We start from the raw sequence: 185,206 nt of genomic DNA, 5'->3' as shown, positions 1-185,206 counted from the left end.
GCGGGGGTTCTTTGTTCCGAATTGTTTTAAACGTGGGGTCCCTGTTTTGGCGCGGGGGGGCCGGCACCCGGGGCCCGCGCCGCGCGTCACGAAGTGACGAGCGTACCGATGGTCTCGCCGAGCAGGGCGCGGGTGACGTTGCCGGCGGGCTCCATGCCGAACACCCGCATGTCCATCCCGTTGTCCATGCAGAGGCTGAACGCGGTCGAGTCCACGACCTTCAGACCCTTCTGCAGCGCGTCGCCGTAGGTGAGGTGGTCGAGCTTCGTCGCGGACGGGTCCACGCGCGGGTCGGCCGTGTAGACGCCGTCGACGCCGTTCTTGGCCACGAGCACCTCGGACGCACCGATCTCGAGCGCACGCTGCGCGGCGACGGTGTCGGTCGAGAAGTACGGCAGGCCGGCACCCGCGCCGAAGATCACGACGCGACCCTTCTCCATGTGCCGCTGTGCACGGCGGGGGATGTAGGGCTCGGCGACCTGGGTCATCGAGATCGCGGACTGCACGCGCGTGGCGGCCCCCGCCTGCTCGAGGAAGTCCTGCAGGGCGAGGGCGTTCATCACGGTGCCGAGCATGCCCATGTAGTCGGCGCGGCCGCGGTCCATGCCGCGCTGGCTGAGTTCGGCGCCCCGGAAGAAGTTGCCACCGCCCACGACGATCGCGATCTCCACGCGATCCACCGCCTCGGCGATCTCCCGGGCGATCTGGCTGACGACGTCGGGGTTGACCCCGAGCTGTCCCCCACCGAAAGCCTCACCGGACAGTTTGAGCAGAACGCGGCGGCGCCGGGTCGCTTCATCGATCACGTGTCATGTCCTCTCGTCGGGTTCAAACTATCTCCCCCGCCGACGCGACCGATACGCCACGCGCGCAGGGAAAAGGCCCGGGATGCCATGGCATCCCGGGCCTTGTCATCGGTGCTTACGCGCCGACCTTGAAGCGGGCGAAGTCGGTCAGGGTGAGACCGGCGTCGGACGCGACCTTCGCGACGGACAGCTTGTTGTCCTTCGCGTAGTCCTGGTCGAGCAGCGCGACCTGCTTGAAGAACGCGTTCACGCGGCCCTCGACGATCTTCGGCAGCGCGGCCTCGGGCTTGCCCTCGTTGCGGGAGATCTCGGTGACGATCTCGCGCTCCTTCTCGACGTCGGCCTCGGGCACGTCGTCACGGGTGAGGAACGAGGGGTTGGCGAAGGAGATGTGCTGCGCGATCGAGCGAGCCGTCTCCGCGTCGTCGCCGGTGTAGGCGAGGACGACGCCGACCTGCGGCGGGAGGTCCTTGCTGGTCTTGTGCAGGTAGACCTCGAACTTGTCGCCGCGGATGGTGCGGACGCGACGGAGCTCGACCTTCTCGCCGATGATCGCGGCCTCGTCCGAGATGAGCTGCTCGACGGTCTGGCCGTCGGCGTCGGCGGCGAGGGCGGCCTCGACCGAGTCGGCACCGGCGGCGGCAGCCGCGGCGACGACCTTGTCGGCCAGCGCGATGAAGCGGTCGTTCTTGGCGACGAAGTCGGTCTCGCAGGCGAGCTCGAGCAGCGTCACGGCGCCCTCGGTCTCGCGGGCGGTGACGAGACCCTCGCTCGTGGAGCGGTCGGCGCGCTTGGCGTTGCCCTTCGCGCCCTTGAGGCGCAGGATCTCGACGGCCTTCTCGACGTCGCCGTCGGCCTCTTCGAGCGCCTTCTTGGTGTCGACCATGCCGGTGCCGAGCTGCTCGCGCAGGGCCTTGATGTCGGCGATCGTGAAGTTTGCCATGGTGTGGCGTCTCCTAAGTCGTTGGTGGTTCTGATGTGAGCTCGGCGGGGCCGCGCGCACCCCTGGGGGCGCGTACGACCCCGCCGGATCGTAGCCTGTGCGGGTGACGCCGCGGTGTCGCGGCGGCGCGCTTACTTGCTGTCGGTGGCCTCGGCGTCGGCGACCTCGGCGGTCTCCTCGCCGGACTCGGCGGCGACGGCCTCGTCGTGGGCCTCGGCGCCGGCGGCGTCGTCAGCGGACTCGGTCGCGGCCTCGACGGCCTCTGCACCGGTCTCGGCGGGGGTCTCGAGCAGCTCGCGCTCCCACTCGGCGAGGGGCTCGGCGGCCTCGTCCTCACCGGCGGGCTGGTGGCGCTGGATGAGGCCCTCGGCGGCGGCGTCGGCGATGATGCGCGTGAGCAGGCTCACCGAGCGGATCGCGTCGTCGTTGCCGGGGATCGGGTACTGGAACTCGTCGGGGTCGGCGTTGGTGTCGAGGATGCCGATCACGGGGATGCCGAGCTTCTTGGCCTCGTCGATGGCGAGGTGCTCGCGCTTGGCGTCGACGACCCAGATCGCCGAGGGGGTCTTCTGCAGGTTGCGGATACCACCGAGCGACTTGTGCAGCTTGTCGAGCTCGCGCTTCTTGAGCAGGAGCTCCTTCTTGGTGAAGCCGCTCTCGGCCGGGTTCTCGTAGTCGAGCTCCTCGAGCTCCTTCATGCGAGCGAGGCGCTTGGAGACGGTCGAGAAGTTGGTGAGGAGGCCACCGAGCCAGCGCTGGTTCACGTAGGGCTGGCCCACACGGGTCGCCTGCTCGGCGAGGACTTCCTGCGCCTGCTTCTTGGTGCCGACGAAGAGGATGGTGCCGCCGTGCGCGACGGTCTCCTTGACGAACTCGTAGGCCTTGTCGATGTACGACAGCGACTGCTGGAGGTCGATGATGTGGATGCCGGAGCGCTCGGTGAGGATGAAGCGCTTGACCTTCGGGTTCCACCGGCGGGTCTGGTGTCCGAAGTGAACGCCGCTGTCGAGCAGCTGGCGGATGGTGACGACGGCCATGGTCGTACTCCTGTTCTGAGGCGCTCTCGCGCCGTGGTTGCGGTTGTTTCGCGCCGATCGAGGGACCGGCGAGCCTGGTGCCCGGCGCACACCCGCCTTCCGCCGGAGCGGAGGACCGTGGGGTGTGGATGCCGCGCGGTGCGCTGACCCGGGGGCCAGTGCGGTGCGCTGTGGGCACGCGGAGTCATCCCGATGTACGAGATGCGTCCTCCAGCATACAGGACACCTCCTCCCCACGAGGTCCGATCCGCGCCCCGCCCACCGAACGGGGGATGCCGCGTACCGGCTCGTCGTCGCGCCGGGCACGCTGCACTCATGAGGACTCGTTTCACCGGTCGGCTGTCGCGGATGTCGGCATCCATCGCGGTCCTGCTGCTCGCCCTGGGCACCACCGCGGCGGATGCCGCCGAGCGCGACCCGCTCGCGGACCGGGGCTGGGCGTGGCCGGTCGCGGTGGTGCGGGTGGTGCGTCCGTTCGAGGCGCCCCCGGGCCCGTACGCCGCGGGCCATCGCGGCGTGGACCTCGGCGACGTCGAGCGCGTCCGCTCCCCCGCTCCCGGACGGGTGGCGTTCACGGGAGAGGTGGCCGGGCGCCCCGTCGTCACGATCGACCACGGCGACGGCCTCGTGACGACGTTCGAGCCCGTCACGACGGTGCTCGGCGTGGGAGTTCCCGTCGCGCGCGGCGACCCGATCGGCGAGGTGGCGGCGGGCGGCCACGTCGCGGGTGGTGCGGTGCACTTCGGTGTGCGGTGGAACGGCGAGTACGTCAACCCGCTGCGGTTGCTGGGCGGGGTGCCCCGCGCCGTGCTGCTGCCGTGCTGCTGAACGTCGGTCCCTGCCGTGATCCGCGGCGGATGGGATCAGCCGACGCTGTTGCCGCGCCCCTCGACCGTGCTGGTGCCGATCCCACCGCCGGCCGTGACGACGCTGTCCTGCCCACGGAGGACGAGGGTGCCGAGCGCTCCCCCGGTCGAGATCGTCGCGCGGTCGCCGCTGAGATCGAGGCGGCCGAGTGTGCCGCTCACGGTGAGCGATGTGTCGTTGCCCTGCACGGTGGCGTCATCGACCGCAGAGGCCGTGACGCGGAGGCGATCCCCCGACATCGTCAGCGTGGCGATGGTGGCGGCGCTCGCGTCGACGGTGATCGCGGAGCCAGACACGGTGAGTCGGGTGCAGGTGCCGTCGACGCGGACGGAACGCTCGGATCCGGTCACCGTCGCGGCGCCCCCGTCGCCGCACGCGGTGACCGACGCGTCTCCCGGTGCGACGGATGCGCTCGTCCCGGGGGCAGGAGTCGTGGGCGTCGCGTCGGTGGGCGTGCCGCTCGGAGTCGGGTTCGCGCTCGGGGCGGCGGAGGTTCCGGATGCCGCCGGCGGAAGCCGGGTCACGACCGGCTGGGGTGCGAGACCGCAACCGGCGAGCAGCGTCAGCGAGAGGAGGACCCCTCCCGTCGCCCAGACGAGTCGAGCACGATGCGCCACGGCTCTACGCTACGACCGCCGCCCGTCGCGCGCCACGACGGCGTGCGGCGTGTGCGACATGTCAGGCACGGGGGTGCGCGAGCCGGTAGGCCTCGCGGAGTCGCTCCGCGGAGACGTGGGTGTAGATCTGGGTGGTGCCGAGGCTGGCGTGCCCGAGGATCTCCTGCACCGATCTCAGATCGGCCCCGCCGTCGAGCAGATGCGTCGCGGCCGAATGACGGAGGGCGTGGGGGCCGAGGGATTCCGCCCCCACCGCCGGCCCGACGACACGGGAGACCAGGGAATGCACGGTGCGGGGTCCGAGACGGCAGCCTCTGGCGCCGACGAACACGGCCGCGTCGATATCCTCCGCGCGCGCCCGGAGGGCGGGCCGGCCCCGAACGAGGTAGGCGTCGAGGGCCCGTGCGGCCGGGGCGCCGTACGGGACGACGCGCTCCTTGTCGCCCTTGCCCCGCAGGCGCAGTGTGCGCCGTTCGTGGTCGACGTCGTCGACGTCGAGGCCGCAGATCTCCGATACTCGCGCGCCGGTGCCGTACAGCAGCTCCAGGAGCGCGTGATCGCGCAGGGCCACCGGGTCGCCCGTCTGCGCGGCCGCCTCCATTCGCGAGAGCAGTCCCTCCAGCGCGGGCGCGGTGGCGACGGTCGGGAGTGTGCGCCCGCGTTTGGGAGCCACGAGACGTTGGGCGGGATCGGCGTCGATCACGCCCTCCTCGCGTGCCCACGCCAGGAACCCCTTCACCGTGGAGGTCCTCCGCGCGGCCGTGGCCTTGCTGAGGCCCGAGGTGGTGGCATCCCACTGCCACTCGCGGAGCGCCTCGACGTCGATGTCGCGCATCTCGGGATCGCCCGAGGCGCGCGTGAGGTCCGCGAGATCGGAGCGGTAGGCGCGCACCGTTGCCGGTGAGAGCCGCCGCACGCTGCCGAGGTGGGAGAGGTACCCCTCGACCGCTTCCGAGATCCGCATGCGTCAAGACTGCCCCCGACGCCGACGGGCGGTGCGCAGGACGCGCGCGCCGCCACCGACCTGCCCGCCCCGGGCGGCGGGCTGCCTCCGCCGAGCTCGATTCTCACCGGCTCGGCCGCGACGATCGCCACAGGCCGTCCTCCGACCGCGCGGCGCGCCCGTCGAGCTCCGCGAGTCCGAGCAGGGCTCGAGTATCCGACTCCGAGAAGCCCGCGCGCCGGGCGATCTCGTCGACGCTACGGCCGGTGCGCGGCGACAGCGCGTCGATCAATCGGCTGCTCTCGTCGGTGCGGCCTTCCGCGTTCTGACGAGGTGGGACGGCCGCGCCGAGCATCTCCCGCACATCCTCGGCGGAGGTGACGCACACGCCGCCGAACTCCCGCAGAACGCGATGGCTGCCGGCCGAGGCCGCGCTGGTCACGGGACCGGGCACGGCACCGAGCGCGCGCCCGAGCTGGGCGGCATGCGCCGCCGTGTTGAGGGAGCCGCTCCGATGGCCCGCCTCCACCACGACCACCGCATCGGCCGACGCGGCGATCAACCGGTTCCGGGAGAGGAAACGCCATTTGGTCGGAGCCGCGCCGCAGGGCGTCTCGCTCACGACGCAGCCGGTTGCAGCGATGCGCGAGAGCAGACCCTCGTGTCCCCGCGGGTACGACCGGTCGACGCCGCCCGCGAGGAACGCGATCGTCGTCCCGTCGACCGACAGAGCGGCACGATGCGCCGCGCCGTCGACGCCGTAGGCGGCCCCGGACACGATGGCCACCCCGGATGCGGCGAGATCGGCGGCAAGGTCGGCCGCCACGGCCTCCCCGTACGGAGTCGCCGCGCGCGCGCCGACGATCGCCACCGTCGAGGTGTCGATGAGCCGCCCGGGGTCGCCTTTGACCCACAGGCCGTGCGGCGCATGGACGCCGAGGTCGTCGAACCGTCGGGGCCAGCGGGGGTCGGACGGAACGAGGAACGCAGCCCCCGTCCGGCGCCCCGCCTCCAGCGCACCGCGAACGGCAGCGCGGTCGGCCCGCGGACGCCATCGCGCTCGGCCCGCACTCCACTCGTCATCGTCGTCGGCGTGCGCGATCCGGAGAGCGGCCTCCGCGCCGAACCTCGCGATGAGGTCTCCCGCCACCCCGTCGCCGGGTTCGGCTAGGACCGTCCAGCACGCTCGCGCGTACGCCTCCGCCCTGTCGACGGCATTCGCCAGGCCCAGCCCGGCCATCGCGGCATCTGCTGCGGCCCGTCCCATATCGCCGCCGTTCACGCGACGCTCCCCTGCCGGAGGAAGAGCGCGCGCCCCACGTCCTCTGCCCGGAGCCGGTCGTGGCCCGCGATGTCGGCGACGGTCCACGCCACGCGCAGAAGACGGTCGTACCCGCGCAGGGTGAGGGAGCCGCGCCGGAGGGCCGTGTCGAGTGGACGCAGCACCGCCGGATCAGGGGCGGCCGCGCCCCGCAGCCACGTTCCCGGGACGTCGGCGTTGCGACGCCACGGAGTCGCGGCCCAACGGTGCGCGGCGCGTTCGCGCGCCGACGCCACGATCGCGCGGGCGTCTCGCGTGGTCACGGCCGGCGCCGCGTCCGACCGGCGCGCGTCCGACACGCGCTGCAGACGCAGGTCGAGGTCGATGCGGTCCAGCAGCGGCCCGGAGAGCCGTCGCGTGTACCGACGGATCGCCTGCGGCGCGCACTCGCACACTCCTCCCGGCACGCCGTGCTGCCCGCACGGGCACGGGTTCGTTGCGACGACCAGTTGGAACCGCGCGGGGAACGTCGCCGACACCCCGGAACGGTGCAGCTGGATCACCCCGCTCTCGAGCGGCTGACGCAGAGCGTCCAGCACGGAGGCCGGGAACTCTCCCCCTTCGTCGAGGAAGAGCACACCCTCGCTGGCGCGGGCGATGGCGCCAGGGCGCACGACCCCCGAGCCTCCTCCGATCAGCGCCGCCGCGCTGGCACCGTGATGCGGGCTCTCGAACGGCGGTGTCCGACTCAGACGCGTCACGACCTGTCCCGAGAGGGAACGCACGGACGCGACCGACAGCGCCGCCTCGTCGTCGAGATCGGGCAGGATGCCGGGAAGCCGACGCGCCAGCATGGTCTTCCCCGCGCCCGGCGGCCCACTCATCAGCAGGTGATGGCCGCCGGCGGCCGCGACGACCAAGGCGTCCACGGCATCCGGTTGTCCGAGGATGTCGGCCAGGTCGAGGGATTCTCCGCGGTCGACGGGAGGCTCCTCCGCGAGCACCGGCAGCAGATCAGGCGCCTCGCTGAGACCGCCGTGCCAGCGCACGACCTCCGCCAGGCAGGTCGCGGCGCGCACCTCGATGCCCTCGACGAGCTGAGCCTCGGCGGCATTCGCCGCGGGCACGACCACGCGCGATCGCCCGGCACGGTGCGCCGCGAGGACCGCCGGCAGTACCCCCGGGACGGGCCGCAGACGCCCATCCAGACCGAGCTCGCCGATGTGCACGGTGTCGGCGACGCGGGCGGCATCCATCATCCCCGTCGTCGCCAGAGCGGACACCGCGATCGCGACGTCGAACGCCGACCCGCGCTTCGGAAGGCTCGCGGGCGACAGGTTGACCGTCAATCGGCGCTTGGGGAGTTCCAAACCCCGGTTGGTGCAGGCGTTCCGCACTCTCCGGACCGCCTCGCCGAGCGCCTTGTCCGGCAGCCCGATGATCGCGAACTCCGGTGTCTGGGGCGACAGGTCGGCCTCGACCTCGACGAGATCGCCCCGCACCCCGGTCAACGCCACCGCCCACGTACGCGCGACGGTCACAGCGCATCCTCGAGGTGCTCGAGTCGCGCGGTTCGCGGGTCGGCGCCGATGAGGGCGATCGCGTCGATGCGCAGACTCCGTCGCCGGGCCTCCTCCGGATGCACGGCGATCCACGCCATGGCCAGTCGCCACAGACGCGCGGCCTTGCGCTTGTCGATCGCTTCGAACGGGTGCCCGAACGCTTCACTCGTCCGGCTCTTCACCTCGACCACGACGAGCGTTCCCGCGGTCTCGGCGACGATGTCGATCTCGCCCTGCGGGCACCGCCAATTGCGGTCGAGGATGCGGAAACCGTTCGCGGTCAGGTGGCGGGCGGCCCGTTCTTCACCGGCTCGCCCGAAGTCGTCTTTCGCTGCCATGCCCGAGAGCGTGGCATCCGGGCTTCATGCCCCGACGGGCCGGAACCGCGATCCGGGGACGGCCCGGCGACTCGGGCTCCTGGGGAGGAACCGTCAGCTGTCGAGCGAGAGCTCTTCGGGCAGCTGGAAGTCGCGACGCGAGAGCTCCTCGACGTTGACGTCCTTGAACGTCAGCACACGCACCGACTTCACGAAGCGGTCGGCACGGTAGATGTCCCACACCCACACGTCGGTCATCGAGATCTCGAAGTAGAAATCGTGCTCGGTGTCGCGGCGGACGACATTCACGTCGTTGGCGAGATAGAACCGGCGTTCGGTCTCGATCACGTACTGGAACTGCGAGACCACATCGCGGTACTCGCGGTACAGGGCCAGTTCGAGTTCGCGGTCGTAGTCCTCGAAGACGTCGTCATCCATGGTCCTCCCATCCTAGGCGCGTTGCGCGCCGGCGCCGACCGTGCGACGGCCGGGCGACCACCACCCGCGCGTGTCAGAACAACGTCGGCGCCGGGGCGATCGCCCATGAACGCCGGTGGTGCACGCTCATGCCGTGCAGGCCGATCGCCTCGCGATGGTCCAGGCTCGCGTAGCCCTTGTTGCGCGCCCACCCGTACGCCGGCAGCTCGTCGTGCAGGCCGACCATCACGGAGTCGCGCGCGACCTTCGCGATGACGGATGCCGCCGCCGCGCTCGCGCAGTCCCGGTCGGCCTTGATGACCGGCTTCACGCGCAGGCCGCTCTCCCCCGCCGGAGTGATGTAGTCGTGGTTGCCGTCGAGGATCACCAGCGCATCCTCGGGGATGACACCGTGCGCGCGGAGATCGGCGATCGCCCGCACCGCCGCGAGACCGAGGGCGCGGATGATGCCGATCTCGTCGATCTCCTCGGAGCTGGCCCAGCCCACCGCGCTGTGCTGCACGAAAGCCGCCGCGCGGGCGGCCACATCGGGACGGCGCGCCTCGGGAACCAGCTTGGAGTCACGGAGCCCCGCGGGGACGCGCTTCCGGGACCGCGAAGGATCGATGACCGCCGCCCCCACCGCGACGGGACCCGCGAGGGCACCGCGACCGACCTCGTCGCACGCGATGATCAGCGCGTGCTCCTTCAGCAGACGCCGCTCCAGGGTGAGGGTCGGCTCGATCACGGCGCGGACTCCGGCGCCGGCACCCCCGCGAACACGTCGTGGTGGAAATCGATCGTGCCGAACCGGTTGAACGGCCAGGTGATGAGGAACGCACGGCCCACCACGTTGTCGATCGGCACGAAACCCTTCCCGGGCTGGTCCTGGTTGAAGCGGGAGTCCTTCGAGCTGTTGCGGTTGTCACCGAGCACCCACAGCGAGCCCGCGGGCACGGTGATGTCGTACGGAACCGGCGACGGGGCCGCCGCGCCCGGCGCGAGCTTCACGTACGGCTCGACCAACGGCACGCCGTTGACCTCGGTCTGCCCGAGGGCGTTGCAGCACACCACGTGATCGCCGGGGGTTCCGATGACGCGCTTGATCAGGTGGTCATCGCTGTCGGGTGCCGACAGGCCCACGAGCGACAGCACCCAGTCCGTGGCCTCGACGAGGGGCGGGCGTTGCTCCTTGACCGTCGCCGGCAGCCACCCGCCCGGGTCGCGGAACACCACGACGTCGCCGCGGGCGTAGTCGCCGAAGCGGGGCGTCAGCTCGTCGACGAGGATCCGGTCGTTCACGAGCAGCGTGTCGTTCATCGACGCGGACGGGATGAAGAACGACCTCACGACGAACGTCTTCACGAGGAAGGAGACCACCAGCGCGATCAGCAGGATCACCACGACGTCGCGCAAGAAGGTCAGCGCCCCGCGGCGTCGACGCGCGGTCGTGGCCGGGGCCGGAGGGGATGCGGTCTCGTCGCTCATGTTGATCCTTCGCCGGGCTCACCGCACACCGGAAGACCGCCCGACAAGCCTCGCACATTACGTCGCCCCCGCCGAACGGCACACGGCAACGAACCGGTATGAATGCGTGACCGTCGCGGCATCCGGATGCCGTCACGGCCGCGGAAACGGCGAACGCCCCGCGACGGATCGCGGGGCGCTCGAAGAGGCGGACTCAGCGGTCGCGCTTCTCCTTGATCTTGGCCTTCTTGCCACGCAGGTTGCGCAGGTAGTAGAGCTTCGCGCGTCGCACGTCACCACGGGTGACGACCTCGATGTGGTCGATCACGGGGCTGTGCACGGGGAAGGTGCGCTCGACACCGACCTGGAAGCTGACCTTGCGGACGCAGAAGGTCTCGCGCACGCCGTCGCCCGAGCGGCCGATGACGACGCCCTGGAAGACCTGGATACGCGAGCGGTTGCCCTCGGTGATGTTGACGTGCACCTTGACGGTGTCGCCGGGGCCGAAGACGGGGATGTCGGAGCGCAGCGAAGCCGCGTCGACGGAGTCGAGGATCTGCATGATCATCACTTCCTGCGACCGCCACAGGTCGATCGCACGATAAAGGGGAAAAGGTGAGGCGTGCCCGAGGCCGCGGATGCGGCGGACTCCCCTGAGGCAGAGTCTGTCAGGGCACAAACGCCTATTCTGCCACGGACGGACACGCCGACCAAACCGGCTCAGGACGCGGCGGGCTTCTCCGTGATGACGATGACGTCACCCTCGACGCGGGGACGCGGCTGTTCGCGCGTCGGCGGGATGTAGCCGGTGCCGTCGGTCGTGTGCAGGAGGGCGACCCCCGCCCGCGCCTCGTTCCACATCTGGGCCAGCGACGACCACAGCAGGACGAACGCCCCGACCACGCTCAGGACGAGCAGGGGGAAGAAGATCCGCGAATCGTAGAGCCCGAGCGCGATGACGACCACCTGCCACAGCCCGATGCCGACGACGTCGCGCCACGACGCGGCGCGCTCCAGGCGGACCGTGCCGCGGCCGCGGACGAGGAGCGCCACGAGGGTCTGCGTCACGAAGACCGCGGGGGCCGCGATGAAGAGCCACAGCAGAGCCCACCCGCTGCCGCCGCCGAACACGATCCACCCGACGAACAGCCACAGGGGCAACAGGAAGGCGGCCGGGAAGAGCCAGCGGAGGAAGAAGCGGCGCAGCACCATGGACCGATGGTACGGGTGTGAGTTGTGCGGCTGCTTTGAACCGCGACGCGCCCGCTCGCCGTGGGTCGCGGCGGGGCTCGGACCGTCCGGGAATCGCGGCTGCAGCCGCACGGCGCGAGCGGCGGACGGTCGCGATCGGCGAGAATGGAGGTTCGAGGAAAGGGAACCACCGATGATCGAACTGCGCACCCCGGCCGAGATCGACGCCATGCGCCCGGCCGGCAGATTCGTCGCGGAGGTTCTGGCGACGTTGCGCGATGAGACGAAGGTCGGCACGAACCTCCTGCACCTCGACCGTCGCGCGCACGACATGATCCGCGCCGCCGGAGCGGAGTCCTGCTACATCGACTATCACCCGTCGTTCGGGGCCAGCCCGTTCGGCAAGGTGCTCTGCACCTCGATCAACGACGCGGTGCTGCACGGTCTCCCCCACGACTACGCGCTGCGCGACGGCGACCTGGTCTCTCTCGACTTCGCCGCCTCCGTCGACGGGTGGGTCGCCGACTCGGCCGTCTCGTTCGTCGTCGGCACCCCGCGCGACGAGGACCTGGCGCTCATCGACACCACCCAGCGCGCCCTGGCCGCCGCGATCGACGCCGCGACCGTCGAGCACAAGATCGGCGACATCTCCGCCGCCGTCGCCGCGGTCGCGCGCGCCGAGGGACTCCGCATCAACACGGACTTCGGCGGGCACGGAGTCGGGCGCACCATGCACGGCGACCCGCATGTCGCCAACGACGGCAAGGCCGGCCGAGGTTACCCCCTGCGGGCCGGTCTCGTGCTCGCCCTCGAGCCGTGGTTCCTGCAGACCACCGACGAGCTGGTCACCGACCCCGACGGGTGGACCCTTCGCAGCGCGGACGGCTCGCGCGGCTCGCACTCCGAGCACACGGTCGCGATCACCGCGGACGGCCCCATCGTGCTCACCGACCGGTCATTCCTCGGCGTCGACTGACCGCCGGGGCGTGGCATCCCGATCCGGATGCCACGGGCCCCCGCCAGCCGCGCAACCCACCACGCAGGGCAGGCCGACGGCGACGCTCAGTCAGCGAGGAGGTCGGGACGACGCTCGCGCGTGCGCTCGAGCTGCTGGTCGCGACGCCACGTCGCGACGGCGCCGTGGTTGCCGCTCAGCAGCACCGGCGGAACCTCGCGGCCGCGCCAGGACGCGGGCTTCGTGAAGGACGGGTACTCGAGCAGTCCGTCCTCGTGCGACTCCTCGATGAGGCTCTCAGGGTTGCCGACGACGCCGGGGATCAGACGCCCGATCGCCTCGACCATCGCCATGACGGCCACCTCGCCGCCGTTGAGGACGTAATCGCCCAGGCTGAGCAGCCGGACGCGCCCGAGGTCGGCGGCGTAGTCGAACACGCGCTCGTCGATTCCCTCGTACCGGCCGCACCCGAAGACCAGATGCTGCTCCGTCGAGAGCTCCCGGGCGATCTTCTGCGTGAAGCGCTCCCCCGCCGGCGACGGGAAGACGATCACCGGTGCCACCTCGGCATCCCGCGTGACGTCGTCGAGAGCCTCGCCCCACGGCTCGGGCTTCATGACCATTCCGGCGCCGCCGCCGTACGGGGTGTCGTCCACCGTGCGATGACGGTCGTGCGTGTAGTCGCGGAGATCGTGCACACGGACGTCGAGCAGCCCGCTCTGCCGAGCCTTGCCCAGCAGAGACACCTCGAGCGCGTCGAAGATCGTCGGGAAGATCGAGACGACGTCGATGCGCACGTCAGCCCTCGTGGGAGTCGGCGGCCTCGTCGGAGTCGTCCGGCGCGGACTCCTCCCGCGGGGCGTCGTCGTCTCCGGGGAGCTCTTCGAAGAGCCCGGCGGGGGGCGTGACGACCACGCGACCGCCGTCGACGTCGACCTCGGGAACGATCGCGCTGACGAACGGCACCAGGACGTCGGCGTCCTCGCCGCGCCCGGTGGGACGCACGATCAGAAGGTCTTGCGCCGGGAAGTGGTCGACGCGCACGACGCGACCGATGACGTCACCGTCGCGCACCACGTCGAGCCCCACCAGCTGGTGGTCGTACCAGGCATCGTCCTCGGCCGGAGCCGTCTCGGTGTCCTGGTCGATCCACAGGATCGCCTTGACGAGCTCTTCCGCCGCCGTCCGATCGTCGACACCCTCGAAGAAGGCGACCGGGTGGGAGTTCATCCAGCGGAACTCGCGGACCGTCAGCTCGCGGCCGTGCCACGGCGAGGACTCGGGAACCTGCAGGGTGAAGGTCTTCCCGGGGACGAAGCGACCCTCGGGGTCGTCCGTGTACAGCTCGATCTTGAAGGCACCCTTGAGGCCGTGGGCCTTGACCAGGCGGCCCACACGGAGCTGGGTCTTGGCGGGCTCGGCGCCCGCGGTGTCGCCGGCCGACATCAGTCGTCGGCGACGTCGACGCGGACGCGCTGTCCGTCGGCGAGAGCCGTGATGAGGGTGCGCAGCGCTTTGGCGGTGCGACCGCCGCGCCCGATCACGCGACCCCGGTCATCGGGGTGCACGCGAACCTCCAGCACCTCGCCGCGGGGCGAGGAGGCGGAACGGATGGTGACGGCGTCAGGGTGATCGACGATCCCCTTGACGACGTGCTCGAGCGCGGCGGACAGCACGGGACTTACTCTGCCGAGGTCTCGGCGGCGGCTTCGGGCGCCTCGTCGGCGGCCGGGGCCTCGGCCTTCTTCTCGGCCTTGGGCTTGACGACCGACTTCTTCGCGGCGTCGGCCTCGAAGGCGGCCTTCGGCTCGCGGACCTTGACGGTGGACTTCGCGTCCTTCTCGCCCTTGAAGGTGCCCCAGTCGCCCGTGAGCTTGAGGATGGCGCGCACCTGCTCGGTCGGCTGAGCGCCGACACCGAGCCAGTACTGGGCGCGCTCCGAGTCGACCTCGATGAACGAGGGCTCCTCGGTCGGGTGGTACTTGCCGATCTCCTCGATCACACGACCGTCGCGCTTGGTGCGCGAGTCGGCGACGACGATGCGGTAGTAGGGCGCACGGATCTTGCCGAGACGCTTGAGACGGATCTTGACAGCCACGATTTCTCCTGTGGTGGGAAATGAACGAACCGGTCGCCTGGAGCGTGGGGTGCACACCCGGCGGAAGCTCAAAGAGGAGGACCGGCGCTGGATAGAGGGTCGAGCACCTGGTCCGACCCTCTATTCTGCCAGATGACACGGCGGGTCGCGAACCCACCGGCGGCCGTGTCGTCATGTCAGACTGACCGGATGACGCTCCCGTTCGCCCCGTCCACGCGTTCCTCGGTCGGACTCGAATGGGAACTCATGCTCGCCGACCGCGAGACCGGCGACCTCGTCGGCCGTGCCCCCGAGATCCTCGACCTCGTCGAGGACGCCACGGCGCTCGAGCGCTTCACCGTCACCGGTGAGCTGCTGACCAACACGGTGGAGGTCACGAGCGGCGTCGGCCACACCGTCGCCGAGGCCGTGGACGACATCGCGGATGCCATCGGTGCGCTGCGCGCACAGACCGAGCCGCGCGGCATCGAGTTGCTGTGCGCCGGCAGCCATCCCTTCGCCCAGTGGTTCGAGCAGCACGTCACCGACAAGACGAGGTACCACACGCTGATCGAGCGGACCCAGTGGTGGGGCCGGAACATGATGATCTGGGGCATCCACGTCCACGTGGGCGTCGATGACGTGGACAAGGTCATCCCGATCGTCAACGCGCTGACGGTGTACCTGCCGCATCTGCAGGCGCTGTCGGCATCCAGCCCGTTCTGGGCGGGTGAGCGCACCGGCTATGCGAGCAATCGAGCGCTCGTGTTCCAGCAGCTGCCCACCGCGGGCCTCCCCTGGCAGCTGAAGGACTGGGCCGAATTCGAGAGCTACCTCGACGACATGGTGCGGACGGGCGTGATGGCGGATGCCAGCGAGGTGCGCTGGGACATCCGTCCCGCGCCGCGCTGGGGCACGGTGGAGATCCGCGCGTGCGACGGGATGTCGACCCTCCCGGAGCTCGCCGCGGTCGCCGCCCTGGCGCAGACGCTCGTCGAGCACTTCTCGCGCCTGCTCGACGAGGGCAGGGAACTCCCCGGCATCCCGCCGTGGTTCGCCCGCGAGAACAAGTGGCGCGCCGCGCGGTACGGGTTGGACGCGCGGGTCATCGTGGATCGCCGCGGCACCCAGCGACACGTCGTCGAGCATCTGCGCGAGACCATGGACGAGATCGTCGACATCGCCGCGGAGCTCAAGTGCGCACGGGAGTTCGCGGGCCTCGAGACGATCCTGGCGACCGGCGGGAGCTCCGCCCGGCAGATCGCCGTGGCCGAGGCGGCGGACGGTGATCTGCGCGAAGTCGTGCAGCATCTCGTCCGCGAGTTCCGCGGAGGCCCGACTCTGCGCGAGCACCTCGCCGCGCTGCGGGTGTGACGGCACTCGCGAAGGCGAACACATAGGTTCGCGCCCGTAGGATCACGCCATGATCCCTCGGCGCCGTGTCGCGTTGCCCCTGGTGGCCGCCGTGGCCGCCGGGGGGATCGTCGTCCTCGCCGGCTGCGCGCCCGAGCGGACCGATCCCGTCCAGGCGCTGACTTTCCCGGCCCCGACGCCGGCAGCGGTCGCAGCGCCGAGCGCATCGCTCGCGCCGCTCCGCGTGGTCACCCTCGGCGACTCCCTCATGTCGGGTGCGGGACTGCCGCTGGGCGAGGCGTGGCCCGCCCTCCTCGCCCAGCGCGAAGACGTGTCGCTGACGAACCTGGCCTGCGGCGGCATGGGCTTCGTCGTCACGGGCGAATGCGGCACCGCGTACGCGGGCTTCTCCCCCGCGATCGCCGCCCTGCAACCCGACCTCATCATCGTTCAGTCCTCGAGCAACGACTTCTGGGAGGAGGCCGACGAGATCCGCGCCGACACGGACGACACCATCGTGCAACTGCACGACGCCGCCCCCGGAGCCCGCATCGTCGGCCTCAGCACCATCTGGAACGACGATCCCGACGTACCGGATGACACCGCCACCACCTCGGACGCGCTCCGGGACGCGGTCGACTCCGTCGGCGGAGCCTTCGTCGACGTGGGTCAACCGCTGGTCGGCCACCCGGAGTGGCTCCAGGACGACGACATCCATCCCACGGCGCGCGGACAGAAAGCCATCGAGCAGACCGTCGTGTCGGCGCTCCAGGACGCGGGAGTCCTCCCCTGAGGCAGGCCCGTCCGCCCCGCGGGGGTCAGCCCCGACCGAGCAGCTTCTGCAGTTCGGCGAGGTCTTCCTCGCTCGGCGCCTTCTGACCGCCCAGCCCGAAACCGGACCCCGTCGCGGGGGCGGCCGCGGCGATGCCGGCGTTCTCGGCGGCGCGCTTCGCGGGGTTGCCCGACCGCGAACCCTTCGCCTTCTGCTGCTTCCCGCGCTTCGAGGACGCGCCGGGCTTGCCCCCGATGGGACCCATGCCGGGGATGTTGGGCACCCCGCCGCGCGCGACCGTCTTCATCATCTTCGCGGCCTGCTCGAAGCGCTGCACGAGCTGGTTGACGTCGGTGACGGTCATGCCCGAACCGCGCGCGATGCGCAGGCGGCGCGAGCCGTTGAGCAGCTTGGGGTTCCGGCGCTCGGCGACGGTCATGGAACGGATGATCGCCTCGGTGCGGTCGATCTCGCGCTCGTCGAAGTCCTCCAACTGCTGCTTCATGGAGCCCATGCCCGGGAGCATCCCGAGCATCTTCTTCATGGAGCCCATCTTCTTCATCTGCTGCATCTGCTCGAGGAAGTCCTCGAGGGTGAAGGTCTCGGTCGCGAGCTTCTCGGCGACCTTCATCGCCTCGGCCTCGTCGAAGGCCGACTGCGCCTGCTCGATCAGGGTGAGGATGTCACCGAGGTCGAGGATGCGGGAGGCCATGCGGTCGGGGTGGAAGGGCTCGACGTCGTCGAGACCCTCGCCGGTCGACGCGAAGATGATCGGGCGCCCGGTGACCGACGCGACGGACAGCGCGGCACCACCGCGCGCGTCACCGTCGAGCTTCGACAGCACGACGCCGGTGAAATCGACGCCGTCCTGGAACGCCTTCGCCGTGTTCACGGCATCCTGACCGATCATCGCGTCGATGACGAAGAGCACCTCGTCGGGCTGGGTCGCCGTGCGGATGTCGGCGGCCTGCTTCATCAGCTCGGCGTCGACACCGAGGCGGCCCGCGGTGTCGATGATGACGATGTCGTGCTGCTGGCGCGTCGCGTAGGCGACGCCGTCGCGGGCCACCCTCACGGGATCGCCCACGCCGTTGCCGGGTTCGGGTGCGTAGATCGCGGCACCCGCGCGCTCGGCGACGACCTGCAGCTGGTTCACGGCGTTGGGGCGCTGGAGGTCGCACGCCACCAGGAGGGGCGTGTGGCCGTCCTTCTCGAGCATCTTCGCGAGCTTGCCCGCGAACGTCGTCTTACCCGATCCCTGCAGGCCTGCGAGCATGATCACGGTCGGCGGGTTCTTGGCGAACTGCAGGCGGCGCTGCTGGCCGCCCAGGATGCCGATGAGCTCGTCGTTGACGATCTGCACGACCTGCTGCGCGGGGTTCAGCGCACGGTTGACCTCGTCGCCGAGGGCGCGCTCGCGCACCGCCGCGGTGAACTCCTTGACGACGGGCAGCGCCACGTCGGCGTCGAGCAGGGCGCGCCGGATCTCGCGGACCGTCCCGTCGACGTCGGCAGGGGTGAGCTGCCCCTTCTTGCGCAGATTGCGGAAGGTCTCTGTGAGCCGGTCGGAGAGGGTGCCGAAAGTCGCCATGATGGGACGAGTTTACGCGGCCCCGCCGCAGACCGCCGCCGCGCGCCGGCACATCGTCAGCGATCCGCGCAACCTCAGTCCTCAACCGGCGCGTACGACTGACCTTGCGCGCATCACGGACGATACGACCGCGGATGCCGTGCCCTCACGCCGCGTCGAGCGCCTCGGACAGCGTCTCGGTGAGCGAGCGGTCCGCCGTGTGATCCGCCCACGCCCAGACCGCCGCGAGCACGGCCGCCGACAGCGCCCCCGCTCCGACCTGTGCCGCGAGCGGCGACGCGCCCTCGCGCACCAGCCGCGCGGCCGCCTCGCGCTGCAGACGGAACTGGCGGATCGCGCGATCGCGGTCGAGTTCGGCGCCGATGCCCATGGCATCCGCGTTCACGATCGCCAACGCCAGCGCGTCGGGCGCGAGGCCGTCTCCGATGGCGAGGAACACCTCCCGGACGGAACCGCCCTCGCGGAGATCGCCGACCGCAGCGTCGACCCGCGCGTCGAAACCCGACCAGAGGACGTCGCTCTTCGCCGAGAAGTAATTGAAGAAGCTCGAGCGGCTCACGCCGGCACGGCGCGTGATGTCCGAGACCGACGTCGCGTCGTACCCCTTCTCGAGGAAGAGTTCGCACGCCGCTTCCGACAGCACCTCGCGCGACGAGGCGCGAGGGCGACCGGTGCGGGATTCGGTGGCCATGCCGTCAGCCTAGAGCGCGGGGGGTCATGTATTCTTGGACTCAATCCATAAACAGGGAGCGCTGATGCTCGACATCCTTCGCGCGGGGCTCGCCCCCGACTACGTGCCCTACCTCGACGGCTGGGCGCTCCAGCGCGCGGTGCACACCGACGTGCTCGCGGGCGTCCGCCCCGACACGCTCCTGCTTCTGGAACACGAATCCGTGTACACCGCGGGCAAGCGGACGGAAGCCCACGAGCGCCCCACCGACGGGACCCCGGTGATCGACGTCGATCGCGGCGGCAAGATCACCTGGCACGGCCCCGGGCAGCTCGTCGGCTACCCCATCGTCCGTCTCCCCGAGCCGCTCGACGTCGTCGCCCACGTCCGCCGGCTCGAGGGCCTGCTCATCTCGGCGCTCGCCACGCACGGCGTCGAGGGTTTCCGCGTCGAGGGCCGCAGCGGCGTGTGGGTGCGCCGCCCGCTCGGCGTCGACAAGGTCGCAGCAATCGGCGTACGCGTCGAGAAAGGTGTCACCATGCACGGGTTCGCGGTCAACTGCGACAACACCCTCTCCGGATTCCGGGGCATCGTGCCCTGCGGGATCACGGATGCCGGCGTCACGACGGTGAGCGAGGTCCTCGGGGCCGACGTCTCCCCCGCCGTCATCGTCGACAGCGTCGAGACCGCCTTCCGCGCCGAGTACGCGGCGGTGGCCGCGTGAGCGCCTGCGGGACCGGCAGCGCCGGGGGCGCGGCATCCACCGCCCCGAACGGACGCAAGCTCCTGCGCCTCGAGGTGCGCAACGCGCAGACGCCGATCGAGCGGAAGCCCGAGTGGATCAAGACCAAGGCGCGCCTCGGGCCCGAATACACGGCCCTCCAGAACCTCGTGAAGACCGAGGACCTGCACACCGTGTGCCAGGAGGCCGGCTGCCCCAACATCTTCGAGTGCTGGGAGGACCGCGAGGCGACGTTCCTCATCGGCGGCTCGCAGTGCACGCGCCGCTGCGACTTCTGCCAGATCGACACCGGCAAGCCCGCCGACTACGACACCGACGAACCGCGCCGCGTCGCGGAGAGCGTGACGCGCATGCAGCTGCGCTACGCAACGGTCACCGGCGTCGCCCGCGACGACCTCCCCGACGAGGGCGCGTGGCTGCACGCCGAGACCGTGCGCCGCATCCACGCCGAGAATCCGGGCACCGGCGTCGAGATCCTCGCGACCGACTTCTCGGGCAACCCCGCGTTGCTCGAGGAGGTCTTCTCCTCACGGCCCGAGGTCTTCGCGCACAACGTCGAGACGGTGCCGCGCATCTTCAAGCGCATCCGTCCCGCGTTCCGGTACGAGCGGTCGCTCGGCGTGCTCACCGCCGCTCGCGACGCCGGGCTCATCACGAAGTCGAACCTCATCCTCGGCATGGGCGAGGAGCCCGAGGAGGTCGTCCAGGCCCTCCAGGACCTGCACGACGCCGGGACCGACATCATCACGATCACGCAGTACCTGCGGCCGACCCCGCGGCACCTTCCCGTGCAGCGCTGGGTGAAGCCCGCGGAGTTCGTCGAGTTCAAGGAGGAGGCCGAGCGCATCGGGTTCCTCGGCGTTCTCGCCGGCCCCCTCGTGCGCTCCTCCTACCGCGCGGGACGCCTGTGGGCGCAGTCCATGGTGTCGAAGGGCCGCGAGATCCCGCCGCACCTCGCACACCTCGCGAAGGACATCGCGGCGGCGGACGCGGGCTTCGCGCAGGCCGTGTGAGACGAATCACGCAGGCGGTCTGAGACGCTGCGCGCACGCGACGTGACGACGCAGAGTAGACCTCTGCGCACCCGGGAGGGAAGCACGCTTTCCGTTCGTTTCCGAGGCCTATCCTGACGCGCGGTCATCCGACCGCACGTGGGAAACACCCTCTCGAACGGAGCCCCCGGTGGACCTCGTCGTCCTCATCCCCGTCCTTCTCGTCGTCGCACTGTCGTTCTTCTTCGACTTCACCAACGGCTTCCACGACACCGCGAACGCGATGGCGACCTCCGTCGCCACGGGCGCGCTGAAACCCAAGGTCGCCGTCCTCATCTCCGCGGTGCTGAACCTCGTCGGAGCATTCCTGTCGACGGCGGTCGCCAAGACCGTGTCCGAGGGCATCCTGGCCCAGGACTCCCAGGGTCTGCCCGACATCACAGTCCCCATGATCTTCGCCGGGCTGATGGGTGCGGTGCTCTGGAACCTCCTCACCTGGTGGCTCGGCCTCCCCTCGAGTTCCACGCACGCGCTGTTCGGCGGCCTCATCGGCGCCGCCGTCATCGGCGCGGGTTTCGGTGCCGTCGAGTGGGGCGGCGTCGTCTCCAAGATCGTGCTGCCGGCGCTCCTGTCGCCGTTCATCGCGGGGTCGGTCGCGCTCGTCGCGACGTATCTCGTCTACCGCGTCACGCGGATGGCGACGGTCGCCGGTTCCACCACCGCCTTCCGACACGGGCAGACGGTGTCGGCATCCCTGGTCTCGCTCGCCCACGGAACCAACGACGCGCAGAAGACGATGGGCGTCATCACGCTCACCCTCATCGTGGCGGGGTACCAGGAGACGGGGACCGGTCCGCAGTTCTGGGTCATCCTCGGCGCGGGTCTCGCGATCGCCCTCGGCACCTATCTCGGCGGGTGGCGGATCATGCGGACGGTGGGCAAGCGCATCACCGACGTGAAACCTCCCCAGGGCTTCGCGGCCGAGACGAGTGCGGCATCCACGATCCTCATCTCCTCCACGCTCGGATTCCCGCTCTCGACCACGCAGGTGACCTCGGGCGCGGTGGTCGGATCGGGGCTCGGAAAGAGACTGGCGTCCGTGCACTGGAACGTCGTCGCGCGCATCGCTTTCGCGTGGATCATCACGCTGCCCGCCGCCGCGCTGGTCGGAGGACTCGCGGCCTGGGCCGCCACCGCGGGGACGATCGGTCTGGTCGCCGTCCTGGTCGGAGGCCTCGGTGCGTGCGTCGGACTGTTCCTGCTCGCCCGCCGGAAGCCGGTCTCGGCCGAGAACGTCAACGACGAATCCCTGGATGCCGACCGCGTCGGCCGCGAGGGCACGAACACGCAGGAGGCACGCGCATGAACGGCATTCGGCACACCGCGTCGGCGTCGGCCGGATGGCTCGGCGTGGACTGGGGATCGATCGGACTCGTGTTCGTCGTCGGTCTCGTCGCGACCCTGCTGATCGTGGGGCTCTACACCGCCGGCATCCGGTTGCTGGCGGTGGGGGCGCCCGACATCCGCGTGGGGGCGGACGGCGACCCGGAGGGCCGCGACGCCGTCACGGCCGCGAGGGTCGCGCCGCGCCCCGTGGCGGCCACGATCGGCGGCTACGCGTGCTTCGCCGGTTTCGCGGCCGCGGTGCTCGTGGGGGTCTACCTCGTCATCCCGGCGTTCCACGGGCACTGACGCGGCCGGGGCCCGCGGATCTCAGTCGGCGCTGGTCACCGACTGAACCTGCCCGTCGGAGGCGAGGTTCACCAGCAGGACGTCGTCCGTCGAGTCCGGGTCGAGCGCGTACTCCAGGACCGCGAACGGGTCCGTCCCCCCGTGCTCGTCGGCCAGGATCGTCATGCTCATGAGCTGGAGCGACTTGATGACGTCGATGTGCGTGTCGCCGGACGGGTCGGAGAGCAGGTCGTCGAGCTCGTCGCCCAGGCTCGCCTGCTGCTGCAGGATGTACTCGGTCACCTCGCTCGTGCGGTCGTCGAGCTCGTTGACCATGGCGTTGCGGGCGGCGAGGTCGATCGTCTCGAGCGACGAGATCATGGCCGCGGCGACGTCGAGGGCGTCGATCGAGACGTCGTCCTGATCCGGTGCGGTCAGATCGACGGTGACGCTCTGGTCGCCGAACTCGACGTTCTCCGACCAGAAGATCGACCCGTCGGGGCCCGACTCGAGTAGTCCGAAGAAGTCGTGCTCGATCGCCATCCCCCCATGAAACCAGCCCGACCCCCCTCGCGAAAGGCGACCCGCCAGAGCGACGAGGTGCGGTAGAGGATCAGTCGACGAGCGAGGCGGCGAAAACGTGGGGCGTGAAGCCCGTGAGATCGTTGATCCCCTCGCCCTGGCCGAGGAGCTTCACCGGGATGCCGGTGCGCTCCTGCACCGCCAGGACGAACCCGCCCTTCGCCGACCCGTCGAGCTTCGTCAGGACGAGGCCGGTCACCCCGGCGCTGTCGAGGAAGGCCTGGGCCTGCATGAGCCCGTTCTGTCCCGTGGTGGCATCCAGGACCAGGAGCACCTCGCTGATCGGAGCCTGCTTCTCGATGACGCGCTTGATCTTCCCGAGCTCGTCCATCAGGCCGCCCTTGGTGTGGAGGCGGCCGGCGGTGTCGACGAGCACGATCTCGGTGCCCGTCTCTTTCGCGTGCGCCACGGTCTGGAAGGCGACGGATGCCGGATCCTGACCCTCGTGCTGGGGGCGCACGATCGTGGCTCCCCCGCGCTCGGCCCACGTCGCCAACTGATCGACGGCCGCGGCGCGGAAGGTGTCGGCCGCGCCGACGACGACCGTCCGCCCGTAGCGCTGCAGGAACTTCGCGAACTTGCCGATCGTGGTGGTCTTCCCGACGCCGTTGACGCCCACCACGAGCACCACGGCGGGGCGTTCGGTGAGGCGCAGCGTGGTGTCGAACTTCGCGAAGTGCTCCTCGAGTGTCTCGCGAAGCATGCGCTGCAGGTCGCGCGGATCCGTCGTGCGGTAGCGGTCGACCTTCTCGCGCAGCTCGTCGACGAGTCGCTCGGTCACGTCGGGACCGAAGTCGGCGGTCAGCAGAGCCGTCTCGAGGTCGTCCCACGTGGTCTCGTCGATCGTGGGTTTGACGAACAGCCCGCGCAGCGCGCGGCCGAGCGACCAGGAGTTCTCAGCCATTCCTTCAGCTTACGGGGGCGGGTTCCGCCGCCGCGCGGGCGCGGTCGCCGACGCGCTGACCGACGACGGCCGACACGCCGTCCTGGCGCATCGACACGCCGTACAGCGCGTCCGCGATCTCCATCGTGCGCTTCTGGTGCGTGATGACGATGAGCTGGCTGCTCTCGCGCAGCTTCTCGAACACACCGAGGAGGCGACCGAGGTTGGCGTCGTCGAGCGCCGCCTCGACCTCGTCCAGGATGTAGAACGGGCTCGGGCGCGCCGTGAAGATCGCCGTGAGGAACGCCACGGCCGCGAGCGACCGCTCCCCACCGGACAGGAGCGAGAGTCGCTCGATCTTCTTGCCCACCGGACGCACGGCCACCTCGATGCCGGTCGTCAGGGGGTTGTCCGGATCCGTGAGCGAGATGCTGCCCGCTCCGCCGGGGAAGAGGATCGGGAAGATCTCCCCGAATGCGGCGCGGGTGTCCTCGAACGCGGCGACGAAGATCGTCTGCATCCGCTCGTCGAGGTCGCCGATGATCGTCTGCAGATCGGCCCGGGTCTGCTGCAGGTCGGCGAGCTGCTCGGTGAGGAACGCGTGGCGCTGCTCGAGCGCAGCGAACTCCTCGAGCGCGAGGGGGTTCACGCGGCCGAGCTGAGCGAGCTTGCGCTCGGCATCCTGCAGCCGGCGCTTCTGCAAACCGCGTTCGAACGGCTCGGTCGCCTCGCCCTCTCCGGTGGGGACGGGCTGATCCGGGCCGTATTCCGAAACGAGAATGTCTTCCTCGAGCGACAGCTCCGAGTGCACGCGTTCGAGGAGGCTCGTGACATGGAGCCGCTTCTCGTGCATCTGCAGCTCGAGTCCGTGCACGCTCTCGGTGAGTCGCGCGAGTCGCTCGCGGACCGCGGTGTCTTCGGCCCGGGCGCGGGCGAGATCGGCGGTGACGGCCGAGCGCGCGGACTCCGCGGCGGCGAGGTCGACGCGCGCCTGGCTGACCGATCGATCGACCGAGTCGAGGAGCGCCGGCAGCGCTCCGGCCACCTCCGCCGCAATCTCGCGCTGCGCGCGACGGATGACGGCGCGTCGCGCAGCAGCCGCAGCGGCGGCACGTTCGCGTTCGCGCTGCTGCTCGAGCTGCACGATGCGCGCCTCCCCCGCCCGCACGCGTTCGCGCAGTGTCTCGATGTCGAGCCGCGCCCGCATCTCGCCCTCTCGGGCCGTCTCGAGGTCGGCGAGCATCCCCTCACGGGCGGACGCATCGAGGAGCGGGCGCGGCGCTTCGAGCGCGCGAGCAAGCGTCTCGTCGGCGACGCGGGCCTTCTCCTCGGCGTCGGCGACCGCGGCCTCGGCCTGCGCGAGTCCGGCCTCGAGACGCTCGCATTCGGCGACCGCGGCCTCGTGCCGCACCGTGACGCGGTTCAGCCTCTCCGCGTGGGCCGCGAGAGCGGCGTCGTGCGCGCGGAGGGTCGTGAGCGCCTCTTTCGTTCGCGCTCTGACGTCGGTGAGCTTCTGCTGTGCCTCGGCGAGGGCCTCGCGGAGCGAGTCGGCGATCACGGTGATCTCGGCGAGGCGATCCGCCGCCGCGTCGCGCTCGGCGGCGAGCTCGAGGCGCGAACGCCCGCCACCGGATCCCGCCCGCAGCGTCCGCGCGGTCATCACGGCCCCGTCGCGCGTCACGACGACCGTGCCCGCCGGTGCGGACTCGAGGTCGGCGCGTGCCGACTCCGCGGCCGCGAGATCGTCGACGATGACGACGCCGGACAGGATGCCGCGCACCCCCGCCGGCGCGGAGACGACGTCGATCGCCCGCACGCCCCCGCGGATCGTCGCGCCCTCGCCCGCGTCCGGGGCGTCCGCGATCGCGATCTCGACGACGCCCAGGTCGCCCTCGCGCGCGGCGCGGGCCGCCGCGAAAGCAGCGGCACCGTCATCGACGAGAAGACCCTCGGCGAGGGAGCCGAGCGCCGCGGCGATGGCGGCTTCGTAGCCCGCGGTGACCTTGACGGAATCACCGACGAGTCCGCGGATGCCGGCGGCTCCGCTCGCGACGAGATCCGCCGCCGCGTTCCGGACGTCCAGCGCACGGCCGAGCGCCGTGGTCTGGGCCGTGAGGGCGTCCCGCTCGCGCTCGGCGGCGTGCAGGCGTTCGCGCAGGCCCGCGACCTCCGACTCGGTGTCGTTCGTCTCGCGCTGGGCTCGCTCGTACGCCGCGGCGTGCTCGGCGCTGGACTCCTCGGGCGTCACGTCGGGATCGAGCCCCGCCCAGGCTTCCTCGGCCTCGGCGAGGCGCTCGCGCGCGGCATCCAGCGCGCGCTGCTGCCGCTCGACGGCTCCCCGCACTGCGGCGAGGCCGGACGCCGCGGCATCGGCGGAGCCGCGCAACGCGGCGATCTTCATGTCGTGCTCGGAGACCAGCGCGCTCTGGGCCGCGATGTCGGCGTCGAGGGCGTCGAGCTCCGCGCGCGCCCGCGCGACACCGCGCGCAGCCTCGGCAGCGGCATCCTGAGCATCTCCGAGGCCGCCGGCGATCTCATCGATCTCGCTGCGCAAGTCGTCGATCATCGACTGCGTCACCGTGGGCACCGCCGCGGAGGCGTCCCCCTCGTCGTCGGCGAGCAGCGTCAGGCGCTGCCCGGCGAGCGTGTAGAGCCCGCGCAGGCGTTCCTGCACCTGCTCGAGCGAGAAGGCGACGCGTCGGGCCCGGTCGACCGCCTCGGAGCGCTGCTCCTCCTCGAGCCGCTCGACTTTCAGTCGGATGCCGTCCGCCTGGTCCTGCAGCATGAGCCGCTCGGTGTGGCGTTCGCTCTCGGCCGCGGCCGCGTCGGCGAGCTGGCGGCGCAGCTGCACGAGCTCGTCCGCGAAGAGGCGCGCCTTGGCATCACGGACGACGGCGGCGATGGTGGCCGCCTCGCGTGCGATCTCGGCCTGCTTGCCCAGCGGCTTCAGCTGCCGCCGCAACTCCCCCGCGAGGTCGCTCAGCCGGGTGAGGTTGGTCTCCATCGCCTCGAGCTTGCGGACGGTCTTCTCTTTGCGGCGCCGGTGCTTGAGGATCCCGGCGGCCTCCTCGATGAAGCCGCGCCGTTCCTCGGCCGAGGCCTGCAGGACGGTGTCCAGGCGCCCCTGCCCGATGATCACGTGCATCTCGCGCCCGAGACCGGAGTCGCTCAGCAGCTCCTGCACGTCCAGCAGGCGACACGTCTGTCCGTTGATCGCGTACTCGCTGGCGCCGTTGCGGAACAGCGTGCGGCTGATCGTCACCTCGCTGTACTCGATCGGTAGAGCGCCGTCGGCGTTGTCGATCGTCAACTGCACCTCGGCACGTCCGAGCGGTCCGCGCGTGGAGGTGCCGGCGAAGATGACGTCCTCCATCTTCCCGCCGCGGAGGGTCTTGGCGCCCTGCTCCCCCATGACCCAGGCGAGGGCGTCCACGACGTTGGACTTGCCCGACCCGTTCGGACCCACGATGCAGGTGACACCGGGTTCCAGCGCGAACGTCGTCGACTGCGCGAAGGACTTGAAGCCCTTGAGCGTGACGCTCTTGAGGTGCATGCGGATGCGCCTTCCCGACCGGTGAACTTCCGCCTCACGCTACCCGACGACCCGCGGAATCCTGCGGTGGCTGGCCGATCGGCCCCTCTCCCGACGCGCCCGGACGGCTACCGTTTCTGAGTCTTCGCTTGACATCGGCTGAGCGTCCCGGCTAGCGTCGGGGGTCGCAACCGACTGAGAAAGGAGGTCACTCCCATGATTCGCAACACCACCGGCTTCTTCGCCACCGGCTTCACCGCCGCTCCCGTGCTTTCCGCACCGCTGCGCGGAGTGACCACCGCTGTCGGCATGCCTGTTCGTCAGGCGTAGCCGCGCCGCGTCGAGACGACTCTTCGTCTCCGCTCCCGCCGCACCCCCGTCCGATCTTCGGATGCCGTGCGCCCGGGTCGTCCGCGACCCTCCCGCCACCTGCCGCCTTCCGTCGGCCGTGGCCCCTTCGCTCTCCCTTCCTCATCGGAGCCTCCGCATGAACACCTCGCTCACGCGCGCGCCGCAGCACACGGCATCCGCGTTGTCCCTTCCCGTCGTCGAGACCACGGCCCAGCACCGCCTCGGATTCCTCGACCGTCTCTCCCTCCGCCTCGGCCTGTGGCTGCTGACGCGCGCCGCGGCACGCGCCGCCCCGCTCGCGCACCGCACGGAGCGCGGCGACCTCGCGCACCGCGCCGCTCTCGAGCGGGGCCGGCGCGAGACCCACTGGCAGCGGCAGGCGCTTCTCTCGCGTCCGCCGCTGTGATCCGGCGGGGCCGGTACCCCCGGCCCCGCCCCTTCCCTCTCCTTCCACCGAAAGTTCCGACATGAGCACCCTCCCGGCCGGCCTCGAGCTGCGCCCCCTCCGCATCCCGGCATCCATCGACTCCCCTGACGCCGCCGACTTCCGCGAGATGTCGCGCGTGCGCAATCTCGTCTACCGCGAGATCGCGGGCCACGACGACCACGCCATGCCCGCCGACGAGCTTCTGCCCGTCTACCGTCCGACCGCTGCGCAGATCCGGCTCGTCTGGATCGCGCTGTGGGACGGCGAGGTCGTGGGCCGTGTCGGACTCGACCTCCCCCAGGAGGACGGCGCGCGCACCGGCTTCTGGCTCATCGAGCTGCGACGCAGCGCGTGGGGTCGCGGCATCGGGCGCGCCGCGCACGACCTCATCGAGCGCACGGCGCGGGAGCACGGACGGACGATCCTGCAGTCCTGGGCCGAGCACCCGGCCACGGACGGTCCGCACCTGGACGCGCCGACCGGGTTCGGTCGGATCCCCCTCGACCGTGCCGCGCAGTTCTACCTCGACGCGGGATACACCCTCGAGCAGATCGTGCGGCAGAGCCGTCTCGACCTCGCGGGCGCGGAGCCGCACCTGCGGGCACTCCTGACGGAGGCGGAGGCGGCGGCCTCGGGGTACCGCGTGATCCAGTGGACGCTTCCGACTCCCCCCGAGTTCGTGGACGCCTTCGCGTACATGAAGTCGCGCATGATCACGGACGCGCCCGCCGCCGGTCTCGACTACGACGAGGAGATCTGGGATGCCGCCCGGGTGGCCGAGTGGGAGCGCACCTACTCCGACGCCGACCGGCACCTCCTCGTCACCGTCGCACAGCACGTCGATTCGGGGGAACTCGCCGCCTTCAACGAGCTCGTCGTCGGCAAGGACCGCACCGCGGTGACCCACCAGGAGGACACCCTGGTCGTGGCATCCCACCGGGGACACCGTCTCGGGATGTTGGTGAAGTGCGCCGGCCTCCTCGCCTGGCGCGAGGCCGTCCCGGAGTCGCCCCGCGTGATGACGTACAACGCGGAAGAGAACCGCCCCATGCTCTCGATCAACGAGACGATCGGGTTCGCCCCGATCGCCTACGAGGGCGCGTGGCAGAAGGTGCTCGGCTGACCCGGCCGCGGGCCCAGGAGCGCCGAGACGGCATCCGCCTGACGTCTTCCCCGCAGCGTGCAGTGGGTTCGTCAGGCGGATGCAGTCTCGCGGCCCGGCAGCGGGCGCGACGCGGGTCAGCCCCGGCGGAGCATTCCGCGCTCGCGCATGTCGTCCAGTGTCTCGAAGATGGTGGTCTCCGCCGGGCGCGGGGTGAAGCCGAGTTCCGCCTTCGCGCGTTCGTTGTGAATCACGAGCGGCGGCAGCTCGTCGCCCGGCACCTCCTCCGTCGGCGCGGCCGCGGCCAGATCTCCCAGGTGCTCCCGGAGCAGGGATGCCACGCCCAACCACGAGATCGTCGGCCCGTCAGCGAGCAGGAGGTACCGCTTGCCAGCCGCGTCCGGCGTGCCCATCGCGGCCAGGTGCGCCGCCGAGACGTCCCGGACGTCCGCGATACCGAACCGCTGCCGCGGCGCGAGCGGCATGTGCCCGTCGAGCATCGCGAGGAACGCCTGCAGCGACGAACGCGGGTCTGCGGTCAGAGTCGGTCCGGCGATCCACGTCGGGTTGAGCACGACGAGCTCGAGCCCCTTCCCCTCTCGTTCGACGAAGTCCCACGCGGCACGCTCGGCGAGGGTCTTCGATCGCGGGTAGTCCGGCAAGCCGGCCGCGTCCGGGTCGGTCCAGTCGTCCTCGTCGTACTCCCGCTCGCCCTCGGCGTTCAACGGCTTCGGCGAGTACCCGACGGCCGCGAACGATGAGGTCAGCACGACCCGTCGGATTCCGGCATCCCGAGCGGCGCGGACCACTCGCAGCGCGCCGTCGCGCGCGGGAGCCAGGAGGTTCGCGTCCTCCGTGGCGAGGGTCATCGGGGATGCCAGGTGGTAGATGCCCGCGACCCCGGCGACCGCGGCATCCCATCCGGCATCCTCGGTCAGGGTGGCGAGGGAGAGTTCGAGGCCCGTGTCGTCTGCCCCGGCGCGGCGGACGGCCGCGCGGAGCGCCGGCTCCGCGTCGAGGGAGCGGACGACGGCGCGCACGCGCGTGCCCCGCTGGAGAAGGTCGGCGACGACGCGGGTTCCGAGGTATCCGGAAGCGCCGGTCACCAGGACGGTGTCAGAAGAGGTGTTCATGAGCCGAGTCGAACAGCCCTCCAGCGCTGGAGGTCAAGCCCGGATCAGCATCTCGATCTCGGGGTAGATCTCGTGGACGCGCGCCTGGGCCTCCGCTTCCGCGGTGGCATCGCCGCGGTCGCGGGCGTCCCACAGGTCCGCCTTGCGACGCAGATAATCGAGGTGCACGCGCAGAGTCGCCCTCTCGATCTCCACTCGCTCGGCATGGCGCAGGAGGATGTCGCGCTGCTCGGCCGCGGCGGCGTTCCCCCGCGCGCGATTCGCCTGGTACGCGCGCATGTCCTCGATCCCGACGCCCATCGCTCGAAGACACGCGAGCACCTGGAGGTCGTCGAGGTCGCGCTCGCGATACCGCCGGTGACCGCTGCTCGCATCGCGCGCGATCGGGCCGATGAGCCCGACGTCCTCGTAATACCGGAGCGTGGGCACGCTGAGCCCGGACCGACGTGCGGCCTGCTGAATGGTGAGCATCGACATGTCGCTAGCTCAGCACACCTCAGGCACTTGAGGTCAAGCAGTGCTCAGCGCACGCGCTGGCACCGCGGGCAGAAGTGGCTCGAGCGGTTCATGAAGCTCACCCGCACGATCGGGCGACCGCAGCGCGGGCACGGCTGACCGGTGCGACCGTACGCGTTGAGCGAATGGGCGAAATACCCCGCTTGACCGTTGACGTTGACGTACTGCGCGTCGAAGCTCGTGCCGCCCTCGGCGAGAGCCTTTTCGAGCACCGCACGTACTTCGGCCAGCAGGCGGTTCACCGAGCGGGTCGGAAGATCGGAGCCGGGCGTCTCGGGATGGATGCGCGCGGCCCACAGCGATTCGTCGGCGTAGATGTTGCCGATGCCGCTCGCCACGGTCTGATCGAGGAGCACGCGCTTGATCCCCGACGACGTGCGCCCGAGACGCGCGCGGAACCGCGCCTCGGAGAACGCCGGATCGAGCGGGTCGCGGGCGATGTGGGCGACCTGCGTGGGGACGCGCGGCAGTGCCGAGCCGCGGCCGCCGGCTGCGGCATCCGGCGTGTCGACCAGCTCATCGAGGGCGAGCGACCCGAACGTGCGCTGGTCGGCGAAGACCACCGACAGCGCCCCGTGCGCGGGGTGCTCGAGCTCGATGCGGATGCGTTCGTGCCGCTCCTCGGGCGCGCCGGGCACACGGAGCAGCATCTGGCCGCTCATGCCGAGGTGCGTCACGATCGCCTCGTCGTCGCCGACCGGCATCCACAGGAACTTGCCCCGGCGGACGGCACCCACGATACGGCGACCGGTGAGCTCGGCCTCGAAGTGGTCGGGCGAACCGGAGTGACGGGTGAGGGCGCGGGCGTCCCGCACGTCGACCGAGGCGACGAGCGCCCCCGTCACCGCGGGCTCGAGGCCGGCGCGGACGACCTCGACCTCGGGCAGCTCAGGCACGGGCGTCGAGCTCGCGCCACGCCGCGAGGGCCGCGGCCATCTCGGCCTGCTTCTTGCTCGACCCATGGCCCTGGGTGGCGACGTCGCCGACCGTCACCGTGGCGGTGAAGCGCCGATCGTGGTCGGGACCGGCCGCCTCCACGGAGTAGACCGGGGCGGACAGCGACTGGCGCGCGGCGATCTCCTGCAGGCTCGTCTTCGGATCCATCGCGGCGCCGTACCGATCCGGGTCGGCGAGCAGCGGCTCGACCAGACGCAGCACGAGCTCGGTCGCCGCATCCGGGCCGGCGGAGAGGTACGTCGCGCCGATGACCGCCTCCATCGTGTCGGCCAGGATCGAATCCTTGTCACGGCCGCCCGTGAGGATCTCGCCCCGGCCGAGCCGCACATGATCGCCGAGGCCGATGGCGCGCGCCACCTCCGCCAGTGCGACGGTCGACACGACGCTCGCCCGGCGCTTGGCGAGGCTGCCCTCGTCGAGATCCGGATGCCGCGTGTACAGGCGGACCGTCACGGCCTGCCCGAGCACCGAGTCGCCGAGGAACTCGAGGCGCTCGTTGTGAGGGATGGCGCCGTTCTCGTACGCGAACGAGCGATGGGTCAGCGCAAGAGAAAGAAGCTCGGGGTCGATGTCGACCCCGAGCTTCTCGATGAGCGCAGATGTACGCGTCACCGGACGTTGATCAGACGTCGGCGACCTTGCGGCCCTTGTACTCGAGGAAGAGCTCGGTGCCCTGCGAGTCGGTGACGACCTTCGCCTGGTGGGGGCGGCTGTAGACGACCTTGCCGTTCTCGATGGTCTTGACCAGCGTGGGGGCTTCGGCCTTCCACTGCGCGCGACGCGAGCGGGTGTTGGAGCGGGAGACCTTCCGCTTCGGGGGGTTACCTGCCATGACTAGCTCTTCTCTGTCTTGGGGGCGGCGCTGAGCGCATCGCCGTCGTCTGGGGTGTACTGCTGGAGCGCCGCCCACCGGGAATCGACGGGCGTCTGCTCCGTGTCGCCGGCGCTCTCCGTCAGCTTCTCACCCGTGACCGGGTCGAGCCCGAGGCAATCCGGCTGACACACCGGCTGGAACGGAAGCGACAGGACGATGGCATCCCGGACCAGATTTTCAAGATCCACGTGGTCGTCTTGAACTTCGAAGTCGTTCGCTTCATCCCCAGGATACGCGAAAAGTTCCTGGAACTCGACTTCGACAGGCTCGGTGATGTCGGTGAGGCAGCGTCCGCAGACGCCGGAGGCCGTGGCGTAGACGGTTCCGGAGACCAGGATGCCCTCGTGGACGGACTCCAGACGCACGTCGATCTCCAGCGGCTCGGCCGCGGGGACGCCGACGAGACCCTCTCCCCACTTCTCGGGGGCGGGGATCTCGAGCTCGTGCTCGCGCATCTCGCCCGGGTGGCGCACGATGTCGCGCACGGGGAGCTGGAAGGGTCCGGGGCGGTGGGTTCTCACGGTCGTCCATGCTACCCGGGCGCCCCTGGGCGCGGGCCGCACGGCATCGCGGGCGCCTCACCCCGCGCCCGTGGGCGTCAGAGGCCGCGCGCGCCGGTGTCGAGGAAGCGGGCGACCGACGCGGGGACGTACGGCGAAACGTCTCCACCGAGTGCGGCCACCTGACGCACCAGCGAGCTCGACACGAGCGCGTGGGAGGGATCGGGCAGCAGGAACACGGTCTCGACGTGGGCGAGGTCGCGGTTCACGATCGCCATCGGGGTCTCGTACGCGACGTCGACCTGCGACCGGATGCCCTTGACCAGCACCTGCGCGCCCACATCGGTGGCGTAGTCGACGAGGAGCCCCATGCTCCACGCGGCGACGATGACATCGCCCTCGATGCCTTCCTCCTGGATGGACTGCTCGAGCAGGGCCTGCCGTTGAGCGATGGGCAGCATCGCCTCTTTGCCCGGGTTGTGGACGACGAGCACGTGCAGCTGATCGAACAGGCCCGCCGCGCGGCGGATCACGTCGAGGTGCCCCCGCGTCGGGGGGTCGAAGGAACCGGGTACGACGGCGATCCGCGGACTCATGCCGCCAGCCTACCGATCACGACTTGGCCAGGGCCGCGCGTTCCTCGACGCCGACACGTCGCTCGAGAGCCGCCGCGAGCCCCGGGTGCCGGACCAGGGCCGGGTCGTCGGCGAGCACCGTCTCGGCGACCGCACGCGCTTCCACGATCAGCTCGGCGTCGGTGACGACGCGCAGGAGACGCAGCGACGAGCGCACGCCCGACTGCGCGCCGCCGAGCACGTCGCCCTCTCCGCGCAGCTCGAGATCGACCTCGGCGAGTTCGAAGCCGTCCAGGGTGCGGGCGACCGCTTCGACGCGCGACCGCGACGACGTGCCCGGCGCCGCCTCCGTCGCGAGCAGGCACAGTCCTGGCAGACCACCACGACCGACGCGTCCACGCAACTGGTGCAGCTGCGAGACGCCGAAGCGATCCGCTTCGAGGATGACCATCGTCGACGCGTTCGGCACGTCGACCCCGACCTCGATGACGGTGGTCGCGACCAGGACGTCGATGTCGCCGCGCGCGAACGCCTGCATCACGGCATCCTTCTCGTCGGCGTGCATCTTGCCGTGCAGGATCTCGACCCGGATGTCGGCGAACGCCGGGAGCGTGTCGAGCAGCGCTCGAACCTGGACGACGCCCCAGCGGGTACGCGCGTCGGCAGGCCCCTCGGCCGGTTCGTCGCCGACCTCGTCGGAGGTGAGCTTCTCGGCGTCGATCGCGGCGCACACGACGAACACCTGGTGCGTCTTCGCCACCTCTTCGGCGACGCGGTCCCACACCCGCGCGAACCAGCCCGGCTTCTCGGCGAGGGGCGCGACGAAGGTCTGAATGCCGGCACGCCCGGCCGGCATCGTGCGAATCGTGGAGACATCCAGGTCGCCGAACACCGTCATCGCGACCGTGCGAGGAATGGGGGTCGCCGTCAGCACGAGCGTGTGCGGGGAATCACCCTTGGCTCGGAGCGCTTCGCGCTGGTCGACCCCGAAGCGATGCTGCTCGTCGACCACCACGAAGCCGAGGTCGGCGAACGTCGTCGTGGAACTGAGGAGGGCATGGGTGCCGACCACGATCCGGGCCTGACCGGATGCCACCCGCAGGGCGGCGCGACGACGCTCGGCCGCCGGGAGCTGACCCGTGAGCAGTGTCGGCATCAGCTCGGGCGCGAGGTGCGGGCCGAGCATCTTCGCGATCGAGCGGACGTGCTGGGCGGCGAGCACCTCGGTCGGGGCGATGAGCGCCGATTGGCCGCCGGATTCGGCCACCTGCAGCATCGCCCGGAGGGCCACGAGGGTCTTTCCCGAACCGACCTCGCCCTGGACCAGCCGGTTCATCGGCCAGTCGCCCACGAGGTCGTCGGCGATCCGGGCCCCGACCGTCTCCTGATCGGGCGTGAGCGCGAAGGGCAGGGACGCGTCGAAGCGTTCGAGCAGCCCACCCGGGGCCGCGGGACGCTTCGTCGCCGACAGGGCACGGACGAACTGACGCTGCTGCAGCAGCGCGGTCTGCAGGACGAACGCCTCCTGCATGCGCAGGGTCTCGACCGCCGGCGGGATCTCGTCGTCGTGGTACGGCCGATGGATGTGTTCGAGCGCGGTCCGGGCGCCGACGAGGCCGCGGCGCTCGCGCAGATCGTCGGGCAGCGGATCGTCCACGGCACCGAGGCCGTCGAGCACGAGGGCGATCGTCTTCTGCACGAGCGGGCTCGGCACCGTGCTGGTGGCGGGATAGATCGGGATGGGGCGCTTGGCGTTTACCTCGGCCTCGGCGCGGGCCTCCTCGAGGTCGTCGAAGAGCGAGTAGTCGGGGTGGGTCAACTGCGTCTGGCGGCGGTACTCCCCCACCTTCCCCGAGAAGATGCCGCGCCGACCCGGCGTCAGATCCTTCAGACGCCACGACTGGTTGAAGAACGTGAGCGACAGGCGGCCGTCGCCGTCGCTGATGATGACCTCCAGCAGCGATCCCCGGCGGTTCTGCATCCGCCGTTCGGTCGCGCTGACGACTTCGGCCACGATCGTGACCGGCTCGCCGAGCGGCAGCGACGCGATGGGGGTGAGCTCTCCGCGCCGCGCGTAGCGTCGCGGATAGTGCTCGAGGAGTTCCCCGACGGTCTTCATGCCGAACGCGCGCTCGAACGCCGCGGCGGTCTTGCCGCCCACGGCGCCGTCGAGTCGGGACGACAGCGAGAGACCGGGCATGCACCGAGTCTAGGCACGGCCCCGGACACGCGGTTTGTAGGCTGAGAGGGTGACCCGCATCATCTCCGGCCGCGCGGGCGGCACGGTCCTCGACGTCCCGCCCAAGGGCACGCGGCCCACGAGCGACCGTGTCCGCGAGTCGCTCTTCGGCGCCCTCGATTCCGCGGACCTCGTCGACGGTGCGCGCGTGCTCGACCTCTACGCGGGCTCGGGCGCGCTGGGGCTCGAGAGCCTCAGCCGCGGTGCCCTCTCCGCCGATCTCGTCGAACTGTCCGCTCCCGCGGCGGCGCTCATCCGTAAGAACGCGGAACGGCTGCGCGGCGCCGGCGTGAGCGGCACGGCCCGGGTGCACCGCGCGAACGCCGCGACCTACCTGGAGACCTCCTCCGCCGAGTGGGACCTCGTCTTCCTCGACCCCCCGTACGACGTCTCGGACGACGAGATCGCCCGGGTCCTCGCCGGGGTCGCCCCGCGACTGAGCGTCGATGCCGTGGTCATCGTCGAACGGGCGAAGCGTTCCCCGGCCCCGGACTGGGTGCCCGCCGGCCTCGAGGCCGATCGCCACCGCACCTACGGCGACACGACGCTGTGGTGGGGGCGCCCCGCGCTTCCGCGGGCGTGAGTCGCCGCTCCCGCGCGCGTGAGTCGCCGGTGCCGCACCGGTCAGCCGCGGCCGGCGTCCCAATCGCGGTAGGGGTCCCATCCGGTGCGGCCGGTCCACGGGTGGCCGTCGACCGTCACGGCGACCTCGCCACGGGCGACGACCGTACCGACACGCCGCCCCGGGCCGACGGTCCCCGCGGGGTAGGTCACGAGGAAGCCGTGGTCTTCTCCCCCGCCGAGCGCCCGCGCGAGGTCGCTCCCCAGCGCACCCGCGTCGAACGCGATCGTCACCCCGGACGCGTCGGCCAGGCGCTCGGCATCCAGGGCCAGTCCGTCGGAGACGTCCATCATGGCGGTGGCTCCCGCGTCCGCGGCGCGCAGCGCGTCGGGGATCGGCGGACGCGGGCGCAGCTGCCGGTCCAGACCTTCCGCGTCCTCGGCGCCGAGTGAGGCCCGCGCCTCGGGAGTCACCGGGATCGGCGCACCGGCCGCATCGACGAAGCGGGTGAAGAGCACGTCGAGGCCCCGGCCGGCCAGGCCCAGATCGCCGATGACGTGCACGGCATCCCCCGCCCGCGCTCCGGATCGGCGCACCGGTTCGCGGCCGTCGAGACTCCCCAGTGCGGTGACGGCGATCGTCAGCGTGTCCGAGACGGTGAGGTCGCCGCCCTCCACCGCACAGCCCGGCGCGAGCTCGGCGCACGCCTGCGCGAGACCGTCCGCCAGCCCGCGGACGAACGACAGCGGGGTGCTGTCCGGCATCGCGAGCGCCACGAGCAGCGCGATGGGCCGGGCGCCCATCGCGGCGACGTCGGCGAGGTTCACCGCGGCCGACTTGTACCCGAGGTCGACCGCCGACGACCAGGCCAACCGGAAGTCCGGACCGTGCACGAGCGTGTCGGTCGTGGCGACGACACGGCCGTCGGGAACGGCCAGAACCGCCGCATCGTCACCGGGGCCCACGGGCGCGGTCGAGGCGGGCAGGCGGTTCAGGATGCCGCGGAGCACCTGCCCCTCGGACAGCTCCCCCACGGTGGTCTCGGCGTCGGTCACCCTCCCACGCTATTAGCCTGGAGGGGTGCCCCGCTCCCGTCGTCCCCTCGCGCTCCTCGCCGTCCTCGCCCTGCTGCCGGGACTCGCCGCGTGCACCACGACGGTCTCGATGGAGCCGGCCAAGGCGGCCAACGACCCGGCCTGCGCGCAGATCACCTCGCGTCTGCCGAAGTCGATCTCGGGCCAGGACCGCCGCTGGACGGACGCGCAGGCGACCGGCGCGTACGGGAATCCGGCCAGCATCCTCATCACGTGCGGCCTCGAGGCCCCGGGTCCCTCGACCCTGCCGTGTCGCACGTTCGACGGGGTGGACTGGCTCGTGGACGAGTCGCAAGCGACCGATCAGAAGTACACGCTGACGACGTTCGGGCACCAGCCGGCCATCCAGGTCTTCCTGAATGCCGGCACCGCCAGCAGCGCCGACATCGCGCGGGCGCTGGCGCCGCTCATCCGCGACTACCTGCCCGCGACCGGTCAGGTCTGCACCTCCCCGGCGGACGCGACCCCCGCGCCGACCCCCTCGTCCTGAGCGCGGGCGCCGGTCGAGTCAGTCGCGCGTCAGAGCCGCGTCGAGCAGGTCGCTGATGAGCTCGGGGTACGACAGGCCCGAGGCGATCCAGCAGGTGGGGAACATCGAGATCGGCGTGAACCCGGGCATGGTGTTGACCTCGTTCACGTAAAACTCGGTGCCGGTGTAGAAGAAGTCGACGCGCGCGAGCCCCTCGCCGCCGAGGGCCTCGAAGGCCTGGGCGGCGATCCGCTGCATCTCGGCGAGCTCGCCGTCCCGGAGGTCGGCCGGGCACACGAGGTCGACGCCGGGCGCGTTCAGGTACTTCGCCTCGAAGTCGTAGAACTCGCGCCCCGTGACCACGATCTCGCCGGCGACGCTGACGCGCACCGGTCCGCCGTCGCGACCGGGCAGCACACCGCACTCCAGCTCGCGCCCGACGACGGCCTGCTCGACCAGCACGAGGCGGTCCTCGGCGAAGGCCGTGTCGAAGGCGGCATCCAGGTCTTCCCAGCGCGAAACCTTCGTGACGCCGACGCTGGAACCGGCCTCGTTGGGCTTGACGAACACCGGCAGGTCAAGCGAGCGGATGCGGCGCTCCCACAGGTCGCGGTTGCGCGCGAGATCGGCCCGGGTGACCGCGACCCACGGCACGACGGGCACGCCCGCGGAGCGCAGTACGCGCTTGGTGACGTTCTTGTTCATGCCGATCGCCGACATGAGGACTCCCCCGCCGGCGTACGGGATGCCGAGGAGCTCGAGGAGCCCCTGGATCGTGCCGTCCTCGCCGAACCGACCGTGCAGGATCGGGAGCACCACGTCGATGTCGCCGAGGGAACGTTCGCCGTCGGCATCCGTGACCGTCCACTCCCGCGAGAGCACGGATTCCGGCAGTCGCACGCGGGTACCGTTGTCGCGCACCTCGGGCAGCGCCTCGGGGCGCAGCGCGAACTTGTCGGGGTCGTCGTCCTCGAGCACGAAGGCGCCGTCGCGGGTGATCCCGACGGGGATCACGCGGAAGCGGTCACGATCGATCGCCCGCAGCACCCCTCCCGCCGTGGCGGAACTGATCGAATGCTCGCTGGAGCGCCCGCCGAAGAGCACCGCCACCGCCGGTCTGGTCATTCTGCGTCCTCTCGCCCTGCGGCTGGTCGTCGTCGGTCGTGAGATGGGGCGCGATGTCGCGCGGGTCCATGGTGCCGTCCAGCACCATCTTCACCTGCCGCACGATCGGCATGTCGACACCGACCTCGCGGGCGAGCTGCAGGACCGGGGCCACGGATGCCAGCCCCTCCGCCGTCTGCTGCATCTGCTTCACGACGTCCTGGTAGCCGTAGCCCTGACCCAGCAGGCGTCCCGCCGTGTTGTTGCGGCTCAGCGGCGACTGGCACGTGGCGATGAGATCGCCCAGGCCCGCGAGACCCTGGAGGGTCTCGGGCTGCGCCCCCTGCGCGACGGCGAAGTCCGTCATCTCCACCAGCCCGCGCGTGATGATCGACGCCTTGGTGTTCTCGCCGTATCCGACGCCGTCGACGATGCCGATGGCCACGGCGATGAGGTTTTTCAGCACACCGCCGAACTCGGTGCCGATGACGTCGGTGTTCACGAAGGAGCGGAAGTAGCGGTTGCGCGCGCGCCGGGCGACGGCTTCGGCGGTCTCGGGGCTCAGCGAGCTGATGACGGCCGCGGTCGGCTGCTCGCGCGCGATCTCGAGGGCGAGGTTGGGACCGGATGCCACGGCGATACGCGCCGGATCGCATTCGAGCACCTGCGCGATGACCTGACTCATCCGCAGCCCCGTCGACTTCTCGACGCCCTTCATAAGCGACACCAGGGGGACGTCGGTGCGCTCGACGAGGGGGCGGATCGCGGCGAGGTTCTCGCGCAGCGACTGGCTGGGCACAGACAGATAGATCTGCTCCGCGCCGTGGAGGGCCTCGGCGAGGTCGGTCGTCGCCGTCATCGTGCGCGGCAGGTTGATGCCCGAGAGATAGCGGCTGTTGCGCTTGGACTCTGTGATCTCGGCGGCCAGTTCGGGCCTCCGTGCCCACATGACCACCGATGCGCCGCCGTCGGCCAGGATCTTGCCGAACGTCGTGCCCCAGCTACCGGCACCGACGACGGCGACCTTGGGCGCGGGAGCTTCGCTCTTACGACTCAAGGCGGCCCGTCTCGTTCTGCCCGTGCTGCGACGGGTTCCAGCGCTCGGCCGGTGCCGGCAGACCCCGGAGGCCCGAGAGCATCTCGGAGATGCGGGCCATGAGCGCATCGGTCGCGCGCGTGAGCGTCGCCGGCTGCGTCGCGGTCGCGCGGTACTCGGCGACGTCGAGCGCCGGACCGAACTCCACGATCACGTGGGCGCGTCGGGGGAAGCGGAGCTTGCCGTAGCGCGGAAGGATCTGCTGCACGCCCCACTGCGCCATGGGGATGAGCGGGAGGTCGCCACCGAGCGCCAGACGCACGGCCCCGGTCTTGCCGCGCATCGGCCACAGCTCCGGGTCGCGGGTCAGCGTGCCCTCGGGGTAGACGATGACGCCGCGGCCGTCGCGGGCGATGTCCTGCGCCGCCGTGATCGACTGGTTCGCGCTCGTGGACGTCCGGGGAACGGGGACCATTCCGGTCGCCCGCAGCGACGCGCCGAGGACGGGGACCTTGAACAGGCTCTCCTTGGCCATGAACCGCGGTGCGCGACCGGCGCGCCACACCGAGACGGCGACGATGAGCGGATCGAACTCGGAGTTGTGGTTGGGCGCCAGCACGTAGGCGCCCTCCCGCGGGAGGTTCTCCACGCCGCGCATCTCGATACGGGCGAAGAGACCCGTGAGCGGCACCACGATCGCGGCGAGAGGCCAGAAGGCGCTGGGCCGGCTCTTCTCCGGGGAGGCCGCCACGGGTCAGCCCACGACGTCGAAGTCGGCGTCGAGAGCGGTCAGCTTCTCGAGGAACTTCTCGTATCCGCGACGGATGATGCCGATGTTGCGCACCGTCGATTCACCCTCGGCCGCCAGAGCGGCGATGACGTAGCTGTAGCCGCCTCGGAGATCCGGCACCTCCACGTCCGCGCCGTGCAGGGGCGTCGGGCCGTTGATGACGGCGGCCTGCTCGAGGTCGCGGCGCGGAACGCGGCGGTCGGGGCTGTCGAGACCCTTGGGGTGCACGACGATGTCGGCGCCCATCTTGTTGAGCGCCTGGGTGAAGCCGAGGCGGTTCTCGTACACCGTCTCGTGCACCGTCGAGGTGCCGTGCGCCTGCGTGAGGGCGACGATGAGCGGCTGCTGCCAGTCGGTCATGAAGCCGGGGTGCACGTCGGTCTCGACCATGACGGGCTTGAGGTCGCCGCCACGGCGGAACAGGATGCCGTCCTCGCGCACGTCGAACCACCCGCCGGCCTTGCGGAAGACGTTGAGGAACGTGAGCATGTCCTGCTGACGCGCGCCCTTGGCGAAGATCTCGCCGTCGGTGGCCAGGGCTGCGCACGCCCACGACGCGGCCTCGTTGCGGTCGAAGATCGCGCGGTGGTCGTATCCGGCGAGACGGTCGACGCCCTCGATGAAGATCACGCGGTTGGGCTCGTACGAGATGATCGCGCCCATCTTCTGCAGCACCGCGATGAGATCCATGATCTCGGGCTCGATCGCGGCGTTGCGCAGTTCCGTGACGCCCTTGGCGCGGACGGCCGTGAGCAGAACCTGCTCGGTCGCGCCGACGCTCGGGTACGGCAGGGTGATGTTCGCCCCGTGCAGACCGTTGGGGGCCGTGATGCGGATGCCCTCGTAGCTCTTGTCGACCACCGCACCGAAGGCGCGGAGCGCATCCATGTGGAAGTTGATGGGGCGGTCGCCGATGCGGCATCCCCCGAGGTCGGGGATCAGCGCTTCGCCGAGCAGGTGGAGCAGCGGACCGCAGAAGAGGATCGGGATGCGCGAGGCACCCGCGTGCGCGTCGATCTCCTCGAAGTGCGCGGCGACCGCTCCCGACGGGTCGAGGTGGAGCGTGCCCTCCTCGTCGCCCTCGGTGACGGTCACGCCGTGCACCTCGAGGAGCGACCGGACGACCTTGACGTCGCTGATCATCGGGACGTCGCGCAGCGTGCTCGTGGTGTCGCCCAGAAGGGCGGCGACCATCGCCTTGGTCACGAGGTTCTTGGCCCCCTTGACCTCGACCGTTCCGCGGAGCGGTCGGCCGCCGCGGATCGAGAGGGTCTCCGCCGCTTCCCAGTCCGGCTGCCCGGGGATCTGATCTCCGGATTCGGTGACGAGTGTGCTCATAGGGGGGTGGACCTCACTTCGTGGACGAGGGGCGGCGGACCGGCCCGATCGGGCCGACCGGGCTTAGCGGACCGGAAGGGTCCGCGGCCGCCATGCCTCGCGGCGCGCCTCGAACTGCGCGATCTTGTCTTCGTCGCGCAGAGTGAGCCCGATGTCGTCGAGCCCTTCGAGAAGCCGCCACCTAGTGTAATCGTCGATCTCGAACGAGACTCGGAGGTCGCCGAGTACGGCGGTGCGCGCCTCGAGGTCCACCGTCATCTCCACACCGGGCTGCGCCTCGACGGCCGCCCAGATGCGCTCGACGTCGTCCTCGGTGATCACACCCGTGACCAGGCCCTGCTTGCCGGAGTTGCCGCGGAAGATGTCGGCGAACTTCGGGCTCAGCACCACCCGGAAGCCGTAGTCGCGCAGCGCCCACACGGCGTGCTCGCGGCTCGACCCGGTGCCGAAGTCCGGTCCCGCGACGAGGATGGATGCCGAGCGGTAGGCATCCTGATTCAGGACGAACTCGGGGTCCTGCCGCCAGTTGGCGAACAGCGCGTCCTCGAAGCCCGTCTTGGTGACGCGCTTGAGGTAGACCGCGGGGATGATCTGGTCGGTGTCGACGGCCGAACGCTTGAGGGGGGCGACGACACCGGTGTGCGTGGTGAACTTCTCCATGTCAGGCCTCCGCCCCGGTCGTGACGGCCTCCGCGGGCAGCGGATCCAGGTCGGCGGGGCTCGACAGGGTGCCCCGCACGGCGGTCGCCGCCGCCACGAGCGGCGACACCAGGTGCGTGCGACCGCCCTTGCCCTGGCGGCCCTCGAAGTTGCGGTTCGACGTCGAGGCGCAGCGCTCGCCCGGAGCGAGCTGATCGGGGTTCATGCCCAGGCACATCGAGCAGCCGGCGAAGCGCCATTCCGCGCCGAAGGCGGTGAAGACCTTGTCCAGGCCCTCCGCCTCGGCCTCGAGCCGCACACGGGCCGAGCCCGGCACCACCATCACGCGGACGTTGTCGGCCTTGGTGCGCCCCTGGATGACGGAGGCGAACGCGCGGAGGTCCTCGATGCGGCTGTTGGTGCACGAGCCCATGAAGACGGCATCCACCGGAATGTCCTTCATGGGGGTGCCCGGCGCGAGGTCCATGTACTGCAGGGCACGCTCCGCGGCCGCGCGCTCGTTCGCGTCGGCGATCTCGGCCGGCGTCGGCACGACGTCGGACAGCGACACGCCCTGGCCGGGGTTCGTGCCCCACGTGACGAACGGCTCGAGCTCGTTCGCGTCGAGGAAGACCTCGGCGTCGTACGCGGCGCCCTCGTCGCTGGGGAGCGTGCGCCAGTAGGCGACGGCGTCGTCCCAGTCCTGACCCTGCGGGGCGTGGGGCTTGTCCTTGACGTAGGCGAAGGTCGTCTCGTCGGGGGCGATCATGCCGGCGCGGGCGCCCGCCTCGATCGACATGTTGCACATCGTCATGCGCCCCTCCATCGAGAGGGAGCGGATCGCGCTGCCGCGGAACTCGAGGACGTAGCCCTGGCCGCCGTTCGCACCGATCTTGGCGATGATGGCGAGGATGATGTCCTTCGCGGTGACGCCCGGCTTCAGCTCGCCCTCGACCGTGATCGCCATCGTCTTGAACGGCTTCAGCGGCAGGGTCTGCGTCGCGAGGACGTGCTCGACCTCGCTCGTGCCGATGCCGAACGCCATGGCGCCGAACGCGCCGTGGGTCGACGTGTGGCTGTCACCGCACACGACGGTGATGCCCGGCATCGTCAGCCCCAGCTGGGGGCCGACGACGTGCACGATCCCCTGTTCCTTGTCGCCGAGCGAGTGGATGCGCACGCCGAACTCGTCGGCGTTGCGTCGCAGCGTCTCGATCTGCGTCCGGCTGGTCAGGTCGGCGATCGGTTTGTCGATGTCGAGCGTCGGGGTGTTGTGGTCTTCGGTGGCGATCGTCAGGTCGAGGCGGCGCACGGGGCGCCCCTCGGCGCGCAGGCCGTCGAAGGCCTGGGGGCTGGTGACCTCGTGCACGAGGTGGAGGTCGATGTAGATCAGGTCGGGCTGACCGTTCTCGCCCTTCACGACCAGGTGGTCGTCCCAGACCTTTTCGGCCAGGGTGCGCGGGCGATCGGGAACCTGGATGCCGTCGATCGATGTCGTGCTCATGAGACTTGCGTTTCTCCTCGGATGGGATGTGAGGCCCGCGACGAACTCCGCGACGAGAAAGGCCTAGAACAAGGTCTCGTCGCGGCCGCTAAGGAGGAGGCCGGCGATCCGCACGTCGCCACGATACCACCGGGCGAACGAGCCCCTCCGCGTAACACGGCGCCGCACGGTTGGGCGGCGGGTGGGCCGACGTGCGAGCCTGTCGCCACGCCGTTGGAAGGAGAGTGCCGCATGAGCGCGCAGGAAGACACCGGGTTCTCGACCCGTCAGGTGCACGTGGGAGCGTCGGTCGCCCCCGCCTCGCCCCGGGCGACGCCCATCTACCTGACCGCCGGGTTCACCTTCTCCGACCTCGACGAGTCCGCCGCGCACTTCGCCACCGGGAGCGGCTTCGGGTACACCCGGACCGGGAACCCGACGGTGCAGGCGGTCGAGGAGCGCCTCGCGTCCCTCGAGGGAGGCGACCAGGCGATCCTCGTCTCCAGCGGGCAGGCGGCGGTCACGGTCGCGCTCCTCGGACTCCTGGATGCCGGCGACCACATCGTCGTGTCCGAGCACATCTACGAGGGCACCCGCGGCCTCCTCCTCGACAACTTCTCGCGTCTGGGTGTCGAGGTGACCTTCGTCGACACGGACGACCTCACCGCGTGGCGCGCCGCCATCACGCCGCGGACCAAGGCGCTCTTCGCCGAAACGCTCTCGAACGCCCGCAACGACGTGCTCGACGTCGCCGCCGTCGCGGCGATCGGCGCCGAGCGCGGCGTCCCGCTCGTCGTCGACAGCACGTTCACGACCCCCTACCTCCTCCGGCCGATCGAACACGGCGCGGCGATCGTCGTGCACTCGGCGAGCAAGTTCCTCGCCGGGCAGGGGGCCGTGCTCGGCGGCGTCATCGTCGACGACGGGCGCTTCGACGCGACCGCCTCGGGACACCTCTTCCCCCACCTCGTCCAGACCGACCGGCTCGGCGGGGCGAGCTACGCCGAGAAGCACGGGCGCCGCGCGCGGGGGCAGTACCTGCGCGAGAGCGTCGCCCCGCGGTTCGGCCCCTCGCCGTCGCCGCTGAACGCCTTCCTGATCGGTCAGGGCGTCGAGACGCTGAGCCTGCGGGTCGAGCGGCAGTCCGCCAACGCACTCGCCGTCGCGCGGTGGCTCGAGGGCCGACCCGAGGTCGAGCGTGTCGACTACGTCGGGCTTCCCTCCCACCCGCACCACGAGCTCGGTCGGCGGTACCTCACGCGCGGCAGCGGCTCGGTGTTCACCGTGACCCTCCGCGGCGGGCTCGAGGCTGCGCGGCACCTCGTGCAGTCCGTCCGCCTCGTGACCCACATGACGCACCTCGGCGACGTGCGTTCCCTCGTACTGCACCCCCAGAGCACGAGCCACTCCGCCCGGACCGTGCCCGAGCGCGAGCGCGCCGGGGTGTTCCCCGGCACGATCCGGCTCTCGATCGGCATCGAGGACGTCGACGACATCATCGCCGACCTCGCCCAGGCTCTCGAAGGGCTGGCATCCCTCGTCTTCGACGACGAGCTCGCGGGCGCCCTGGACGAGCGCGAGGTCGTCGTCCTGTGAGCCGTCTGCAGCACTTCGGCTGGTTCCTCGCGCGCGGCTTCGGTCCGCACGGCTGGGGTCACCCGTACCTCCGCTGGAACCACCGTTGGACCGAGCCGGGGCTGTACCAGGACTCGGCGCGCACGTTCGAGCAGGCCGGCTTCGACCTGCTGATCATCGAGGACGCCCCCTCGCTCGGCAGCGCCGAGACGATCGACCTGCGCGTCCGGCACGCGTTCGGCGGTCCGAAGCACGATCCGCTGCTCCTCGCGCCTTACCTGTTCGCCGCGACGCAGCATCTCGGCGTCGTGCCGACCGTGAACCCGGCCGCGTACCTGCCGTACACGGCGGCGCGCCAGTTCGCGACGCTCCAGCACCTCAGCGGGCACCGCCTGGGCCTCAACATCGTGACCGACACCGGCAGCGCGCGGCACTTCTCCACCGCTCCGCAGCTCGGCCACGACGCCGCCTACGACCGGGCGGAGGAGTGGATCGACGGACTGCGCGCCCTCTGGCGCAGCTGGGGTGACGGCGCCCTCGTCGAGGACGAGGAGTCCGGCGTGTACGCCGACGGGACGCGGCTCGCCGGCACGGAGCACCGCGGCGAGTACTTCGGCTTCGACGGTCCGCTCAACGCGGTGCCGTTCACCGACGGCGAGCCCGCGATCGTCTCCCCCGGCGGGTCCGGACGCGGACTCGCGTTCGCCGGACGCAACTCCGACGTGCAGCTGGCCCTCGCCCCGCTCGACGAGCAGAGCATCCGCGCCTACCGGGGCCGCATCCACGCCGCCGCCGAGGCGGCCGGACGCACGCCGAGCGACGTGAAGATCCTCTTCGCGATCCAGCCCGTGCTCGTGTCGTCACCGGAAGAGGCCGACCGCCTGGTCGCGGCATCCGCGGATCCCGACGAGGCGGCGCTGCTCGCCATCGCGCGCAAGCAGTCCAGCGACCTCGAGACCGACCTCACCGGACTCGACCTCGATCAGCCCCTGGACCGCGCGATCTTCGGCGAGCACGTCTCGGAGGGAAGCGTGCGCCGTCTCGTCGGGAAGCACGAGCCCGACGCTCCGCTGCGGGCGATCCTCGCCGCACACGCGCGTCTCGGGCGTCTGAACGACGGCTCGGGCTTCGTCGGCACCGCGGACGAGTTCGCCGACCGCATCGAGGAGCTCGGCGACTGGGGCAACGACGGCGTCCTGCTGTGGGGCGACCTGCACCCGGTCACCGTGCACCGGCTGCTCGACGAGCTCGTCCCGATCCTGCGGCGCCGCGGCATCCTCCGCGAGGAGTACGTCGAGGGCGGTCTGGGCGCGAACCTCCGCGCCTTCTGAGCCCGGTCAGTCCTTCGCGTCGACCTTCTGGGGGATCGTCAGGCTCGCGATCGTCGCAACCGCCATCGACAGCACGATCACCGCGAGCGACACCCACGTCGAGATCTCCGGAGCCCACTCGATCGGCTCACCGGCATTGAGGAACGGCAGCTCGTTCACGTGCAGCGCGTGCAGGATCAGCTTCACGCCGATGAAGGCCAGGATGAACGCGATGCCGTAGTGCAGGAACCGCAGTCGCTCGAGCAGGTCGCCGAGCAGGAAGTACAGCTGCCGCAGGCCCATCAGCGCGAACAGATTCGCGGTGAAGACGATGAACGGGCTCTGAGTGATGCCGAAGATCGCCGGGATCGAGTCGATCGCGAACAGGAGGTCGGTCACACCGATCGCCGCGAACACGATGATCATCGGCGTGAACACCCGCTTGCCGTCGATGCGCGTGAGCACCTTCTTGCCGTCGTACGCCTCGCTGATGGGGAGCACGCGGCGCAGCATGCGGACGATGAGGTTCTCTCGCTGGGTGTCGTCCTCGTGGTCGTCGCCGGGGAACGCCTGACGGATCGCCGTGTAGATCAGGAACGCCCCGAAGAGGTAGAAGATCGGGCTGAAGTTCTCGATGATCGTGGCACCGACGAGGATGAACGCGCCGCGCAGGACGAGGGCGATGATGATGCCCACCATCAGCACTTCCTGCTGATAGCGCCGCGGCACCGAGAACTGGCCCATGATCAGCACGAAGACGAACAGGTTGTCGATCGACAGGCTGTACTCGGTGAGCCAGCCGGCCACGAACTGTCCCGCGACCTCTCCCCCGGCGACGACGACGAGCACGCCCGCGAAGGCCAGCGCGAGCACCACGTAGAACACGACCCACAGGGTCGATTCCTTCGGGGAGGGAATGTGCGGGCGGGCGAGGATGATCAGCAGATCCGCGGCGAGGATCAGCACGAGCACCACGAGGGTGACCGTCTGGAACACCGGGTCCAGCTGCAACTCCATGACGGGCCTTTCGTTCGGGGAAACGCTGAAGTCTATCCACCGCCCCGCCGACCCGGCATCCCGTCCGCAATCGGTATGAGACGATCCGGCGCGAGCGGACACCTCTGAGTGAGAGAGTGCTCGCACGGGTGCCGGATCGAGGGAACGGATGCCATGACGGACGACGTCATCGACGACAGGGCGCTGGTCGCGCGCGCCGCCGGCGGGTCGGAGGACGCCTTCCGCTCGCTGTACCGCGCCTACGTGCGGCCGGTGTACTGGATCGCGTTCGGACTCGTCCACGACGAGAGCGACGCGGAGGACGTCGTACAGGAGACATTCGTCGTCGCCTGGCGGAAGATCCCGAAGCTGCGACTGGAGGGGGCGTCCCTCCTCCCGTGGCTCGCCACGGTCTGCCGCCTGCAGGCGCAGAACAGGCTCCGGTCGAAGCGCCGGCACGGGAACACCGCGGAACTGGACGAGCGCATCCCCGCGCTCGTCGACGTCGAGAACCAGGTCGTCGAGGCCGAGACGGTGGCCGCGATCCTCGCCGCCGTGGACGGGCTCGGCGATCTCGACCGCGAGATCTTCCGCCTGTGCGCGGCCGAAGGCTACGGCTACCAGGCGGCGGCCGAGACGCTCGGCGTGTCGCACGGGACCGTGCGCAACCGCCTCTCCCGCATCCGTTCCCGGATGCGCGCCACCGCGATGGAGACGGAGACCCCATGACCACCCCCAGCCTTCCCCCTCTTCGCGCCGAGCGCGTGGATGCCATGGAGTCCGCTGTGTTCGCGCGGATCGCCGACGAACGAGCGGCCCGCCGTCGCCGCCGGCGCAACATCTGGACGGGCGTCGGAGCCGCGGCCGCCGTAGTGGTCGTCGCCGCCGTCGTCGGGCCGGCATTGACCACCTCGACCGGCACGTCGGGGTCGTCCGTCTCCACCGTCGGCGAGACCGGCAGTGGCGTGGATCCCGGCACGGGCACCGAGGCCGGCACGCGCGACATGAGCGCACCGCTCGTCCCCCAGGGCGCCGCAGGCGGGTCGGCGGACTCGTCGAGTTCCTTCGCCGCCTCGGACTCCGGGACGTCTACGACCGATGGCACGCGAGACATCGTCGCGACCGGATCCAGCACCGTGGAGGTCGAGGACGTGCCTGCGGCGATCACGCAGATCTCGGATGCCGCGACCTCCGCGGGCGGATACGTCGAGTCCTCGCAGGTCGGGGGCGGCTATGGCGTGGTGCCCCTGGACGCGACGGCGTCGCAGCCGGCCGTGTCGTCCGGCTGGATCACGGTGCGGGTGCCGGCCGAAGCGCTGACCTCGGTGATGGACGGGCTCTCCGCGGTCGGTGACGTCACCGCGACCAGTGTGAACCGCTCCGACGTCACCGCGCAGACGGTCGACCTCCGGGCCCGCGTCGCCGCCGGCGAGGCATCCGTCGCTCGTCTGACCGAACTGATGGCGCAGGCCGGGTCGGTGTCCGACCTGATCGCGGCCGAGTCCGCCCTGTCGGAGCGTCAGGCACAGCTGGACTCCGATCGCGCGATCCTGACCTCGATCGAGTCGCAGGTCGCGATGTCGTCGCTCAGCGTCCAGCTGAACATGCGGTCGCAGACCGTGGCGGCCGATCCCGCGGGCTTCGGCGACGGATTCGTCGCCGGGTGGAACGGCCTGATCGCCACGCTCAACGGCGTCGTGATCGGCCTCGGCTTCCTGCTCCCCTGGATCGCCGTCGCGGGCATCGTCGTGCTGATCGTCTGGGGTGTCCGTCGCATCGTGCGGAATCGTCGGGGGTCGCGCGAGGCGTAGGACGGCGGCGGCCCCGGCCCGCAAGGGTCGGGGCCCAACCCGCACTCACGGCTTCTCGTCCTGCTACGGCACCGAAACGAGAAGAAGCCCCGACCATTCGGTCGAGGCTTCTTCTCATTGGTGACCCCAGCGGGATTCGAACCCGCGTTACCGCCGTGAGAGGGGGTTCGGCTCCCCCGGAACTGCGTGCCGGACCCCGTTCTGCCCTGTGTTTACAGGGGTTCCGCGTGCGTGGAGTGCGTCAGGGAACGTCTCGTCGTCAGCGTTCGTTGCCAGAATGTTGCCACGTTTCCGCCCCTGCGGAGGCGGGTAATCCTGGTGCCTCGGGTCGCTTGTCGAGTGTGACGAGAAGCCCGCGCCTGACCCGCTCTCCCAGCTTGCGGGGTCGCGCCGGATGCCGCAACACCGCTCGCTCTGCTCGGATGTTGCACCCTCCGTCCCGACCCCGCCAACAGCAGGGAGCGGGTCCGGGGCGGGAGCAGACCGGCAAGGTAGAATGAGGAACGACGAAGCAGAGGTGATCCCATGAGCGTGACGATTCCGAGCGCGATCCCGGCCGAGTCTCTGCGCGCCTGGTACGACGACGAGCCCCTCGTGAGCGACGTGGCCCTCTACGACATGACCGCCCAGGGCGCGACCACCCTGGCCTCCGTGCTGATCGAGCGGCAGCTCGCCACGGCCGACGAGCGCGAGCGCGAGTATTGGGCCGCACGGGTGCGCCTGGTGAATCAGCAGCGCACGGCGCTGGATCCGGACGACCGGCTCGGGCTGATCGCCCAGCAGCAGGCGTGGCTCGATGAGATCGACGCCCTGACCGGCCAGGCGAGCCGCCGGATCGCGTGAGCGAACCCGGCGCGCCCGACGAGGTGCTGCTCGGCGGCCAGCCCGCCGCGGGCAAGACGAGAGCGCAGGCGGCGACCCTCGCGGAGCACCCCGAGCTGGTGTCGATAACCGGGGACGATCTGCGCGCCTACCACCCCGGCTACCGCGAGCTGGCGGTGGACGACCCGCTGGGGATGCCGGCCGCGACCGCGCCGACTTCGAGCGGGCTGATCCGGCTCGCCCTGGATCATGCGATCGAGCACGGCTACCCGGTGCTGCTGGAGGGCACCTTCCGCGACCCGGCGATGGTCACCGGCACCGCGGCCCGGTTCGCGGAGGCCGGCTACCGTGTTGAGGTCGTCGCCGTCGCAACCCCCGCCGCGGTGTCGCGGCTGGCGGCCGAGGAGCGGTTCCTGCGCGCCCGGCGCGGCGAGGTCGGTCGCTGGACCCCGCCCGAGGCGCACGAGACGGCGCTGGCCGGCTCCCCCGAGGTCGTGGCCGCGCTGGAGGCGCTGCCCGCCGCCGCCCGTATCCAGGTCTACGCCCGCGACCGTCGCCTCTACGACAACCACCGCACCCAGGCCGGCGCGTGGGAGCAGGAGCCCAGCGCGGCCGACGTGCTGCGCGGAGAGCAGACCCGACAGCTCACCCCGGCCGAGGCGGTCGGCTGGCTCGCGGACTACGGCGCGGTGTTCGGCGCCGCCCTTGCCCGGCGCGGCTACCTCAGCCCGAGGACCGCGCCGGCCTACCGGCGGCTGCAAGACGACGCCGCCCGGATGATCGAGCTGGCGAGGGACGAGCCGAGCGCCGACGTGCGGGCGCTGGAGGAACAGCAGACGCACCGCCGACTCGCCCTGAAGGTCAGTGTGCCCGAGCCGCCGGGAATCGTCGGACGGATCGGGCAGACCCTCCGGCGCTCACTCCCGCCCTACCGCCCCGCCCCGTCGCGTGACGTGCCCGGTCACGAGCCGCCGAGCATCGGACGCTGAGCAGAGGCGCAAGGGAAACCTCACCGCGGCAGAAGGCTACGCGCCGCGCCTTCGAGCGCGCCGTCGATGACGCGGAAGTAGGCCCACTTGCCGCGCTGCTCGCGGGTGGCGAGCCCGGCGTCTACGAGCTGCTTCATGTGGTGCGAGACGGTCGGCTGCGCGAGGCCGACCGGGTCGGTGAGGTCGCAGATGCACAGCTCCCCGGTGTCGCTGGCAGCGATGAGGGACAGCAGCCGGACGCGAGTGGGGTCGCCGAGGGCCTTGAAGACGCGGGCGATCTGCTCGGCCTGATCCGTCTCCAGGGCGCCGCCGGTCACGGTCGCGCAGCACGTCATGTCCTCGGTGGCGACGGCGGGGAGGGTGTCGATCACGGTGCAGCTCCATCGGGTCGTATTGACATTGCTCGATGTATCGAGGATTCTCGATGTATTGATGCTAGTCGATACGAGGAGTGATAGTGGGACTTCCCGTTGTGGTGATCGGTGCAGGACCGCAAGGGCTCGCGGCGGCGGCGCATCTTCTGGAGCGTGACCTGGAGCCGCTGGTGCTGGAACAGGGCACCAGGCCGGCGGCAGCCGTGGCCGAGTGGGGGCACGTCCGCCTGTTCTCGGAGTGGCCCGAGCTGATCGACCAGGCCGCCGCTCGCCTCCTGGCGCCGAGCGGATGGCGCGCGAACGAGCACGGATACCCGACAGGTGAGGCGTGGATCTCCGACTACCTCGCTCCACTCGCTCACGCCCTCGGTGAACGAGTGCGCTTCGGGACGCGCGTGACCGGAATCGGTCGGAAGGGCCGCGACCTTCTCGTGGATGCCGGTCGCGCCGAGCAGCCCTTCGTCGTCCACGTCGAGGAACCCGGCGGCGCCCAGTCGCGGATCGAGGCGCGTGCGGTGATCGACGCATCCGGTTCATGGTCGGCCCCGAACCTGGCCGGTGCTGACGGATTGCCGACGATCGGCGAGGCCGAGGCCACGGGCTTCCTGACGTACCGGATTCCCGCGTTCGAGAACCCTGCCGAATACGCGGGGCGGCACACGGTCGTCCTCGGCAGCGGGCACTCGGCCATCACCGCTGTCACCGAGCTGGCCCGGATCGCCCGCCAGTACCCGGAGACTCGCATCACCTGGGCGTTGCGCCGCGATGGTGTCGGCTCGACCTTCGGCGGCGGGGACGCGGACCAGCTTCCGGCCCGCGGTGCGCTCGGTGAGCGCGCGAAGGATGCCGTCGACCACGGCATCGTGTCCCTGGTCACCGGCTTCCGCACCGAGCGGATCGACACCACCGATCAGGGCGCGGTCCTCACCGCCGAGGACGGCCGCGCGCTCGATCCCGCCGCTCGCGTCGTCGTGCTGACCGGCTTCCGGCCGGATCTGTCGTTCCTGTCGGAGATTCGGCTGGAACTGGATGCCCGGTTGCAGGCGCCGGTGCGGATCGCGGCGGACATCGACCCGAACATCCACTCCTGCGGGTCGGTGCGCACCACCGGCGCGGCCGACCTCGCCCAGCCGGAGCCCGACTTCTTCATCGTGGGAGCGAAGTCCTACGGCCGCGCGCCGACGTTCCTGGCGCTGACCGGGTACGAGCAGGTCCGCAGCGTTGTCGCGCAGCTCTCCAGCGACCACGAGGCCGCTGCGCGGGTCGAGCTGGTACTGCCCGAGACAGGCGTATGCGGGGGCGCGGGGCTGTTCGACGACCCGGACGCGGCGAAGGGCGAGGCGTGCTGCGCTCCGGCACCGAAGGTGCTCCAGATCGGGCGCGCGCCCGTCTCTGCCACCCGGTGACGGCGATCGCTCAGGAGCGCGTCGGCACGCTCAACTCGGCCAGCAGGCTCAGCACCCGTCGTTCGATCTCGTCGCGCACCGGGCGGACTCCCTCGGGCGTCCAGCCGGCGGGGTCGGGCAGGGTCCATTCCTCGTAGCGTTTGCCGGGGAAGATCGGGCAGGCGTCGCCGCAGCCCATCGTGATCACCACGTCGGCGGCGCGCACGACCTCATCCGTCCACGGCTTCGGGTACTCGCCGGCGATGTCGATGCCTCGCTCTGCCATGACCTCGACGGCGACCGGATTGATCCGCTCGCCCGGTTCGGAGCCGCCGGACCAGCCGACTGCGTGCTCGCCGGCATGGTGCTGGAAGAAGCCGAGTGCCATCTGCGAGCGGCCGGCGTTGTGGACGCACAGGAACAGCACGGTCGGCTTGCCATCGACCTGGAGGCCATCGACCTTGGCGAGTGCGCGCAGGCGTTGCCGGGCGAACTTCTCGGTCAGCAGGGGCAGGTAGTTCGGAACCGTGGCGCGTGCGGCGAGGTCGGCGTAGGAGGCGTGCAGGGAGCGGTCGATCGTCTCCCGCCCGAAGGTGCCGGCGAACTCTCGCGTCAGGCGCTCGGCGCTGGTGGCAAGGGCCGCCTCCTGGTCGATGGTGATGGACGCATGACGTTCGTGCTCGTGGGGCATCGTCGTCATCCCTTCGTCGTGGTTAGCCGGGGTGCGAGGCTTTGGATTCGGGAGGCGATGTCCTCGAACGCGGCATCGAACGCGGCATCGGTCCCTGCGCGCACCGGGTCCGGGACCGACCAATGCAGCCGGCCCCCGCCGGCCAGTTCTTCGTGGGCGGTGTCGCAGACCGTCACCAGGAAGTCGTCGGCCTCGGCCACGTCCGGAAGCGCCCGCGGTCGGGAGGCGCGGAGGGTGAGCCCGTGCCGCTCGGCGGCGGCGAGCGCGCCCGGCTCGATCGCGTCCGAGGGGTGCGTGCCCGCCGAGGCGACCGGGACATCGCTCGCGTCGTGCCAGAGCGCGGCGGCGAGCTGCGAGCGCGCCGAGTTGCCGGTGCAGACGAACACCACCCGCCTCACCCCGAGGGTCGGCGTCGGGATGAGCCCGTCGAACGCGGCGGGGGCGAGGCGCAGGTAGGTACGGCGTCGGTCGGCCTCCGACCGGGTGCGGATCAGCATCGCCTCCCGCTCCAGGAGGTTCAGGTGGTGCGCGAGCAGGCTGGACGAGATGCCGAGTTCGGTCTGCAACTCGACCGGGGCTGCGTCGCCCAGGGTGAGCAGGTCCATGATCCGCAGGCGCACCGGGTCGGCCAGCGCCGCGTACCGCGCCACCCGCCCAGCCAGGCTAGTTTCCTCAACGTTCATTACCTCAATAGTGACTGAGCAATGTATCGTCGTCAAGGTGATCCCGCGATGACCCCCTCACCGCCCCCTGCCGTCGCCCCGCTCTGGCGCCGTGCCCTGGCCGAGTTCCTCGGCGCGGGGCTGCTCGTGACGGTCGTGATCGGCTCGGGCATCGCCGCCGAGCGTCTGTCGCCGGGGGATGTGGGGCTGCAACTGCTGGAGAACTCGCTGGCGACCGCGCTGGGCCTGGCGGTGCTCATCCTCGTGTTCCAGACCGTCAGCGGGGCGCACCTCAACCCGGTCGTGACCCTCGCCGACCGCGCCCTCGGCGCCCGGCGCGGGCCGGTCGAGATCAGCGTCTACGTCGTCGCGCAGATCGCGGGCGGCATCGGCGGGGCGGTGCTGGCGAACACGATGTTCGGCGTCGCCACCACGATCTCCAGCAAGGACCGCCTGGGCGCCGGGCATCTGCTGGCCGAGGTCGTGGCGACCGCGGGGCTGGTGCTGGTGATCTTCGCCCTTGTACGCACCGGCCGGGCCGCGTTCGTCGGTCCCGCGGTCGGCGCCTACATCGGCGCGGCGTACTGGTTCACCTCGTCCACGTCGTTCGCCAACCCCGCGGTGACCATCGGCCGCATCTTCTCCGACACCTTCGCCGGGATCGCCCCCGGCTGCGTGCCGTGGTTCATCGGCGCGCAGCTCGTCGGCGGCGCGCTCGGCCTGGCCCTTGTCCTCGTCCTGTTCCCGAGAAAGGCAACCCTATGACCCACCTGATCGCCATCGGCGGCAGCGACGCCGGGATCTCCGCCGCGCTGCGCGCCCGCGAGCTCGACCCCGCGACCGAGGTGACCGTCGTGGTCGCCGACGAGTACCCGAACTTCTCGATCTGCGGCATCCCGTACTACTTCACCGGGGAGGTGCAGCCGTGGCAGTCGCTCGCGCACCGCACCGCGGCGGACCTGGAGGCGACCGGGATGCGGCTGCGGCTGAACACCTACGCCACCGGCATCGACGTGTCCGGGCATCGCCTCGAAGTCCGCAACCCGGACGGCCAGATCGAGGAACTGGCCTACGACGAGCTGATGGTCGGCACCGGGGCACTCCCGTCCCACGCCGGGATCGCCGGCCTCGACCGGCTCGGCCCGGAGGACGGGGTGCATGTCATCCACTCGATGGGCGACACCTTCGCCCTGGACCGCGACCTGACCGACCGGCAACCGCAGTCGGCCATCATCGTCGGCGCGGGCTACGTCGGCCTGGAGATGGCCGAGGCGTTCACCGTCCGCGGGCTGCGCGTGACGCAGCTCCAGCGCGGCTCCGAAGTGCTCTCCACCCTCGACCCGGAACTCGGCGCGCTGGTGCGGGATGAGATCGAGGCGCACGGCGTCGAGGTCGTCACGGACACTACCGTCACCGGGATCGAGAAGACCCCGGCCGGGCTGACCGTCACCGGCACCCACCGGGGCGAGCCGATCCAGCGCACCGCCGACCTCGTGCTCGTCGTCGTCGGCGTGCGCCCGAACACCGAACTGCTGGAGCAGGCCGGGGCGACCCTGGGCGCGGGCCGCGCGGTCGTGGTGGACGAATGGATGCGCACCGGCCTGCCCCATGTGTGGGCGGCCGGCGACGGCATCATCACCCACCACCGCCTTCTCGGGGTGACCTACCTGCCGCTGGGGACGACCTCGCACAAGCAGGGCCGCGTCGCGGGCGAGAACGCGATCGGCGGCGACGCGCGCTTCGCCGGGTCCGTCGGCACCCAGGTCGTCAAGGTGTTCGACCTCGTTGCCGCTCGCACCGGGCTCCGGGATCACGAGGCCGAGGGAGCCGGCTACGCGGCCATGACCACCGCGGCGGCGGCCGACGACCACAAGCGGTACTACCCCGGAGCCCACCCCATCCAGTTCCGCATCACCGGCGACACCCGCGACGGCCGGCTCCTGGGCGCGCAGCTCGTCGGGCGACGAGGCACCGAAGTCTCCAAGCGCGTGGACACCTACGCCACCGCCCTCTACGCCGGGCTCACCATCGAGCAGATCAGCGACCTCGACCTCTCCTACACCCCGCCCCTCGGCTCACCCTGGGACGCCGTGCAGGTCGCGGCGCAGGCGTGGTCGGCCACCAGGGCGAGCCTGCTGGTTTAGGCAGAATCACATGGCTCAGCCAGGCTGTTCCTGATGACTCCTTCGCCCCCGACCCGCAAGCGCCGCCATCCCGGCACGGTCGGAGAGGTGTTCCTGGTGTTCCTGCGCCTGGGGCTGACCTCGTTCGGTGGTCCGGTCGCGCACCTGGGCTACTTCCGCGAGGCGTTCGTGGAGCGCCGCAAGTGGCTGGGCGACCGCGCCTACGCGGACCTGGTGGCCCTGTGCCAGTTCCTGCCCGGCCCGGCGTCCAGCCAGGTCGGCATGGCGATCGGGCTGCAACGCGCAGGGTTCGGCGGACTGCTGGCCGCGTGGGCGGGCTTCACCCTGCCGTCGGCAATCCTGCTGGTCGCGTTCGCCTACGGGGTCACGGCGCTCGGCGACCTGTCGAACGCCGGATGGATTCACGGGGTCAAGGCCGCGGCGGTCGCCGTCGTCGCCCACGCCGTGCTCGGGATGGCGAGAACGCTGACTCCGGATGCGAAGCGGGCGACGATCGCCGTGGCGGGCATGATCGTCGTGCTGCTGGTCCCGAGCGCCTTCGCCCAGGTTGCGGTAATCGCCGCCGCCGGAATCGTCGGGCTGGTGTGGCTGCGCCCGCAGGCCGCCACGGCATCGGAGTCGGAGCCATTCGCCGTGCGGGTGCCTCGCTGGGTGGCGATCGCGAGCCTGGCTGTCTTCACGGTCCTGCTGGCCGGCCTCCCGGCGCTCTCGGCGGCGACCGGCGACGGAGCCGCCCGCCTGTTCGACGTGTTCTACCGCGCCGGGGCGCTGGTGTTCGGCGGGGGCCACGTCGTGCTGCCGCTGCTGGAAGCCGGGACCGTGCAGACCGGCCTCATCGACCATGACGTATTCCTCGCCGGCTACGGTGCCGCGCAGGCAGTCCCCGGCCCCTTGTTCACTTTCGCCGCCTACCTCGGCACCATGACCACCAGCCCGCCGTCCGGGCTGCTTGGCGCCGGGATCGCGCTGGTTGCGATCTTCCTTCCAGCGACTCTGCTGGTAGTCGGCGTGCTGCCGTTCTGGGATCGGCTACGCCGCGCCCCGCTCGCGCAGCGGGCGCTCATGGGCGTGAACGCCGGCGTGGTCGGCATCCTTGCCGCCGCGCTCTACACGCCGGTGTTCACCGAAGGGGTCACCTCGGCGGCGAGCCTCGCGATCGCCGCCGCCGCTTTTGTCGCCCTGACATCGTGGAAGGCTCCGGCATGGGCGGTCGTCATCGCCGCCAGCCTCATCGGCTGGGCCGTGCTGTGAGCGAGGGGTGAGCCCGCGCCGGGTCAGCCGACGACTGTGCCGAACAGGGAGCCGACGAGGAAGGTCGCTCCCAGGGCAAGCGCACCGCCGATCACCAGACGCGCCACGGCCCGCCACCGATGAGAGCCGCCGATCCAGGCCGCGACGTATCCGGTGACCGCCAGCGCGAGGAGCACGGCGACGAAGGTCCACACGATGCGCGCCGGGTGCGGCAGCAGCAGGATCGTCAGCAGCGGCAGCACGGCACCGATCGTGAAGGCGATCAGCGAGGCGAGGGCGGCGTGCCAGGGGCTGACGACGTCCTCCTGGTCAATGTTCAGCTCGACGGCCAGGTGGGCCTTGAGCGCGTCGTGCTCGGTCAGCTCCGTCGCCACCAAGCGGGCGGTGCCGGAGGTGAGGCCCTGCTCCTCGTAGAGCCCGACCAGCTCCTCGAGCTCGACCTCGGGATCCTCCTCCAGCTCGCGCCGCTCCTTCTCGATGAGGGCCCGCTCGGTGTCCCGCTGGCTGGACACCGAGACGTATTCGCCGAGCGCCATCGAGATCGCCCCGCCGACCAGGGCCGCGGCCCCGGCCAGGAATACCGGCGTGACCTCGGCCGTCGCCCCGGCGACGCCGACGACGACCGCCGCCGTGGACACGATCCCGTCGTTCGCTCCCAGCACGCCCGCGCGAAGCCAGTTCAGCCGCTGGGAGAGCCCCGACGCGTGAGGCTCGCCGGAATGCCGATATGGAGGGGATTGCGTCGTCACGGCTACTCACGATAGTTCGGTAGCTCTCCTGCTGCCAGCAAGGAGAGGCAACCCTGCACCTCGGCTCTCGCCGCAGATTCCGGTCGTGGTGCTCGGGTTTCAGAGCGTCACACGCGGTGCGATTCGGACTCCGTGTCGGATCATCGTGATGGCGGTGATCCGGCAGCGGGGAATCCGCTCGGCGGGCCGCCCAACGCGCGAAGGGCGTAGAGGATCGTCGCGAGGTCCACGAACTCCTGCGTGAGAGCGCCGGCAACGGCGGGGATGGCGCCGGTCATGGCGATAAGCATGAGGCCAACGCTGAGGCCGATGCCGAGCCAGATCGCGGTCAGCGCGACGCGAAGCGTGTGCCGCCCAATCGACACGGCGTCAACCACCTTGCCCAGCGAGTCGACAAGGATCACGATGTCAGCGGCATCACCGGCCGCGGTCGCGCCTTTCGCGCCCATCGCAACGCCGATGTCGGAGGCAGCCAGTACCGGGGCGTCGTTCACTCCATCGCCGACCATCATCACGGGTCGTGGATGCAAGTCGGCCGCGAGATGAACTTTCTCGGGTGGAAGGAGCTCGGCATGCACCTCGTCAATCCCTGTCTGCCGTGCGATCGATTCGGCTGTCGCACGAGTGTCTCCCGTGAGCATCACGATCCGTTCGACGCCGTTCGACCGCAGCCACGACACCACCGCGGGGGACTCCGGGCGGGGATCGTCGGCGAGCACGAGGATGCCGGCGAAGCGGCCGTCGATGGCGACGTAGGCCGCGGCCTCGCCCGTCGTCAGGTCTGCGCGCACCGTGTCGGCCGCCACCGCCGCGACGTAGGCGGGCTTTCCGACGACGACCGTTCGTCCTCCGATCACCGCGGTCACACCATTCGTGGCGACCTCACTGGCCTCTTCGGCCGCGAGGAGGTCGATGCCGCGCTCGACCGCGGCCCGTCGGATGCTGTCTGCGAGCACATGCGATGAGTACTGTTCAGCGGACGCGGCGAGCTGCAGCAGGTCGCCCGCCTCGAAGCCGTCGACAGGGCGAACGTCAACGAGGGTCGGCTGGCCCTGCGTGAGCGTTCCGGTCTTGTCGAAGGCGGCGGACCGCACTCGGGCGAGTTGTTCGACAACGCCCCCGCCCTTCACGATCACGCCGGCCTTCGCGGCTCGCGAGAGCCCGCCGAGGAACGCGACCGGTGCAGCGATCAGCAGGGGGCACGGCGTTGCGAGCACCAGCACCTCAGCGAAGCGCGTAGGGTCGCCCGATATCGCCCACGCTATGCCGGCGAGGGCGAGCGAGACCGCCGTGAAGGGGATGGCGAACCGATCCGCGAGCCGCACGACGGGCGCACGCGAGTCCTCCGCGGCACGCACGAGCGCGACGATCTGCTGGTACTGACTGTCCGCGCTGCGGCGCACCGCCCGGATCTGCACCGCCCGGTTTCCGTTGATAGCGCCGGAGAGCACTTCGCTGCCCGCCTCATGAGTCACCGGCAGGCTCTCTCCGGTGAGCGACGATTCGTCGAACGTGCCGCTGTCGGTGAGCAGGATGCCGTCGACCGGCACGATCTCGCCCGGCCGCACCAGCAGCACATCGTCGATCCCTACGTGCTCGACCGCGACATCCTGCACCTCGTCCGAGTCCGATGCATGCTCGTGGGTGAGAACATGCGCGGTGCGCGGTGATCGGTCCAGCAGCGCGGTGAGGTCGCGCCTGGCCCGCCGGGCAGCGAAGTCCTCCAACGCTTCACCGCCGGAGAGCATCAGGACGATGATGAGCGACGCGATGTACTCGCCCACGGCAAGGGTTGCGACCATCGCCACCACCGCGAGGATGTCAAGCCCGACATGCCCGCGGAGCACATCCCGCACCATCCGAACCAGCGTCCACGCGACGAACGCTCCGACGTAGGCCGTCGCCATCCATCGCCCTACGGCATCCGCTCCGAGGGCGTGGAGAACCACGACCGCGGCGAGCATCACGACGGTGACCGAGATGATCGGGTATCGCCACAGTGGCCGCAACAAGAGCATGCGTCTCAGCCTTGTCGACTGCTGCACTCGCCGCTAGCAAGCCAAGCCATACCTGCCGGGCGGATCAGCCAGCTTCCCTTTGGCGCGGGCGTGCTCATATTCACGCCTTCGGAGCCGCGACGCCGACTTGGCGGTGCCTTCCGGATTGCACGCGACCCAACTAGCCGGACTTGCGGCCGTTGTCGTAGTCGCCCGTGTAGATCAGGCACCCGCTCGCATCCCAGCGCTCCCATCGGCCGTGCTTGACGTCGTGCTCGAAACTCCCTCGCTGCATGAGCGCGCCGTTCGCCCGATACCACGTCCAGGTGCCATGCAGCGCCCCGTCGTCATACTCGCCCTCCGATCGCGGCCTTCCATCGTCGGCGACGTGCCGCCACAAGCCCTGCCGCCGCCCTGCGACGTAGACGCCCGTCATGATGCCGCCATGCGGGTCGGGCTCGGTCCAGTGCCCCGTCTTGCACCCCTCCGCATCGTAGGCGTTCGGCGAGTCCTCGGACACGCTCATGCCGGGCTGGCGAGCTGGATCAGGTTGCCGCATGTGTCGTCGAGGATGGCGGTGACGACCGGCCCCATCACGGTCGGCTCCTGCGTGAAGCGGACGCCCTTCGCGGTGAGCTCGGCGTGCGCTGCCGCCGCATCATCGACGGCGAAGGACGCCGCCGGGATGCCGTCGGCGACGAGCGCGGCCTTGTACGCCCTCGCGGCCGGGTGCTGGTCGGGCTCGAGCAGCAGCTCTGTGCCGTCAGGCTCATCGGGGCCGACGACCGTGAGCCAGCGGAACTCCCCGACCGGCACATCGGTCTTCGGCAGGAAGCCCAGCCTCTCCGTGTAGAAGGCGAGTGCCTTGGCCTGCTCGTCGACGAACACGCTCGTCACGTTGATACGGATGCCCATGAGTCATTCCTTCGGTTCGGCGGGCCAGCGCTCGGCGATCTCGCGCAGCGGCTCCGTGTGCAGGTGGTGGAGTTTCGTCCGCCCGAAGCGGCGCGAGCTGACGAGGCCGGCGTCCTCCAGGACGGCCAGGTGCTGGGAGATCGCCTGCCTGCTCGATGTGACGCCGTGCCGCATGACCAGTCGGCTGCACAACTCGAAAAGACTCTGCCCATCCCGTTCCGTCAGCTCGTCGAGGATGAGCCGCCGGGTCGGATCGGCGAGCGCCTGGTAGACGTCTCCCACTCCGATTACAATAGGCAAGTAGCCACTTGCATGTCAAGATCGCGTCGCTCACCCGACGACAACCTCACGAGACCTGCTGGCTGCGGTTACGCTCCGACGGTTGTTTCATCGCTTTGGCCGTGTCGGCGCGAGCGGTGGCGCTCGCTGCTCTGGTGAGTGCGGGCGCCGAGCAGGAGGACGAGGTGATCGGCCCAATCACGAGGAGCTGAACGCGTTCCACAGAACCAAACGCGTTCCAGAGAACCAGGAGCACGCGTGAGCCCGCGACGAGGTTGGTGCAGATGTTCGCGGCGAGCAGACAAGGGTGCGGCCGGGGCGCCACCGCCCCGCGCTAGCGTTTCGTGACGCGACGGACGAAGAGGGAGTCGTCGTGTACCTCGGTCGCGGCCCAGCAGTTGTCTCCGCACGCACGCACAGCTCTCTGACATCCTCACCACTGTCCACTCTCCGCAACTCATGACCCTCTGACCTTCGCTGTTCCGCCAAACCGGACCCCGGACTGGCTCATTTCTGACTTCTTCACGAGAATGGACGTATCCTACCTGATACGGTAGCTGTCATTTGAGGAAGGAGGCGAGCGATGAAGGGCGGCGTGATCCCGTTCCGGGGCTCTGGCTCGGATGCCCTGCGCTATCTGGAGTCCGACCGTGCACGGGCGGACGAGTACTACCTGGAGGCGGGGACCGCCCTGGCGGAGTTCACGGCGGTCGATGCCGAGGGCAGGGTGGTCGGCGAGCTCGGGCTGACCGCTGAGGAGTACCGGCAATGGGTGGACTGGATCAACCCGCTCACCGGAGAGTCGATGGGCCGGCCCCGGCTGCGAGGCGAGGGCGGCCGGGGATCGCCCCGGTTCATGGAGATGGTCGTGAACGTCCCCAAGTCCCTGTCGGTCGCGGCCGCGCTGCACCCGGAGGTGTCCGAGGCCCTGGACGCGGCGCAGCGGGACGCGGTGGTGGAGATCCGGTCCTGGCTCGGCCAGCACTCGGTCACCCGCGTCGGGCCGCGCGGGAAGCAGGAGGTCGTGCCGATCGAACAGTTGGAGACAGTGGCCGTCTCGCACAAGACCTCTCGCGCTGGTGACCCGCACCGGCACATCCACTTCCAGATCGGGACGCGCGTGTGGGCGGCCGGCGCCTGGCGCGGGCTCTACACCGGGGCGCTGTTCCGGCAGCAGGGCGCGATCCGCGCCCTCGGCACGGCCGTCATCGCGGCGCACCCGCAGCTCGCCGCGGTGCTCGAGGCGCACGGCCTGACCCTCGATCCGGTGACCGGCGAGGTGGCCGAGCTGGAGCCGTGGAACGCGCTGATGTCCAAGCGCGGCGCGCAGGTGGCGCGCAACCTCGCCAAGTTCGAAGCCGAGTGGGAGGCGGCGCATCCCGGCCAGGAGCCGGGGCCGGTGGTGCGCGCCCGGTTGCACGCGAAGGCGTGGGACCACGAGCGGCCGAGCAAGAAGCCGTCGCAGCTCGGCTCGGAGGCTGGCTGGCTGCGCGAGTTGCAGGAGGCCGGCTACACGCCCGGTCTGCCGCGCGCCACCGTGCAACCCGCGCACACGCTGGACGAGCTCGCCGTGCAACAGGTCGCCTCGCGCGCGCTCGACCGCTGCGCGGCCGCTGCATCGGCGTGGACGGTGCATGACGTGCAGGAGCAGGTGGCGCGCATCGTCACCGAGGCCGGCGTGCGCGCCACGCCCGAGGAGCTGCGCGAGTTCATCACCATCACGACTCGGCTGGCCGCCGACGACTGCCTCTCGATCCTGCCGCCGGACGCGCCGCCCCTGGAGCATGTGGCGCACCTGACGACGTTGCACGTCGTCGCGGTCGAGACGGAGCTGCGCGACCGGCTCGCCGCACGCGCCACCCGGCCGGCGCACGGCGCAACCCCGCGCGTGCAGGAGCCGGGGCTGGACGCGGACCAGGCGCGCGCGGCGGCCGCAGGCGCCTCGACTCGGCCGCTGGTCGTGGTCGAGGGTGCGGCCGGCGCGGGCAAGACCACGATGCTCGGCGCCGCGATCCGCGCCGCCGCGCAGGAGGGCCGGGCGGTGCGGGTGGTGACGCCGACGAAGAAGGCCGCGGACGTGGCCGCCGTCGAGCTGGGCGTGCCGACCGACTCGGTAGCGGCGCTCGTCTACGACCACGGGTTCCGGTGGAACGCCGATGGGGTCTGGACCCGGCTGGCCGTCGGCGACACGGACCCGGTGACGGGCGCGACCTACCGCGGCCCGGCAACGAAGAACCGGCTGGTCGCCGGGGAGCGGGTCGTGGTGGACGAGGCGGGCATGCTCGATCAGGACACCGCCCTCGCCCTGCTGACCGTCACGGACGAGGCCGGCGCGACGCTCGCGCTCGTCGGCGACCGGGCGCAGCTCCCGGCCGTGGGGCGTGGCGGGGTGCTCGACATCGCGGCCGCGCTCGTCCCGCGGGTCTACTCGCTGACGAGCCTGCACCGCTTCGCGGACCCCGACTACGCGCGGCTCACTCTCGACCTGCGCGACGGCCGCGACCCGGCCGGACTGTTCGACCGGCTCCACGGGCTCGGACTCGTGCAGCTCCACGAGGACGCCGAGGCGCTGCGCGCCGCGGTCGCCGCCGAGCGCATCGACGGAGCCGCGATCACCGCGGCGACCAACGACGAGGCGCGCGAGCTGAACGCCCTGATCCGCGAGGACCGGGTACGCGCCGGGCTGGTCGACGACGCCCGCACCATCGACGGCGCGGACGGCATGAGCATCGGCGCCGGCGACCTGATCCAGACCCGCCGCAACGACTCGGAGGTGGGCGTGGCGAACCGGCAGACCTGGATCGTCCAGCACGTCAGCGGCGACGGCAGCCTGTGGGTGCGCGACGCCGCGAGCCAGCGGAAGCAGCAGTGCACCGCCCATCTGCCCGCCAAGTACGTCGCGGAGCACGCGCACTTGGCCTACGTCTCCACCGCCTACGGCGTCCAGGGCATGACCGCCCCTGCCTCGCACACCGTCCTGTCCGATGCGCTCGACGCGGCCGGCGTCTACGTCGGCCTCACCCGCGGGCAGGAGGAGAACCGGCTGCACATCGTCGCCGCGAACCTCGGCGACGCGCGGGAGCAGTTCGTGGCCGCGCTCGAGCGGGACCGCGCCGACCGCGGACTCCGCGAGGCCACCGAGCGCGCGCAGCTCGCCGTCGCCGGGATCGTCGCGGACGGGCCGGTGCGGGCCGTGAACGCGGAGCGCGCCCGGCTGACGGAGCGGATCGAGCACGCCGAGCGCGAGGCGGCGAAATGGGAGCGGGCGGGCGCCGCGCTCGACCGGCAGCGCGCCGAGCACCGGGCGGAGTCCGACGAGCAGCGCGAGCTCGTCGCGGCCGCGGACGCCCGTGCCGCCGACGTGCGGGCCGAGGTCGCGGTCCCGCTGATCGAGCAGGCCACCGCGGACGGAACCGCCTACCTCGATGCACGGGCGCGCATGCGGGACACGGCGGCCGCGCACCGCGCGGCGCGCGGGCTCCGCAAGCGCGGCGCCGGCCGCGCGCTGACGACCGCCAGCGACGAGTACCGCGGCATCGAGACGGGTGCGCGGCGGCGCTGGGGCCGCCTGCCGGAGACGCCCGAGAGCGTCGAGCCGTGGGCGGCGTCGGTGGCGCAGCACGAGGCCGACCGCGATCCGCGCGCGGCCGAGACACGGGAGCGCGCCGACAACGCCCGGCAGGAGCAGCAGCGCCTCGCCGCACGCCAGGCGCAGGAGCGCACGAGCCTCCGCCGGCGGCTGCTCGGCGACCGCGTACCGAGCCGGCCCGGAGCCGAGGCCGCCCGGTGGCGGGCGCGCGCAGAGGCCGCCCGAGGCGACCTGACCGCGATCGAGGCCCTGCCGCCCGTCGAGGCGGCCGCCCTGATCCGGGCCCGCGCCGAGCGGGAGCAGGCCCAGCGTGAGGCCGCCGAGCGCGCCCTGGCCGCACGCGAGGCCCGCGCCACCCAGCTCCACGACTTCACCCGCGACCGCCACCGGCACAGCCCGGCCAGCGGACCCGACTTCGGGCCGAGCCTGTAGCGACGCGCTCAGGGGCGAGGTGCCGCGCCACTCCCCCGACGACTACCCACGGCGACCGGGCGGGAGCAGTCCGCGGGAGCGGGTGCGGACGAGCCAGCCCTGCGCGGTGGCATGGGCGACGCCGTTGATCTTCGCCATCGTGACCGCCGGCGCCGGGTCGCCCTGCGCGGAGAGCTTGCCGTACTGGAGGGCGACGAGTTCGTAGAAGTCGGGGGTGCGCTTCGGGTTCCCGAGCGGCTTGAGCAGATCGCGCTCGCTGATCTTCCGGCCGGAGGGCAGCACGATCTTGCCGCCGGTGATGGTCACCGTGCGCTTCATGGCGAACAGGCGCTCGTTGATCGCCGCCTCGATGCGCGCGGTCGGCAGGGCGCGGAGGTCTTGGCTGGAGACGGGATCGCCCGGCCGCCACGGGAGGTAGACGACCCCGGTGATGCGCACCTCCTCGGGCACGGCGAACTGCTGGCGCTGGAGACGGATGAACACGCGGGTCGCGGTGGCCGTGTGCTCGATGTAGCGCCAGCGCCCGTCGATCGTCTCGTTCTGCTCCGAGTCGAGCTGCGCCTGCCGGTCGGTCTCGGTCGTCACCTGGTCGTTGTAGCCCAGGAGCGCGTCGATCTGCGCGCTGGCGTCGTCGTCCCGCTCGCCGGGGAACCGGGTCGGCAAATGCCAGCCGTCCGGCAGATCGGCCGAGACGATGAGCCCGTCATAGGACTGATCGCCGGGGCGTCGCGGGGCTGCGGTCACATCCCGAGTGTACCGAGCGACACGAACAACTAAAACTCTTGCTGTGATTGGCGTGTTGGTCTAATCTAAGATGACAGCAACGATTGCGGCTGTCATTGTAGATGCGAAGGAGGCCGTGATGGGTCAGAGCGCATCCCCCCTCGACGCTCGGGAGCCCGAGCGCCTGTTCTACTCCGAGGAGGAGACGGCGGCGCTGCTCGGCATCCACCGCACGACGCTGCGCACCCTCGCCCTGGCGGGCCAGGCCCCGGTGGAGCCGATTCGGCTCACCCGGCACAAGCGCGTCTACCGCCGCATCGACGTGCAGCGCCTCGCGGGGCTGGAGCAGTAGGCGGCCGGCATGGGAAGCATCGAGGCATACGACACGTCCAAGGGCCGCCGCTACCGCGCGCTCTACCGGCGCCCCGACAAGAAGCAGACGCAGAAGCGCGGCTTCACGACGAAGAAGGCGGCCGAGCTGTTCCTGGCGACCACGGAGGTCGACATCGCCCAGGGCCGCTACCTCGACCCCTCGCGGGCACGGGTGACCGTGGCCGAATGGCTCACCACCTGGCTCGCCGCCCGCGGCGACCTCCGGGCGACGACCCGCAGCCGGGTCGAGAACATCATCGACAAGCACATCGTCCCCGAGCTGGGGAAGATCCCGATCGGTGACCTCACGCGACTGCGCGTGCAGGAATGGGCCTCGGCGCTCCCCGGCGCCCCCGCCACGGTGCGGAAGATCGTCAACGTCCTCTCCGGCTCCCTCCGGTTCGCGGTCGAGGACGAGCGCCTGCCGTCCAACCCCGCCCACCGGCTCAAGCTCCCGAAGCCGACCAAGACCCGCAAGCGGTACCTGTCCCACGATCAGGTCGCCGCGCTCGCCAAGGCCATTGACGAGACGAAGGACGGCCGCGACTACGGCTACGGCCTCGTCGTGCTGGTGCTCGCCTACTGCGGTCTGCGCTGGGGCGAGCTGTCCGGGCTCCGCATCCGTGACCTCGACCTGGACGCGAAGCACCCGCGGCTCACCGTCGAGCAAACCGTCGTGGCCGACAAGGGCTATCAGCGCATCGAGCCGCCGAAGGACTACGAGCACCGGAGCATCCCGATCCCGGCGTTCCTCGTCGGGCTGCTGCGCGCGCAGATCGCCGGGCGTTCCGGCGACGCCCCGGTGTTCTACGGCATCCGTACCGGCACCTGGCTTCGCAACCACGTCTACCGGGTCGGCTGGTTCGATGACGCCGCAGCCGCCGTCGGGATCAAGGGCCTCACCCCGCACGAGATGCGGCACACCGCCGCCTCCCTCGCGGTCAGCGCCGGCGCGAACGTCAAGGCCGTCCAGAGGATGCTCGGGCACGCCTCCGCCGCCGTCACGCTCGACGTGTACGCCGACCTGTTCGATGACGACCTCGACGGTGTTGCCACGGCGCTCAATCTCGCGGCGATGCAATCAGATGTTGCCAATCTGTTGCCAAAAGCCGCATAGAGCCCTTCCACCGCCCGTCAGCAGAAACGCGAAAACCCCCGGATGACCGGGGGTTTTCCTGTTGGTGACCCCAGCGGGATTCGAACCCGCGTTACCGCCGTGAGAGGGCGGCGTACTAGGCCGCTATACGATGGGGCCGCGTCGCAACCGTTCAAGTATGCACTACGGGTGCCGCGCACGACAAATCGGGCCGCGAATGACTCGCAGCCCGGGCGTGTCCGGCCCACCGTACCGCGACCGCGGCTCCGAGGGAAGAGCCGGGCCGGAGCGGACGCACGACGTTCACCCTGTGGCATCCCGACGACTCGCCGTCCAGCGGTTGCAGGCTCCCGCACCGCGGAGTTGACTCGAGCGCATGCAGGTCACCAAACGCGAACACGCGGCCCTCGTCCTCACGGAGGCCGGACACACCCTGGTCATCGATCCCGGCGTCTTCACCTCGCCGCTCGAGGAGCTCACCGGACTCGTCGGCGTCGTCATCACGCACGAGCACCCCGACCACTGGACCCCCGAGCACCTCACCCGACTCCAGAAGGCGCACCCCGGCGTGCCGATCTACGGCCCCGAGGGCGTGCAGAAGGCGGCCGCGGGCTTCGATGTCGTCGCGGTCCACCCCGGTGACTCGCTCGACCTCGGACCGTTCCACCTGGAGTTCTTCGGCGGCAAGCACGCCGAGATCCACTCGTCGATTCCGATCGTCGACAACGTCGGCGTCCTCGTGAACGACGCGTTCTTCTACCCCGGCGACTCGTACACGGTCCCGAAGGGGGCGCACGTCTCCCTCCTCGCCGCCCCGGTCGGCGCCCCGTGGCTGAAGATCTCCGAAGCGATCGACTACGTGCTGGCCGTCAAGCCCGCCCGCGCTTTCGCGACCCACGACATGACGCTCTCGGTCGCCGGGAAGCAGATGGGGGACGCGCGCCTCACGTGGGCCGTCGAGCAGAACGGCGGATCGTTCGTCGACCTGGGCCCGGGCGACTCGACCGAGGTCTGACACCACCCGCAGACGGAACACCGGATGCCACGACCCCTGGGGGCCGTGGCATCCGGTGTTCTGCGTGCGACGTGCTTACTGCGCGTCGAGGTCGGTCTCGAGCAGGGCGACCAGCTCGTCGAGCGCCTGCTCGGCGCCCTCGCCCTCGGCCTTCAGCGTCACGACGGTGCCGTGACCGGCGCCCAGGCCCATGAGCGACAGGATGCTGCCGGCGTTGAGGTCGGGACCGCCCGCGGCCGCGATGGTGACGGGCACCTTCTTCTCCTGCACGGCCTGCACGAAGAGCTTCGCGGGGCGGGCGTGGAGACCCGAGCTGCTGGCGATGGTGGCCTGACGTTCTGCCATGGTGATTCCTTTCGAACCGTTGGGGCCTTATGCGGCGACCGGGACCGCCGTGGCGGACTCGGCGACGGGGGCTTCTTCCTTGCGTGTGCCACCGATCCGCTTGAGGGCGACGACGAGCACCGCCGAAACGACCGTACCCACGATGATCGCGAGCGGGAAACCCCACACGGGGTTGATCGCGAAGAGCACGAAGATGCCGCCGTGCGGAGCGTACGACTGGACCCCGATGAGCATGCTCAGACCACCGGTGATCGCGCCGCCCACCATCGAGGCGGGGATCACGCGCAGCGGGTCGGCCGCCGCGAACGGGATCGCGCCCTCGGAGATGAACGAGGCGCCCAGGAGCCAGGCGGCGGCGCCGTTCTCGCGCTCGACGGGCGTGAACCGGCCGCGGGCGAGGACCGTGGATGCCAACGCCATCGCGAGCGGGGGCACCATGCCGGCGGCCATGACCGCGGCCATGATCAGGTACGGCGCGGTGTTGGTCTGCGTCGCCGCGGCGAGGCCGGTGGTGGCGAAGACGTAGGCGACCTTGTTGACGGGTCCGCCGAGGTCGAAGCACATCATGAGGCCGAGGATGACACCGAGCAGGACAGCACCGGCGCCCGAGGCGGCGAGCGACGTCAGGCCCTCGGTCAGCGCGGCCATGAGCGCGGCGATCGGACGACCGAGGAACAGGATCATCAACCCCGAGGCGAAGATCGAGCCGAGGAACGGCACGATCACCACCGGCATGAGGCCGCGGAGCCAGCGGGGAGCGTCGAAGCGACCGAGCCACCAGGCGATGAAGCCGGCGAGCAGACCGCCGATGATGCCGCCGATGAAGCCGGCGTTCATGAGCACCGCGACGGCACCCGCGACGAAACCGGGCGCGATGCCGGGCCGGTCGGCGATCGCGTAGGCGATGAAGCCCGCGAGGACCGCGACGATGAAGCCCATCGACGTGGCGCCGATCATGAAGGCCACCGACCCGAGGTACTGCCCGAGCGGGCCGAGCGACGAGGTGATGTTCTCGGTCGGGAGGTCCCACAGCGAGTTCTGGATGATGACGTTCGCGGCATCCTTGGTGACCTGGTATCCGCCGAGCAGGAAGCCCAGCGCGATGAGAAGGCCACCGCCGGCGACGAACGGGATCATGTAGCTGACACCGGTGAGGAGCCACCGCTGGATGCGACGTCCCACGGACTGCTGGACGACCGGAGCATCGGAGGCGGATGCCGCCGCCGCGCCGCCCTGCACGCGGGCGGCGTTCGGGTTCTCGCTGGCGGCGACGGCCTCGGCGATGAGCTGCTTCGGCTGCTCGATGCCGCGCTTGACACCGGCGCGCACGACGGGCTTCCCCGCGAAACGCTGCGGCTCGCGCACGTCGACGTCGACCGCGAAGATCACGGCGTCGGCGTCGTCGATGACGCTCTGCGGGAGGGCCTTGTAGCCGCTCGAGCCCTGCGGCTCGACGACGAGCTCGACGCCGTCAGCCTCGAGGCCCGCGGCGGTCAGGGCGTCCGCGGCCATGAAGGTGTGGGCGATGCCCGTGGCGCACGCGGTGACCGCGACGATCTTGGTCGTCTTCGTCGCCGTGGCGGTGCGGGCCTCGGCACGCGTGGCCGCGGGTGCCGCGGCCGCAGGTGCCTCGGGAGCCGGGGTGATGGCATCCGTGATGATCCGGACCGCGTCGGACGGCGTCGCCGCGGCGCGGAGGCCGCCGGTGAACTCGGGCTTCATGAGGCTCCGAGCCAGCTGCGACAGGACCGCGAGGTGGGCCTCGTCGGCGCCGGCGGGCGCGGCGATGAGGAACACGATGTCCGCGGGACCGTCGGGCGCGCCGAAGTCGACACCCGGGATCAGGCGCGCGAACGCGAGGGTCGGTTCGGTGACGGAGGCGCTGCGGGCGTGCGGGATGCCGATGCCGCCAGGCAGGCCCGTCTCGTCCTTCTGCTCGCGGGCCCACGCATCGTCGAAGAGTTCCTGCGCGCTGGTCGCGCGGCCCTGCGCGACGACACGCTCGGCCAGAGCACGGATGACCGACTGCTTGTCGGCCCCCAGGGGCGCGTCGAGGCTGACGAGCTCCGGTGTGATGATGTCGGACATTTTCTGGTGACCTTTCGTGGTCAGGGTGTTGCGGTGGGAGGGGAGAAAACGGTCACGGCGATCGGCCCGGCGGGCAGGTCGGCCGGTGTCGGGGCTTGCGTCCCCGGCAGGGTCGCCGCAGCCGCGCCGTACGCGATGCTGCGGGCGAGTCGATCGGGGGCGGTGGCCCCCTCGAGATCGGCGAGGAGGTAGCCGGCGAGCGAACTGTCGCCCGCGCCCACCGTGCTCGCGACCTGGATCTTGGGGGCGCGCCCGCGCCACGTGCCGTCCGCGTCGAACAGCAGGGCACCGTCGGCCCCGAGGGTGACGAGGGCGGATGCCACGCGCCCGGGGACGAGCTCGGCCGCCCGGCGCGCGGCCTCGGCGATCACGTCGAGGTCGTCCGCGGCGTCCTCGCCGACGAGCTCGGCCAACTCCTCGTGGTTCGGCTTGATGAGGTCGGGATGCGCCGATGCGACGACGGCGGCGAGGGCGGCGCCCGAGGCGTCGACGGCGATGCGCGGAGCCGCGGCCCCCCACCGATCGCGGACGGCGGCGATGAGGTCGGCATAGAACGTCGCCGGCACACCCGGCGGCAGCGACCCGGCGAGGACGAGCCAGGTGGCGTTCTCCGCCGCCGCGACCACACCCGCGGTGAGCGCGGCGGCCTCGGAGGACGAGAGCTCGGCGCCGGGGAGGTTCAGCTTCGTCGTCTCGCCCGTGGGATCGGTGATGGTGAGGTTCGCCCGCACCCGACCCGCCACCGGCACGATCGCCACGTCGACCTCGGCGTCGTCGAGGAGCAGACGGTACGGGTCGTGGTCGTTGACCGGCACGACGGCGCGCGCGGGAGCGCCGGCGGCCGAGACGACCCGCGCGACGTTGACGCCCTTGCCCCCGGCATCCTCCCGCGAGGATTCGGCGCGCTGGACCTCGCCGGGAACGAGCGCGCCGGTGAGCTGCACGGCGCGGTCGGCCGACGGGTTGGCGGTCAGGGTGACGATCATGCGACACGCACCTCGGCGTCGGCGTCGGCCAGAGCCTGCGCGAGCGACTCCGGCGGTGTGCCGTCGGTGACGAGCACGTCGATCTCATCGAGGCGGGCGAAACGCACGAGCAGTTCCTCTCCGAACTTGGCGGTGTCGGCGACGACGACGACGCGGCGGGCGGCACGGATGATCGCGGTCTTCACCGCGGCCTCCTCCGGGTCGGGCGTGCTGAGGCCGAACCCGGCGCTCAGCCCGTTGGTGCCGACGAAAGCGATGTCGGGGCGCAGCTCGCCGATCGACCGCACCGTGTGCGCGCCGACGGCCGCCGCGGTGACCCCGCGGATCTTGCCGCCGATCACGGTGAGCGAGACACGGTCATCACCGGCGAGGATGTGGGCCGCCTCGAGCGAATGCGTGACGATCTCGACCGCGCCCGCGCTGTCTCCGAGAACCTGCGGCAGTTCGGCCGCGACCGCGGCCGGCGTGGTGCCGGCGTCGATGAAGATCGAGCCGCGGAAGCCGGGGGTGAGCAGCCGCGCCGCCGCGATGCCGATCGCGCGCTTGGCCTCGCCCTGTCGCAGACGGCGCTCGGAGAGGGATGCCTCGGTCGTGCTCGCGCGGTCCACACCCACGGCACCGCCGTGGACGCGCCGCAGTGAGCCGGTCTGCTCGAGGCGGTCGAGGTCACGGCGCACGGTCTCGGTGGTGACGTCGAAACGACGAGCGAGGTCGACGACGCTGACGCGTCCGATCTCTCGCAGTTCGCGCTCGATGAGCTGCTGGCGCTCCATTGCGTACACGGGATCCCCTTCGAAGATTCCCACACGATACAACACGAAGTCACATGAATCAACACCCCGTCGAGACAAACACAGACCGCGGCGCAACCCTAAGGTCACGCCGCGGTCGTTGCCCCGTCACCGGAAGCGTCGCGCGCAGGCGAGAGGCGGCGGAAAGCCGCCTGTCGACGCGGCTCGTGTTACGCGTCGGCCGCGCGCGACCCGGACTCGCGAAGGGCGATCGGTGCGGATGCCGCGCGGATGTCCCGCACCTGCGTGCGACGCAGTTCGGCGTCCGCGCCGAGGTCGCGCGCGAGGGCGGGGCGCAGACGGGACAGCCGGTCGACGAACGCGATCGGCAGCGTCAGGACCGTCACGACGGCCGCAGCCGTAGCCGTGGTGAACGAACGCTCGCGCGTCAGCGCCGTGGTTCCGAGCCAATCGCCGCGCTCCACCGTCCCCGGGAGAGGCTCGCCGTCGGGCACGGTCAGGATCACCCGCCCCTCGAGCACCCGGCGGACGGATGAACCCACCTCGCCCGCCCGGTCGATCGTCTCCCCCATGCCGAACTGCTCGACGCGGCACTCCCGGAGCGCGTCGTCGCGGAGGGCATCGTCGAGATGCAGCGCCCGCGAGGCACTCTCGAGGGCGTGGCCGAGCGCCGCCTCGCGCACCGCGGCATCCACGGGGATCTTGTCGAGAGAGAGCCCGCGGCGGCGAGCGGCGTACCAGAGCCAGGAACGGAAGGTGCTCAGCGTGCTGTCGGCATAGACCGGCGAGTCGAGCGGGATCGCGACGGTCCACGAACCGCCGCCGGCGTTGGTGACCTCGATCTCGCCGCCCGGAGTCAGAGTCGGCAGGTCACCGGCCACCTCCCGCAGCGTCGCGATCACGACGTGCGGAGGATCGGCGGGGGCGAATGTCGCGGTGGCGACCGCGGTGAACGGTCCCGGCGGACGGCTGAGGTTCAGGAACGACGCGTCGGCAAGGCCCGAGTTCGGGATGATCTGGAGACCCGACCCGGTGTCGATGTGCAGCGCCCGCCAGTTCACCTCGACGACGCGTCCGGTCGTGCCCCCGGTCGTGATCCAATCCCCCTGACGGAACGGCTGCTCGAACAGCACCAGCAGACCCGACACGATGCCGCCGGCCGCGTTCTGCAACGCGAGGCCGATCACGATGGAGGTCACCCCGAGCGCGGCGATGACCCCCTCGACATCGGCTTCCCACACCCACTGGAACAGGAAGGCGACGCCGACGACGACGAGCAGGAGCCGCACGATCTCGATGAAGATCTGCGGAACGCGCTGCCGCCACGATCCGCGGTCGGCCGTGGCGAAGAGCGCATAGTTCAGGACGCTCAGAGACAACAGGATGACGAGGAAGCCGAAGATCGTCGCCACGACACGCGGCCACACGAGATCCTGGTCGGAGCGCGTGGCGAACACGAGCAGCCCGACGAGACCGCCGAACGGGACCACCCAGTTGCGCAGCAGGAGGAGCGGTTTGACCGCCGGGCTCCGCCGCCGACGCAGGATGCCGATGACCTCCGTGAGGATCACCATCAGCACCGGCACCGCGACGACCGAAGCGATCGCCCACCCGATCGCCGTCCCGTCGAACACGGGAGTCATCACGCCACCCGCCAGACCGCGGTCGCCTGGCCGTCGACCTCGACGGCATCCGCCTCGACGAGGTCGAACAACCCCTCGACGCGCGTGCGCACGGCATCCGTCACGAACACCCCCGGCTCCTCCCCCGCGCGGCGCAGGCGCGAGGCCAGATGCACCGCGTCACCCCACAGGTCGTACGCGAGACTCGCCCGCGCGACGATACCGCTGGTCACGCTGCCGGTGTCCACCCCGGCGCGCAGGTCGAGGGTCGCGCCCGTACGGTCGTTGAAACGCTGCACGCTCTCGCGCATCCCGACGGCGAACTCGACCGCGCGGCGCGCGTTGTCCACCCGCGGGACGGTCAGGCCGCTACTGGCGAGGTAGCCGCCACGGAGCGTGCGCACCGACTCGACCCCGCAGCGCGCGGCCACCTCGTCGAAACCGCGCATGAGGTCGTTCAGCGCCGACGTCTCCTGCGCTCCGTCGAGGTCGCGTGAGAAGTCGTCGAACCCGAGGAGCTCGGCGAAGACGACGGCGACGTCGTCGTGCCGCTCGGCGAGCGTCTCGGCTCCCTCGCGATACTTCTCGGCGAGGCTCTCGGGCATGATGCTGCGCAGGAGCCGCTCGTTCTCGTCACGCTGGTGGTCGATGAGCTCCTGCTTGAGGCGCAGCCCCGACGCCATCTCGTTGAACGACGACGCCAGATCGGCGAGCTCGTCGGTACCTCGGGTCTCCACGCGCGTGTCGTAGTCGCCGTCCGACACCCGGCGCACGGCGGTCGCCAGGCGCCGGATCGGTCGGGTGAAGCTCTGCGACAGGATCAACGACAGCAGGCTCACCAGCAGCATCAGGCCAAGGGTCGAGAGCAGCAGCGTGCGGGTGAAGTCGGTGACGGGCGCGAACGCCTCCTGCGACTCCATACGCGCCACGATCACCCAGTCGACACCGTCGATGTCGAGCGGCGCGTACGCCGTGATGCTCTCGCCGCCGATGTAGTCCTGCGTGACCTCCGCCCCGGTCTGGCCCGCGACAGCCGCGTCCACCGCGGCGCCTCGCGCGGGTTGCAGCAGAACGGTGCCCCCGGCGCGGACGATCTTGTCCGCGGTGTCGGCGGTCGTCCCGTCGGCGATCACCGCCGCGGCGTAACCGTCAGGATTCTGGATCAGGCTGCGGGAGTTCGACCGCATGAGATGGTCGGCTCCGGCCAGGTAGGTCTCCCCCGTCTCGCCGAATCCCTGCTTCTCCCACTCGCCGTAGCCGGTCATGACGTCGTTGATCCACTGGATCGGCACCTGCAAGGCCAGTACGCCCGTGATCCCCTCGTCATCGCCGATCGGCGAGACGACCCACATCACCGGAAAGCCCAGCGCGGGCGTCCACTCCTCGATGTCGGTGGTCACGACGTCGTTCACGGAGTTCGCCGCGACGACCTCGCTGAACCCCTTCGCCAGCTGGCTCTCGCGGAACGGCCCATCGGTGAGGTTCGAGCCGAGATCGACACCGCCCGCGGCGGTGTAGACGACGTCGCCGTCGAGATTGGCCACGACGACGTCGGTGTAGCCCACCGTCTTCACGAGCTCGGAGAAATAGGAGTCGGCCTCGAGGTAGGCCTGCGAGTACGGGCTCCCGTCGCCGGGGTCGGACACCGGACGGTCGGCGGCCCCGTCCTGACGGGTGAAGAGGTACTGCGCCATACGGCCCGCGGGAGAGGGGGGCACGAAAGCCCGATCCGCGAAGTCCTCGCCGGTCGCCCCCGCCAGTCGCGGCAGGAAGGTGTCGGCGTAGAACGACGACAGCGCGGCATCCTCCGTGGAGGTGAGCGAGCGACCGGAAAGCTCGTCCCAGCCGGCGTTGAGGGCGACGGAAGCCCCGCGGGCGCTGGCGTTGTTACTCGCCAGCGCGGACTCGCGCTGCACCTCGCCGAGCAGCGACGTGATCTCGCCCGTACGGAGTTCGCGCATCGCGGTGAGCTTGTCGACCACCTCGGCACGCAGGGATTCCCGCCCGTTGACGTACCCGACCGCCCCGACCACCGCAGCACTGACCAGGCTCACCGCCAGCAGCATGATCAGGAGCCGGGACTGGATACTCAGGCCCCCGCGTCGTCTCTCGTCCGTGCGCGCGCCTGCGGAATCGTCATGCCCCATGTCGCTCACAGTACGGAGGGAAGGGTCGTTTCACCCCGCTTTTCGCCCCATGGCGGAAATCAAGGGGCGACGACGTCGACAGTAAAGCGGATCTCTCGACCGTCCGGAGCGGTGAGTGTCGCCGTCGTCGATCCGATCCCCCTCGCGACGAAGCCGGGGCGGAAGGTCGCCCCCTCGTCGGATCCGCCCGCCGAGAACTCGGCGATCGTGACGTCGGCGGTCGTCCCGTGCCACTGGTCCTCGGTGCCGTCCTCGACGGCGATGACGAGCGCGGTTCCGATGACGACGGCGATGTCGGTGCCGTCGAGCTGGCCGGGCGACACGATCGTCGGAGGAAGAGCCTGCAGACCCGCGGTCGCGGTCGTGCTCGACGACGGGGCGGGAGCGGCGGGGACCGCGGGCTCGGTGGTCGCCGTGCAGCCGCTCGTGACGAGCGCGACAGCGATCACGGCGGCGACGGCGAAGGAGGAGCGGATCACGCCGACCCCCTTTCCGAATCACACCTGGATCGGATGCTATCGCGACGCGCGGTCCCCCTTACACGATCCGACGTACCCGGCGCACGCCTTTGCCGTGCCGCTGCGGGTCGGGAAGCATCGGGTGTTCAGACCTGGGGGGAAGGCCGAACGCATGTCCGATGAGCCGAACAACACGCCGGAGGGCTGGTACGCCGACCCCTGGGACCCGCGCCGGTTGAGGTATTGGGACGGCACGACGTGGACGGGGCACGTGCACCCGGCATCCACGGGCGCATCCGTGCCCGCCGGCGTCGCCTCCGCAGAGGCGACCGGACCGACGTCCGCCGATGCGCCGGCGACCCCCGCATCCGACGAGCCCACACCGCGCCGCCGCCGCGGGCTGAAAGTCGGGCTCCTCGTCGGCGGCATCGCCGTCGTCACCGTCCTCGCGGTCATCGCCGCCTTCGTCATCGTCCCTGCGGTCACCGGATCCAACGAACGCATCTACGCCGACCGCTCGACGCTGTACGACTTCACCGAACCGCAACTGGGTCTGCCGCGCGACCACGAGTTCGAATTCGACGCCGACTACGACTTCGACGCGGTCAACGCCGCTCACGAGGCCGAGAACCCCACTCCCGACCCGGACAAGAAACCTGAGGCGGACGCGCCGGACTGGGCGATCGAGGTCTACTACGACGCGGCGTTGACGAGGCCCGCGGAGTTCCGTGCCTACCAAGCCGATCCGGGCGGGAAAGTTCTGGTCAGCGGCGACGAATCGGGGAGAGCGTCCGACGGGGCCGGCAATCGCCAGATCCAGGAGAGGGACGGTGATCTCGCATTTCCCTGGGGCCTGCACGAGGACTACTTCCTCGTGCGTCACCTCGAGAAGGACGGCACTCCGCGCGCGAAGCCGCTGGTCACCCGGTTCACGGTCGAGTCGACGCTCGCGACACCCGACGTCACCTTCGGCTCCGGCGCCGAAGCCGGCAGCCTCACCATGTCGTGGGCGCCCGTCAGCGGTGCCACCAGCTACCTGATCGTGACCAATGAGGTCGAGCGCGACGGGCAGGCCATCCAGAAGGTCGTGGCCGAAGTCAGAGAGACCGAGTGGTCGTCCGCGGGCCAGACCGAGAACAATCAATCGAATCGGGCCTCCTTCGTCACGGCCCAGAACCTGGGGCTCGAGGGCTTCAACTACCGCGCCCTCACACAGGACCAGGTCGACGGCGGAGACACGCTCGACTCCGAGGAGGCCGCGCGCGTCGCACAGTCGCTCGGCTCGGACATCGGTGTGATCGCCACCGACGGCACGCGCTATTCGTCCTATCAGGCCAACGACCTCGAGCAGGTGGCGGGATGGATGCCGCTGGAGGTCGCCTTCAACGCCGCCTCCGCGCTCAAGAACTGGGGAGCGAGCGGGTTCATCGAGGGCATCGAGAACGTGCAGAAAGTCCTCCCCGTCACCTCGGTCGACGGGCGTACGCGAAGCACCGTCGCCTTCCTCGACGAGAATGCCGTGCTCGACTACGGCGACCGCTGGATCATCGCCCTGCGCGGCCGGAACACGCTGTTGGGAGAATGGATCCCGATCACCAAGATCTCCACCCCCGACCCGGCGGCGGCCATCGCCCAGTTCAACGCCGCGGCGCTGGCGGTAGCGCCGCCGACCGGTCAGCCGCGGTTCGAGTCGTTCGAGGTGCCCGAGGACAGCCGCGACACTCCTGTCTCGGAGACTCCCGAACTCGGCTACCCCGTCTACGGGAGCACCGAGTTCACGCGCTACCTGGGGGCGCATCTGATCGCGCAGACCAAGGTGATCGACATCTCGGCCTACGTCGACCAGCCCGGCGCTCCGGATCCGTACGACGCCGTCTACGAAGCGCGGTACCAGAACCCGTACGCGTTCAACATGAACTACGTCGGACTCCGCAACGGCGGGAAGTCGTTGCTGGTCACGTATTCGCTTCCCACCGACCAGGTGCGCACCCTGCAGGCGGAGATGAAGGCCAAGGTGGACAGCGTCGTCGGCGAGGTGACGAACGACGCGATGAGTCCCCGCGACAAGGTCGCCGCGCTCAACGACTGGCTGATCTCGAACGCCGAATACGACGACGAGGCGTTCGCCGCTCTCGAGTCCTACGAGTTCGACGGCACACCCCCCGGATACGAGGCGGCGTGGAACGCCACGGGAACGCTCCTCGACGGCACCGGTGTCTGCGCGAGCTACGCCTACGCGTTCTCCGCCCTCGCCAACGCCGCGGGGGTGGAGACGGTCGTCGTGGCCGGCGACGTCCTCTCCGGCGGCCCGCATGCATGGAACAAGGTGCGTGTCGACGACCAGTGGCTGGCGGTCGACGCCACGTGGAACGACGGCGGCGACCCGACCCGATACCTCATGATCCGGGATGCCGACTTCACCGACGTCTCCGCGCGGACGCAGTCCGAGTACTGGATGATCGACTCCGCCATCCCGGCGTACGCGACGCCCTGATCCCGTCTCAGCCGCAGACGCTCCGCCAACCGGGCGGGGCGCATGCGGCGACACATTGACGCCGTGTTGCGCGTGCGGCCGCGCCGCGGCGCGCGGTGGACCACCATGGACGAGTGACGCGAACGCAGGAGAGCACCGCCCACTGGGGGACGTTCCAGGTCGAGATCTCGGATGACGGCCGCGCGGTCGTCGAGACGCGACCGTATCCGGACGACCCGGATGCCGCCCCGGCGATTTCCGCAGTGGCGGAAGGGCTCCGTCACCGGTCGCGTGTCACGCGTCCCGCGGTTCGCCGTCGCTGGCTGGAACGGGGCCCCGGGCCCGACCCGCTCCGCGGCTCCCCCGACGACCCGTACGTCGAGGTCGACTGGGACGAAGCCCTCGACCTCCTCGCGGACGAGCTCCGTCGTGTGCGCGCCGCCCACGGAAACCGGGCGATCTTCGGCGGATCGTACGGCTGGGGAAGCGCCGGGCGGTTCCATCACGCGCAGAGCCAGTTGCACCGGTTCCTCAACTCCATCGGCGGTTACACCCGCTCGATCAACGACTACAGTCGCGGCGCGAGCCTCGTCCTGCTCCCCCATCTCATCGGGCCGATCGGTATGCGCGAGCTGCGCAACCGCCCGCCGTCCTGGGGCCACATCGCCGAGCACACCGACCTGCTGATCGCCTTCGGAGGACTCCGCCGGTCCAACACCTGGGTCGTGCCGGGCGGGCACGACCGTCACGTGGGCACGCGTTTGGCGCGCGACGCCGCCGCTTCGACCCGCATCGTGTCCGTCTCGGCCCAGCGCGACGACACCCTGACCGAACTGGATGCCGAGTGGGTCGGCATCCGCCCCGGAACCGACACCGCGGTACTGCTCGCCCTCACCCACACGCTGGTGGCGGAGGGGCTCGCAGACGACGCCTTCCTCGCGACGCACACGGTCGGCGCCGACCGCGTCCGGGCCTACCTCCGTGGCGAGACCGACGGCGTCGACAAGACGCCGGAATGGGCGGAAGCACTCAGCGGGGTTCCTGCCGGGACGATCCGCGACCTCGCCCGGCGCGCTGCCTCGGGACGCACCCTCGTGAACGTGACCTACTCCCTGCAGCGCGCGGAGCACGGCGAGCAGGCGGTGTTCGCGGCGGTGACGTTCGCCGGGTTCCTCGGCCAGATCGGACTGCCCGGCGGCGGGTTCACCCACGGGTACGGGTCGATGGGCGACTACGGCGTGGGCGTCGCGCCCGTCCCCCTGCCGACCTTCCCGCAGGGCCGGAACCCGGTCACGGACTTCATCCCGTGCGCGCGCATCACCGACCTCCTGCTCCGCGGTGGTGAGACGATCCCCTACGACGGCGGGACGCTCGATCTCCCCGACATCCGGCTCGTGTACTGGGCGGGCGGCAACCCCTTCCACCATCACCAGGATCTCCGTCGTCTCAGCGAGGCTCTCACCGGGGTCGACACGCTCGTAGTCAACGAGTTCCACTGGACCCCGACGGCCCGCCACGCCGACATCGTGCTGCCCGCGGCAACGGGCCTCGAACGAGACGACCTCGCGGCCGGCGCCGGCGACACGCGCCTTCGCACCATGCCGCGGGCCGTCGAGCCCGTCGGTGACGCGCGCGAGGAGTTCTGGATCTACGACCAGCTCGCTCGACGACTGGATGCCGACTACGCCGAGGGCCGCGACAGTCGCGAGTGGCTCGAGAAGATCTACGAGGACTGGCGCGAGCGGCCGGACACCCCGGACGCGCCTCCGTTCGCCGACTTCTGGCGGGACGGCGGCACGCCTCTCCCCCAGCATCACTACCGCGACGGCGCGTTCACCGACTTCCGCGCGGATCCCGTCGCGCACTCGCTCGACACCCCGAGCGGCCGCATCGAGCTGTTCTCCGCCACCCTCGACGGATTCGGACTCGACGACACCGCCGGGCACGCCGTGTGGATCGACACCGCGGAGCCGCCGGGTTCGCCCTACGACCTGGAGCTGCTGTGCACGCAGCCGTCGCACCGGCTGCACAGCCAGCTTGACATGGCCGCACCCAGCCGATCGACCAAGGTCGCCGGGCGCGAACCCGTCCGACTGCACCCCTCCGACGCGGCCGCACGCGGCTTGACGGACGGCGACGTCGCTCTGGTCCGCAGCGCCCAGGGCAGCCTGCTCGCGGGCGTCGTGACCACCGACGCGCAGCTGCCGGGCGTCGCGCAGATGCACACGGGAGCCTGGTACGACCCCAGCGCTCCGCGGATCGCCGACTGCATCAACGGCAACGTCAACGTCCTCACGAAGGACATCGGCACCTCGCACCTCACGCAGGCCTCGAGCGGCGCGCGGGTGGCCGTGTCGATCACGCGGTACGACGGGGAGGTGCCGCCGATCCGGGCGTACGAACCGCCGCCCCTCGCGACGCGCTGATACGGGGGTCAGCGTGTCAGCGTGTACACGAGCTGGAGCGATCCCCCGGCGGTGACGTTCACGTCGGCGGTGATGCCCAGACCCTCGGATGCCACCGCGGGCAGGCTCACGGTGGATGCGACACCCTCATTGCGCGCCGCGTCACCGACCTGGTCGCCCAACGTCGCGAGATCGGCATCCGTCCAGCCCCACACGGTCGCACGGGAGCGGAGATCCGCGGAGATCGTCGACCACGACCCGCTGGACGGGGGCTCGACGGAGATGCGGGTGACGCTGTCCTGTCCGGTCGTGATCTCGAAGTGCGACACTCCCCCGAAGGTGATGTCCTCGCCGCCCGTCCGGATATCGAGCGACAGCGGGACGAGCGTGTCGACCGCGGTCGTGCCGGCGAGGGGAAGACCGAGATCGGATGCCGAGGTCGACGAGGACAGATCGACGGTCACACGTCCCTGCCGATTGAAGAAGTCCTGACCCGCCTGATCGAAGCGCGACTGGCCGTCGGGCAGCTGCTGATCGGACGCGGCGACCGGCGTTTCCTCGGTCCACCACGAGGTGTTCATGGCGTAGGCGCCGACTCCGATCACCGCGCAGATGACCGCGGCGACGGCCAGCGTGATCCACGTCAGCAGCCGGTTCTTCCGCGCGGCGCGCGCGCTCGGCGACTCTTTCCGCGGGCGAGTGGCGGTGGAAGTCATGCTTCCTGCCTATCAAAGCTCGCGCAAAGCCTCCAGGGGCTCCAGAATCCTCGGAGGAAAAGCAAGAGCCCCGGACCTTCGCAGAAATGCGATGTGACCGGGGCTTTCGTCTTGCTGGGGTACCTGGACTCGAACCAAGAACAACGGAACCAGAAACCGCCGTGTTGCCAATTACACCATACCCCAAGGCGCTGAACCGAAGTTCGTGCCGAGGATCAAGCTTACGTGACGCGGGGCCCTGCGCCAAACCGGCACCCACCCGCGCGCGTCGCGCGGCGCCGTGACCCCCGCTTCGGCGTCCAGAACACGCGGATGCCGAGGCATGGCATCCGCGTGTCTGGGACACTCGACGAAGGCGCGGGGGTGCGCGCGACGCGGGCTCAGCCCAGGTGCTGCACCAGGGCGTCGAGGCGGCGGAGGGTCGCGGCCTTACCGAGCAGCTCCATCGACTCGAACAGCGGCGGCGACACGCGGCGTCCCGTCAGCGCGACGCGGGGCGGGCCGTAGGCGACGCGCGGCTTCAGGCCGAGTTCGTCGACGAGAGCGACTGACAGCGCCTCCTGCACGGCCGCGGTGGTGAACTCCCCCTCGGGGACGAGCTCGAGCGCGCCGACGGAGGCCACGAGCACCTCGCCCGCGTTCGCGGGGAGACCCTTGAGCGCGTCCTCCGCGTACGACACCTCGTCGACGAAAAGGAACCCGAGCATCCCCGGAACCTCGCCGAGCAGCTGCACACGCTCCTGCACGAGGGGCGCGGCGGAGGCGATGATCGCGCGGTGCTCCTCGGACGGCTCCTCGGACACGTACCCGGCCGCGGCGAGGTACGGCACGATGCGGGCCGCGAAGTCGTCGGCATCCAGCAGACGGATGTGGTCGCCGTTGATCGCCTCGGCCTTCTTCTGGTCGAAGCGGGCCGGGTTCGGGTTCACGTCCGCGATGTCGAAGGCCGCGACCATCTCGTCGAGCGAGAACACGTCACGGTCGCTCGAGAGCGACCAGCCGAGCAACGACAGGTAGTTGAGCAGACCCTCGTGGATGAAGCCCTTCTCGCGCTGCAGGAACAGGTCGGCCTGCGGGTCGCGCTTCGACAGCTTCTTGTTGCCGGTCTCCCCCAGCACCAGCGGCATGTGACCGAAGCGCGGGATGAACGTCGTCACCCCGGCATCCACCAGGGCCGAGTACAGAGCGAGCTGACGCGCCGTCGACGGCATGAGGTCTTCGCCGCGGATGACGTGGGTGATGCCCATGAGCGCGTCGTCGACGGGGTTCACGAACGGGTAGAGCGGGACTCCGCCGGCGCGCACGAGGACGAAGTCGGGGAACGAGCCCGCGGGGAACGTGACCTCGCCGCGGATGAGGTCGACGTAGCTGAGGTCGTGATCGGGCACGCGCAGTCGCCACGCGGGCTGACGCCCCTCGGCGCGGAACGCCGCCTTCTGCTCGTCCGTCAGGTCGCGATCGAAGTTGTCGTAGCCGAGCTGCTTCGCGCGGCCGTTGGCCTCGTTGCGCGCGTCGATCTCCTCCGCCGTGGAGTAGCTCTCGTACACCGCGCCGGCGGCGATCAGCTTGTCGAGGACCTCGCGGTAGATCTCGTGGCGCTGCGACTGCCGGTACGGGGCGTGGGGTCCGCCGACCTCGACACCCTCGTCCCAGTCGATGTTCATCCAGCGCAGGGCTTCGAGGAGCTGCTGGTAGCTCTCCTCGCTGTCGCGGGCGGCATCCGTGTCTTCGATGCGGAAGACGAGCGTGCCGCCGTTGTGGCGCGCGTAGGCCCAGTTGAACAGGACGGTGCGGATGAGACCGACGTGCGGCAGCCCCGTCGGGGAGGGGCAGAACCGGACGCGGACGTCGGCGCCGGTGGCGGTCGTAGTGCGGGGATCGGGTGTGGCAGACACCCCCCGATCCTACTCGGCGGCGCCCGCGCGGCCCCGGCGCCCCGGCGCCGGACGCGGGTGATCCACGAGCACCTCGTCGACGATGCCCAGCGCCGCACCGACCGCGGGCACCCGCTCGGCGCCGCGCGCGGTGACGACGTGAAGCGTGCGAGCCTCGGCGACGGGGAGGCGCGGCACCGCGATCCCCGCGACGAGCGGGAGGGATGCCACGGCCATTCCCGGCAGGATCGCGACCCCGACCCCCTGGGCGACGAGGTTCTCGACGGCGACGTAGTTGTCGGTCTCGAAGGCGATGTCGGGCGTGAACCCCGCCCGACCGCACGCCTCGAGGAGGTGCCCCCGGCACTGCGGGCAGCCGGCGATCCACCGCTCCCCTGCGAGACGCGACAGATCAACCGGATCATCGCCGGCGACGGGGTGATCGGCGGGCACGACGACCACCGTGTCGTCGCCCCCGACCGTGCGGACGCTCAGACCCGTCGCCGCCGAGTCCAGCTGCTCGCGGCGGTCGCCCGGGAAGCTGTAGGTGAGGGCGATGTCGGCGCGATCCTCGCGGACGGCGGCGATCGCCTCGGGCGGTTCGGCCTCGACGAAGCTCAGCGACACCCCCGGCCGACGCGCCGACAGCGCCGCGATCACCCGCGGGACGACGGTCGAGGATGCCGACGGGAACGCGGCGATCCGCACGCGCCCCGCGCGCATGCCGCGCAGCTCGGCCAGGTCGCCCGCGGCGGCGTCCAGCGCGGTCGTGACCGTCGCCGCGTGCCGGGCGAGGACCCACCCGGCCTCGGTCAGCCGGACCCCACGCCCCACGCGCTCGACGATCGGCAGGCCCGATCGACGCTCCAGCCGACGCAGCTGCTGACTCACCGCGGGCTGGCTGTATCCGAGCGCTTGGGCCGCGGCCGTGATCGACCCCGTGTCGGCGATCGCCTTCACCACGCGCAGCGCGTGCGCGTCGAGTCCGTCGTCGCGGGGAACGTCGCTCATCCTCATACATAAGCAGACCGGATGCTTTTCATGCAAAACCTCCCGTAGTGCAATGCACCGGCCGGGAGGCACCCTGGACCCATGACCCTCGCCCCGCACTTCGCCGGTGGCCGCGATTACCTCGCCGCCTGCACGCTCGGACTCCCGCCGCGCGCCACGGTCGCGGCGGTGACGGCCGACCTCGAGGCCGCGGCATCCGGTCGCCCCGACGTCGCCGCGGCCACGCGAGCGGTCGAGGACGCCCGGCGGTCCTACGCCCGGCTCGTCCACGCACCGGTGTCACAGGTCGCGATCGCCGCGCAGACCTCGGTCGCCGTCTCACTCATCGCCGCGGCCGTCCCCGACGGGGCGGAGGTGCTCTGCGCGGACGGTGACTTCGCGTCGCTCGTGGCACCGTTCGCGCACGCGGGTCGGGGCGTGCGTCTCCGGTCGGTTCCGCTGGCGAGCCTCGCCGCCGAGATCGCCGCCGACACGTGGCTCGTGGCGTTCTCCCTCGTGCAATCCGCCACCGGCGAGGTCGCCGACGCCGCCGCGATCGCCGCCGCCGCGGCGCGCACCGGTACCCGGACGCTGTGCGACCTCACGCAGGCGGCCGGCTGGCTGCCGGTGGATGCCACCCTGTTCGACGCGACGGTGTGCCACGCCTACAAGTGGCTGTGCGCTCCGCGGGGGGTCGCGTTCCTCACGCTCTCCCCCGCCCTCGCAGGAGAGCTCCGTCCCGTGCACGCCGGCTGGTACTCGGGGGACGATCCCTGGGCGTCCTGCTACGGCACCTCGGCGCCGCTCGCGCCCGACGCGCGTCGCTTCGACGTCTCACCGGCCTGGCAGGCCTTCGTCGGGGCCGCGCCCGCTCTCGCCCTGTTCGCCTCGGCCGATCCGGCCGCCGTCCACGCGCACGCCACGGGGCTCGCCGAGCGTTTCCGTGCGGCGATGGAGCTCGACGAACCCGGCCGCCCGTCGGCCATCGTCACCTGGCCGGATGCCGAGGGCTGCGCGCTCGCCCGGCTCACGGCATCCGGGATCATCGCCTCCGGACGCGCCGGACGCGCACGCGTCGCGTTCCACGTCTTCAACGACGAGGACGACGTCGACCGGGCGCTGTCGGCCCTGCAGGGGCGGCGCACCGCCACGCTCAGCGTCGTGATCTGACCGCGACCGCGCCGACGCACACCGCCGCGACGGGAAGGAGCGCCCACAGCGCCAGCCCGCCGTACCCCGCGATGTTCAGGATGACGCCCGCGAGGACCGACCCGACCGCGGCGCACGCCGTCATGAGAGTGTCGCTGCGCCCCTGACGGCGGGGACGGGCGGCGACCGGTGTCACCTCGGTCAGCAGCGCCGACCCCGCAACCGTCGCCGCGCTCCACCCGAGCCCCAGCAGCACGAGAGCGACGAGCACCCCGGCTTGCGACCACGGCAGCATCGCCGCCACCGCCAGGGCCGCAGCCAGCAGAACCTGCCCGAGGAGGACGACGGGGATCCGCCCCACGCGGTCGGCGAGGATTCCGAACACCGGAGAGAGTCCGTACATCCCGAACACGTGGAGCGCGATCGTGACGCCCACTGCGAGGGTGACGGCATCCGGGGCGACGATGTGCGAGAGGTGCACGGGCGTCATCGCCATCACGGATGCCATCGTCACGTGCGACGCGGCCACGGCGAACATCGCGTAGCGAGCCACGGCGGGCCGATCGGCCACCGCGTCGACGACCGTCGCAGCGTCCGCACGGTCCCGCCTCTGCGCGAGGAGCAGCGGGTCGGGCCGCAGCACGAGGACGTACAGCGCGAGCGCGCACGCCTGGGCGGCGAAGGAGAACAGGTACGCGCCGGTGAGGCGCGGCATCCCGATTCCCGCTCCGAGCACCTCGCCGGGCGCCAGCAGCAGGGGTCCGACGACGCCGCCGACCGTGGTCGCCCAGACGACCGTCGCGAGGTCTCTGCCCCGCCGGGTCGTGCTCGCGAGGTCGGTCGCGGCGAACCGCGCTTGCAGGGTGCCGGCGTTCCCCGCGCCGATCAGGGCGATCCCGGCGAGGAGCAGGGGGAACAGCCGCAGGGCGGCGGCGACGATCACGACGGCGATGCCGATGAGCGCGGCGATGTTTCCCGCGCTCAAGGCGAAGCGACGGCCGCGCGCCGCGGCGAGGCGCGCGAGCGGGATGGCGGTCAGCGCCGCACCGAGCGTCACCGCGGCGGTGGCGAAGCCCGACAGCGACTCCTGGCCCGAGAGGTCGGCGGCCAGCAGGGCGCCGAGCGACAGGGTCGACCCGAATGCGACGCCGGTGAGCACCTGCCCGGCCGCGAGGACCCGCACGGTGCGGCGCTGCATGAGCGCGACGTCGACCGCCGCGCTCGTCGTGGGGTCAGGCATCGCGCGCGGTGTTGCGCAGCACTCCGATCCCGCTCACCTCGACCTCGACGGTGTCGCCGGCCTCGAACGGGCCGATGCCGGCGGGCGTGCCGGTGAGGATCAGGTCGCCGGGCAGCAGCGTGAACACCGACGAGGCGTAGGCGATGAGGTCGGGCACCGAGTGGATCATGTCGGACATCGGTCCGTTCTGCCGCACCTCGCCGTTGACGCGGGTCGTGATGATCGCGCCATCCACGTCGAGGTCGGTCTCGATGACCGGTCCGACGGGGCAGAAGGTGTCGAAGCCCTTCGCGCGCGTCCACTGCCCGTCGGTCTTCTGCAGGTCGCGCGCGGTGACGTCGTTGGCCACGGTGTAGCCGAAGATGTAGTCGCCCGCGCGCTCGGCAGGGACGTTCTTGGCGATGCGACCGATCACGACGGCGACCTCGCCCTCGTAGTCGGTGCGGGAGCTGAGCGAGGTCGGTCGCACGATGACGTCGTCGGGCCCGATCACCGACGTGTTCGGCTTGAGGAACATCAGCGGCTCGGCCGGCGCCTCACCGCCCATCTCGGCGGCGTGGTCGTGGTAATTCTTCCCGATGCAGACGACCTTCGAGCGCGGGATCACCGGGGCGAGGAGCGTCACCTCGGACAGCGGGATGCGCTCCCCCGTCGTGTCGAACCCGGCGAAGAGGGGGTCACCACTGAGGACCACCAGTTCGGTGTCGTCGACGATGCCGTAGCGGAGGGTTTCCTGGTAGCTGAACCGAGCGATCTTCACCCGTTCAGCCTAACCGGGGCCTCCGACGTGGCATCCGCGGTTCTGCGCCGTCACGCCGGGCGCGGGGGTCGGCCCGGTACGCCGGGCGCGGGGCGACGCACCCCCGGCTCCCCACGCATAAACGCGATTCGCTCGCATAAACGCGCTCCGCACGCGTTTACACGCGGAAATCGCGTTCATGCGTGCGGGTAACCCGCGCGGAAACGACGAAGGGGCCCCGATGTCGGGACCCCTCCGTGTTGGACGTGCGCTCAGGCGTCGAGGCGGTACAGCCAGTCGTGCTTGTCTTCGACCCGGCCGTACTGGATGTCGGTGAGCTCCTGGCGCAGCTCCAGCGCGAGGGTGCCGGTCGGCTGCTCGTCGATGAAGTCCTTGCCCTTGAGGATGCCGATCGGGGTGACGACGGCGGCGGTGCCGCACGCGAAGACCTCGACGATGTCCCCGGATGCCACGCCCTCACGCCACTCGGTGAGCGAGACGTTGCGTCCGACCACGTGATGCCCGCGGTCACGGGCCAGCTGCAGGAGCGAGTCGCGCGTGATGCCCTCGAGGATCGAGTCGGACTGCGGGGTGACGATGGTGCCGTCCTTGTAGACGAACACGACGTTCATGCCGCCGAGCTCCTCGATGTTGCGGTCCTGGTCGAGGAAGACGACCTGGTCGCACTCGTTCTCGTACGCCTCGGACTGGGGCAGGAGGCTCGCGGCGTAGTTGCCGCCCGTCTTCGCCGCGCCGGTGCCGCCCTTGCCGGCGCGCGAGTAGTCCTCGCTGAGCCAGATCGAGACCGGCTGCACGCCGCCCTTGAAATACGCACCCGCGGGGCTGGCGATCAGGTAGTAGGCGACCTTGTGCGCCGGGCGCACACCGAGGAACGCCTCTTTCGCGAACATGAACGGCCGCAGGTACAGGCTCTGGTCGGCACCCGACGGCACCCACGCACCGTCCACGGCGATGAGTTCGCGCAGCGACTGCAGGAAATACGGAACGGGCAGTTCGGGCAGCGCCAGGCGACGAGCCGAGCGCTGCAGGCGCCGTCCGTTCTGGTCGGGACGGAAAGTGTGGATCGAGCCGTCCGCGTGGCGGTACGCCTTGATCCCCTCGAAGATCTCCTGCCCGTAGTGCAGCACGGCCGCGGCGGGGTCGAGCGAGATGGGGCCGTACGGCGAGACGCGGGGCCGGTGCCACCCACCGCGGACCGACCAGCAGACGTCGACCATGTGGTCGGTGAAATGCTGCCCGAATCCCGGGCTGGCGAGGATCTCGTCGCGCTGCGCGGGGCTCTTCGCGGCGAGGTTGCGGGTGACGGCGAACTCGAGCGGGTCGAGTCCGGTGTCGGGGTCGGTGTCGATGGTCGTCATGGTCTCTTTCACACGGTGTCGGGGGGCGCAGGGGCGGCGGCGCGTGCCGATCGGTCCAGGTTACGCCTGGACGCGGTCGACGATGGCGTCGCCGATCTGCGCGGTGCTGCGCGGGGTGGCATCCCGGCCGGCGATGTCGTCTTCCACCGCGCGGGTGACGCGGGCGGCTTCGTCGGTGAGCCCGAGGTGATCGAGCAGGAGGGCGACGGAGAGGATCGCAGCCGTGGGGTCTGCCTTCTGGGTTCCTGCGATGTCGGGCGCCGATCCGTGGACGGGCTCGAACATCGAGGGGAACGCGCCGTCGGGGTTGATGTTGCCCGATGCGGCGAGGCCGATGCCACCGGTGACGGCGCCGGCCAGGTCGGTCAGGATGTCTCCGAAGAGGTTGTCGGTGACGACCACATCGAAGCGGCTCGGGTTCGTGACCAGGAAGATGGTGGCCGCGTCGACGTGCAGGTAGTCTACGTCGACCTCGGGGTGCTCCGACGCCACGGCGTCGACGATGCGCTTCCACATGCCGCCGGCGTGCACGAGCACGTTGGTCTTGTGCACCAGCGTCAGCTTCTTCCGGCGCCGCCCGGCGAGGGTGAACGCGTAGCGCACGACGCGCTCGATCCCGTAGGCGGTGTTGACCGACGTCTCGTTGGCGACCTCGTGCGGAGTGCCGCGGCGGATCGACCCGCCGTTGCCCACGTACGGTCCCTCCGTGCCTTCGCGGACGACGACGAAGTCGATATCGCCCGGGTCGGCGAGCGGACCGGGGGCACCGGGGTAGAGCTTCGAGGGACGCAGGTTGACGTAGTGGTCGAGCTCGAAGCGGAGCTTCAGCAGTAGGCCGCGTTCGATGTTCGCGTCCTTGAGCCGCGGGTCGCCGGGCACTCCCCCGACGGCGCCGAGGAGGATCGCGTCGTGCTCGCCGATCGCGGCGAGGTCGGCGTCGGTGAGGGTGTCGCCGGTCTCGAGATACCGGGCGGCGCCGAGGGAGAACGGCGTCTTCTCGAACTCCACTCCCGATCCGGCGGTGACCGCGTCGAGGACCTTCACGGCCTCGGCGACGACCTCGGGACCGATGCCGTCACCGGGGATGACGGCCAGTTTGACGACGCGCGACATCGCACTCCTCAGCGCTCAGGGCGCATCACTTCGTCGACGCGCCGCGGGTTCCTCCCAGGGTAGTGGCAGCGATGAGGGCCGCCACGACGATCAGCCCGGCGCCGATCAACGCGGTGACGACGACGCCGGAATCGAACGCGTGCGCTGCGGCCAGGCGCAGCGACTCCGCCAGGGCGGCGTCGTCCAACGTGTGCGACACCGCAACGGCTCCGGCGAGCGTCTCCCGAGCGGCGTCGGCCGCGGCATCCGGGAGTCCGGCCGGAAGGACGAGCTGAGCCCGGTAGAACGCGGCCAGGATGCCACCCAGCACCGCCGTGCCGAGCACGGCGCCGACTTCGTACGCCGTCTCCGAGACGGCGCTGGCGGCACCGGCCTTCGCCGGCGGAGCGCTGGAGAGGATGAGTTCGTTCGACACCGTCTCGGCAGCGCCGATGCCGATGCCGAGGAGTGCGAACGCGATGATGAGCAGCAGCAGGTCGGCGGTCGACACCGCGACCAGGACGTATGCCACGACCGAGAAGGCGAGCGCGACCGGGACGACGATCCGAGGGGCGAAACGCTGCGCCACGGGGACGACGGCCAGACCGGACACGATCATCAGGACGAGGCCGGGCAGCAGCGCGAAGCCCGCGACCATCGGCGTGAGACCGACGACGAGCTGAAGGTGCTGCGCGACGAAGTACAGGAAGCCGACGAGCCCGACGACGCTCAGCAGGTTGACCAGGATCGCGCCGGAGAACGTGCCACGACGGAACAGCGTCATGTCGAGCATCGGGGTGGGGAGCGAGCGCTGCCGCCGCACGAACAGCCAGCCGAACACGACACCGACGACGAAGAGGGCACCGGTCGTCAGCGTGGGACCGTCCACCGCGAGCTTCTTGATCCCGTAGACGACGGGCACCATGGTGGCGAGCGAGAGGACGACGCTGACGGGGTCGAACCGGCCGGGCGCGGGGTCGCGGCTTTCGGGCACGAAGAACGGGGCGAGGACGAGCAGCGGCACGAGCACCGGCACGGCCATGAGGAACACCGAGCCCCACGTGAAGTGCTCGAGGAGGAACCCGCCGACGATGGGGCCGAGCGCGGCGCCCGCGGAGAAGCCCGACGCCCACACCGCGATGGCGAGGCGCCGCTCATCGCGGTCGCGGAAGATGCTGCGCAGCAGCGAGAGGGTCGAGGGCATCAGCATCGCGCCGAAGACGCCCATCAGCGCACGTCCGGCGATGAGGAGCGCCGCGGTGGGCGCGAAGGCCGAGAGCGCGGAGACGACGGCGAATCCCGTCGCTCCGATCAGCAGCATCCGACGACGACCGAAACGATCACCGAGCGTCCCCATGGTCACCAGCAGCCCCGCGAGGACCAGCGGATACACGTCGATGATCCAGAGCTGCTCGATGCTGGAGGGCTGCAGCGACAGGGCGATCTCGGGCAGCGCGAAGCTCAGCACGGTGTTGTCGACCGACACCAGCAGCACCGGCAGCATCAGCACAGCCAGCGCGAACCACCCGCGCCAGCCGGCGCGAGGGGCGTTGATCTCTTGAGTGGGCAACGACGAGGTGAGCATTCTTCCCAGTTCCGTTTCTAAACCGTCCAGCCGGTATAGTAACAGAGTCCTCACACCACCCGCCACTACGATCGAGAGGCCATGAGCAGACCCCCACTCGCCCGCGAAGCCGTCCTCGACGCCTTCACCCGCATCCTCGTCGACGACGGCGAACGTGCCGCGACAATGGATGCGACGGCGCGTGCCGCCGGGGTGAGCAAGGGCGGCCTGCTCTACCACTTCAACTCCAAGAGCGCACTCGAAGAGGCTCTGGTGAAGCGCCTCGAGACACTCGCGCAGCAGGACGTCGACGAGATCGAGAACTCCCCCGAGGGGGTCGTGGCCGCCCATCTGCGCTCGTCGCAGAACACCGGATCACCGCTGGACGTCACGATCCTCGCGGTCTCGCGGCTGGCGCAGAACGGCAGCGACGCCGCGTCCGCGAGCCTGCGCCGGGTGCGCGAACTGTGGGAGGACAGCCTGCGCGCCCACACCCGCGACGAGACGGCTCTGCAGATGGTGCTGCTCGTCAGCGACGGCCTCTACTTCAACGCCGTGCTCGACCTCAACGCGCTGCCCGGCCCCACGCTCGAAGGCACCGACCTCGACGCGTTGATCTCCGCCGTGGTCGCTGCGACGACCTGACGTCGGCGCATGGCCGCCCGCGGGACGCGGATGATCCCAGATGCCTCCAGCGCGACGCACAGCAGGATGCCGACCGCACCGACCAGCGCGAGGAACCCCCACCCCCGGCCGTGGGCGGTCTCAGCGAGCCCGACGATGAGGAGCGCCGAACCGACCGCCACCATCGCGAGTCGAGTGGCGAGGAGTGAGGCCATGCCTTGAGCGTGACGGCAAGTCCGCACGGAGTCCGCGAATCCGATCGGAATCCGTCCTCCGCGGGTCGTATCTCACCCCGTAGCGCACCTCGCCCCGCGTCCAGGCGTCGGAGGCCGAGCGCCGGGGAAGCGTCGCAGAGATACGAGAGGAGGGGGCCGCTCCCGCGACCCCCTCCCCCGGTACTGCTCAGGACGTCAGCTCTCGACGATCTCGATCTGACGGAAGAGGTCCGCGTTCACCGCCTGGCGCATCGCGTCGAGGATCTCGTCGGACACCGGCGAGTCGACCGTGAGGACCGAGAGGGCACGGCCCGTGGCATCCGGACGGGCGACCTGAAGACCGGCGATGTTGATGCCCGCGTCGCCCAGCTTCTGTCCGTAGATGGCGACGATGCCGGGACGGTCGGCGTACCGCATGACGATGTGGTGCGCCTCGATCGGCACCTCGATCTCGTACCCGTTGATCCCGACGACCTTCGGCACCATGCGCGTCCCCGCGAGCGTACCGGCGACCTCGAGGGTCGATCCGTCCGCGAGCGTGCCCCGCAGGATCGTGATGTTGCGGTAGAGCGGGCTCTCCGACTCGACGACGAGACGGGTCTCGACCCCGCGCTGCTCCGCGAACAGCGGCGCGTTGACGTACGAGACCGTCTCGCTGACGATGCGGCTGAAGATGCCCTTCAGCGCGGCGAGGCGGTAGACGCTCACGTCGTACTCGGCGAGCTCGCCCCGCACCTCGATGTCGAGGCTCGACAGTGCGCTGTCGGCGAGTCCGCTGAAGAACTGACCCAGCATCTCGACCAGCGCGATACCGGGGCGCACGAACGGGTCGATCGCGCCACCGGCGACGTTGACGGCATCCGGGACCAGATCGCCCTCGAGGGCGAGCTTGACCGAGCGCGCCACGGACACGCCGGCCTTCTCCTGCGCCTCTTCGGTGCTGGCACCGAGGTGGGGGGTGACCACGACGTTCGGCAGGTCGAGCAGCTTCCGGGCCGGACCGCCCTCGGCGGGGGGTTCGGTCGAGAAGACGTCGAGGCCGGCTCCGGCGATCTCGCCCGAGGTGAGCGCGTCGTACAGGGCGTCCTCGTCGATGAGCCCACCGCGCGCGACGTTGATGACGTAGGCCGTCTTCTTCATGCGACGCAGCTGCTCGGTGCCGATCATGCCGGTGGTCTCGGGGGTCTTCGGCATGTGGATCGTCACGAAGTCGCTCTGCTCGAGGAGCTCGTCGAGGGTGACGAGCTGCACGCCGAGCTGCTGCGCGCGCGTCGCGGTGACGTACGGGTCGTACGCGATCACGCGCATGTCGAACGCCTGCAGGCGTGCCGCGATGAGGGCGCCGATGCGGCCGAGGCCGATGATGCCGATCGTCTTCTCGAACAGCTCGGTGCCGGTGAACGAGCTGCGCTTCCACAACCCCTGGGCGAGCGACGAGTGGGCGGCCGGGATGTGGCGCGCGAGGCTGAGAACGTGCCCCACGGTGAGCTCGGCTGCCGAGATGATGTTCGACGTCGGCGCGTTGACGACCATGACGCCCGCGGCCGTCGCCGACTTGATGTCGACGTTGTCGAGTCCGACGCCGGCGCGTGCGACGACCTTCAGAACCGGCGCGGCCGCGAGAGCCTCGGCATCGATCTTGGTGGCCGATCGCACGAGCACCGCGTGCGCGTCGGCGAGAGCCGCGAGCAGCGCGGGGCGGTCGGTCCCGTCGACGTTGCGCACGTCGAAGTCGGGGCCGAGCGCGTCGATCGTGGCGGGAGAGAGTTCTTCGGCGATGAGCACGACGGGCTTCGTCACGGATGCGTCCTTCGAAACGGTGCTGGGGAGCAGCGCGCACCGCCGCGCATCGCCGGCGCGAACCGGGCGCGCGACCCGTGCGGGCCGTCTGCCAGCCTAGCGCTGCCGCGACAGCCGCCCGACCGTATGACGCCGTGGTCCGCCCGGAGAGGACGTCCCGCGACCCGACGGAGGGCGACGGGCGTCAACCGCCGTAGAGCCCGTACGACGTTGCGCCGTAACCGACGATCGCCAGCCAGAAGGCGGCGGAGAGGGTGAGTCCGGCGAGCAGCGCGAGCGAGAACTCCCCCGCCCGTCGGCGCGCGCCGATCGCGAAGGCCACACCGAAGGCGACCAGGGGGAAGACGATCGGCAGGATGTAGACGAACCAGCCGAGTCCGTTCAGCCCGAGGGTGCCCGTGGCCTGCTGCACCAGCAGCGAGACCGAGCTCCAGACGACGAAGGCGTAGAACAGACCGAACAGCCCGGCGATGGTCACGATGACCCACGTCGGCAGACGGCGAGGACGGGTGGTCGTGCTCATGCGGAGGCCCCCAACGACAGGAACGGCCACGGCACGAGCAGCAGGATGCCGAGGATCAGGAGCAGGAACCGCTGCCAGGTGCGCCAGGTGCGCGTCAGAGCGAGCACGGTGACGAACCACACCAGCGGGGCGAGGGCCGCGCCGATCGTCAGGGCGAGGACCGTGACGTCGGGAATGGGGAGACCCAGGTCGCGCAGACGGAATCCCGCGACCAGCCAGCCGATCGCGAACAGCAGGAACGTCGCCGCGATCATCCCGATGCCGACGAGCCCGACGTTGCCGAGCGGGGCTCGCGCGGCCTCGTCCTCGACCGCGGCTACTTCGGTGTGAGCGGAGTCGCCCCCCGGAGCCCGGGGACCCGGATCCGCGGAGGTCGAGCGCGGCTCGGGCCGAAGGGGCTCGGGCTGAAGCGGCTCGGGCTGATCCGGATCGAGGACCCGATTCTCGCCCACGTCGAGCGTCGGGTCGTCGTCACCGTCCCAGGAGAGGGCGTCGTCGTCGCGCGGTGTGCTCACGCGTCCACGCTAGCGCCGACCTTCGACACCGCGGCGCCGCCCCGCCGCAACGGCGAACGCCCCGGTACCGAGGACGGTTCCGGGGCGTTCGCGGACGGGATCAGCGCGCGGCGGAACCCACCGCGATCGCCTGGGCGATCGCTATGGATGACGAAGCCTCCGGCGGAGGTCAGCGCGCAGCGCTGCCCTCCGTGTAGTCGCTGTCCTGCTGCTTCCACGCGAAGAGCCCGCGGAGCTCCTTGCCGGTCGCCTCGATCGGGTGACCCTGCTCCTTCTCGCGGAGGGCGAGGAACTCGGGGGCGCCGTTGTCCTGGTCGGCGATGAAGCGCTGCGCGAACGCACCCGACTGGATGTCGGCGAGGACGGCCTTCATGTTCTCCTTGACCTCGGGCGAGATCACGCGGGGGCCGGAGACGTAGTCGCCGTACTCGGCGGTGTCGGAGATCGACCAGCGCTGCTTGGCGATGCCGCCCTCCCACATGAGGTCGACGATGAGCTTGAGCTCGTGCAGAACCTCGAAGTACGCGATCTCGGGCTGGTAGCCCGCCTCCGTGAGGGTCTCGAAGCCGTACTGCACGAGGTGGCTCATGCCACCGCAGAGGACGGCCTGCTCGCCGAACAGGTCGGTCTCGGTCTCTTCGGTGAAGGTCGTCTTGATGACGCCGGCACGGGTGCCGCCGATGGCCTTCGCGTACGACAGGGCGGTGTCCCAGGCCGAACCCGAGGCGTCGCGCTCGACGGCGATGATGTCGGGAATGCCACGACCCGCGACGTACTCGCGACGGACGGTGTGACCGGGGGCCTTGGGGGCGACGAGGATCACGTCGACACCCTCGGGGGCGTCGATGTAACCGAAACGGATGTTGAAGCCGTGCGCGAAGGCCAGCGTCTTGCCCTCGGTGAGCTTGTCCTTGATGGAGTCCGCGTAGATCGAGCGCTGGTGCTGGTCGGGCGCCAGGATCATGATCAGGTCGGCCCACTCGGTCGCGTCGGCGACGTTCTTGACGTCGAAGCCGTCCTCCTGCGCCTTCGCGGCCGACTTCGAGCCGTCCTTGAGCGCGATGACGACCTCGACGCCCGAGTCGCGCAGGTTCTGCGCGTGAGCGTGACCCTGCGAGCCGTAGCCGACGATCGCGACCTTCTTGCCCTGGATGATCGAGAGGTCGGCGTCGTCGTCGTAGAAGATCTCTGCCATGGGGATGCTTTCTCCTTGGATACAGGTCCCGCGACGCAGGACCGGGGGTGTGTGGAAAGGGTGGGAGGGTCAGCCGCGCAGGACGCGCTCGGTGATGCTCTTGCCGCCGCGGCCGACGGCGAGCAGGCCCGACTGCGCGAGCTCCTTGACCCCGAACGGCTCGATGGCCTTGAGGAACGCGCCGACCTTGCCCGAGTCGCCGGTGATCTCGATCACCAGGGCGTCCTGGGCGTAGTCGACCACCGACGCACGGAAGAGGTTCACGACCTCGAGCACGGTGGAGCGGCTGGCGTTGTCGGCGCGCACCTTCACGAGGACGTGCTCGCGCTGCACCGAGCTGGCGGGATCGAGCTCGACGATCTTGATGACGTTGATCAGCTTGTTCAGCTGCTTCGTCACCTGCTCGAGGGGCAGACCCTCGACGTCGACGACGACCGTGATGCGGGACAGGCCCGGCACTTCGGTCACCCCCACGGCGAGCGACTCGATGTTGAAGCCGCGACGGGCGAAAAGGCCGGCGACGCGGGTCAGCAGACCCGGCTTGTCCTCCACGAGGAGGCTGAGAACGTGCCTCGACATGTCAGTCCTCCTGCTCGGCGAAGGCCGGCGAGTGATCGCGGGCGTACTGGACGTAGCTGTTGCTGACGCCCTGGGGAACCATCGGCCACACCATCGCGTCGGCGCTCACGACGAAGTCGATCACGACCGGGCGGTCGTTCGTGGCGAGGGCCAACTCGATCGCCGCGTCGATCTCGTCCTCCTTCTCGACCCGGATCGCGAGGCATCCGTAGGCCTCGGCGAGCTTGACGAAGTCCGGGATGCGACGCGTCCCGTGACCCGTGTTGAGGTCGGTGTTCGAGTGACGGCCGTCGAAGAACAGCGTCTGCCACTGGCGCACCATGCCGAGCGAGGAGTTGTTGATGATCGCGACCTTGATCGGGATGTCGTTGATGACGCAGGTCGCGAGTTCCTGGTTCGTCATCTGGAAACAGCCGTCACCGTCGATCGCCCACACCACGCGCTCGGGTTCGGCGACCTTCGCGCCCATCGCCGCGGGGACGGAGTAGCCCATGGTGCCGGCACCGCCGGAGTTGAGCCACGCGTTGGGGCGCTCGTACTTGATGAACTGGGCCGCCCACATCTGATGCTGACCCACGCCCGCGGCGTAGATCGCCTCGGGGCCGGTGAGCTCGCCGATCCGCTGGATCACGTGCTGCGGCGAGAGCAGGCCGTCGGTCGTCGGGGTGTAGCCGAGGGGGAACTCCTCGCGCAGACCGTTGAGGAACGACCACCACTCCGAGTAGTCGACCTCGGTCTCGGATGCCGCCTGGCGGAAGGCGGCATCCAGGTCGACGAGCACCTCCTTGAGGTCGCCCACGATCGGCACGTCCGCCGTGCGGATCTTCGAGATCTCGGCGGGATCGATGTCGACGTGCACGACCTGAGCGTTCGGAGCGAACAGCGCGGCCTTGCCGGTGACGCGGTCGTCGAAGCGGGCGCCGAGCGACACGATCAGGTCGCTGTCCTGCAGGGCGAGCACCGCGGGCACCGTCCCGTGCATGCCCGGCATGCCGAGGTGCTGATCGTGCGAGTCGGGGAACGCCCCGCGCGCCATGAGCGTGGTCACGAGCGGAGCGCCGGTCGCCTCGGCGAACGTCTTGAGTTCGGCCGACGCCTTCGCGCGGATGACACCGCCCCCGACGTAGAGGACGGGCTTCTTCGCGTGGGCGATGAGCTGGGCCGCGGCCTGGATCTGCTTGCCGTGGGCCTTGGTCACGGGGCGGTAGCCGGGCAGGTCGATCTTGGGCGGCCACACGAACGGAGCCGAGTTCTGCTGCGCGTCCTTCGTGATGTCCACGAGCACCGGACCGGGACGCCCCGTGGAGGCGATCTCGAACGCCGCGGCGATCGCGCCGGGGATCTCCTCGGCGGTCTTCACCAGGAACGAGTGCTTCGTGATCGGCATCGTGATGCCGACGATGTCGGCCTCCTGGAAGGCATCCGTTCCCATGAGGGTCGAGAAGACCTGACCGGTGATGCACACGAGCGGCACGGAGTCCATGTACGCGTCGGCGATCGCCGTGACGAGGTTGGTCGCCCCGGGGCCGGAGGTCGCGATGGCGACTCCGGTGCGTCCGGAGGCGGCGGCGTAGCCTTCGGCGGCGTGGCCGGCGCCCTGCTCGTGGCGAACCAGGATGTGGCGGACGTTCTCGTCGTCCATGAGCGGGTCGTAGACGGGCATGATCGCGCCGCCCGGCAGACCGAACACGTCGGTGACGCCGAGCAGATCGAGCGAACGGACGACCGCCTGGGCGCCCGTGAGCACGGGCGCCGGGGCGGTGCGAGCGGGGGGCCGGGGAACGGCCGTGGCGGATTCGGCGGACATGGTGGTACCTCGGAACCAGGTGGGGGTGAAAGGGGGACGGCCGTCAGCCCGTGACCGCGCCCTCCGCAGCGGAGTGCACGAGCTTCGAGTACTTGGCCAGAACGCCACGGGTATAGCGCGGGGGAAGCGGTTCCCAGCCTTCGCGGCGGGAACTCAGCTCGGCGTCATCGACGATCAAGTCGAGAGTGCGAGCGGCGATATCGACCCGTATCAGATCACCATCGCGCACGAAGGCGATAGGACCTGCGTCCACCGCTTCGGGAGCTATGTGGCCGATGCAGAGGCCGGTTGTGCCGCCTGAGAATCGACCGTCCGTCAAGAGTAGTACATCTTTTCCGAGCCCCGCGCCCTTGATGGCTGCGGTGATCGCCAGCATCTCGCGCATGCCCGGGCCGCCCTTGGGGCCCTCGTAGCGGATGACGATGACGTCGCCGGCGTTGATGTCGCCGGCCTCGAGGGCGTCCATGGCCGCACGCTCACGCTCGAACACGCGGGCCGGGCCCTCGAACACCGAGGCGTCGAAGCCGGCGGTCTTGACGACAGCGCCCTCGGGGGCGAGGGAACCGTGCAAGATCGTGATGCCGCCGGTGGCGTGGATCGGGTCGTCGAAGCGGTGGATGACATTGCCGTCCACCGGGTCGGGGTTCAGGTCGGCGAGGTTCTCGGCCAGGGTCTTCCCCGTGACGGTGAGCGCGTCGCCGTGCAGGAGGCCCTCGTCGAGCATGGCCTTCATGATGACCGGGATGCCGCCGTGGCGGTCGACGTCGTTCATGACGTACTTGCCGAACGGCTTCATGTCGGCGACGTGGGGCACCTTGTCGCCGATGCGGTTGAAGTCGTGCAGAGACAGCTCGACCTCGGCCTCGTTGGCGATCGCCAGGAGGTGCAGCACGACGTTCGTCGAGCCGCCGAGGGCCATCGCCAGCGCGATGGCGTTCTCGAACGCCTCCTTGGTGAGGATGTCGCGCGTCGTGATGCCCTGGCGCAGCAGGTTGACCACGGCCTCGCCCGAGCGGTGGGCGAAGTAGTCGCGACGGCGGTCGGCCGACGGCGGGGCGGCGGAACCGGGGAGGCTGAGGCCCAGCGCCTCGGCGACCGAGGCCATCGTGTTGGCGGTGTACATGCCACCGCACGCACCCTCGCCCGGCGCGATCGCGCACTCGATGCGCTTGAGGTCGGCCTCGCTCATCTTCCCCGCGAGGCACGCGCCGACGGCCTCGAACGAGTCGATGATCGTGACGTCCTTCTCGGTGCCGTCGCTGAGCTTGACCCAGCCCGGAGCGATCGAGCCCGCGTAGAGGAAGACGCTCGAGAGGTCGAGACGAGCGGATGCCATGAGCATGCCCGGGATCGACTTGTCGCAGCCGGCGAGGAGCACGGATCCGTCGAGGCGCTCGGCCATCATGACGGTCTCGACCGAATCGGCGATGACCTCGCGCGAGACGAGCGAGAAGTGCATGCCCTCGTGGCCCATGGAGATGCCGTCGGAGACGGAGATGGTGCCGAACTGCAGCGGGTAGCCGCCACCGGAGTGGACGCCCTCCTTGGCGCCCTGCGCGAGCCGGTCGAGACTCAGGTTGCAGGGCGTGATCTCGTTCCAGCTCGACGCGATGCCGATCTGGGGCTTGTCCCAGTCCTCGTCACCCATGCCGACGGCGCGGAGCATGCCGCGGGAGGTGGTGGCTTCGATGCCGTCGGTGACGACGCGACTGCGGGGCTTGATGTCGAACTCACCGGTGTTCGGATTCTGCGGAGCGGGCATTCTCGCAGTCTATTGCGCGTGGGCGACACGCTGATGCGCGACAGCCTCGAGGACGTCGACCAGTCCGTCGATGTCGGCGACCTTCAGCGTGGCGGCCGTCTCACCGCTTCCCACGTGGATGCCGAGATCCCCCGACGCGAGCGCGCCCAGCGCGTCTTCATCGGTGACGTCGTCGCCCGCGAAGATCACCGCGGTGGCCCCGATCCGCTCGCGCAGGTGCTCCACCGCGGAGTCCTTGCCCTCGTGGCGGAACGCGAACTCGAGGATGTCGTGGCCGGTGCGTCGTCGCCAGTCGGGCGCCTCCTCCGCGACGAGGCGATCGGCGAGACCACGCGCCTCCTCGGTCGCCGCGGCATCCGCTCGCCGCGTGTGCACGCCGACGCCAAATTCCTTCGGCTCGATCCATACGCCGTCGAGATGGTCGACGCCGCCGGAGATCGTCGACTGCAGACGGTCGCGGAGCGCCAGGTCGTCCGCGTCGTCGGGGGCGGGCTCCTCCCCCGCGCCCGGCGTCCAGAACTGCGCCCCGTGCGAGGCGGCGAGCCAGATGGGCGAGGCGTCGTCGTGCTCGGCGATCTCGCGGAGGTGTCCGAGCGAACGACCCGACACGAGGGCGACGACCGTGTCGGGCAGCGCCGCGAGGGCATCGACGGCCGCGCGGGCGCGCGGCGTCATGCGCGCCGTCATCGGATCGTCGACGAGGGGCGAGAGGGTCCCGTCGAAGTCGAGCGCGACGAGCAGGACCGCTGTCGTCGACACCGCCTCGATCGCCGCATCCGCCGCGGTCACGACGCGTCCTCGGGCTCGTCCAGGTTCGCGTCGACCTCGGCAGCCGCCGCGGCACTGGAAGCGCGGTCGTGGAACGCCGACAGCGCGTCGAGGAATTCGCGCGACCAGTCCTCGACGTCGTGGTCGCGGACGCGCTTGCGCAGTGCCCGCATGCGGCGCCCCTGCTCGGCGGCCGGCATCTCGAGGGCGCGGACGATCGTGTCCTTCAGTCCGTCGATGTCGTGAGGGTTGATGAGCAGCGCACTGCCCATCTCGTCGGCCGCACCGGCGAACTCGCTGAGCACCAGGACACCGCGGTTGTCGATTCGGCTGGCGACGTACTCCTTCGCGACGAGGTTCATCCCGTCCCGGAGGGCCGTGACGAGCATGACGTCGGCGGCGAGGAAGAGCGCCACCATCTCCTCCCGCGGGTAGGACTGGTGCAGGTAGCGGATCGCCGTGTGGGTCGTGCTGTCGTGGTCGCCGTTGATGCGCCCCACGGTCATCTCGATCTCGTCGCGCAGCTGGACGTACGCGTCGACGCGCTCGCGGCTCGGGCTCGCGACCTGGACGAGGGTGGCATCCTCCACCGTCGCCCGGCCGTCCTCGAGGAGTTCGCCCCACGCCTTCAGCCGGTGGCGGATGCCTTTGGTGTAGTCGAGGCGGTCGACACCGAGCAGGATTTTTCGCGGGTTGCCGAGCCCCTCCCGGATCTCCTTCGCCCGCTGCTGGATGTCCGGACGCTGTGCGAGCTCGATGTACGAATCGGCGTCGATGGAGATCGGGAACGCCTTCGCGAGGGCGACCCGTGTACCGCCCTGTCCGTCCGGCACCGAGATGCCGCTCGCCTTGGTCTCGTACCGCAGCTGGCGCCGGACCGCTCGGGCGAAGTTGCCGGCGTCGGCGACGCGTTGGAAGCCGATGACGTCGGCGCCGAGCAGTCCCTCGAGCACCTGCTTGCGCCACGGGAGCTGCGAGTAGAGGCCGTAGGCGGGGAACGGGATGTGGTGGAAGTAGCCGATCGTGAGATCCGGGCGCAGTTCGCGCAGCAGCTTCGGTACGAGCTGCAGCTGGTAGTCCTGCACCCAGACGGTCGCCTTCTCGGACGCCGCCGCGGCGGCCGCCTCGGCGAAACGCCGGTTCACTCGGACGTACGCCTCCCACCACGCGCGCTTGTACGTCGGCTCGGCGATCACATCGTGGTACAGCGGCCAGATCGTGTCGTTGGAGAAGCCCTCGTAGTAGTGCTGCACGTCGGCGGCGGACAGCTCGACCGGAACCAGGTGCGTTCCGTCGAAGTCGAACGGTTCGAGGCTCACATCGGGTTGGCCCGCCCAGCCGACCCACGCACCCTCCGCCCGACGCATGACGGGCTCCAGCGCGGTGACGAGACCGCCGGGTGAGCGCCGCCACCCCTCCCCGTCGGGGGTGCGATCCACCGGTAGACGATTGGCGACGACGACGAAATCGGCCTGCGACACAGGTCCTCCTCGGTAGCTTCCTCTCAGGCTAACAGCGGGGTGGTGTCGTTCCACGGGCGGTCCGGAATGCGATACGGGCAGCGGGATGTCAAGGCGCACGCGCAGAGAGTCAGCGGCTCGATATGTTGAGGGCATGCGTCAGTACATCTTCGGAACCGGTCTCCTCAGCGCCATCACCGGCGGCGTCACGTTGCTGCGCGGACTCCGCAACCACGAGGAGTTCACGTGGCGCACGGCTCTGGCGTGGCTGAGCTGGGGCATCACGCTCGCCCTGGCGGTGGGCGCCGTCGTCGACACCCGCCGCGCGCGTCGCGGGCGCACCGTCGCGGGCGATTCGCCCGTGTCGAAGAAGCAGCAGAAGCTCCTGAAGAAGCGCCTCGCCCGCTGACACGACGACGGATGCCGCGGCCTCGGGGCCGCGGCATCCGTGTGTCCAGGCGAGGTCAGCGCGTGAGGATCAGCGCGTCTCCCTGACCCCCTCCGCCGCAGAGCGCCACCGCGGCCGTGCCGCTCCCCCGCCGCACGAGCTCGTGCACCGCGTGCACGACGAGACGGTTGCCGGACGCCCCGATCGGGTGGCCGATGGCGATGCCGCCGCCGTGCGGATTGACGACGTCGTCGGACAGGCCCAGCTCGGCCTGCGACCGGGCCACGACGGCGCCGAACGCCTCGTTGATCTCGACGTGATCGAGATCGGATGCCGCGATACCCTGCTTCTCCAGCGCGCGGGCGATCGCATGGGCGGGCTGGGCGTGCAGCGAGTTGTCGGGCCCGGCGACCTGGCCGGACGCACCGACCGTCGCCAGCACGTCCCATCCGTGCTCCTCCGCGACGGCACGCGTCGTGAGGACGACCGCCGAGGCTCCGTCCGAGATCGGCGAAGCGTTGCCCGCCGTGATCGATCCGCCCTCCGCGAAGGCCGGGCGCAGCTTGCCGAGGACCTCGACCGTCGTCTCCGGGCGGATGCCCTCGTCGGCGGTCACCAGGACCGGCTCGCCCTTCCGCTGCGGGATGGACACCGGAACGATCTCCGCGTCGAACAGGCCGGCCTCTCGCGCCGCGGCCGCGCGCTGATGCGACCGGGCGGCCACGGCATCCTGAGCCTCCCGTGTGATCTCGTACCGGGCGTTCGCGCGTTCGGTGGAGGCCCCCATGCTCTCGCGGTCGTACGCGTCGGTGAGGCCGTCGTACGCCATGTGGTCCAGGACCTCGATCGAGCCGTACGCATAGCCCTCGCGTGAATTCATGAGCAGGTGCGGGGCGCGGGTCATGGACTCCATACCCGCGGCCACAACGACGGTCGCGTCTCCGAGGCGGAGCATGCGGGAAGCGTCGATGATCGCGGTGAGGCCCGACAGGCACACCTTGTTGACGGTCGCGGCATGGACGTCCCAGCCGATGCCCGCGGCGATCGCGGCCTGCCGTGCCGCGTTCTGCCCGGCTCCGGCCTGCAGCACCTGTCCGACGAGCACGGCGTCGACGGCATCGGCGGGGATGCCGCCGCGCTCCAGGGCGCCGGAGATGGCGGCCGCGCCGAGCTGCACCGCGGTCAGCGGCGCGAGCTGTCCCTTGAGGCGACCCTGGGGCGTGCGGGCGGCGGCGACGATGACGACGTCGGTGGCGGAGGTCATGCGTTCTGCTCCTCGGGGATGCGGACGGTGAGCGGGGGTTCGGTCGCGGCGACGACGTCGTCGACGGTGACGCCGGGGGCGAGCTCGACGAGCACGAGACCGTCGGGCGTCACGTCGATGACGGCGAGGTCGGTGATGATGCGGTCGACCACACCGCGACCGGTGAGGGGCAGCGAGCACGCGTCGACGATCTTGGGCGAGCCGTCGCGCGCGACGTGCTCCATCAGGACGATGACGCGGGCCGCGCCGTGGACGAGGTCCATCGCTCCACCCGGACCCTTCACCATCTTGCCGGGGATCATCCAGTTGGCGAGGTCACCGGATGCCGAGACCTGCATCGCGCCCAGGATCGCGGCGTCGATCTTGCCCCCGCGGATCATGCCGAAACTCGTGGCCGAGTCGAAGAACGCGGCCCCGGGCAGCGTCGTCACCGTCTCCTTCCCGGCGTTGATGAGGTCGGCATCCACCGCATCCTCCGTCGGGTACGGGCCGACGCCCAGGATGCCGTTCTCGGACTGCAGCACGACGGTGACGCCGTCGGGCACGTGGTTGGGCACGAGGGTCGGGAGACCGATGCCGAGGTTGACGTACGAGCCGTCGGCGAGTTCACGGGCGGCGCGCGCCGCCATCTCGATGCGGGTGAGGGCCATGTCAGTGCGCTCCTTCGGTGACGGTGCGCTTCTCGATGCGCTTCTCGATGTCGGGACCGACCTCGACGAGACGGTGGACGAAGACGCCGGGCAGGTGCACGTCGTCGGGATCGATCTCGCCGGGCTCGACGAGGTGCTCGACCTGGGCGATGCACACGCGCCCGGCCATCGCGGCCAGCGGATTGAAGCTGCGCGCCGCCTTCCGGAAGACGAGGTTGCCGTGGCGGTCGCCCTTCCAGGCGTGGACGAGGGAGAAGTCGGTGGTGATCGCCTCTTCCAGGACGAACTCGCGCGGCTCGCCCTGCACGTCGAAGGTGCGGACGTCCTTCCGGGGCGACGCGACCGCGATGCCGCCCGCGCCGTCGTACCGTTGCGGCAGGCCACCCTCGGCGACCTGGGTGCCGACGCCGGTCTGCGTGTAGAACGCGGCGATCCCGGATCCTCCGGCGCGCAGCTTCTCGGCGAGCGTGCCCTGCGGCGTCAGCTCGAGCTCGAGTTCGCCGGAGAGGAACTGACGCTCGAACTCCTTGTTCTCGCCGACGTACGACGACGTCATCTTCCGGATCCGGCCGGCCCCGAGCAGGATGCCGAGACCCCAGTCGTCGACGCCGCAGTTGTTGGACACGACGGACAGGTCGCTCGTGCCCTGGGCGAGCAGCGCCTCGATGAGGGCGATGGGGTTGCCGGAGAGGCCGAATCCCCCGACCGCGAGCGAGGCTCCGTCGGGGATGTCGGCGACGACCTCGCTCGGCGAGGACCAGGTCTTGTCGATCACGCGGACTCCTTCGTGCAGGGATCGGTGGGTCCATCCTGCGCCCGTCCCGCACCCCCGGTCGCGTCCGTTCTTGCGATGTGGATGCCGAACCGCGTACCGTCCACATCGTGGACACCACCCCGCTCCCCCCGACTCGCGGGAACGTTCCGGGCGCTCAAGCCGTCGCTCGCGCGGCGCACCTGCTCCGGCTGGTGACGGCGGCGGGGACGGACGGTGCCGCGGTGGGCGATCTCGCGCGCCTCGCCGACCTCACACGACCGACGGCGCATCGCCTGCTTTCCGCACTGCGGCAAGAGGGCCTCGTGGACCGCGACGACGCCACCGGCCGGTGGCTGCCCGGTCCCGAGCTGTATCTGATGGGGACGATCGCGGCATCCCGGTTCGACGTGACCTCCCTCGCGCGCGACATCGTGCGCTCCCTCGCCGTCCGGACCGAGGAGAGCGCGTTCCTCTCCGTCCGCCGCGGCGATGAGACCGTCTGCCTCGTCCGCGAGGACGGCAGCTTCCCGATCCGGTCGTTCGTGCTCTCCGAGGGCGTCCGGTTCCCGCTCGGGGTCGCGTCCGCGGGGTTGGCCATCCTGGCGTTCCTCCCGCCGGACGAGGTCGACGCCTACCTCGATCGGCACGACGACCTGTCCGACCGCTGGGGTGCGGCCCATGCGCCGACGCGCATCCGCTCGCGCATCGCCGACACGAAGGCGCGCGGCTACGCGGTGAACCCGGGCCTCATCGTCGAGGGCAGTTGGGGCATCGGCGCGGCCGTCTTCACCAGTACGGGCGAACCGCAGTGGGCGCTGAGCCTGACGGGGGTCGAGTTCCGCTTCGGCGGGGAACGCCTCGCCGAGCTCGGTCGCCTCCTGCTCGCGCACGCCCACCAGCTCTCGACCAGGATCGCCGGTCGATAATCGATACCCACGTTATATACCAGGGGTATACTTCGAGGAATGACCCGCGACGACGATCTCCAGAGACTGATCTTCGCGGTGCACGCCTTGACGCGCATCGCGGCCATCGACACCAAGAACGACGCCCCCGGTGCGCAGTGGCGCACCCTCACGCTGCTGCGTGACCACGGACCGCAGCGCCTCGGCGACCTCGCCACGCTCAGCCGCGTCTCGCAGCCCGGCATGACCCGACTCGTGCACCAGATGGAAGAGGCCGGGCTTGTCGCCCGCGGCATCCACCCCGACGATTCGCGCGTGAGCGTCGTCTCCGCGACCGATGAAGGGCTGCGTGAGCTGGACCGCTGGTTCGACGCGCTCAGCGCCGCACTGACCCCCCACGTCGCCGATCTGACGGATGCCGAGTGGGATGCCGTGCGCACCAGCGCCGACGCTCTCGCCGCCCGCGTCGGCCTGCAGCCGGAGGTCGTGCGATGAGCTCCACCCCCAGCATCTGGAAACAGCCCGCTCAGGTGTGGGCCGTGGCGTTCGCCTGCGTGGTGGCGTTCATGGGCATCGGCCTCGTCGATCCCATCCTCCCGGCCATCGCCGAGTCGCTCGAGGCGAGCCCCGTCGAGACGGAGTTGCTGTTCACCAGCTACCTCGTGGTCACCGGACTCGCGATGCTCGTGACGAGCTGGATCTCCAGCCGGATCGGCGCGAAGGCCACCCTGCTCGTCGGACTCGGCCCGATCGTCGTGTTCGCCCTCTTCTGCGCCCTGAGCGGCAGCGTCGACGCCGTGATCGGCTTCCGCGCGGGCTGGGGCCTGGGCAACGCCCTGTTCATCTCGACGGCCCTCGCGACCATCGTCGGTGCCGCCTCGGGCGGAAGCTCCGCCGCGATCATCCTGTACGAAGCCGCCCTGGGCCTCGGCATCGCCGTCGGCCCCCTCCTCGGCGGCATCCTCGGCGAAGCCAGCTGGCGGGGACCCTTCTTCGGCGTGGTCGTCCTCATGGCGATCGCGTTCGTGGCCGTCGCGGTGCTGCTGCGCGGACCGTCGCCCGCCCGCACACCGATCCCGTTCAGCGCCCCGTTCCGCGCCCTCGGGCGTCCGGCGCTCGCGATCCTGGCCGCAACCGCGCTGTTCTACAACATCGGCTTCTTCACGCTGCTGGCGTTCTCGCCGTTCCCGCTCGGCTTCGGCGCGATGGGGATCGGACTGACGTTCTTCGGCTGGGGCCTGGCGCTGGCGATCACCAGCGTGTGGGTGGCTCCCCTGCTCCTGCGCCGGATGCGGTTGACCTCCGTGCTGCTCGTGACCCTGCCGCTGTTAGCGGCGGACCTGCTCGTCGCGGCCTTCGTCGTCGGCTCCGCCCCCGGACTGGTGGCCTGCATCATCGTCGGCGGCCTCGTGCTCGGCATCGTCAACACCGCGCTCACCGAGGCGGTCATGGAGGCGACCGACCTCCCCCGCTCGGTCGCGTCGTCGGCGTACTCGGCGGTCCGGTTCCTCGGCGGCGCCGTGGCCCCGCCGCTCGCCGCGTTCCTGTGGCACGCCGTCAGCGCGGGAGCGCCGTACATCATGGCGACCGTCTCGGTGCTGATCGCCGCCGCGTGCGTGCTGTTCGGTCGCCGCGCGCTCGCGCACATCGATCAGGCGCACCCGACCGCTGCCGACGAGGGGGCTGCCGTCCTCGTGGGCGACGCGGCCTGACACCCGCACGCGACGAGCGCCCGGTCACCGACATCGTGTCGGCGGCCGGGCGCTCTCGCGTGGATCGAGTCAGTCGCGCACGCGTCGACGACGCAGGAAGATCGTCACGACCGCACCCACGATCAGCATCGCGACACCGATCCCGATCGCGGTCGCGACCGAGGGCGCGCCGGTCGAGGCGAGCCCCGCGGGAGACGCCGCGGCGGCGGATGCACTCGCGCTCGGCGTCGGCGTGGAGGTCGCCGTCGGCGATGCGGTTGGCTCGGGCGTCGCCGTGGGCTCGGTGGTCGGAGTTGAAGTCGGGGTCGGGGTCGGAGTGGGAGTCGGCGTGCGGTCCGGCTCCGCGAAGAGTTCACGGACGACGTCGGCCGCATGACCGGCCGCGAAGACCGCACCGGACGCGTTCGGGTGGAGGGCACCGATCTTGACTCCGCCGAACGGCAGTCCGCTCACGGGGATGCTGTCGGGCGACAGCGTGAGGCTGATGCCGTTGACGTAGGAGTCCGCGGGGGTGCACGGGCTGTGCGCCACCGAGTCGGCGAGGAGCGACACGTAGGTCGCCCCCGCCGCCTGCGTCGCCGCGGACATGGCGTCGTCGAGGTACACCTGGGTGTCGTGCAGGAGCGCAACGTCGACGTCGGTGTACGGGTAGGCGTTGGCCCGGAACCCGAGCCCCTGAAACAGTCCGGAGTAGCAGCCGGCGCTCGGGGTGTGAGCGGCGTCGGGGGCGAGAGCGGGGTAGCCGATCACCACGATCTTCGCGTTCGGCGCCCGCGTCTGGATCGTGGCGATCGCGGACTCGAGTGCCGGGGCGACCGTCTGGTCGACCTGCGTCTCGAGCGTGTTGACGGGGCCCGCGGGCGTGTCGACGACGAACTGCTCCCGGCACGTCGCATGCGTCTGCCCGTCGATGCTGCCCGCCACAGGCCCCACCGCGGAGAGCGCGACGCACATCTGACCGATGTTCCAGAAGCCGAGATCGTTGCCGCCGATGGTGAGCGTCACCAGGGCCGTGTCGGCATCCAAGGAGTCCGACTGCGCCGGAGCGGTTCCGCCGGCAACGGCCTGGGGAGTGTCGACGACGTTGGCGATCACGGCGCCGCCGCACGAGCGGTCGGTGAGGGAGAAGCCGAACTGAGCGGCGAGGAGGTGGGGGTAGTTCTGGTCGGACTGGTCGCAGCCCTGCGCGGGCTGGGTCGACGAGAGGGGCAGCCCCCACGCGGCAGCGTACGAGTCACCCAGGGCGACGTACGAGCGGCCGGTCAGGTCGGGGACGGCGGCGGCCGCCGGATTACCGGCGACGAGGAACGCCGAGAGGGCGAGGGCGACCAGGGCGGCACCGGAAACAAAGAGACGACGCATTCGGCCGACGGTAGGCGCATGCCGCGCCACGACACCGGAATCCGGCCTGCAGCCCGGCGAAGTTCACCCGGCTGCTTGACGACACCGCCCTCGCGCGTCGCCCGGGGTCACAGGCTCCCGACGACCGCGCGCGCGGCCACGGCGACCTCGCGGGCCCCCTCCGCCGACATCACGATCGAGTAGTGGTCGGTCCCCTCGCAGCGCCGTGCATCTTGCAGTCCGGGCACGTCGCGCCGCACGCGGGCGAGATCGGGGTAGAGCGGCGGGAGCTCACCCCTCAGCCCGCGTTCGGCGGCCAGCAGCACGGTGGGTCGCGGCATCCGGTCGAGGGCTCGGGTGATGTCGTCGCCGGTGTTCTGATCGAGCGAGTCGGCCTCGACGGTGGCCGGCGATGTGGCGGGCCGCCACCCCGACTCCGTCTCGATCAGGTCGTAGGCGAAGTACTCGTCGAGCAGGGGGTCCTCCCGCCCCACGAACGCCGGATGCGACCGCCAGAAGTCGCGATAGGCCGCGGCATCCCGGAAGCGCATCTCGAGACGCGCCGACGTGGGGCCGAGCACATGCCGGATCGCTTCGCGGGGCGGCATCCCCGGTGGAAGATCCAGGGGCAGTCCCCCGTCGACGAGAACCACCGCCGCTGCCCGCTCAGGATGACGGTCGGCGAACACGGCCGACACGAACGCCCCCATGGAATGCCCGACGACGAGCGCGCGCTCGACGCCGGCGGCATCCAGGACCGCGGCGAGGTCGTCGGCGTGCGCGGCCATCCCGAACGGCCCGCCGACCGGGGCGCTGCGACCCCGCCCGCGGAGATCCGGGGCGATCAATCGGACGTCCGAAGTCTCACGCGCCACCCACATCCACGCGAGGTGCGAGGCCGTGACCCCATGCACGAGGAGCCACGGGAGGCCGTCGGCATCCGGATGCCACTCCCCCGCGTGCAGCGCCCCTCCGGCGACCGGGACGTCGAACGTGCGATCGGTCACGACTCGGCCCGGACGGCGCGCTCGAGGCTCGCCCACAACTGCGCGAACCGGGCGTTCCAGGGACTCGCGAACACCCCCGCCTGCCAGCGGCGGTGCACCTCGTCGAGGTCGACCCATTCCGCTTCGCGCACTTCCTCCGGGTCCACCACGACGGCCGGCTCTCCGTCGACGTGGACGGTCCACAGATCGAACAGCGCCCGCTCCTCGATCACCCGCCCGACCAGGACCAGGTCATCCGGAAGGACGGAGATCCCCACTTCTTCGTCGAGCTCCCTGATTGCGCCGCGGCGACTCGATTCTCCGCGCAGCGCGCTCCCCGCCGGGAACTCCCATGCGAGCGGATAGTCCTTGCCCTCGGCCCGCAGACTCACGAGCACCCGACCGGTGGATGCCACCACGCACACGGATGCCACAATGTGGAACGACCCGGCCGGCACCGGCCCGTCGCCCCTCCGGTGGAGCGTTCCGGTGGGTGTCCCCTGGACGTCGGTGACGTCCCACATCTCGTCGTCGGCCATGCCGCCATCCTCGCGCCGCGGCGATGGAATCGCGAGGTGCACCACACGGCGACACGAAAAAGGCCCCCACCCGCGAGGGTGAGGGCCTGTCGGTGCACCCCCTGGGACTCGAACCCAGAACCCACTGATTAAGAGTCAGTTGCTCTGCCGATTGAGCTAGAGGTGCGTTCCGTTCGGCCCGGAAAACGCGTTCCGAACCGAGGGATTACGTTACCAGGGGTGACGCAGGCTCACCAAATCGGCTCAGGCTCGCCGTCTATCCTGGTCGCGTGTCCCCCATCGATGAGCCGCTCTCGAGTGCCGCGTCCGTGACTTCCGACCCGTCGCTGCGCGACGACCTCGCCCTCGCGCTGCGTCTCGCCGACGCCGCCGACGCCGTCGCCATGGCGCGGTTCGACGCGGCCGATCTGCGGATCGACACCAAGCCCGACCGCACTCACGTGACCGAGGCCGACCTCGCCACCGAGCGCGCGATCCGCGGGATCCTGGATGCCGAGCGCCCCGACGACGCGATCCTCGGCGAGGAGTACGGGACCTCCGGAGACACCGCGCGCCGATGGGTCATCGATCCGATCGACGGCACGCACAACTACATGCGCGGCATCCCGGTGTGGGCCACGCTCATCGCGCTCACCGTCGACGGCGTGCCGCAGGTCGGCGTCGTCAGCCAACCCGCGCTGGGACGCCGGTGGTGGGCGGCGACCGGCCTCGGCGCGTGGACCAACGGCCGCGACGGCGAGCCCCGTAGCATCCGCGTGTCCGGCGTCGACGACATCGCGCACTCCAGCATCAGCTTCCAGAGCATCGAGCAGTGGGACGACGTCGACCTCGTCCCGACGCTCGAACGCCTGGCACGCGCCGTGTGGCGCGACCGCGGGTACGGTGACGCGCTCCCGTACATGTGGCTGGCCGAGGGCCGACTCGAGCTCGTCGCCGAGTTCGGCGTCAAGGAGTACGACATCGCCGCGATCGCGCCCATCGTGCGCGAGGCCGGCGGCCGGTTCTCGGCGTTCGACGGTTCCGACCGGCTCGACGCGGAGTCGTCGCTCGCGACGAACGGCGTTCTGCACGACGACTTCCTCGCCTTCCTCCACGCGGAGGACACCCCGTGACGCGGCGGACCCTCGCCGCAGCGTCGGCGGCACTCCTGACAGCGATCGCGCTCGCCGCGTGCGCCCCGAGCACGGCAGCCGCCCCCAGCGCGACCCCGATCATCCTCGAGGGCAGTCCGACCTCGACGCCGGACGCGTCCCCCACCGACGAGTCCGACGCCGGGACGACCGACCCGACGTGCGAGACGATCATCCTCTCCTCGACCGCCGCCGACTTCGAGAGCATCGGGTGGAAGCCGCAGAGCGAGCCCCTCCGCGTCGGAGCGACGGAGGTGCCCGACGGCATCCTGTGCAAGTGGAGCGACGGCTCTGCGACGGCCGCGGGCGTCCAGATGTTCGGCTGGGCGCCGATCGACGCCACCGCCGCCGACAAGGCGGAGGACGATCTCGTCGCCTCGGGCTGGAAGCGGGAGGATGGCGCGAACGGCGAGGTCTACGTGACCGAGAATCCCGACTGGCTCGCGGGGCGCGGTGCGGACGGCTACGGCATCACGTATCTCTTCGGCGACGGCTGGGTGAAGGTGGCCGACACGAAGCAGAGCCTGGTGCTCATCGACTGGCCGCAGGGTCAGCGGTAGGGATTCACCGCGTCGACGGATCCGGATGCCGCGTGCCCCTGGTCCCACGCGTCGCCTCGCGCTTCGCGCTCGCGCCAGATGCCGTCGAGCCGCAGCACGCGCTCGGCGAGGGCGACCCAGTCGTTCCACGACCCCGCGGGCACGGAGACGCCGTCGGAGGCGACGGCGCGCCACGCCGAGGAATCGGCATCCGGGTCGAGCTGGAACGGACCGACATCGATGCGCTGGGTGCGGGGATCGGGCATCCTCCGACGCTAGGTCGCCGGCGCGGTGGGCGGCAAGCGGTCGCGTAGGCTCGACCCTCGTGGCTATCGGCGCGACCATTCACACCTTCACGGTGCAGCTCTCCGACGTCGATCGCGGCGTGTACGAAGAATTGCAGCTGCGGGTTGCCCGGCATCCATCCGAGACCGACCCGTACATGCTCACGCGCGTCCTGGCCTACTGCCTCGAGTACGAGGAGGGCATCGCCTTCAGCGAGGGCGTCGCCGCGACCGACGAACCCGCCGTCTCGGTGCGGGATCTCACCGGCGCACTCGTGGCCTGGATCGAGGTGGGAGCCCCGGATGCCGCCCGCCTCCACGCCGGCAGCATGAAGGCCGAGCGGGTCGCCGTCTACACCCACCGCGACCCCGAGAAGGTGGCCGCGCCATGGGCCGGCAAGCGCATCCACCGCGGTGACGAGGTGCTGCTGCACTCGTTCGACCCGGGATTCGTCGAGCGGATGGCGGGCGCGATCGAGCGCCGCAACACCGCGACCCTCACCCGCACCGAGGGTCGCGTCTACCTCGAGTTCAACGACGCGTCCGGCGAGAGCGACGTGCACACGCGGTCCGCGGCATAGATCCGAAGGTCGCCGCATCGATAGCCTGGTCGCCGAAGCCGACCAGCATTCATCGACGTCGGCAACACTTCTCGCGATCCGGAGGATCCCCTTGGACGACCTCGTCATGGAGATAATGACCCTCGCACAGCGCGGCGAGGCCGAGATGGGATCTGGAGTCTCTGAGCAGGAGATAAGCGAGGCAGAGTCACTCCTCGGGTCTTTCCCGCCCGACTTCCACGTCTACCTCCGGACGTTCGGGTGGATGTCGATCGGGAGCAGTGAATTCTTCGGACTCGGTCCCGACGTCGAGTACCCGTCGATGCTGGTCACGCAGGCGACGCTTCACGAACGCGCCGACGGCGGGCTCCCGTTGGACATGATCACGTTCTTGAACAATGGAGCTGGAGATCTCGCGTGCTTTCGCGGTCACCCGGACACCGACGACGTGGGAGCGGTCTACTGGTTCCTGCATGAGACCCGTGAACTCGAAGCGACGGGTCGGACGTTCACCGAATTCGTGCGCGAGTGCATCGACTGGGTCCTCGACGAATCGAATTCGTGATGGTCACGGCCACCCGCGCGGGGAGCCCGGTGACCGATCTGCCCTGCACAAGGACTCACGCCCCGAGGGCATAAAGCAGAAGACCGCCCCGTGGGGCGGTCTTCCGTACTCCGTCGGTGTGACGATGGTTCGTGGAGCTGGGGGGAATCGAACCCCCGTCCAACGCTGGGTCTCCGCGTTTTCTCCGGGCGCAGTCTGTGCAGACGTTCTGCTCGGCCCCGACCTTTGTCACAGACACCTAAGTCGACAGGCCCAGTCCGGGAAAAGTCCCGCGTGACGTCCGGACGCCGTCACACAGCAAGACCCCTAAATGACGCCAGGATCCGTGGCGGGGTCACACACGGTCTGACGGACTATCGGGCTCGCTTACGCAGCGAGGGCGAAGTCAGTGCGCTTGGTTTCGGCACTTATTGTTTTGCAGGGAGCGTTTACGAGATAACCCCACATCCTCGGCCCGCTTCTCGCAGGTTCGCAGGCGCTGTCGAAACCGATCAGCCCCGGGAACTCCGTGTAGGAGCGACCATCGTCACACTGTGGAATTGCCATCCTCGGATGCCGAAGCACCCGAGCATCACAGACTACAACGGATCGCGCCCCTGGGCCATTCCCGGCCTCTCCCCTAGGCTCGCCGCATGAGTCAGGTCACCATCACCGTCCGCGGCGAGAGCGAAACGCGCGTGCGCGCCGAAGAGGCCGCGGTGCGCGTCACCGTGTCCACCGACGGTCCCTCTCGCGGTCCCGTGGTCGAGCGCGCGCAGGAGCGGGCGGCATCCGTCCAGGACGGGCTGGTCGCGCACCTGCGGTCGGGCGAGGTCTCGGAGTGGTCGAGCGCACGCGTGTCCGTCTGGTCCGACCGCCCCTGGAACAGCGAGGGCGCCCAACTGCCCCTCGTGCACCACGCGAGCGTGGAGCTGTCGGCCACCTTCACCGACGCCGGTGCGCTGTCGTGGTGGCTGGGCGACGTCGCCGAGTCGGACGACGTGCAGGTCACCGCGGTGGACTGGCGCCTCGCCCGCGACACCCGCGTGGGCGTCGAGCGGAGAGTGGCCGCCGCGGCCGTGCAGGTCGCCGTGGAGCGGGCGGCCGCCTACGCCGAGGCGCTGGGACTTGCGTCCGTCACCGCTGTCGAGATCGCGGACGCGGGCCTGCTGGAGTCGCGACAGGATGCCGCGGCTCCCCGCATGATGTTCGCGAAGGCGGACACGGGTCCCTCGTTCAGCCTGCAGCCGCCCGAGTTGGTCGTCGGCGCGACCGTCGAAGGCCGATTCGTCGCCGAGTGAGGGTCACTCCCCCAGGCGGTTCTTCGTGCGCATCGCGCGTTCCGCCTCGCGCTTGTCTTCGCGCTCGCGGATCGTCTGGCGCTTCTCGAACTCGCGCTTGCCCTTGGCCACCGCGATCTCGACCTTGGCGCGGCCGTCGAGGAAGTAAAGGCGCAGGGGCACGAGCGTGTACCCGCCCGCGGCGACCGCGTGCGAGAGCTTGACGATCTCTTCCTTGTGCAGCAGCAGCTTGCGCGTGCGCTTGGCGGAGTGGTTGGTCCAGTGGCCCTGCGAGTACTCCGGGATGTGAACGGCATCCAGGTACGCCTGACCGCCGTCGATGTAGGCGTAGCCGTCGGTCAGGTTCGCCCGCCCCTGCCGGAGCGATTTCACCTCGGTGCCCGTCAGCACGAGCCCCGCTTCGTACGTCTTCTCGATCGCGTAGTCGTGACGCGCCTTCTTGTTCGACGCGATGAGCTTTTCACCCTGCTCACGAGGCATGGTGCCACCTCCTCATGATTCCGGGCACACAGAGCCCCTCAGTCTACGCGATCAGGCGCGCAGCCAGCGGCGGATCGCGAAGCTCGCGCTCAGCGCCGCCAGCAGCACGCCGATGATGATGATCACCGGCACGACGATCGCGACGTCGGAGAAGCCCACCCACGACGTGATGAACGAGATCCGCTCGCGCAGATACTGGTTGACGCCGACCTCGACGATCGCCCACACCGCGACGCTCGCGAGAGCCGAACCGATCAGCGCGGCCAGCACACCCTCGAGCACGAACGGCGTCTGGATGAACCTGTTCGACGCGCCCACGAGTCGCATGATGCCGAGTTCGCGGCGCCGGGCAAAAGCCGACAGCCGGATCGTGGTCGCGATGAGCAACACGGCGGCGATGAGCATCAGACCGGCGATGCCGACGGCGACGTAGGTCGCCACGGTGAGCGTCTGGAACAGCGGCTCCAGATACTGCATCTGGTCGGTCACCTCCTCGACGCCGGCCTGGTTGCTGAACGCCTCGGAGATCACGTCCGACTGGCTCTGATCGACGAGGTTGATGCTGAAGGTGGCGTTGAACTGGTCGGCGGTGACGACGTCGGCGATGTCCGCCGACAGCAGCCCCTTGGCGTTCTCGAAGGCCTCGTCGCTGGTCTGGAACGTGAAGTTGCGGATCAACGGCGCCAGCGAAGGGCCCTCGAGCGTCGCGCGGACCTGGTCGATCTGGTCCTGGCTGGCCGCTTCACCCGCGGTGCAGGACGGCTTGTCCGACACGGTCGAGCACATGAAGACGGCGACCTGGGCGCGATCGGTCCAGTACGACTGCATCTTGCCGATCTGCATCTGCATGAGCATCGCGGCGCCGACGAACGTGAGCGAGACGAACGTCACCAGGATCACCGAGATGACCATCGAGGCGTTGCGACGCAGACCGGAGAAGGCCTCCGAGAGGATGAGACCGAATCTCATGAGGTGGGTCCCACTTCGTCGTCGCGGTCGTTCTTGTCGGCGAGGCCGAGGCGGTCGGCGAGTCCGAGCGCATCGACATCGGGCGTCGTGACGGGGACCGAGCGCGTGTGCGTCGAGGGCTCCGGCGCCGCTTCCGTCGCCGGCGCGGCCGCGGCCCGCTCGGCCTCGGCGCGCTGCGCGTCCTCGAGGTTCAGCGGCTCGACGGCGCCGGTGATGTGCGCGACCTCGCGCTGCACCTCCAAGACGGCGGTCAGGGCGGCGACCGCGGCCGCGCCCCTCTCGACCTCGGGGGCGAGCCGGGGCAGACCGGACGTGTCGCCGTATCCACCGCGCCGCTCGTCACGGACCATCTCGCCGTTGCTCAGCTCGATCACGCGTCGCTGCATCTGGTCGACGAAGCCTGCCTCGTGCGTGGCCATGACCACCGTCGTGCCGCCGGCGTTGATCCGCGCGAGCAGCTGCATGATGTCGATGGAGGTGCCGGGATCCAGGTTTCCGGTCGGCTCGTCGGCGAGCAGCACCTGAGGTCGGTTCACCAGCGCGCGGGCGATCGCGACACGCTGCTGCTCACCGCCGGAGAGCTCGTGAGGAAGCCGCTTCTCCTTGCCGTCCAGTCCGACGAGCGCGAGCACCTCGGGCACGGCCTGCTGGATGAAGCCGCGCGAGGCGCCCGTGACCTGGAGGGTGAAGGCGACGTTCTGGTGCACGGTCTTGTTGGGCAGGAGCCGGAAGTCCTGGAAGACCGATCCGATGTGGCGCCGGAAGTACGGCACCTTCCGGTTGGAGAGGGTGCGCAGGTCTCGCCCGAGGACGACCACCCTCCCCTCGCTCGGCGTCTCCGCCCGCAGGATGAGCTGCAGGCACGACGACTTGCCGGAGCCGGAAGCTCCGACGAGGAAGACGAACTCTCCGCGCTGCACCTCGAAGTCGACGGCGTTCAACGCCGGTCTCGTGGTGCCGCGATACCGCTTGGTGACGTTCTCGAACCGGATCATGGCTCGATGAGCCTAAGCGCGCGATGCGCCCAGCCCGACAGGACGCGCCGGGTCTCGAAACCGGGAGAGTCCTATGGATGCCACGACCGTGGCATCCCGGGATCAGTCGTCGTCGTCCTTGCGCTTGCGCCAACGGATGCCGGCGGCGATCAGGCCGTCGAGATCGCCGTCGAACACGACGGCGGGGTTGCCGACCTCGTATCCGGTGCGCAGGTCTTTCACCAGCTGCTGGCCGTACAGGAAGTAGGAGCGCATCTGGTCGCCCCAGCTCGCGGTGATCGTACCGGCGAGCTCCTTCTTCTTGGCCGCTTCTTCTTCGCGCTTGAGCAGCAGCAGGCGCGTCTGGAGGACGCGCATGGCGGCCGCACGGTTCTGGATCTGCGACTTCTCGTTCTGCATCGAGACGACGAGGCCGGTCGGGATGTGCGTGATGCGCACCGCCGAGTCGGTCGTGTTGACCGACTGGCCACCGGGGCCGGACGAACGGAAGACGTCGACGCGGATGTCGCCCTCGGGGACCTCGACCTCGACGGCCTCTTCCATGACGGGGATGACCTCGACGGCGGCGAAGCTCGTCTGGCGCTTGTCGGCGCCGCCGAACGGGCTGATGCGCGCGAGACGGTGGGTGCCGGCCTCGACGGACAGGGTCCCGTAGGCGTAGGGGACGTCGATCTCGAACGTGGCCGACTTGATGCCCGCGCCCTCGGCGTAGGAGGTGTCCATGACCTTCACGGGGTACTTGTGGCGCTCGGCCCAGCGCAGGTACATGCGCAGGAGCATCTCGGCGAAGTCGGTGGCGTCGTCGCCACCTGCGCCGGAGCGGATCGTCACGACCGCGGACCGCGCGTCGTACTCGCCGTCCAGGAGCGTCTGCACCTCGAGCTGCCCGATCACGTCGCGGAGAGAGGCGAGCTCTTTGCGCGCCTCCTCGGCGGACTCTTCGTCCTCCATCTCGTTGGCGAGTTCGACGAGCACCTCGAGGTCGTCGAGACGCTGCTCGATCTCGGTGATGCGCTTGAGCTCGGCCTGACGGTGGCTGAGGCGGCTGGTCACCTTCTGGGCGTTGTCGACGTCGTCCCAGAGGTCGGGGGCACCGGCCTCCTCGTTCAGGCGTTCGATGTCGGCGGTGAGTGCGTCGACGTCGACCACGGCCTGAATATCGGCGAAGGTCGAGCGCAGCGCCTGGATGTCGGCGGCAAGGTCCAGTTCGAGCATGACACTCCAGCCTATCGTGGACACGATGACGAGCGACTCCCCCCGAGACGTGCTGGTGCGCTTCGCGCCCATGATCTACGGCCCCACCCTCCTCTTCGCCCTCGGCGAGGGGGCGGTCATCCCGCTCATCCCGGTGATCGCGAACCGGCTCGGCGCGGACGTCGCCCTCGCCGCGCTCATCGCGTCGGCGCTCGTCGTCGGGCAGCTCTGCGGCAACATCCCCGCCGGGTGGGCGGTGGCGCGGTTCGGGGAACGCCTCACGATGGGTGTCGCCGGCATCGTGATCCTCGGCGGTCTGGTCGGCGTGGTGCTCGCGAACTCGTTGGCGGTGTTCGCGGCCGCGGTCTTCCTGATCGGGTTCTGCGCGGCATCCTTCGCCCTCGCCCGACACTCGTTCATGACCACGCGCGTGCCGTTGCACTTCCGCGCGCGGGCGCTGTCGCTGCTGGGCGGGACATTCCGGCTCGGCATGTTCGTGGGCCCGTTCATCTCCGCAGCCCTCCTCGGGATCTTCGGAGACGAGTCGGCATCCATCGCGTTCTTCGCGGTCTGTCAGGTGGCGACGATCCTTCTGGTCTTCCTCGGTCCGGACCCGGAACGCGCGATCGCCGCACCGACCGCGCGAGCGACCGGAGGGGTGGATGCCGAGGACACCGGCGAACCCGTCACCGGCTCGATCCCGACGGTGGAGCGCACCGGCGTGCTCCGCACGATGTGGCGGTTCCGCGGTGTGCTCGCACGCCTCGGCCTCGCCGCCGCCTCCCTGTCGGCCGTACGGTCAGCCCGTCAGGTCGTGCTGCCCCTGTGGGGCGTCTCGCTCGGGTTGGACGCCTCGACGATCGCCGTGGTCGTCGGCGTGTCCGGCGCGATCGATTTCGCGCTGTTCTACGCCAGCGGGCAGGTCATGGACCGGTTCGGACGCCTCTGGGCCGCGCTCCCCGCCATGATCCTGATGGGTGCGGGATTCTTCGCCCTCTCGGTCACGCACGAACTCGACAGCGCGTCCATGTGGTTCGCCATGTTCGCGGCCGTGCTCGGCGTCGGCAACGGACTGTCCAGCGGCATCCTGCTGACCCTCGGCGCCGACATCGCCCCCACGACCGATCCGGCGGCGTTCCTCGGATCCTGGCGCACGCTCACCGACGGGGGCGGGGCCGTCGCCCCGGTTCTCATCTCCGCCCTGACCGCTGCGGTGTCGCTGCCGGTCGCGGTCGCGGCGATGGGCGTGATCGCGGTCCTCGGGGCCGCGGGGTTCGTGCGCTGGGTACCGAGGTACGTGCCGCGCACGCGCTGATCCGCACCGCGGGATGTTTCTGTCCCGTAAACATTCCTGCACCTGTTGTTCATCGACGGAAATTGTGGTCACAATCGTGACCACTGCCGTCTCCTCACGACGGCAGGAGTCATTCCCCCCTGGATGATGCGGGCAGAGGTGCCCGCGGAGAGGTGCATTCACGTGCCCAGAACCACTTTGTCGACCCCTCCCCCGCGCGCGAGACGCGCGACCTGCCTGATCGCGGCCGGCGCTCTCGTCGGCGGCTCGCTCCTGATCGCCCCGGCGGCCACCGCGGCGCCGGAGGACGGCCCCGAGACGCTCGGCCTGACCGGCGCGGACGTCATGACGCACCTGACCGAGATCGCGGAGATCACCCAGTCGTACGCCGACCAGGACTACCGGGCGTTCTACGCCCCCGGCTACACCGCCGCCGCGGAGTACGCCGAGCAGGTACTGGAGGACACCGGCGCGTTCACCGTCACGCGCCAGGAGTTCGAGGAGCCGTACTCGGTCTTCGGCGATGCGAGCCTGACCGTGGACGGCACCGTCTACGAGGGCTCGCACTTCGACCTGTCCGAGGGAACCGACGCGCCCTACACGGCGCCGCTCGCCCAGCCCGCCGAAGACGCTGACGGCCTGCGGCTCGGCTGCGTCGCCGACGACTTCGCCGACATCCCCGACGGGGCGATCGTGCTCGTGCAGCGAGGAGCCTGCACGTTCGAGGAGAAGATCGGCTTCGCCTCGACCGCCGGAGCGGGCGCGGTGTTCGTCTACAACAACACCCGTCCGACCGAGGAGGGCGTCGGTCCCGAAGACCAGCTCACGAACGTCGCATCGGGTCCCCGCAACGAAGCCAACGCCCCCGCCGCCACCCTGCCGCAGGCCTCGGGCGAGACGCTGGCGGCCCTCATCGACGCGGCCCCGGCGGACGCCCCGGTGGAGGGGACGGCCGAGATCGTCAAGGAGTTCCTCATCGGCAAGACGTTCAACGTCATCGCCGACAGCATCGCCGGCGACCCCGAGGACACGATCGTCATCGGTGCGCACCTCGACAGTGTCCCCGAGGGACCGGGCGTGAACGACAACGCCTCCGGCTCCGCCGCGATCCTCGCGCTGGCCGAGAAGATCGCGGCATCCGACGTCCCGAACGACAAGCGCATCCGCCTCGCGCTCTGGAGCGCCGAAGAGGTCGGGCTCGTGGGTTCGACCCGCTACGTCGAGGACCTCGCGGCCAACGATCCGGCCGAACTCCGCCGCATCTCGGCGTACCTCAACTACGACATGATCGGTTCGGAGAACTTCACGGTCGGGGTGTACGACGCCAACCGCTCGACGTTCCCCGCGGAGGGCGTGGACATCCCCGAGGGCTCCGCCGAGTTGGAGAAGGTCTACACCGACTACTTCGACGGCATCGACCAGCCCTGGATCGACAGCGAGTACTCGGGACGCTCGGACTACCAGGCGTTCATCGACAACGGCATCCCCGCGGGCGGCCTCTTCTCGGGCGCCGACGACGTGAAGACCGCCGAGCAGGCCGCGGTGTTCGGCGGCGAGGCCGGGGTCATCATGGATCGCAACTATCACACGGTCGATGACACGCTCGCGAACGTGAGCCGGGAGTCGATCGACATCTTCGCCCCCGCGATCGGCAACGCCGCCGCGGTGCTCGCGTGGAACGCGGTCGTGCCTCCGGTCGAGCCGTCGCCCGAGCCCACCGATCCCCCGGTGGAGCCGTCACCCGAGCCCAGCGTCTCGGCCAGCGCGTCCCCGACCGCGACCACCACACCCGCGGGGACCACGGGTTCGCGCGGGAATCTCGCGAACACCGGCTCGGAGGTCGAGGGCTCGCCGCTGCCGCTGATCGGCGCCGGCATGCTCGGCCTCGGCGTGCTCATCGCGGCCGGAACGATCATCCACCGTCGTCGCTCGCAGAGCGGAGACGCCTCGTAACACCACGCACCGGCGGGGTCGCGCACCGATGTGCGCGACCCCGTCGCCGTGTCGTGGCCGCAACCGGCATCCGCGCCGATTTGCCGACGACGCCCCCGACGCCCGACGATGATCCCGGACGCGCACCGATCGTCGGAAGGGATGCCGTCATGAAAGACGTCGACCGCGGATCGCTCGCCGTTTCCGCCGCCCTGGCATCCGTCGCGGGCTTCGTCGACGCGATCGGCTTCCTCGACACCGGCGGCCTGTTCGTCTCCTTCATGAGCGGCAACTCCACCCAAGCGGCCGTCGAAGTGATCGGTCCGGGAGCGTTGATCGCCCTCGCATCGGCCGGCATCATCGCCGCGTTCGTCGCGGGCGTGGCGCTCGGCGGCGTCGCGAACACGGCTCTGGCGCGACCTCGGCCCTGGATCGTCGCGGGAGCGGCTCTCGTCGTGGGCTCGGTGGCGCTGCTCGCTCTCGCCGGCTCCGCCACGCTGTGGCGCGCCGGTCTTCTGGCGGCCGCGATGGGAGCGCTGAACACGCTGTTCCTCGCCGACGGCCGTGCGCGCGTCGCGATCACCTACAGCACAGGAACACTGGTCAGTCTGGGACTCGCCCTCGCCGCGCTCGTCACGGGCGGTGCCCGGACGGCGTGGAGGCGACCGCTGCTGCTGTGGGGTGCGCTCGTCACGGGAGCGGTCCTGGGTGCGGTGGCGCACCGGGCCGGCAGCCCGCTCGCGCTGGCGCTCGCGTGCGTCGCGCTGGGGATGTGCGCGATCACCCTCGCCCGTCAGCCGACGTGACGTCGGGGCGCGGGTCTTCTCGACCCGCGCCCCGACCCGGCTCAGCGAGACCGATCAGTCGTCGGCATCCGCCACCCGGATGAGCACCTTCCCGGTCGCGCCGCCCTCGACGGCGTCATGCGCCGCGGCGGTCTGCTCGAGCGAGAACAGCTCCAGGGGAAGACCGGCGTCCTCCCCCACCGGCAGCACCCCGTCGGCGACCGCGGCCGAGACATCCTCCGCCGCAGCGGCGAGAGCCTCCTCGCCCACCGTGTAGAGCAGCAGTCCCTGCCAGCGGACGTTCTTCGCGAAGCTGTCGCGCACGGCCGCGGTGAAGGTGTCGCCGCCATTGTCGGCGTAGTACCCGATCGACCCGTGGTTCGCGACGACCTCGACGTCCAGCCCGGCGTTCTCAGCGATCGCCACCTCGACGATGTGGTCCACGCCCTGCGGGGCGAGCTCACGGATGCCATCCGCCAACCCGGCATCGGGATAGCGCAGCACGTGGTGGGCGCCGGCGGCGCGGGCGAACGCCTCCTTCTCGGCGCTGCTGACGGTCGCGATGACGGTGGCGCCGGCCCAGACGGCGAGCTGGATCGCCGCGTGCCCCACGGCACCGGCGCCGCACTGCACCAGGACGATCCGACCCTCGAGCGCCCCGGGCGTGAGGCGCGCCGGGCCGAACTCGTGCACGGTGAGGGCGCGGTGGGCCGTCATGGCGGGGACGCCGAGGCTGGCCCCGAGCTCGAACGACGCCCCGTCGGCGAGGGGCACGGCGCGCGCAGCCGGGATCACGGAGTACTCCGCCGCGGTCCCCGTCGGCCGCTGGTGAGCAGCCAGGTGGATCCACACGCGGTCGCCGACGGCGAGGTGGTCGACGCCGTCGCCCACGGCATCCACCGTTCCGGCACCGTCCTGGTTCGGGGTGACCTCGTCGGCGACGAGGGGGCGTCCGACGCTCGCTCGCGCCTTCCAATCGGTCGGGTTGACGCCGGAGACAGCGATGCGCACCCGGACCTCGCCGGGGCCGGGTTCGGGGATCTCGCGGTCGACGAGCGAGAGGACGGACGAATCACCGGGGGTGGAGTAGACGATGGCCTTCATACGAAGGTGAAGGACCGGGGGCGAGTCCGCATTCCCGCGACACGCGCCTGCTCCCGACATGGGGTCGTCGTCGTTGACGGCGGCTTCACATGGAGCGCGGGACGGTCAGCCCTAGAATGAGTCATCTCGCGGGAGTGGTGAAACCGGCAGACACGCAGGATTTAGGTTCCTGTGCCTTCGGGCGTGGGGGTTCAAGTCCCCCCTTCCGCACGGACATCCCTTCCACGACACCGTTTCTTCCGACCCGACGGGACCGATGTGATCCACTCCGCAGGCCTGCTCCCCTGGCTGGACCCGGCCGCCATCATCACCAACTCCCAGCCCTGGGCGCTGCTGGTGGTGTGCTTCATCATCTTCGCTGAGACGGGGCTGCTGATCGGCTTCCTCCTCCCCGGTGACACGCTGCTCATCATGGCGGGGCTCCTGTCGCACTCGACTCCCGCGGCACCGAACGGCGTGTTCGGGATCAACGCCTGGTGGGTCGCCTTGGCGATCGGCGTGTCCGCGTTCATCGGCGGCGAGGTCGGCTACTTCATCGGCCACAAGGCCGGACCGTCGATCTTCGAACGCAAGGAATCCGGCATCTTCAGCCGGAAGAACGTCGAACGCACGAACGCGTTCTTCGAGCGCTTCGGCGGCATCACCGTGATCCTCGCCCGCTTCGTGCCGGTGGTACGCACCTTCGCGCCCATCGCCGCCGGAGTCGGCCACATGCCGTGGCGGAAGTACTCGCTCTACAACCTGATCGGCGCCATCATCTGGGGTGTCGGCCTGACGATGCTGGGCTACGCCGTGGGCTACATCCCGTTCGTGCGCGACATCGTGACCGAGTACATCGACGTCATCCTGCTCGCCGCCGTCGCGGGCACGGCGATCTTCATCGCCGTGCACTACTTCCGCGAGCGTGCCGCGGCCAAACGCGAGGCGGCCGCCGGCACCGCGACCGATTCGGCGTCGCTCGTCCTCGACCCCAAGACGCTCGAGGACGGCGACCACCGCTCCCACTGAGCGCGGCGGCGATCACGACGCCTTCGAGGCCTTCTTCTTCGGCTCCGCCTTCTTCTTCGGGGCGGGTTCCTCGGCCTTCCCGGAACGCGCCGCGCGACTGCGTTCGACGCTCGCGCGGAGCGCCTCCATCAGGTCGATGACCTCTCCGCCGTCGTCGTCGGCATCCTGCTCCCCGAACGTCGCGGCCGTGTCGATCGCATCGCCCTGTTCGAGCTTGGCGTCGATGAGCGTGCGCAGCTCGCGCTGGTACTCGTCGCCGAACTCCTCGGCGTCGAAGTCCTTCGAGAAGCTCTCGACGAGGGATGCCGACATCTCCAGCTCCTTCGCGGAGATGCGTACGTCATCGTCGAGAGCGGGGAACTCGGCCGCACGCACCTCGTCGGCCCAGAGCAGCGTCTGGAGCACGAGGACGTCACCGCGCGTGCGGAGCGCCGCCAGCCGTGTCTTCTGCCGGAGCGAGAATCGGACGATCGCGGTGCGGTCGGTCTGCTCCAGCGTCTTCCGCAGCAGGACGTAGGCCTTCGGCGACGCGGAGTCGGGCTCGAGGTAGTACGCCTTGTCGAGGGTGAGCAGGTCGACCTGGTCGCTGGGGACGAACTCGACGACCTCGATCTCGCGGCTGCGTTCGCTCGGGAGCGACGCGAGGTCGTCCTTGGTCAGCACCACGGTCTGCTCGCCGTCGTCGTAGGCGCGGTCGATGTCCTGGTACGGGACGACCTCGCCGTCGACCTCGCAGATGCGCTGGTAGCGGATGCGTCCGCCGTCCTTGTTGTGCACCTGGTGCAGCGGGACGTCGTGGTCTTCGGTCGCGGAGTACACCTTGACGGGCACGTTGACGAGACCGAAGGTCAGTGCGCCTTTCCAGATCGATCGCATGGGTCCAGTGAACACCCCCGGCAGCCCGGATGCCGAGACCCTTGCGCGGCATCCGCGCCCTCGTCCGCTCTACGCTGGGGCGATGGTGGAGCAGACGGTGCGGATCGACGGCCGTCGCCTGCGCCTGTCCAACCTCGACAAGGTGCTGTATCCGGAGACCGGGACCACCAAGGGCGAGGTCATCGACTACTACACCCGCATCGCTCCTCGGCTGCTCCCCCACGTGCAGGGTCGACCCGTGACCCGCAAGCGCTGGCCGGACGGCGTGGGAACCGCGGCCGAGTCGGGTGAGCCGTTCTTCGCGAAGGCGCTGGAGCCGGGCGCACCGGCCTGGATGCCACGGCATCCGATCGATCATTCGTCCGGCGCCAAGGACTACCCGCTCGTCGAGGACGTCCCGGCGCTGGTGTACCTCGCGCAGGTCGCGAGCCTGGAGCTGCACGTGCCGCAGTGGCGGTTCGACGCCGCCGGTACCCGCCTCGATCCCGACCGGATCGTCCTGGACCTCGACCCGGGGCCGGGAGTGGGGCTCGCGGAGTGCGCCGAGGTCGCCCGGTGGGCGCGGGCGATCCTGCTCGACATCGGCCTCGACCCGCTGCCGGTCACCAGCGGCAGCAAGGGCATCCATCTGTACGCGCACCTCGACGGGCGGCAGACGAGCGACGCGGTCAGCGCCGTCGCGAAGGAACTGGCGCGCGCGATCGAGGCCGACCACCCCGACCTCGTCGTGAGCCAGATGTCCAAGGCCGCGCGCCCCGGCAAGGTGTTCATCGACTGGAGCCAGAACAACGGCTCGAAGACGACGATCGCGCCGTACTCGCTGCGCGGTCGCGCCGAGCCGACGGTCGCCGCGCCGCGCACGTGGGAGGAACTCGACGATCCGGGACTCCGGCACCTGCTGTTCCACGAGATCCTGGAACGCACGGGCGACCCCCTCGCCGCGATCGATCGCCCGGAGGGTCCGCTGCGCGCCTATATCGCGAAGCGCACGGCCGGCCGCACGCCCGAGCCCGTCCCCGAGCACCCGCATGCCGAAGCCGGCGGCGAGGGACTCCCCCGCTTCGTCATCCAGGAGCACCACGCGTCGCGCCTGCACTGGGACCTGCGGCTCGAACGCGACGGCGTGCTGGTCAGCTGGGCGGTCCCGAGAGGGGTTCCGCCGACGACCGGCAAGAACAGCCTCGCGGTGATGACCGAGGACCACCCGATGCAGTACCTCGACTTCGCGGGCGAGATCCCGCGCGGACAGTACGGCGCGGGCACCATGACCGTCTGGGACACCGGCACGTACGAGCTCGAGAAATGGCGGGACGACGAGGTCATCGCGACCCTCACCGGCCGCCCGGACGGGCCGCTCGGGCGCGTTCGACTCGCCCTCATCCGCACCGAGGGCTCCGGCGAGAAGTCGCAGTGGCTGCTCCACCGGATGAAGACGGATGCCGAGGGCCGGCCGCAGCGTGAGGGGTCGGCCGTGGCCCCCCGCGCGGATCCTGCACCCGCGGCCGCCGCAGCGCCGTCGCCCACCTCTGCACCCGCGACCGCCAGCGACCTGCGCCCCATGCTCGCCACCTCCTCCACGCCGGGACTGGCGCGCGCGGCCGCCGAGCGCTGGGGCCGGGAGTGGGTGGAGATGAAGTGGGACGGCATCCGCGGGATCGGGATCTGGGACGGGGAGCGCCTTCGGCTGCGGTCGCGCAACGGCAACGACCTCACCGCCACCTACCCCGAGCTCACGGCCGTCGACCTCGGTCTGGGCGCAGCTCCCGCGGTACTCGACGGGGAGATCGTCGCGCTCGACGCCCAGGGGCGGCCGAGCTTCCCGCTGCTGCAGAAGCGCATGAACCTCGCCCAGGCGCGCGAGATCACGCACGAGGCCGCCCGCACCCCGGTGCAGCTGTACCTGTTCGACGTGCTCGAGGCGGACGGCCGCGATGTCACGGGACTCCCGCTGGCGGAACGCCGCGAGATCCTCGAGCACCTGGCGGCGGATGCGGCAGCCGTCGTCGTGGTGCCGCCCGTCTTCGACGACGTCGAGGCCGCACTCGCGGCCAGCGGACGGTTCGGACTCGAGGGCATCGTCGTGAAGGATGCCGGATCGCCCTACCGCCGAGGAGAGAGATCCGACCGCTGGCTCAAGGTCAAGCACTCCCGAACGCAGGAGGTCGTCATCGGCGGCATCCGTCCCGGGAAGGGCAACCGCTCGGGCACGATCGGGTCGCTGCTGGTCGGTGTGCCCACGGCCGATGGGCTGCAGTACGCCGGGCGCGTCGGTTCGGGCTTCGGCGAGCGGACGCTCGCGTGCCTGTCCGAGGTGCTGGAGCCTCTTCGCACGGATGCCGATCCCTTCGTCGGCGTGCCGGCGGCCGACGCCCGCGACGCCCTGTGGGTGCGCCCCGACCTCGTGGGCGAGGTGGAGTTCGCCGAGTTCACGCCCGGTGGCATCCTGCGCCAGGCACGGTGGCGCGGCCTCCGGCCCGACAAGGACCCGGCGGACGTCGTCCGCGAGGACTGAGCGCTACGCGTGCTGCGCGTCGTGCTCGACGTGACCGGCGGGTTCGAGCTGGAACGTCGAGTGCTCGACGTCGAAGTGGTCGGCGAGGCACGTCTGGAGGGATGCCAGGATGCGCGATGCGCGACCGTCGGTCAGGGCCGCCTCCTCCACGACGACGTGCGCGCTGAACACCGGCGCTCCGCGCGTGAGCTGCCACACGTGCACGTCGTGCACGTCGACGACACCGTCGGCCCCACGCAGGTGCTCGCGGATCTCCGCCACGTGCACCCCGGTCGGCGCCGACTCGGTGAGCACCGCCATGACCTCACGCAGCAGTCCGATGGCCCGCGGGACGATCATCACCGCGATGAACAGCGAGGCGATGGCATCCGCCTGCACGAATCGGGTCGTGACGATCACGATCGCCGCGACGATCACCGCCGCGGAGCCGATGAGGTCGCCCAGCACCTCGAGGTAGGCGCCGCGCACGTTGATGCTGCGCTTCTGCGCGCGGCCCAGCAACCACATCGACACGGCGTTCGCGAGGAGACCGACGACGGCCACGACGAGCATGAGCCCGCCCTGCACCTCGGCCTCGGCCGGAGCGAGCAGCCGCTGAACCGCCTCGAATGCGACCCACAGGCTCAGGACGATCAGGACGATGCCGTTGACGAGCGCTCCGAGCACCTCGGCACGCTGATACCCGAACGTGCGGCGGTCATCGGCCGGACGCGCCGCGATCGCCGTCGCGATGAGCGCGACGACGAGGGCCGCGGCGTCGGTGAACATGTGCGCCGCATCGGCGAGCAGCGCGAGCGATCCGGTGAGGATCGCGCCCACGACCTGAACGACCATCACGGTCGCCGTGAGACTCAGCGCGATCGCGAGCAGGCGTCGGTTCCCGGCATCGCGGATGCCGCCGGCGGGCGCGTGATCGTGCATGGATCCAGGCTAGAGCCGCGCCGGGGCAACCCGCGGCGATTCGGGCTAGTCGGGAATGAGAGCGGTTTTCGCTCTCGCCGCGCGGCTCAGAGCGTTCGCAGCAGCGGCACGAGGCTGCGGAACGCGCGTGCCCGGTGCGAGTGCGCGTTCTTCTCCTCGGCCGACCACTCCCCGACCGTGCGCTCGGCCGTGGCATCCTGCCCGTCCGGGATGAAGATCGGGTCGTAGCCGAAGCCGCCGGGCCCGGCGGGCGCCGTCGCGAGGCGGCCGGGCCAGCGGCCCTCGACCGTGTCCTCGGTGCCGTCGGGACGCACGAGCGCGATCACCGACACGAACTGCGCCGTACGGTGCGGGTCGGCGACATCGGAGAGCTGGTCGAGAAGCAGCTCGAGGTTGGCCGCGGCATCCTTCTTGTGCCCGGCCCAGTACGCCGAGAACACGCCGGGCGATCCGCCCAGGACGTCCACCGCGACACCCGAGTCGTCGGCCAGCGCCGGCAGCCCCGTGTGCGCGGCGGCCGCGCGCGCCTTGATGAGCGCGTTGGCGACGAACGTCACACCGTCCTCGACCGGCTCGGGGCCGTCGTACCCGACGACCTCGAGGTCGGGACGGGTCGCGGCGACGATCGCCTGGAACTCCTCGACCTTGTGCGGGTTGTGGGTGGCCAGGACGATGCGCGCCACGTCAGCCCTCCAGCGCCGCAGTCTGCAGGTCGCGCAGCTGCGCGCAGCCGTTGACGCCGAGCTCGAGCAGCTGGTCGAGCTCGCGCTTGTCGAAGGGCGCGCCCTCGGCCGTGCCCTGCACCTCAACGAACAGGCCGCGGCCGGTGACGACGACGTTCATGTCGGTCTCGGCGCGCACGTCCTCGACGTACGCGAGGTCGAGCATCGGGGTGCCGTCGATGATTCCGACCGACACAGCCGACACCGAGTCCACCAGCACCTCGGAGCGCTGCGCGATGAACTTCTTCTCGCGGCCCCACGCGATGGCATCCGCGAGGGCGACGTACGCGCCCGTGATCGCCGCGGTGCGCGTGCCGCCGTCGGCCTGCAGCACGTCGCAGTCGATGACGATCGTGTTCTCTCCGAGCGCCTTCGTGTCGACGACGGCGCGGAGCGCGCGGCCGATCAGGCGCGAGATCTCGTGCGTGCGCCCGCCGACCTTACCCTTGATGCTCTCGCGGTCGTTGCGGCTGTTCGTCGCGCGCGGGAGCATCGCGTACTCGGCCGTGACCCAGCCCTTGCCCTTGCCCGTGAGCCAACGCGGCACGCCGTTCGTGAACGACGCCGTGCACAGCACCTTCGTGCCGCCGAACGTGATGAGTGCCGAGCCCTCGGCGTGCGCCGACCAGCCCCGCTCGATCGTCACGGGGCGCAGCTGGTCGTCGGTCCGGCCGTCTTTACGGGTCATGGGTCCTCCTCAGGACGGAATGGATGCCACGCCTCAGCGCGGCAGGTCGATGGCGCCGGTCTGCACCAGCTGCACATCGCGGATCTCGCGGCCCATCAGGCGATGGGCCAGGCGGACGAACTCGTCGGCCGACGCACCCGTCGCCTCGTAGTGGTGTGTGGGGACCGCGTCGGGCCCGGCCAGCAAGTCACCCGACACGAGCTGTCGGTACACGTCCTTCGCGGTCTCGCTGTCGCTGGACACAAGGCTCACCTCGGGTCCCATCACGTAGCTGATGGCGCCCTCGAGGAACGGGTAGTGGGTGCAGCCGAGCACGAGCGTGTCGACGCCGGCGCGACGCAGCGGCGCCAGGTACTCCTCGGCGACCGCGAGCACCTCGGGCGAGTCGGTGACCCCCGCCTCGACGAACTCCACGAACCGGGGAGCCGCCTCGGCGAAGACGGTGAGGCGCTCATTGACCTCGAGCATGTCCTGATAGGCCCGCGAACCGATGGTGCCGACCGTGCCGATCACGCCGATGCGGCCGTTGCGGGTGGTGGACATCGCGGTGCGGACGGCGGGCCCGATCACCTCGACCACCGGCACGTCGTAGCGCTCGCGCGCGTCACGCAGCATCGCGGCGGATGCCGTGTTGCAGGCGATCACGAGCATCTTCACGCCCTGCTCGACGAGCGTGTCGAGCACCTCGAGCGCGTACCGCCGGACGTCGGCGATCGGCTTCGGCCCGTACGGCGAGCGAGCCGTGTCGCCGACGTAGAGGATCGACTCCCGCGGCAGCTGCGCCGAGACCGCGCGGGCGACGGTGAGACCACCGACTCCCGAGTCGAAGATGCCGATCGGCGCGTCGTTCATAGGCATCCAGCCTACCCGGCGGCCACCGCGCGACCCCGGTGCGCCCGCCGCTCGCGAGCCGAACTCCGGAGAATGTGGGCGCGAGGTCGGGTTCGGTGCTCGCGGCCCCGCCGTTCTACCGGAAACTCAGGAGTTTCGCACGGGGCGCTGCTGCAGCAGACCCCGGCATAGGCTGGCGCGATGACCCGCAGTACGGCTCTCCACACCGATCGCTACGAACTCACCATGCTCGACGCGGGCCTCCGCGACGGCACGGCGCAGCGGCGCTGCGTCTTCGAGGTGTTCGGTCGGCGCCTCTCGGGCGGGCGGCGATTCGGCGTCGTGGCCGGGACCGGGCGACTGCTCGACGCGATCCGCGACTTCCGCTTCGGCGACGACGAGCTGCGCTACCTGCGGGACAACCGGATCGTGGATGCCGCCACCCTCGACTTCCTCGCCGGATACCGCTTCACAGGGTCGATCACCGGCTACCGGGAGGGCGAGATCTACTTCCCCGGATCTCCGCTGCTCACCATCGAGGGGACGTTCGCCGAGGCGGTCATCCTCGAGACTCTCGCCCTGAGCGTCCTGAACTTCGACTCGGCGGTCGCCACCGCGGCCGCCCGCATGAGCGTCGCCGCCGGCGACCGCCCCCTGGCCGAGATGGGATCGCGTCGGGCCGGCGAGGAATCCGCCGTGGCCGCTGCGCGCGCCGCGTACATCGCCGGGTTCTCCGCCACGAGCAACCTCGAGGCCGGCCGCCGTTGGGCCGTGCCGACCATGGGCACCGCCGCGCACGCCTGGACGCTCCTGCACGACAGCGAGGAGGACGCGTTCCGCTCCCAGATCGCGGCCGTCGGCACCGACACGACGCTGCTGATCGACACGTACGACATCCCCGAGGGAGTGCGCACCGCCGTGCGCGTCGCGGGGACCGGGCTGGGAGGGGTGCGCATCGACTCCGGCGACCTGCCGATCGTGGCGGGAGAGGTGCGCGCGCTCCTCGACGAACTCGGCGCCACCGGTACGCGGATCACGGTCACCAGCGACCTCGACGAGTATGCGATCGCCGCGCTCGCCGCCTCCCCCGTCGACAGCTACGGCGTCGGCACCTCAGTCGTCACCGGCTCGGGTGTGCCCACCGCCGGTCTCGTCTTCAAGCTCGTGGCGCGGGCGGACGCGGACGGCTCCTGGGTGCCCGTCGCGAAGGCCTCGGCTCAGAAGGCCTCGCACGGAGGCCGCAAGGCGGCATTCCGCACACTCGACGCGGGTACGGCCACGACCGAGCTCATCGTCGTGAGCGACGGCTTCGAAGAGCTCGCCACCGCCGCCCAGCACCCTGACGCCCGGGCACTCCAGGTTCCGCTGATGGTGGACGGGGAACCGGATGCCGCCGCGCTCGGCCCGAACGGAGTGGGAGCCGCCCGGGCCCACCATGCCCGTGTGCGCGAGGAGCTGCCCGTGCGCGCCCTCGCGCTCAGTCGCTCCGACCCGGCCCTGCCGACCGAGTACATGGAGGTGTGAGCGCACTTCCGGCGCTCTCGGGGCGAAAGCCCTGACGTCGTGGGTGAGATTCGTCTCGCGTCCGGGGCGGGGCGTGCTCGCGATGCCTAGCGTGGAACCTCGCCCCTGCACCTGCTCTCGAGCTCTCAGCAATCGGGCGACCCCAGCACCGAACGGAGAGTTCCATGCCCGACGATGCGTCATCGCCCCGATGGCTCGAGCCCACGCGCCGCACCGTCCTCTCGGCGACGGCGTGGGTCGCACCCGCGTTCGCGGCGACGTTCGTGCCCGCCGTCGCGCAGTCGGCGACGTCGGTACCGATCTCCAAGCTGCGGATCAGCGAGGGCTGGGCGGTGACCGACACGAGCAGATATGACCCCGCGACCCACACCACGCGCGGTCCCCTCGCGATCTATGCCGCGGCCCACTACGACCAGAACATCACGTGGTGGCCGACACGCGACCCCGAACCCGCGGTGGTGCAGTACACGATCGAGGTCGTGCCTCCCGCGCCCGCCGCGACCACGACGCTGTCGGGTTACTTCTCGATCACGCTCGGCGGATACGCGCAGAACCTGAACTGGTATCCCGGCGAGAACGTTTACCCGATCGCTCCGGGGACGTACACGATCACTTTCACGATCTACGGCTCGGACGGATCGACCTCGCAGACGAAGTCGCTCACCCTCGGGTGATCGGCGAGGGATTCAGCCGTTCAGGGATTCGTAGATCTCTTTGCACTGCGGGCACACGGGGAACTTCTCGGGATCGCGGCCCGGCGTCCACTTCTTCCCGCACAACGCGCGTACAGGCTTGCCCGTCAGGGCCGACTCGAGGATCTTGTCCTTCTTCACGTAGTGGGAGAACCGCTCGTGATCACCCGGCTCGATGTTCTCCTCGCGGATGAGCTCTTCGAGCTCGCGATCCAGGGTCGCGAGACCCCCGCTGTCCGGTCGGTCGAGAGGCGTGCTCATGGTCTGCCAGTGTAGCCGCGGACCGCGGGGCTCGGACGGTTCTCCGCTCCGACCACCGGCGGGGCCGCCGCCGACGGGCGTCAGGTGGCTTCGGCGAACTCCATGAGCCGCGTCCCCCGCCGCTCGAACTGCGCCGCTCCTACCGCGACCCCGACCAGGAGGACGACGACCCCTGCCCCGAGACCGGCCCACAGCGCGGCGAAGGCGTCGGCGGTGTCGGATGCCACGGCCTGCCAGGCGAACCAGATCGCCGGGCTCGCCGCGATCAGGGCGCCGATCATGACGAGCGCCTGAGACGCGACGCCACCGGAGCCCGTGCGCTGCGGCTGCTGGAAGGGGCTGTCGCCGGGACGGGAGACGGCATACGGAGCGACGACCGACGCGATGCTCGACAAGCCCAGCCCCGAGAGGAAGGGGGCCGCGCACACGCCCACGAGCGCGGGAGCGAAGGCCCACCGACCGTGAACCGCGATGGCGAGCGGGATGGCGACGGCCAGAAGCGGGAGCGCGATGAGCACGACCGGCACGAGGCGGCCCAGTCGGTCCGAGAGGCCCCGGACACCGCTCGCGATGTGCATCCAGAGCGCCGTGGAGTCGTACGCCAGATCGTTGTGGGGCAGCCATCCCAGGAACAGGGCGATGATCGGCGCGGGAAGAAGAACGGCGTACTCGACGGGGACGCCGGCGACGATGAGCGGGAGGGTCGTGAGGACCGCGGCGATCGGAACGACCAGGACGTTGACCACGTAACGGCGGTCGCGGAACCAGTACGACAGGCTGCGCGCCGCGACAGCGCCTCCGGGCGTGCCGGGGAGCAGGGCGAACCACCCCAGGCCCGCGCGCTCGCGGACGGTGAAGGGGCGCGGCGTCGTCGTCAGCAGGACGCGGACGAGGACGAACCAGGCGGCGGTCAGAAGGGCGACGGTGGCGAGGGCGACGACGACGCTCGCTGCGGCGGCACCCGCGGTCGGAGCCACAGCGATGTTCCATGCCGCCCCGACGGGTGTCCACCCGAGCACTTCGGCGGCCGAGACGAGCTGCGAGGGAACGGCTCCGCGCCACTCGAGCGAGCCCAGGAAGATGCCCACGGGAACGACCACGACGAGCACGGCGACGAGGTAGACCCCGATCAGCTCGCGCGACTGCCGGGGACGACGCACGAGGGCTCCGAGGGCGAGGCTGACACGGGCGAGCAGGACGCAGGTGGTCACGCCGAGCACGATCGACACGATGCTGCCGCCGACGGGCGCCCCGTGAGCGGTCCACGCCACCGCGAGACTGACGGCCAGGACGACCACGACGACCACGGGGACGCTGAAGAACCCGGCCGCCAGCAGTGCGGCCGCGAGCGGTCGGGGCTCGGGGCCGATCACGGCGAACCGACGCGGGTCGAGAGGGTCGACGGAGGCGGTGACCGGCGGGGCGATCGCGAAGCCCAGGGTGACCGCCGAGCCCGCGAGCACCGTCACCACCGCGGTCGTCAGACGGTCGGAGTCGGCCAGGGCGACGACGTTGACCGCGGCGAAGACGGTGCCGGCGATGAGGACGAACAGACCGACGGCGCGGCGCAGCACATGATCCCGATCGCCCCGGAGGGCGCCGAGCATCATCGCGAGCCTCAGGCGGAGAACGTGTGCAACCACTCGAGCCCCTCCACGTCGCCGAGCCCGCCGGAGAGCTCGAGGAAACGCTGCTCGAGCGTCGACTCGCCGCGCACCTCGTCGACGGTGCCCTCGGCGAGCACCTGCCCCGACACGATGACCGCGACACGCGAACACACGCGCTCCACCAGCTCCATTCCGTGGCTGGAGAGGATCACCGTGCCACCGTGGTCGACGTAGGCGCGCAGGATGTCGAGGATCACCGCACTGGAGACCGGATCGACGGCCTCGAACGGCTCGTCGAGGACGAGCAGGCGCGGCGAATGGATCATCGCCCCGGCCAGCATGACCTTCTTCGTCATGCCCGCCGAGTAATCCGACACCGGTCGACCGAGCGCCTCGACGAGGTCGAAGGCGCGAGCCAGGTCGGCGGCGCGACTCTCGACGACGGGCGACGGCAGACCGCGCAGCGCGCCGTAGTACGACAGCAGCTGGCGGCCGGTGAGACGGTCGAACGTGCGGAGGCGATCCGGGAGGACGCCGATCAGCTTCTTGGCGGCGCGCGACTGGCGTCCCGCGTCGACGCCGTTGATCTCGACCGTTCCGCCGTTCGAGCGGAGGAGACCCGCGATGATCGAGAGCGTCGTCGTCTTCCCCGCCCCGTTCGGTCCGACGAGACCGTAGAACGAGCCGGCCGGGACGGTCAGGTCGACGCCGTCGACCGCCCGCACCTCGCCGAACAGCTTCGTGACGTTGCGCAGACGCAGCGCCGGAACGTCGCTCGCGACGTCGCTTTGGTCCGCGGCGGCCGGGGCGGCCGCGGCACCGGCGACTTCGGCCGCGGACGCGTCCTGCGCCTCCGCCGCTCCCGTCGCGGCGATGTCGGCGTCGGCGTCGGCCGAATCGGTGTCCTGGTCGGTGAACGACGACTCCTCCACCGCGGGGTCGGATGCCGACTCCCCGGGGACGCTCTCGTCGGCGATCTCGGATTCCGGGACCGCAGAGTCACTTTCGGCGGATTCGTCGACAGTCAGCGGCTCCGCGGCGGCCGGCTCCTCGGCGGCGGAATGCTCCACGGCAGGCTCTTCGGCCGCCGGCTCCTCGACAAGCACCGGCTCGTCGACCACCGTCTCCTCGACCACCGACTCTTCGACCGCCGCTTCTTCGGCAGCCGCAGGCGACGCGTCCGCCGGCGTCTCCACGGACACCGGCTCCGCGACCGTCACCGGCTCCTCAGACATCGGCTCCGCGGCGTCCGCCGTCTCGTCCTCGGCCACCGGCTCGTCGGCCACCGGCTCGTCGGCCGCGGGCTCCTCGACCGTCACCGGCTCCTCGACGACGGCCCCAACCGGGGTCGCATTCTCATCCGAAGGGATGAGGGCCGGGGAGGAGGATGCCTCGACCGTCGGGTCCTCGCCCCCCGCAGGCTCCGCGTCCACCGGCGCTTCGACAGCCATCGGTTCCTCGGACACCGGCTCGGCGACAGCCACCGGCCCCTCGACGACCGCCGACTTATCCACCGGCTCCTCGACGACCACCGGCTCTTCGACCGGCAGCTCGTCGACCACCTTCGGCTCCTCGACGGCCACGTCCGCCGGGGTGGGATCGTCGACGGACAGTGAACCACCCACGGGCGGCAACGGCGGCCTCGGCGGCACGACCAGATCGGCGGGCAACGGCGGCGGCGGACCGGGATCGACCACCGGACGCGCCTCGTCCGGAACCGCCGACGGGGCGGTCCGCGGGGTGGCCGGCTTCTTCGCGGCGGCGGATGCGCGCGGCGTGGTCGGCTTCTTCGCGGCCGGCGTGCGCGGCGTCGCCGGCTTCTTCGCCGCGGACGTGCGCGGCGTCGCCGGTTTCTCGGCCGCGGATGCGCGCGGCGTGGCCGGCTTCTTCGCGGCCGGCGTGCGCGGCGTCGCCGGCTTCTTGGCAGCGGGCGTGCGCGGGCTGCGCGGCGCGGCCCCGGTGGAGGCGTTGCGTGCCGACGAAGTTCGCGGCGTCGACTTCTTCACCTCCGGCGTGTCGCCCTGATCGGCGGCATCCGATTCGCCCGTCGTGCGAGGCGACGACGATGCGGTGCGACGGGGCGTCCGAGGACCCGGCGGGGGCGTGGGAGAGGCGTCGACGCTCGCCGCATCGTCCTCCGACCCAGCGGAGGCGGACTCAGGGGGCTGCGGCAGCGACGCTGTCATCGTTCCAAACTATCAACCCCCTCCGACACCCACCCCGGCGGGTGACACGCGGCGTCCGAGACGGTAGGCATCACGAAAGGACAACGACCACGGCGAATTCTGCACCTTCCCAGAGCGTTTGACTAGCATGAATTCGACACGAAGGCGTGACATTCCGGTGAACCGGAAATGACAACTCATCCCCCAGGAGCCTGCCTTGACCCTTCAGATCGTCATTCTCGCCGCGGGCATGGGCTCGCGATTGGGGAGAAGTCTGCCCAAACCGCTGACCGTGCTCGCTGACGGGCGCAGCATCATGCAGCAGCAGCACGACAACATCCGCGCGGCGTTGGGCCGCACGGCCCGCATCACCACCGTCGTCGGCTACCGGGCGGAGACCGTCGTCGACGCGTTCCCGCGTGTGGATTACGTCTACAACGACCGCTACGACCAGACGAACACCTCCAAGAGTCTGCTGCGCGCCCTCTCGGCGACCGGCCGCGACGGAGTGCTGTGGATGAACGGCGACGTCGTGTTCGATCCCGACGTGCTCGGCCGCGCCCTCGAGCTGATCGAGGGCGACCGGTCCTTCGTCACGGTCAACACCGCCAAGGTCAGCGACGAAGAGGTGAAGTACACGGTGGATGCCGAGGGCTTCGTCGCGGAGCTCTCCAAGACCGTCCGTGGCGGCCTGGGGGAAGCCGTGGGCATCAACTACGTCGCCGCCCGCGACAAGAAGACACTCCAGCGCCACCTGCAGCGCGTCGACGACCAGGACTACTTCGAACGCGGTATCGAATTGGCCATCGCCCAGGACGGGATGCGCGTCGAGCCTCTCGACATCTCCGACCTCTACGCCGTCGAGGTCGACTTCGCGGAAGACCTGGAGCGCGCGAACCTCTTCGTCTGATCTCCGACGCGCGTCAAGGCCCGGACGACATCGCCCCACGGGGGCAGGATGGAATCATGGCTGAGAAGGTGCATCGCATCCATTCCCTGCCCGACGACGCGCCGTGGAAGGGCGGGCTGCCGCCGGCGGGGTCGGAGGAGCATCCCCGCACGATCCGCATGCTCGACCGCGTGCTGTCCGTGCAGCGTCCCGCGGTGCTGGCCCACCTGCGGAGCATCCGACTGCGGCATCCGGATGCCTCCCCGCAGGAGATCCTCCGGATCCTCGAGCGGCGTTACCTCGCGGCCGTGACCACGGGCGGCGCGGCCGTCGGCGCGACCGCCGTCGTGCCGGGCATCGGGACCGGTGTCACCCTGGCGCTGAGCGGCGTGGAGACGGTCGGCTTCCTGGAGGCCACGGCGCTGTTCGCGCAATCGGTCGCCGAGGTGCACGGGGTCGCGATCGAGGACCCCGATCGTGCCCGCGCCCTCGTCCTGACCCTGATGCTCGGCAAGGAGGGGACGGACCTCGTCGCCCAGCTGGCGTCGCAGGCCGCCGGACGCGGGACCACCCGCGCCGGCTACTGGGGGGAACTCGTCACGAAGACGCTCCCCCGCGCGGCCGTCGGACCCCTGGTCGACCGCCTGAAGACCACGTTCGTCCGTCAGTTCGCGGCCCGGGGCGGCGCCTCGTGGCTCGGCAAGGCGCTCCCGTTCGGCGTCGGGGCCGTCGTGGGCGGGGCCGGGAACAACATCCTCGGCCGTCGCGTGCTCGTGACGTCGCGGCGGGCCTTCGGGGCGCCTCCGCTGATCCTCCCCCACGACCTGGAACCGCGACCCGGAGCCGACAGACTCGAGCGCCGAGCGGTGGGCGGCGTGCAGCGCGTCGGCGGCGCCATCGCCGGAGCCGTCGGCTCCGCGGGCCGGCGGACGGGGTCCGTCGCGCGGAAGGCACTGCCGCGCCGCAAGGACCGCGACGACGCGGCGTCGTCCGACGCGCCCTGACGCCTTGTCATCGACGCGGCCCGCGCGCAAGACCCGAGCGCTCGACACCCGATCGCGTTAGCCTCGCCGCATGGGTGACCTCCTCGATCTCCTGACCGTGTGGATGCCGCGACAGCGGTGGTACGGCACGAAGGGTCGCGATCCGCGACTGACCCTCGTCGCCGATGAGGAGCTCGTCATCCCCGGCACGCGGGTGCTTCTCGTCCGAGACGAGGCGGTGACCCCCGCATCCGTCTACCAGGTGCCGGTGTCGCAGCGCGACCCGGACGCCGTGCTCCCCGGGAGTCTCATCGGCCCTGCGGGCGACGGGCGGGTGTGGGCGGATGCCGTCACCGACCCCGCGTTCACCGACCTGTTGTTCCATCTCGTCACCGAGGGCGGTGCGGGGGCGACAGGCGACGGCCGGTTCATCGGCATCCCCCTGACGGCACCGCCCGCGACGACCGCGATCGCCGTTCCCGCGCGCGTGCTGAGCGGCGAGCAGTCGAACACCTCGATCATCTTCCGCCCGGAGGGTGCTGCGCCGGTCATCTGCAAGCTGTTCCGTCAGGTCAACGCGGGGGTGAACCCGGACGTCGAACTGCAGTCCGCGCTCGCAGTCGGCGGCGCGACGTTCGTGCCGGCCGCGATCGGCGAGGTCCGGGGCACCTGGACGACGGCGGACGGCGACGAGGCGACCGGGTCGCTCGCCTTCGCGCAGGAGTTCTTCGACGGGGTCGAGGACGCGTGGCGGGTCGCCCTTCTCGCCGCCACCGCCGGAGACGACTTCAGCGCCCCGGCTCGAGCGCTCGGGGCCAGCGTCGCGCGGATGCACGTGGCGTTGGCCGACGCCTTCCCCACCGTGGCACCCGACGCCGAGGTGCGTGCGCGGGTGGCCGCCGCCTGGGAGAGGCGCCTGGCCATCGCGGTGTCCGAGGTGCCCGCGCTCTCGCCCTACGCCGACCGCATCCGGCAGGTGTACGCCGACGCCGTGGCGGCCCCGTGGCCGCCCCTGCAGCGCGTGCACGGCGACCTGCACCTCGGTCAGGTCCTGCATACGCCCGCGAACGGGTGGGTACTGCTCGATTTCGAGGGAGAACCGCTGCGCCCGATCTCGGAGCGCCGCAGCCCCGACCTCGCCGTGCGCGACGTCGCCGGCATGCTGCGCTCGTTCGACTACGTCTCGGGCGCCGTGGCCGACGACGACGGCGCGGCCGTGCGCGCCTGGGTCATCGCGGCGCAGCAGGCGTTCCTGTCCGGCTACGCCGAGACGGTCGGCGCGGGCCAGACGGCCCCCGATGCACTGCTGGCCGCGTTCGAGCTCGACAAGGCCGTGTACGAAGCGATCTACGAGACCCGCAACCGTCCCGACTGGATCGGCATCCCGCTCGCCGCCATCGGGCGACTCGCGCCGCTCACCGCCTGATCACCCGGTGGCCGGAGACCGGCATCGGCGAGGTCACGCGGGGACGCCCGCGTTCCAGCTCTCCCAGCGCTCCATGAGCGTGCGGACCGCCGAGTGGAAGCGTTCGGTCGAGGCCCCGGGAGCCGTGTCGCCGAAGTAGTACCGCACCCAGTGGTCGAGGCGCGCGACGGCGTCGGGGTCGTCCAGCACCCGGTCGGCGCGTGCCACGATGTCGGCCGCGGAGTCGGCATCCAGCCATTCGGCATCCGACAGGTACCCGGTGTCGTCCACGAGGGCCTCCGGGTCGACGGGCCGCGTGACCAGCAGCGGTCTCCCCGCGGCGAGCCGGTCGTACACCATCGCGGAGATGTCGACCACCGCGAGGTCCGCGGCGGCGAGTTGCCACCCGAGATCGGCCCCGGTGTCGTGCACGTGCTGGGCGGTCGGATCGGCGGCATTCGCGGCGCCGAGGGCGGCGACGATCCGATCGTTCGCCGCGCCGTAGGCCGCGTCGACCACGCCGGACCGCGGATGGGGTCGGTAGATCACCCGGTGACGGCCGGTGGCCAGCAGTGCCGTCACCAGCGCCTCGCCGTGCGTGAGGATCGAGCCGTAGTGGGCAGCGGGACGATCCCCCTCCCACGTGGGGGCGTAGAGCACGACGCGGCGACCATCGGGCGTGTAGGGCAGGTCACCGGAGTAGTGATCGGCCTGCGGACGGCCGATCGCGAAGGTCCGGCGGTCGAGGTCGTAGTCCCAGAGCGTCCGGGACAGACGCGCCCGAGCGGCGTCACCGGCGACGAACGCGTAGTCGTACGCGGTGAACTGGTTGGTCGTCATGTACATCTTGTCGGACTCGCCGTGGTTGATGAACACGTGCCAGCGCCGCCCGTATCGGAACATCTGGAAGTTGCGGGTGTTCTGATTGACGTAGAAGACGATCCGCACGTCCTGCTCGTCGAGCACCTGTTCGACGTCGCGCACCGTGGGGGCGTAGGCCACCGGCAGTGCGTCGTCGCGCAGCAGCGCGTCGGCGCCGCGGATCGAGCGGGCGATCACCACGACGGGCCACTCGCGCGCGAGCTCGCGAAGCGGTGCGTACCACTGGCGCATCTGGTACATGTTCACGGGGCCGTCGGCGAAGTAGACCGCGATGCGGAAGCGGTTCTGCGGCAAGGGTCCGCGTTGGGCGAGCGCTCGGCGGAGGTCGGTGCGCGCACGGCGGGTGGCCAGGGCCTTGCGGAGGAGCCCGACGGCGAGCCGGGCGTCGCGGGCGAGGGGCATCCTTCCAGGGTACCGGCCAGGTCGTCGTGGGACGATGGAATGATGCACCTCGCGACCCCCGGCCGCCGAGACGCGCCCGTTCCCCCCGACGACGCCGGCGTGACCTTCGTCATGCCCGTCCTGAACGAAGAGCGGTACCTGCGCCGCGCGGTCGCCTCGACGCTGGCGCAGGACGTGCCGGGCCCGGTCGAACTCGTGCTGGCGCTCGGGCCGTCCACGGATGCCAGCGACGAGATCGCCCGCGAGATCGCCGCCGCGGACTCCCGGGTGGTGCTGGTGAACAACCCCGCCGCCGATATCCCGGTGGGGCTGAACCTCGCGATCGGTCGGAGCCGCTTCGCCACGATCGTGCGGGTGGACGCACACTCCGAGCTGCGGCCCGGATACACGCGACGCGCCTTGACGACGCTCCGGCGCACGCGCGCGGCGAACGTCGGCGGGGTGATGCGGGCGGACGGACGCTCCCCGTTCCAGCGCGCGGTCGCCCGCGCCTACAACTCCCCCGTCGGCCTCGGGGGCGGGGCGTACCACGGAGGCACCGAGGAAGGGCCGGCGGAGTCGGCGTACCTGGGAGTGTTCCGGCGCAGCGTGCTGGAGGAGGTGGGCGGGTTCGACGAGACCCTCCGCCGCGGCGAGGACTGGGAGCTGAACCTGCGCATCCGCCGCGCCGGCTACCGCGTGTGGTTCGATCCGGCGCTGTCGGTGGTCTATTGGCCGCGGGAGAGCTGGACGCGACTGGTGCGGCAATTCCGGGCGACGGGCGCGTGGCGCGGCGAACTCGTACGGCGCTACGGTCGACGCAACTCCCTGCGCTTCTTCGCTCCCCCGGCACTCGTCGGTGCGGCCGCACTGTCGCTCGTCGTCGCCGTCGCGCAGGCTCTCGGGATCGTGCGCTCCCCCGCGGCCCACGCGGTGCATGTGCCCGTCGCCGCGTACGGGGTGCTCGTCGCCGTCGTCGCCCTGGGGCGCGGCGGAGGCCGGGGATGGCGCGATCGCGCCTGGACCGCGGCCGTCCTGCCCTCGATGCACCTGCCCTGGGGAGCCGGGTTCCTCTGGGGTGTCGCGCGCGGAGCCCGCGACACCGTCGACACCTCGCGGCTCGACGGCCGCAACACGCCGCTGCCCTGAGCAGCGGCATCCGCCTCATTCCCGGTCGACGAATCCCTGGTCGAGGAGTCGGGCGACGACCCGCTCCGCCGCCCGACCGTCCTCGCGCGCGACGAACACGCGCTGGAACCGCTCGTAGCGTTCGCGGAAGATCGCCGGGTCGACCTCCGCGATCGCCCGCTCGAGGTCGTCCTGCGACCGCACGACCGGTCCGGGCGCGGCATCCAGCAGATCGAAGTAGAACCCGCGCAGCTCTCCGCGATAGTGCTCGAGGTCGGGCACGAGGAAGTACATCGGTTTGCCGGTGATGGCGAAGTCGAACATCACCGACGAGTAGTCGGTGATGAGGGCGTCGGATGCCGCCAGCAGCCGCGCCGTGTCCGGGTAGCCGGTGACGTCGATGACGCGCGGCCCGCGCGAGTCCTCGCCCGGGTGAAGCGTCCGGGTATGGCCGCGGACGAGCACCACGGCATCCGTGGCCCGTGCCAGGGCGGACGGATCGAGGAAGTCGACGATCGCCTCCCGGTCGTCGCGCCACGTCGGGGCGTAGAGGAGGACGCGCTCGTCCGCCCCAACGCCGAGCGCGCGGCGCGTCGCGGTGCCGTCGTCGGTCTGGAGGACGTCGTTGCGCGGATACCCCTCGATCCACACGGGGCGCCGCAGGAACGCGTACGCACGGGAGAGGAGCCGCGCCGCGTAGGGACTCTGCGCGAGCAGCACGTCCCACCGCCGGCTCTCGCGGAGAACGGCCAGTGTCCTCCGCGGATCGAAGCCGGGGCGGTGGAGCGCGAGGCGCTTCAGGGGTGTGCCGTGCCAGGTCTGCAGCACACGCTGACCGGGCTTGCGGACGAACTTCCGACGCAGCCAGTCGTTGACGACGAGCAGTCGGGACGCCGCCCGGGCACGCCACCATTCGGGGCTGCCCTCCACCACGGCGACGGCCCCCGGGGGAACGTGCACCGACAGGTCGACGACGCTCCAGTAGCGCGTGACGGCGGGGGCCACGCGCGCGAGCTCCCGATCGATGGCGAGCGGGTTGCAGCCGGCGGTGCGCCCGTAGAAGCTCTCGAAGAACACGGCGTTCTCCAGCGGCTGCCGAGAGGTCGCGTACCGCCGTTCGAGCGCGGCCTGCCCTTCGCCGGAGTCGTAGGCGGGGTCGACCGGTGGACCGACACGCAGCCGTCGGCCATCCCACTCCACCCGGAGCCCCGGAAGTTGCGTGAGGGGCAGGGATGCCGCGGGGGGCGCGGCATCCGTCGCCTCCCCCGGTTCGATGCGCAGCCGGTATTCGCCCGTGGGAAGCGGCAGCTCGGGTCCGCCCCACCGCGCCGCGCGGAGGGGGAGCTCGGCCCGCCAAGTCCGTCCGCGTCCGTGCAGGCGCGCGGTGACGCGGGCGCGCGGACCCTCGAGCGTCACGCCCGTCGGCCGCGGTCCCGTTCCGGAGATCTCGAGCACGGCGCGGCCGTCGTCGTGGAGGAAGCGCACGTCGGTCATGGGGTGGTCCTCCTCGGGGGCGCCGCGAAGCGACGAGCGGTCAGTCGGGCGCGGATCGCGCGGTGGACCCGCTCGGCATTGCGCCCGTCGTGGTGAGCGTGCACGCTCGCGCTCAACCGGCGCGAGGCCTCCACGGCGTCGGTCGGATCGTCCAGGATGCCGTCGAGCCGGGCGAGCGCGGCTTCCCACGTTCGCGGGACCTCGTCGCCGGCGACGTCGCGGTATCGGCCATAGACACCTCGGCGCGCGATGTACGCCTCGACGTCGGGGGCGAAGAACACCACCGGGAGCGGAACGAGTCCTGCGTCGAAGGCGAGCGAGGAGAAGTCGGTGACGAGGGCGTCGAAAGCCGGCAGCAGCGGAGTGACGTCGGCGACGCGGTCGCTTCCGAGCATCTCCACGCGCTCGCTCGTGAGGCGGTACTCCCCCGCTCCGAGCGGGTGGGGTCGCACGAACAGCACGGCGTCGTGGTGCGCCAGCACCGCGTCGATGCGGTCCGCGTCGGAGGTCGTGGGGATCGCCGGGTCGACATCGCCGTCGCGCCAGGTCGGGGCGTAGAGCACCAGGCGCCGAGCACCGAGATCGTTGCCCGTCACGGCGGCGAGCGCGTCGCGCGCGGCGCTGCGCCGCTCGTCGGCGGTGCCTCGCGAGAGCACGTCGACCCGCGGCTCGCCGGTCAAGGGCACCCGCGCGTCGTCGAGACCGAAGGCGCTCTCCAGGCGGCCGCGGACGAGATGCGAGGCGGCGGGGAGCAGGGAGATCTGGCGCATGGTGCGCCGGTACAGCACGGCCAGGAGCCGCGTGACGGCGCGAGACCCCGGCAGCAGGGCACTGCGGGTCGTCTCGGGCGAATCCAGACCGATGCGCTTGAGCGGGATCCCATGCCACAGCTGCACGACGAACGCGCCCGCCACCGCGTAGCGGTTGACGTCTCCGAAGCCGTGGGTCACCACGACCACACGCGCTCGGGCCGTCGCCCACAGACCCCGCAGCGAATCGCGCCGGAGGGAAGGGATGCCGAGCCTCTCGGCCTCCTGCATCTGACCCTCGTCGGCGACGAGCCACATCGTCCGCTCGCCCGCGGCATCCGCCACGCGCCACAGGGCCAGGGCGCCGTCGGCCACGCCGATCGCGCAGCCGAACACCCAGCGGTCCCGCGAACGCGGGACCACCGCGGTCAGCAGCCGCCCCGCGAGATACAGCGGAATGCGCCGGAGTTTTCGCGCATTCCCCGCACCGAACGAGAAAGACGCCACCCCGCGAGCCTATCGCGGGGTGGCGTCCGGAACGGCGGGCTCAGCTGGCGGGCATCGAGCCCAGCGTCACCTGAGCGGTGGCCTGCTTGCCGCCGCGGAGGTAGGTCACCGTGGCCTCGGAGCCCGCGGCGAGCGCGCGCACCTGCGCCGTGAGGTCCACGGAGCTGGTGACGGGGATGCCGTTGAACTCGGTGATCACGTCGCCCTTCTGCAGACCACCGGCCTGGGCGGCGCCCCCGGCGGTGACCTCGGCGACGTAGGCGCCGGTGGTCGTCGCGCCCTGGATGGATGCGGCGTCCTGGACGCTCGCGCCGAGCAGGCCGTGGGTCGCCGAGCCGTTGTCGATGATCTCCTGCGAGACGCGCTTGGCGATGTCGGAGGGGATCGAGAATCCGACGCCGATGTTGCCCGACTGACCGCTCGACGACGAGGACGAGCCGGCGCTCGCGATCGCGACGTTGATGCCGATCAGCTTGCCCTCGTCGTCCACGAGCGCGCCGCCGGAGTTGCCGGGGTTGATCGCGGCATCCGTCTGGATGACGGCGATCTTGATCGTCTGGGTCGCCTGCGTGCTCTGCTGGCCCTGACCGAAATCGAAGAAGAACGGGCTCTCTCCGCTGCCCTGGCCGCCCTGGCTGCCCTCGCTCGAGTCGGAGCTGTCGCTCGGCGCCGCGGACGACGCGACCTCGATGGAGCGGTTCAAGGCACTCACGATGCCGGTGGTCACGGTGTTCGCAAGGCCCAGGGGTGCGCCGACCGCGATCGTGTTGTCACCCACGTTGAGCTTCGACGAGTCCGCCCACTCGATCGGGGTCAGGTTCGAGGCGTTCTCGAGCTTGATCACGGCGAGGTCGTAGGTGGGGTCGGTGCCGACGAGCTTCGCGGCGTACACCCGCCCGTCGGACGTGGTGACGGAGAGCGTGGTGTTCCCGCTCTGACCGTCGAGGGTGACGACGTGCGTGTTGGTCAGGACGTAGCCGTCGTCGCTCAGGATGACACCGGATCCGGTGCCCCCCGAGGTCCCCGCGGTCGCGCTGATCGTGACGACGCTCGGCACGACCTTGGCGGCCACGGCGGCCGTGGCGTTGACGTCGCTCGGGTCGTTGACGGTGATCGCCGTGGGCCCCGAGGCCGTCGCACCGTTGGACCCGCCCCACAGGGCCAGACCGGCGTAGGTACCGCCGAGGCCGGCCCCGCCGCCGACGAGCGCCGCGGCGATCAGGAGGGCGGCGATCTTGGTGCCGGAGCTCTTCTTGCGCGGCTTGGCCACCTCGGATTCGGGGAGCGTCAGCGTCGGGTGCGTGCCGTAGGTCCCCGTCGCGGCGGGCCCGAACGCCTGCCCGGCGGGGGTGGTCGCGCCGCTCGGCGCGGAGGCGTACCCGTGGGCGTGCGGCGCCGGGTTCTGCGGGGTTCCGTAGTGCGCCGTCGTCGGCTGGTGCGGCGCGACGGGCTGCGACGCGGTGGGCGCCTGACCGGCGGCGGGGGCCTGCGCGGGCGGCGGCCACGCCGCGGCGGCGTCGGCCGGCGAGCGGGTCGGAACCGGCGGCGCCGCCGGGGTGGACTCCGCGGCGGGTGCGACCGGGGTCGCGTCGGCGGCGGGGGTGGTCTCGTGCGACGCGGGGACCGCGCCCTGCGCGGCGGCGTCGCTGGTGGGGCGGTTGTCCTCGGGACGGTCGTCCGTGGTGTCGCTCATGTGATGCTCCTTCTTCCAGGCGAGATCAACCATGACCCCGGATGCTGTGCGGTTCCTATGACGCGGGTGAGTCCGATCTATCAGAGTCGCAGGAACGGAATGCGAGGTCATGCGGGGTCCTGCGCGGGGGCCGCTCCGCTACGGTGAGAGGGTTTCGGCCCGGCGGTTCCCGCCCCCTCTCCCCGAAGGCATCCGCATCATGCACGACCTCCCCGGCGCCTGGCGCCGCACCGCGCTCGGCGCGGGCCTCATCGCCCCCGACGGCACCTCGGTTCCGACGATCTTCGCCGAGATGACGGCTCTGGCCGCCTCGACCGGTGCCCTCAACCTCGGCCAGGGCTTCCCCGACGAGGACGGACCCGACGTGGTCCTCGAGGCCGCGCGGCGCGCGATCGCGGACGGCGTGAACCAGTACGCGCCCGGCCGAGGCTTTCCCGAGCTGTTGACGGCGATCGCCGAACACCAGCAGCGCTTCTACGGCATCGAGCTCGACCCGTCCCGACAGGTGCTGGTGACGGTGGGAGCCACCGAGGCCCTCTCCTCCACCCTTCTCGCGCTCATCGACGGCCCGGACGACGAGGTCGTCGTCTTCGAGCCGTACTACGACTCCTACGCCGCCTGTGTGGCCCTGGCGGGCGCGCGGCTCGTCCCCGTGCCCCTGCGCTGGCCGGATTTTCAACCCGACCTCGAGGTGCTGGCATCCGCCGTCTCGGACCGGACGCGCGTGATCCTCGTGAACGACCCTCACAATCCGACGGGTTCGGTGTTCTCCCGCGAGGTCCTCGACGAGGTGATCCGTCTCGCGCATCGGCACGACGCGATCATCGTGACCGACGAGGTGTACGAGCACCTGGTCTTCGACGGCCCTCACGTCCCCATCGCCACCCTCCCGGGCGCGGCGGAGCGCACGCTCTCCATCTCGTCGGCGGGCAAGACGTTCTCGCTCACGGGCTGGAAGACCGGATGGGTCACCGGTCCCGCCGAACTCGTGTCCGCGGTGCTGGCCGTGAAGCAGTTCCTCACCTACGTCGGCGGTTCGCCGTTCCAGCCGGCGATCGCGGCGGGCCTGCGGCTTCCCGAGACGTTCTTCGCCGCGGTGGCCGGCGAGATGAAGGCGAAGGCGGATCTCCTGGGCACGGGGCTGCGCGCCGCCGGCTTCGACGTCAGCACTCCCGGGGGTTCGTATTTCACGGTCGTGGATGCCGCTCCCCTCGGCGCCACGGACGCCGATGCGTTCTGCCGCGAGCTGCCCGCGCGGGCGGGCGTCGTCGGCATCCCGCTCACGGCTTTCGCGTCGCCGGACCACCGAGCCGACTACGCGACGCTGGTGCGCTTCGCCGCGTGCAAGCGCGTGGACGTGCTCACCGACGCGGTGGAACGCCTCTCCGCCCTGGCACGGGGCTGACCGCGGGCGTCAGCGCGGGGTGACCCGGAAACGACGCAGTTCGAGCGCCGGGTTCACGCGCCGCACCCGGGCGATCGCGCCGGGATCGATGTGGGCGACGACGACGTCGGTGGCCTTCCCGATCGTGGCGAGCGCGACGCCCTGCGGGTCGATGACCGTCGAGTGACCGACCCCGAGCGGTGGCGGGTGGTCGGCGCCGGCGACGAAGAACGTGTTCTCGATCGCTCGCGCCGTGAGCAGCGTCGTCCAGTGATGCTCCTTCAGCGGGCCGCGCACCCACTCCGCAGGAACGAGCGCCACGTCCACCCCCGCGTCGGCGAGGGTCCTCGCCACCTCGGGGAACCGCAGGTCGTAGCAGGTCATGAGGCCGAAGCGCAGACCGTCCACCTCGAAGGTCTCGGGAGGCGCGATCTCGCCGGGGGCCACCCAGTCCGACTCACGCTGACCGAACGCGTCGTAGAGGTGCAGCTTGCGATACACGGCCCGGATGCCGGCGCCCCCGACGGCCACGACGGCATTGCGCACGCGGCGCCCGTCGTCGGCCCGCTCCACGAGCCCCGCGACGAGCACGACGTCCAACTCGGTGGCGAGGGCCTGGAGTGCGCTCGTGAACGGACCGCCCAGGTCTTCGGCGTTCTCGGAGAGCGACGCGTCGAACGGGTCGACGAAGTAGCTGGAGTACTCGGGGAACACGATCACCCGGGCGCCGCGGGCGGCGGCCGTGCGGGCGAGGTCGCCGATGGCATCCAGGTTGGTCTGCTTCGACGCGGTCGGGGCGAACTGCGCCACCGCCACTCCCACGCTGTCGTGCGTCATCCGCGTCCCTTCCCGTCACCCGACCGGCTCTCACCGCTGACCCGGTTCTCGCCGCTGAGCCGGCGCAGGACCGCCGGACCCACGACCCACAGTACGAGGATCACGACCACGAGCACGACCACGGCGACCACGGCGGCGTCGACACCGACGACCACGTCGAACACGAACGCCACGACGCCTGTCAGGAGCACCGCCACCGCAGTGAGCGCGGCGATGAGGGCGCGATGACCGAACCGGACGACGACGGGCTTCACACCGCGGTGGAAGACCGCGCGGTGCAGCGCGACCGGGGCGAGGGCGAGGATCGCGGTCAGAGCGGAGAGTCCGACGAGCACGAGGTAGCCGGTGCGCTGCGGTCCGCTCAGGTCGACGAAAGCCGGCTGAAATGCCAGTGCCAGGAGGAACCCCGTGAGGATCTGGGTGCCGGTCTGCAGCACCCGGAGTTCCTGCAGGACGTCCGCCCAGTTGCGGTCGGCGCGCTGCGCCGCACTCTCGGGGCGGCCGTCGCGGAGGTCGTCTCGCGGGTCGTCGGTGGGGGTCAGCATCCCCGAATCATGACTCGTCGAGCACGCCCGAATCAACGTCGATTCGACACGACCCGAAACCCGTGCTAGGTTTATCTCTTGTGCCGCGGGGTGGAGCAGCTCGGTAGCTCGCTGGGCTCATAACCCAGAGGTCGCAGGTTCAAATCCTGTCCCCGCAACAAATGAAGGCCCCGGATCCTCGGATCCGGGGCCTTCGGCTTTCCCCCGGCGACGCGACCTCATCTGAAGGCCTCACTCCGAGACGACTCGTCCACAGCTCCCTGCAAGCCCCCGCGACGGAATCCGGCGTCTGATTACGGTGGTTCACATGGGTGGGCAGTATTCGACCGACGTGGCCGTGTTGAGCGGCTGAGATCGTGTCCTTCTCGCCCTGCTTCGTCCTCCCCGAGGGCATGTCTCCCAGCCAGAAGTACTAGCCGTGCGTCATCCACCTCGTTCTCGACATTCGGCTCGTCGTCAATAGATCGAAGAATCGGTGCCGGGCGAAGGGAAAGAAGGATGATCTCGATGAAGCGACGGCACATCACCGCCCTCGCCGTCCTCGGCGCCCTCTCCGCGGTCCTCGCCGGATGCGTCGCGCCGGGTGGTCCCGGAGCCGTGGACACATCCCTGACGCTCGAGGACGCCAAAGCGACCGCGATGCGGATGGAGCGGGAGTTGGCCGCCCTGGTGCCGGCCGATGTCGTGGCCTCCGTCGACCAAGACCAGACGGGTGTTCTGATGTCGTGCAGCGGCGACCGCGCCTATCAATGGACCGGTCAGACCAAGGTCGTGCTCACCGAGGGAGCCACCTACGACGGGGCAGCCGTCACCGAGAACATCGCCCAGACCTACGACGGGAGCGACTCCTACCGGACGAATACGGATCTGACGTCCGACGGGGAGCCGAGGGCTCACGTCATCGGCGAATTCGGGCAGGGGTACCTCGTCGCGCTCTCCGTCGACAAGACCTTCGTGCAGATCCTGTCCTTCTCCCCCTGTTTCGTCCTGCCCGAAGGAATGTGGCCGGGCGACGACTACTGAGCGGCATCGCCCTTCCGATTTCGGCGCCGTTCCGTCAACCCGGCTGTCAGACCGGGTCGAGACCGATTCACTGGAACCATGCTCCGTCACTCACGCGACCCCTCCCCCCGCTCCACGGACGACCGATCCGGCAGCGAGACGGGCGGGCGGCGATGAGCGACGTCGAGATGACCCGCATCCCCGCCGGAAGCGTGCTGCGCGGAGACCAGCGGGGCGAGGACCGCCGCGAGATCACCGTCGAGGCGTTCGACATCGGTGTCTACCCGGTGACCGAGGAGCAGATGGCGGAGATCCTCGGCATCACGGCCCAGAACCCGCGCCGCCCCGCCGTGCAGGTGAGCTGGTTGCGCGCGGTGCGCTTCTGCAACGCGCTGAGCGAGTGGGAGGGCCGGGATCCTGTCTACGCGTACGACGGCGAAGTCGTCGACTGGGACACGGAGGCCGACGGCTTCCGACTGCCGACCGAGGACGAGTGGGAGTACGCGTGCCGGGCGGGATCCACAGGATCCACCTACGGACCGATCGCAGAGATCGCGTGGACCGCGGGCGACGGCCTGCGCGGACCGGTCGAGGTCGGCGGACGCCTCCCGAACCTCCACGGCCTGTTCGACATCCTCGGCAACGTGTCGGAGTGGTGCTGGGATCTCTTCGCGCCCGAGACGAGCGACGCCCGGGTGTTCCGCGGCGGCGGGTGGAGCGATGCGCGCGCGGTCGTCCGCGCCTCCGCGCGTCGCGGCGCCAATCCGCGAGCGATCTTCGACGACGTCGGCCTCCGCGTGGCGCGGGGGGCACTCAATCGGACCCGCTGATGGCCTCGCTCAGTCCGTCGACGAACTCGGCGATCGTCGCGAGCTGCTCGTCGGAGAATCCCTCCGCCACCGCGACCATCGCCGCGAGGTGCGCACCGAAGTGCCGGAAGAACTCCGCTCGGGATTTCGGCGTCAGGACCACCACGCGCGCCCGGCCGTCGGAGGGGTGCGGACGCCGCTCGAGATGCCCGGACGCCGCGAGCCGATCGAGCAGCTTGGTCGTGGATGCCGTGGAGATCCGCAGGTGAGATGCCACATCGTGCGGGCTGACCATCTGTCCGCGCTGCTCGCGGATGATCAGCATCCGCAGCGTCGCGAGGTCGCTGGCGTTCATGTCCATGTCGCCCTTCATGCCGCTGTTCATGCGGTCGAGGGCATCGCTCAGAGCGCGGACCGACTCCATCGCACGGACGACACCGGGTCTGTTAGCACGAAAAGCGTCGACGACGGACACGGTGGACACCTCCGTTTCGCTCTGGGTATAGTCGGCTGACATCGCTAGCTAAACTAGCAAACAGGAGGCACGATGAGCGAGACCGAGTATGTCGTCCTCCTGGACGACTGGGGCAACGAGATCGGAACGGCACCGAAGGCGAGTGTGCACGGCACCGACACGGCTCTTCACCTGGCGTTCTCCTGCCACGTCGTCAACGCCGACGGTCAGGTGCTCGTCACGCGTCGCGCGCTCGACAAGAAGACGTGGCCGGGCGTCTGGACGAATTCGTTCTGCGGCCACCCGGGTCCGGCCGAGCCCGTCCTGCAGGCCGTTCACCGTCGCGCCGCCTTCGAGGTTGGACTCACGATCTCCGACGTCGAGCTCGCCCTTCCGCTCTTCCGCTATCGCGCGGTCGACGCCAGCGGCATCGTCGAGCACGAGATCTGCCCGGTGTACGTCGCCCGTACCCACGAGGAGCCGCGGCTGAACCCGTCCGAGGTCGCGGAATCGCGCTGGGTCGACCCCGCCGACCTCGCCGCCGCGCTCGAGGCCACGCCGTGGGCGTTCAGCCCGTGGCTCGTTCTCCAGGCACAGCAGCTTCACCTGTTCTCCTCCCCGCCGGCCATCCGGGCGGCCTCATGATCGCTCTCTCCACCACACCCACGGCGCGCGCCGCCATCGACGACGCGATCGACACCGTTCTGATCCGTCTCGCCCGACGCCTCCGCGACCATGGCGACGGCGCCCGGGCCCTGGCATCCGCGATCGCCCGCTCCGCCCGGGGCGGCAAGAGGTTCCGGCCGCTCCTCGTGGTCGCCGCGTTCGACACGCTCGGCGGTGCCGAGACCGATCGTGCAGCGCTCTACCAGGTCGCCGCCGCGTTCGAACTCCTGCACACCGCCTTCGTCGTCCACGACGACGTCATCGACCACGACACCGAGCGACGCGGCGTCGCCAATGTCGGCGGCGAGTTCCGGGCCCGGGGCGAAGAGCGGGGCGCGGATGCCACGGGCGCCGCGCTCCTCGGAGATGCGGCCGGCATCTTGGCCGGAGACCTGCTGCTCCACGAGGCCGGGCGTCTGGTCGCTCTGGCTGATCTTCCGACGGGCGTGCGCGGCGACCTCCTCCGCCTCCTCGAGGACGCTGTTCTGATCTCCGCCGCCGGAGAGCTCGCCGATGTCGAGAACGCCGTGTCCGCCCGTGATGTGGATGCCGAGACCATCCTGCGCACCACGCACGACAAGACCGCGGTGTACTCGTTCTCGGCTCCCCTCGAAGCGGGAGCGGTGCTCGCCGGCGCCGACGGCCCCGTCCGTGCCGCCCTCGAACGCTTCGGGCAGCGCCTCGGCCTGGCGTACCAGTTGGTGGACGACCTCATCGGCGCCTTCGGCTCGCCCGAGGTCTCGGGCAAGGACGAAGGATGCGACCTCCGCGAGGCGAAGAAGACGCACCTCATCGTCCTGGCCCGCGAGACCGAGTCGTGGCCCGCGGTGAGCGAAGCGCTCGCGCAGGCGCACACCGGCCCGGTCGCGATCCGCGCGGCCCAGCGGGCGCTCAGCGAGTCCGGCGCGCGGGCGCGGCTGGAAGACCTCGTCCGCGAGACTCTGGACGAAGCGCGCGCGATCGTCACGGCATCCACCCTTCCGGAGGAGTGCCGCACGATGCTGCACGACCTCGTCGACGCCGTGCAGGGACGCGTCCCGTGAGCGCGACCGCGACCGGCCTGGACCTGTACACCCGCACGGCCGACGACGCCGCCGCCGCGGTGATCAACCGCTACTCGACCTCGTTCGCCCTGGCCTGCCGCCTTCTCGGCCCCCGTCCGCGGCCGCACGTCCGGAACATCTACGCCCTGGTCCGCGTGGCCGACGAGATCGTGGACGGCCCCGCGCACGACGCCGGGCTCTCCCCCGCGCAGGAACGTGCCACGCTCGACGCGCTCGAGGACGAGGTGCGGGATGCCATCGCCTCGGGCTTCAGCGCGAACCTCGTCGTCCACGCGTTCGCGCGCACCGCCCGCGAGTGCGGCATCGGCGACGAGCTCATCGCCCCGTTCTTCGCCTCGATGCGCACCGACCTCGACACCGCCGCCCACGACGACGCGTCGCACGACGCGTACGTGTACGGGTCGGCCGAGGTGGTCGGCCTGATGTGCCTGCAGGTGTTCCTCAACGCGGGGATGTCCGAGCCGGCGCGTCCCGCCGCCGACCTCGTCGACGGGGCCCGTCGGCTGGGGGCGGCCTTCCAGGACGTGAACTTCCTCCGCGACCTCGACGACGACGCCACCCGCCTCGGCCGCGACTACCTCGACGGCGCCGCCGACGACGAGCGTCGCACGGCGGTCCTCGACCGCATCGACGCCGACCTCGCGGCCGCCGCCGCGACCGTGCCGTTCCTGCCGCCGGACTGCCGCCGCGCGGTCACGGCCGCGCACGACCTCTTCGCCGAACTCTCGCGGCGTCTGCGCCGCACCCCCGCGGGCGCGCCGCGCGTCCGCGTCCCGGACGCAGTGAAGGCGACCCTCGCGGTGCGCGCCTTCCTCGGACGCCCACCGAAAGGGGCCCACGCATGACCTCGCAGCGCATCGTCGTCGTCGGAGGAGGGATCGCCGGCCTCGGCACCGCCGCGCTCCTGGCCGACCAGGGACACGACGTCCACCTGTTCGAGGGCCGCGAGCAGCTCGGTGGTCGCGCCGGGTCGTGGGAGAGCGACGGCTTCCGTTTCGACACCGGGCCCAGCTGGTACCTCATGCCCGAGGTCTTCGACCACTTCTTCCGCCTGCTCGGTACGAGCGCCGCGGAACAGCTCGACCTGGTGCGCCTGGACCCCGCGTACCGCGTGTACGGTCCTCCCGGGAAGGGCGAGCCCATCGACGTGGTGTCCGGCCGGGATGCCGTCCGTGCGCTGTTCGAAGAGCACGAGCCCGGTTCCGGCGACAAGGTCGAGGCGTACCTCGACTCGGCGAAGGACGCGTACGAGCTGTCGACGTCGAAGTTCCTGTACGACACCTACTCCTCGACGCAGGGGCTGCGCGACCCCGCGCTCGTCAAGCGGCTCCCCACGCTCATCCCGCTGCTCACGCAGACGCTGTGGAAGCGCGTGACGCGGGACTTCTCGAACCCGCGGCTGCAGCAGATCCTCGCCTATCCGTCGGTCTTCCTCGGTGGATCCCCGTTCGAGGTGCCGAGCCTGTACCACCTCATGAGCCACCTCGACCTCGGCGATGGCGTGCTCTACCCGCGCGGCGGTTTCACCGAGATCATCGCCGCGATCGAGCGGCTCGCCCGAGAGCGCGGCGTGCAGATCGAGACCGGCGTCCCCGTCGAGGCGATCATCACCGACGACGGCATCGCCCGCGGCGTGCGGCTCGCGGACGGCCGGATCGTTCCGGCGGATGCCGTGGTCTCGGGCGCCGACCTCCACCACACCGAGACCCAGCTGCTGGAAGAGGGTGATCGGCAGTACCCGGAGAAGTGGTGGAAGGACCGCGTGCCGAGCCCCGGGGCGCTGCTGCTCCTGCTCGGCGTGAAGGGAGAGCTTCCGCAGCTCACCCACCACACGCTGCTCTTCACCGACGACTGGCACACCAACTTCGACGCGATCTTCGGCGAGAACAAGCGCATCCCCGACCCCGCGTCCATCTACGTGTGTCGGCCGAGCGCCTCGGACGACTCCGTCGCTCCTGCGGGACACGAGAACCTCTTCGTCCTGGTGCCCGTACCCGCGGATCCCGTCAGCGGCCGCGGCGGGGTCGCCGGTGCCGGCGACCCGCGCATCGAGGCCGCCGCCGACCGGGTGATCGCGCAGATCGGCGAGTGGACCGGCATCCCGGACTTCGCCGAGCGCATCGTCGTGCGGAAGACCATCGCACCCGAGGACTTCGCCCAGGACCTGCACGCGTGGCACGGCAATTCGCTCGGGCTCGCGCACACGCTGGGCCAGAGCGCGATCTTCCGTCCGAAGAACCGCTCGCGGAAGGTGTCGAACCTGTACTACGCGGGAACCTCGGTGCTTCCGGGCATCGGACTCCCCATGTGCCTGATCTCGGCCGAGCTCGTGGTCAAGCGCATGGCGGGCGACCGCACCGCGGGACCCCTGAACGAGCCGGCTCGCGCGGCGGTCTGAGGTGCCCGGGATCTACCTGGGCGCGATCCTGTTCTCGCTGGCGGGCATGATCGCCCTCGATCTCCGATTCGGTCTCGCCCTGCGGACGGCGCCGCGTCGGACGCTTCTGGCGGTGGGGCTCGGAACGGTGTTCTTCCTCCTGTGGGACGCGGTCGGCATCCTGACCGGGGTCTTCGTGAAGGGCCACAGCCCGCTGTTCGTCGGCATCGATCTGGCCCCGCACCTGCCGCTCGAAGAGGTGTTCTTCCTCCTCTTCCTCAGCTACCTCGCGGTCGTGCTGTGGACGGTGTTCGAGCGGCGTCAGGCGAAGCGGGATGCCGGTTCCCCGGCGCGCGTCGAGGCGGAGGAGTCCGCGTCGTGACGTATGCGCTGATCGTCCTCCCCTTCGTCGCCGTGACGGCCGTCGTGACCCTGCTGAGCGCGAGACGTCCCGGCTTCGCGCGGCGCATGCGCGCATCGTGCTGGACCGCGCTCGTGCTCGTCGCGTTGACCGCCGTCTTCGACAACGTCATGATCGCCGTCGGACTGTTCTCCTACCCGCCGGAGCACCTCAGCGGACTCAGAATCGGCCTGGCACCGCTGGAGGACTTCGCGTACCCCCTGTGCGCGGCGTTCCTCGTCCCCGCCCTCTTCACTCTCGCCCCCGCCCGGAGGGAAACCGCATGACCACCCCCGCCCTGACCCCGGGACGCGTGCTGAGGGAGCTGTTCGTCTCTTCGCGACCCGTGAGCTGGATCAACACCGCGTTCCCGTTCGCGGCCGCCTACCTGCTCACCACCCGTCAGGTCGATGTCGTCCTCGTCGTCGGCATCCTGTTCTTCCTCGTCCCCTACAACCTCGCCATGTACGGGGTGAACGACGTCTTCGACTATGAATCCGACCTGCGCAACCCCCGCAAGGGAGGAACGCACGGCGCGGTGCTCGCCAAGCGCATGCACCCGATCACCCTGTGGGCATCGGCGCTGTCGTGCCTGCCGTTCGTCGTCTTCCTCGTCGTCGTCGGGTCCCCGCTGTCGTGGCTCGTGCTCGCCCTGAGTCTGTTCTTCGTGGTGTTCTACTCCGCTCCCCCGCTGCGGCTGAAGGAGCGCCCCTTCGCCGACTCGGTGACCAGCAGCATCCACTTCTTCTCCCCCGCCGTGTACGGTCTCGTCCTCGCCGGTGCCACCTGGACGTGGCAGCTCGTGGCCGTGCTCGTCGCCTTCGCGTTGTGGGGAATCGCCTCGCACGCCTTCGGCGCCGTCCAGGACGTCGAAGCCGACCGCGCAGCCGACATCTCGTCGATCGCCACCGCCCGCGGCGCGCGGTGGACGGTGCGGTTCGCCCTGACGGCCTACGCGCTCGCCGGCGTCGTCATGCTGTTCACCGCGTGGCCCGGACCGCTCGCGGCGCTGCTCGTGATCCCCTACCTCGTGGTGTGCTGGCCGTACCGCAACGTCACGGATGCCACCTCCGACACCGCCACCGCGGGGTGGAACCGATTCCTCTGGCTCAACCAGATCGCGGGCTTCGGCACGACGATGCTGCTCATCTGGTGGTGGTTCCTCAGCGCTTGAGGCACCGCTGCGGACGGGTCTCTGCGCCGGCGGCATCCTGAGTGTCCAGGACACGCGGATGCCGACCACCGCCATCCGCGTGTCTTGGACACCGAAACGGGGGATGCCGCTCGGCCGGCGCGGGGTCACGGGTGCGGCGCGACCGCGGGTGCGGCGCGACCGCGGCGGCGCCCGCGCGGAATGCCCGCGCGGAATGCGGGAGAGGCCGGCTCCCCGAAGGGAACCGGCCTCTCCCGCGTGCGCGGGTCAGCCGCCGGGCGTCGGGGTCGGCGACGGCGTCGCCGTCCCACCCTGGGCCTGATTCTCGAGTTCGATCAGACGCTGCACGGCCGCGTTGAGACGGGCGTCCTGCGTGGCGAAGGCCGCGAGATCACCCGAGGTCAGCGCCTCCTGCTTCGCCTGGAGGGCCGCCTGAGCCTCGGCCAACGCCGCCGCGTAGTCACCGGCCGGGGCCGTCGGCGTGGTCGACGTTCCATCGCCGCCCGTGCCGGTCTGGTCGGTCGGGGTGACCGACTCGTCGCCCGTGGCCGCACCGGAATCACCGCCGAACAGCGAGTCCAGCGCCTCGCTAAGGGTGTTCTCGAACGCGATCTTGTTACCGAACGCCACGAGCACGCGCCGCAGCTGCGGAAGCTGCGTGCCACCGGAGGACTGGACGAAGACCGGCTGCACGTACAGCAGACCGCCGCCGACGGGGAGCGTGAGCAGGTTACCGTTGAGCACCTGCGACTGGCCCTGCTTCAGGATGTTGATCTGCGAGGACACGGTGGTATCCGAGTCGAAGGTGTTCTGCACCTGACCGGGGCCGGGCACCGGCGTCTCGGCATCGATCACGAGCATGCGCAATCGACCGTAGTCGCCGCGTTTAGCGCCCTTCTGATCACCGGCATCCGAGTCCACCGCCAGATACCCCGTCAGGACGTTACGCGCCTGCCCCTGGGATGCCGGGATGAAGCTCGTGAACATCGAGTACGACGGAGCGTCCTGACCGGGCATCTTCATCGTCAGGTAGTACGGCGGCTGCAGCTCGTTGGCGTTCTGCGGGTCGTTCGGCGTCGTCCACCGGTTGTCCTGCTGGAAGAACGACCGCGCGTCATCGACGTGGTACACGCCCAGCATCGACCGCTGCACCTTCAGAAGGTCGGTCGGGTAGCGGACGTGGCTCATGAGGTCGGCCGACATCTCGCTCCACGGCTGGAGGCTCGTGGGGTAGATCTTCTGCCACGCCTGCAGGATCGGGTCCTGGTCGTCCCACGCGTACAGCGTGACCTTGCCGTCGTAGGCGTCGACGGTGGCCTTCACCGAGTTGCGGATGTAGTTGATGTTGTCGAGCGAGTACGTCGGCGACGGGGTGTTCGAGTCGGCGATCGCCCGCGACAGCGAGACGCCCGAGGAGTACGGGTAGTTCGCGCTCGTGGTGTAGCCGTCGATGACCCACTTGACCCGCCCGTCGACCACCGTCGGGTACGGGTCGCTGTCGAGCGTCAGGTACGGCGCGACCTTCTGGACGCGCTCCTTCGGGTTTCGGTCGTAGAGGATCTGGGAGTCCTCGTTGACGTAGTCCGAGAACAGGATCTGCTCCGACTGGAACTTCAGCGCGTAGATCAGGCGGTTGAAGACGTTGCCGACACTCGGTCCCCCGTCGCCGCGGAAGGTCGTGCGGGTCTCCGTGCCGCCGTCGGCACCGAGGGGATAGTCGAGCTCGATGTCCTCGCCGCCCTCGGGGCCGCCGACGATCGAGTACGGCGGCGACTGCTCGCCGAAGTAGACGCGCGGCTCGTACTTGAGATCGGTGAGGAAGCCGGTGCCGGGGATGGCCTGCTCCAGGAACACCGGGTCGCCGTCATCCGTGCGCTCGTTGCCCGCGGCCGCGACCATGCCGTAGCCGTGGGTGTAGACGAGCGTGGTGTTCTGCCAGGACGCGGCGTCGCCGAGCTGACCGATGTTGAGCTCGCGCAGCGACACCACGGCATCCTGCGTCTGACCGTTGATCGTGTAGCGGTCGACGTCGAGCGGGTTGTTGAACTGGTAGTACGCGCGGTACTGCTGCAGCTGACGGACGGTCGGACCGATGATCGCCGGGTCCATGATGCGCAGCTGGGCCGTGGACGAGGCGTCGTTGCGCAGCTGACCGGCCTCGGCGGTCGTGGCGGCGGCGAAGTTCTCCTTCTCGATGCCGTCGATGCCGTACGCGGCCTTCGTGCTGTCGATGTTGCGCTGGTAGTACTGGCTCTCGAGGGCGAGCTGGTTCGGGCGCACCTGGAAGGTCGTGACCGCCCACGGGATCGCCGCGCCGACGACGATGGCCGAGACCACGAGCAGCGCCGTCGCGATGAGGGGGTAGCGCCAGCGCCCGATGACCGCGGTCACGAAGAACGCGAGCGCGACGATGACGGCGGCGATCGCAAGGATCGTCTGACCGGGGATGACGGCGTTCACGCCCACGTATCCCGGGCCGGTGATGCGGTCCTCTTGGTTGACCAGCGTCGTGTAGCGGTCGAGCCAGAGGCTCCCGCCCTGCAGGAGCAGGTACAGGCCGGCGAGGATCGCGAGCTGGATGCGTGCGGCCTTGGAGATGCGCAGCTCCCGCTGCCCCACCCGCACCGAGCCGTACAGGTACGACACCACGGCGGTGAGCAGGAGGCACACGAGCACGACCGCCGAAGCGAAGCCGAGGACCGTGGTGTAGAACGGCAGCGCGAACAGGTAGAAGCCGGTGTCGAGACCGAACTGCGGGTCGGTGGTCGAGGTCGCGACGCCGTTGAACCACAGCCACGTGGTCTCCCACTGCGCGGAGGCGGCGAAGCCGGCGAAGAAGCCGAAGAAGATCGGGATCCCCCACATCGCGAGTCGACGCAGCGGCTCCACGACCTCCTGGTAACGGTCGAGCTGCGAGCTCAGCCGAGCGTAGACGGGGCGCAGTCGGTACGCGAGCTGGATGACGCCCCACACCGGGATCGCCATCGCGAGGAAACCGATGACGAACATCACCGTCCGCGCGATCCACTGCGTCGTGAGCACCTCGGTGAAACCGAGCTGCGCGAACCACAGCCAGTCGGAGTAGAGGTTCGCGAAGACGAAGAAAGCCACGACCAGGGCGGCGATGACCGCCAGCGAGATCGAGATGATCCGTCGTGAACGGTTCGGGGGCGTGGCCTGGTTCGGCGCTGAGGTCGTGGTCACCCGTCCATCCTAGGCGGCCACTTCTGGGGGTATGCCGTGGATACTACGATCCCGAGGCGGGTGTCCCGTCGCAGGTCGGAAGGGCGTCCAGATCGCCTCCGTCGCGGATCGCCTCGAGCGCGGTGAGGGAATCCTGCAGGGTGGAGACGGAGAACACGCGGATGCCGTCGGGCACGTGTCCCACCACCTCGTCGCAGTTGGACTGCGGCGCGAGGAACCACGTGGCACCGGCGTCGCGGGCCCCGTAGAGCTTCTGGCGGATGCCGCCGATGCCGCCCACGTTGCCGTCCGCATCGATGGTGCCCGTGCCGGCGATGTGCTGACCGCCGGTCAGGTCGCCCGTGGACATCTTGTCGATGATGCCCAGGGCGAACATCATGCCGGCACTCGGTCCGCCGACGTTGTTGATCTGGACCTTCACGTCGACCGGGAGGTCGAAGGTGAGGGTCAGCCCGACCCCGAGGAGCCACTGCTGCTGGCCGTCGACATCGGTCAGGCGCGGCGTGACGGACACAGAGCTCTGCGCGCCTCCGCGGTCGATGCCGAGAGTCACCGGTGCCCCACCGCCGGCCTGCACGGCCGACCGGATGTCGGTCACGCTCGCGACGGGCTGACCGTTGAGCGAGGTGATGACGTCGCCGAGCTCGAGCACCCCCGCCGACGCGCCCGAATCGTCGATGGTCCCCACGACCACGTCCTGCGGAACGGTGTAGCCGAGCTGGCGGAGAGCGGCGGCGGAGGCCTCGAGCTGGGAATCGCTCATCAGAGCGGCGTTCTCGGTGTTGCGCTGCTCGGTCGACTGACCGGACGGGAAGATGCGATCGAGCGGAACCACCGCGCGGGACGGGTCGAACCACGCCTGCGCGAGCTCGATCCAGCTGGGGGTGCGCTCGCGATTGCCGTTGATCTGGACGGTCAGCAGGTCGAGTCGGCCCTCCGACGGCGTGTCCTTCTCGTCGGGCACGGTGATGAGCGGCACCTCGTTGCCGTCCGCGTCGGTCGACGTGCCGAGGGTGTTCAGGACGGGCCCCGGCTGCTGGATGACGTACGGCGACGGCAGGAACGACAGGACGAGCAGCACGAGCACCGACACGGTGAGGGACCACACGCCGACGACGGTCGATCGACTCCGCTGTCGCCGAGGGACGGGCACGACGGAGACGTTCTCGTCGAACAGGGTCACGGGTCCTACCTTTGCCGGGTCGTTCGCGCGCGGCGTAAGCGGCGAGGGGCCGAGCCGAGAGAAGCGAGGAATCGTGCGACTAGCGTAGATGCCGTTCCCCTTGACCCGGCTGAAAGGCGGCTGAAGTGGCAGACGACGACCGGAACCCCGAGGAGGAGTTCCAGGAGCTCATGCGGCGCCTGATGTCGGGCGACACCTCCGGCCTGGATGCGGCGGAGCTCTCGCGTCTGTCCGGGATGCAGATCGACCCGGCGATGATGCAGGCGGTCATGAACCAGCTGCAGGGCGCCTTTGCCAACCCGCAGGACGGCATCGACTGGAGTCTGGCCGAGCGCCAGGCGCTGCACATCGCGAACCAGGACGGACTGGGTGTCTCCGCCGGAGAGCGCACCGACCTGGACCAGGCGTTCTCGCTCGCCGCCCTGTGGCTCGGCGAGGCGACCACCATCAGCGACCTTCCGCGCCCGCCGAAGGCCGTCACCCGCGGCGCGTGGGTCAGCGCCACTCTCCCGGTGTGGCAGGAATTGGCCGAACCGGTGGCCACCAGCATCGCGGACGCGCTCACCGACGCACTCGGGCAGCAGGCCCCCGACGACATGCAGGATCTGATCGCGGGAGCCGGGCGGCTCATGCGGACCGTCGGCGGCTCGCTCTTCGCGACCCAGCTCGGCCACGTCGTCGGACGCCTGTCGACGGAGGTCGTGGGCGGCGGTGACGTCGGCATCCCCGTGATGCCCGACGGCGACGCGGCGATCCTTCCGCAGAACTTCGCGGACTTCGGGCGCGATCTCGAGATCCCCGACGACCAGCTGGCGCTGTACCTCGCGACGCGCGAGCTCGCGCATGCCCGCCTGTTCCGGCACGCCCGGTGGCTCCGCCTGCACGTCATCTCGCAGGTGCGGGAGTTCGCCCACGGCATCCGCGTCGACACCGATGCGCTGGAAGAGCTCGCGTCGCGCTTCGACCCGTCGCAGCCCGACGAACTGCGCAGCGCACTCGAGAGCGGCGCCCTCCTGCCGCAGCGGTCGGAGGAGCAGACCGCCGCGCTCACGCGTCTCGAGAACCTCCTGGCCACGATCGAAGGCTGGGTCGACGTCGTCACCGACGACGCCACGTCGCGTCTCCCCTCTGCCGCCCGCATCGCCGAGGCCGTGCGCCGTCGCCGCGCGGTCGGCGGTCCCGCCGAGCAGGCCCTGGGTTCGCTCGTCGGGCTCGAGCTGCGCCCCCGTCGCATGCGCGAGGCCGCGGCGATGTGGCGCGCGGTGACCGACGCCGTCGGGGTCGCCGGGCGCGACGCGCTGTGGGACTACCCCGACCTCATGCCGACGGCGGAGGACATCGACGACCCCGCGGGTCTCGTGGCACGTCTGACGGCCGCGTCGCGCGGCGAGACGGCCCCCTCGGATGCCATGGACGACGCGCTCGCGCAGCTCATCGCCGAAGAGACGGCGGCCTCGTCCGGCACCGTCGAGGAGGGCGACCCGGCCGCCGACGACGACGGCGAGGAGCCGACGCCCGGCGACCAGCGCCCGGTCTGAGGCCTCCTCCCCAGGGCCCCCGCGACGCCGGGGCCCTGGGGACAACGCCGCCGGTGCGCCGCACCCGCGCCATCATCGGGGCATGATCCGACTCGACCCCTCCGCTCCCCCGCTCTGGCGCCACGACGGCACCGTGCAGTTCGGTTCTCCCGCGCGGGCCCACCTGGCGCACCGCCACCGTTGGACCGATCCCGCCCTCACCGCGCTCGAGTCCGGCACGTCGCGCGCGGCGCTCCGGGCGCTGATCCGTGTGCACGGCGGCCGGGATCGCGACGCCGACGACCTGGTGTCGCAGCTCTCGCCGGCGCTCGTGCGACGACGGCGGACGCCGCCGATCGCGCTCCAGGTGGCCGACGACCTCCCCGCCGCGGCGGTGCGCGCCGTGCTGGCCGCCCTGCCCGCTCGAACGCCCCGTGTGGACTGGGCAGGGCCCGCGACCCACCCCGCGCCGCCGGGCTCCCGGGTGCTGCTCCTCGCGGCGCACCGTGTCGACCCGCGGCGGGCGGTCGACCTGATGCGCCACGACGTCGTGCACCTGCCGCTCGTGCTCGACGGCTCCGCCGCGACCGTCGGCCCCGTGATCGCCCCCGGCGCGACGGCATGCCTGAGTTGTCTGGATGCCACCCGTCGACAGGACGACCCCTCCTGGCCCCTCGTCGCCGCGCAGCTCCTCGCGCGCCCGAGACCCGCGATCGACGTGGCCCTCGCGGCCGAGGCGGCCCGCGCCGCACGCCATCTGCTCAGCGGTCGGATCGACCCCGTGACGCGCTCGCTGCACCTGCGGGTCGACTCGCTCCAGCGGGCCTGGCGAACGCATCGGCCGAGCGCAGACTGCCGCTGCCGATCTCTCGAAGGAACCGCGACGGTGTCCGCTCCGATCGTCCTCGCCCGCGCGACCAGCTCACCGACAGCGTTCGCGCGGCCCGCGTGACGCCGACGTAAGCCAGACGGCGTTCTTCGTCGACGGCCTCGAAGGTCTGCGCGTAGGAGATCGGCAGCAGACCCTCGCTGACCCCGACGAGGTGGACGTGATCCCATTCGAGGCCCTTGGCCGCGTGGAGCGTCGCGAGCGTCACCGTCCGGGTCGCCGGCTCGTGCTGATCCTTCGCGCGAGCCTGCAGGTCGTCGGTGAACGAGCGCAGGTCCGTCCCCTCGGGCGCCTCCTCGGCCAACCGCAGCAGCGCCGCGCGCGCCTCCCACGCGTCGCGGAGCGCTCCGCCCGCCGCGGGGGGCTCGTCGGTGAGCCCGACGCTGCGCAGTACGTCGCGGACGGTGGCGAGGAAACCGGTGTCCAGAGGCGCGACCGATGCCGCTCGCAGAGCCATGAGCGCCTGGCGCACCTCGGGGAGGTCGAAGAACTTCCGGCCGCCGAGCACGGTGGCCGCCAGCGACTGCTTCGCCAGGGCGCTCAGCAGGACCGCCGACTGCGCGTGCGAACGGTAGAGCACGGCGATGTCGCGCGGATCGGTGCCGCCGCGGACGGCGGCGGCGATCGCCGCGGCGACCCCCTCCGCCTCGGCCTCCTCGTCGTCGAACGCGCGCACCGTGGGCACCGGCGCGTCCTGCGGTTCCGCGGCGACGAGTTCCAGGGCGCCCGGGCGGCCGCGCATGAGGTCGTTCGCAACGGCGAGCACGGCGGCCGTGGATCGGTAGTTGCGCTCGAGCCGCACGACGCGCGCGTCCTCGTGGGTGCGGTCGAATTCCAGCAGGTACCGCGCGTCGGCACCGGTGAACGAGTAGATCGTCTGGCTGGCGTCGCCGACCACGCAGAGGTCGCGCCGGTCGCCGAGCCAGAGTTCGAGCAGGCGGTTCTGCAGCGGCGACACGTCCTGGTACTCGTCCACCGTGAAGTGCCGGTACTGCTCCCGCACGGCCGCCGCCACCCGGGGCTCCGCCTCGATCATGCCCGCGCAGGTCAGCAGCACGTCTTCGAAGTCCATCTGCCGACGCTCGTCCTTGAGCTTCTCGTAGGCGCTCTGCAACGCCACGACCTGATCGACGCCGAGGCGACCGACGCCGCCGGGACGCTCCGCGGCGTACTGCTCGATCGACCGCATCGTGACCTTCCGCCACTCGATCTCACCGGCGACGTCGCGCAGGGTCGCGGTGTCGGGCGAGAGCCCGACGCCGTCGGCGGCGTGGGCGAGCATCCGGACCTTGTTGTCGATGATGCTCGGAGCCTGATCCCCCGCGAGCGTCGGCCAGAAGAAGTTCACCTGCGCCAGGGCGGCCGCGTGGAACGTGCGCGCCGAGACGCCCGTCACCCCGAGCGCCCGGAGTCGACCGCGCATCTCGCCCGCCGCCTTCGCGGTGAACGTCACCGCCATCACCCGCTGCGGCGAATACGCACCGGTGTCGACGCCGTGCGCGATGCGTCGCGTGATCACCCGGGTCTTGCCGGTGCCGGCGCCGGCGAGGACGCAGACCGGCCCCCGCAAGGCGCGGGCCGCCTCGAGTTGGTGGTCGTCGAGCCCGCTCAGCGGATCGACGCTCATTCGATGCCCCGGTACCACTCGTCGATGAGCCGGTGGGCGATGGACGCCGTTCCGGGCAGCTGCACCGCCGTCTCGCCGCGCAGTGCCGCACCGATCTCCGCCCGATCGAACCACCGCACCTCGACGATCTCCTCACCGTCGGCGCGCGCTTCGTCGTCACGGATCGCCCGTGCGCGGAAGCCGAGCATGAGGGAGCGCGGATACGGCCACACCTGCGACCCGCGGTACCGGATCGCTTCGAGACGGACGCCCGACTCCTCCTCGACCTCCCGGCTCACCGTGGCCTCCAGCGACTCCCCCGCCTCGGCGAATCCGGCGAAACACGAGTACCTGCTGCCACCCCACGCCGCGTTCGCCCCCAACAGCACCCGATCGGGGTCGTCGGCGGAGGCCACGAGCACGATGACGGCGGGGTCGGTGCGCGGGAAGTGCTCGCGACCGCAATTCGGGCAGTGCCGCGACCACCCCGCCTGGCGCAGCACCGTTCGCGTTCCGCACGCAGGGCAGAAGGCCGCGTCGCGCAGCCAGCCGGCCAGTGCGACAGCCGTGCCGAGGATCTCCGCCTCGTCGGCCGGCAGGTCACCGCCGACCGCGCGGAGCGGCGACCACCGGGCCGCCGCCGGCGCCTCGGCATCCGACTCCTCCTCCACGACCGCCAACAGCAGCGCCGCACCATCGGACGCCCGTCCCAGGAACGCCCACTCCCGGGCGGCGACGACGGCCGGAACCCCGACGAGGACGAGCCGCTCGTCGGCGACGGGCGCCGCATCGCCCCGAACGAGGAGGACCCGCGTGTCGGGCGCCGCACGGAGGGCGACGAGCAGGTCGTCGACGTCGCGCTCCGCACCGGCACGGTCGAGGGCCCCTCCGGGCCAAGAACCAGGAACCGCGGGAACGGACGGCGGCATCGAACACCTCTCTCAAGGGCGTGGCGAGGGGGGATCGGGCGAGCGACCGACCTACCCTGGGGGCATGGCACGCTCGCCCCTCACTCTAGCCGCGTCCGCGACGGCGGCCCTGCCCGGTATCGGTGTGACGAGCGCAGCTCCGCTCACCGAGAACGCGGCCGGTCGCTTCGACTCCGCGCTCCTCTCGCTCGCCGACGGGCGCACGGTCGTCGTGCGGATGCCGTCGGGCGAGGAGACGGCGGCCGACCTCGCCGCCGAGTCCCGCGCCCTGCACGCGCTGACCTCCGGTGTCCGTGCGCTGCTGCCCTTCGCCGCCCCCGAGGTGATCGGCGAGAACGGCTCCGGCGAGAACCGCGTGCTGGTCGTGGACGTCGTCGACGGCTACCGCATCGATCCGGGCGAGCTTCCGAAGGGCCCGGGGTACGCGCCCGCCATCGGCGGCGCGCTCGCGGCCGTCCACGCTCTGCCCGTCTCGATCGTCCGTACCGACGGGCTGCCGGTCCGGGCGCCCGAGCAGGTGCGCGATGACGTCGCGCGGCTCCTCGACCGTGCCGACGCGACGGGCAGGGTGCCCGACGGGTTGATGATGAGGTGGCGGCGTGCGCTCCACGAGCCCGACCTGTGGCGGTTCGAATCCGCCGTGGTCCTCGGCGGTGCCACCAGCGCGTCGATCCTCCTGGTCGACGACGCCGACGGGGCGCCGCGGGTGAGCGGCATCCTGGACTGGTCGGGACTCAGCGTCGGCGATCCCGCCGTCGACCTCCGCTGGCTCGCTTCCGCCCCCACCGCCGTCGACGACGTGTACGACGGCTACGCGGCCTCCGGCGAACGTTCACCCGACCCGCTCCTGCGTGAGCGCGCCCGTCTCTACGCCGAGCTGGAGTTCGCGAAATGGCTCGTGCACGGGCACGACGCCGGCGAGCCCGAGGTGGTGGCCGACGCGGTCGCCCTGCTGGAGGCCCTCGCCGAGGGGGTGCGGGGCGATCACATCGTCGCCTCGAACCGGTCGGACATCGACGACGCGCTCGCTCTCGTCGAGCGGGTCCCTCCGACCGCCGCCTCGGTCGTGGACACCTCGATGCAGACGGATGCCTACGACCCCGAGGCTCTGTCGCTGTATCTCTCCGCCGAACGCGACCGGGAGGCGGCCGCCGCCGCGCTCGCGGACGCGCAGGCGCGCGAATCCGAGGGCACCGTGACGGAGTTCGGGGTGAGCGACCTCCCGGACGAGCCTGGTCCGACCGCTCCGATCGACCTCGAGGGGTGGACGCCCGCCGGCGTCTCCCCGAGCGCCGCCGCCGCGCCCGTCGACCCCGCGGCAGACGCCGGGTCCCCATCGACCGGCGAGATCGCCGACGCGGCGGACCGGCACGAGGACATCGACGACGAAGAGGATGCCGCGCGCGCCAGCCGCGCCGCGCTACGTCGCTGGGGCGTCGCCCGCGACGGAGCCTGACCGGACCTTCGAACGCCGGGGACGCCCCGCCCCGGCCACGCGCGTCGTCCGCGCGGGCAGCTGATCAGCCGCGGAGCACGATCTCGTCCCCGACGTAGAAGAGCGTGACGTCGATCAGGTCGAACGGCACCCCGTGCTTGGCGTGGTAGGCCTCGCGGTACAGCTCGAGCTGGAGCATGCGCGACCGACGTTCGGCCTCGTTCGTCGGCGGCCGACCGGTCTTCCAGTCGACGATCTCGAATCGCTCGCCGCGCCGGTAGACGGCATCGAGCTTGCAGATGACGACGTGCGGACGTCCGTCGAGCCGCGTCGTGACGAAGTCGATCTCGGTCTCGACCTCGAGGGGCTGCAATCCCGCCCACTCCGACCTCTCGAAGATCTCGCGCAGCCGGTGGAGCTCTTCGGCGTCGGCCGCCGAGGCGCCGTCGTCCTCGTCGTCCCAGAGGCCGGGATCGTCGAGCCCCGAGCCGGAACCGACGATGCCGGACCGCTTCTCGACCCACGCGTGGAACAGGGTTCCGAGGCGCGTCTGCCGATACGGCCGCTCCGGCAGCGGGCGACGGAGCTCCTCGACGGCCCCGCCGTAGTCCGCGACGAAGTCCTTGAACTTCGACGCCGGGATGCGCGTGGGGGCGGGAGCGTGCGAAGGACGCAGGCGGTCGGCGCGTTCGGCCAGCAGAAGCTCCAGGTCGGCATCCGGGTCCGACGGAGCACGCGTGCGCGCCGCGGTCACGTCGGCGATCGCAGCGGTCACCGCTGTCCGGCGCGCACCGAGCGGGTCGAGCGGCCAGTGCAGCAGCCGACGTTCGCCGTCGTACGGATCCTCTCCCGGGTCGCCGACGCCGAGGTCGAGGCCGAGGGCGGCGGTGGCCTCGTCCAGGAACACGCTCGGTGTGCGCGGGCGTTTCGTGCCCGACCAGCTCGACCCCGACAGCAGCAGGTGGTCGCGGGCGCGGGTGAAGGCGACGTACGCGAGGCGGCGGTCCTCGTCGAGCTGCCGCGCACGGTTCGCCTCGACGAAGGCTTCGATGGCCGCCTTCAGCTCCTGCTGGGTCTCGGCACCCCGCCACCCCAGGACCGGCAACCAGGCCGAGTCCCCGCGGAACTCCGACGGCAGGATGCCGAATCCCAGCCACCCCTTCGTGTCGCGGGCGAGCGACGGCAGCTCGTCCGTGACGAGGCGCACGACGGCGACGGCATCCCACTCCAAGCCCTTGGACCCGTGGATCGTGAGGAGCTGGACCACGTCGTCCTCGGGCGGCTCGGTACGCGGCGCGAACTCGTCCGCCTGCTCGGCGTGGTCGAGCCAGGCGAGGAGGCTCGTCACCGATCCGGACTCGTCGGCGGCGAGGAAGCCGCGGATCTCGTCGACGAATGCGCGCAGCTGCGCGGAGGCGATGCGCGCCGGCCCGCGCGACTCGTTCGCCGCCAGTTCGACGTCGAGGCGCAGCTCGGTCTCGATGAGGCGGATGAGTTCGGGGATCGGCGCACCGATGTTGCGGCGCAGGCCAGCGAAGACGGCGCCCGCCTCGCGGAGACGCGCGCGCCCCTCGTCGGTGAGGTCGGCGAGCCACCCGTGACCGTCGGTCTGACGGGCGACGAAGTCGAGTGCGTCCACGAGGGACGCCCGGTCGGCCCCGGGGGTCGACCGCAGACGCTCGACCACCTCGGGCGCGAGCGGCTGCAGGGCGACGTCGTGCGTGGTGAGGCGGCGCGCGAGCTGCGCGAGGGCGCGGAGGTCCGCGAGGCCGATCGACCAGCGCGGACCCGACAGCAGACGGATGAGCGCCGATCCCGCTTCGGGATCGCTGATGACGCGCAGCGCCGAGACGACATCGACGACCTCCGGGGTCGTGAGGAGTCCCCCGAGTCCGAGGATCCGGTGCGGGATGCCACGCCTCCCGAGCGCATCGCCGAACCGCACCATGTGCTTCTTGCTCCGGAACAGCACGGCACCGGTCGTCGGACGATCCTGCGCCGCACGAGCCGCCCGCACGCCGGCGAACCACGCGGCGACACGGTCGGCCTCCCTGTCCAGGTCACGCTCGAAGAACGCTTCCACCACACCCGCCGGGGCGCCCGGACGCGGCAGGAGCTCCTCCACGGCAACCGGAGAGCGGCTGGCGAGCGGCGCCAGGACGGCGTTGGCCGCCGTCAACACGCTCGCGCTGTTGCGCCAGCTCGTCAGCAGCGAGAAGGTCTGGCATCCCCCCTCCGGCGCGAACGCGGCGGGGAAGCCGCCCAGATTGCCCGCACTCGCTCCGCGCCACGCGTAGATGGCCTGGTGGGGATCGCCGACCGCCATGACCCCCGTCCCGGCGAACAGGGTCGAGAGCAGATCGGTCTGCACGACCGACGTGTCCTGGTACTCGTCGAGCAGGACCACGCGGTATCGGGACCGGAGCTCGTCGACCACGGCCGGGTGCTCGCGGACGATCCGCAGGGCACCGGCGACCTGGTCGGCGAAGTCCATGACTCCCAGCCGCGCCTTCTCCCGGTCGTACGCGCCCGCGAGCTCGGCGAGCAGCCCCAGAGCGGAGACCCGGGATGCCGCGTCCGCGACGTCCTTGTAGACGGTGACGCGCGAGGAGGTGGACGGGCGCTCGACGATGCGGCCGAAGTCGGAGGGGAACGCCGCCAGCCGCTCGAGGTCGACCAGGTTGTCCACGCTGTCGCGAGCGATGCGGAGCGCCGCGTCGATGAGGGTGCGCGGGGACTCCTGGCGCTCCTCCAGCCGCGGGTCGTCTGACGTGAACACGACGCGTCGCATCAGGAGCCACGCCGCGGATTCCGACAGCACGGCCGCCTCGGAATCCCGGCCGATCCGCAGACCGTGCTCCCGCACGATCGAGTCGGCGAAGCTGTTGTAGGTGGACACCGTGGGGCGGTGCAGCAGCTGATCCTCGTCGCGTCCGGCGTCGCCGTCGATCCCGCCCTCCTGGGCCAGCGCGTCCAGGACGCGCTGCCGCTCGGCGTCACCCCGCGCGCCCTCGGCCCGCGCGAGATCGGCGAAGACATCCAGTCGGCCCTCGGCGTGCAGGGCGGTCAGCCGAGGAAGCAGCCCTCGCGCCTCGAACTCCGACAGACGGTGCAGGCGTCGGTGGATCCGTTCGGCGAGTTCACCCGCCGCCTTGCGCGTGAACGTCAGGCCCAGCACTTCGTCGCGGCGGACGAGCCCGTTGGCCACGAGCCACACGACTCGTCCGGCCATGGTCTCGGTCTTGCCGCTTCCCGCACCCGCGACGACGAGAGCGGGCGAGAGCGGGGCCTCGATCACCGCGGTCTGCTCCGGAGTCGGCGGGAACTGGCCGAGCGCGGCCGCGATCGTCGCGGCGGACAGCACCGCGGTCACGACGCGCTCACCGCCGAGACCGTGTGGATGCGACACAGACCGAACGAGAACTCGTCGCGGCAGTGCACCTCGTACGGAGCGGCGAAACGGTGCCCGCGCATCACCCCGACGGCGTGTTGCACCCGCTCGACGAACTGCGTGCGGGCGTCGTCGTCGAACGGGGGCTGGTGCGGCTCGGCATAGTCCTTCGTCGCGGCGGTCGGACGCAGCACGAGCAGCTTCGCTCCCCCGGCTGGCATCCCGGCCACCTGCTCGATGGCGCCCGACGAGAACGCGAGCTGGTACGCCGCGAGCTGCGGGTTGCCGGCGACCTTCACATCGGTTTGGGGCTCGCTCTTGCCCGTCTTGAGGTCGACGATGACGACCTCGCCCTGCGGCGTGATCTCGACGCGGTCGATGTCGCCGCTGAGGATCGCCCCGTGCTCCCCCGCGTCGGCCACGGGGATGGGGACCTCGAAGTGGCGCTCGGCGCCGACGAGGCGACCGCCCGCGTCATCGAAGCGGCGCAGATACACCGCCAGCCGTCGGATGAGTTCGCGGGCCCGCACGCGTTCCGCGCGTTCGCGCCAGGCGGCGTCGAAGACGAGTGCGCCCCAGCGCTGCTCCACGACATCCCACAGCGCCTGTTCGGAACCGTCGGCCGCGGTCTCGAGCGCAGCGTGGATGATCGTCCCGACGCCGGCGGTCGTGCCGCTGCGATCACCACCGAGGTCGCCGATGACCCAGTCCAGCTCGCACTGCTCGAGCGCGTGCAGTCGGGACGGCGACACCCGCACGTCCTCGCGTTCCAGATCGCGCAACGGCGCAGTGGAACTCGGGGCGGCCACGCCGTACCACTGCTCGGGTGCGGCGCCGGGCACGTCAGCGGCCGCGAGCAGCGCGAGCTGTCCGGCCGCGTGGCGTCGGTCCCGCGCCGGCGAACGGGGCGACGTGAGCGTCCGACGGTGGCGCGCCACCAGACCCCGCAGCGAGAGCGGGTGCTCGGGCACGGATGCCGCGGGCTCGGGTGCCGGCAGCATCTCGAAGAGCACGCTCGGCCCGGTGTCGTCGTCGTCGACCGCCGTGACGATGAGGCGCGAATGCGCCCGCGACAGGGCGCGGACGAACAGTCGCAGCTCGTCGTGCATCGCGGCCCGCCGCCGATCGAGCATGCCCGCGGCGGGGAGGTCGGGGTAGTGGACGGCGTCGGCGAGGCGCCAGGTCTCGAGCAGCCCGCCCCGCAGCCGCGTGTTCGGCCACACGCCCTCTTGGACGCCGGCGATGACGACGGTGTCGAAGGCGGTTCCCGCCGCGGCGGCCGGCGTCAGCACGCGGACCGTGTCGACGACGGCGGCCTGCTCGATCCGGTCTTCGGCGACGTCGCTGTCGAGCACCGATCGGAGGAAGACGGCGGCCTCGCCGTCGGGCTCCCGCTCGGTGAACCGCTTGGCGGCCTGGAACAGCGCGACGATCGCGTCGAGATCGCGGTCGGCCTGCTCGGCGAGCGGCCCATGTCCGCGCGAGGCCTCGCGCCAGGGACGGGAGAGACCGCTGCGCTCCCACGCGGTCCAGAGGAGCTCGTGGGCGGTCGCCCGCTGCTCGGACTGCGTCCGCAGCGCCGCGAGCGTTTCGCCGACGCGCGTCGCCCGGCGGGCCTCGCGAGTGTCGATCGTGGCGAACTCCAGCGGATGCCGGAGGCCCGAGGTAAGGAGCTCGGCGGCGGAGCGCGACCCTCCGGCGGCGAGCTCCTCCTGGCGGAGCGCGGCACGCAGGCGTCGGAGCTCGATGGGATCGAGCCCGCCGAACGTGCCGAGGAGCGCGTCGAGCACGGCATCCGGCGACCAGGTCTCGGGGTCGCGCATGCCGAGTTCCACCAGGGCGACGAGGTCGCGCACCGGACGCTGGGCACCGAGCGCCGACCCGGGTCCGCTGGAGCGCGCCGGGACCTCGCGCGCGGCGAGCTCGGCCTCGAGGGCCGCGACCTGCCGTGAATCGTGGGCGACGACCGCGCACGAGCTCCAGGGCACGCCGTCGAGGACGTGCCGTTCGCGCAGGAGACGGGCGATCGCGTCCGCTTCCTCGGCGGGCGAACGCAGGAGGAAGGTGCGCACCGACCCCTCGGGCGCCGCACCCGCCGGCGGCCGGCGGTGGGCGACCACGCCCGCAGCGCCGATGCGCGCCGCGACGCTTCGCACGAGGTCGATCTGCTCGGCGGTCCCGCGGTGCGGCTCGCCCAGCGCCGCGAGCGTCCCGAGCTCGGCAGCGAGGCGCGCGAAGTTCTCGGGTGTCGCCCCGCGGAACGCGCCGGACCCCACGTCCGGGTCGCCGAACGCCACCACGCCCATCCCCCGCGCCCGGCACGCCCTCAGCAGATCGATGGCGCCCGAGGTGAGCTCCTGCGCGTCGTCGACGAGGATGCAGCGGATCGCGGCGAAGCGTCCGAGGAGCTCGCGGTCGATCGCCGCCTCGTCGATGACGGCGACGGCCTCGCGGGCCAGATCGGCCGCATCGCGGTGGGCGCCGCGCATCTGGGCGCGTACCGCGCGATATTCGGCCGCGAACGACCCGACTGCCGCCCAGACGGGAACCGCGTGCCGGTCGGCCAGCTCGGACAGGTCGTCCGGTGCGAGCCCGAGGTCGGTGCACTCGGCCAGGAATGCCCGGAGATCCCCGCGGAAACCACGGGTGGCTCGTATGGACGGCCCGAGCCACTCTGGCCACCGCGAACGACCCTCGGCTTCGTCGAGCGCATCGCCCTCGAGGAGTTCTCGGATGATCTGGTCTTCGTCGCCCCCGGTCAGCAGTTGGGGCGGCTCGGCCCCGCGCCGGACCTCGGCGCCGCGGACGATCTGGAACGCGAAGGACGCCACCGAGCGCGCGAGTGCGCCGGCCGTGGCCCGGTCGACGGCGAGGGCGAGACGGTCGCGGAGCGCCGTCGCCGCGGGGCGCGTCGGGGTCAGCACGAGGATGTGGTCGGGGTCGACGCCCCGGGCCACGAGGGCGCGTACGCGCGCGAGCAGGGTCGAGGTCTTCCCCGAACCGGGGGCACCGACGATCGCGCCGCTCGCCTCGGGCGCCCAGTCGACGACGACACGCTGCTCGACGTCGAGTTCGGCCTCGGCGAGCGGGCGCGCGGCCCGCGGTTCGCCGAGCGCTCGCGGGACGGAGTCCGCATCGGTCGCAGGCACCCGACCGCCCTCTCGGGCGAGGGTGGCGGCATCCGGATCCAGCATGTGTTCCACGCTAGCCGCGGCCCCCGACACCGGCCCCGCGACCCGCCCCGTTCGCCGTCCGCGAAGCCGGGTCCCCGGCGGGGAACCCCCCTCCGCTCGTGTCGTAGAGTCGGATCATCGCGCCGGGCGGACCGAGTTGCCCGGGCGGAAAGGGAGCACCGTGGAGATCCGCATCGGCATCACCAACACCGGCCGCGAGCTGAACTTCGAGACCGGTGAGTCCTCGGATGCCGTGAAGTCGTCGATCGCCGCGGCGCTCGACCAGTCCGCCACCCACGTCACCTTCACCGACGTGAAGGGCAACTCCTACATCGTTCCGACCGCGAACCTCGCGTTCGTCGAGCTCGGCACCGAGGAAGCCCGCCGGGTCGGGTTCGTCGCCTGAGCCACCGGCCGTGCAGATCCTCCTCGCGCTGATCTTCGGCGCGGTCGTCGGTCTCGCCGCGCACTTCCTGCTGCCTCACCGGGAGTTGCGCGGAGTCGTCCTGTCCCCGTTCGCGGGCGCGGCAGCCGCGGGCGTTTCGTGGACGATTCTCACGTGGGCGGGCATCGGGTCCGACTCCCCCGTCCCGTGGGTCGTCTCGATCCTCGCGCCCGCGGTCACGACTCTCGTCCTCATCCCGGCCGTCTCGCGAGTACGCCGACAGGCGGACGCCGAGCTCCGGGCGCGCAGCGGCATCTGACCCCGGCTTCTCGAGGAGCCCCGCGGGGTCCGACGGCCGCGGCGCCGCCCCACGAGGCGACGTCCTCAGGCGGCGAGGCCCATGGCATCCATTCGCCGGGCGTGAGCGCCCATGAGTTCGGTGAACACCGGCTCGACCTTCGCCTCCTCGGCGCTGTCCAACCGGGGGTGGGCCAGAGCCGCGCGGGCGACGAGCAGGGTGTCGCCGACCAGGCGCCTCCCCCACAGCGCGAGCAACCAGCGCCACTCCTCGTCGCTGGCGATCGTCGCGCCGAGGATCTCGACGATGGCCTGGCGATCGTCGTCGGCCTGCAGGATGCGTGCCACGCGGCGGCCGGTGTCGCCGTAGCTCGAGGACAGTGCGAGGTAGAAGTCGTCCAGCATGCCCGCGGTGATGTGGACCGACAGCATCGTCTCCTGCGGACGCACGCCGTGCGTGTTGCGCCGGAACGCATCCAGCGACTCGCGGAAGGGCAGCATGAGCTGCGTGGGGTCGGCGCCCCGTTCGCGGATGAGCGCGACGATCTCCTGGTGCTTGATGAGCGCCGCGCCGGCCGCCCGCGAGAGCGACTCCTTCTCGGCGAGCTCGGGAGTGGAGGCGATCAGCTCGCTCAGCGTCTCGAAGAAGCCGAGCTGCAGGTAGGCGGCCTGACCGAGGAAGGTGTCGATCTCGGGAGCGAGCTCGGCGAAGTCGACGCGCATCGCGTCGCCGAGGTCTCCGCGCGACCGCAGCTGGAGCGTGCGACCGACCGGTCGACGACGACGGAACCACTCGAACACGCTGTACAGCCTAGGCGTCGGACCCCCGAAACACGCGGCGGGTAGAGTGGACTCGCCCCGGCGATGGATCGGGGCCCCGCGCCTGTGGACGAGTGGAGGGCGTGGATCCGACTCCCCAGGCGGTCTCTCACCGCCGGAACAGGCACGCTCATGACGACTTTCGCCGAGCTCGGCGTCGATCAGGACATCGTCGATGCCCTGGCATCCAAGGGCATCGTGGATGCCTTCCCGATCCAGGAACAGACCATCCCCCTCGGCCTCCCGGGCCAGGACATCATCGGCCAGGCCAAGACCGGAACGGGAAAGACGTTCGGCTTCGGCATCCCCGTGGTCCAGCGTCTCGGGCTGAACCCCGAGCCCGGCGTGAAGGCGCTCATCGTGGTGCCCACCCGCGAACTCGCCGTCCAGGTCTACGAGGACATGGACATGCTGACGCAGAACCGCGCGACCAGCGTGGTCGCGATCTACGGCGGCAAGGCGTACGAGGGGCAGATCGACCAGCTCAAGGCCGGTGCGCAGATCGTCGTCGGTACGCCCGGTCGCCTGATCGACCTGAACAACCAGCGCCTGCTCGACCTGTCGGGCGCGATCGAGGTCGTGCTCGACGAGGCCGACAAGATGCTCGATCTGGGCTTCCTCGCCGACATCGAGAAGATCTTCCAGAAGGTCCCCGCCGTCCGCCACACGCAGTTGTTCTCGGCCACCATGCCGGGGCCGATCGTGGCGCTCGCCCGCCGTTTCATGTCGAACCCGATCCACATGCGCGCCAACGACCCCGACGAGGGCCTCACCCAGGCCAACATCAAGCACCTCGTCTACCGCGCGCACTCGCTCGACAAGGATGAGGTCATCGCCCGCATCCTCCAGTCCGAGGGACGCGAGAAGGCCGTGATCTTCACCCGTACCAAGCGGGCCGCCCAGAAGCTCGTCGACGAGCTCAACGACCGCGGCTTCAACGCCGCGGCCGTGCACGGCGACATGAGCCAGGAGGCGCGTGAACGCTCCATGGCCGCCTTCAAGGCCGGCAAGCGGGACGTGCTCATCGCCACCGACGTCGCCGCGCGCGGGATCGACGTGAACGACGTCACCCACGTGATCAACCACACGATCCCCGACGACGAGAAGACCTACCTGCACCGCGCCGGTCGCACGGGTCGCGCCGGCAAGACCGGCATCGCCGTGACCTTCGTCGACTGGGACGACCTGCACAAGTGGGCCCTCATCAACCGCGCCCTCGAGTTCGGCCAGCCCGAGCCGCTCGAGACCTACTCGTCGAGCCCGCACCTGTACACCGACCTGAACATCCCCGAGGGCACCAAGGGCCGGCTCGTCACCGCACCCAAGGCAGCGCAGGCGCCAAAGGTCGAGAAGACCGACACCGCCGAGGGAACGGATGCCACCGGCGAAGGCGCCTCGCGCCGCCGCCGCCGTCGTCGCGGCGGTTCCGGCACCGGTGAGCACGGCACCGAGTCCGCGACGCCCCGCGCCGAGGGTGCGGGGACGCACGACGGAGGCGGCAGCGAGCACCACGACGGCAACGCGGCTCCGCGCCGTCGGCGCCGCCGTCGCAGCAGCGGATCCGGGGGCGGCACGACCGCTCCGGTCGCCTGACCCGACCACGCACGCACGGCGCCGTTCCTCCTCGGAGGGGCGGCGCCGCCGCGTTCAGGGGAAGACGGGTGCCGAGCCGGTCCCGGCCGCGATCAGGCGCGCCACCATGTCGTCGTCGGTCGTGTTCTCGCCCGGCAGATTGGGTTTGCCGAGTCCGTGGTAGTCGCTGGAACCGGTGACGATCAGGTCGCGCTCGTCGGCGAGCCGCGCGAGGGCGGCCGTGGCATCCGGAAGGTTCTCACGATGGCGCAGCTCGAAACCGGCGAGGCCCGCGGCGAGCATCGCCTCGAGGACCCGACGCGGAAGGAGCGCGCGGCCGGCGGGATGGGCGACGATCGGCACGCCTCCGGCGCCGACCACCAGCTCGACCGCGGTGACGGGATCGGGGGCGTAGAGCGAGACGTAGTACTCGTTCCGGGGGTGCAGGATGCTCGCGAACGCCTCGGTGCGATCGGCGACGATCCCCCGCGCGATCAGCGCATCGGCGATGTGCGGGCGCCCGACCGTGGCGCCGTCCTCGGTCTGGGCGACGATGTCGTCCCAGTCGATGTCGAAGTCGCGCGAGATACGCTCGGCCATGATCTGTGCGCGGTCCAGCCGCGACGACCGGATCCGGTCGGTCATGGCGCGCAGGTCCTCGTCGTCGGGATCCACCAGGTAGGCCAGCAGGTGGACGCTGCGCCATTCGTGCTGGGCCGACAGTTCCATGCCGGGGAGGAACGTCATCCCGAGCGACGACGCGGCCTCGGCCGCCTCGGCCCACCCCGAGGTGGTGTCGTGGTCGGTGAGGGCCACGGTCCGCAGCCCGTGCCGGTGGGCCGCTGCCATGACGAGGGAGGGCGACTCGGTGCCGTCGGAGTGCGTCGAGTGGAGGTGAAGGTCACTGGGTCCTTCGAATCGTCGGTCTCGCTCCACCCGTCGAGCGTACCGCCCGAGCTCGAGCGACCGCGGCCGGCGTGGAGCCGTCGGAGAGGCGGCATCCGTGGATCTCCCAGGCGCCTCGCCTACGGTCGAGTGCGTGCGTCGGCTGTTCGGAATCGTGTTCGCGCTCGTGTGCGCTGCGGCGGCCACGGCGCTGACCTGGCCGACCCTGTTCGGCATCGAGCGGACGTTCCCGCTCGCGCAGATCATCTCGTTCCGCGTTCCGCTCGCCGCCGGGTTCGCCGCGGCGGCCGCCCTGGCGCTGCTGTTCGCCCTCATCCGGCCGCTGCGGGCATTGGCGCTCACCCTGACGGTGATCTTCGTCGCCGCGGCCGGTGTGAACGGCGCGATGGTGCTGCAGCGCGGCACCGGCACCGACGGTCTGCCGGAGAAGACCGACACGAGTCTGCGCGTGATGACCTGGAACACCGCGGGTTCCGCCACCTCGGCCGAGTCGATCGCGCAGTTCGCCGTGGGCATGAAAGCCGACGTCGTGACCCTTCCCGAGACGACGATCGAGACCGGCACCCGGGTCGCCGAGCTGATGCGCGACATGGGGCAGCCGATGTGGGCGCACCACGCCGAGTACGGCGAGTACGGCATCACCGGATGGGATGCCACCTCCACCACCGTGCTGATCCGGCCCGAGCTCGGCGACTACAGCGTCATCGAGTCCTCGCTGGACGGATCGAGCAACACCTCCACGGTGCCGAGCGCCGTCGCGATGCCGGTGTCCGGCAACGGCCCGATCATCGTGGCCGCCCACGCGGTCGCGCCGCGCCAGGAGTACATGACGCAGTGGCGCTCGGACCTGCAGTGGCTCGCCGACCAGTGCGCGACCGACAACGTCATCCTCGCCGGGGACTTCAACGCCACGCTCGACCACATGACGGGCCTGGGCGTCGAGGGCGGCACCCTGGGACGGTGCCGCGACGCCGCGTCGGAGAGCGGCAACGGCGGGATCGGCACGTGGCCGACGGACTTCCCGGCCCTGCTGGGCGCCCCCATCGATCACGTCATGGCCACCCCCGACTGGACGGTCACGGGCTCCGTCGTGATGCGGACGCTCGACGGCTCGGGCAGCGACCACCGGCCCATCGTCGTGCAGTTGGAGCGTACGTCGGGCTGACCGTGCGCTCGCGCGCCGGCGGTGCGAGACTGGGGTGATGGACTCCCCCGCCGACCGCGACACGATCGCCTCCGCTCCGCAGAAGCCCGTCGAGACCACGACGAACCGCAAGGCACCCTTCCCGCGCGGATTCCTCGACACCATCTCCACCGGGTGGGCGGAGCGCCCCGACACCCTCCCGGCACCGCGCGAGCAGGCCGCGTGGGCGGCACGTCGCCGCGATCGGGTGTCGGCGGCGTTCCCGGGCGAGCGTCTCGTGGTGCCCGCGGGATCGCTCAAGCAGCGCAGCAACGACACCGACTACCCGTTCCGCGCCCACTCCGCCTTCGCGCACCTCACCGGATGGGCTGCGGATGCCGAGCCCGACTCGGTGCTCGTGTTCGAGCCGCGTGTCGGCGGGCACGACGCCGTGCTGTACTTCCGCGAGCGCGCCGACCGGACGACGCCCGAGTTCTACGCCGACGCCACGATCGGCGAGTTCTGGATCGGTCCGCGCCCCGCTCTCGCCGGCGTCGCCGCCGATCTGGGACTGGCGACCGCCCACGTCGACGGCTTCGTCGCGACGGATGACGACCGCGTCGTCGGCGCCGATGACGAGCTCACGCGTTTCGTCTCCGAGCTGCGTCTGGTGAAAGACGAGTACGAGCTCGCCCAGATGGCGCTGGCCGTCGAGGTCACGGCATCCGGATTCGACGACATCATCGCCGAGCTGCCCCACATCGTCGAGCACCCGCGGGGCGAGCGCGTCGTCGAGGGCGTCTTCCACCGCCGTGCGCGCGCCGACGGCAACGCCGTGGGGTACGACACGATCGCCGCGTCGGGCCCCCACGCCTGCTACCTGCACTGGACCCGTAACGACGGGGCCGTCGTGCCGGGCGACCTCATCCTCATCGACGCCGGTGTCGAGGTCGACAGCCTGTACACCGCCGACATCACGCGCACGCTCCCCGTCTCGGGGCGCTTCACCGAGGTGCAGCGCCGCGTCTACGAGGCCGTCCGTGAGGCCGCGGATGCCGCCTTCGCCGCGGCGCGTCCGGGCGTGCCGTTCCGACGCGTGCACGAAGCGGCGATGGAGATCATCGCCGCCCGCGTCGCCGAGTGGGGCCTGCTCCCCGTGACGGCGGAAGAAGCGCTGGATGCCGATCAGGGCGGCCAGCACCGGCGGTACATGGTCCACGGCACGAGCCACCACCTCGGCATCGATGTGCACGACTGCGCACAGGCACGTCGCGAGATGTACTACGACGGCCTGCTCGAGCCCGGCATGGTCTTCACGATCGAGCCGGGCCTGTACTTCCAGATCGACGATCTCACCGTTCCCGAGGAGTACCGCGGGATCGGGGTGCGCATCGAGGACGACATCGTCATGACCGCCGACGGCCCGGTGAACCTGTCCGCGGAGATTCCGCGGACCGCGGACGAGGTCGAGGAGTGGATCGCGCGGCTCGCGCGATGACGTTCACCCCACCCGCGTCGTTCGCGACGCGGCCGACGCTGCGCGGATCCTTCGGCATGTCGGCATCCACGCACTGGACGGCCACGGCCACCGCGCAATCCGTCCTGGAGCGGGGCGGCAACGCGTTCGACGCGGCCGT

Annotated in this window: 175 protein-coding genes, 5 tRNA genes and 1 other RNA gene (1 of these 181 cut by a window edge); 71 read left to right on the top strand and 110 right to left on the bottom strand. The window is 70.8% G+C overall.

Annotated elements, in window-relative coordinates:
• Positions 1-86: 86 nt before the first annotated feature.
• The 3 genes from pyrH to rpsB form a co-directional block, all read right to left on the bottom strand.
• Positions 87-806 (bottom strand): UMP kinase, encoded by a 720-nt coding sequence (gene pyrH / locus QM517_RS03520; protein ID WP_077051617.1) that lies wholly within the window; start codon positions 804-806, stop codon positions 87-89.
• A 115-nt stretch (positions 807-921) separates the two neighbouring features.
• On the bottom strand, positions 922-1,749 hold the full coding sequence (tsf, locus tag QM517_RS03515; RefSeq protein ID WP_077051618.1) for a translation elongation factor Ts: 828 nt from the start codon (positions 1,747-1,749) through the stop codon (positions 922-924).
• Positions 1,750-1,880: 131 nt separating this feature from the next.
• A complete protein-coding gene (gene rpsB / locus QM517_RS03510) occupies positions 1,881-2,786 on the bottom strand; it encodes a 30S ribosomal protein S2 (RefSeq protein ID WP_077051619.1) in 906 nt (301 codons plus the stop codon).
• A 315-nt stretch (positions 2,787-3,101) separates the two neighbouring features.
• Between rpsB and QM517_RS03505 the strand changes: the two genes are divergently transcribed.
• Positions 3,102-3,614, top strand: coding sequence for a M23 family metallopeptidase (locus QM517_RS03505; protein ID WP_283285245.1), 513 nt, complete (start codon positions 3,102-3,104; stop codon positions 3,612-3,614).
• 35 nt (positions 3,615-3,649) lie between these two features.
• Here QM517_RS03505 and QM517_RS03500 read toward each other — a convergent pair whose 3' ends face one another.
• The 10 genes from QM517_RS03500 to QM517_RS03455 all read right to left on the bottom strand — a co-directional run bounded on the left by QM517_RS03500 (position 3,650) and on the right by QM517_RS03455 (position 11,449).
• A complete protein-coding gene (locus QM517_RS03500) occupies positions 3,650-4,270 on the bottom strand; it encodes a DUF3060 domain-containing protein (protein ID WP_283285243.1) in 621 nt (206 codons plus the stop codon).
• A gap of 61 nt (positions 4,271-4,331) precedes the next feature.
• Positions 4,332-5,234 carry a tyrosine recombinase XerC gene (locus QM517_RS03495; RefSeq protein ID WP_283285241.1) on the bottom strand — a complete coding sequence of 301 codons (903 nt, stop codon included), beginning with the start codon at positions 5,232-5,234 and terminating at the stop codon, positions 4,332-4,334.
• Between the two features lie 103 nt (positions 5,235-5,337).
• Positions 5,338-6,495 (bottom strand): DNA-processing protein DprA, encoded by a 1,158-nt coding sequence (dprA, locus tag QM517_RS03490; RefSeq protein WP_283285239.1) that lies wholly within the window; start codon positions 6,493-6,495, stop codon positions 5,338-5,340.
• A complete protein-coding gene (locus QM517_RS03485) occupies positions 6,492-8,015 on the bottom strand; it encodes a YifB family Mg chelatase-like AAA ATPase (RefSeq protein ID WP_283285238.1) in 1,524 nt (507 codons plus the stop codon). Before QM517_RS03485 ends, dprA begins: the two co-directional genes overlap by 4 nt.
• On the bottom strand, positions 8,012-8,374 hold the full coding sequence (locus tag QM517_RS03480; RefSeq protein ID WP_283285237.1) for a YraN family protein: 363 nt from the start codon (positions 8,372-8,374) through the stop codon (positions 8,012-8,014). The genes QM517_RS03485 and QM517_RS03480 overlap by 4 nt, the downstream gene beginning before the upstream one ends.
• A gap of 93 nt (positions 8,375-8,467) precedes the next feature.
• The gene (locus tag QM517_RS03475; RefSeq protein WP_022878868.1) at positions 8,468-8,791 is read right to left on the bottom strand and encodes a DUF2469 family protein; all 324 of its coding nucleotides are present in this window, start codon (positions 8,789-8,791) and stop codon (positions 8,468-8,470) included.
• 73 nt (positions 8,792-8,864) lie between these two features.
• Positions 8,865-9,518: a ribonuclease HII gene (locus QM517_RS03470; RefSeq protein WP_283285234.1), complete on the bottom strand. Its 654-nt coding sequence runs from the start codon at positions 9,516-9,518 to the stop codon at positions 8,865-8,867.
• Positions 9,515-10,258 (bottom strand): signal peptidase I, encoded by a 744-nt coding sequence (gene lepB / locus QM517_RS03465; RefSeq protein ID WP_283285233.1) that lies wholly within the window; start codon positions 10,256-10,258, stop codon positions 9,515-9,517. Before lepB ends, QM517_RS03470 begins: the two co-directional genes overlap by 4 nt.
• A gap of 193 nt (positions 10,259-10,451) precedes the next feature.
• Positions 10,452-10,799: a 50S ribosomal protein L19 gene (gene rplS / locus QM517_RS03460; protein ID WP_076491715.1), complete on the bottom strand. Its 348-nt coding sequence runs from the start codon at positions 10,797-10,799 to the stop codon at positions 10,452-10,454.
• A 158-nt stretch (positions 10,800-10,957) separates the two neighbouring features.
• Positions 10,958-11,449, bottom strand: coding sequence for an MFS transporter permease (locus QM517_RS03455; RefSeq protein WP_077051627.1), 492 nt, complete (start codon positions 11,447-11,449; stop codon positions 10,958-10,960).
• A gap of 172 nt (positions 11,450-11,621) precedes the next feature.
• On the opposite strand from QM517_RS03455, the gene map reads away from it, so the two are divergent.
• Positions 11,622-12,404 carry a type I methionyl aminopeptidase gene (map, locus tag QM517_RS03450; RefSeq protein WP_283285232.1) on the top strand — a complete coding sequence of 261 codons (783 nt, stop codon included), beginning with the start codon at positions 11,622-11,624 and terminating at the stop codon, positions 12,402-12,404.
• An 86-nt stretch (positions 12,405-12,490) separates the two neighbouring features.
• On the opposite strand, the gene trmD is transcribed toward map, so the two are convergent.
• From trmD to rpsP, 4 genes are read right to left on the bottom strand one after another with little or no spacing between them, the layout of a single operon-like run.
• Positions 12,491-13,180 (bottom strand): tRNA (guanosine(37)-N1)-methyltransferase TrmD, encoded by a 690-nt coding sequence (gene trmD, locus QM517_RS03445; RefSeq protein ID WP_283285230.1) that lies wholly within the window; start codon positions 13,178-13,180, stop codon positions 12,491-12,493.
• Between the two features lies 1 nt (position 13,181).
• Positions 13,182-13,829, bottom strand: a complete 648-nt coding sequence (rimM, locus tag QM517_RS03440; protein WP_283285228.1) for a ribosome maturation factor RimM — start codon at positions 13,827-13,829, stop codon at positions 13,182-13,184.
• Positions 13,829-14,059: an RNA-binding protein gene (locus QM517_RS03435; RefSeq protein ID WP_278101820.1), complete on the bottom strand. Its 231-nt coding sequence runs from the start codon at positions 14,057-14,059 to the stop codon at positions 13,829-13,831. Before QM517_RS03435 ends, rimM begins: the two co-directional genes overlap by 1 nt.
• Before the next feature lie 5 nt (positions 14,060-14,064).
• Positions 14,065-14,481 (bottom strand): 30S ribosomal protein S16, encoded by a 417-nt coding sequence (gene rpsP / locus QM517_RS03430; RefSeq protein WP_077051632.1) that lies wholly within the window; start codon positions 14,479-14,481, stop codon positions 14,065-14,067.
• 189 nt (positions 14,482-14,670) lie between these two features.
• Between rpsP and QM517_RS03425 the strand changes: the two genes are divergently transcribed.
• Entirely contained in the window at positions 14,671-15,834 is a 1,164-nt protein-coding gene (locus QM517_RS03425; protein WP_077051633.1) for a glutamate--cysteine ligase, read from the top strand.
• 49 nt (positions 15,835-15,883) lie between these two features.
• Positions 15,884-16,606 (top strand): SGNH/GDSL hydrolase family protein, encoded by a 723-nt coding sequence (locus QM517_RS03420; RefSeq protein WP_283285225.1) that lies wholly within the window; start codon positions 15,884-15,886, stop codon positions 16,604-16,606.
• 25 nt (positions 16,607-16,631) lie between these two features.
• On the opposite strand, the gene ffh is transcribed toward QM517_RS03420, so the two are convergent.
• On the bottom strand, positions 16,632-18,176 hold the full coding sequence (gene ffh, locus QM517_RS03415) for a signal recognition particle protein (RefSeq protein ID WP_283285222.1): 1,545 nt from the start codon (positions 18,174-18,176) through the stop codon (positions 16,632-16,634).
• A 145-nt stretch (positions 18,177-18,321) separates the two neighbouring features.
• Positions 18,322-18,867, bottom strand: a complete 546-nt coding sequence (locus QM517_RS03410) for a TetR/AcrR family transcriptional regulator (RefSeq protein WP_077051636.1) — start codon at positions 18,865-18,867, stop codon at positions 18,322-18,324.
• Positions 18,868-18,931: 64 nt separating this feature from the next.
• Here QM517_RS03410 and lipB point away from each other — a divergent pair, with 64 nt between their 5' ends.
• The 4 genes from lipB (at position 18,932) to QM517_RS03390 (ending at position 22,272) form a co-directional block, all read left to right on the top strand.
• Positions 18,932-19,570, top strand: coding sequence for a lipoyl(octanoyl) transferase LipB (lipB, locus tag QM517_RS03405; protein ID WP_077051637.1), 639 nt, complete (start codon positions 18,932-18,934; stop codon positions 19,568-19,570).
• Complete coding sequence (lipA, locus tag QM517_RS03400) at positions 19,567-20,601, top strand: lipoyl synthase (RefSeq protein ID WP_077051638.1); 1,035 nt, start codon at positions 19,567-19,569, stop codon at positions 20,599-20,601. The genes lipB and lipA overlap by 4 nt, the downstream gene beginning before the upstream one ends.
• 169 nt (positions 20,602-20,770) lie before the next feature.
• On the top strand, positions 20,771-21,946 hold the full coding sequence (locus QM517_RS03395) for an inorganic phosphate transporter (protein WP_077051639.1): 1,176 nt from the start codon (positions 20,771-20,773) through the stop codon (positions 21,944-21,946).
• Positions 21,943-22,272, top strand: a complete 330-nt coding sequence (locus QM517_RS03390; RefSeq protein WP_077051640.1) for a hypothetical protein — start codon at positions 21,943-21,945, stop codon at positions 22,270-22,272. The genes QM517_RS03395 and QM517_RS03390 overlap by 4 nt, the downstream gene beginning before the upstream one ends.
• 21 nt (positions 22,273-22,293) lie before the next feature.
• On the opposite strand, the gene QM517_RS03385 is transcribed toward QM517_RS03390, so the two are convergent.
• The 3 genes from QM517_RS03385 to smc form a co-directional block, all read right to left on the bottom strand.
• Positions 22,294-22,794: a DUF2004 domain-containing protein gene (locus QM517_RS03385; RefSeq protein ID WP_077051641.1), complete on the bottom strand. Its 501-nt coding sequence runs from the start codon at positions 22,792-22,794 to the stop codon at positions 22,294-22,296.
• A gap of 70 nt (positions 22,795-22,864) precedes the next feature.
• The gene (gene ftsY, locus QM517_RS03380) at positions 22,865-23,737 is read right to left on the bottom strand and encodes a signal recognition particle-docking protein FtsY (protein WP_283285216.1); all 873 of its coding nucleotides are present in this window, start codon (positions 23,735-23,737) and stop codon (positions 22,865-22,867) included.
• A 4-nt stretch (positions 23,738-23,741) separates the two neighbouring features.
• Entirely contained in the window at positions 23,742-27,269 is a 3,528-nt protein-coding gene (gene smc / locus QM517_RS03375) for a chromosome segregation protein SMC (protein WP_283285213.1), read from the bottom strand.
• A 466-nt stretch (positions 27,270-27,735) separates the two neighbouring features.
• Between smc and QM517_RS03370 the strand changes: the two genes are divergently transcribed.
• Both QM517_RS03370 and QM517_RS03365 read left to right on the top strand, forming a co-directional pair.
• On the top strand, positions 27,736-28,005 hold the full coding sequence (locus QM517_RS03370; protein ID WP_077051644.1) for a hypothetical protein: 270 nt from the start codon (positions 27,736-27,738) through the stop codon (positions 28,003-28,005).
• 61 nt (positions 28,006-28,066) lie between these two features.
• A complete protein-coding gene (locus QM517_RS03365) occupies positions 28,067-29,149 on the top strand; it encodes a GNAT family N-acetyltransferase (protein WP_283285211.1) in 1,083 nt (360 codons plus the stop codon).
• Positions 29,150-29,265: 116 nt separating this feature from the next.
• Here the strand turns inward: QM517_RS03365 and QM517_RS03360 are convergent, their stop codons facing one another.
• The 8 genes from QM517_RS03360 to QM517_RS03325 all read right to left on the bottom strand — a co-directional run bounded on the left by QM517_RS03360 (position 29,266) and on the right by QM517_RS03325 (position 35,883).
• The gene (locus QM517_RS03360; RefSeq protein WP_283285209.1) at positions 29,266-30,261 is read right to left on the bottom strand and encodes an NAD-dependent epimerase/dehydratase family protein; all 996 of its coding nucleotides are present in this window, start codon (positions 30,259-30,261) and stop codon (positions 29,266-29,268) included.
• Positions 30,262-30,294: 33 nt separating this feature from the next.
• Complete coding sequence (locus QM517_RS03355) at positions 30,295-30,732, bottom strand: MerR family transcriptional regulator (RefSeq protein WP_278101833.1); 438 nt, start codon at positions 30,730-30,732, stop codon at positions 30,295-30,297.
• Positions 30,733-30,782: 50 nt separating this feature from the next.
• Positions 30,783-31,673, bottom strand: a complete 891-nt coding sequence (gene mutM / locus QM517_RS03350; RefSeq protein WP_283285206.1) for a bifunctional DNA-formamidopyrimidine glycosylase/DNA-(apurinic or apyrimidinic site) lyase — start codon at positions 31,671-31,673, stop codon at positions 30,783-30,785.
• The gene (gene rnc, locus QM517_RS03345) at positions 31,666-32,346 is read right to left on the bottom strand and encodes a ribonuclease III (RefSeq protein WP_077051649.1); all 681 of its coding nucleotides are present in this window, start codon (positions 32,344-32,346) and stop codon (positions 31,666-31,668) included. The genes mutM and rnc overlap by 8 nt, the downstream gene beginning before the upstream one ends.
• 10 nt (positions 32,347-32,356) lie before the next feature.
• Complete coding sequence (gene rpmF / locus QM517_RS03340) at positions 32,357-32,566, bottom strand: 50S ribosomal protein L32 (RefSeq protein ID WP_019179169.1); 210 nt, start codon at positions 32,564-32,566, stop codon at positions 32,357-32,359.
• A gap of 2 nt (positions 32,567-32,568) precedes the next feature.
• The gene (locus QM517_RS03335; protein ID WP_303655396.1) at positions 32,569-33,063 is read right to left on the bottom strand and encodes a YceD family protein; all 495 of its coding nucleotides are present in this window, start codon (positions 33,061-33,063) and stop codon (positions 32,569-32,571) included.
• 143 nt (positions 33,064-33,206) lie between these two features.
• Complete coding sequence (coaD, locus tag QM517_RS03330) at positions 33,207-33,704, bottom strand: pantetheine-phosphate adenylyltransferase (protein WP_077051650.1); 498 nt, start codon at positions 33,702-33,704, stop codon at positions 33,207-33,209.
• Positions 33,705-33,720: 16 nt separating this feature from the next.
• Positions 33,721-35,883, bottom strand: a complete 2,163-nt coding sequence (locus QM517_RS03325; protein ID WP_283285195.1) for an ATP-dependent DNA helicase RecG — start codon at positions 35,881-35,883, stop codon at positions 33,721-33,723.
• A 49-nt stretch (positions 35,884-35,932) separates the two neighbouring features.
• On the opposite strand from QM517_RS03325, the gene rsmD reads away from it, so the two are divergent.
• Positions 35,933-36,505 (top strand): 16S rRNA (guanine(966)-N(2))-methyltransferase RsmD, encoded by a 573-nt coding sequence (gene rsmD / locus QM517_RS03320; protein WP_283285193.1) that lies wholly within the window; start codon positions 35,933-35,935, stop codon positions 36,503-36,505.
• A 41-nt stretch (positions 36,506-36,546) separates the two neighbouring features.
• Here rsmD and thiL read toward each other — a convergent pair whose 3' ends face one another.
• Positions 36,547-37,539 carry a thiamine-phosphate kinase gene (thiL, locus tag QM517_RS03315; protein ID WP_283285191.1) on the bottom strand — a complete coding sequence of 331 codons (993 nt, stop codon included), beginning with the start codon at positions 37,537-37,539 and terminating at the stop codon, positions 36,547-36,549.
• A 25-nt stretch (positions 37,540-37,564) separates the two neighbouring features.
• On the opposite strand from thiL, the gene QM517_RS03310 reads away from it, so the two are divergent.
• On the top strand, positions 37,565-38,068 hold the full coding sequence (locus QM517_RS03310) for a DUF3515 family protein (protein WP_278101838.1): 504 nt from the start codon (positions 37,565-37,567) through the stop codon (positions 38,066-38,068).
• Between the two features lie 18 nt (positions 38,069-38,086).
• Here QM517_RS03310 and QM517_RS03305 read toward each other — a convergent pair whose 3' ends face one another.
• The 6 genes from QM517_RS03305 to leuC form a co-directional block, all read right to left on the bottom strand.
• The gene (locus tag QM517_RS03305; protein ID WP_283285188.1) at positions 38,087-39,172 is read right to left on the bottom strand and encodes a D-alanine--D-alanine ligase family protein; all 1,086 of its coding nucleotides are present in this window, start codon (positions 39,170-39,172) and stop codon (positions 38,087-38,089) included.
• Entirely contained in the window at positions 39,072-40,208 is a 1,137-nt protein-coding gene (locus QM517_RS03300) for an NAD(P)H-dependent glycerol-3-phosphate dehydrogenase (protein WP_077051656.1), read from the bottom strand. The genes QM517_RS03305 and QM517_RS03300 overlap by 101 nt, the downstream gene beginning before the upstream one ends.
• Positions 40,198-40,938 (bottom strand): lysophospholipid acyltransferase family protein, encoded by a 741-nt coding sequence (locus QM517_RS03295; RefSeq protein WP_077051657.1) that lies wholly within the window; start codon positions 40,936-40,938, stop codon positions 40,198-40,200. Before QM517_RS03295 ends, QM517_RS03300 begins: the two co-directional genes overlap by 11 nt.
• Positions 40,939-40,941: 3 nt before the next feature.
• On the bottom strand, positions 40,942-42,315 hold the full coding sequence (gene murA / locus QM517_RS03290; RefSeq protein ID WP_077051658.1) for a UDP-N-acetylglucosamine 1-carboxyvinyltransferase: 1,374 nt from the start codon (positions 42,313-42,315) through the stop codon (positions 40,942-40,944).
• A 63-nt stretch (positions 42,316-42,378) separates the two neighbouring features.
• Entirely contained in the window at positions 42,379-42,975 is a 597-nt protein-coding gene (leuD, locus tag QM517_RS03285; RefSeq protein ID WP_160897402.1) for a 3-isopropylmalate dehydratase small subunit, read from the bottom strand.
• A gap of 1 nt (position 42,976) precedes the next feature.
• Positions 42,977-44,458, bottom strand: a complete 1,482-nt coding sequence (gene leuC / locus QM517_RS03280) for a 3-isopropylmalate dehydratase large subunit (protein WP_303655293.1) — start codon at positions 44,456-44,458, stop codon at positions 42,977-42,979.
• Between the two features lie 231 nt (positions 44,459-44,689).
• Between leuC and QM517_RS03275 the strand changes: the two genes are divergently transcribed.
• The gene (locus QM517_RS03275; RefSeq protein WP_283285184.1) at positions 44,690-46,033 is read left to right on the top strand and encodes an O-acetylhomoserine aminocarboxypropyltransferase/cysteine synthase family protein; all 1,344 of its coding nucleotides are present in this window, start codon (positions 44,690-44,692) and stop codon (positions 46,031-46,033) included.
• A complete protein-coding gene (locus QM517_RS03270; RefSeq protein ID WP_283285183.1) occupies positions 46,030-47,343 on the top strand; it encodes an LLM class flavin-dependent oxidoreductase in 1,314 nt (437 codons plus the stop codon). The genes QM517_RS03275 and QM517_RS03270 overlap by 4 nt, the downstream gene beginning before the upstream one ends.
• A gap of 6 nt (positions 47,344-47,349) precedes the next feature.
• Here QM517_RS03270 and QM517_RS03265 read toward each other — a convergent pair whose 3' ends face one another.
• Positions 47,350-48,339 carry a TerC family protein gene (locus QM517_RS03265; protein ID WP_077051663.1) on the bottom strand — a complete coding sequence of 330 codons (990 nt, stop codon included), beginning with the start codon at positions 48,337-48,339 and terminating at the stop codon, positions 47,350-47,352.
• Positions 48,340-48,492: 153 nt separating this feature from the next.
• On the opposite strand from QM517_RS03265, the gene QM517_RS03260 reads away from it, so the two are divergent.
• From QM517_RS03260 to QM517_RS03245, 4 genes are all read left to right on the top strand, one after another.
• A complete protein-coding gene (locus tag QM517_RS03260) occupies positions 48,493-49,047 on the top strand; it encodes an RNA polymerase sigma factor (protein WP_283285181.1) in 555 nt (184 codons plus the stop codon).
• The gene (locus QM517_RS03255; protein WP_283285180.1) at positions 49,044-50,129 is read left to right on the top strand and encodes a DUF4349 domain-containing protein; all 1,086 of its coding nucleotides are present in this window, start codon (positions 49,044-49,046) and stop codon (positions 50,127-50,129) included. The genes QM517_RS03260 and QM517_RS03255 overlap by 4 nt, the downstream gene beginning before the upstream one ends.
• A 525-nt stretch (positions 50,130-50,654) precedes the next feature.
• Entirely contained in the window at positions 50,655-50,972 is a 318-nt protein-coding gene (locus QM517_RS03250) for a hypothetical protein (protein ID WP_283285179.1), read from the top strand.
• Complete coding sequence (locus QM517_RS03245) at positions 50,969-51,940, top strand: zeta toxin family protein (RefSeq protein ID WP_283285178.1); 972 nt, start codon at positions 50,969-50,971, stop codon at positions 51,938-51,940. The genes QM517_RS03250 and QM517_RS03245 overlap by 4 nt, the downstream gene beginning before the upstream one ends.
• Positions 51,941-51,960: 20 nt before the next feature.
• On the opposite strand, the gene QM517_RS03240 is transcribed toward QM517_RS03245, so the two are convergent.
• A complete protein-coding gene (locus QM517_RS03240) occupies positions 51,961-52,275 on the bottom strand; it encodes an ArsR/SmtB family transcription factor (RefSeq protein ID WP_146322695.1) in 315 nt (104 codons plus the stop codon).
• Positions 52,276-52,397: 122 nt separating this feature from the next.
• Here QM517_RS03240 and QM517_RS03235 point away from each other — a divergent pair, with 122 nt between their 5' ends.
• Positions 52,398-53,720 (top strand): NAD(P)-binding domain-containing protein, encoded by a 1,323-nt coding sequence (locus QM517_RS03235; protein ID WP_374114651.1) that lies wholly within the window; start codon positions 52,398-52,400, stop codon positions 53,718-53,720.
• Positions 53,721-53,730: 10 nt separating this feature from the next.
• Here QM517_RS03235 and QM517_RS03230 read toward each other — a convergent pair whose 3' ends face one another.
• Together QM517_RS03230 and QM517_RS03225 are read right to left on the bottom strand one after the other, a co-directional pair.
• Entirely contained in the window at positions 53,731-54,390 is a 660-nt protein-coding gene (locus QM517_RS03230; RefSeq protein ID WP_210415949.1) for an arsenate reductase ArsC, read from the bottom strand.
• Positions 54,391-54,395: 5 nt separating this feature from the next.
• Positions 54,396-55,073, bottom strand: coding sequence for an arsenate reductase/protein-tyrosine-phosphatase family protein (locus QM517_RS03225; protein WP_283285174.1), 678 nt, complete (start codon positions 55,071-55,073; stop codon positions 54,396-54,398).
• A gap of 48 nt (positions 55,074-55,121) precedes the next feature.
• Here QM517_RS03225 and QM517_RS03220 point away from each other — a divergent pair, with 48 nt between their 5' ends.
• Genes QM517_RS03220 through chrA form a run of 3 tightly spaced genes read left to right on the top strand, consistent with a single transcriptional unit; the run spans position 55,122 to position 58,447 of the window.
• A complete protein-coding gene (locus tag QM517_RS03220) occupies positions 55,122-55,817 on the top strand; it encodes an aquaporin (RefSeq protein ID WP_283285172.1) in 696 nt (231 codons plus the stop codon).
• Positions 55,814-57,196: an FAD-dependent oxidoreductase gene (locus QM517_RS03215; RefSeq protein ID WP_146318757.1), complete on the top strand. Its 1,383-nt coding sequence runs from the start codon at positions 55,814-55,816 to the stop codon at positions 57,194-57,196. Before QM517_RS03220 ends, QM517_RS03215 begins: the two co-directional genes overlap by 4 nt.
• Positions 57,197-57,229: 33 nt before the next feature.
• Positions 57,230-58,447, top strand: coding sequence for a chromate efflux transporter (gene chrA, locus QM517_RS03210; protein WP_283285168.1), 1,218 nt, complete (start codon positions 57,230-57,232; stop codon positions 58,445-58,447).
• A 23-nt stretch (positions 58,448-58,470) separates the two neighbouring features.
• On the opposite strand, the gene QM517_RS03205 is transcribed toward chrA, so the two are convergent.
• The 5 genes from QM517_RS03205 to QM517_RS03185 all read right to left on the bottom strand — a co-directional run bounded on the left by QM517_RS03205 (position 58,471) and on the right by QM517_RS03185 (position 62,390).
• Complete coding sequence (locus QM517_RS03205) at positions 58,471-59,196, bottom strand: VIT1/CCC1 transporter family protein (RefSeq protein ID WP_146318761.1); 726 nt, start codon at positions 59,194-59,196, stop codon at positions 58,471-58,473.
• Between the two features lie 140 nt (positions 59,197-59,336).
• Positions 59,337-61,214 (bottom strand): heavy metal translocating P-type ATPase, encoded by a 1,878-nt coding sequence (locus QM517_RS03200; RefSeq protein ID WP_303655392.1) that lies wholly within the window; start codon positions 61,212-61,214, stop codon positions 59,337-59,339.
• Between the two features lie 160 nt (positions 61,215-61,374).
• Complete coding sequence (locus QM517_RS03195) at positions 61,375-61,719, bottom strand: toxin-antitoxin system YwqK family antitoxin (RefSeq protein ID WP_210415951.1); 345 nt, start codon at positions 61,717-61,719, stop codon at positions 61,375-61,377.
• A complete protein-coding gene (locus QM517_RS03190) occupies positions 61,716-62,108 on the bottom strand; it encodes a VOC family protein (RefSeq protein WP_302849660.1) in 393 nt (130 codons plus the stop codon). The genes QM517_RS03195 and QM517_RS03190 overlap by 4 nt, the downstream gene beginning before the upstream one ends.
• A 3-nt stretch (positions 62,109-62,111) precedes the next feature.
• Positions 62,112-62,390, bottom strand: a complete 279-nt coding sequence (locus tag QM517_RS03185) for an ArsR/SmtB family transcription factor (RefSeq protein WP_210415952.1) — start codon at positions 62,388-62,390, stop codon at positions 62,112-62,114.
• Between the two features lie 580 nt (positions 62,391-62,970).
• Between QM517_RS03185 and mobF the strand changes: the two genes are divergently transcribed.
• Positions 62,971-66,408: a MobF family relaxase gene (mobF, locus tag QM517_RS03180; protein WP_283285158.1), complete on the top strand. Its 3,438-nt coding sequence runs from the start codon at positions 62,971-62,973 to the stop codon at positions 66,406-66,408.
• A 42-nt stretch (positions 66,409-66,450) separates the two neighbouring features.
• Here mobF and QM517_RS03175 read toward each other — a convergent pair whose 3' ends face one another.
• Positions 66,451-67,152 carry a hypothetical protein gene (locus QM517_RS03175; RefSeq protein WP_146318764.1) on the bottom strand — a complete coding sequence of 234 codons (702 nt, stop codon included), beginning with the start codon at positions 67,150-67,152 and terminating at the stop codon, positions 66,451-66,453.
• Between the two features lie 118 nt (positions 67,153-67,270).
• Here QM517_RS03175 and QM517_RS03170 point away from each other — a divergent pair, with 118 nt between their 5' ends.
• Positions 67,271-67,483: a helix-turn-helix transcriptional regulator gene (locus QM517_RS03170; RefSeq protein ID WP_146318766.1), complete on the top strand. Its 213-nt coding sequence runs from the start codon at positions 67,271-67,273 to the stop codon at positions 67,481-67,483.
• A 9-nt stretch (positions 67,484-67,492) separates the two neighbouring features.
• Positions 67,493-68,620, top strand: coding sequence for a site-specific integrase (locus QM517_RS03165; protein WP_146318768.1), 1,128 nt, complete (start codon positions 67,493-67,495; stop codon positions 68,618-68,620).
• A gap of 62 nt (positions 68,621-68,682) precedes the next feature.
• Here the strand turns inward: QM517_RS03165 and QM517_RS03160 are convergent.
• Positions 68,683-68,758 (bottom strand) — tRNA-Glu (locus QM517_RS03160).
• 217 nt (positions 68,759-68,975) lie between these two features.
• Here QM517_RS03160 and QM517_RS03155 point away from each other — a divergent pair.
• Positions 68,976-69,614, top strand: coding sequence for an MBL fold metallo-hydrolase (locus QM517_RS03155; RefSeq protein WP_077051673.1), 639 nt, complete (start codon positions 68,976-68,978; stop codon positions 69,612-69,614).
• Between the two features lie 75 nt (positions 69,615-69,689).
• Here QM517_RS03155 and QM517_RS03150 read toward each other — a convergent pair whose 3' ends face one another.
• From QM517_RS03150 to QM517_RS03120, 7 genes are all read right to left on the bottom strand, one after another.
• Positions 69,690-69,959 (bottom strand): HPr family phosphocarrier protein, encoded by a 270-nt coding sequence (locus QM517_RS03150; RefSeq protein ID WP_077051674.1) that lies wholly within the window; start codon positions 69,957-69,959, stop codon positions 69,690-69,692.
• Positions 69,960-69,986: 27 nt separating this feature from the next.
• Entirely contained in the window at positions 69,987-72,047 is a 2,061-nt protein-coding gene (locus QM517_RS03145) for a PTS fructose transporter subunit IIABC (protein WP_283285152.1), read from the bottom strand.
• Between the two features lie 20 nt (positions 72,048-72,067).
• Positions 72,068-73,033, bottom strand: coding sequence for a 1-phosphofructokinase family hexose kinase (locus QM517_RS03140; protein ID WP_283285149.1), 966 nt, complete (start codon positions 73,031-73,033; stop codon positions 72,068-72,070).
• On the bottom strand, positions 73,030-73,815 hold the full coding sequence (locus tag QM517_RS03135) for a DeoR/GlpR family DNA-binding transcription regulator (RefSeq protein WP_175627610.1): 786 nt from the start codon (positions 73,813-73,815) through the stop codon (positions 73,030-73,032). Before QM517_RS03135 ends, QM517_RS03140 begins: the two co-directional genes overlap by 4 nt.
• Before the next feature lie 179 nt (positions 73,816-73,994).
• Entirely contained in the window at positions 73,995-75,428 is a 1,434-nt protein-coding gene (locus QM517_RS03130) for a mechanosensitive ion channel domain-containing protein (RefSeq protein ID WP_283285147.1), read from the bottom strand.
• Positions 75,428-77,554 carry an adenylate/guanylate cyclase domain-containing protein gene (locus QM517_RS03125; protein ID WP_283285145.1) on the bottom strand — a complete coding sequence of 709 codons (2,127 nt, stop codon included), beginning with the start codon at positions 77,552-77,554 and terminating at the stop codon, positions 75,428-75,430. Before QM517_RS03125 ends, QM517_RS03130 begins: the two co-directional genes overlap by 1 nt.
• A gap of 59 nt (positions 77,555-77,613) precedes the next feature.
• Positions 77,614-78,033, bottom strand: coding sequence for a hypothetical protein (locus QM517_RS03120; protein ID WP_077051679.1), 420 nt, complete (start codon positions 78,031-78,033; stop codon positions 77,614-77,616).
• 151 nt (positions 78,034-78,184) lie between these two features.
• Between QM517_RS03120 and QM517_RS03115 the strand changes: the two genes are divergently transcribed.
• Together QM517_RS03115 and QM517_RS18570 are read left to right on the top strand one after the other, a co-directional pair.
• Complete coding sequence (locus QM517_RS03115; protein ID WP_283285142.1) at positions 78,185-80,506, top strand: transglutaminase domain-containing protein; 2,322 nt, start codon at positions 78,185-78,187, stop codon at positions 80,504-80,506.
• 113 nt (positions 80,507-80,619) lie between these two features.
• The gene (locus QM517_RS18570) at positions 80,620-82,911 is read left to right on the top strand and encodes a molybdopterin-dependent oxidoreductase (RefSeq protein ID WP_283285140.1); all 2,292 of its coding nucleotides are present in this window, start codon (positions 80,620-80,622) and stop codon (positions 82,909-82,911) included.
• Positions 82,912-82,919: 8 nt separating this feature from the next.
• On the opposite strand, the gene QM517_RS03105 is transcribed toward QM517_RS18570, so the two are convergent.
• The 4 genes from QM517_RS03105 to QM517_RS03090 form a co-directional block, all read right to left on the bottom strand.
• Positions 82,920-83,606, bottom strand: a complete 687-nt coding sequence (locus tag QM517_RS03105; protein WP_283285138.1) for a hypothetical protein — start codon at positions 83,604-83,606, stop codon at positions 82,920-82,922.
• Between the two features lie 114 nt (positions 83,607-83,720).
• Positions 83,721-83,792 (bottom strand) — tRNA-Gln (locus QM517_RS03100).
• Between the two features lie 194 nt (positions 83,793-83,986).
• Positions 83,987-85,501 (bottom strand): glutamate--tRNA ligase, encoded by a 1,515-nt coding sequence (gene gltX / locus QM517_RS03095; protein ID WP_283285134.1) that lies wholly within the window; start codon positions 85,499-85,501, stop codon positions 83,987-83,989.
• Positions 85,502-85,510: 9 nt separating this feature from the next.
• Positions 85,511-86,491, bottom strand: coding sequence for a LysR family transcriptional regulator (locus QM517_RS03090; protein WP_283285132.1), 981 nt, complete (start codon positions 86,489-86,491; stop codon positions 85,511-85,513).
• Positions 86,492-86,572: 81 nt separating this feature from the next.
• Here QM517_RS03090 and QM517_RS03085 point away from each other — a divergent pair, with 81 nt between their 5' ends.
• On the top strand, positions 86,573-87,640 hold the full coding sequence (locus QM517_RS03085) for an aminotransferase class V-fold PLP-dependent enzyme (protein ID WP_283285130.1): 1,068 nt from the start codon (positions 86,573-86,575) through the stop codon (positions 87,638-87,640).
• Here QM517_RS03085 and QM517_RS03080 read toward each other — a convergent pair.
• The 5 genes from QM517_RS03080 to QM517_RS03060 all read right to left on the bottom strand — a co-directional run bounded on the left by QM517_RS03080 (position 87,624) and on the right by QM517_RS03060 (position 93,654).
• Positions 87,624-88,859 carry an MFS transporter gene (locus QM517_RS03080; protein WP_283285127.1) on the bottom strand — a complete coding sequence of 412 codons (1,236 nt, stop codon included), beginning with the start codon at positions 88,857-88,859 and terminating at the stop codon, positions 87,624-87,626. The genes QM517_RS03085 and QM517_RS03080 overlap by 17 nt on opposite strands.
• Complete coding sequence (locus QM517_RS03075) at positions 88,852-89,619, bottom strand: fumarylacetoacetate hydrolase family protein (protein ID WP_283285125.1); 768 nt, start codon at positions 89,617-89,619, stop codon at positions 88,852-88,854. The genes QM517_RS03080 and QM517_RS03075 overlap by 8 nt, the downstream gene beginning before the upstream one ends.
• Before the next feature lie 251 nt (positions 89,620-89,870).
• Positions 89,871-90,977: a branched-chain amino acid aminotransferase gene (locus QM517_RS03070; protein WP_077051688.1), complete on the bottom strand. Its 1,107-nt coding sequence runs from the start codon at positions 90,975-90,977 to the stop codon at positions 89,871-89,873.
• Positions 90,978-91,037: 60 nt separating this feature from the next.
• Complete coding sequence (locus tag QM517_RS03065) at positions 91,038-92,090, bottom strand: 3-isopropylmalate dehydrogenase (protein WP_283285123.1); 1,053 nt, start codon at positions 92,088-92,090, stop codon at positions 91,038-91,040.
• 25 nt (positions 92,091-92,115) lie between these two features.
• On the bottom strand, positions 92,116-93,654 hold the full coding sequence (locus QM517_RS03060) for an MFS transporter (RefSeq protein WP_303655291.1): 1,539 nt from the start codon (positions 93,652-93,654) through the stop codon (positions 92,116-92,118).
• 81 nt (positions 93,655-93,735) lie between these two features.
• Here QM517_RS03060 and QM517_RS03055 point away from each other — a divergent pair, with 81 nt between their 5' ends.
• Positions 93,736-94,278 carry a TetR/AcrR family transcriptional regulator gene (locus QM517_RS03055; RefSeq protein ID WP_077051690.1) on the top strand — a complete coding sequence of 181 codons (543 nt, stop codon included), beginning with the start codon at positions 93,736-93,738 and terminating at the stop codon, positions 94,276-94,278.
• 389 nt (positions 94,279-94,667) lie between these two features.
• Here QM517_RS03055 and serA read toward each other — a convergent pair whose 3' ends face one another.
• From serA to QM517_RS03010, 9 genes are all read right to left on the bottom strand, one after another.
• Positions 94,668-96,272 carry a phosphoglycerate dehydrogenase gene (gene serA, locus QM517_RS03050; RefSeq protein ID WP_308208871.1) on the bottom strand — a complete coding sequence of 535 codons (1,605 nt, stop codon included), beginning with the start codon at positions 96,270-96,272 and terminating at the stop codon, positions 94,668-94,670.
• A 184-nt stretch (positions 96,273-96,456) separates the two neighbouring features.
• Positions 96,457-96,795: a bacitracin resistance protein gene (locus tag QM517_RS03045; RefSeq protein ID WP_077051692.1), complete on the bottom strand. Its 339-nt coding sequence runs from the start codon at positions 96,793-96,795 to the stop codon at positions 96,457-96,459.
• A complete protein-coding gene (locus QM517_RS03040) occupies positions 96,792-97,310 on the bottom strand; it encodes a hypothetical protein (RefSeq protein ID WP_283285119.1) in 519 nt (172 codons plus the stop codon). Before QM517_RS03040 ends, QM517_RS03045 begins: the two co-directional genes overlap by 4 nt.
• Positions 97,311-97,479: 169 nt before the next feature.
• Positions 97,480-98,505, bottom strand: a complete 1,026-nt coding sequence (ilvC, locus tag QM517_RS03035) for a ketol-acid reductoisomerase (protein WP_283285118.1) — start codon at positions 98,503-98,505, stop codon at positions 97,480-97,482.
• 69 nt (positions 98,506-98,574) lie between these two features.
• Complete coding sequence (ilvN, locus tag QM517_RS03030; protein WP_077051695.1) at positions 98,575-99,084, bottom strand: acetolactate synthase small subunit; 510 nt, start codon at positions 99,082-99,084, stop codon at positions 98,575-98,577.
• A 1-nt stretch (position 99,085) separates the two neighbouring features.
• A complete protein-coding gene (locus QM517_RS03025) occupies positions 99,086-100,891 on the bottom strand; it encodes an acetolactate synthase large subunit (protein WP_077051696.1) in 1,806 nt (601 codons plus the stop codon).
• Positions 100,892-100,934: 43 nt separating this feature from the next.
• Positions 100,935-102,653: a dihydroxy-acid dehydratase gene (gene ilvD / locus QM517_RS03020; protein ID WP_278101870.1), complete on the bottom strand. Its 1,719-nt coding sequence runs from the start codon at positions 102,651-102,653 to the stop codon at positions 100,935-100,937.
• Between the two features lie 9 nt (positions 102,654-102,662).
• The gene (gene otsB, locus QM517_RS03015; RefSeq protein ID WP_283285116.1) at positions 102,663-103,442 is read right to left on the bottom strand and encodes a trehalose-phosphatase; all 780 of its coding nucleotides are present in this window, start codon (positions 103,440-103,442) and stop codon (positions 102,663-102,665) included.
• Positions 103,439-104,902, bottom strand: a complete 1,464-nt coding sequence (locus tag QM517_RS03010) for an alpha,alpha-trehalose-phosphate synthase (UDP-forming) (RefSeq protein ID WP_292889683.1) — start codon at positions 104,900-104,902, stop codon at positions 103,439-103,441. Before QM517_RS03010 ends, otsB begins: the two co-directional genes overlap by 4 nt.
• A gap of 133 nt (positions 104,903-105,035) precedes the next feature.
• Between QM517_RS03010 and QM517_RS03005 the strand changes: the two genes are divergently transcribed.
• The gene (locus tag QM517_RS03005) at positions 105,036-105,290 is read left to right on the top strand and encodes a hypothetical protein (protein ID WP_077051699.1); all 255 of its coding nucleotides are present in this window, start codon (positions 105,036-105,038) and stop codon (positions 105,288-105,290) included.
• A 55-nt stretch (positions 105,291-105,345) separates the two neighbouring features.
• Here QM517_RS03005 and QM517_RS03000 read toward each other — a convergent pair whose 3' ends face one another.
• The 3 genes from QM517_RS03000 to QM517_RS02990 are packed head-to-tail and all read right to left on the bottom strand — an operon-like array spanning position 105,346 to position 107,958.
• A complete protein-coding gene (locus tag QM517_RS03000; protein WP_283285114.1) occupies positions 105,346-106,533 on the bottom strand; it encodes an acetyl-CoA C-acetyltransferase in 1,188 nt (395 codons plus the stop codon).
• A complete protein-coding gene (locus tag QM517_RS02995; protein ID WP_175627611.1) occupies positions 106,530-107,183 on the bottom strand; it encodes a CoA transferase subunit B in 654 nt (217 codons plus the stop codon). The genes QM517_RS03000 and QM517_RS02995 overlap by 4 nt, the downstream gene beginning before the upstream one ends.
• Before the next feature lies 1 nt (position 107,184).
• Positions 107,185-107,958: a CoA transferase subunit A gene (locus QM517_RS02990; protein ID WP_283285110.1), complete on the bottom strand. Its 774-nt coding sequence runs from the start codon at positions 107,956-107,958 to the stop codon at positions 107,185-107,187.
• A gap of 107 nt (positions 107,959-108,065) precedes the next feature.
• Between QM517_RS02990 and QM517_RS02985 the strand changes: the two genes are divergently transcribed.
• The 3 genes from QM517_RS02985 to QM517_RS02975 are packed head-to-tail and all read left to right on the top strand — an operon-like array spanning position 108,066 to position 110,554.
• On the top strand, positions 108,066-108,863 hold the full coding sequence (locus tag QM517_RS02985; RefSeq protein WP_283285108.1) for an IclR family transcriptional regulator: 798 nt from the start codon (positions 108,066-108,068) through the stop codon (positions 108,861-108,863).
• A 39-nt stretch (positions 108,864-108,902) separates the two neighbouring features.
• Positions 108,903-109,337 (top strand): MarR family winged helix-turn-helix transcriptional regulator, encoded by a 435-nt coding sequence (locus QM517_RS02980; RefSeq protein WP_283285106.1) that lies wholly within the window; start codon positions 108,903-108,905, stop codon positions 109,335-109,337.
• Positions 109,334-110,554, top strand: a complete 1,221-nt coding sequence (locus tag QM517_RS02975) for an MFS transporter (protein ID WP_283285103.1) — start codon at positions 109,334-109,336, stop codon at positions 110,552-110,554. Before QM517_RS02980 ends, QM517_RS02975 begins: the two co-directional genes overlap by 4 nt.
• Positions 110,555-110,623: 69 nt before the next feature.
• On the opposite strand, the gene QM517_RS02970 is transcribed toward QM517_RS02975, so the two are convergent.
• The 4 genes from QM517_RS02970 to QM517_RS02955 form a co-directional block, all read right to left on the bottom strand.
• Positions 110,624-111,916, bottom strand: a complete 1,293-nt coding sequence (locus QM517_RS02970; RefSeq protein WP_283285101.1) for an SGNH/GDSL hydrolase family protein — start codon at positions 111,914-111,916, stop codon at positions 110,624-110,626.
• 107 nt (positions 111,917-112,023) lie between these two features.
• Entirely contained in the window at positions 112,024-112,902 is an 879-nt protein-coding gene (locus QM517_RS02965; RefSeq protein WP_283285099.1) for an alpha/beta hydrolase, read from the bottom strand.
• Complete coding sequence (locus tag QM517_RS02960) at positions 112,899-113,420, bottom strand: NUDIX hydrolase (protein WP_077051706.1); 522 nt, start codon at positions 113,418-113,420, stop codon at positions 112,899-112,901. The genes QM517_RS02965 and QM517_RS02960 overlap by 4 nt, the downstream gene beginning before the upstream one ends.
• Positions 113,421-113,513: 93 nt before the next feature.
• A tRNA-Lys gene (locus QM517_RS02955) sits at positions 113,514-113,586 on the bottom strand.
• A 103-nt stretch (positions 113,587-113,689) separates the two neighbouring features.
• Between QM517_RS02955 and QM517_RS02950 the strand changes: the two genes are divergently transcribed.
• The gene (locus QM517_RS02950) at positions 113,690-114,532 is read left to right on the top strand and encodes an inositol monophosphatase family protein (RefSeq protein WP_160897411.1); all 843 of its coding nucleotides are present in this window, start codon (positions 113,690-113,692) and stop codon (positions 114,530-114,532) included.
• The gene (locus QM517_RS02945; RefSeq protein ID WP_283285096.1) at positions 114,529-115,110 is read left to right on the top strand and encodes a hypothetical protein; all 582 of its coding nucleotides are present in this window, start codon (positions 114,529-114,531) and stop codon (positions 115,108-115,110) included. Before QM517_RS02950 ends, QM517_RS02945 begins: the two co-directional genes overlap by 4 nt.
• On the opposite strand, the gene QM517_RS02940 is transcribed toward QM517_RS02945, so the two are convergent.
• A complete protein-coding gene (locus tag QM517_RS02940) occupies positions 115,101-115,355 on the bottom strand; it encodes a hypothetical protein (protein ID WP_077051722.1) in 255 nt (84 codons plus the stop codon). The two genes, QM517_RS02945 and QM517_RS02940, sit on opposite strands and share 10 nt — an antisense overlap.
• 59 nt (positions 115,356-115,414) lie before the next feature.
• Between QM517_RS02940 and QM517_RS02935 the strand changes: the two genes are divergently transcribed.
• Together QM517_RS02935 and QM517_RS02930 are read left to right on the top strand one after the other, a co-directional pair.
• The gene (locus QM517_RS02935) at positions 115,415-115,954 is read left to right on the top strand and encodes a YaeQ family protein (protein ID WP_077051723.1); all 540 of its coding nucleotides are present in this window, start codon (positions 115,415-115,417) and stop codon (positions 115,952-115,954) included.
• Positions 115,955-116,045: 91 nt separating this feature from the next.
• Positions 116,046-116,498 (top strand): SMI1/KNR4 family protein, encoded by a 453-nt coding sequence (locus QM517_RS02930; protein ID WP_283285094.1) that lies wholly within the window; start codon positions 116,046-116,048, stop codon positions 116,496-116,498.
• 129 nt (positions 116,499-116,627) lie between these two features.
• Here the strand turns inward: QM517_RS02930 and ssrA are convergent.
• Positions 116,628-116,997: a transfer-messenger RNA gene (ssrA, locus tag QM517_RS02925) on the bottom strand.
• 133 nt (positions 116,998-117,130) lie between these two features.
• Between ssrA and QM517_RS02920 the strand changes: the two genes are divergently transcribed.
• Complete coding sequence (locus QM517_RS02920) at positions 117,131-117,778, top strand: SIMPL domain-containing protein (protein ID WP_283285092.1); 648 nt, start codon at positions 117,131-117,133, stop codon at positions 117,776-117,778.
• A 3-nt stretch (positions 117,779-117,781) separates the two neighbouring features.
• Here QM517_RS02920 and smpB read toward each other — a convergent pair whose 3' ends face one another.
• The 4 genes from smpB to prfB form a co-directional block, all read right to left on the bottom strand.
• On the bottom strand, positions 117,782-118,258 hold the full coding sequence (gene smpB / locus QM517_RS02915; protein WP_013586260.1) for an SsrA-binding protein SmpB: 477 nt from the start codon (positions 118,256-118,258) through the stop codon (positions 117,782-117,784).
• A gap of 51 nt (positions 118,259-118,309) precedes the next feature.
• Positions 118,310-119,227 carry a permease-like cell division protein FtsX gene (gene ftsX, locus QM517_RS02910; RefSeq protein ID WP_283285088.1) on the bottom strand — a complete coding sequence of 306 codons (918 nt, stop codon included), beginning with the start codon at positions 119,225-119,227 and terminating at the stop codon, positions 118,310-118,312.
• Positions 119,224-120,222 (bottom strand): cell division ATP-binding protein FtsE, encoded by a 999-nt coding sequence (ftsE, locus tag QM517_RS02905; protein WP_077051727.1) that lies wholly within the window; start codon positions 120,220-120,222, stop codon positions 119,224-119,226. Before ftsE ends, ftsX begins: the two co-directional genes overlap by 4 nt.
• Positions 120,223-120,324: 102 nt before the next feature.
• Positions 120,325-121,437 (bottom strand): peptide chain release factor 2, encoded by a 1,113-nt coding sequence (prfB, locus tag QM517_RS02900; RefSeq protein WP_077052644.1) that lies wholly within the window; start codon positions 121,435-121,437, stop codon positions 120,325-120,327.
• Between prfB and QM517_RS02895 the strand changes: the two genes are divergently transcribed.
• The 3 genes from QM517_RS02895 (at position 121,436) to QM517_RS02885 (ending at position 125,448) form a co-directional block, all read left to right on the top strand.
• On the top strand, positions 121,436-122,731 hold the full coding sequence (locus tag QM517_RS02895; RefSeq protein WP_283285086.1) for an MFS transporter: 1,296 nt from the start codon (positions 121,436-121,438) through the stop codon (positions 122,729-122,731). The genes prfB and QM517_RS02895 overlap by 2 nt on opposite strands.
• Before the next feature lie 162 nt (positions 122,732-122,893).
• Complete coding sequence (locus QM517_RS02890; protein ID WP_283285084.1) at positions 122,894-124,663, top strand: M20/M25/M40 family metallo-hydrolase; 1,770 nt, start codon at positions 122,894-122,896, stop codon at positions 124,661-124,663.
• 149 nt (positions 124,664-124,812) lie between these two features.
• A complete protein-coding gene (locus tag QM517_RS02885) occupies positions 124,813-125,448 on the top strand; it encodes a YoaK family protein (RefSeq protein ID WP_283285082.1) in 636 nt (211 codons plus the stop codon).
• A gap of 54 nt (positions 125,449-125,502) precedes the next feature.
• Here the strand turns inward: QM517_RS02885 and QM517_RS02880 are convergent, their stop codons facing one another.
• Entirely contained in the window at positions 125,503-126,531 is a 1,029-nt protein-coding gene (locus QM517_RS02880) for an NADPH:quinone reductase (protein ID WP_283285080.1), read from the bottom strand.
• A gap of 128 nt (positions 126,532-126,659) precedes the next feature.
• Between QM517_RS02880 and QM517_RS02875 the strand changes: the two genes are divergently transcribed.
• Both QM517_RS02875 and QM517_RS02870 read left to right on the top strand, forming a co-directional pair.
• Positions 126,660-126,741: transfer RNA gene (locus QM517_RS02875), tRNA-Leu, on the top strand.
• A gap of 51 nt (positions 126,742-126,792) precedes the next feature.
• On the top strand, positions 126,793-127,539 hold the full coding sequence (locus QM517_RS02870; RefSeq protein WP_308208885.1) for a DedA family protein: 747 nt from the start codon (positions 126,793-126,795) through the stop codon (positions 127,537-127,539).
• A 12-nt stretch (positions 127,540-127,551) separates the two neighbouring features.
• Here the strand turns inward: QM517_RS02870 and ku are convergent, their stop codons facing one another.
• The gene (gene ku, locus QM517_RS02865) at positions 127,552-128,415 is read right to left on the bottom strand and encodes a non-homologous end joining protein Ku (RefSeq protein WP_283285076.1); all 864 of its coding nucleotides are present in this window, start codon (positions 128,413-128,415) and stop codon (positions 127,552-127,554) included.
• Between the two features lie 82 nt (positions 128,416-128,497).
• On the opposite strand from ku, the gene QM517_RS02860 reads away from it, so the two are divergent.
• Entirely contained in the window at positions 128,498-130,927 is a 2,430-nt protein-coding gene (locus QM517_RS02860; RefSeq protein ID WP_283285073.1) for an ATP-dependent DNA ligase, read from the top strand.
• Between the two features lie 3 nt (positions 130,928-130,930).
• Here the strand turns inward: QM517_RS02860 and QM517_RS02855 are convergent, their stop codons facing one another.
• The 4 genes from QM517_RS02855 to murI form a co-directional block, all read right to left on the bottom strand.
• Positions 130,931-131,848, bottom strand: a complete 918-nt coding sequence (locus tag QM517_RS02855) for a cation diffusion facilitator family transporter (protein WP_283285071.1) — start codon at positions 131,846-131,848, stop codon at positions 130,931-130,933.
• An 86-nt stretch (positions 131,849-131,934) separates the two neighbouring features.
• Positions 131,935-132,531 carry an RdgB/HAM1 family non-canonical purine NTP pyrophosphatase gene (gene rdgB / locus QM517_RS02850; protein ID WP_283285069.1) on the bottom strand — a complete coding sequence of 199 codons (597 nt, stop codon included), beginning with the start codon at positions 132,529-132,531 and terminating at the stop codon, positions 131,935-131,937.
• A 1-nt stretch (position 132,532) separates the two neighbouring features.
• Positions 132,533-133,258, bottom strand: coding sequence for a ribonuclease PH (gene rph / locus QM517_RS02845; protein ID WP_076490178.1), 726 nt, complete (start codon positions 133,256-133,258; stop codon positions 132,533-132,535).
• A 33-nt stretch (positions 133,259-133,291) separates the two neighbouring features.
• Positions 133,292-134,110, bottom strand: a complete 819-nt coding sequence (gene murI, locus QM517_RS02840) for a glutamate racemase (protein WP_303655290.1) — start codon at positions 134,108-134,110, stop codon at positions 133,292-133,294.
• Positions 134,111-134,290: 180 nt separating this feature from the next.
• Between murI and QM517_RS02835 the strand changes: the two genes are divergently transcribed.
• Positions 134,291-135,613 carry a nicotinate phosphoribosyltransferase gene (locus QM517_RS02835; RefSeq protein WP_283285063.1) on the top strand — a complete coding sequence of 441 codons (1,323 nt, stop codon included), beginning with the start codon at positions 134,291-134,293 and terminating at the stop codon, positions 135,611-135,613.
• A gap of 164 nt (positions 135,614-135,777) precedes the next feature.
• Positions 135,778-136,287, top strand: a complete 510-nt coding sequence (locus QM517_RS02830) for a hypothetical protein (RefSeq protein ID WP_283285061.1) — start codon at positions 135,778-135,780, stop codon at positions 136,285-136,287.
• A 12-nt stretch (positions 136,288-136,299) separates the two neighbouring features.
• On the opposite strand, the gene QM517_RS02825 is transcribed toward QM517_RS02830, so the two are convergent.
• The 3 genes from QM517_RS02825 to QM517_RS02815 form a co-directional block, all read right to left on the bottom strand.
• Positions 136,300-136,566: a DUF3039 domain-containing protein gene (locus QM517_RS02825; protein ID WP_077051737.1), complete on the bottom strand. Its 267-nt coding sequence runs from the start codon at positions 136,564-136,566 to the stop codon at positions 136,300-136,302.
• A gap of 80 nt (positions 136,567-136,646) precedes the next feature.
• Positions 136,647-138,209 (bottom strand): hypothetical protein, encoded by a 1,563-nt coding sequence (locus QM517_RS02820; RefSeq protein WP_283285059.1) that lies wholly within the window; start codon positions 138,207-138,209, stop codon positions 136,647-136,649.
• Positions 138,185-139,870 (bottom strand): ABC transporter ATP-binding protein, encoded by a 1,686-nt coding sequence (locus tag QM517_RS02815; RefSeq protein WP_283285057.1) that lies wholly within the window; start codon positions 139,868-139,870, stop codon positions 138,185-138,187. The genes QM517_RS02820 and QM517_RS02815 overlap by 25 nt, the downstream gene beginning before the upstream one ends.
• 43 nt (positions 139,871-139,913) lie before the next feature.
• On the opposite strand from QM517_RS02815, the gene QM517_RS02810 reads away from it, so the two are divergent.
• The 4 genes from QM517_RS02810 to QM517_RS02795 all read left to right on the top strand — a co-directional run bounded on the left by QM517_RS02810 (position 139,914) and on the right by QM517_RS02795 (position 143,636).
• Positions 139,914-140,198: a hypothetical protein gene (locus tag QM517_RS02810; protein ID WP_283285056.1), complete on the top strand. Its 285-nt coding sequence runs from the start codon at positions 139,914-139,916 to the stop codon at positions 140,196-140,198.
• 357 nt (positions 140,199-140,555) lie between these two features.
• A complete protein-coding gene (locus QM517_RS02805) occupies positions 140,556-141,248 on the top strand; it encodes a phosphocholine cytidylyltransferase family protein (RefSeq protein ID WP_283285054.1) in 693 nt (230 codons plus the stop codon).
• Positions 141,249-141,304: 56 nt separating this feature from the next.
• Complete coding sequence (locus QM517_RS02800) at positions 141,305-142,231, top strand: hypothetical protein (RefSeq protein WP_283285052.1); 927 nt, start codon at positions 141,305-141,307, stop codon at positions 142,229-142,231.
• 70 nt (positions 142,232-142,301) lie between these two features.
• Positions 142,302-143,636, top strand: a complete 1,335-nt coding sequence (locus QM517_RS02795) for a maltokinase N-terminal cap-like domain-containing protein (protein ID WP_283285050.1) — start codon at positions 142,302-142,304, stop codon at positions 143,634-143,636.
• A gap of 33 nt (positions 143,637-143,669) precedes the next feature.
• On the opposite strand, the gene QM517_RS02790 is transcribed toward QM517_RS02795, so the two are convergent.
• The gene (locus tag QM517_RS02790) at positions 143,670-144,899 is read right to left on the bottom strand and encodes a CDP-glycerol glycerophosphotransferase family protein (protein WP_283285048.1); all 1,230 of its coding nucleotides are present in this window, start codon (positions 144,897-144,899) and stop codon (positions 143,670-143,672) included.
• Positions 144,900-144,941: 42 nt separating this feature from the next.
• On the opposite strand from QM517_RS02790, the gene QM517_RS02785 reads away from it, so the two are divergent.
• On the top strand, positions 144,942-146,027 hold the full coding sequence (locus QM517_RS02785; RefSeq protein WP_303655380.1) for a glycosyltransferase family 2 protein: 1,086 nt from the start codon (positions 144,942-144,944) through the stop codon (positions 146,025-146,027).
• A 15-nt stretch (positions 146,028-146,042) separates the two neighbouring features.
• Here the strand turns inward: QM517_RS02785 and QM517_RS02780 are convergent, their stop codons facing one another.
• The 3 genes from QM517_RS02780 to QM517_RS02770 are packed head-to-tail and all read right to left on the bottom strand — an operon-like array spanning position 146,043 to position 150,449.
• The gene (locus QM517_RS02780) at positions 146,043-147,500 is read right to left on the bottom strand and encodes a CDP-glycerol glycerophosphotransferase family protein (RefSeq protein ID WP_283285044.1); all 1,458 of its coding nucleotides are present in this window, start codon (positions 147,498-147,500) and stop codon (positions 146,043-146,045) included.
• Positions 147,497-148,756, bottom strand: a complete 1,260-nt coding sequence (locus QM517_RS02775; RefSeq protein ID WP_283285043.1) for a CDP-glycerol glycerophosphotransferase family protein — start codon at positions 148,754-148,756, stop codon at positions 147,497-147,499. Before QM517_RS02775 ends, QM517_RS02780 begins: the two co-directional genes overlap by 4 nt.
• 40 nt (positions 148,757-148,796) lie before the next feature.
• Positions 148,797-150,449 (bottom strand): S1C family serine protease, encoded by a 1,653-nt coding sequence (locus tag QM517_RS02770; protein ID WP_283285041.1) that lies wholly within the window; start codon positions 150,447-150,449, stop codon positions 148,797-148,799.
• Positions 150,450-150,648: 199 nt separating this feature from the next.
• On the opposite strand from QM517_RS02770, the gene QM517_RS02765 reads away from it, so the two are divergent.
• A complete protein-coding gene (locus QM517_RS02765) occupies positions 150,649-151,854 on the top strand; it encodes an aminotransferase class I/II-fold pyridoxal phosphate-dependent enzyme (protein ID WP_283285038.1) in 1,206 nt (401 codons plus the stop codon).
• Positions 151,855-151,863: 9 nt separating this feature from the next.
• Here the strand turns inward: QM517_RS02765 and QM517_RS02760 are convergent, their stop codons facing one another.
• Together QM517_RS02760 and QM517_RS02755 are read right to left on the bottom strand one after the other, a co-directional pair.
• Positions 151,864-152,670 (bottom strand): carbon-nitrogen hydrolase family protein, encoded by an 807-nt coding sequence (locus QM517_RS02760; RefSeq protein WP_283285036.1) that lies wholly within the window; start codon positions 152,668-152,670, stop codon positions 151,864-151,866.
• Complete coding sequence (locus QM517_RS02755) at positions 152,667-153,215, bottom strand: DUF6328 family protein (RefSeq protein ID WP_283285033.1); 549 nt, start codon at positions 153,213-153,215, stop codon at positions 152,667-152,669. Before QM517_RS02755 ends, QM517_RS02760 begins: the two co-directional genes overlap by 4 nt.
• Positions 153,216-153,299: 84 nt before the next feature.
• On the opposite strand from QM517_RS02755, the gene QM517_RS02750 reads away from it, so the two are divergent.
• From QM517_RS02750 to QM517_RS02740, 3 genes are all read left to right on the top strand, one after another.
• Positions 153,300-153,373, top strand: a tRNA-Met gene (locus QM517_RS02750).
• Positions 153,374-153,722: 349 nt separating this feature from the next.
• Positions 153,723-154,238, top strand: coding sequence for a hypothetical protein (locus tag QM517_RS02745; protein ID WP_283285030.1), 516 nt, complete (start codon positions 153,723-153,725; stop codon positions 154,236-154,238).
• Between the two features lie 152 nt (positions 154,239-154,390).
• Entirely contained in the window at positions 154,391-155,047 is a 657-nt protein-coding gene (locus QM517_RS02740; protein ID WP_278101950.1) for a formylglycine-generating enzyme family protein, read from the top strand.
• On the opposite strand, the gene QM517_RS02735 is transcribed toward QM517_RS02740, so the two are convergent.
• Complete coding sequence (locus tag QM517_RS02735) at positions 155,031-155,501, bottom strand: MarR family winged helix-turn-helix transcriptional regulator (RefSeq protein WP_238592376.1); 471 nt, start codon at positions 155,499-155,501, stop codon at positions 155,031-155,033. The genes QM517_RS02740 and QM517_RS02735 overlap by 17 nt on opposite strands.
• Positions 155,502-155,573: 72 nt before the next feature.
• On the opposite strand from QM517_RS02735, the gene idi reads away from it, so the two are divergent.
• The 7 genes from idi to QM517_RS02700 are packed head-to-tail and all read left to right on the top strand — an operon-like array spanning position 155,574 to position 161,161.
• Positions 155,574-156,125 (top strand): isopentenyl-diphosphate Delta-isomerase, encoded by a 552-nt coding sequence (gene idi / locus QM517_RS02730; protein WP_278101951.1) that lies wholly within the window; start codon positions 155,574-155,576, stop codon positions 156,123-156,125.
• Positions 156,122-157,189, top strand: coding sequence for a polyprenyl synthetase family protein (locus QM517_RS02725; RefSeq protein ID WP_283285026.1), 1,068 nt, complete (start codon positions 156,122-156,124; stop codon positions 157,187-157,189). Before idi ends, QM517_RS02725 begins: the two co-directional genes overlap by 4 nt.
• Positions 157,186-158,055 carry a phytoene/squalene synthase family protein gene (locus tag QM517_RS02720; RefSeq protein WP_283285025.1) on the top strand — a complete coding sequence of 290 codons (870 nt, stop codon included), beginning with the start codon at positions 157,186-157,188 and terminating at the stop codon, positions 158,053-158,055. Before QM517_RS02725 ends, QM517_RS02720 begins: the two co-directional genes overlap by 4 nt.
• The gene (gene crtI / locus QM517_RS02715) at positions 158,052-159,608 is read left to right on the top strand and encodes a phytoene desaturase family protein (protein ID WP_283285023.1); all 1,557 of its coding nucleotides are present in this window, start codon (positions 158,052-158,054) and stop codon (positions 159,606-159,608) included. The genes QM517_RS02720 and crtI overlap by 4 nt, the downstream gene beginning before the upstream one ends.
• A 1-nt stretch (position 159,609) precedes the next feature.
• Entirely contained in the window at positions 159,610-159,969 is a 360-nt protein-coding gene (locus tag QM517_RS02710; RefSeq protein WP_077051759.1) for a lycopene cyclase domain-containing protein, read from the top strand.
• Positions 159,966-160,274 carry a lycopene cyclase domain-containing protein gene (locus QM517_RS02705; RefSeq protein WP_283285020.1) on the top strand — a complete coding sequence of 103 codons (309 nt, stop codon included), beginning with the start codon at positions 159,966-159,968 and terminating at the stop codon, positions 160,272-160,274. Before QM517_RS02710 ends, QM517_RS02705 begins: the two co-directional genes overlap by 4 nt.
• Positions 160,271-161,161, top strand: a complete 891-nt coding sequence (locus QM517_RS02700; RefSeq protein ID WP_283285017.1) for a prenyltransferase — start codon at positions 160,271-160,273, stop codon at positions 161,159-161,161. The genes QM517_RS02705 and QM517_RS02700 overlap by 4 nt, the downstream gene beginning before the upstream one ends.
• A gap of 246 nt (positions 161,162-161,407) precedes the next feature.
• Here the strand turns inward: QM517_RS02700 and QM517_RS02695 are convergent, their stop codons facing one another.
• Both QM517_RS02695 and QM517_RS02690 read right to left on the bottom strand, forming a co-directional pair.
• Positions 161,408-164,344 carry a UPF0182 family membrane protein gene (locus QM517_RS02695; protein ID WP_283285016.1) on the bottom strand — a complete coding sequence of 979 codons (2,937 nt, stop codon included), beginning with the start codon at positions 164,342-164,344 and terminating at the stop codon, positions 161,408-161,410.
• A 43-nt stretch (positions 164,345-164,387) separates the two neighbouring features.
• A complete protein-coding gene (locus QM517_RS02690) occupies positions 164,388-165,527 on the bottom strand; it encodes a YlbL family protein (protein ID WP_283285014.1) in 1,140 nt (379 codons plus the stop codon).
• A gap of 125 nt (positions 165,528-165,652) precedes the next feature.
• Here QM517_RS02690 and QM517_RS02685 point away from each other — a divergent pair, with 125 nt between their 5' ends.
• Entirely contained in the window at positions 165,653-167,065 is a 1,413-nt protein-coding gene (locus QM517_RS02685) for a zinc-dependent metalloprotease (protein WP_283285013.1), read from the top strand.
• A gap of 740 nt (positions 167,066-167,805) precedes the next feature.
• Here the strand turns inward: QM517_RS02685 and QM517_RS02680 are convergent.
• Positions 167,806-169,560, bottom strand: a complete 1,755-nt coding sequence (locus QM517_RS02680) for an ATP-dependent helicase (protein ID WP_283285010.1) — start codon at positions 169,558-169,560, stop codon at positions 167,806-167,808.
• Positions 169,557-170,468, bottom strand: a complete 912-nt coding sequence (gene nudC / locus QM517_RS02675) for an NAD(+) diphosphatase (RefSeq protein WP_283285007.1) — start codon at positions 170,466-170,468, stop codon at positions 169,557-169,559. The genes QM517_RS02680 and nudC overlap by 4 nt, the downstream gene beginning before the upstream one ends.
• A 64-nt stretch (positions 170,469-170,532) precedes the next feature.
• On the opposite strand from nudC, the gene QM517_RS02670 reads away from it, so the two are divergent.
• Complete coding sequence (locus QM517_RS02670; protein WP_283285005.1) at positions 170,533-171,924, top strand: phosphotransferase; 1,392 nt, start codon at positions 170,533-170,535, stop codon at positions 171,922-171,924.
• A gap of 64 nt (positions 171,925-171,988) precedes the next feature.
• On the opposite strand, the gene QM517_RS02665 is transcribed toward QM517_RS02670, so the two are convergent.
• Positions 171,989-175,312: an ATP-dependent DNA helicase gene (locus tag QM517_RS02665; RefSeq protein WP_283285003.1), complete on the bottom strand. Its 3,324-nt coding sequence runs from the start codon at positions 175,310-175,312 to the stop codon at positions 171,989-171,991.
• The gene (locus QM517_RS02660; protein ID WP_283285001.1) at positions 175,273-178,488 is read right to left on the bottom strand and encodes an ATP-dependent helicase; all 3,216 of its coding nucleotides are present in this window, start codon (positions 178,486-178,488) and stop codon (positions 175,273-175,275) included. The genes QM517_RS02665 and QM517_RS02660 overlap by 40 nt, the downstream gene beginning before the upstream one ends.
• Positions 178,489-178,648: 160 nt before the next feature.
• Here QM517_RS02660 and QM517_RS02655 point away from each other — a divergent pair, with 160 nt between their 5' ends.
• A complete protein-coding gene (locus QM517_RS02655) occupies positions 178,649-178,873 on the top strand; it encodes a DUF3107 domain-containing protein (protein WP_077051768.1) in 225 nt (74 codons plus the stop codon).
• A gap of 10 nt (positions 178,874-178,883) precedes the next feature.
• On the top strand, positions 178,884-179,171 hold the full coding sequence (locus QM517_RS02650) for a hypothetical protein (RefSeq protein ID WP_283284998.1): 288 nt from the start codon (positions 178,884-178,886) through the stop codon (positions 179,169-179,171).
• A gap of 65 nt (positions 179,172-179,236) precedes the next feature.
• Here the strand turns inward: QM517_RS02650 and QM517_RS02645 are convergent, their stop codons facing one another.
• Positions 179,237-179,950: a ferritin-like fold-containing protein gene (locus QM517_RS02645; protein WP_077051770.1), complete on the bottom strand. Its 714-nt coding sequence runs from the start codon at positions 179,948-179,950 to the stop codon at positions 179,237-179,239.
• Between the two features lie 150 nt (positions 179,951-180,100).
• Here QM517_RS02645 and QM517_RS02640 point away from each other — a divergent pair, with 150 nt between their 5' ends.
• Positions 180,101-181,561, top strand: a complete 1,461-nt coding sequence (locus QM517_RS02640) for a DEAD/DEAH box helicase (protein WP_077051771.1) — start codon at positions 180,101-180,103, stop codon at positions 181,559-181,561.
• Positions 181,562-181,615: 54 nt separating this feature from the next.
• Here QM517_RS02640 and QM517_RS02635 read toward each other — a convergent pair whose 3' ends face one another.
• Complete coding sequence (locus QM517_RS02635; protein ID WP_077051772.1) at positions 181,616-182,476, bottom strand: PHP domain-containing protein; 861 nt, start codon at positions 182,474-182,476, stop codon at positions 181,616-181,618.
• 103 nt (positions 182,477-182,579) lie between these two features.
• Between QM517_RS02635 and QM517_RS02630 the strand changes: the two genes are divergently transcribed.
• The 3 genes in view from QM517_RS02630 to QM517_RS02620 are tightly spaced (at most 37 nt apart) and all read left to right on the top strand, a layout consistent with a single transcriptional unit that may run on beyond the window.
• Positions 182,580-183,611, top strand: a complete 1,032-nt coding sequence (locus tag QM517_RS02630; RefSeq protein WP_077051773.1) for an endonuclease/exonuclease/phosphatase family protein — start codon at positions 182,580-182,582, stop codon at positions 183,609-183,611.
• Between the two features lie 37 nt (positions 183,612-183,648).
• Positions 183,649-185,067 carry an aminopeptidase P family protein gene (locus tag QM517_RS02625; RefSeq protein ID WP_283284993.1) on the top strand — a complete coding sequence of 473 codons (1,419 nt, stop codon included), beginning with the start codon at positions 183,649-183,651 and terminating at the stop codon, positions 185,065-185,067.
• Positions 185,064-185,206, top strand: partial view of a gamma-glutamyltransferase family protein gene (locus QM517_RS02620; RefSeq protein ID WP_283284992.1) — the start only. The gene runs 1,639 nt beyond the window's last position; the window shows 143 of its 1,782 coding nt (coding positions 1-143); its start codon is at positions 185,064-185,066; its stop codon lies beyond the right edge, outside the window. The genes QM517_RS02625 and QM517_RS02620 overlap by 4 nt, the downstream gene beginning before the upstream one ends.

The sequence above is a fragment of the Microbacterium sp. IEGM 1404 genome (genome assembly GCF_030056775.1).
In the GTDB taxonomy this organism is placed as follows: domain Bacteria; phylum Actinomycetota; class Actinomycetes; order Actinomycetales; family Microbacteriaceae; genus Microbacterium.
This window is presented reverse-complemented; position numbering and strand designations above follow the sequence as displayed.

Bases quoted from the DNA above. Each gene is read 5' to 3' on its own strand.
- QM517_RS03195 (WP_210415951.1), bottom strand. From the start codon at position 61,719: ATGAGCGTGTCCGAGGACTCGCCGAACGCCTACGATGCGGAGGGGTGC.
- QM517_RS02770 (WP_283285041.1), bottom strand. From the start codon at position 150,449: ATGAGCGACACCACGGACGACCGTCCCGAGGACAACCGCCCCACCAGC.
- QM517_RS03265 (WP_077051663.1), bottom strand. From the start codon at position 48,339: ATGGAGTTGCAGCTGGACCCGGTGTTCCAGACGGTCACCCTCGTGGTG.
- QM517_RS03090 (WP_283285132.1), bottom strand. From the start codon at position 86,491: ATGAGCGACGTTCCCCGCGACGACGGACTCGACGCGCACGCGCTGCGC.
- QM517_RS03005 (WP_077051699.1), top strand. From the start codon at position 105,036: ATGCGTCAGTACATCTTCGGAACCGGTCTCCTCAGCGCCATCACCGGC.
- QM517_RS02660 (WP_283285001.1), bottom strand. From the start codon at position 178,488: ATGCTGGATCCGGATGCCGCCACCCTCGCCCGAGAGGGCGGTCGGGTG.
- ku (WP_283285076.1), bottom strand. From the start codon at position 128,415: ATGCGATCGATCTGGAAAGGCGCACTGACCTTCGGTCTCGTCAACGTG.
- QM517_RS03385 (WP_077051641.1), bottom strand. From the start codon at position 22,794: ATGGCGATCGAGCACGACTTCTTCGGACTACTCGAGTCGGGCCCCGAC.
- QM517_RS03215 (WP_146318757.1), top strand. From the start codon at position 55,814: ATGACCCACCTGATCGCCATCGGCGGCAGCGACGCCGGGATCTCCGCC.
- QM517_RS03055 (WP_077051690.1), top strand. From the start codon at position 93,736: ATGAGCAGACCCCCACTCGCCCGCGAAGCCGTCCTCGACGCCTTCACC.
- smpB (WP_013586260.1), bottom strand. From the start codon at position 118,258: ATGCCTCGTGAGCAGGGTGAAAAGCTCATCGCGTCGAACAAGAAGGCG.
- QM517_RS02785 (WP_303655380.1), top strand. From the start codon at position 144,942: ATGCACCTCGCGACCCCCGGCCGCCGAGACGCGCCCGTTCCCCCCGAC.
- ffh (WP_283285222.1), bottom strand. From the start codon at position 18,176: ATGGCGACTTTCGGCACCCTCTCCGACCGGCTCACAGAGACCTTCCGC.
- QM517_RS03150 (WP_077051674.1), bottom strand. From the start codon at position 69,959: ATGGCAGAACGTCAGGCCACCATCGCCAGCAGCTCGGGTCTCCACGCC.
- QM517_RS03080 (WP_283285127.1), bottom strand. From the start codon at position 88,859: ATGCCTGACCCCACGACGAGCGCGGCGGTCGACGTCGCGCTCATGCAG.
- QM517_RS03355 (WP_278101833.1), bottom strand. From the start codon at position 30,732: ATGCTCACCATTCAGCAGGCCGCACGTCGGTCCGGGCTCAGCGTGCCC.
- QM517_RS02975 (WP_283285103.1), top strand. From the start codon at position 109,334: ATGAGCTCCACCCCCAGCATCTGGAAACAGCCCGCTCAGGTGTGGGCC.
- QM517_RS03390 (WP_077051640.1), top strand. From the start codon at position 21,943: ATGAACGGCATTCGGCACACCGCGTCGGCGTCGGCCGGATGGCTCGGC.
- QM517_RS03250 (WP_283285179.1), top strand. From the start codon at position 50,655: ATGAGCGTGACGATTCCGAGCGCGATCCCGGCCGAGTCTCTGCGCGCC.
- crtI (WP_283285023.1), top strand. From the start codon at position 158,052: ATGACCTCGCAGCGCATCGTCGTCGTCGGAGGAGGGATCGCCGGCCTC.
- QM517_RS03140 (WP_283285149.1), bottom strand. From the start codon at position 73,033: ATGATCGTCACCCTGACCGCCAACCCGTCGGCCGACCGCGCCGTGCAG.
- tsf (WP_077051618.1), bottom strand. From the start codon at position 1,749: ATGGCAAACTTCACGATCGCCGACATCAAGGCCCTGCGCGAGCAGCTC.
- ftsY (WP_283285216.1), bottom strand. From the start codon at position 23,737: ATGGCTGAGAACTCCTGGTCGCTCGGCCGCGCGCTGCGCGGGCTGTTC.
- QM517_RS02835 (WP_283285063.1), top strand. From the start codon at position 134,291: ATGACCCGCAGTACGGCTCTCCACACCGATCGCTACGAACTCACCATG.
- QM517_RS02680 (WP_283285010.1), bottom strand. From the start codon at position 169,560: ATGAGCGTCGATCCGCTGAGCGGGCTCGACGACCACCAACTCGAGGCG.
- rpsB (WP_077051619.1), bottom strand. From the start codon at position 2,786: ATGGCCGTCGTCACCATCCGCCAGCTGCTCGACAGCGGCGTTCACTTC.
- QM517_RS03230 (WP_210415949.1), bottom strand. From the start codon at position 54,390: ATGCCCCACGAGCACGAACGTCATGCGTCCATCACCATCGACCAGGAG.
- QM517_RS03410 (WP_077051636.1), bottom strand. From the start codon at position 18,867: ATGGCCACCGAATCCCGCACCGGTCGCCCTCGCGCCTCGTCGCGCGAG.
- QM517_RS02970 (WP_283285101.1), bottom strand. From the start codon at position 111,916: ATGCGTCGTCTCTTTGTTTCCGGTGCCGCCCTGGTCGCCCTCGCCCTC.
- coaD (WP_077051650.1), bottom strand. From the start codon at position 33,704: ATGAGTCCGCGGATCGCCGTCGTACCCGGTTCCTTCGACCCCCCGACG.
- QM517_RS02860 (WP_283285073.1), top strand. From the start codon at position 128,498: ATGGTGGAGCAGACGGTGCGGATCGACGGCCGTCGCCTGCGCCTGTCC.
- QM517_RS03240 (WP_146322695.1), bottom strand. From the start codon at position 52,275: ATGACGTGCTGCGCGACCGTGACCGGCGGCGCCCTGGAGACGGATCAG.
- lipB (WP_077051637.1), top strand. From the start codon at position 18,932: ATGCTCGACATCCTTCGCGCGGGGCTCGCCCCCGACTACGTGCCCTAC.
- QM517_RS03125 (WP_283285145.1), bottom strand. From the start codon at position 77,554: ATGGGGCATGACGATTCCGCAGGCGCGCGCACGGACGAGAGACGACGC.
- QM517_RS02790 (WP_283285048.1), bottom strand. From the start codon at position 144,899: ATGCCCCTCGCCCGCGACGCCCGGCTCGCCGTCGGGCTCCTCCGCAAG.
- QM517_RS02825 (WP_077051737.1), bottom strand. From the start codon at position 136,566: ATGAGCACGCCTCTCGACCGACCGGACAGCGGGGGTCTCGCGACCCTG.
- QM517_RS03025 (WP_077051696.1), bottom strand. From the start codon at position 100,891: ATGTCCGCCGAATCCGCCACGGCCGTTCCCCGGCCCCCCGCTCGCACC.
- QM517_RS02995 (WP_175627611.1), bottom strand. From the start codon at position 107,183: ATGGCCCTCACCCGCATCGAGATGGCGGCGCGCGCCGCCCGTGAACTC.
- mobF (WP_283285158.1), top strand. From the start codon at position 62,971: ATGAAGGGCGGCGTGATCCCGTTCCGGGGCTCTGGCTCGGATGCCCTG.
- QM517_RS03065 (WP_283285123.1), bottom strand. From the start codon at position 92,090: ATGTCGCGCGTCGTCAAACTGGCCGTCATCCCCGGTGACGGCATCGGT.
- QM517_RS02625 (WP_283284993.1), top strand. From the start codon at position 183,649: ATGGACTCCCCCGCCGACCGCGACACGATCGCCTCCGCTCCGCAGAAG.
- prfB (WP_077052644.1), bottom strand. From the start codon at position 121,437: ATGCTCGAACTGGACCTTGCCGCCGACATCCAGGCGCTGCGCTCGACC.
- QM517_RS03085 (WP_283285130.1), top strand. From the start codon at position 86,573: ATGACCCTCGCCCCGCACTTCGCCGGTGGCCGCGATTACCTCGCCGCC.
- QM517_RS03275 (WP_283285184.1), top strand. From the start codon at position 44,690: ATGAGCGCGCAGGAAGACACCGGGTTCTCGACCCGTCAGGTGCACGTG.
- QM517_RS02745 (WP_283285030.1), top strand. From the start codon at position 153,723: ATGAAGCGACGGCACATCACCGCCCTCGCCGTCCTCGGCGCCCTCTCC.
- QM517_RS02960 (WP_077051706.1), bottom strand. From the start codon at position 113,420: ATGGCCGACGACGAGATGTGGGACGTCACCGACGTCCAGGGGACACCC.
- QM517_RS03305 (WP_283285188.1), bottom strand. From the start codon at position 39,172: ATGACCAGACCGGCGGTGGCGGTGCTCTTCGGCGGGCGCTCCAGCGAG.
- QM517_RS03255 (WP_283285180.1), top strand. From the start codon at position 49,044: ATGACCACCCCCAGCCTTCCCCCTCTTCGCGCCGAGCGCGTGGATGCC.
- QM517_RS03165 (WP_146318768.1), top strand. From the start codon at position 67,493: ATGGGAAGCATCGAGGCATACGACACGTCCAAGGGCCGCCGCTACCGC.
- QM517_RS03360 (WP_283285209.1), bottom strand. From the start codon at position 30,261: ATGAACACCTCTTCTGACACCGTCCTGGTGACCGGCGCTTCCGGATAC.
- ilvN (WP_077051695.1), bottom strand. From the start codon at position 99,084: ATGTCGAGGCACGTTCTCAGCCTCCTCGTGGAGGACAAGCCGGGTCTG.
- QM517_RS02740 (WP_278101950.1), top strand. From the start codon at position 154,391: ATGAGCGACGTCGAGATGACCCGCATCCCCGCCGGAAGCGTGCTGCGC.
- QM517_RS02640 (WP_077051771.1), top strand. From the start codon at position 180,101: ATGACGACTTTCGCCGAGCTCGGCGTCGATCAGGACATCGTCGATGCC.
- nudC (WP_283285007.1), bottom strand. From the start codon at position 170,468: ATGCCGCCGTCCGTTCCCGCGGTTCCTGGTTCTTGGCCCGGAGGGGCC.
- lepB (WP_283285233.1), bottom strand. From the start codon at position 10,258: ATGAGCGACGAGACCGCATCCCCTCCGGCCCCGGCCACGACCGCGCGT.
- QM517_RS03220 (WP_283285172.1), top strand. From the start codon at position 55,122: ATGACCCCCTCACCGCCCCCTGCCGTCGCCCCGCTCTGGCGCCGTGCC.
- leuC (WP_303655293.1), bottom strand. From the start codon at position 44,458: ATGAGCACGACATCGATCGACGGCATCCAGGTTCCCGATCGCCCGCGC.
- QM517_RS03225 (WP_283285174.1), bottom strand. From the start codon at position 55,073: ATGAACGTTGAGGAAACTAGCCTGGCTGGGCGGGTGGCGCGGTACGCG.
- QM517_RS03155 (WP_077051673.1), top strand. From the start codon at position 68,976: ATGCAGGTCACCAAACGCGAACACGCGGCCCTCGTCCTCACGGAGGCC.
- QM517_RS03495 (WP_283285241.1), bottom strand. From the start codon at position 5,234: ATGCGGATCTCGGAAGCGGTCGAGGGGTACCTCTCCCACCTCGGCAGC.
- QM517_RS03335 (WP_303655396.1), bottom strand. From the start codon at position 33,063: ATGCGCGAGCACGAGCTCGAGATCCCCGCCCCCGAGAAGTGGGGAGAG.
- QM517_RS02765 (WP_283285038.1), top strand. From the start codon at position 150,649: ATGCACGACCTCCCCGGCGCCTGGCGCCGCACCGCGCTCGGCGCGGGC.
- QM517_RS03190 (WP_302849660.1), bottom strand. From the start codon at position 62,108: ATGGGCATCCGTATCAACGTGACGAGCGTGTTCGTCGACGAGCAGGCC.
- murA (WP_077051658.1), bottom strand. From the start codon at position 42,315: ATGAGCACACTCGTCACCGAATCCGGAGATCAGATCCCCGGGCAGCCG.
- QM517_RS03475 (WP_022878868.1), bottom strand. From the start codon at position 8,791: ATGGATGACGACGTCTTCGAGGACTACGACCGCGAACTCGAACTGGCC.
- QM517_RS02795 (WP_283285050.1), top strand. From the start codon at position 142,302: ATGGGTGACCTCCTCGATCTCCTGACCGTGTGGATGCCGCGACAGCGG.
- QM517_RS03170 (WP_146318766.1), top strand. From the start codon at position 67,271: ATGGGTCAGAGCGCATCCCCCCTCGACGCTCGGGAGCCCGAGCGCCTG.
- QM517_RS03420 (WP_283285225.1), top strand. From the start codon at position 15,884: ATGATCCCTCGGCGCCGTGTCGCGTTGCCCCTGGTGGCCGCCGTGGCC.
- QM517_RS02885 (WP_283285082.1), top strand. From the start codon at position 124,813: ATGAAAGACGTCGACCGCGGATCGCTCGCCGTTTCCGCCGCCCTGGCA.
- ftsX (WP_283285088.1), bottom strand. From the start codon at position 119,227: ATGAGATTCGGTCTCATCCTCTCGGAGGCCTTCTCCGGTCTGCGTCGC.
- QM517_RS02760 (WP_283285036.1), bottom strand. From the start codon at position 152,670: ATGACGCACGACAGCGTGGGAGTGGCGGTGGCGCAGTTCGCCCCGACC.
- ilvC (WP_283285118.1), bottom strand. From the start codon at position 98,505: ATGGCAGAGATCTTCTACGACGACGACGCCGACCTCTCGATCATCCAG.
- QM517_RS02830 (WP_283285061.1), top strand. From the start codon at position 135,778: ATGCCCGACGATGCGTCATCGCCCCGATGGCTCGAGCCCACGCGCCGC.
- murI (WP_303655290.1), bottom strand. From the start codon at position 134,110: ATGAACGACGCGCCGATCGGCATCTTCGACTCGGGAGTCGGTGGTCTC.
- QM517_RS03130 (WP_283285147.1), bottom strand. From the start codon at position 75,428: ATGACTCCCGTGTTCGACGGGACGGCGATCGGGTGGGCGATCGCTTCG.
- rplS (WP_076491715.1), bottom strand. From the start codon at position 10,799: ATGCAGATCCTCGACTCCGTCGACGCGGCTTCGCTGCGCTCCGACATC.
- rph (WP_076490178.1), bottom strand. From the start codon at position 133,258: ATGACCCGTAAAGACGGCCGGACCGACGACCAGCTGCGCCCCGTGACG.
- QM517_RS03455 (WP_077051627.1), bottom strand. From the start codon at position 11,449: ATGGTGCTGCGCCGCTTCTTCCTCCGCTGGCTCTTCCCGGCCGCCTTC.
- QM517_RS03365 (WP_283285211.1), top strand. From the start codon at position 28,067: ATGAGCACCCTCCCGGCCGGCCTCGAGCTGCGCCCCCTCCGCATCCCG.
- QM517_RS02855 (WP_283285071.1), bottom strand. From the start codon at position 131,848: ATGCACGATCACGCGCCCGCCGGCGGCATCCGCGATGCCGGGAACCGA.
- QM517_RS02980 (WP_283285106.1), top strand. From the start codon at position 108,903: ATGACCCGCGACGACGATCTCCAGAGACTGATCTTCGCGGTGCACGCC.
- QM517_RS02725 (WP_283285026.1), top strand. From the start codon at position 156,122: ATGATCGCTCTCTCCACCACACCCACGGCGCGCGCCGCCATCGACGAC.
- QM517_RS03070 (WP_077051688.1), bottom strand. From the start codon at position 90,977: ATGACGACCATCGACACCGACCCCGACACCGGACTCGACCCGCTCGAG.
- QM517_RS03115 (WP_283285142.1), top strand. From the start codon at position 78,185: ATGTCCGATGAGCCGAACAACACGCCGGAGGGCTGGTACGCCGACCCC.
- QM517_RS02670 (WP_283285005.1), top strand. From the start codon at position 170,533: ATGGCACGCTCGCCCCTCACTCTAGCCGCGTCCGCGACGGCGGCCCTG.
- QM517_RS03505 (WP_283285245.1), top strand. From the start codon at position 3,102: ATGAGGACTCGTTTCACCGGTCGGCTGTCGCGGATGTCGGCATCCATC.
- QM517_RS03325 (WP_283285195.1), bottom strand. From the start codon at position 35,883: ATGCCCGGTCTCTCGCTGTCGTCCCGACTCGACGGCGCCGTGGGCGGC.
- QM517_RS03145 (WP_283285152.1), bottom strand. From the start codon at position 72,047: ATGTCCGACATCATCACACCGGAGCTCGTCAGCCTCGACGCGCCCCTG.
- leuD (WP_160897402.1), bottom strand. From the start codon at position 42,975: ATGGAGAAGTTCACCACGCACACCGGTGTCGTCGCCCCCCTCAAGCGT.
- ilvD (WP_278101870.1), bottom strand. From the start codon at position 102,653: ATGCCCGCTCCGCAGAATCCGAACACCGGTGAGTTCGACATCAAGCCC.
- QM517_RS02895 (WP_283285086.1), top strand. From the start codon at position 121,436: ATGACACTCCAGCCTATCGTGGACACGATGACGAGCGACTCCCCCCGA.
- ftsE (WP_077051727.1), bottom strand. From the start codon at position 120,222: ATGATCCGGTTCGAGAACGTCACCAAGCGGTATCGCGGCACCACGAGA.
- chrA (WP_283285168.1), top strand. From the start codon at position 57,230: ATGACTCCTTCGCCCCCGACCCGCAAGCGCCGCCATCCCGGCACGGTC.
- QM517_RS03425 (WP_077051633.1), top strand. From the start codon at position 14,671: ATGACGCTCCCGTTCGCCCCGTCCACGCGTTCCTCGGTCGGACTCGAA.
- QM517_RS02755 (WP_283285033.1), bottom strand. From the start codon at position 153,215: ATGCTGACCCCCACCGACGACCCGCGAGACGACCTCCGCGACGGCCGC.
- QM517_RS03105 (WP_283285138.1), bottom strand. From the start codon at position 83,606: ATGACTTCCACCGCCACTCGCCCGCGGAAAGAGTCGCCGAGCGCGCGC.
- QM517_RS03000 (WP_283285114.1), bottom strand. From the start codon at position 106,533: ATGACCTCCGCCACCGACGTCGTCATCGTCGCCGCCGCCCGCACGCCC.
- QM517_RS02880 (WP_283285080.1), bottom strand. From the start codon at position 126,531: ATGAAGGCCATCGTCTACTCCACCCCCGGTGATTCGTCCGTCCTCTCG.
- QM517_RS03200 (WP_303655392.1), bottom strand. From the start codon at position 61,214: ATGCTCTTGTTGCGGCCACTGTGGCGATACCCGATCATCTCGGTCACC.
- idi (WP_278101951.1), top strand. From the start codon at position 155,574: ATGAGCGAGACCGAGTATGTCGTCCTCCTGGACGACTGGGGCAACGAG.
- QM517_RS02780 (WP_283285044.1), bottom strand. From the start codon at position 147,500: ATGACCGACGTGCGCTTCCTCCACGACGACGGCCGCGCCGTGCTCGAG.
- QM517_RS03060 (WP_303655291.1), bottom strand. From the start codon at position 93,654: ATGCTCACCTCGTCGTTGCCCACTCAAGAGATCAACGCCCCTCGCGCC.
- QM517_RS03480 (WP_283285237.1), bottom strand. From the start codon at position 8,374: ATGGCAGCGAAAGACGACTTCGGGCGAGCCGGTGAAGAACGGGCCGCC.
- QM517_RS03370 (WP_077051644.1), top strand. From the start codon at position 27,736: ATGAACACCTCGCTCACGCGCGCGCCGCAGCACACGGCATCCGCGTTG.
- QM517_RS02920 (WP_283285092.1), top strand. From the start codon at position 117,131: ATGAGTCAGGTCACCATCACCGTCCGCGGCGAGAGCGAAACGCGCGTG.
- QM517_RS03260 (WP_283285181.1), top strand. From the start codon at position 48,493: ATGACGGACGACGTCATCGACGACAGGGCGCTGGTCGCGCGCGCCGCC.
- map (WP_283285232.1), top strand. From the start codon at position 11,622: ATGATCGAACTGCGCACCCCGGCCGAGATCGACGCCATGCGCCCGGCC.
- QM517_RS02700 (WP_283285017.1), top strand. From the start codon at position 160,271: ATGACCACCCCCGCCCTGACCCCGGGACGCGTGCTGAGGGAGCTGTTC.
- QM517_RS02800 (WP_283285052.1), top strand. From the start codon at position 141,305: ATGGCTGAGAAGGTGCATCGCATCCATTCCCTGCCCGACGACGCGCCG.
- rpmF (WP_019179169.1), bottom strand. From the start codon at position 32,566: ATGGCAGGTAACCCCCCGAAGCGGAAGGTCTCCCGCTCCAACACCCGC.
- rimM (WP_283285228.1), bottom strand. From the start codon at position 13,829: ATGTCGGCCGGCGACACCGCGGGCGCCGAGCCCGCCAAGACCCAGCTC.
- smc (WP_283285213.1), bottom strand. From the start codon at position 27,269: ATGCACCTCAAGAGCGTCACGCTCAAGGGCTTCAAGTCCTTCGCGCAG.
- QM517_RS03045 (WP_077051692.1), bottom strand. From the start codon at position 96,795: ATGAGCACGACCACCCGTCCTCGCCGTCTGCCGACGTGGGTCATCGTG.
- QM517_RS02940 (WP_077051722.1), bottom strand. From the start codon at position 115,355: ATGCCCGATCCCCGCACCCAGCGCATCGATGTCGGTCCGTTCCAGCTC.